Source organism: Micromonospora sp. NPDC005979 (genome assembly GCF_040614415.1).
Taxonomy (GTDB): domain Bacteria; phylum Actinomycetota; class Actinomycetes; order Mycobacteriales; family Micromonosporaceae; genus Micromonospora.
In genome coordinates this window covers 114,882-345,567 of sequence record NZ_JBEXUR010000001.1, presented here as the reverse complement: position 1 = coordinate 345,567, position 230,686 = coordinate 114,882, and the positions used below count along the sequence as shown (strand labels likewise).

Genomic DNA, 230,686 nt, shown 5'->3' with positions numbered 1-230,686 from the left:
GATCCGCGACCTACCCTCACGCACCGCCCGCTGCTGGCTGTCGTTCAGGTCGTCGTCGAGGTAGTCCACCGCCTTGGCCCGGTCCCGGATCTCGTACACGGTCACCTGGCAGGCGCCCGTATCCGGGTCCGTGCCCTGGCCGGTGGCCAGATGGTCGTAGAACAGGTAGGACGTGTCCGTGCCGCCCGAGGTCAGGGTGAGCCCGGGGGCGGTGACCGTGGGCACCCCTTCGCCGGCCGGCCCGAGGTAGGACCGACCTTCGCCGTTCGAGTACGCCGCCTTGACCAACGTGAATCCCTCCACCCGTACGCGGTCGGCGTACCGCTGGGTCTCGTTGCCGTCGCCGCAGCCGGCCATGATGGCGGCCAGCAGCGTGGCCGTCACCGTGAGCAGGGTCGTGCGGGGCACCGAGGTCAGGAACACGTGGACACTCCGGAGTAACAGAAGGGCCGATGGCCGGACGTTATCCGATCTTGCGTCTGACGCGGCTCACGCCCTGACGTCCTGTCTCGCAACAGCCCCGAAACTACCGGTTGATAAAGCCGGAATTTTCTGCGAGCCTGAGACATCGATCAGTGTGATCGTTAACATGATCATCTTCCGCACCGGAGGCGCCTCACCCGATCCGCCAGGCCCAGTCACGAGCCATCCGACCGCGTCCACCACCGCCCCCACCGCCACGCTTCCGCCGCAGGTCAGGCGGACCACAGTCGCCCGGACCACGCGCGTGACCGTCGGCCCGCCCGAGCGACCCCAGCATCGCGACCACGGCCAGCACAGCGGAGCCACCCACCCGAACAGCGACCGAGTCCTCGCTACCCACCACCGGAGGATCAGCATGGTTTCCCGGCCCCGTCCCCCCGGGCGTACCCGACTACGCGCGGTCACTCTTTCCGGAACTGCCGCGATAATTGCGGCCCTAGTCGTATCGATGCTGCCCAACCTGGCGCAGGCCGCCGAGACGACTCTCGGCGCGGCAGCGGCCCAGTCCGGCCGGTACTTCGGTGCCGCCGTGGCCGCCAACAAGCTCGGCGACAGCGCGTACACGACGATCCTGAACCGCGAGTTCAACGCCGTCACGCCCGAGAACGAGATGAAGATCGACGCGACCGAACCGCAGCAGAACAACTTCACGTTCGGCAACGCGGACCGGATCGTCAACCACGCCCTCTCCCGGGGCTGGAAGGTGCGCGGTCACACCCTGGCCTGGTACTCGCAGCAGCCCGGCTGGATGCAGGGCATGGAGGGCAGCGCGCTGCGCAGCGCCATGCTCAACCACATCAACCGGGTGGCCGGCTACTACAAGGGCAAGATCTACTCCTGGGACGTGGTGAACGAGGCGTTCGAGGACGGCAACAGCGGCGCCCGTCGCAACTCGAACCTCCAGCGCACCGGCAACGACTGGATCGAGGCGGCGTTCCGCGCCGCCGACTCGGCCGACCCGGACGCGAAGCTCTGCTACAACGACTACAACACCGACAACTGGACCTGGGCCAAGACCCAGGCCGTGTACAACATGGTGCGCGACTTCAAGTCCCGTGGAGTGCCGATCGACTGCGTCGGGTTCCAGTCGCACTTCAACGCCAACTCGCCGTACAACAGCAACTACCGCACGACGCTGTCCAGCTTCGCCGCCCTCGGGGTGGACGTGCAGATCACCGAGCTGGACATCGAGGGCTCCGGCACGACGCAGGCCAACACCTACCGCAGCGTGGTCAACGACTGCCTCGCCGTGGCGCGCTGCAACGGGCTCACCGTGTGGGGAGTGCGGGACTGCGACTCGTGGCGCTCCGGCGGCACCCCGCTGCTCTTCGACTGCAGCGGCAACAAGAAGGCCGCGTACACGGCCACCCTGGAGGCGCTGAACAGCGCCGGCCCCGGCACCACCCCCACGCCCACGACGCCGGGTCCGACCCCCACCGTCACGCCCACCGCCCCACCCGGCTCGGCCGGTGCGATCGTCGGCACGCAGTCCGGCCGGTGCGTCGACGTGCCCAACGCCTCGACCACCAACGGCACCCGGGTACAGCTCTACGACTGCAACCGGCAGGCCAACCAGTCGTGGACGTACACGTCGGGCAGGCAACTCCAGGTGTACGGCACCATGTGCCTCGACGCGGCCGGCTCCGGCAACGGCGCGGCGGTCCAGATCTACAGCTGCCACGGTCAGACCAACCAGCAGTGGAACCTCAACTCCAACGGCACCATCAGCAGCGTCCAGTCCGGACGCTGCCTGGACGTCTGGAGCACCGCCAACGGCGCGCAGATCCAGCTCTACGACTGCCACGGCCAGACCAACCAGCAGTTCCGGCTCTCGTCCTGACGATCCGCCGGGGCGGGCGGGCTCAGCACCTGACGAGCCCGCCCGCCCCTTGTCTTTCCACCACCACCCCCAGGAGGTACCCACAGTGCGAGGACCCGCAGACCACCCACCGTCCCCGGACACCCCGGTCGACCGCAGGTCGTCCGGCATCCGGGGACGGCTGCTCACGATTGCCGCCGCCGGGATGGCCGCGGCGGTCGGGCTGCTCACCATCACCCTGGCGACCGGGTCGGCGTCAGCGGCCGACAACCCGTACCAGCGGGGCCCGGACCCGACCCGGACCAGCGTCACCGCCGTGAACGGCCCCTTCGCCAACACGTCGGTCGCCGTCCCGACCGGGTACGGCTTCAACGGCGGCCGGATCTACTACCCGACCGACACCAGCCAGGGCACCTTCGGGGCCATCGCGATCTCACCGGGTTACACGGCGTTGTTCTCCGCCGAACTGGCCTGGATGGGACCGTGGCTGGCCTCGCACGGCTTCGTCGTGATCGGCATCGAGACCAACAGTCGCAACGACTTCGACACGGCGCGCGGCACCCAACTTCTCGCCGCGCTGGACTACCTGACGCAGCAGAGCCCGGTACGCGACCGCGTCGATGCGAACCGGTTGGCCGTCGCGGGCCACTCCATGGGCGGCGGTGGGGCGCTGAGCGCCGCCATGCGGCGTCCGTCGCTGAAGGCCGTGGTCGGCATCGCGCCGTACTCGCCGTCGTCGAACCTGGCCAATGACCGGGTACCCACCATGATCTTCGCTGGTCAGGCGGACACGGTGGTCACCCCGTCCTACGCCACCGGTCTCTACAACAGCATCCCGAGCACGACCGAGAGCGTCTACCTGGAGGTCGCCGGCGCGGACCACGGCTTCATGGTGGGACGGTCGAACCCGGTGATGGTCCGGACCATGTTGCCGTTCGTCAAGATGTTCATCGACAACGACGCCCGGTACAGCCAGTTCCTCTGCCCGCTGCTGGACAACAGCGGTGTGGTGACCTACCGCAGCACCTGTCCGCTACTGCCGTCGACGCCGACCACCCCGACGCCGACCACCACCCCGACGAGCAGCCCGACACCCACCCCGACCACCTCGCCCACCACTGGGCCGCCGAGCTCGGCGAGCCAGATCATCGGCGCGCAGTCGGGCCGGTGCGTCGACGTACCGAACGCGTCGCGCACCAACGGCACCCGGGTCACCCTCTACGACTGCAACCGGCAGATCAACCAGTCCTGGACCTACACCTCGGGCAAACAACTACAGGTGTACGGCAACATGTGTCTCGACGCCGCAGGCAGCGGCAACGGCGCGGCCGTGCAGATCTACAGCTGCCACGGTCAGACCAACCAGCAGTGGAACATCAACTCCAACGGCACCATCAGCAGCGTCCAGTCCGGACGCTGCCTGGACGTCTGGAGCACCGCCAACGGCGCCCAGATCCAGCTCTACGACTGCCACGGCCAGACCAACCAACAGTTCCGGCTCGCGGCCCTGACGTAGGCGCACCGGGCGGGCTCGGCATCACGCCGGGCCCGCCCCGCCGTGCGGCGGCGCCGTGCTCTCGCGCACCACGAGCGAGGGTACGACCAACGGCAGGGGCTGCGGCACCGTGTCGTCGATGGCCTGGGTGACCGCCGTGATGGCCCGTCGACCGACCGCCCCGAAATCCTGCTGGATCGTGGTCAACGGCGGAATCAGGTACGCCGCCTCGGGCACGTCGTCGAACCCGATGACCGAGACATCCTGCGGCACGCGCCGACCACGCTCGTGCAGCGCGCGCAGCACGCCGATGGCCATCTGGTCGTTGGCGGTGAAGACCGCGGTGGTGCCGCGCATCTCGCAGATCCGCAGCCCGGCGAGGTAGCCGCTGTGGGCCATCCAGTCACCCTCGACGGGCTCGGGTGGGCGTACGCCCGCGGCCACCATCGCCGTACGCCAGCCGTCGCGGCGGGCGCGCGCCTCGGCCCAGTTGAGCGGACCGGACACGTGCACGATCTCGGTGTGTCCGAGGCCGAGCAGGTGTTCGGTCGCCATCCGGGCGCCGAGCACCTGGTCGACGCCGACGGTGACGCTCGCCCTGGACAGGTCGCCCTCCACCACCACGAAGGGCACCCCGGACCGGGTCATCCGCACCACCTCGAGCGCCTCGTCGTTGCCGGCGATCATCACGACGCCCTCCACGCCGACGCGCATGAGATGTTCGGTGGCGTCGCTGAGCGCCCGTACCGTCACCTCCTCCAGGCTCACCGAGGTGGCGAAGTAGCCGGCGGCCCGCGCCGCGTCCTCGACGCTGCGGTGGATACTCGTCGGACCGAACAGCGTCCGGGCCGTCCCAATGATGCCGATCATCCCCGAGCGTCCCCGGACCAGCGCCCGGGCGGCGGTGTTGGGGCGGTAGTCGAGTCGCCGGATCGCCTCGAGGACCCGCTCCCGCGTCTCGCGCCGGATCGCGGGCGCTCCGTTGATGACCCGGGACACCGTCTGGTGGGACACGCCCGCCAGGCGGGCGACGTCCGCCATGACCGGCGGCCGGTGCGCGGTCGTCACCGCTTTCTCCGCGTGAACTCGCACTGGCGGGCCGTCCGTTCTTCCATGAGTCGTTTCCTCGTCCGTCAGTGTGAGTGACGGGGCACGTCACTGCCGCTGCCACCGACCAGGAAGTCGAGGTCGGCCCCACTGTCGGCCTGGAGGACGTGCTCGCTGTACAGCCGTACCCAACCCCGGTCGGCCACCGGCGGCGGCTTCCAGGCGGAGCGACGCTCGGCGAGTTCCGCCTCGTCGACCAGGAGGTCGAGGCGGCGGGTGGCGACGTCGAGCTGGACCAGGTCGCCGGTGCGCACCAGCGCGAGGGGACCGCCCACGGACGCCTCCGGCGCCACATGCAGGACGCACGTGCCGTAGCCGGTGCCGCTCATGCGCGCGTCCGAGATCCGCACCATGTCGGTGATGCCCTCGGTGAGCAGTCGGCGGGGCATGGGCACGTTGCCCACCTCCGGGAAGCCGGGGTAGCCACGCGGGCCGGCGTTGCGAACGACGATCACCGTGTCCGGTGTGACGTCCAGGTCCGGGTCGTCGGCGGCGACGACGTACTCCTCGATCCGGTCGAAGACGAGCGCCGGACCGGTGTGCGTGAGGAGGTGGGGGGTGGCGGCGGAGACCTTCAGCACCGCTCCGGACGGCGCCAGCGACCCGCGCAGCACCACGGTGCCCGAGCCGGCGGCCTGGAACGGCTCCTTCATGGTGGCGATGACGTCCCGGTTCCAGCACTGCGCGCCGTCGACGTTCTCGGCCACGCTCCGGCCACTGACCGTGACATGCTCGGTGTGCAGGAGCGGCGCGAGCTCCTTCATCACCACCGGAAGGCCGCCCGCGTAGGCGAAGTCCTCCATCAGGTACGCCCCGGACGGCATGAGGTTGACCAGCAGCGGAACGTCGGCGGTGAGGGTGTCGAAGTCCTCCAGCGACAGGGGCACGCCGAGGCGTCCCGCGATCGCGAGCAGGTGCACGACGGCGTTCGTGGAGCCACCGATAGCGGCGTTGACCCGGATGGCGTTCTCGAATGCCTCACGGGTGAGCACCGAGGACAGCCGCTGGTCCTCGCTGACCATGGCGACGATCCGCCGCCCGGCGGCCTGCGCGAGCGCGTACCGCCGGGAGTCGACGGCGGGTACGGCGGCGGCCCCCGGTAGCTGCACGCCCAGCGCCTCGGTCACGCAGGCCATGGTGGAGGCGGTCCCCATGGTCATGCAGTGGCCCCGGCTGCGGGACATGCCGACCTCCGCCTCGGCGCAGTCGGCGGCGCTCATCCGGCCGGCCCGCATCTCCTCGGTGAAACGCCAGACGACCGTGCCCGAGCCGATGTCCTGGCCCCGGAACTTGCCGTTGAGCATCGGCCCGCCGGTCAGCATCAGCGTCGGCAGGTCGACGCTCGCCGCCCCCATCAGCAGGCCCGGAGTGGTCTTGTCACAGCCGGAGAGCAGGACCACCCCGTCGAGGGGGTTGGCGCGGACGGACTCCTCCAGCTCCATCGCGAGCAGGTTGCGGTAGAGCATGGTCGTGGGACGCATGAGGGGCTCGCCCAGGCTCATGGCCGGGAACTCCAGCGGCAGGCCACCGCTCTCCCACACGCCGCGCTTCACCGACTCGGCCAGGTCGCGTAGGTGGGCGTTGCAGGGGGTCAGCTCCGACCAGGTGGTGGCGATGCCGATCACCGGGCGACCGTCGAAGACGTCGTCCGCGAATCCCTGGTTGCGCATCCAGGACCGGTGGATGAACCCGTTCCGGCCCTCGGCGCCGAACCACTGCGCGCTGCGCAGCGGTCGATCTGTCGTCGACATCAGCACACCTTTCTGTCATGCCTCAGGATCGCTCGGCGCGACCTAGCGGAGGCCCCCGACGGAGAGGCCGCCGCGCCAGTGCCGTTGAAGGCTGAAGAACGCGATGACCAGTGGGATCACGGACACCAGTGAACCCAGGATGATGAGGCTCCACAGCGAGGTGCCGCCCGAGTTGTTCGCCGAGGCGATCCCCTGCCAGAGGCCGAGACCGACGGTCACCGGGAACAGCCGGTTGTCCGAGAGCATGGCCAGCGGCAGGAAGTAGTTGTTCCAGGACGCCACGGCGGACAGGAGCAGCACGGTGACCACCGCGGGACGCATCAGCGGAAGCGCGATCTGCAGGAACGTGCGTATCTCCCCCGCGCCGTCGACCCGCGCCGCGTCGAGCAGCTCGTCGGGTACCGCGTCGCGCGCGTACACGTGCATCAGGTAGACGCCGAACGGGTTGAGCAGGGACGGCAGGATCACCGCCCAGACCGTGTTCGTCAGGCCGAGCCGGGAGAACATGATGAAGGTCGGGATGACCAGGGCCGTGGCCGGCACCATGAGCGCGCCCAGCACGACGGCGAAGCTGAAGCGCCGCGCGGCGAACCGGTACTTGGCGAATCCGTAGCCGGCCATCACCGCCAGGACCGTCGCGCCGACTCCGCCGGCGATGGCGTACAGCGTGGAGTTGAGGATCCACCGCAGGTAGATGCCACCGTCGTAGGTGAAGAGCTGCCGGAGGTTGCCGACGTAGTCGATCTGGTCGGAGAACCACAGGGTGTTGCCGCCCCCGAACAGGCCCGGCGCGTCCTTGGAGCTGTTGACGACGACCCACCAGAACGGGATCAGGAAGTAGATCACCAGGAAGCCGAGGAGGATCTGCAGGGGAAGGTAGCGCTGCGGCCGGCGGACGCCGGCGCGGACGCTGGTGTGGTCGGCCATCTAGAGGAAGCTCCTCCGCTTGCGGGTGAAGAACAGGAAGGCGTACACGCAGATGAAGACGATGCCGCCGAGCGCGAACGAGATCGCCGACCCGTAGTTGAAGTTGGCGAGCGAGAACGCCTGCTGGTACGCGTACATGTTGGGGGTGAAGTCGGCTCCGATCGTGCCCGCGGCGAGGTAGCGCAGGATCTGCGGCTCGTTGAAGAACTGCAGGGTTCCGATGAGCGAGAAGACCAGGATCAGGATCAGCGCCGGCGCGATCAGCGGGATCTTGATACGCGTCGCGGTCTGCCACCGTCCGGCGCCGTCCATCCGGGCGGCCTCGTAGAGCGTCGGGTCGATGCCCTGCAACGCCGCGTACAGGATGATCATGTAGTAGCCGGCCCACTGCCAGGTGACGACGTTGAGCAGGCCGTAGAAGATCAGGTCGCTACCCAGGAAGTCGGGTGCGGTGGCGCCGAACAGCCCGAAGATGTCCGTCAGCGGGCCGAAGCCCTTGCTGTAGAGGAACCCCCACATCACGGCCCCGATGACGGTGGGGATCGCGTACGGAAGAAAGATCATGAGGCGGGAGAAGCGCGCGAACAGCGTGGTCACGGCGTCCAGAATGAGAGCCATCACGAGCGCCAGGACGATCTGCAGCGGGATGGAGACGAGCGAGAAGCGGATGACGAACCAGGCTCCGGACAGGAAGCTCGGGTCGGTGAACGCCTTCACGTAGTTGTCGAAGAGGACGAAGCTGGTGCCGCCGATCAGCTTCTTCTGAAAGAGGCTGAGGTACAGCGCGTACGCCAGGGGCGCGATGAGGAACGCCAGGAAGACGATGGCGAAGGGGCCGACGAAGAGCCACCCCATCAGGTGCTCGCGGAGGTGCACCTTGCCACGGATCATGCGCGTCTCGCTCGGCGGACGCGGAGTGCGCTTCTCGGTCAGGACTGTCATCTGTGGTCTCCGAAGGGCGAGGACGCGGGGGTCGTGGGTGGGCCGGCCGGCCACCGCCGGCACGACCCACCCGGAGCGGTCACTGAACGGTGAAGCCCTGCTCCTTGGCGTACTTCGCCACGTCGTCCTGGAGCTTGTCGGCCGCCTGCGAGCCGGTGGTCGAGCCCTTGATCACCTCGCTGATCTGCTTCGTCATGGCGTCCAGGTAGTACTGGCCGAAGGGCGCGTAGGACATACCCTTGTAGGCCTCGGCGGCGGGCAGGTAGACCTCTTTGTTGGCCTGCTGCCCGCTGAAGAACGCCACCTTCAGGTCGACGAACGCGGGATCCTTGAGCGCCGTGAGGTTCAGCGGGAAGATGATCTGGTTGGTCCAGCCGTCGGTGAGCGACTCCTTGTCGGCGTAGAGCCCGTAGGCGGCCTTCGCCGCCAGCTCCGGCTTCTTCGCCTGCTTGGTCACCGAGAAGGCCGACCCACCCCAGTTCACCTGCACCGGGTTGGTCGGATCCCACTGCGGCAGTGGCGCGACCGCGAACTTGCCGGTGTCCTGGCCCTTACCGACGCCCGCCCCGGTGAGGTAACCCGGCGCCCACGCCGCCGAGATGTACGTCGCGTAGTTCCCGTTGATCACACCGGAGATGTACTCCGGGGTGAACTGGTCCTGCGTACCGACCAGGCCCTTCTTGGCGAGGCCACCCCAGTAGTCGAGCACGTCCTTGGACGCCTGGTCGTTGAGCTTCACGCCGATCGACTTCGGCTGGGCCGGATCGAAGGTGAAGGGCGACGCGCCCTTCTGGATCTGGAGCGACATCATCACGGCCGGGACGTTCGCGCCGAGGTCCCCGAACAACGGGCCACCGGCGTCCTTCACCTTCTGCGCGGCCTGCTCGTACTCGGCCCAGGTCTTCGGCGGGGTGATCTTGTACTTGTCGAAGATGTCCTTGCGGTAGATCATGCCCATCGGGCCGCCGTCGACCGGGACGCCGTAGACCGCGTCGCCCACCGACACGTCCTTCCAGGCGCCCTCGCCGTAGTTGGCCTTGACCGCGTCGTAGCCGTACTGCTTGATGTCGACGAGCGCGCCCTGGATCTGGAAGGTCGGGATCCGGTCCGCCTCGACCATGATCACGTCGGGAGCCCCGGTGCCCGCCGAGATGGCCGTCTGGAACTTGTCGTACTCGTCGCCGCCCTGACCGACGTTGGTCCAGCAGACCTGCACGTCGTCGTGCAGCTTGTTGAAGTTGTCGACGACGAGCTGGGTGTTGGGGTACCAGCCCCACATCGTCACGACCGGCACGTTCTGCTTGGTGATGGTGTTCGTGCAGTTGCTCGCGTCGCTGCCGCCGTCGTCCGAGGAGCAGGCGACCAGGCCGCTCCCGGCCGCGAGCATGGCCACCGTGGCGAGTATGCGTCTTCTCTTCATTGAGATGGTTCCCTTCGGAAGGTGGCGGTGCACGGACATCCATGCGCCGGCGGCGCCACCGGAGGCGGCGGGACCCCGCTCCCGGCGGCGTCGCCTGGGCAGGCTCCTAGCGCTTGAACAGACGGGGCGCCAGGTCGATGAGGTTCTTCTGCCACACGTCCCAGCCGTGTGGTCCGGGGGTGACCCCGTCGAACTCGTAGCGAATACCGAGGGCGTCCATCGTGGTCAGCGAGGCCATGAAGCTCGGGTACACGAAGTCGGTCTGGTCACCGACGTACAGCCGGAGCATCTTGGTGCCGCTGTTGATGGCCGCGACGTCGACGCCGGTGCCGCTGCCGAAGCCGGCCGAGAAGGCCGCGACGTAGGCGAACTGGCCCGGGTAGGCCTTCAGCACACCGAACGCCTGCCCACCGCCCATCGACAACCCGGCGAGGGCCTGCTGGGAGGGGTCGCTGGAGACGTGGTACCGGGACCGGGCCGTCGGCACGATGTTCTCCAACAGCTCCCGGTTGAAGTTCGACGAGTTGCCGTTGCCCATCACGACGACCATGGGTGTCAGGTCCCCGTCGAGGAACTGGTGGTCGAGGATCTGCTTGGCCCGGCCCATCTCGACCCAGTCCGTGTAGTTCTGCCCGCCACCGTGTTGGAGGTAGAGGACGGGATAGGGCTGTGCCCGTTGCGGGTCGTACCCGGGCGGGGTCCAGACCAGCGCGGTGCGGTCCTGGCCGGCCACCGTGCTGGTGTAGGTCATGCTCTCGACCTTGCCGCCCTGGCCGGCCGGCACGTCGGTCAGCAGTCGGGCTTCCGGGCCCGGGACGAGGAAGGTGCTCCACATCGGTTCCGTGGTCACCTTCGTCGGGTTCGAGACGTCCTTGAACGGCACCCGGTCGACGATCAGCCGGTAGTAGTAGAACCAGGGCTTCAGCGGCCCCACGGTCGCCCGCCACCGGTCGCCGTTCCGCGTCAGCGGCACGCGCAGCCAACTGCCGCCCGGCGCGATGTTGGCCCACACCGTGACGTGTTGGGCGTCCGCGAAGTCGGTGGTGGTCTCGAAGGTGACGAACCCGTCTTCGGTGACGAAGGGCGTCGGGGTGGTGCCGGCCGGCGGAGGCGTGAACTCGCCCTTTAACCGGCCGTGGCCCGGGCTCGGTCCGTGGTCGGCCACGTGCCGGAACAGGCGTGGCACGAAGTCGACGAGGTTCTCCTGCCAGGTGGTCCAGTTCCCGCCGCCGTCCGGGTTGACCCCGTCGAACTCGTACCGGACGTCGGCCCGGTCCAACGCCTTCGTCAGCCGGTAGGTGGTGTTGTACGCCGGGTCGGTCACGTTCCCCGTGTAGAGGCGCAGCAGCTTGAGGTGGTTGAGCGCCGTGGCGTCGCGGCGGTCGATCGTCGGGGCCGACGTGCCCGAGAACCAGCCGACGGAGCCGAACTGACCGGGCGTGCCGACGGCCGCGCGGACCGCCCGGGCCGCGCCGTCGGCGACACCGGCGATCCCCTGGTGCGCCGGATCGCGCAGGACCCGGTAGTTGTCGGCGACCGCCTTGCGGAGATCCTTCAACTCCCGGTCGTCCGTGCTGTCGGCGATCACCACGACCATCGGCTGCATCGCGCCCGCCGCCGAGAGGTTGTCGAGGATCTGCTTCGTGCGACCGAGGTCGAGCCAGTCGGTGGTGGCCACGCCGCCCCCCGACTCCAGGAACAGCGTGGGGTAGCCCTTCGGCTTCCTGGCCGCGTACCCGGGTGGCGTCCAGACCAGGGCCGAGCGCTGCTCGGCGCGGACCCGGTAGGTCAACGTCCCGACCGTGCCGCCGCTGCCGGCGGGCGCGTCGGCCAGCCAGCGCGCCGACTCGCCCGCGACCAGGAAGGTGCTCAGGAGCGGGTCGGACGCCACTCCCGCGTTGTTGGTCGGGTCCTTGATGGTCTTGGTGTCGTCGGCGGTCACCTGGTAGCGGTACAGCCCGGGCGTCAGCGCGCCGAGCACACCGGACCAGACGTCACCACGACGGGTCAGACCAAACTCCGCCCAGGTGGCGGACGGGCCGAAGTTGCCCTCGACGACCACCTGCGAGACGGTGCCGAGGTGCTCCTGGACGTACGCGGCCGGAACGGTGAACGAGGCGTACCGGTCCGGGGAGACGTCCAGCCACGGCGTGTCCGCCGCCACTGCCGGTTGCGGCGCGATCAGGGCCGCCGCCAGGGCGACGACTCCGGCGCTGAACACCGCCGAGAGCCGGCGTACGCCGAGCCGGCGTAGGCGCCCGTGATAAAGTTCGGTTGTCACGCTCCACTCCTTTCCTGTGCCGGCAGCGGATGCGACCCGCTGACCAGCTCAACCCATCGGTGGATCTCGCCGTGCGGTGTCTTCACCTCCTTCAGTCCCTCGCCGGTGCTGCGGTCGAGCCACGGACCACGAGGTTGGTCGGCAGGACTATCTGGTGCGGCTCGTCCCACTCGCCGGTCACCAGCGACTTGAGCATCCGCGCGGCTTCGTACCCGAGCTGGTACATCGACTGGTCCACCGTGGTCAGACCCGGATCGGTCGACGCCGACTCGGGAATGTTGTCGAAGCCGACGACGGACAGGTCCCGCGGGACGGAGAGCCCCAGCTCCCTGGCGACCTCCAGGACCTTGAGGGCCATCCCGTCGCTCGCCGCGAAGATCGCCGACGGGCGGTCCGCCCGTTGCAACAGGGCGCGCGCCAGCGGAACGGCCGACTCGGGATTGAAGTCCCCCCGGCCGATCAACGTCGGGTCGACCGCGACACCGGCGGCGGCGAGAGCCGCCCGGTAGCCCTCCTCCCGGGACCACGCCGAGGCGAGGCTGTCCCGCCCGGCGATGAACCCGACGCGTCGGTGGCCCAGGTCGAGCAGATGCGCGACCGCGGTGGTGGCGCCGGCGAGGTTGTCGGCCATGACCGAGGGCCCCGTCGAGCCCCGCACCGGGTCGATGGCCACAATCGGCGTACGGCTGCGCATCTCACCCCAGGGCGTGACGACGATGCATCCGTCGGTGAGGGTGCCCGACAGGCGGGTCAGGTGCCGCTGCTCCCAGCCCTCGGAGTAGGAGCCGTAGAGGTCGCTGTTGGCGTAGATGATGAGGTCGAAGCCGGAGCGGCTGAGCGCCTTCATGACCCCCTTGAGCACCTCTGCCGTGTACGACTGGAAGCTGTGCGCCACGAGGCCGAGGACGTTGGTGCGGCTGCGACGGAGGCTCGAGGCCACCAGGCTCGACTCGTAGCCGAGCTGTTCGATGGCGGTGCGGACCTGAGCGATCGTGCGGGCGCTGACGCCGTAGTGCCCGTTGACGACGCGCGAAACGGTGGCGGTGGAAACGCCGGCGATCCGGGCGACATCACTCATTGTTACCGGCGCATTGGCTTCGATCATGCCGCTCTCTCTGGACTGCAATCGTTATCGGTTACGTTTCCAGGATGTTGCCAACGTAACCGACCGAGATTGCGAACACAAGACCCATTCATCCCCGCGCGAGCACCGGGAAGCGGGTCCTGACGGGATTGTGCAAGGTGGACTTCCCGGGGTGCAAAGCCGCGCCATTTCGCGCGCGAGATCTACCCGTCGACAACGGAACGGCACTCTCCGTCAAGCGCCATTCCGGAACGCGGTGTTCCCTCCGGGGAGCATGATCGGTAACGTTTACATCGATCGCGAACGTAATCGATGATCATGGCGATGTCCAGAGCTCGCACCGACCCACCACCCCCCGGGTCCCCGGCGCCGCGACACGGATCCCGACGTCGGAGGCCTCCTCCGAGAGGAGCCCGCCCTGAACACCCACCTCGACGCAGCGCCGCCCCCACTCCCCCACCGCGCCGCCTCGCCCGTCCGGCCTCGTCCGAGCCAGCCGGGAGGGCAGTCGTGAACACCGCACGCCTGCTCCTGGACCCGCGGCGACGTGTCGCACCGGTGCCGCGCCGGATCTTCGGCTCGTTCGTGGAGCACCTGGGCCGCTGTGTCTACGGCGGAATCTACGAGCCCGACCACCCGAGCGCCGACGCGGACGGCTTCCGGGGCGACGTCCTCGCGCTCGTCCGCGAGCTCGGCGTCACGACGGTCCGCTACCCGGGCGGCAACTTCGTGTCCTCCTACCGCTGGGAGGACGGCGTCGGCCCGGTCGAGAAACGACCGGCCCGTCTCGACCTCGCCTGGCACAGCCTGGAGACCAACGCCTTCGGGCTGGACGAGTTCATGCGCTGGGTCGGCAAGGCGGACGTCGATCCCATCATGGCGGTGAACCTCGGCACCCGCGGCACCGCCGAGGCCGTCGACCTGCTGGAATACGCCAACCACCGCGCGGGGAGCCACCTCGCCGACCAGCGCCGCGACAACGGCGCCGCCGACCCCTACGGGATCCGGCTGTGGTGCCTGGGCAACGAGATGGACGGCCCCTGGCAGGTGGGCCAGCGGAGCGCGACCGAGTACGGGCGACTCGCGGCGCAGACCGCGAAGGCGATGCGGCGCTTCGATCCCGACCTCGAACTGGTCGCCTGTGGCTCGTCCCATCTCGGCATGCCGACCTTCGGGAGCTGGGAGCGCGACGTGCTGACCGAGGCGTACGACGACGTCGACCTGATCTCGCTGCACGCCTACTACCAGCCGGTCGACGACGACCTGCCCAGCTTCCTCGCCTCGGCCGAGGACATGGACAGGTACATCGACGCCGTCACGGCCATCGCGGACTCGGTGGGCGCGATCCGCCGGTCCACCCGGAAGATCATGATCGCGTTCGACGAGTGGAACGTGTGGTACCAGTCGGCGGCGCCGTCCACGCCGCCCAGCGGCGAGGACTGGCCGGTCGCGCCGCCGCTGCTGGAGGACCACTACAGCGTGGCAGACGCCGTCGTCGTCGGTGGCCTGCTCATCAGCCTGCTGCGACACAGCGACCGGGTGACCGCGGCGTGCCAGGCCCAACTGGTCAACGTCATCGCGCCGATCATGACCGAACCGGGAGGCCCGGCATGGCGGCAGACCATCTTCCACCCGTTCGCCCGCACGGCCCGGCACGCCCGGGGCGTCGTGCTTGACGTACTGCGGGACGGCAGCACCACGACCACCGACCGCTACGGCGTCATCGACGCGGTCGACGCGGTCTCCACCTGGGACGACAGCGCCGCGGAGATGACCGTGTTCCTCGTCAACCGGGTCGTCGACACCCCGGCCGAGGTGACCGTCGACCTCGCCGGCGCCCAGGTGGGCGAGATCGTCGAATGCGTCACCGTGGGTGGCGCCGACCTCGATGCCAAGAACACCGCCGACGGCCCGGACCACGCCGAACCGCGCCCCAACGACACGGTCCAGGCGAGCGACCTCGGCGTCCGCCTGACTCTCGCGCCCGCGTCGTGGACCATGCTGCGGCTGCGCGTCACCGACGTGACCCCGTAGGACACCCCGGCCGCGCACCCCCGGCTCCACCCCGGGGGCGCGCGGCCGGGGCTTCCCCACCACAGGGAGTACGGAGAATCGTGTCGACGGTTCGGCCAGGACCGACACAATCGCGCCCGAGGAAAACGTGGTGAGCGCCGGTCGAATTGGCGCGCGGGTTCCCGGTCCGCTCATTTCCGCAAAAGAATCCACGCGTCAGCGGCGGGTGCCGCCAGAATGCACCCGAGAGACCGTCGACGCAATTATTCGACCGCTGGCGTCAACCTCCCGTCGATCCGCCGCACAATCGCGGTGTACTCGTCGCGCAACTCCTCGGGAAGCACCCACGCCGGCGCGTCCTGCCATGCCAGCGGCCGGAGAAACCGTCGGATCGACGTCGCGCCCACCGACGTGTGCACGGCGTTCGTCGACGGCCAGGGCCCACCGTGGTGCTGGGCCCAGGACACCCGGACACCGGTGGGATAGCCGTCGAAGACGATGCGACCCGCGCGGGCGGAGAGCACGTCGACCAACCCACGGACCACGTGGGCGTCGTCCTGCGGGCCACGGTGGACGGAGCCGGTCAGCGACGGGGGGACGGCGTGCAACGCGGCGTCGAGGTCGGCGGTGTCGTCGTACCGGACCACGATCATGAGCGGCCCGAAACACTCGTCGGCGATCTCGGCGGTCAGCTTCGGCAGGTCGACCTCCAGCAGCCTCGGCGCGACGGCGAAGCCCGCGCCGGGCTCGACCCGCGGCTGCGCCGAGACCCGGGCACCGGCCCGCTCGAACTCGGCTGCCCGGGCCTCGTACGCGTCCCGGATGCGCTCGTTGAGCAGGATCGCGCCGCCCGAGCCGGCGACCCTCTCGCGCAGACCGTCGACGAGCTGGTCACCGCCCCGGCCGGCCGGCACGAACGCGAGGCCCGGCTTGGTGCAGAGCTGGCCACCGGAGGCGGTGAAGGAGGCGAACAGGCCCTCGGCGATCCCCTCGGCCCGGTCGGCGGCCGCGCCAGGCAGCACGACGATCGGGTTCACGCTGCCCAGTTCGGCGTAGAGGGGAATGGGATCGGGTCGCTCGTCGATGGCCGCCTGGATGGCACGGGCGGCGTTGACCGAGCCCGTGAGGGCGGCCGCACGGATCCCGCTGTGCCGCACCAGCCAGCGGCCGGCCTGCTCCCCGTACACGACCCCGATGACGCCATCGGGCCCGCCGAGGTCGCGCACGGCCGCCTCGATCGCGGCGGCGGACGCGTGCGAGGTCAGCGGATGGGACGGGTGGGCCTTCAGGACCGTGGGGCAGCCGGCGGCGAGCGCGGCGGCCGTGTCACCGCCCGCGACCGAGAAGGCGAACGGGAAGTTGCTGGCGCCGAAGACGGCCACCGGCCCGAGGGGTACGAGCATCCGCCGCACGTCCGGGCCGGGCCCGAGCGGCGTGTCGGCGGCGTGGTCGATGGCGGCCTCGACGTACGCCCCGTCGCGGAGCACGTCGCCGAACATCTGGAACTGGACCGCGGCCCGGGTGAGTTCCGAGTCCAGCCGCGCGTGGGCCAGCCCGGTCTCAGTCTCGGCGGCCGCGACCAGGTCGGCCCGGCGGGCCTGGAGGGAGGCGGCGATCGCGTCCAGCAGCTCCGCCCTGCCGTGCCTGCCCAGGTCGGCCAACCAGCGCGCCGCCCGGGACGCCTGGCCGACGATCACGTCCACCCCTGACTCGTCGGTCTCGGTGAGATCCGTCGCGCGGCGCTGGCCGTCGCGCGGATCGACCGTGCTGACCACGTTCACAGCAGTCCTCTCCTTGCCAGGTTGCCCATCAGGTCACGGATGCCGAAGTGCCAGGGCTCGCACTCCTGGGCGTGCCGCACCTGGTTGACCAGGGTGCCGAGTGCCGGGCAGCTGATCCGTACCACGTCGTCGACCTTGTGGGTGAAGCCCTCACCGGGGCTGCCCCGGTCCTGGATGGGCGCGAACATGGTGCCGAGCATCAGCGCGGCGCCGTCGGGGTAGTGGTGGTGCGGGCCGATGAGCTGCCGCACCAGGTCCTCCGGGTCGCGCGACATGTGCGTCATCTCCGACACCGCCTCCAGCCCGAAGCCGTCCACGCCGCGGACTTCCAAGCGGACCGCGAGTTCGCGCACCCGTTCCATGCCGAACCGGTCGTCGAAGAGCCGGATCAGGGGGCCGAGGGCGCAGGAGGCGTTGTTGTCCTTCGCCAGGGGAAGCAACAGCGCGGACCGGCCCTCGATGTCGCGCAGGTTCACGTCGTTGCCCAGGGTCGCGCCGACGATCCGGCCGCTGGACTGGACGATGAGCGTGATCTCGGGTTCCGGGTTGTTCCAGGTGGACGCGGCGAGCACGCCGACGTCGACGCCGGTGCCGACGGCGGAGAGGATCTGGCCCTTGGTGAAGATCTCGGCGTCCGGACCGATCCCCACCTCCAGGTACTGGCTCCACATACCCTCGGCGACCAGCAGGCCCTTGAGCCGGTCCGCCTCGGCCGAGCCGGGTTCCAGGTGGTGCAGGTCGACGCCGATGTCGGCGAACATCCGTCGCCGGATGTCCGCCGCGAGCGCCAGGTCGCCGCGGGCCCGCTCCTCGATGACGCGTTCGATCATCGAGATGGGGAAGGTCACCCCGGCGGCCTTGAGCGCGTGGAGGTCGACCGGGGCCAGCAGCCAGGGCCGGTCGCGGTCGCGGGTCGTGACCGCCGTGTTGGCCAGGATCTCCCCGAAGTCCCCCACCCGCGCGCCGTCGAGCCCGACCACGGTCGCGGCGGGGTCGGGCAGCTCGCAGATGTCCCGGACGGTCGCGAACCGGTGGCTCAGGTCGATGACCTCACCGTCGCGGACGACCACGGGTGTGGGGCCGCCGACGGACGGATCCCAGATCCGGCCGATCAGGACGCTGCCCGCGTCGTCCGGCAACGCCTCGGCGGCGGTGCCGACCCAGTCCTCGCGTCGGGGTTCGCCGGTGATCCCGGAACGCGAGGGCACGTCGGTCGCCGTCAATTCGTCGCCCCGGCGAGGCCGATCCGAGCGCACCGCTTACCCATCGTCGCTCCAGCGTTACAAGTCGGAGTCAAGCTCATAAATTGCAACGATCGTAGCGACATGTGCAACGTTGTCAAGTGGCGATTGCGCATTGCGTCATCTACATTGCACATGATGCAACGATAGCGGCGATGCCGCGCCGTGCGAGGGGAGACAGAGCCGTGGCGCAATCGATCCGCCGCGCGATCGACCTCATCCGTCGATCGGCCGAACGTCCACTGTCCCTGACGGAGGCCGCGGACGTGCTCGGCGTGCACAAGTCGACCGCCCTACGGATACTGCACACCCTGGAGTCCGCGCGCTTCGTCCGCCGCACCGGCGCGGGCGCCTACGTGCTCGGCAGCGGGCTGATCGAGCTGGCGGACCTCGCGCTCGGCTCGATGGACCTGCGCCAGCCGGCCGCCGCGCACCTGCGTGCGCTACAACGCGAGACCGGCCACACCGTGCACCTCGCGCAGCTGACCGGTGACGAGATCATCTATATCGACAAGGTGGACAGCCCCGCGTTCGACGCCGTCAAGCTCCCGTCACGGGTCGGGCGCGCGGTGTCGATCTACGCGAGCGCCGTGGGCAAGACGATCCTGGCGTACCTGCCCCTCGATGATCGCGAGCGGCTGCTGTCGCACGTCGTCTTCGAGAGGTTCACCGACACCACCTTCGCCGACCGCGGCGCGCTCGACGCCGAACTCGCCGACATCCAGGAACGCGGCTGGGCCGTGGACAACGGTGAGCACGACACCTACGTGATGTGCGTGGCCGCACCGATCAGGGATTCCCGAGGGCAGGTCATCGCCGCCGCCTCGATCACGGCGATCGAGGTCATCGCGAGCCTCGACGAGCTGAAGGGCAATCTGCCGCTGCTCCTGGAGACCGCCAACCAGATCTCGTACGAGATCGGCTACCCGCGGCCCTCCGCGACCTGACCGCGCCCCGCCGTCCGGTGTCGCCCCTGCGGAGGCGGCGGCCCACCTCAGGGTAGGTCGCCGAGCGTGGACCGGACCTCCGCGGCGAAGAGGCCCGCCGGGTCGAACGGCATGCCGGTGAAGTGCCCGGCGACCTCCAGGCTGATCACCCCGTGCACGCGGGTCCAGAAGGTCAGCGATCGGTGCATCGACTGATCGTCACTCCCGTACGAGAAGGCATCTCGCACGGGGGCGAAGATGCGGCGGGCGAGTTCGGTGGCCTCGGCCGGAGCGGCGTAGCCCGGCACCGGCGTGCCGTACAGCAGCAGGTAGCGGTGCGGATCGCGCCGGGCCCAGTCACGGATCACCGTCGCGATCGCGGTCAGCCGGTCGCGTGGGGTCCCGCCGGCTCCGGCGGCGACCTCGACCACCTGTGCCAGGTCGCGGTAGGCGGCAAGGATCAGCTCGGTGAGCAGGTCGTCGCGACTGGCGAAGTACCGGTAGAGAGCCGGTGCGGTGATCCCCATCTGCTTGGCGATGGCCTTGAGCGACAGCCCCGCCGCGCCAGCCTCGGCGAGTTGCTTCCACGCGTGTGCGCGTACCTCGTCCTGGACCTGCCGCCGATAGCGCTCGCGCGGCCCGACGAGCGACTCCGCCGACTGCTCACCGGCCGTACCGGCCTGGTCCGCCATGTCATACCTCCCCCTCGCGTTGACATCAGATTACTTCAGTTATACGGTGTAACGGAAGCGAACGAGTGTTACCCACCTGAGGAGTCATCGTGAAGCATCTCCGCGCAGCCACCATCGCCACCCTCCTGATCGGCGGTTCCGCGCTCGCCAGCGCCGTACCCGCCTCGGCCGGCGGCAAGGCCTTCGCCCACCAGCAGCCCGACGAGCACGGCAGCGCCGGTCAGGCGCAGCAGGTGACCCGCGCCTGGGTTCAGCTCTGGAACGGCGACTACACGCTGGCCGAGCGCATCATCTCCCCGGACGTCCGGGTCCGGGCCGCGCTGCTCGACGGCGGCGACGGCAGCGCCGTCAAGGGTCCGCGCGGCATGGCCGACCTGGTCGGCCAGATCCGGTCCGCCTTCCCCGACCTGCACTTCACCGTCGAGGTCGGCCCGATCATCGACGGTGACCACGTGGTCGTGCGATGGGTCGCCAACGGCACGTACGGCGGAGGCTTCCCGGGCGCGACCGCCGCGCCCGGCACCCCGGTCCGCTTCACCGGCACGGACACGCTGCGCATCAGGCGTGGCCTCATCACCGACTACTGGCTCAACGCCGACACTCTGCTGCTCGTCACGCAACTCAAGGTCACGGCGTCCACCGAGCAGTAGGCCACCGGTGCTCATGCGTTCGGCGGGACGAGCACGGTGCGCGCTGCGATCAACCGCAACGCGCACCGTGGCGTCAGGGCAGGCGGCGGAGGTGGTCCAACTCGGCGAGGTACATCGCCTGCATCCGGTCGTAGTGCCGGACCAGCAGCGTGACCTCCTCGACGCTGTAGCCCTCGACGAGCCGTTCGGCCCCCTCGGCGAACCGCTCGTACGGCCGCGTCAGCTCGGCCACCCGCTCCGGGCGCAGGGTGACGATCACCCGCCGTCGATCCGCCGGGTCACGCTCGGCCGTCACGTAACCCGCCTGCTGGAGCCGGCGCAGCATGCTGGTCACCGCCCCGGTGGTGAGGTTGGTCCGCTCGGCGACCTGCCCCGCGGTAGCCGACCCGACGTCCGCCAGGTGGTCCAGACACTCCAGGTCAGTCACGGTCAGGCCCAGCCGATCCGCGATGGCGTACCGGAACACCATGGAGAGTCGGGACATCTCCCGCCCGGCGCGCATGAGGTCGGCGATCGCGGACGCACGGGCCGGCACCTGGGACATGCCCGCAATCATGCCTCCGGCACGGTCACCCGGTGCAGCCGAGGTAACAGGCGGGTCAACACCCAGTGTGGTGCGGTCGCGCCCCCGGTGAGACGGCGCATCAGCCGGCCAGCGCTGTCGACGGCGCGGAAGGCGTAGGGCACCATCTCGTCCTGGTAGGCGGCGATCGCCTCCTCCACCGCCCGACCGGTCGCCCGGGCCTCGAGCAGCCTGCGGCCGAGCAGGGCCGCGTCGCGGAGCGCGGTGTTACCGCCGTGGGCGCCGAACGGCGGCATGACGTGTACGGCGTCGCCCATCATCGTCGCCCGGGGCACCGCCCACCGCTGTGGGCGTCGGCCGGTGGCGAAGAGGTTGAGCACAGTGGCATCCAACTCGGCCGTGGCGACCAGCCGTCGGATGAGTGGGTGGAAGCCCGTGCTCATTCCGGCGACCAGTCGCCAGAGCGCCAGCAGGTCGCCGCGGACGCCGACGGGCACCTCCTCCCGGGGTAGCAGCAGTCCCCACATCACGTAGTCGTCGCCGGTGGGCGCGTAGCTGCCCGGGGCCAGCCGCGCGAACGCCTCCCGTGGCCGCTCGCCGAACCGCATGGAGGTGAAGAAGAAGGCGAGGCCGGGTCGATCGGCGATGGCCAGGACGCCGCTGTCGCGCAGCGCGTCCGGGATCATGCTCTCCCCGTTGCGGCGCAGGGGTGACCGGCCGTAGATGCCCGCCATCGGCGCGCTCGCCGGGGCCGCGTCGGGCATGAGCTGCGCCCGCAGCGCCGAGCCCACGCCGTCCGCGCCCACGACGACCGTCGCCGCGACGGCCCCGCCGTCGGAGAACCGAAGGCGCAGCCCGGCCGGGCCGCCGCTGTCCACCGCGACGGCCTCCTTGCCGTAGTGGATCCGCCCGTCGAGCCCGGTCTGCAGGATCGAGCGCAGCGTCAACCGATCGACCTGGCGGGTCGCGTACGGCTCGTCCTTGAAGGCGATGGCGAACGCGTCCCGGAGTCGACTGTCGGTGAAGCGGAGGTGTCCGCCGGGCTCGTCGCCGGTGGCCAGCGCCAGGTTGTACAGCGGGCGGGGCAGGCTCTCGCGCAACGCCGCCAACCCGTACCGGTCGAGGATGATCCGGTAGCCCTGTCGCCGGACGAAGGGGCCGGGATCCCGCTCGTAGACGTGCGCGTCGATGCCCGCTCGCGTCAGGTACTGGGCGAGGCAGAGACCGGAGAGGCCGCCGCCGGCGATAGCTACCGAGAAGTCCGTCGATATGCCCATGCGATTATCTTAATGACTAAGATGATTTGCGCAAGGTCGCCCGGGACCACCGGCGGCGATGGTCTTGTGTCCACGCACCGAAAAGCGAGATCATCACGCATGCTCGACCCCGCAAACGAGGACGACGGGACCGCACCAACCGTCTCCACCCCGCGCTTCGTGGGTCGTGACCGCGAGCTGGCGGCACTCCGGGGCGCCCTGGCCCGGCCACCGGCGATCGTGCTGGTGGAGGGCGAGGCGGGCATCGGCAAGAGCCGGCTGCTACGCGAGTGGCACTCCGCCCCGGCCCGGCGCACCGCCCTGGTGTCGGTGTGCCCACCGCTGCGCGAGTCGCTCACGTTGGGGCCGATCGTCGACGCGTTCCGGGGGATCGACAGTCCGGTGTCGCAGCTGCGGCTCACCGCGCTCGCGGGCGCGCTCCGGCCCCTGTTCCCCGAATGGTCCGCGAGCCTGCCGCCCGCGCTGCCGCCCCTGGAGGACGCGAAGGCGGCCCGGCATCGACTGTTCCGTGCCCTGGACGAGCTGCTGCGGGCGCTGCGGGTCGACGTCCTCGTCCTCGAGGACGCGCACTGGGCCGACGAGGTGACGCTGGAGTTCCTGCTCTTCGTCATCTCCCGACAGCACTCGGACGGTCCGAGCCTCGTCATCTCCTACCGGCCCGAGGAGGTCGGCGACGGATCGCTGCTGCTGCGGCTGACGTCCCGCCTGCCCGCTGGCGTGACGCAGCTGAGGATCGCCCTCGCGCCCATGCGACCCGACGACACGGCGGCGCTGGTCTCCTCCATGCTGGACGGCAATCCGATCTCGCAGGAGTTCACGACGTTCATGCACGAACGGACCGGCGGCGTCCCGCTGGCGCTGGAAGAGTCGGTCCGTCTCATGTGCGATCGGGCCGATCTCGTCTTCCGTGACGGCCATTGGGTCCGGCTGAAGTTGCGCGAGCTACAGGTGCCACCGACGGTGCGCGACTCCACCCGGGAGCGGGTGAGCCGCCTGTCGCCCACGGCGCAGCAGGCGTTGCGCGCCGCGGCGACGTTGGCGGAACGGTCCTCCGCCGCGACGATCGCGATGACCGCGGGCCTGTCGCCGATCGAGTGCCGGGCCGCCATCGCGGAAGCGGCCAGCGCCGGTGTCCTGGACGGAGACGACCGCGGCAGGTGGCGCTTCCGGCATGTGCTGGCCGCCACCGCGGTCTACGAGTCGATCCCGCTGACCGACCGCAGACACGTCCACCTGCTGGCCGGGCGCGCCCTGGAGCACCTCCACCCACCGCCCGTGGCGCGCCTCGCCCACCACTTCCGAGAGGCCGGCGAGACCTCGTCCTGGGCGCGGTACGCCGAACAGGGCGCCGAGTTGGCGATCGCCTCCGGCGACCACACCAAGGCGGTCGACATGCTTGTCGACCTGCTTTCGTGGGCCGTGCTGCCGCCGGTGGACCGGGCGCGGGTCGCCCGCATCGCCGGAGTCGCCGCCCTGGGCCGCCGGGAAGAGGTCGACCAGGTCCACCACCGGGTGATCCGTACCCTGCGCTCGGTGCTGGAGACCCCCGGCCTCTCCGCACGGCAACAGGCCGAGATCCGTAACCCCCTGGGTCGGCTTCTCATCACCGGGGGTGAGGCGCAGGCCGCCCTTCGCGAGCTGGAGCAGGCGGTCGCCAACCTCGACCACGACCCGGTCGAGGCGGCTCGGGCGATGACCTACCTCGGCTGGGCCTACGCGGGACCGTGGCCGGCGTCCACCCACCGGCGATGGCTCGATCGCGCCGCCGACCTCACCGCCCAGATCGACTCCCCCGCCGAGAGGCTGAACCTGGCCGGGAACCGCGCCGCGGCGTTGCTCATGCTGGGCGAGGAGGAGGCCTGGGAGGTCGTCGCCGACCTGCCCGTCGGTGGCACGACCTCGGCAGAGCGTCTCGACGTGGCCCGCATCCACACGAATGTCGGCACCGGCGCGCTGATCTGGGGTCGGTACGCCGACGCCGAGGAACACCTCGACGTGGCCATGAGCCTCGCCGAGGTCGAGCAGGCGTCCCGGTTGCAGCACAACGTCCGACTCGAACAGGCCAACCTGGCGTGGCTCACCGGTCGGTGGGACGGCCTCACGGAGGCGAGCGCGGCACTCGCCGACGCCGACCGGGACCGGCCGGCACACTACCTGGGCAGCATTCGCCTCGCCGCCCGCCTGGCGGCCGCAGCCGGACGGCGGCGGGTCGCGGAGGAGCAGTTCCGGCTCGTCCTCGAGGAGTCCGCCCGTCTCGGCGCGGCCGACGACACGATGGAGGCCGCCGCGGCGTTGGCCAGGCTGTGGCTGACGGACGGCAACAGCGGCCGGGCCCTGCGGATCACGAACGAGCCGATGGAGACCGTCCGGCGAAAGGGCGTCTGGGTCTGGGCGACGGACCTCGTCCCCGCCCGGATCGAGGCGCACCTCGCCGCCGGCGACCTGACGGCCGCGACCCGCCTGGCCGACCAGTTCGCCAGAGGACTGCGGGGCCGTACGGCGCCCGCGCCGCGCGCCGCGCTCGCCGTGTGTCGTGCCCTGCTGCTCGCCGCGACCGGGGACCACGCCCGCGCGGCGACGACGTACGACCGCGCGGCGCGTGCCTGGAGCGCGTTGCCGCGCCCGTACGACGCGATGCGCGCCCGCGAGCGCCAAGCCGAGGCGATCATCGCGCAGGGCCGGACCGAGCAGGGCGGCGAGCTGCTGGCGGCACAGTACGAGCGACTGTTCCGGCTCGGCGCCCGCGGCGACGCGGACCGTGTCGCGCAGCGGCTTCGCGAACATGGCGCCGAGGTCCCGCGACTGTGGCGCGGCGGCCGACGCGGGTATGGGGACCAGCTCTCCCCCCGCGAGCTCGACGTGGTCCAACTGGTCGTCGCCGGCAAGACGAATCGGGAGATCAGCCGGATCCTGGCCAAGTCGCCGGCCACGGTGGACCAGCAGCTACGCGCGGCGATGCGCAAGCTGAAGGTGAGCAGCCGGACCGCGCTCGCGGTCAAGGCGGTGGAGGCCGGTGTGTTCGCCGAGGACGAATCCCTCGACAACGCATCGTGAATTTTGACGTATCCGCCGGATAGCTAAGGCCACCCGGCTCACCGAGCATGAGTCCATGATCCATAGCCCATGGGCGATGAATGCCTGAGCGTCCCGTCGTGCCTGACGACTCCGCCCTCGAACACCAGCCGCCACCCGAGCGGCCCGGCGAATCGCGCGTCACCCCGCGCGACGCCTCCGACGTACGCGACGCCGACGGTGCCGTCGACCACGAGAGCCACGACCCCTACCAACCCCTGTAGGTGGAGGACCCCGATGAGATTCAAAGCCCTCGCGGCAACGCTGGCCACAGCGGTCGGCCTGAGCATGCTCCAGCCGATACCGGCGTCCGCCGCCGAGCCGGATCCCGGCACGGCGGCCAGGAAGATCGCGCCGACCCTGAAGGACCGCTTCCGCACGCAGCCGGCTTCGGACTTCTGGATCACGTTCGACACGAAGCCCGACCTCGGGCCGGCGAAGAAGATCGCCGACTGGACGGCCCGTGGCCAGTTCGTCTACGACGCGCTGACCGCAGCGTCGAAGAGCTCCCTGGCCTCCGTCTCCACCGAACTCGACCGGGCCGGGGTCAAGTACACCCCCTACCCGATCGCCAACGCCGTGCTCGTCAAGGGCGGCACCGAGAAGCTCGCCCTCGACGTGGCCGCGCGGGCGCAGGTCGCCGAGATCCACGCCACGCCGCAGGTCGCCCTGGTACAGCCGGTGGAGAAGAAGCTCCCCGCTGACCAGGCGGCCCGACCCGCTGCCCCGAAGGCCGGCGCGGACGACGTCGTCACGTGGGGTCTCGAGGCCATCCACGCCCCGCAGGCGTGGGCCATGGGCGCCACCGGCGCGGGCATCACCGTCTCCAACCTCGACTCGGGCGTCCAGTTCGACCACCCCGCCCTCTCGCGTCAGTACCGTGGCGCGAAGCCGGACGGCACCGTCGACCACAACTACAACTGGATGGCCACCCGGGGGTCGTGCTCGGCCGCGCCGTGCGACGACAACGGACACGGCACGCACACCATGGGCACCATGGTCGGCGTCGACGGCACCGACCACGTCGGCGTCGCCCCGGACGCGCAGTGGATCGCGACGAACGGCTGCTGCGAGAGCACCGGTGTCGAGTCGCTGCTGCGCTCCGGCTGGTGGCTGCTCGCCCCGACCGACCTCCAGGGCAACAACCCCGACCCGTCCAAGCGCCCACACGTCGTCAACAACTCGTGGGGCCAGACCGTCGAACACGACTTCGACGACTTCTTCCAGGCCGTCGACGAGGCCTGGACCGCCGCGGGCATCTTCAGCACCTGGTCGTCGGGGAACACCTCGCCGTACGCGGCCTGTGACACGGTCTCCTCGCCGGGCTCCGCGGCGAGCGCCTACTCCGTCGGCGCCTACTCGGAGGACGGCACGATCGCGTCGTTCTCCCGCAAGGGCGAGGGTGAGGGCGATCGGATCAAGCCCGAGATCTCCGCGCCGGGCGTCAACGTCCGCTCGTCCTACCCGAACAACAACTACGTCGAGATGGCCGGTACGTCGATGGCGGCACCGCACGTCGCCGGCGCGGTCGCGGCGCTCTGGAGCTACGACCCGACCCTGATCGGACAGGTCGACGAAACCCGTCGCCTGCTCGCCGAGTCGGCCACCGACGTCGACGACACCGAGTGCGGCGGCACCGCCGAGCTCAACAACAAGTACGGCGAGGGCCGGCTCGACCTCGTGCGCCTGCTCGAGCTCGCGCCCCGCAAGGGCGGCACCCTCACCGGTGTCGTGACCGCCAACGGCGCCCCGGTCCCCGCCGCGGAGGTGACGATCAGCGGTCCGTTCAGCCGGTCGATCGGCACCGACAAGGACGGCCGCTTCACCACGAACCTGCCGGTCGGCGACTACCAGCTCACCACCAAGGTGTTCGGCTACCTGACCGCGACCGCCAAGGCCACGATCACCCTCGGCCAGGACACCTCCGTCACGCTGCCACTCACGGCCGCCGCGAAGCACGACATCAGCGGCCGGGTCGTCGACGACAAGAAGCGGCCCGTGCCGAACGCGGACGTCGCGGTCCAGGACACGCCGCTGAAGCCGGTACGCACGGACGCCAACGGCGCGTTCACGTTCACCGCTGTCCCCGAGGGCGCGTACAAGCTGACCGTCACGCCCAACTCCTGCTTCTCACCGAAGACGCTCCCGCTGACCGTGGGAGCAGAGAACGAGTCGCCCGAGATTCCGGTCGGGCTCGTCGTCGACAAGGGCGGCTACAGCTGCGCCGTCACCGAGGGCGAGTACCTGCGCGGCACCGAGCAGGTCACCTTCGGCAGCGGTGTGTGGGCGACGGTGAAGCTGCCGTTCCCGATCGCGCTCTACAACGGCAGCCACGACACCCTCGGCGTCGGCCTGCGTGGCGTGATCGCCCCGGACGGCAGCACCGGTCCCGGCTACGGCGGCGCGGGCGCCTTCCCGTTCTACATGGAGAGCCCCGCCGAGTTCGCCCCCGGCGGGGGTGTCTTCACGGCCGCCACCAAGGTCAACGGTGAGGACGCCTTCGTCGTCGAGTACCGCAACACCAAAATCTGGGCCTACCCGACCCGGTCGGAGTACACCGAACCGGTCAACTTCTCGGCCACCTTCACCCGCTCGGGCACGATGATCTTCGGGTACGGCGACGGCGTCGGAACCGACGACCCGGTGACCGCCGGCGCGAACGCCGTCACCGGCATCCAGGGCTGGGCCGGCGTCGACGGTATCCGGTTCTCCGATCACGCCCCGGTGCTGCGCGACGGGATGGTCGTCACCTACGACATGCCGGACTTCGGGTACCTGGACGCGACCGTCGTGGACAAGAACGACGGGTTGCCGGTGGCCGGCGCCAAGGTCTCCTTCAGCACCAGGGACGGGCTCGTCGAGGCCGTCACGACCAACGGGACCGGCCTCGTGCACCGCCAGCTTCCGACGGGCGACTACACCATGACGGTCGAGGCGCCGAACTACACGACCGGGTCGTACCCGTTCTCGCTCGACAAGCTCTACGCGCAGGCGAAGATCGACGCGCGTCTGACCACGGGTGTCGCCGGCCTGAAGGCCGACGGCCTCGAGACGCTGTTGGGTACCGACCAGAACGGCGTGGGTTCGCTGACGCTGACCAACACCGGCTCCGCCCCGCTCACGTACGACCTGGGCGAAGCCGCGCGGCACCCCGAGCTCGACGCCACCGGCGCGACCGCGCGTACCGGCACGGGTGCGGCCAGCACGATCGACCTGGCCGGCTGGAAGGCCGGCACGAGCGGCATGACGCCGTCCAGCAACGACAGCAAGGCCGCCACGTCGAGCACCGCGGAGGCCCAGGCGGCAGCGAAGGTCGGCGCGACCTCCGGCGGAGACGTCATCACCCGGATCAAGATCCCCGGCAAGGTCGGGGAGAAGGTGCCCACCGGCGTCGGCTACGACGGCGACGTCTGGGTCCACGACTACGAGGCGCGCACCAACACCGCCTATACGGTGACCGGCAAGAAGACCGGCAAGGTCTTCGACGCGGCGTGGAACCCCGAGTACCGGGCGTTCGACATGGCGCTGGACACCAAGACCGGTGACATGTGCCAGATGGAGGACAGCCCGGCCAGCTTCATCCACTGCTTCAACCGGGACACCGGCAAGGAGACGAGGCGGATCAAGGGCGACTTCGTCACGTCGCAGCTGACCGGTCTCGCCTACAACCCGGCCAAGGACGTCTTCTACGTCGGTGGCCGGCGGAACGGCAAGATCGGAACCGTGGCCGGTACGTCGCACGACAACCCGGGCGCGCTGCTGTCCTTCTGCACCCCGCCGCTGCCCGAGATCATCGGCCTGGCCTACAACCAGGCGTCGGACACGATCTGGTACACCGACCTCACCTCGAACCGGCCCACCCGCCTGCTGCAGGTCGACCCCGACGACTGCTCGCTGGTGAACGCGTGGTGGTTCCCGGGCCAGAAGCCGAACCAGGGCGGTGGCCTCGAGACCGACTCGTCCGGAGCGCTGTGGGCCGTCGATCAGGTCGCCGACGACGTCGTCCTCGTCGACGTCGAGGACGATCTGCTCACCGACCTGCCGTGGCTGTCGCTCTCCTCGACCGGCGGCACCCTCGCCCCCGGCCAGTCGACGACCGTCCAGGTCTCGATCTCCTCGAAGGGCGCCAAGCCCGGCGTCCAGGGCGCGAACATCGTCGTGCGGTCCGATTCCGGACGCCAGTCCAAGACGTACGTGCCGGTGACGCTCACGACCACGAAGTACCAGGTCGGCGTCAACGCCGGCGGCGCGAAGCTCACCGACGGCACCGGCTACACCTGGTCCGCCGACCAGCCGGCGAGCAAGAAGGCGTGGGGCTACGAGGGCAAGACGAAGGTCACCTCCACGAAGGCCCCGATCGCCGGCACGACCGACGACCTCCTGTTCCAGTCGCAGCGCACCACGGCGGACAAGCAGCTGTTCTACCGCTTCCCGGACGCGCCCAAGGGCACCTACGCGATCGACTTCGGGTTCGCCGAGATCGACAAGGCGCCGAAGGGCAAGCGGGTGTTCGACGTCCTCGTGGACGGGACGCTGCGGGACTACGCGTACGACCCGGCCGCAGCCGTGGGGCCGAACGCCGCCGACTGGCGCAAGGCGGTCGTGCAGCACGAGGGCGGTCCGCTGACCGTGGAGCTGCGGGGCTCGAAGGGCCTCAAGGCCCCGAGCATCGCCGCGCTGCGGGTGACGCTCGACCCGCGGGCGGACGCGGTGGAGCCGGATCCGGAGCCGGAGCAGCCGGACCCGGGGCCGGTGCCGGTGGCCCCCGCCGGTCGCTCGTACTCGATGAAGGTGACCGAAGGGCTCTATCGTCAGGGCACCCAGGAGTCCGGGTGGCTGGGCGACGAGCTGTGCGGGCCGCTGTTCTTCGACGCCAACTACCTCCAGCCGTTCTACGACACGGCCTGGGACGGCGTGTGCGTCACGACGAACGGCTCGCTCTCCTTCGACCGCGCCGCCGTGTGGTCCACCAACACGGAGCTGCCGTCGTCGGACAACCCGGTCGACGCGATCTACCCGTTCTGGGACGACCTCGTCGTCGACGACGAGGCGGGCATCTACCTCGGCACGACCGAGGTGGACGGGGTGCCGGCGCAGGTCATCGAGTGGCGCAACGTCACCTTCTACAGCGACCAGACGGCCCGGGTGAGCTTCTCGGTCACCCTGATCGCGGACGGTCGGATCCAGATCGGCTACGGCGACGGCGTCGGCGGCGACAACCCCCTCACCAAGGGTTCGTCGGCGACGGTCGGCGTGGAGAGCCTGAACCGCAACCCCGCGAGCCAGTACTCCTTCAACCAGCCGGTCCTGAAGGCCGGCCTGGGCCTGGAGTACACCCTCCCGACGGCGGGCACGATCGAGGGCACGGTCACCGACAAGAACGACGGCAAGCCGATCGAGGGCGCGGCCGTCACCCTCAAGGGGCCGAACGGGGAGCGGGTCATCACGACCGATGTCAAGGGCCGGTGGAAGGCCCAGGCGCTGATCGGTGGGACCACCGTGCAGGTCGACGCGCCGAACTACGTCACCGCCAGCCACCCGGTGACCATCGCCCGCAAGGATCAGGCCGAGGTGGTCGACACCGCGCTGGCCACGGGCGTCGCCACCGTAACCGGAGAGGACATCGACTGGCTCCTCGACAAGGGCCAGAAGGCGACGGCCGACGTGACCGTCACCAACACCGGTTCCGCACCGCTTCAGGTGCGGGTCAGCGAGCAGAAGCGCACCGACGACGGTGGGCACGAGGCCGCCGACCTGCCGTGGCTGGCCCTCACGGGCCCGGCCGCGACCGGCCCGATCACGCTCGCGGTCGGCACGTCGACCACGGTCACGGTGACGGCCGACAACGCCGGCATCAAGCCCGGCGTACTCGTCGGGGACGTGCTCGTGGCGTCCACCACCGGTAAGGGTGAGAGCCAGCTCAAGCCGGTCCGCCTGGCGACGTCGGCCTACTGGAAGGGCGTCGACGCGGGCGGGTCCGGGTACGTCGACGCCTCGGGCTTCTTCTGGGCGCCCGACCAGGCGCTCGGCTCGCGGCAGTGGGGCTACGTGGGCGGTAAGGCGCTCACCACCAAGGCCGACATCGCCGGTACGACGGACGACGCGCTGTTGCGCACCCAGCGGACCGGCGACACGTTCAGCTACGTGTTCAAGAACGCCCCCGCCGGGACGTACCGGATCGGCCTCGACTTCGCGGAGCTCGAAAAGGTCAAGGCCGGCAAGCGCGCCTTCGACGTGCTCGCCGACGGCAAGGTCGTGCTGTACGACCATGACGTGCAGGCGAAGGTGGGCGCGTTGACCGTCGACACGAACACGGTCACGGTCGAGCACACCGGCGGCGACCTGACGATCCAGTTCACCCGGGAGAAGGGCGAGGGCGATCCGATCCTCAACGCCCTGAAGGTGCAGGAGGACCCGCGCCTCTGAGGAGATAGCCGCTCACTGGTCAGAGCCTCCCCGGCGACGTCGCCGGGGAGGCTCTGGCGTTCCCGCACCCGCTGCGCCGATCCCTACGCCCTTGACGGGAAGCCGACCTTCTGCTGAACTTTTATCTATGCAGATAACACCGGGGGTCGATCGAAAGACGCAGATTCTGGAGGCGTTCGTCGAGTTGCTGGCCGAACACGGCTTCGCCGGGGCGACGTTCGCGCGGATCGTCGAGACGGCGCGACTCAGCAGCACGCGGCTCATCACGTACCACTACGACACCAAGCAGGAGTTGGTCGCCGCGGCGTTGCGCCACATCGTCGGCCGGGCGCAACAGGTCATGGTCCCGGCGATCGAGGCTGAGTCGACGGCACGCGGCAAGCTCGCCGCGTACCTCCGCTCGAACTTCCGCTTCCTGGGCGAACGACCGGCGTACGCCCGCGCGGCCGTCGAGATCGTCCGCAACCTGCCCAGGGACACGGCGGATGGGGATGGTCGCGAGGACGTACCGGTGATGCTGCTGGCGCACCTGTTCGTCGCCGGCCAGGAGTCCGGGGAACTGCGCACGTTCGACCCGGTGGTGATGGCGGTGACGGTCCGTGCCGCCGTCGACGCCGCCGTCGAGCGGTTCGCCAGCGGTGCAGGGTTGGACCTGGCCGCCTACGCGGAGGAGTTGTGCGCGCTCTTCGACCGAGCGATCGCCGCCGAGCCGGCCACGAGGGATCGTGGGGAGGTGCTTCGGTGAGGCCGGTCAGGAACGACACCCAGCCGACGCCGACTGCCGCCGGGCGTCCGGAACAGGACGCGCGCCGCGCTCTGGTCGGACGAATCCTCGTCGACGTGGCCCTGCCCCTGCTCGTCTACTACGCGCTTCGCGCCCTGGGCGCCGACGTGCTGGCCGCCACCCTCGCCGCCGGGGCGGTCCCCGCGGCCAACGCCGCCCTGGTCGCCGCCCGCAGCCGGCGGATCGACGTCGCGGGCCTCGTCGTCGTCAGCCTCTTCCTGGCCGGCGGCGCGCTGAGCGTGGTCACCGGGGACGCCCGGTTGCTGTACGTCAAGGACGGCTGGCTCACCGGCCTGCTCGGCGCGTGGGTGCTGCTGTCGCTGGCCATGAAGCGGCCGTTCATGCTGCACCTCGGCACGGCCATCGCCACGGCGAAGGTCGGTGATGCTGGCGCTGCCGCGTGGCAGCGACGCTGGACCGACGATCCCGTCTTCCGGCGCCGACTGCGCCTGGTGAGCGTGGTGGTCGGCGTCGTGCTGATGCTGGACGCCGTGGTCCGCGTCGCCATCGCGTCAGTGATCGACCTGGACGCGGTCGCGACGCTCACCAACGTGCAGTACGTCGTCATGCTCGCGGGCCTGCTGTCCTGGTTCTTCTGGTACACCGCCCGGCACGGGCTGCGCGCATGAGCACGAAGGCCGGTGCGCACGTCGCCGTCCTCGCGGTCGGTGCCACTGGTCACCTGTTGCCCGTGCTCGACGTCATCGAGGAGCTGCGGGCCCGCGGACACCGGGTCACCTGTCTCGCCCCGGACGTCGCGGCACCCGCCGCGCGACGTGTCGGCGCGGACGTCGTGACGTACGAGTCCACGCTTGTCACGCGCCCGTCGTCGGCGGTGCCGCCGACCGACTTCGCGGTGTGGCTCCCGTTCGTGCTCGTGGCGGAGGCAGCCGCCGTCGTACCCCAGATCATCACCGTCCTGCGCGGCGACGTCCCCGACGTCCTGCTCTACGATCGGGCCGCGCATCCGGCCGGCCGTGCGCTGGCGCAGTTGCTGAATCGGCCGGCGGTGGCGATGTTTCCGTCCTTCGCGCAGGGGCCGGCGTGGTCGTTGGCCGCCGCCACGGGGCAGATGAGCGTCCTCGACCCCGCACATCCCGCCTTCACCCCGTTGCAGGACCAGCTCGACCAGTTCTCCGCGCGCTGGGGACTGGAGCGTGGCACCGTACGCGACCTGGCCGAGGCACGCGAGCGGCGATCGATCGCGTTCCTTCCACGGTGGTTTCAGTGGAACGGAGACGAATTCGGCTCGGACCACCACTTCGTCGGGCCGTGCCTGCGCTTGCGGCTCGGCACCGGCCCGGCAGCGTACGAGCGCCTCGTCTACGTGAGCGCGGGCACCGCGGCGGCCGAGCCCGAGGCGCTACGGCCACTGATCCGAGCAGCGGCCGCCGCGGCGCCCAACCGCCGGGTGCTCGTGTCCACCGGCGGGCTCCCGATCGCCGCTCTCGGGACGCTGCCCGACCGGGTCGAAGCCCACGAGCACGTCGACCAGCTCGCCGCGTTGGCGCAGGCCGACCTGTTCGTCACGCACGCCGGGATGGGCAGCGTCATGGAGTCCCTCTGGTTCGGCGTTCCGATGGTGTGCGCGCCGCGTACCAGTGAACAGCACGTCGTCGCGGCACGGGTCGAGGCTCTCGGTCTCGGGGTGAACCTGTCGAACGGTGCTGGTCCGAGCAGCGACGTCGAGGCCCGCATCCGCGACCTCCCGCACGATCCGACGATCCGTGAGCGTCTGCGTACCGCATCGGCGACGGTACGGGCGGCCGGCGGCCGTCGAGCGGCAGCGGACGCGGTGGAGGGGGCCCTCGCCTCCGACGGGGATCAGGTCCGCGCGTGACCGGAGACGGGTCCTACGTTGAGCTTGCCCCGCTGCCAGGGCTGGTCGACCACCTTCGGACCGTGTGGGTGCAGACCACCGGGACGGCGCCCTACCTGCAGCGGCACCTGCCCACCGGTGGCGCGGAGCTGCACTGGCCGCTCGGCGGAGAGCCGCGCCTGCTCGGCCCGTTGACCGGACCCCGGGTCGAGGTGATCCCCGCGTCGACGACCCTGCTGGGCGTCCGATTCCAGCCGGGGGCACCCGTTCTGATACCTGGTGGCGTCGGGGACCTGCTGGACCGGCAGGTCGCGCTGGACGACCTCGGTCACCGGTGGGTGGACCGGCTCGGCGAGGCCATTGCCACCGCCGTCACGCCTCGGGCGGGGCTCCTCGTCCTGCAGGAATTCCTGCTGCGCCGCACCCGGACGTCCGGCAGGGATCCCCTCGTTCGCGCGGCGGTGCGCATGCTCATGCCCTGGGCGCCGCGCGAGATCGGCGTCGTCGCCGACCACCTCGGACTGTCGGTCAGTCAGTTCCGTCGCCGCTGCGTGTGGGCGGTGGGAACGGGTCCGAAGTCGTTGCAGCGGACGCTGCGGTTCCAGGGTTTCCTGGCGTTGGCGCAGTCGGGCACCACGGCGGCCGGACGGCGCGGGACCGACGGGATGGCGGGACTCGCCGTCGATGCGGGGTACGCGGATCAGGCCCACCTGAGTCGGGAGGTGCGGCGTCTCAGCGGGCTGACGCCGGCCGGACTACTCGGCGCAGAGGTCGGCCGGTGCTCGTGCGGGCACGACCACACCGCGTCGTACGCGCCGTTCCTCGCGGCTCGACCGCCCGAGAGAGTGCACGTCGGTGGGCACGCAGACCACGTGACGGTGCGCGATTCGTTCAAGACCGGCAAGCGCGTCGCTCGATAACGTCCCCCGTGGCGGGCCGGCACCTATCCGGTCTCGCGACGAGTGAGAGGCGATACATGAGCAAGGTCCTCGCAGCCCTGTCGGTCTCGGTCGACGGATACATCACCGGTCGTGACCCGGGACCCCGACGCGGCCTCGGTGACGGCGGCATGCTGTTCGACTGGTACTTCGACGGCGACACCCCGAGCGCGGTCTTCGACGGTTTCCGGCTGAGCGCTGCCAGCGCCCGCGTCTTCGACGAGGCCGCGGCCCGGGTGGGGGCGAGCCTGGCCGGGCGCAACACCTACGACGACTCCGGCTGGGACAACGGCGGCACCCCGCACCCCGACGCGCCGCTCGTGGTGCTCAGCCACCGATCGCTGCCCGCCGAGCATCCCCGCCAGACTCTGGTGACCAGTGGCATCGAGGAGGCCGTCGACACGGCCCGCCGCCTGGCCGGCGACAAGGACGTGGCCCTCATGGGGGGCGGAGTGACCACCGCCGCGCTGGCCGCGGGGCTGGTCGACGAGCTGATCCTGCACCAGCGGCCGGTGCTGCTGGGCGTCGGCCGGCCGTACTTCCAGACGCTGTCCGCGCCGGTCGAGCTTCGTCTGATCGAGGCCGTCGCCGCGCCGGGCGTGACCCACCTGCACTACGAGGTGGTCCGGTGATCCTCGTGACCGGTGGCCTCGGCATGATCGGCGCCCAGACCGCGCGCGCCCTGACGGACCTCGGGCACAGCGTCGTCGCGACCGCCCACCGGCGAACCGAGCGCCCGTCGTTCCTGCCCCACGACGTCATCGTCGAACGACTCGACGTCACCGACGCCGCCGCGGTGTCCGCCCTCGGCGATCGGTACCGGATCACCGACATCATCCACCTCGCCGGCAGCATCCCCGGCGAGGATCGGGTGGCGTACCTCCGTGCGGACACCGCCAGCCTGCTCACCATGCTCGACGCCGCACGCGCCTGGCGTGTGCGGCGCTTTGCCGTTGCCGGCAGTCTCGGCTCCTACCTGGGCCGCAGTGAGGTCCCCTGGCACGAGGACCTGGCCCTGCCCACAGCACCGGCACCACACCCGATCATCGCGTTCAAGAAGGCGGTCGAACCACTCACCACGAACGCCCTACAGGGCACCGGCACCGAGGCGGTCGTGCTCCGCATCGGCAGCACCTGGGGACCGCTCATGGACCCGGCGACACCCTTCAACGCGATCCCGCCCTACATCAGCGCCGTGCTGCGCGGGGAACGCCCGGCGGCGGTGCACGCCCACGACGGCGGGGACTTCTGTTACGCGCCAGACGCCGGGCGCGCGATCGCCATGCTCATCACCGCCGACACCCTCGCCCACGACGTCTACAACGTCTCCAGCGGCCAGCCCTTCACCAACGGGCAGCTTGTCGACGCCGTGCGCGCGAGCGTTCCGCGCGCACGGCTCGACGTGGTCGACGGACGCCGGACCGGCCCCGGGCGCGATCCCTACCTCGACATCTCCCGGCTCAGCGCCGACACCGGGTTCAAGCCGGCCTTCGACGTCACCACCGCGGTGGCCGACTACGTCGCCTGGCGCACCCACCACGATCGCTGACCGCCAGACCAGGGGAAACAACCATGCTGCATGCCGACATCCGCCGCGTGCTCGACGAAGCACCGATCGCCCACCTCGCCACCGTCCTACCGGACGGCTCACCGCACGCCACGCCCGTCTACGTCGGCACGCACGGCGAACACATCGTCATATTCACCGGGCCGGATAAACGTAAGGCGCGTAACCTACGACGCGATCCGCGCCTTGCGTTGTCCATCGCACCGGCCGACGACCCGTTCACCCCGGTCGCCGTACGCGGCCGCGTCGTCGCCTGGATCGACGGCGACGCCGGCTGGTCGATCATCGACCGCATCGTCGCCAAGTACACCGACGGGACCTACCCGCGCGAGCACGAACGCGTCGTCGCCGTCATCGAGCCCGACTTCCAGACCATGGGAATCCGCTGACGCCCTACCGGCCGGCAACCCTCGCAACGCCGCGATGCCCCGTTTTGCGGTCACGGACGGACCCCCGACCCTCCGGTCGTTACATTGACACATTTCATTGCTTGATCTAGCGTCGGGGCGAATCGGTTCGACCGCGGATCGGATGCTCCGGCATCCTCCGACGGCCGGTCGCGTGGTGTTCGGGCGAACGTTGTGACCACCGACGATTCGACGGCAGCCCGGTCCCGCACGGCGGCGAGACCGGTGACGGGCAGCCGTGGCCCGAGCCGGCCGTCCTCGCGGTCACCTCACGTCTTCAGGGTTTCTCGGCGGCGAGCCCGGTGAACGGGGTGACCGACGGTGACGGGGCGCGCGATCGTCGCACACCCTTCCACCCGAACAAGGAGATCCAGCTGTGCCACCTCGCAGACTGTCCGCCCCCTGGATAGGGGCCGCCATGGCGGTCCTGGTCCTGATCGCCGTCGGAACGTACATCGTCACGAATGTCACTCCGGCAGCCGCGGCCACCACCGCCGGCTGCGGCAAGGCGCCGGGACTAACCAGCGGCACCCACACCATCCAGAGCGGCGGGAAGAGCCGGAGCTTCATCCTTCGGCTGCCCGACAGCTACAACAACACCTACGCCCACCGGCTCGCCTTCGGCTTCCACTGGCTGGGCGGCACCGCCAGCCAGGTCGCGTCGGGCGGAACCGACGGCGCGCCGTGGGCCTACTACGGCATGCTCTCCCAGGCGAACAACACCACGATCTTCGTCGCCCCGCAGGGCCTCAACAACGGCTGGGGCAACGCCAACGGTGAGGACGTCACCTTCACCGACGACATGGTCCGCGTGATTGAGAACGCCCTCTGCGTCGACACGACGCAACTCTTCTCGGTCGGGTTCAGCTACGGCGGAGCGATGAGCTACTCGCTGGCGTGTTCCCGGCCGACGGTGTTCCGGGCGGTCGCGGCCATCGCGGCACCGGGACCGATCAGCGGATGCAGCGGCGGCACCCAGCCCGTGGCATACCTGGGGATCCACGGCATCAACGACAACATCCCGAACGGCCGGGCGTTGCGTGACAGGTTCGTCCGCAACAACGGATGCGCCGCGCAGAACCCACCCGAACCCGCGGCCGGCAGCCGCACCCACATCACCACCGCCTACTCCTGCCAGCCCGGATATCCGGTGCTCTGGGCCGCGTTCGACGGCGGGCACCAGCAGGGCCCGGTGGACGGGTGTGCGGGCTGTGAGAGCGGCGCGCGGAGCTGGGTCAAGCAGGAGGTGTGGAACTTCTTCGCGCAGTTCGGGGGCGGCACGCCGCCCACCACTCCCCCGCCGTCGACGCCCCCGCCGTCCACCCCGCCGCCCAGCCAGCAGAACGTGCTGATCGTGGGCAGCCAGTCCGGCCGCTGCGTCGACATTCCCAACTCGAGCACGACCAACGGCGCCCGCGCACAGCTGTACGACTGCCACGGCGGCGCCAACCAGCGATGGACCCGGACCGCCAACCGCACCCTGACCGTCTACGGCAACAAGTGCCTGGACGCCAGCGGAGGCGGCAGCAGCAACGGCACCGCAGTCATCATCTGGGACTGCAACGGCCAGTCGAACCAGCAGTGGAACGTCAACTCCAACGGCACCATCACCTCCGCCCAGTCGGGGCTCTGCCTGGACGCCGTCAGTTCCGGCACGGCCAACGGGACACAACTGCACCTCTGGGCCTGCCACGGCGGCGCCAACCAGCAGTGGAGCACGCGTACCTAGGGCATCGCCCACCACCTGTCGGGAACGCGCCGCCCGGATTCTGTCCCGGGCGGCGCGTGTCGTTCGGGGTCCGATCGCGCGGCCGACCGAATGGCCGCCGGATGCTCGTACACCGGTTTCCGCGGTTGTGACGCCCGTTGCAGAATGCGCTGCATGGCGGACACCGACCCGCGACGGCGCTGGCGCGAGCAGCGGCGGACGGAGCTGCACCGACGGTTCCATCCGGATGTCGCCCAGGGTGACCTCGAGGGATTCGCGTTGGTGCGCCCGGACGGCACGCTGACGGCCGAGGTCGTCCACGTGCAATGGCTGGACAACCACCCGGCCGGGCCCGACACCCACGTCACGGTCTCCTTCGCGGACGGCACCAGCGTGCGGTTCACCTTCGACACCCGGGTCGTCAAGGGGCGAGCGGCCGATCTGGAGGTGCTGAGTCGAGATGAGCTTCGTCTGGCAGCGCCGTCCGGATGGGGAGCGAACGTCGGACGCTGGGACCAGCGCTGACTCCTCGCCGTCGGGCCCCGCGACACGTGTACCACGTGCCGACGCGCAGACCGGGGAGCGTCAGAGACGAGGGCGATCGGCCAGTTCTCGGCGTGAGGTGATGTCGAGCTTCCGGAAGATCTTGCGGAGGTGATAGTCCACCGTGCTCGGGCTGATGAACAGCTGTGCCGCCACCTCCCGGTTGGACGCGCCGTCCGAGACCCGTCGTGCGATGTCGCGCTCCTGAGTGGTCAGGCGACGGCTCTGGGCGAGGCGATCGGTCGTGCCGCGGTGGCTCAGCCTGCCGCGCAGTTCGCGGCGGGACGCGACGTTCAGCCGATGGAACACTCCGCGCAGATGGTGTTTGACGGTGTGGGGGCTGATGACCAGGTGTCTCGCGATCTCGATGTTGGTGGACCCGGCCGCCACCAGCAGGGCGATCTGTGCCTGTCGGGGGGTCAGTGCCGGTCGGGGGGTCAGTGCCGCATCTGGAAGGACGCGGGCGGATTCGGCTACGGGGCAGTGCATCGTGCTCCTCGGGCGAGGGGTTCGGGGTCTCGACGACCATCCGAACGCACCGCTGTGCGCGACGAGTGCAGACTGAGTGCTCGCGCCCTACCCGCTCACGACGCGTCGTTCAGCAGACTCAGCCGGGCCCGGACGTACGCGACCATGGTTCGGTACGTCTCGGCGTCCTCGATGCCGGCGAACTCGATGAGTTCCCGGAAGCCGTTGTCGGCGATCAGGCCCTCGAACCGCTGGCAGCCCTGTTCCGCGCGGGCCCGGTCGTCGAGGTCGAACGCGGCGCGCGCGAGGATCGCCGCGACGGCGCAGCGGGGGCCGTTCGACTCACTGACGCCTTCGGCCAATCCCCACTCCGAGATCGTCACCGCCCGCTCAAGCTGGCCGAGTTTCCAGGACGATTCAGCGAGGAGCTGCGCGTAGCGGACGTTCAGGTGATTGAGGTGCTGCACCATCGCGATGGCCAACCCCTCGTCCGCGATCCGTAGGCCGTCGTCGAACCGACCCGAACCGAGGCGCGCTCGCGCGAGTGTCAGCAGCGAGACGGCGAGCAGTTCCTGACGCTCCGTCCGCCGAGCGAGAGCCACCGAGCGTTCGCCGTACGCGTTTGCGGCGTCGTGGTCGCCACGCGACGACGAGAGCACGGCCAGGTTTCGCAGGACGTCGGCCTGACCGGCGAGGTCTCCGGCGCCTTCGAAGATGGCCAGGGCTCGACGGAGGTATTCGTCGGCCGGTGGCAGCGGGGCGAAGACCTCACCGACGGTACGAAGAAGCTCGGCCTCCGTCAGCGGCTCGCCGAGTGCGCCGGCCAGTTCGAGGATCGCGAGTACGGTCGGTGTCCGGCCGGCGGGGATGGAGTTGCTGCCCGGCGCCGAGGCCGCGAGGACCATTGCCGCCGCGTCGCTCGCCAGGCCGTGCGCGAGGGCCAGATCGATCGTCGCCCACAGCGCTGGCCGTTCGCGGGCGTACCAGGCGGCAGCCTGGGACACGCTGTCGAACGACTCGGGCGTCACGTCCGGTGGCGTCCCGGTGGCGGCGCCGACCGGCTGCCGGTGGTGCCTTGCGTAGGCGGCCCGGGCCGAGTGCAGGTAGTGCATGACGAGACGTCGCTCGTACTCCGGTCGCTCCCGATCCTCGTCGAGAAGCTCACCCGCGTAGGCTCGCAGCAGGTCGTGCAGGAAATACCGCCCGGACTGCGCCTCGTCGAGCAGGTTCGCGGTCACCAGTTCCGTGAGCAGCGTGCGGGCCCTGGCCCGACTGACCCCGGCGACGCTCGCCATCGACTCCAGCGAGACGCCCGGACCCGGATGGACGGCGAGAGCACGGAACACCTGCGCTGCCGATGGATCGAGAGCGCGGTACGACCACGAGAACACCGACCGGACATCGTCTGACGGGTCCGCGCTGGACAACGCGTCGAGTCTGGCTGACGGGGCCGACACGGCGTTGACGACAGCGCTCATGGGCAGGGCCGGGTTGAGCGCCACGCGGGCGGCGACGATCGCCAGCGCGAGCGGCAGCCCGGCACAGAGGCTGATGACCTTGTCGAGCGAAGCCGGGTCCATGGTGGCGCGGCGGGTGCCGAGACGATTGATCAGAAGCTGCCGGGACTCGGCCCCGGTCAGCCGGTCGACCTGCAGGTAACGTGCCCCCTCCCGGGTGACCAGGCTCGTCATCCGGTGGCGGCTGGTCACGATGACCAGACAGCCTCGGGAGGCCGGCAGCAGGGGACGGACCTGCTCGGAGTCGCGGGCGTTGTCGAGGAGGATCAGAACGCGACGACCGGCGAGGCTACTGCGATAACGAGCGGCCTGAGCGTCGACGTTCTCCTGCGGTGACGAGACCGCCGGCTCGCCCAGTGACGCGAGCAGCGTGGCGAGCGCCTCCTGCGATGACATGACCCGTCCGTCCGGGTCCAGGCCCCGCAGGTCGAGGAACAACTGGCCATCGGGAAACTCGTTGGCGATCTGGTGGGCCCAGTGCACGGCGAGGGCGGTCTTGCCGATGCCACCCATACCGCCGAGCACGGTGATCACGATCGTCGCGTCGCTGAACGCGTCGGAGAGCAGGGCGTCGAGCACTGCGGCCAGGTCGTGCCGTCGTACGAAGCCCGCGACCGGCGGCGGCAGCTGCGCGGGCCGGGGAGCCTCCAGCGGACGCAGCTCGTCCGGCGAGCTCCCGCCGCTGGCGAGCAGCTCCCGATACGCCTCCCGCAGTTCGGGCCCCGCATCCACCCCCAGTTCCTCGGCGAGACGTTGACGGGTCCGCTCGAAGACCTGCACCGCCTCCGCCCGGTGGCCGGTGGCCACGTACGCGCGCATCAGGCACGCTTGCAGTGCCTCGTCCAGCGGCGCCGCGGCGGCCACGCTCACCAGCGGGGTCAGCGCGGCGTCGGCCATGCCATGGGCCATCGCGGCGTCGCTCGCCGCGAGCGCCACCGCGACGCGCTCCCGTTCGAGGGCCACGAACTCCGGCGAACGCAACGCCCCGGTCGGAAGGTCGGTGAACGCGGGGCTGCGGCCCAGTTCCAGGGCGGTCAGGTAAGCCCGCACGCCGGACACGGCATCCCCGTTCGCCAGCGCCTCGCGGGCCCGCCGGACCAGCTCGCGATACATGGCCAGATCGGATGCCTCGGTCGCGAGGATCAGCCGGTAGCCCGTACCGGCCGGTAGGAGGTAACGACCGGTCTCGCGGACGTCCAGGTCCGGTTCCAGAATCCGACGGAGGTTCCCGACGTGCCGGTGGATCTGGTTGGCGGCGCTGGCCGGAGGTCGGTCGTCCCAGACGCTGTCGACGATGCTGTCGAGGCTGACCGCGTCACCGCCGGCCACGAGGAGCTTCGCGAGGACGACCCGCTGGCGGACCGGGCCGAGATCGACGTCCGAGCCATCCCGCCGGCAGCCCATACCGCCGAAGACCTTGAACTCGCAGTGGGACGGCGGCCCGTCCGAGAGCCTGCGGTCGGGCATGGTCACGATTGTCATCCTAGAGACGAAAGGGTGGCGGCTTCGCTTTTCGGCCCAAGCCTGCGACCCCTCCCGGGCCCGCCGCATCGCCCATCGCTCGTTGTCTTTCGGGCGGCCGACGACGCCGGAGACTACGTGATTCGGGTGATTCCGGAACGTCGCTACATCCGTACCTTCGGCAGGGTTCCCAGCGCGGAACGCAAGCCCAAGGAGTGTGCATGCCCCATGTCAGCGTTGGCTCAGAGGGAGCCGACTCGATCGACATCCATTACGAGGACCACGGCGCCGGCACGCCGGTCGTGCTCAGCCACGGCTACCCGCTCAGCGGGCAGGCCTGGGAGAAGCAGGTCGCCGCACTGCTCGCCGCCGGGTACCGCGTCATCACGTACGACCGGCGCGGTTGGGGCGATTCCAGCCAGCCCGCCGGTGGATACGACTACGACACGTTCGCCAGCGATCTGAACGTGCTCCTCACGACACTGGACGTCCGCGACGCCATTCTCGTGGGTCACTCGATGGGGACCGGTGACGTCGCCCGGTACCTGGGTCGCTACGGCACGGATCGCGTCGCGAAGGCCGTGCTGATGTCGCCGATTCCGCCGTTCCTCTTGAAGACGGACGACAATCCCGAGGGCGCGCCGCAGGCGTTGTTCGATGGGTTCATCGAGGCCGCGCGGGCGGACCGGAACGGGTGGCTCAAGCAGTTCCTGCAGAACTTCTACAACTTCGACGTGTACGGCGGATCACTGGTCAGCGACGAGGCGTTCCAGGCCAGTCTGGCCGTGGCCGAGGCCGGGTCCCCGGTTGCCGCGGTGGCGTGCATCCCCACCTGGCTCACCGACTTCCGCGACGACCTGGCCAAGGTCGCCGTGCCGGTACTCGTGATCCAGGGCGACCAGGACCGCGTGCTGCCCATCGGGGTGACCGGCCAGCGGGTCCCCGCCTTCGTCGGGGATGCCCGGTTGCTCGTCATCGAGGGCGGGCCGCACGCCATTGCCTGGACCCACGCCGACCAGGTCAACGCCGCCCTGCTCGATTTCGTTCAGCAGTAAGGAGAAACCATGAAATTGTCCTTCCGGCGCCGCCTCGTCGCCGTAGGCGTGGCCATCGGCGCCCTCACCCTGACCGGTGTCGGTGTCGGCACCGCGCAGGCCTCGGCGACTCACATCACGCAGTCGCGCCCCGCAGCGGCCAAGCCGACGGTCGTGCTCGTGCACGGCGCGTGGGCGGACGGGTCGAGCTGGGACAAGGTGACCACCAAGCTCCAGCGCGACGGCTACCGGGTGGTCGTACCGCCGAATCCGCTCACGGGTGTGGCGAGCGACGCCGCGAGCCTCCGCGCGTACCTGGACACCATCACCGGGCCGATCGTCCTCGTCGGGCACTCGTACGGCGGCATGGTGATCACGAACGCCGCCCTGGGCAACGAGCGGGTCAAGGCCCTGGTGTACGTCGACGCGTACATCCCGGACCAGCACGACACCGTCTTCTCGCTGACCTCGGCCGTGCCGGGCTCGGTCTTCGGGGGCGACACGTCCGCCGTCTTCGACCAGGTCGCGATCCCCGGTGAGCCCGGCAACGTCAACCTGTACGTGAAGCCGTCGGTCTTCGGTACGGCGTTCGCCGGCAAGAGCATTCCCGCCAAGGACGTGGCGGTGCTGGCGGCCCGGCAGCGTCCGCTGGCCTTCAGCGCTCTGATCGAGGAGTCCGGCGAGCCGGCGTGGAAGACGATCCCCTCGTGGTCGGTGATCGGCAAGCAGGACGCCGTCCTCCCCGCCGCCGAGCAGGTCGTCATGTCCGAGCGGGCCAAGGCGCACAGCATCCAGATCAACGCCCCCCACCTGTCCATGGTCACCGACCCGGGTGCGGTCACCAACCAGATCGAGGCCGCCGCCAAGGCGACCAACTGACCCGCCGGCCGGCCGTGGCACCGCACCGCGCGATGCCACGGCCGGTCGGGAAGTGGCCGCGTGGGCCGGTCCGGCCCACGCGGCCACTGCTGCTGCCGATGTCACGAGACCTCGTCAGGCGGTCGTCCGGGCCGCCTCCAGAATGACCCTGGTGACCTGGTCGGGATGCGAGATCAGGCCCAGGTGACCGGCGTCGATCCGGGTGATGTCGGCCCCCGCCCGCTTCATCATCTCCTCCTGACGGGCCGGCGGAATGACCAGATCCTCGGTGCCGACCACCGCCCAGGCGGGGATCGTCTTCCACGCCGGCTCCGTGGCCGGCTCACCCAGGGCGTTGGTGGCCAGGGCGGTCTGGGTCACGGCGAGCACCTCCGCCTGCCGCCGGGGCAGACCGTTGGCGAAGCCGGGAATGAACACCTTCGGCAGGACGTACGCGTCGGCCGCGCCCTCCGGGGCACCGGGGAACGGCACGAGCCGGAAGACGCTCGTGGGGTCGGTCAGGGCCGGCTCGAGGATCGAGCCGGACCCCGCAGTGAGTTCCTCCACGGTCTCCCCCTTGTCCGGCGCGAAGGCGTCCACGAACACGAGGGCCTTGACGTTCCTGTTGCCGGTGGCGGCGTCGCTGATCACGAAGCCACCGTACGAGTGGCCGGCGAGCACGATGGGACCTTCGATGGTGGACAGGAAGTCCTTCAGGTAGCCGCTGTCGATCGACGGCCCTCGGCCGGGTTGCGGCGCGACCTGGACGTCGAAACCGCGCGCCTGGAGTCTACGGATCTCCCCATTCCAGCTTGACCCGTCGGCCCAGGCACCGTGCACGAGGACGATCGTCGGTCTGGTGCGGTGCCCCTCGTCGGGGGTTGGTTGCACGCCGCCGTCCGCGAACACGCTTGGGGTGCTCGATCCGAGCACCGTCACCAGAGTTGCGGCGGCGAGCGCTGCGGCGATGACCTTCGGCCGACGTAGCGAGATTCCGAGCATGTCTGTTCTCCCTCGTTGGTCAGTGGATGCCGAACGCGGGCAGATGTGCGTGGCTGCCGACGCGACCCAGCCGAGGCCGCAACCCGTCGGGAGCACCGCCGAGCGGCACGTGACTGATGACGGCCCGCCTCGACCGCTGCGGCATGCTGCATGATCGCCCGACCTCACCGTACTCACAGTGAGGCGGATTCCTGGGCAAAAAAGGAGAATCACTCAGATTTAGCAATCAAGCCGGAGACGGCATCAAAAGGGCAGCCTTTCCCACCCATCGGGTGGTCGGTCGAGATTCCACGGCGCGAGGTTCGGGCCTTTGGTAGCGAAGCGACCGTCCATAGCCCTATCCTGCTAGGTACCTAGTGGAATGGGGTGGCGAGGTGATTGAGTTTCACCTGGACTCGCGGTCCGGGGTTGCGCCGTACATGCAGCTCATCCGACAGGTGCGGCACGCGCTCCGACTCGGGGTCCTGAACGAGGGCGACAAGCTACCCACCGTCAAGGAGGTGGTGGCCCGGGTCGCGATCAACCCGAACACGGTGTCCAAGGCGTACCGCGAGTTGGAGTACGAGGGCCTGGTCGTGGCCCGTCCCGGGCTGGGCACGTTCGTCACCCGCACGCTGGGCGCCGACTCGCTGGACAAGCACGAGCCGCTGCGGCAGGACCTGACGCGCTGGCTGAACGAGGCCCGGGATGCGGGCCTGGACGACGAGAGCATCGAGGCGCTCTTCCTCAGCAGCTTTCGGGTCTTTTCGGAGGCCCGAGCATGACTAGTGCGCTGATCGCGGAAGGTCTGAGCAAGCGGTACGGCCGGCGTTTCGCGTTGAAGGAGTGCACTCTGGACATTCCGTCCGGTCACGTCGTGGGTCTGGTCGGACCCAACGGCGCAGGCAAGTCCACTCTGCTGCAACTGGCCTGTGGGTTGCTCCGTCCGACCTCGGGCCGGATCGAGGTGCTCGGTACGCGGCCGGTCAGCGGGTCGGCGCGGGTCGGGTTCGTCGCCCAGGACACCCCGGTCTATGCCAACCTGTCCGTCGCGGATCACCTCCGGATGGGCGCCCACCTCAACCCGTCCTGGGACGCTGGGCTCGCCGGGCGGCGGATCGCCCAGATCGGCCTGGACCCGGCGCAGAAGGCGGGCAAACTGTCCGGCGGCCAGCGCGCCCAGTTGGCCCTGACCATCGCCGCGGCGAAGCGGCCCCGTCTGCTGCTGCTCGACGAGCCGGTGGCGGCACTCGATCCGCTCGCCCGGCGCACCTTCCTGCAGGGGTTGATGGAGTTGGCCGCCGACGAGGACATGAGCATCGTGATGTCCTCGCATCTGGTCGCCGACCTGGAGCGGGTCTGCGACCACCTGATCGTGCTGGTCGCCTCGCGGGTCCAGGTGGCGGGCGACGTGGACGACCTGCTCGCCACCCACCACCGCCTGGTCGGGCAACGGCGTGCGACCACCGACCTGGGCGCGGGGCACGCCTTGATCGAGCAGAGCCACACCGAGGTGCAGTCGACCCTGGTGGTACGCAGCACCGCGCCGATCGTCGATCCGTCGTGGCAGGTCGATCGGCTGGACCTGGAGGACATCGTGCTGGCGTACCTGAGCGGCGCCACCGGCAGCCGGCCGGATCGGGTCCTGGAGGGACAGCGATGATCTGGATGACCTGGCGGCAGTTCCGGACGGCGGCCCTGGCCACCGGCACCCTGTTGCTGGTGCTCCTGGGCACTCTGGCGCTGACCTGGGCGGAGGTGCGAGAGCTGGCCACGCAGACCGGGTACACCGGCTGCCAGGGTGACGGCTGCCTGGCCGCTGGCGAAGCCTTCCTCCGGGCGCTACAACCGGGATGGGCGAGCGAGTTCCACATCGCCGCCATCGGGGCGCTGTACCTGCTACCCGCCCTGGTGGGCATCTTCTGGGGCGCGCCGCTGGTGGCCCGGGAGCTGGAGTCCGGCACGTACCGCATGGTTTTCAGCCAGTCCGTCAGCCGGGGTCGCTGGTTGCTGGTCAAGCTTGCGGTCGGCGGTGGCGCCGCCGCTCTCGGAGCCGGCCTGCTCAGCCTGACGCTGACCGAGTGGGCGCAGCCGATCGACGGGGCCTCGGCCGACCGGATGAATCCGCTGGTGTTCGCGGCCCGGGGAATCGTGCCGATCGGCTACGCGACGCTGGCCTTCGTGATCGGTGTCGCCGCCGGGCTGCTGCTACGGCGAACCCTCGGCGCGATGGCGGTGACCCTGCTGCTGGTGGTCGGCCTCCAGGTCGCCGCGCCGTTCGTGGTACGCCCCTGGCTGGCTCAGCCGGTCACCACGGTCAGCCCTCTGGAGGTGGACGGTGAGTACGGAATCTCGATGAGCCCCGACACGGGGCGGATGACGCTCCACGTCGAGCCCGATCGCAGGGGCGACTGGATCGTGTCGAGCACCACGATCACCTCGACCGGGGCGGAGTTCAGTGGTCCGGCCGACACGACCCAGTGCGGCCCGAAGGCACCCCACGACCGCGAGACGTGCCCGAGGTGGCTGGAGAGACAGAACCTCAGCCTGAGGGTGAGCTACGTGCCCGGGTCGAAGTTCTGGAGCCTGCAATGGCGGGAGTTCGGCCTCCTGATCGCGTTGACCGTCGCGCTGTCCCTGCTGTCGCTTTGGTGGGTACGCCGCCGACTGGTGTGACGGCGCGGCCGGTGGAGACGGGCGGAGCGGCTGCCCCCACCGGCCCGGCGCTGGGAAACGCCTCCGCCGAGGTACGAGGCGTCCCTTAGGTTTCGGCAATGCAGATCATCGAAGGGGCGGGCCGGTGGACCACAGCCGGCGGAGCCGTCAACGACTGGGTCGAACACCTGAGGGTTCCGGACCTGTCGGTGGGAACGTACTGCATCCCGGCGGGCGGTCTCGACGATCAGAGCCCGCACACCGAGGATGAGATCTACGTGGTCACCGCCGGGCGGGCCCGGATCGTGACCCCGGACGGCGCGGCCGAGGTGGCCCCGGGTTCGGTGATCTTCGTGCCGGCCGGCGAGGAGCACCATTTCGACGAGGTGACCGAGGACCTGGCGCTGCTGGTGGTGTTCGGTCCGGCGTACGGCTCGCGCGCTCCAGATCGGCGAGCCGACTAGGTCGGCCGGGGTGCGGCACCGGAGCCGCACCCCGGCCGGGACGTCGATCGCGACTGTCATCACGACCACCGGCGTCGAGCGCCCCCGCGCACCTGCGGGGGCGTCAGCTCAGCAGCCGAGCCGCTTGGTCGACAGGGCGATGTCGTCGATCCAGAGGTCGAACTCACCCGGCGTCGTGCCGCCCTGGTAGAGCTGCCAGCCGATCTTCACCGTGTCGACGGTCGGCAGGACGAAGGGAACGTCGTTGCCGCCATGGTCGTTCGTGGAGGCGGTCAGCTCCGGGTTCGCCACGCCGTCGATCCACACGGCGACGCGGTTGTCCGCAGCGTCGATCTGCCACTCGAAGCACTGCCAGGTGTCCTCGACGACCGGGGCGGACTCCCGCCAGTTGGTCCAGTCGCCGGTGGGACCGCCGTCGGCGCCGATGCCCCAGAACGTGCCGGGCACGGTGGGGGCGTACTGGCCACCGATCGGACGCACGACCTCCGCGCTACCGCTACCGGTCGCCTCGACCAGCGTGAAGTGCGCCCAGTCCGGGGCGGTGGGGAAGGCGTCGACGCGCAGGCGCATCCGGCCGTAGAAGCGGTTGCCCGGCGCGGCGAAGTCGTCGACGCGCAGGAAGGCACGTCCGTTGTCGACCGTGTGGACGTGCAGCACCTGGTTGCCCCGGCGAGCACGTTCGACGGTGAGCGTGCCGTGGCGGGTGTCGACGCCCCAGTTCACCGTGCTGGCCCCGCCGGCCGGCAATCGCTCGAAGTCCTCGCAGAAGAGCAGGCCACGGGGGCACGTGGGCCGGGACGCACCCGATGCCCCGGCCGGAGCGCTGCCGACTGTGGTGCCGAGAATCAGGGCGGCGCTGAACACCGCGAGAAGTCTGCGCATGGTCATTCTCCCTATCGACGAGGTGCGGTACGCGAGGACGGTTACGTCGGTCGCGTACCGGTCCGACCACGACGGCGCCCGGGCCTGGAGCGGGTGGCTCCGGGCCCGGTCAGCGTCCCGACGCGGAGGGACCGGTACGCGTCGTGGGTCATCAACTGGCGCAGGAGAGACCGCTGGGTGCGGTGTTGCTGCTGCCGTTGACCAGGAAACCGAAGGTGGTCGAGGCGTTCGCGCCGAGAGACCCGTTGTAGTCGGCGTTACGAACGCTGACCGTTCCGCTGGTGCCGGTGTTGATGCCATTCCAGACATTGGCGATGCTCTGCCCGCTGGCCAGCGTCAGCCGTACGGTCCAGCCGCTGAGGGTGGCGGAGCCGTTGTTGGCCACCGTGACCTCGCCCTGGAAGCCACCGTTCCAGCTGTTGACCATCCGGTACGTCGCGCTACAGGCACCCGGCGGCGGCGTGGTCGGCGGAGCGGTCGTCGGCGGGGCGGTGGTCGGCGGAGCAGTCGTCGGCGGAGCAGTCGTCGGCGGAGCAGTCGTCGGCGGAGCAGTCGTCGGCGGAGCAGTCGTCGGCGGAGCAGTCGTCGGCGGCGTGCCCGGCACGGTGGCGGAGGCGGCGTTGAGCGCGTTGAGGACGGCGGTGTACGCCGCCTTGGGGTTGCTGTTGCGGTCGAAGAGCAGCGGGTTCTCGCTGCCGCGCCAGGAGTCGCTGTCCCGGATGCCCCACGTCGTGATGCCGACGCAGCGGGGGACGTTCATGCAGGCCTGGGTGAGGCCCTGGTACTGGCTGGTCGAGGCGTTGGTGACGTCGGCCTCGGTCAAGGCCACGTCGACACCGAGGGCCGCGAAGCTGGACAGGGTCTGCTGGAAATTGCCGGGCAGCGAACTGCCGCCGGTGAAGTGGGTCTGCAGGCCCACGCAGTCGACCGGTACGCCCCGGGACTTGAAGTCCCTGATCATGTTGTAGACGCCCTGCGTCTTGGCGTACGTCCAGTTCTCGATGTTGTAGTCGTTGTAGCACAGCTTCACGCTCGGGTCGGCGGCGCGCGCGGTCCGGAACGCGACCTCGATCCAGTCGTTCCCGGTGGACTGCAGGTTCGACGACCGCCGACTGCCGTTCTCGGCGAACGCCTCGTTCACCACGTCCCAGTACGCGAACTTGCCCTTGTAGTGGGCCATGACCCCGTTGATGTGGCTGATCATCGCGTTCCGCAGGGCGCTGCCGCTCAGGCTCCCCCAGAACCTCGGCTGCTGGGCGTGCCACGCCAGGGTGTGACCACGGAACCGCATGCCGCGCTGGGTGGCCCAGTTGTAGATCGCGTCACCGCGTTGGAAGTCGAACTGGCCCGGGTTGGGCTCGGTCGCGTCGGGCTTCATCTCGTTGACGGCCGTCATCATGTCGAACTCACGGCTCGCGATGGTCAGGAAGCCCGAGTCGGTGAGACGGTCCGCCCCCATGGCGGCGCCGAAGTACCGGCCGCTGCGCTCGGCAGCGGCCTTAAGGGTGGTCCCGGGCGATCCGGGGAGGTCGGCGCGGGCGAAGGTCGCCACGGCCATCGAGGACACGGTGATCGCCAGGGCGCAGGCCCCACCCAGGAGCAGCCTCGCGGCGCCTCTGGTCCGGTGCTTCGGTCGAGCGGGTACGTCGTTCATCTGTGCACTTCTCCTCGGTGTTTCGGCTGGTCCGTTGCCGACTCGAGGCACGGGACCGAGGAGCACCGCACGGCCGACGACCGGAGCACCGCGCTCGCCACTGGACCAGCACGCCGCAGGTGACGCCGAGCCGGCGTCAACCCCGCCGCGCCCGAAATCGGTGGCCACCGCCGGCTGCCCGGCCCGCCCGGTGGATGGCGAAAACTCCGCGCCGCACGCCCCTGCGGAGTAACACTGCCCTGCCGCGATGCTATATCGAATCGGCTCGATCTGGACAGCCGGGCGACCGACGACGGTGGCGCGCAGGACAAACGACCAACGGGTTTGGCATCGACTTGGGTCGATGTAGTGTGGAAACGCTCCCACACCACCTCCACCCACCTGATCGAGGAGCCGAACATGCAGCGACGGCGACATCGTCCGGCCACCATGCTGGCCGGCCTGCTCATCCTGGCCCTGTCCGTGCTTCTGTCACCACCCGCGTCGGTGGCCGGCAGCGCGGCCACCGGCGCGTCCCATGCCCGCGCGACGCCACTTACCGAGCTGACCGTGGTGTCCGAGCGGGTGGCGTTCGGACTGCAGCGCCCGATCGCGATCACCGGCCTGCCGGACGGTCGAATGTTGATCGCGGAGAAGAACGGCACCGTCCGCGCGTACCACCCCACCACCGGTCTGGCGGCCGATCCGGTGCTCGACCTGACCGCCCGGATCGACACGTCCGACAACGAGCGCGGCCTGCTCGGCATCACGCCGGCACCGAACTTCGCGCGCACCGGGATCCTCTACGTGGCCTACACGAGCCTGCCGGCCGGAGCGCTGACCCTGGCGCGGGTGCCGCTCGGCGCTCCCGACCGGCTACAGGTGCTGCTCACCCAGGAGCACGCCGAGTTCGGCAACCACAACGGCGGACAGGTGGCCTTCGGCCGCGACGGCTACCTCTACTGGTCCACCGGCGACGGCGGAAACGCGAACGACCCGTTCAAGAGCGGCCAAAACCTCGGCACCCTGCTCGGCAAGATCGTGCGGATCGACGTCAACCGCAGCTGCGGGGGCAAGCCCTACTGCGTACCCGTGGACAACCCCTTCGTCCGCACGGCGGGCGCGCGGCCGGAGATCTGGGTCTACGGGCTGCGTAACCCGTGGAAGTTCTCCATCGACCCGGTCGACAACTCGCTCTGGATCGGCGACGTCGGGCAGGGCCTGATCGAGGAGATCAACCACATCCGCCCGTCGCAGCGTGGCGCGAACCTCGGCTGGTCCTGCAAGGAGGGCACGCCGGTCTTCGACCAGACGCAGTGCCGGCCGGGCGTACGGCTCACCGACCCGGTCGTCGAGTACGAGCACTACCTGACGGAGAACTGCTCCATCATCGGCGGCCTGGTGTACCGGGGGTCCGTCACCCCGGAGGCGCGGGGGACCTACATCGCGAGCGACTACTGCTCGACCCGCGCGTTCGCCGTGCGTCCCAACCCGACGGGTGGCTACGAGTCCGCCGAGATCGGCACCTTCCCCACCCAGCCGACGGCGTTCGGCGCGGACGTGAACGGCGAGCTGTACGTGCTCAGCGACCTCCCGGGCTGGCTGAGCAAGGTGCGGTTCGAGCGGGTCCAGCCCACCCCGACCGCCGGGGTGGCCAACCGCTGAGCCTCGGCGGAAACCGGCACCGGTGACACCGCGGTGGACTGCCACGCACCCGTGGCGGTCCACCGCGGCACGGGGAGAACCGCTTCGTCGGTCCTGGTTGGCCGCCGCCGGCTCACGGGCCGGGGAGGACGACGCGTTCCCGGCCGGGGAGCCCGTGCAGTCGGGTACGCACCACCAGGTCGTGCAGGGCCTCCACGGCCGCCGGGTCCGCGCGCTCGGGCAGCATCGAGGCGTCCCGGGCCGTCTCCAGTTCGGCGCGCAGTCGCGGCACGTCGATGGCGAGCCGCGCGGCGGCGTCCGCGGGGAGCGGGCCGTGCTCGGCCTCCCGTTTGGCGGCGATGAGATCCGGTACGTACGCCAGTTCCGTACCGAGCACACCGAGGTCCGTCTCCACCCGGCCGGTGCGCATGAGGTGGATCCCGGTGAGCAGGACCCGCAGCGTGTACAACGCCGGCTTGAGCTGCCCGGTCCTGGCGTACGACCTCTCCTGGGTGGCCGCGAACCCGAGATAGTGGTGCGCGTGGTGACGGGTGACCAGGCGCGGCGCCAGAGCGACGAGCTCGGCGTGCACCGCCGTGGTCACGACCACCAGCGGCGACAGCAGCTGCTCCAGAACATAGCCGTTGCGGCCGGTCAACAGCTTGGCGAACTTCAACAGATCGTGGCTGACCACGTCCAACTCGACACCGTCGCGCACGCCCACCTGCTGCAGCGTCTGCGGGCCGGTGCGCAACCCGACGACCTCCTCGGACACGAGCAGGTGCACGGCCCGCAGATCCAGATCGGAGTCGACCGACGCGAATCCGTACAGATGCGCACCGCTGACGGTGGCGAACACCAGCGGACGGGGCAGAGCGCGGGCTGTGTCGGCGGCCCACGGCGGCACCTCGATGGTCACGACAGGTTTCCTTCCCGTACCGCGGTGAGAAGCCGGTCCACCTCGACCCGGTCGGGTTGATCGGGCAGCGCGGTAGTGGCCGCCGCGTCGCCGAGCTCCCGAAACAGGTCCGCCGCCCAGGCGTCGATCTCCTCCCACGGCACCTCGCCGCGCCGCACCGCGAGCAGCCGGTCGCGCAATTGACGAACGTCGACCAGCACCTCCCCGGTACGCAGCACGTGGACGCCGGCGACCAGCAGACGGATCATGTGCATGGCCTGCTTGTGGTTCGTCTCGCCAGTGCGCTCGCGGCGGGCCGCCACCCGGTTGAGCTGATCCCGCGCGTAGTTGCCGTAGGTCTCGGCCACCCGCCTCGACAGGAAGGCCCGCCGGACCGCCAGCAGGCGTTTCCCGTCGTCGGTGATCCGCTCCACCAGCGGGGACCAGAGCACCTCCAGAACCGTCGGGTTGCCCTGCAGGGCCAGGACGCAGAAGCGTTCGAACTCCCAGGAGAACTGCTCCGCAGCCGGACCGTCGAGGTGGGTGGGCGGCTTGTCGAGGTGCCAGAACGCCCGCGTGGGCGCCACGTACACCCCACGCCGGTCGCTGTCGGAACCCGGGCCGTGCAGCCCGTACGCCCGCGACCCGACCACGACGGCCAGAACCGTGTGCCGCTCGACAAACTCGATCATGCCCTGGGACGCTACCCAACCACCGACCCGCACGCGCCACCGTTTCCCGGCGGACCGGTCCGAGGGCCGTCCCCGACCAGCGGCTGCCGTGCCCGCCGCGGCACGGCAGCCACGCCGCCCGTCAGCCGTTCTGCTTCGCCTGGCAGGACACGCAGAACTGCGCATGCGGAAGGATTTCGAGCCGCTCGGCCGGGATGTTCTGGCGGCACTTCGCGCAGGTCCCGTAGGTGCCGGCGCTGATGCGGCTCAGCGCACCGGTGATCTGCTCGATGTTGCGCCGGGTGGCCACCAGCAGCGCGGCCCGGTTGTGGGCCTCGCTCGGGTCGCCGGTGTCCGCGTTGAGCTCGGTCAGTTCCCGCAGCCGAGCCGTCTGCGTGGCGAAGTCTTCCGCCAGCGAGGCTCGCAGATCAGCCAGCCAACGCTGGTCGACAGCTCGTTGATCGACGCTCATGGTCCTACCTCTGCTTTCGAAGGGTAAAAAGAAAAGGGCCGAAGCTGGATAGCTTCGCCCTGGCGGTCGTTCCGTGATGCAACGGTTCCGCGGGGGGGCCTCGGCCGGTTCGCGCCGGGCTCGTCAGCCACGACATGGGCGCGATGCGCGGCACGCGGACAACCGGCACCCGCATATCGACCGTCCGGCACGCCGCCATCGCCACGTGGGCAGCCCCGATCGCCGCCACACCGGTGACGGCAGGAGAGCGGAACGTAACCGAGGACATGTCTCCACCATAGGCGGCGACCGCGACGATGCCAACGCCGGACGAACGGCCGTCCTCACGCACGGTGTGGGTGACGGGTCACTCCTCCGGCGCGATCAGCCGGTCGTCCGTGACGTCCCGGACGATGATCGCCTCCACCGGGCACGAGTTGGCCGCGTCGAGGACGACCTCGGCCGGAGAGACGACGTCGGCCAGCGGCGCGGACACGCCGTCGACAAGGCGAAAGTGCTCGGGTGCGGTGCCGGCGCAGATGCTCGTGCCGATGCAACGACCCGGGTCCACCCCGACCCGCCAGGCGGTGCTCACCAGGCCACCGGCATGCTGAGCAGGCCCCGTACCAACATGCCGCGCTTCCACTTCAGCTCCGCCTCCGGTACGGCGAGCCGCATGCCGGGCAGACGGGTGACGAAGGTGCTGACGGCTACCTGCAACTCCATGCGGGCCAACTGCGCGCCGACGCAGTGGTGTACGCCGTGCCCGAAGCCCAGGTGCGGTTTCTGCTCGCGATCGAAGTCCAGCCGGTCCGGGTCGGCGAAGACCGTACCGTCCCGATTCGCCGACGACAGTGACCCGAGAACCGGTTCCCCGGCCCGGACCAGCACCCCGCCGACCTCGACGTCCTCCTTGGCGTACCGGGCGAAGGAGGAACCGACGCCGAGCGGCACGTACCGCAGAAGTTCCTCGACCGCGGCCGGCACCAGCGACGGATCGGACCGCAGCCGCGCGAGCTGGTCCGGATTGTGCAGCAGGACGTAGACGAAGTTGGGGATCTGGGTCACCGTCGTCTCGTGACCGGCCGCGAGCAGCCCTGCGGCCAGCTCCACCAGTTCGGTCTCGCTGAGCCGGTCCTGGTTCTCGTCGCGGGCCCGCACCAGCGCGCCGAGCAGGTCGTCGATCCCCGGGTCGCGGCGGCGCTCGGCAACCAGGCCACCGATGTAGCCCCAGAGATTGTTCAGGTACTCCTGGATCGTCTCCAGAGGCAGTGAGGTGGTCGAGACGATCGCCTCGGACCAGACGTGGAAACGGTCGCGGTCGGCGTACGGGACGCCGAGCAGCTCACAGATCACCTGGATCGGCAGCGGCGTGGCGACGTGCTCCACCAGGTCGGCCGGCGGCCCGAGCCGGAGCATGTCGTCGACCAGCGTGTCGGCGATCTCCTGGGTTCGAGGTCGCAGCGCCTCGACCCGACGTGCCGTGAACGCCTTCGCCACCAACCGACGCAGCCGGGTGTGATCGGGCGGATCCATGGTCAGCATGCCGCTGTACTGCTGGCGCGGGGTGAGCCGGGGCTCGTCACGGTCGACGGCTGGCGCGCGGCCGAACCGCACGTCGCCGAGGACCGTGCGAACGTCCTCGTACCGGGTGGCGAGCCACGCCTCCTCCCCGTAGGGGAGCTGCACCCGGGTCATCGGCTCGTGCTCGCGCAGCTCTCCGTAGGTCGGATCGACGACGAGGCGGTCGGGCACGCTGAACGGGTACGACCGCGCGGGCGGAACGGTTCGGCTCTCGGTGCTCTGCGCGCTCTCGGTCATCGGGATTCCCTTCGTCGAGACGGCGTGATCCAGGCCGCTACCACGTTCGTAGCGGTGCCGGATCGTCAGCGTCCAGGGCTCGCCACCAGCGCATATCAACACTCAGTAAAGCGCCGATATCGGATCGTAGCGATACTTGTCGATGATCGCCATGGCGGCTGGCCCCGGGCCGCTCTGCCCGAACTTCGTCATTAGATCGAAAAGAAGAGTCGTTAGCCTCCCGGCCAGGAGGTGGTCGTGGCGGCGAAAGGCGTGGTGTGTCCCGAGTTCAGCACCACCTGGGTGCCGTCGGGCCTATACCTCAGTCTGGACTCCAGCCCGGTGCCGGACGAGGTCCTCGCCGCTGAGCGACTGCCTCGTGTGCATCTGGTCCACGTCGCCGCGGACGCGCTCAGGTCCCCCGCGGCGCTGGCCGCGCTGATGACGCAGCCGCCGGCGGTCGTCGCACAGATGGTGGAAGCCCCGTCGGCGGCGGTCTTGGCCGGTCTGGACCTGGCCGGAGCGATCGCCCGTGCGGACGCGCTCGGCCTGCCCGTACGCCTGCCCGCCGCGACAGTCGCCGCCAGCGACAGCGACCGGGTCGTTCGGATCGACGGTCGGGGCCACACCGCCGCTCCGGGCGCTGCGGAATACGTACTGGTGACACCGGCTCGTCATCTCGCCACCGACCACCTGGCGGCCCTGCCGACGGACGTTGCCGCGCCGCACCCCGTCGCCGCGGTCACCATCGGTACGACCACCCGCGACGAGACCTCGGCACCGACGTCGCCCGAGCGGTCCGACGGACTGGCGGGCGTGGCCGCGGCCCTCGCCTGGGAGGCGATCCGACCGACCACCGTTGCTGACGACGTCCCGACGGCCTGGACCCAACTGGACACGTCGGACGACGGCCAGCGTCCGCCAGCGCGGCGGCGGTACCGGGAGCGCAGGGCCGTTCGGATTGCCCGCACGGAGCTGACGCTCCTGATCAACGCGCACCTGGAGGCGTTGCAGGATGTCGGCCTGGTTGGACCGAACGCCGCAGCGCGGGTGATCGAGGTACCCGCCGGCTCGGTGCCGCCGTTGCGCCTGACACAAACCCCGGAAGACCCGGCACGTCCCTCCGAGCGCGGCTGGGAGATTCTGCGATCGGCGGGAGTGGAGGCGCTTGTCGCGCGAACATCGGCCCCGAGGCTGTCGATGTCCCGGCTGGCACGGTGGATGGCCACTGTGGAGCCCTCGGAAGCATCTGGGCCGATGACCGCTGCGGACAGCCTGGTCACCGCCCTCGCCGTCTTCGCCGTCCTGCACGGTCGGGTCGCGAACGGTCCCATCCCCGTCGACTTCCTCGTTCGGCCCAATCCGGCCGGGCTGGCGACCGCGTTGGGTGGCACGTTCACACCCGTGGACGACGCCTCGCTGATCTATCGGGCGGTCCACCGGGTGGCGGGAGCGAGCGCGCTGTTCCGGGTGCCGGGCGAGCGGGACCGGGTGTTCTGGCTGGTCGCGGAGGACCGCGACGGCAAAGTCGTGCCCCGGTACGTCGACCCCGCCGTGGCCGGACCGATGCGCGGGCCCGCCGCCGCGCCGGGCGCGGACTCGGACGCCTGGACCCGGGCACTGGTCACCCCGGGCACCCACGTGCTGCTGCTGGATCCGGACGGCCGACCGACCACCCACGAGGCGCTGCTGACCGCCCCAGCGAGCGGGCGCGACGCGCTCGAATCGGGCTCCCTCCCGGACGAGCACACCCGGATCCCACCGGCCCGACTCGATCCGGTCCCCGCGAACCGACGACCGGCCGGAACGGCGACCACCTCCCGTCCTGGTCTGCCGGCTCGGGCGTTCGCCGACGGCGTGCCGGCGCTGGGTCGCCCCCACCTCACACCGACGCCACCGATTCGAACGCCCGCCGCCGTCGGCGAGCTCGCCAACGCGCCGAGCGATCTGGTCGAAGCGGAGGCGGGGACGGCCTCCGTCAGCGCACCGACCGGTGCCGACCCGATCTGGTCGTCGGTCGAAAGGGTTGACGCGGAGACGGCGGGCCGGCTACGGACGGTCGTCGCGCGCATCCCGCACCTGCTCAACACCCCGGCCACGCCCGCCGACCAGGAGGGCTGGTCCGCAGGGCTGACGAGGGCGGCCGCCGACGCCTTGGCCGGACTCGGTCTGCGCGTGCGGGAGAACGACCCGCTGCTGCGGGCGTTGGGTGAACAGGCCGCAACCTTCCTGCACTCCCGCCGCGCGTTCGACCTCCAGGTCGCGGGGAGACCCCGGTGGCGTCGGAAGAAGTACCGGACGGTCTGGGTCGAGCTGGTGCCCACGCCGGTGGTCACGGACGAGGTTCGTCGAGAGCAGGGCAACCGGATGACCCAGTCCCGGCGGGACCGGGTGACCAGCAACCGGAACCGTCAGTCCCGACGGCGTGGGCTGTGGCACGCGACGGTGCCGTTCGAGGTGGCGGGTGTTCCCGTGTCGGTGTCGGCCGGCGTCTTCGACGCCCGACCCAGTCAGAGCGGCGGCACGTCGGGCACCGCCGTCGACTACCAGGTGGTGTACGGGGACTCCGAGGCCTACCTGACAGCCGCCGGAGTGACCCTCCGGCTGCGGCTGGACCAGCCGACCGCGACGCCGGTCGACGAGGATCTCGGGCCCCACTGGTTCCGGATCACCAAGAGATTCGCGCTGATGGAACTCGCGGATCGGGACGCCTCGACGCTCACCGTGGATGACGCGGCCCGGGCGCTGCTGTCGTCGAACCGGTTCCCGTTGCAGGTGATCGGCGACGGCAACGCCGCCCAGCACGCGGTCGATCTGTTGCACGACGTACCGGTGGTCGAGCCGGGCAGCAGGACGCGGCAGGCGGTCCGCGACAGGTGGTCCCCGTCTGAACTGATCCGGCTGCTCGTCGGCACCCGGGCGCCGCAGACGGTGGCGAGCCGAGAGTGGATCGGTATGCCTGCCGCCGCCGCTGGCCTGGCCGCGAAACCCCGCCTGACCTCGATGCGGCTGGTCGGCACACCGGACGGCGACGCCCGACTGCGACAACAGCCCACCTTCTTCGCCGAGTCCAACGGCACCACCGAGACGACCTCTGGTCTGTACGTGCGGCCGGCGATCGGAATCCGGCTTCCCTTCACACGGGTGAACGTGGCGCCCGCGACGTTCACCCGTGCCAGCACCGCCAGCACCGCGTCGTCGCTGACCACCAACGCCCGGGTGGGTCAGGAACTCACGGTCCCGACGGTGCTGGTCGAGACCAGCTACGACATGACACTCTCCCGGGCCACGTACCGGTCCGGACTCCGCTTCTGGGTCCCCCGTGGGGAGACGCCCGCGAGCCGGACGGTGACCGTCACGGCGCTCGAAGAGGTGCCCGCAGGCGTGTACCGGGCGGTTACCACCGCAACGCACGCGTCTGTCCCCCAGGGTTCGGCGACAGCGGATCGCACCCACGGGGCCGATCCGAAGGCCCTCGATGGGGCGCAGCGACCGGACGCACAGATGATCGCCCGGCTGCGGACCATGGTGGAACGCAGCGAGACCCGGCACCTGCAGAGATACATGTGGGAGGGCGGCCGCCTACGGACCGGCCAAGCGGCCATCTTCGGCGCCGAGATGATCGCGGACCGCGTCGGGACGGAGATACGGCGGATCCTGGCGCTGCCCGAGAACGCCGACGTACGCGCCGTGCTGCCGGACTGGAACGCGCCGCGGACCAAGAGAGCGATCATCCAGCAGGTGATGGACGCCCTGGTCAACGAGGAGAGCCTCGCCGCCGAGAGCGGACCGACTCGCCTCGCCGCCGAATTCCTCAGCCTCACCGCCGGCCAGGTCGTGATTCGACTGGAACTACCGAACAGCAGTCGGCGACTCGGTCTGACCCTGATGATCCGGGCAGAGCGGGTCCGGCCGGACGACGAGCCGGAATACCTCGGCGTGCGGGATGAGAACCGTACCGCCCAGGATCCTGCCCAGGGACACCTCGACACGATCATGGAGGAGCCGGCGGACGGGGAGGTCGAGGCGAAGGCGCCCAGGCCAACCCCGCTGTCGCGCAGCGTGCTGCACCGGGCACGCAAGCTCCCCAAGACCCCGGTGCGCCGACGGTACGCCATGGAGGCCGCGACCCGTGTCGACACGGCGATGTCCACGAGCCTCGGTCCGGACCTCGACGTCCGGGCTGCCCGGGTCGTCCACTCGGGTGTCCGCGCCCGGTACGTCAGACGCCGCCGCACCCAGATGGGCAGCGGTAGCGAGGAGGTGTGGCTGGATCTGGGCGACAACGCGCAGGCCCTCTTCGCCGACGAGCTGCGGTTCACCGTCGAGCTGCACGCGCTCGACGAGGCAACCGGCACGCTCCGGAACCTGTGGCGCCGGTCGCGGGACAGCACCCCCGGCGCACGGTCGCTGGCCCATGGTGACCTGGGTACCTTCCAGCAGTGGCTGGCGTTCACCGTCTCCAAGGACCTGACGCTGGGCGTCGACCAGCTTCACCTGGCCAGGGAGTCTCCGCTACCGACTCCGGCGATCAGCGACCTGACGCTGGCGCCCCAGGAGTTGGCCGGCCAGCTCACCGATCTGCACGTGGAGGGTCACCACGTCCTCGACTGGGACAGCGTCTCCTACGTCCACGGTTCCGAGGAGCTGCTGCTGGCGATCCAACAGGCCGTTGTGGAAGCTCGCCGGCTGATGGTCGAGGACGGCGCGTACGAGCGGGGCACCCGCGTGGGCGTCATCACGCCGGGCAGTCAGTCGCATCTGCAGTTGTACCGGCAGGTCAGCCCGGACCGGTTGGCGGCCATCCTGCCCAGCATCTCCCGCCGGGCGATCCGTCTGCACGACCTCGGCGAAATCATCGGTAGCCCGACGGTCCACGGCGCGGTTTTCCTCCAGGCGATCGTCGACCAGGCCCGCCCGGGGCCGCTGGGCGTGGTGAACCACGGTGGTGAGCACAGCCGTACCGGCCTGACGAGTGTCAGCGCGTCCCGTACGACAGGGGGTGAGCTCGCCGCCTCCGCCGGCGTGGGCGGCAGCGGGCAGGTGGGCGCCAGCTCCCTCGGAGGCCAGGTGGTCCGGCGACTGGCCGTGCGTCGCACCCGCGCCAGGACGGTGGCGTTCAGCGCCGGGGTGGAACGCGTCGACTCCTGGGACCCCGGCGTGGGACTGACGGTGCCGCTGGTAGCGAGGGTCCGGTTCGTCGTGCAGGCCGTGCTGATCAACCCGCAGGCGGTCGGCCCGTCGAAGCGGTACGCGGCCAGCCGCCTGATCACCGACGGCGCAGCGTACGGCCTGGTCATGGAGGACAACGCCCGACACAGCGGCGTGCTCGACCGGCCGCGAGCGGCGACCGCCAGTGAACCGGCGTTGCAAGCGCCGCTGTTGGCGAACAAGGTGTTCCAACCACCATTCACCCTGCCCGCCGGTCCACTTCCGGTCCCACCCCGCAACCTCGGTGCGGGTCGACACGTGGCCCTCCCCCCCGCTCGGCGCCACGATCATCAGATGGCTACGCGGGCTCCATCTCCCGCAGTTCGTCGAATGGGGCGACGGACTCCGGGTCATCCAGGACGACGAGGCCGGCCTGACGAACATCTCGGCGGTGTTGGACGAGACAAGCGTCGAATTCATCGCCGGCCACTGGGGAGCGTCCACCGACGGCTCCATCTCCATCCTGCTCACCTATCCGGGCGCGGTCGGCCGCGACCACGTGCAGGTGCTGGTGCAGGTGCTGGCGTCGGATGACGACGGGTCGCTGACCGAACCGTCCGTGCACCGGGTCCTGGCGAATCAGAAGAACCACGAGATGGACGTGGCCGGCGCGTACACCCACAGCGAGCTGTCCACCGTCGCCCACACCCGGACCGACCTGTACGGATTTCAGCCCGGGGGCCAGGGTGGGCGGGACGGCGAGCGGACCGGCACGGGCGACGTCGGGGCGCTGCGTGGCACCTCGACCAGCGTGAGCCAAATGGAGTCCAACACCGACCAGCATCTGACCATCGTCGAACTGGTCGGTCCGTGGGCCGAGGTGCGTCAACGGGTCACCATCGAGCTGCGCGCCTATCACGCCGGCAAGCAGTTGGGCGTACTGCGGATCGGGCATGACCTGAAGGTCGAGAAGTTTGCCGACCACCTGTCAACGATGGCCGCACCGCAGTGGCCGCTGCCGGACCCCACCATCGTGGCCCTACCGCGCGCCCCGTCGCAGGCGGAACTGCTGCGCTGGCAGGCGGGGAGAGCGGAGCTGATTCCCGGGGAACGCACCCCGTTGGCGCTTCCGGAGCAGTACCAGGTGGTCGATTTCCGGGGTGCGGCTCTGACTCAGGCCGCGGCGGCGCGGGCGCTGCACCTCGCCGGCGCCCCCGCCCGGGTGACCAGGCTCGGTGGGAGCACCGCTCACCAGCTCGTCACCGCGCTCGGACAGACCGCGCTGTGGGGGATGACCCGCCGGCGGATCGCCAACCCGATCGAGATCCCGGTCGAGGATCCGCACATCGCCGGGGGCCGGCTGACTCTGACGGTCTACAGCCGGGTGGTTCACGCACGGCTCGCCCACGTCGTCCCGCCCTACTACCGCGACGTACGACGCTTCCGGGTCGCCATGGACGGCGTCAGCGCCGCGACGAGCCGGGTGGATTCCGCCGCGGCCGCCGGCGCCGGCGCACACCAGGTCGGCGGAGTGAAGGACGACGCCGACGAGGTTGGCACGAACACCCAGGACCCGGCGCCGAGACAGACGCCGACCGACAGTGAACGGCTGGCGGAGGCGTTCGGGGCCGGTGACGTGCGGGATCCGGCGGCGTACCGGATCGGAGGTGAGGGAGCCTGGTTGAGTGGCGGGCCGGCGGGATCCGCCACGGGCGCGGCGCACGGCGGCTCCAGCGAGGCCGTCCTGTCGTACGGACCCCCACCGGGCGCGCTGGTGGAGTGGACCGAGGAGATCGTCCTCGTGGCGAAGGTCCCGCACACCTGGGGCGACAGCTACGCGGCGGTCCAGGTCACCCTGCCCGAGTCGACGCCGGTTCTGATGGATTTGCTGGATGCCGCCCGGCACTTCGGTGTCAGTGACAACGCCACGGTGATGGCCCGGCTGGCCCAGGCGAACTCGGCTGCGCTCGCTGTGGGTGAGGCGTTCCAGCAATGGCAGCAGGTGAGCCGTGAGCTGGAGTTGGAACGGCTCGGCCCGGAGTTGGAGCGGCGACGCGGCACCGGACAGGTCGAGCCGGGAACGATCCCCGAGTGGCCCTCCGAGGAGGAGATCGCGGACGCCGGCAACACCGCCGCCGGGGCACGGTACGTACGGGCCCAGCGGGAGTGGTACGCCCGGAAGCAGAGGTTGGACACGATCGTGTCCGAGCTGGCCGAGTCGATTCCCGACATGGTGCCGACGGTCGCCGTCGACGCGGCGACGGCGTCGGTCCCGGTGCAGGCCGCCCCGCTCGCTGCACCCCGGTGGTCGCTACGGCTTCCCCCCTCCGTCGCGAGGCATGGCGACCTCTTCGTCATCTCCGCCCCCGATGGGACGGCGCCGCCATCGCTGCTCGCCGGATTGGAGAACGCCGCCACCGGAGAGCGGCCGGTGATTCTGCTGGAAACTTCGCAGATCGGCCGGCCCGCGCTCGCCGTCGGGCTGGCCATCCTGAACAACCTCCTGGAACAGTTCGCCCAGCGTGGCCTGCTACCGCTCGTGGTAACCCTCGCCTCGATCGACTCGGTGCTCGACGTGGTGGAGAGGTACGGCGCCGCGGTGCTGCACCCGACGCTGGAAAAGACCGGCGACGTCGGCATTCATCTCGGCCACCGGTGGAAGGCCACGACCGTACGGCCGAACGGCCAGACCGTCACGTCGCGCGAGATCTGGCCGGGCATTTCCGCCGCGGTCCTGGACGCCGCAGGCACACTGGCCCGCCCCACGGGCGCCGTCGCCCGGATCGACGACGATCTCGGCGAACTGATCTGGGCGGCCGATCTGCGGGCGAGCCGCGACATCTTCCGCCGCCTGCGGGAACGCTGGTCGGCGGGGCAGATGGCCACCAACCTCGCCCACGTCCAGCGGATGATCCAACGGGTGCCTGATCAGCCGGCGCTGAGTGTGTTCGCCCCCGTCCTGGATCTCGGCGTATCCGGCCACGCCGACATCGCCTTCGACTACGCCACCGCCGCCGAGGCGGATCGCCCCGCCACACTGCTCGGCTCGGTAGGGCGGTTGGAGGCCGCCGGGCAGTTCGCGACGGCGGTCGACGGCGGCCTGAGCACCGCCCGGCTGACCGCGATGGTCACCGCCGTCGGCGGTGAGCCGGACGCCGTGTCGGTGACCGTCCATCTGCTCGAACTGATCAACGACATCAAGTCCGGGCAGTTCGAGGGCGCGCAGAAGTTCATCGAGACCAACCGGGGCAGAATCAGCACGGACCAGAAGGCTCAATGGGTCAACGCCATCGCCGACCTGCAGCTCGTCATGCCCGCACACCACCTGCCGCAGCTGAAGTTCCTGTCCGAGGCCGTCTACAACTGCCCTCCGAAGGGGTCTACCGTCCAGGCTGCCTGAGCTCCGCCACCTGCCGTGCGTTCGCGGCCGGCTCATGTACTGATCCGTTCGGGCACGGGCTGCGGACAGCGGTCAGTGACCTCGGTCCTGGCAGAGGAAGCACGACAGCAGGTGCCGGAACTCGTCCGGATGCTCGACCGCGGGCACGTGCCCGCATCGGCCGAACACGTGCAGACGGACGTCGGCCAGGTGTTCGAGCAGGGGTCGGGCGGCCGTCTCGAGCGGGGTGAGCCGGTCCTGGGCGCCGTGCACGAGCAGCACGGGCACGCGGATCGCTGCCAGCGTCTGCGCGGAGAGGGTGAGGTCGTCGACCCATCGTGCCCTCGGCGGAGGGAACAACGACGCGTACGCGGACGCCCCGTCCCGCATCGTCGCCGCCCGGGCCTCGACGGCCGCGTCGGTCACGAGAGCCTGGTCGAGGAGGAGGCGACTCAGCATGTCCCGTGCCCCGAGCGGGCCGGCGGGAGCGGCCCAGACCGCGTCGAGATCGGCGGACAGGGGTGCCCCCGGAGCGCCCATCGTGGAGACCGCCACGACCCGGGTCACCCGCTCAGGGTGTGCCGCCGCCAGTGCCAGCGCCACCGCGCCGCCCATGGAGTGGCCCACCACGGCGTAGGACTCGACACCGAGAGCATCCATCAGGCCCGCGGCCTGCTCGGTCCAGAGCCGGAGTCCGCTCGGCGAGCCGGCCGGCACGGGCGTACGGCCGAACCCCGCCTGGTCGGGAGCCACCAGGTGCCAGGACGTGCCCAGCGCCTGCGCCGTCGATGCCCAGGCGCCGGACCCGGTCGTGCCGGGTCCGGAGCCGTGCAGCATCAACACCGCGGGCCCGGCGCCGCTCTCCAGAACGTGGACGGGTGAACCGTCGACCGTGACGGTCCGAAGTGCGGTCACCGGGGCAGGCCAGGTGTGCTCACGCCGAGGCGGAGCTGACGGACTTCGAGAAGACCTCCATCATCGCCCTGCCGAACTGCGGCATGTCGGGCCATCCCCGGCAGGAGACGAGGTTGCCGTCCACGACGTCGGGTGCGTCGATGACCGTCGCGCCGGCGTTCTCCATGTCACCGGTGATGGGCGGGAAGCACGCCGTCTTCCGGCCCTTCAGGAGCCCGTACACCGCTGGCACCTGCGCGCCGTGACACACCAGAGCGATGGGGAGGTTGCGCGCGAAGAAGTGCTCGGTGATGCGCCTGACGTCGGCGTCGACCCGGATCCACTCGGGGGCGCGTCCGCCGGGGATGATGAGGGCGTCGTAGCGCTCGACGTCGACCTCGGCCCAGGGCACGTCGACCGGCAGCTTCCGACCGTTCTTCTCCACGTAGGCGTCGGAGTTGGGGTCGAACTCGTGGATGACCAACTGCACGTCACGCAGCGTCCGTGACGAGACGTCGACGTCCCAGCCGCCCTCCTGCACGCGGTAGTAGGGATACATGGTGTCGAGTTCCTCGGCGGCGTCGCCGGTCAGGAGCAGCGCTCTGGGCACCTGCTTCTCCTCGCGTCTGGTGGCGGGTGGTGGAGATCCAATCCGATCCGATCCGGTGGCGATAGCATTCCTCGACCCGGCCCACCCGTCAAGCCTCTACCGCCATCGATTCCGCGTCCGTGACCTCGTCGAACAATCGTCGGAAACGGTCGCCGGAGCGCAGGATGTGCCGACGCATCGCGTAGGCGGCGGCGTCGGGGTCACGCGCGGCGATCGCGGCCACGACGTCCTCGTGCTCGGCCATGGCCAGGTGGGTGACCTGGGCGTCGTGGTGCAGCCGGAAGAGGTGCACGTGGCTGTGCAGACGGGCGAGCGCCTCCCGGATCACCTGGTTCTCCGCGCTGAGGGCGACCAGGTCGTGAAACGCGGCGTCGCGGAGCCCGAAGGCGCCGTACGCCGCAGGCCCCTTGCCCCCCTCCAACTCGGCCATCTCCCCCAGCATCCGTCGCAGGCCGGCCACCTGTTCCACCGAGGCGCGTTCGGCGGACCTGCGCGCCGCCGCGGGTTCGAGCAGCAGACGGACCTCGAGCATGTCCTCGAATCGGTGGCGGGTGATCTGGGGAGGGATGCGGTAGCCGGCGTGGGGCACCCGCACGACCAGCCCCTCGGCCTCCATCCGGTTCAGTGCGTCCCGGATCGGTGTCTGGGAGACTCCCAGCTCTCGTGCCAGAACGTCGATCGTGACGCGGGAGCCGGGCTCGATCCGTAGCGACATCAGCTGCCCGAGCAGCGTGTCGTACACCTCGTCGGCGAGCCGGCCGCCCGATCTTCCCACCGGCATTCCTCCCGTCACGGCCTTGCGGCCCCGCGCGATCATCGCTCCGTCGTCCATCGTGACGTGAGGTCCCTTCTTGCGCCGTTGCGACCTGTTGACATCAGTCACAGCGCTGCGGCATGCTGACGCCCCCACCAGATCGTATAGGAAAAGTGGCGGATGATCTTCATTCTCCACCTCGCGGCGCAGTTCTGACGCCGGCCCTCACGACGGCCCGGCGCCACGCCCAGAAAACCAGCAACCGCTTGGCGAAGCACATAGCGAGGCCCTAGAAGTCCCCATCCAGAAAGCAGGCATAACATGCGCGCTCAGAAGCGAATAGGACGAATGCCCGCTCCCGGTCGCAAGGCACGGCTGGCGACGGCAGCCATGCTGCTGGTGGCCACGACCCTGGCGGCGTGCGGCGGCGACAAGGACGACGACGCGAAGGCGAGCGCCCCCAAGGCGCCGGCGGCCGTCCCGGAGCTCAGCAAGGACCCGCTGACCCTCAGCTTCATCTGGTTCGACTGGCCGCCCGCCCAAGCGCTGGAAGCCTTCGCCAACGCGGAGTACAAGAAAGAGCGGCCGAACGCGACCATCAAGGTCAACACCGTGCCGAACGCGAACTGGCACGACGCGATGTTCACCCAGTTCGCCGCGCGCAAGACCGACTTCGACATCGCGATCCTGGACTCGCAGCACATCGGCGAGGCCGTGACGAACGGCAACATCCTCGACCTCACGGACTTCGTCAAGAACAACATCGAGGTGCAGGCCTACGACCCGTACCTCCTGGCGGCCTACGGTCAGTTCCCGCAGGCGGAGACCGGCAAACGCGACGAGAACGCCAGCCTGTACGGGCTGCCGCTGCTCGGCGACACCTGGACGATGATCTACCGCAAGGACCTGATCGGCGACAAGCCGCCGCAGACCTGGGACGAGATGATCTCGGTCGCCGGGAAGTGCCAGGCGGAGCACCCCGGCGTGAGCGGACTGGCCTTCCACCAGGCCAACGGCTCCGACGCCGCAGCCGTCACCTACAACACCGTCAACGGCGTCTACGGCGGCAACCTCTGGGACCCGAAGGCACGCAAGATCCAGGGCGTTCTCAACGACGCGGCGGGCCAGGAGGCGATGGACGTCCTGGTCAACAAGATGAAGCCGCTGACCGCCAAGGGCTCCGGCAACTGGTTCATCGACGAGACGAACGCGGCCGTCGCCCAGGGCAAGGCGTGCATCGCGTTCAACTGGATCGCGGCGAGCGGCGGCCTGCTCGATCCGAAGCAGTCGACGCTCGGCAGCACGCGGGAGCAGATCCTCGACAAGTTGGGCTTCGCCACCCTGCCGACCCAGAAGACGAACCTCGTCCCGCTCGGCGGCATGGGCATGCACATCTCGGCCTACTCCGGCGCGGCGAACCAGGCGGAAGCCCTGAACTTCATGAAGTGGTTCGAGCGGGCTGACATCCAGAAGAAGTGGGCCGCCGCCGGTGGCGTGCCATCGCGTACCGACGCGATCCAGTCGCCCGAGTTCCTCAACGCCGGGCCGTTCAACAAGGTGTACGCCGACTCGGTCCCGCGGATGCGGGACATGTGGAACGTGCCCGAGTACGCGCGCCTCGTCGACATCGAGAACACCAACGTGAACGCGGCCCTCAACGGCGCGAAGAGCCCGAAGGACGCGCTCGACGACATCGCCAAGGAGCAGCAGAGCGTGCTCGACTCGAGCAACCGCAAGGGCGGCGGCGGGCTGTGAGCGACGCCCCTTCGACGACCGAACACCCCGGGCAGGTGGCGTCCGCGGCGCCACCTGCACCGGGTCGGTCCCGCCGGCTGAGCGACCGAGGGCTCGCCGTGGCCTTCATCTCCCCCTCGCTCCTGCTGTTGCTCGCCATGTCGGTCTTCCCGTTGCTGTGGTCGTTGTACCTGTCCTTCACCGACTACTCGGCCACGCGCGGGGGTCCCGCCGAGTTCGTCGGGTTCGGGAACTACACCGCCATCCTGACGTCGGCCCAGGTCCACACGAGGGCCCTGACGACTCTGGTCTACGTGATCGGCGCGGTCTCCCTGCAGACCGTGCTCGGTTTCGGCATCGCTTACCTGATCTCCCGGCGCACGCGCGGGCGCGGAGCGCTGACCACGCTGTTCCTGGTCCCGATGATGCTGTCGCCGGTCGTGGTCGGGTTGTTCTGGCGCTTCATGCTCGACGCGCAGTTCGGCGTGGTCAACAGCATGCTCGGCTCGGTCGGCCTCGGGCAGGTGGAGTGGCTCACCCGGCAGCGGACGGCGCTGATCTCGCTGATCGTGGTCGACACCTGGCAGTGGACGCCGTTCATCATGCTCATCGCGCTCGCGGGCCTCAGCGCGGTGCCCAAGTACCTCTACGAGGCCGCCTCGATCGACCGCGCGTCCGAGTGGTTCAAGTTCCGCACCATCACCCTTCCGCTGGTGTGGCCACTGCTGCTCATCGCCGTGATGTTCCGGGCCATCGAGGCGTTCCGGCTGTTCGACCTCGTCTACATCCTCACCAACGGAGGCCCGGGGGTCTCCACCGAGACGTTGTCGTTCCACATCTACAAGGTCGCGTTCCTGGGCTTCAACACCGGAACCGCGTCGGCGTACGGAATCCTCATGGTCCTCGTCGTCATCGTCCTCACGCAGCTCTACCTGCGTTATCTGAACAAGCTCAAGGAGGACTGATGGCCGTCTCCGTCGACGAGGCCGTGTCCACCGGTCCGGCCGGGGACCACACACCTCCCGCGCGCCGCCCCGGCGGTCGGGGCCGCTCCGCGGTGGAGGTCGTGCTGCTGACCCTGCTGGCCGCCGTGATGCTCTTTCCGGTGCTGTGGATGATCGAGACGTCGATCAAGGAGAACCGGGACGTCTACGCCATCCCGGCCAAGTTCTTCGACTTCGCCGTCACGTTGCAGCATTACAAGGACGTGTTCGTCGCCCAGGGCGACGGCCGTACCCCCGTGTCCGTCAGCTTCCTCAACTCCTTCGTGGTCGCCGGCGCCTCCACGGTGCTGGCCACCGTGCTGGGAGTCCCGGCGGCCTGGGCCTACTCACGCTTCGCCGTGAAGGCCAAGAAGGACCAACTGTTCTTCATCCTGTCCACCCGCTTCATGCCGCCCGTGGTGGTGGTGATCCCGATCTTCCTCATGTACCGCCAGGTCGGACTCATCGACAACAAGATCGGCCTGATCCTCATCTACGCCGCGTTCAACGTGCCGTTCACGATCTGGATGATGAAGGGGTTCGTCGACGAGGTGCCCGCGGAGTACGAGGACGCCGCCATGCTCGACGGCTACACCCGACTACAGGCGTTCTGGCGATACACGCTTCCCCAGCTCCTACCCGGCATCGCCGCGACGGCGGTCTTCGCGCTCATCTTCTCGTGGAACGAGTTCGTGTTCGCCATCTTCCTCACGTCCAGCGACAGCGTCCGCACGGCCCCACCCGCCATCGCCGGCCTGATCGGCGGCACCACCACCGACTGGGGTCTCGTGGCAGCCGCCTCCGTGGTGTTCGCCCTACCGGTGCTCATCTTCGCCTACCTGGTGCGCAGGCACCTCATCGCCGGTGTGACGCTCGGGGCGGTGCGACGCTGATGGCGGGTATCGAGGTAACCGAACTGCACAAGCGCTACCCGGACGGCACGGTCGCGGTCGAACAGGTGGACCTGTCCATCGGCCACGGCGAGCTGTTCGTGATGCTCGGCCCCTCGGGCTGCGGCAAGACGACCACGCTGCGGGCCATCGCCGGCCTGGAGCGGCAGACGTCCGGCGACATCCGCATCGGTGACACGCTGGTCAACGACCTGCCGCCCGCCGAGCGCGACATCGCCATGGTGTTCCAGTTCTACGCCCTCTACCCGCATCTGCGCACCCGCGACAACCTGGCGTTCCCCCTGCGGGCCGAGGGACTGCCCAAGCAGGAGGTGCACGCGCGGGTCGAGGAGGCCGCCCGGCTGATGCGGCTCGGTCCCCTCCTGGACCGGCGACCGCGCCAACTGTCCGGCGGGGAGCAGCAGCGTGTGGCGCTCGCGCGCGCCCTGGTGCGACGACCGCGCGCGTTCCTCATGGACGAACCTCTCACCAATCTGGACGCCGAGCTGAGGGCGGACATGCGCACGGAGATCAAGCACCTGCAGGGGGAACTGGGGGCGACGATGGTCTACGTCACCCACGACCAGGTCGAGGCGATGTCACTCGGTCACCGGATCGCCATCCTCAACAAGGGCCGCGTGGAGCAGATCGGTACACCGCTCGAGGTCTACGACCGTCCGGCGAGTCTCTTCTGCGCCGCGTTCATCGGATCCCCGCCGATGAACCTGATCGACGTGGAGGTGGTCGACGGCATGCTGCACGGTCAGGGCGGACTGGTCCTCACACCACCGTCCGGCCTGCCGCGCGACCGTCGTCTGGTCGCCGGCGTCCGGCCGGAGGCGCTGGAAGTCACCGCGCCAGGGACGGACGGCGCCATCCCGGCCCGAGTGGTCTCGGCGGAGTGGCTGGGCGACGAGATCATCTACGTGGTCGACCACGGCGGCGAGCGCGACGTACGGGTTCGGATGCCACCGACCATCCGTTTCGCCCCGGACGCGAAGGTCGGGCTGCGGCACACCGGCGGAACCCCGGCGGTCTACGACGTGCGCACGGAAGAGCTGGTGGCCTGATGGGAACCGTGGCAGCGCACGGGCTGCGCAAGTCCTTCGGCAAGGTCCAGGCCCTGGACGGGGTGACGCTCGACGTGCCGGACGGCTCGTTCTTCGTCGTGCTCGGGCCCTCCGGGGCGGGTAAGACGACGACCCTGCGGGCGATCGCCGGCCTGGAGAAGCTCGACGCGGGGTCGGTGCACCTGGACGGTAGAGACGCGACCGGTGACGCGCCGGCCGAGCGGGACCTGGCCATGGTCTTCCAGAACTACGCCCTCTACCCGCGACACACGGCGTACGAGAACATCGCCTCACCGCTGCGGGCACGCCGCCGTTCGTCGAGCGAGATCGCCGCCGCCGTCGAGCAGATGTCGAAGCTGCTGCACATCGAACGTCTGCTGAAGCGTCGTCCCGCCCAGTTGTCCGGCGGTGAGATGCAGCGGGTCGCGCTGGCTCGGGCGCTGGTCCGCAGCCCCCGGGCGTTCCTCATGGACGAGCCGCTGACGAACCTCGACCTCAAGCTCCGCGTCGAGATGCGCACCGAGCTCACCCGTATCCACCGGAGCCTCGGCGCGACCTTCGTCTACGTGACCAACGACCAGGTCGAGGCCCTGTCCATGGCCGATCAGGTCGCGGTCCTCAAGGAGGGAAAGGTGCAGCAGGTCGGGACACCGACCGAGGTGTACGAGCGTCCCGCCAACCAGTGGGTGGCGGGGTTCGTCGGGAGCCCGCCGATCAGTCTGCTCGCCTGCCGCGCCAAGGGGGATCGTCTGGTCGGCGCGGACGGCTGGACGCTGCCGCGCCCCCGCTGGACCACCGCGGAGGACGGTCGTGCGCTGCTGCTGGGCGTACGCGCGGAGGACCTGTCCGTCGAGCAGCGCGGGGACGCGTCGTTGTCGGGAGAGCTCTACGGGCTCGAGCCGCTCGGCGACCGCACGGTGGTCGACGTCCGGGTGGGGACCGAGATCCTCAAGGTCAAGGCACGACCCACCATCACCGGTACGCCGGGCGAACGACTGTCGGTCACGGTCGACCTGGACCGTGCGCACCTGTTCGACGCGGACACCGGGCTCTCGCTGTCCGAGGCGGGGCGGTAACGCGCCGAACAGACCGAGACACCTTCGCCCCCGCCCCGACGAGGGCGGGTGACCCGTCCGTCCACCCGAACGGGCGATCGCTGGGGCACTCCGCACAGCACCACGAAGATCACAGGAGGCGACGCAATGAGTGACCCGATGACCGTCCTGGCTCCCGAGCACCGGCGGCTCCGCATCGGCGACGCCTGGCGCGATGCCACGAACGGGGCCACCTTCGCCGTCGAGGACCCCGCCACCGGCAAGACCATCGCCGAGGTGGCGGACGCCGACGTCGTCGACGGGCTCGCCGCCCTGGAGGCGGCGAGCACGGCGATGCCGGGGTGGGCGGCGACCCCAGCACGGAAACGGTCGGAGTTGTTGACCGCGACGTACCGGGCACTGGTCGAGCGGTCCGAGGAGGTCGCCCGGCTGATCACGCTGGAGATGGGTAAGCCGCTCGCCGAGGCTCGGGCGGAGGTGTCCTACGGCGCGGAGTTCTTCCGGTGGTTCGCCGAGGAGGCGGTCCGCGTCGAGGGTCGCTACAGCGCCGCCCCCGCCGGCGGATACCGCATCCTCACCGTGCCGAAGCCGGTCGGACCGTGTGTCTTCGTGACGCCCTGGAACTTCCCGTTGGCCATGGGCGCCCGCAAGATCGCTCCTGCGCTGGCCGCGGGCTGTACGACGATCACCAAGCCCGCGGGCCAGACGCCGCTCACCATGCTGTTCCTGGCCCGCCTCATGGAAGAGGTGGGCGTACCGCCGGGCGTCGTCAACGTGGTGACCACCAAGCGTTCCGGCGCGGTGGTCTCGGCGCTGCTGGCCGACAACCGGACCCGCAAGCTGTCGTTCACCGGGTCGACCGAGGTCGGACGCGTGCTGCTGCGGCAGGCTGCGGACAACGTGCTGCGTACCTCGATGGAACTTGGCGGCAACGCGGCCCTGATCGTGTGTGCTGACGCCGACCTGGACGTCGCCGTCGGCGGCGCCATGGTGGCCAAGATGCGCAACATCGGGGAGTCCTGCATCGCGGCCAACCGGATCTACGTCGAGGAGCCGGTGCGCGAGGAGTTCACGGCGCGCTTCGTCGAGCGGATGGGCGCGCTGTCGGTGGGTCATGGCCTGGACGACGGCGTGGACGTCGGGGCGTTGATCGACGAGGCCTCGGTCACCGCGATCGACGAGCTCGTCGCCGACGCGGTGGATCGGGGCGCCCGGGTGCTGGTGGGCGGCAAGCGTCCGCATGGGCCGGGCCACTTCTACCCGCCCACCGTCGTCGTCGACGTGCCCGACGACGCGCGGATGCTGAAGGCGGAGATCTTCGGTCCGGTGGCGCCGATCATCCCGTTCACGTCCGACGACGAGGTGCTGGCGAAGGCCAACGACACCGAGCACGGCCTGGTCGGGTACGTCTTCACCCGTGACCTGCGGCGGGCGCTGCGGTTCACCGAGGGGCTGGAGACCGGGATGGTCGGCATCAACCGTGGTCTGATCTCGGACCCGTCAGCTCCGTTCGGGGGCGTGAAGCAGTCCGGCATCGGCAAGGAGGGGTCGCACGAGGGCATCCTCGAGTACCTCGACCTCACCTACGCGGCGATCGACCTGCCGTGACCGGCCCGCCGCCCCGAGCTTGCGCCCCGCACATCAGCGACGTTCTGGAGAGGCACCGACATGCTTGAGACCGTCCGCGGACCACGCCAGCTCATCGTGGGCGAAGGGGTCGCGCAGAACATCCCCCGGGTGGTGGCCGAGAGTGGATCGCGGGTCCTCGTGGTGACCGACCAGGTTCTCCTGGGTCAGCCGGGCGTCGCCGAGATCGTGGCCGCCGTGCGGGCGCGGGTCGACGTCGTCGAGGTGTTCTCGGACGCGACGTCGGACGTGCCACTCGCCGACGTCGCCGTGGCCGTCGCGGTCGCCAACGAGGTGGAGGCCGACGTGATCCTCGCCATCGGGGGTGGCACGGTGATCGACCTCGCCAAGATCGTCGGCGTCATCCGACGCCACGGTGGGACGCCGCGCGACTTCTACGGCGAGTCGAGGGTGCCGGGGCCGACCCTCCCCCTCGTCGCGGTCCCGACCACGTCCGGGACCGGCTCCGAGCTCACCCCCGTCTCGGTGTTGACCGACCCGGACCGCGAGCTGAAGGTGGGGGTCTCCAGCGTCCACATCGTGCCCGACTTCGCCATCGTGGACCCCGAGCTCACCTATTCCTGCCCGGCGACCGTCACCGCCCACTCCGGCATCGACGCGTTCTGCCACGCCGTGGAGAGCTACACCGCGCGACCCCGGGCCCACGGACCACGCGACCCGGTGGAGCAGGTGTTCCTCGGCCGCAACCCGATCACCGACCACTACGCGCTGCTGGCCGCGGAGCGGATCGCCCGGAGCCTGCGTCGTGCGGTCCGCAACGGCGGCGACCGGGACGCGCGCGCGGACATGTCGTACGGGTCGATGCTCGCCGGGCTCGCCTTCTCCCACGCGGGCAACGCGGCCCCGCACGCCCTCCAGTACCCCATCGGCGCGGCCACGCACACCCCGCACGGCCTGGGCGTCGGATTGCTCCTGCCCTACGCGTTGGACGCGGCCCGGGATGCCGTCGAGGACCGGTTGGCGATCCTCGCCGGGGTGTGCGGGCTCGACGTGGCCGACGCCTCCGATGCCGAGGCCGCGGACGCGTTCCTCACCTGGCTCGACGGTCTCCTCGCCGACATCGGCATCCCCCGCACCCTGGCGGACATCGGCGTGGCCCGCGCCGACCTGCCACGGTTCGCGGAGATGGCTGGTGGCGTCACCCGACTCATCCAGAACCACCCGGGCCCGACCGACACCGCCAGCCTGACCGCGATCCTCGAAGCGGCCTGGACCGGGGACCGGACCCGCCACGTCCTGACTCCGAGCGGAGATGGTGCCGGCAACAGGTAGCCGACGACGCTCGCCGCCGGCTTCCGCGGGTCGAGGACGGCGGCTGGTGCGACCACTACCATGCGAGCGTGGCTCACGTTGCCCAGGCCCGCAGGCCCTACCCGCTGCTCATCGCCGTGGCGATCGTGGTGGCGCTCGGCGCGGCCACGGCCTGGGCGGTCGGCGACACGCTAAAGCTGAGCCACTCCCCCGCCGCCGTGCCGCGCGAGGAGGCTGTCGCGGCACCGGCGCGGACGCCCGCGCCGGTGCCGCCGTTGGCGTCCCTCGTCGTACCCGACGATCCCCGGCTCACCAAGGCCGCGACCGCCGTCGCCGACGCGGTCGTCTTCCGCGGCCGGCCCCGGCCGGTGCTCGCCCCGGGCGGGTCCGCGACCACCGCCTCGGGCACCGGTACGGCAGGCGGCGGGCCGCCCGACCTGTCGGCGGTACGCACGCTGCGGGCGGGCGTGCTGCCCGCTCTCGGTGGGACGCCCGAGTCGTATCGGCTCGACGTGCGCGGCACCGAGTTGGCCGTCCAGGGTGGTGACGTGGCGGGCGTGGCAGCCGGGATGTACCAGCTGGCCGACCGGATCCGCTCCGGCGGCGAGGCGCTCTCCCCGGCGGACACGGGTCGGGTGGTCGCACCCCGGCTCGGCCTGCGACTGACCGACGCCGGTTCGGTGGGCCGCGAGCCCGATCCGGCCGCCTTCGCCGCCGGCGACGACTACGGCCTGAACACAGACGTGGTCGCCTCGGCGGTGCTGCCCCGCGCGCCGTGGGTGGACGCCGCCGCGGTGGCCCGCATCGACGCGCAGTTTCGGCAGCTCGTCGACCACTCGGTGGCGCAGGGATACAACGGGATCGTCGTGCCCGGCTTCCTGGAGTACGTCACGTTCGCCAAGGTCGGCGACGGACGCGCGGTCTATCCGGCCGGCGACCCGCACGTCGACCGGGCGCGGGCGATGGTCACGGCGTTCGGGCCCGTCTTCCGGTACGCCGAGGACATGGGGATGAAGGTCTTCCTGCTGACCGACATGCTCGCGGTGTCGCCCCCGTTGGAGGCGTACCTGACGCGGACCGTCGGCGGCCTCGACGTGGCGGACCCCCGGCTGTGGGCGGTCTACCAGGCCGGCCTGGCCGAGCTGTTCGAGGGCATGCCGTTCGTCGACGGCCTCATGGTCCGCATCGGCGAGGGCGGCGAGGTGTACGCCGGAACCGGCTGGGACTACTCGTCCCGGCTCGCGGTCACCACGGAGGCGTCCGTACGCGCGATGCTGCGGGCGCTGCTGGACACGGCGGGCCCGGCCGGAAAGGAGATCATCTTCCGGACCTGGACGGTGGGCGTCGGCGCGGTCGGCGACCTGCACACCAACCCGGAGTCGTACGCGCAGGTCCTCGGCGGGCTCGACGACCCGCACCTGATCGTGTCCACGAAGTACACCCTCGGCGACTTCTACAGCCACCTGCCGCTGAACACCACCCTGCTGGGCGGCGGGCACCGCCGCATCGTGGAGTTCCAGGCCCGGCGCGAGTTCGAGGCGTTCGGCTCGCTGCCCAACGACCTCGGCCCGCTGCACCGCCAGGCGCTGCGCGCGTTCCTCGCCGCCAACGCAAACGTCGAGGGCGTCTGGAACTGGACCCAGGACGGCGGACCGCTGCGCGCCGGGCCCATGTCGCTGTACCTGCGCGCCGGCTTCTGGCAGCTCTACGACCTCAACACGTACGCCGTCGGCCGCCTGGCCTGGGACCCGCAGGTCGACCCGGCGCAGGTGACGGCGGACTGGGCGTACCGCACGTTCTCCGGCGACCCGGGGACCGTCGCCGCGATCGGGCAGGCCATGGCGCTGTCCCGCCAAGCGGTCACCAAGGGCCTCTACATCGGTCCGTACGCCGACCGCTCGGTACGGGCGCTCGGGCTCGAACCGCCGCCCATGATGTGGATCTTCGAGTGGGACATCCCGACCGGCGACTCCGCAGCTCTGGACAGCATCTACGCGGTGACCGGAGGCCGCGTCGACGAGGCGATCCAAGAGGGTACGCAGGCCGTGGCGCTGGCCCGGCGCATGCGCGACCTGGTGGCCGCGACCGACCCGGCGACCTGGCGGGACGCCGAACTGCGCGGGCGCTTCACCGCGACGCTCGACTACCAGGTGGACCTGTTCGAGACGCTTGGCGCGTACCGGACCATGGTGCTGCGGCACGCGCAGTGGCTGGACACCGGCGCGCCGGCCGCCCGTCACGACTGGCGGCGGGCAGCGGCGGCGTACCAGGATGCGCGCGACGCGCACCGGCAGCGCTACGGCGCCGACCTAGACCTGCCGGCGTACAACTTCACCGCCGCCGACCTCGGGGCGCGGCGTGCCGACCGGGACCCGGCGATGGCCTGGGCGGCCCGGGCGCTGCTCGCGTCGATCCTGCTGGTGCTGCTGCTCGGCCTGCGCGGTCGCGGGTTCGGCGCGGCCGCCGCGCGCGGACTGCTGTTCGGCGCGCTCCGGCCGTGGCGGGTCGCCGCGCTGCCGACACCCCGCACCCGGGCGGACCGGCTGATGGTGTGGCTGGTCCCGGCCGTGGTCCTGGTGGCGAGCCGGCTCGTGTCGACCTGGTTCGCCGCGCCGGCACACCTGCTGGTCACCCTCGGTGGATGGGCGCTGTTCGCCCTCGTCGTACGCCTCGTCGTCGGCCGCCGGGATCCGTTCCACCTGTGGGCCGCGCTCGGCGGCGTCGCGCTGCTGCGCAGCGTACTTCTCCTGGCGGCGCTCGCCCCGCGCGGACCCGGCGGCTACTGGTTCGTCTTCTGGACCGCGCCGGGCCTGCGGGCGGCGTACGTCACCGTCGCGTTCGCGGCGTTCTGCTGGCTGTTCGTGGTCACGGCGGTGGTCCTGCGGGACCGCTACGGCCTGCGCCGCGCAAGCGCCGTCGGGCTGACCCTCACCGCCGTGGGCGTACCCCTGGGCGCACTGTCCGCCCTGGTCTCGGCGGTGGGCCTGGAACGCGCGCTGACGGTGTGGAACGACCAACTCGCGCTGCTGCCCTGGGGCCTGTCCCGCATCCTCGGCATCACCGTCTACCTCGGCATCCCGGCCCAACTTCCGGCTTACGCGGCCGCCGCCGGGATCGCCCTGGCCGCGGCCGGTCTGCTCCTGTCACTCAGCCGCGAGTGACCTACGTATGAGCTTGGTGTCGGCGTTCGTACCGATCTGGATCCTCACGACGGTCGGTTACGCGGCCTGTCGCCGGGGCCTGCTGGGCGAGGCGGTGGCGACGGTGCTCGGCCGGTTCGTGTTCCACCTCGCGATGCCGTCCGCCCTGTTCCTGGCCCTGTCCCGAATGCCACTCTCCGGGTTCGCCGGCCGCTCGCTGCTCGCGTTCGGGATGAGCACTGCCGCGGTCGTCGGGTTCGGCTGGTTCGGCGCGAGTCGGCTGTTCGGTCGCACGCCCGGCGAACGGCCGATCTGGGGGATGGCCGCCGGGTACGTGAACTCGGCGAACCTCGGCATTCCGATCGCGACACAGGTGCTCGGCAACGTGTCGTTCCTGGCGGAGGTGGTACTGCTACAGGTGCTGGTGGTGACGCCCGTGGTCCTGGTCGCCCTGGACCGGCACAGCGCCCCGGCCGGGCGGGTACGGCTGCGTCGTATCGCCTCCCTGCCGGTACGCAACCCGGTGATCCTGGCGTCGCTGCTCGGTGTGGCGTGCTCGGCTGCCGGCCTGCACGTGCCGTCGGCGGCTGACGCGTCGCTCACCCTACTGGCGGGCGCCGCGGTTCCGGCCGCCCTGGTCGCGCTCGGCGCGTCGCTGCACCCCACGGCGCCGTCGCGGGCAGAGCCGACCGGCCTGACCGAGCTGGCCGTGCTCGCCACGCTGAAGCTCGTCGCGCAGCCGGTCATCGCGTACGCGGCCGGGCTCGCCCTGCACCTCTCCGCGCCGCAGTTGCTCGCCGTGGTGGTGTGCGCGGGCCTGCCGACGGCGCAGAACGCGTTCATCTTCGGCCAGGAGTACGGCGTCGGCGAGACCATCGCCAACCGGGCGGTGGTCGTGACCACGACGCTGTCGCTGGGCACCCTGGCCGCGACGGCGGCGCTGCTCGGATAGCCCGGGTACGGGTACCCAGGAGAGGCTGAGTACGCCTGCCGATCCATCGGTCGTCGACGATACGGAGGACGGCTGGTGTGGTCGCTGCTACCCGAGCCGTGCGCGGACACGCCTCCGCCCGGGCCCGTCGTGAGCCGCACCCAGGCGGCCGATCTCGGTAGCGGCGAGCCTCACGTCCACGGGGTCACCAGCGTCGTCCGGCGACGCCGAGCGGCGAGGAACATCGCACCTCCGGCCGTCAGCGCCGCCAGGCCGATGCCACCGATCAGCCCAAGCGGCGTCCCGGTGACCGGCAATCCGCCGTCACCACCGCCGCCTCCTCCACCGCCGCCTTCTCCTCCAGCGCCGCCACCTTCAGCGCCGCCACCTTCAGCGCCGCCGCCGTTCTTCGCGGCCAGCACGACGGCGAACCCGTCCTGATTGTCGCTGGGGTCCGCGTCGGCCACCCGTACGGCTACGGCGTTCTCCGGCAGCTCGACGTTCGCAGGTGTGGAGCGGCTGGTCGTCGACTGCACGGCAAGACCCTCGACCCGCACGGTTCCGCCCCGCATCGTCGCCGGCGCGGTGGCGGATGCGGCCGTCGTCACCAGGTTGTACAGGTCGACCGCCGAATAGATCCCGTCGTTCGGGTCAGTGTCCTCGGTGGCCGGAACCAGGGTGAGGTCCGGGTAGGTGCAGACGGCGGACTGCCGGGCATCGGCGAGCACACACTGGCTCGGCTGCCTGGTGAAGGTCACACCCTTGGGCAGGCGCAGCGTGACCCGTACCCCGTTGACCGTCTTGCGACCCTGGTTCGCGACGGTCTGCCACACGGTGCCCGTCTCCCCCGGGTTCAGCGTCCCGGTGGGTGTGGGCCGGCCGTCCGCGCCGATGCGCACGGACTCCTTCACGTCTCGGGCGACCGACGAGAGGTCCGCCTTGGGCTCGTCCACCAGCGACAGCGGGATCCACCTGGTGTTGTCGGCTGGATTCGCGTCCATGTCCGGGCCGATGGTGACCGAGACCTCGAACCTGCCCTCGTGAGGCGCCGTCCCGTACACGAACGCGTCGACAGGAACGTCGACGGTTTCGCCCGGTCCCGGAATCCACTCGGGGGACAGCCGGCAGTAGAACCCACCGAAATCGCCGTCGCACTCCCCCACGCCACTCCCGAAATGCCACAGCAGGGCTATCGGCGGGAGGTCGCTGCCCTCCTGTGGCTGGCGGACATTGAAGACCACGTCGCTCGGAGTCGCGTCCCCCCGGTTGCTGATCTTCAGATCGACGACCTTCTTGTCGACCCCTAGAGCGATCCGTGTCCCGGATGCGTCGACCGCGAGGTCCGGACCCTTCTTCGCCGCCTCGGCCGGAAGCGCGGAAAGGACGATCGCGGCGAGAATGAACAACGCGGCTACGGATGTTCGTGACAAGTGCCGACGTCCAAAGCTCATGGCAGCACCCTTCAGGACACGGGGACGGTGTGGTGGAGAACAGTATCGGCAATCTGCCCTCATCAGTGTCGATAGCGCGACCGGCAAAGGAAAGAGGCCGGTTGGACTGTGTCCAACCGGCCTCTGGCCTGTACATACCGAAATGGTCCGACCAGCCTCGCGGTCAGGGCAGCGACTTGAGGAACGGGCCGTGGTTCAGCCGGAATTCCCAGGAGTAGTACCGGTCCCAGTTGATCGACCAGGTCATGAGCCCTCGGAAGTTGGGATTGGTTCCGCTGCGCGGGGTGTACGGGCCGCAGTTCTGGCCTCGGACCAGGCAGGTGACCGCCTGTTGCACGCCGGCCGGGGCGAGGTAGCCGTTGCCTGCGCTGGTGGAGGAGGGCGTGCCGAACGCGACCTGGTCCTCGCGCAGCGCGGGGAAGACCGCGTTGGCGTTCCCGGCCACGGGGAAGCCGGCCAGCAGCATGTCGGTCATCGCGATGTGGAAGTCGGCGCTGCCCATGGTGTGGTACTGACCATCGAGCCCGACGATGGGGCCGGAGTTGTAGTCCTGGACGTGCAGGACGGTGAGGATGTCACGCAGCGCGTAGATCACCGGCAGGTACGACCCGGCCCTGGGATCCTGGCCACCCCAGGGGCCTGAGCCGTAGAACTGGTAGCCGAGCTGCACGAAGAACGTCTCCGGAGCCATCGTGAGCACGAAGCCGCTTCCGTAGCGCTGCTTGAGCTCGCGGATCGCCGAGATCAGGTTCACCACGACCGGGGTCGTCGGGTTGCGGAAGTCGGTGTCGCCCGTGTTGAGGTAGAGGGAGTGGCCCTCGAAGTCGATGTCCAGGCCGTTGAGGCCGTACCGGTCGATGATCGCCGACACCGAGCGGACGAACGTGTCACGGGCGGCGGTCGTGGTGAGCTGCACCTGCCCGTTCTGGCCACCGATGGAGAGCAGCACCTTCTTGCCCTGCTGCTGCTTGGCGCGGATCGCCGCGGTGAACTGGGCCTCGGTCTCCACATTGGGGCACTCGGCAACCGGGCAGAGCTGGAAGCGGATGTCGCCGGAGGTGACGGAGGTGGGTTCGCCGAAGGCGAGGTTGACGATGTCCCAGTCGTCGGGCACGTCGGCCATGCGCAGGTATCCGGCGCCGTTGGCGAAGCTGGCGTGCAGGTAGCCGATCAGCGCGTGCTTCGGCAACCCCGTGTTCGGCGGCGGGCTCGTGGGCGGTGTGGTGGTCGGCGGCGGTGTCGTGGGTGGCGCGGTGGTCGGTGGTGTCGTGGTGGGGGGCGCGGTGGTCGGCGGTGTCGTGGTGGGTGGCGCGCCACCGGCGCATGCCGCGCCGTTGAGTGTGCAGTCGACGGGCGAGCCGGAGCCGGTGGCCAGGAAGCCGAACGACGCCGACGCGCCGGGGGCCAGGGTGCCGTTCCACGAGCGGTTGGTGAAGGTGTGTCGTTGCCCGACGCTGTTCACCGTGGCGTCCCAGTACGAGCCGAGCGTGGTGCCCGCCGGCAGGGTGAACGCAAGCTGCCACCCGTTGATCGTGCTCGATCCGCCGTTGGTGATGGTGTAGCGGCCCTCCCAGCCGGTACCCCAGTCGGACGTCTTGGTGAAGACGGCCGTCGGCCCGGCGGCCAGGGCCGGATAAGCGAAGGTCAGGGTCGCCGCGGCGGCGGAGACCAGGGCCGCCAGGGCAGCCAGCAACGGTGTTCGTGATCTGCGCGCCATCCGGTCCTCCCGAGGGGGTGCCCGACCGAGGGATATCGACGGGAGGCTAATTATTAGGTTTGTTAACTGAAGATGTCCAGAGGCAGCGGAACTACGCGAAGCTGAGGTCATCGGTCCGGGCACGCTTGAGTTCGGAGAACGCCGGGCAGCCGGCGAGCAGGCGCGCGCCGTCGAAGACGCGGAGGGCGTCGTCCCCGCGTGGGATCGAGGAGAGGACGGGACCGAACAAGGCCACGCCGTCGACCACGAGTGTCGGGGTGCCGAGGTCCTCGCCCACGAGTCGCTGGGCGCGGGCGGTGCTCGCCCGCATCTGGCGTCGACGTCGTTTCGACGAGCGACCTCGGCCAGGCCGGCAGGGAGGCCCACCTCGTCCAGGGCCGCCGGGATGACGGTGTCGAAATCTTTGTCGCCTTCGTCGGACGCCTTCCGCCGAATCCTCTGCACCCTGCGAAGTGGTCTTCTAGGCTGCGTGGGCGGGCCGCCCGGATCGACACAGGCGTCGCGTCGGCGCTATCCAGATTGGTCGGGCGCTGCTCTCGGCGGCCTGGCTCTACCACTACGTCACTCGGCAAAAGATCTACCGCGACGACGCCTGACGCCCCGGCTCTCGACGTCGGCGGCCGAGCCCGGCTACCGGTGAGGAGCAGCGGTGACCCAGAGCGAACGGCAACGCCCGGAGATTGTCGTGGGACTGGTGGCATCCCCACCGGACCAGCCGGCCCGGGTGGCTGCGAGGCTCGCTGCGGAGCTGGTAAGCGGGCTCAGCGAGCGGGTGAGCGCAGACGTGCGATGGATCGTCCGGGAAGGCTGGGGGGAGGTGGTGCCGCGCCGCGACGGCGGCGCGGAGGCGCTGCTCGACGATCTTGCTACGCGGCGCACAGACGACCAGTGGGACGTCGCCATCTGCCTGACCGACCTGCCATTGCATGCCGAGCGGGCGCCCCTGGTCGCGCAGACCTCCGCCCGGCGCCAGGTCGGGTTGATCTCCCTGCCCGCGCTGGGACTAAGTCAGACGCGCTCGGTCCGCGCAGCCGTTCCGGAGCTGGTCGGCCGGCTGCTGGCCGACGCCTCCGACCACCGGGTGCCGCCGGCCGACCGGGCATCAGACGAGGCGAGGCGGCAGATTCCCGCCGTCCGTCGAATGATCGGCGGGGCGGACGCTGGCGAGCGGCGTTACCTCGCGTCGGGGCTGATCGGCCGGGCGCGTCTGTTGACCGGCATGGTCCGCGCCAACCGTCCTGGACGCGCCCTGCTGGGCCTGTCCAAATTGCTGGTCGGCGCGTTCGGCACCGCCGCGTTCGCGCTCACCACGGACACCATTTGGCAGATGGGCGATGCCCTCGGCGGACTCCGGCTCGCGGTGATCATGGTGCTCGGACTGAGCGCGTTGGTGGCCTGGTTGATCATCGCGCACGACCTGTGGGAGAAGCCCAGCCGCGAGACGCCTGGTGAGCTGGCACGGCTGTTCAACCTGGGTACGATCCTCACTCTCACTCTGGCCACGGCGGTGTCCTACGTGGTGCTGCTCGTGGGAACGGCGCTCGTCGGGGCGCTGCTGATCGACACATCCGTGCTGGAACAGGTTCTGCAGAGGCCGGTGAATGCCAGTGACTATCTGACGCTCGCCTGGATCACCAGCTCACTGGCCACCGTCGGCGGCGCGATCGGCTCCGGGCTGGAGAACGAGGAGACAGTCCGGGCCGCCGCTTACGGCTACCACCCCCAACCCGGCGGCTGGCGGGACGAGAAAGGCGGGGGGCAGTCCCGCACCAGAAGGTAGTCGCGACGGCGGAATCAGCCGATGGGCCCTACAACATCTCCAGCGGCTGCGGGCCAGCAGGGGGCGGGAATGCCCTGTCGAGTGCCGCGATGTCGTCCTCGGTCAGGTGCAGGTCGCGTGCTTGCGCGTTCTCCCGCGTGTGTTCCGGGTTGGACGATCGGGGAATGGCCGCGACCATCTCCTGCTCCAGCACCCAGGCCAGCGCGACCTGAGCGGGAGTCGCCCCGTGCCCGGCGGCGACCTCCGCGACCTGGTCGTGGCCGAGCAGTCTGCCCTGCTCGATCGGGGAGTACGCCATCACCGGGATCCGGTGTTCACGTAGCCAAGGCAGCAGGTCGTACTCGGGACCGCGCCGGGTGAGGTTGTACAGGATCTGGTTGGTCGCGCAGTCGTTCCCGCCCGCCTCGAGTAGCTCGGTCATGTCGGAAAGGTCGAAGTTGCTCACGCCCCACTGCCCGATGTCACCGGCGTCGACGAGTTCGGCGAACGCCTCGATCGTCTCCGCGAGTGGATGTGTGCCGCGCCAGTGCAGCAGGTAGAGGTCGATGTGGTCGACGCCGAGTCGTTGCAGGCTGCGGCGGCAGGCCTGCACGGTTCCCTGCCGGCTGGCGTTGGACGGCAGCACCTTGTCGACCAGGAACACGTCACCGCGTCGTCCGACAATGGCCTCGCCGACAAGCTCCTCGGAAGCGCCGTCGCCGTACATCTCCGCAGTGTCGATCAAGGTCATGCCCAGGTCCAGGCCAGCCTGCAATGCGGCCACCTCATCCCGTCGCCGCGCAGGGCGCTCACCCAGGTACCACGTGCCCTGCCCGAGCACGGGCATGCTCTGACCGGACGGCAGTTCGATCGAAGCGGTAGGGAGAGTCATATCGGCCTTTCCAGGGGCTCGGCGCCAGAGGTTCGGTGCATTACCCGCTTCGAGCGAGGGCAGTCTCGTAAGGCGACCCCTTCCTCCGTGCCCTGCCTCATTGGCGAGCGGACCGGTCCGTCCACCCTTGAGCGGTCTTCGGTGTCCTGTTTCCCGGTCTCAACACCGGGAAGGCGGCCGCGAGCGAACGATGCGCCGTCAACGGGGCGGCGCCGCGAGGGAGAGGCCACCCAGGATGGCGCAGAGCCAGCAGCCACTGACCGGCAAACGAATCGCTTGTCTCGCCGCCGACGGGGTGGAGGACGTGGAGTACGCCCAGTCCCGAGCCGCCGCGGAGCAGGCGGGCGCCGAGGTCCACCTGATCTCGTTGAATTCCGGTGAGATCCAGTCGATGAACCAGGACATCAACCCGGCCAACCGCAATCGGGTGGACCGGACCGTGGACGACGCCAATGCGGCCGACTACGACGCCCTGCTGCTGCCGGGCGGGACGGTCAACCCCGACCGGCTCCGGATGAACCCGCAGGCCATGGACTTCGTCCGGGCGTTCTTTCAGCAACAGAAGCCGGTGGCGGCGATCTGCCACGGCCCCTGGTCGTTGGTCGAGACCGGCATGGTCAACGGCCGGACCGTCACCTCGTTCCCCAGTCTGCAGACCGACATCCGCAACGCGGGCGGGAACTGGGTGAACCAACAGGTAGAGGTCGACAACGGCCTGGTCACCAGCCGCAATCCCAGTGACCTTCCAGCCTTCTGCGCCAAAATGGTCGAGGTGTTCTCCCAGGGCGAGAACGTGCGCCAGATGGCGACGGCCTGACGCGGTGGGATCAGGATCGGGCCGGGGCCCCCCACGGCGGCATCCCGACCCCGACGGCCGAACCGCCACCGCTCCTGCCGAGCAGCGGCTGTTCGACCCAACATCCCCATACGGGCGCTTGGCAGGGGTCGACAACGATCTGGCCGTAGCACTGCTGGCAGTCGCGGCCTTGACGCCGCGCTGGCAGCGGGACAGGGATCACTTCCGTACCGCGACCGATGCGCGGATTGAGGTGGTTTCCGAGGGGTATGCGGGTTTCTGTGGGTCACGTCCCGGACTTCCATGAGCCGGAATGGCTCGGCCGGGCTGCGACCGGATACGGAGATGCCCGTGACTCAACTAGCAACCCGAGAGGCCGCGCAGGCCAGACAGGAAGACGTGCAACGGCGAGGGCGGCGGCTCGGCTGGATGAGTCTCGGTCTGGGCATGGCACAACTGGCGGCACCAGACACGGTGCGGCGGATCAGCGGGGTGGACGACTCCTCGACCTCCCGGGCGGTGGTGCCGCTTGTCGGGGCACGGGAGTTGGTCCATGCGGCCGGGCTCCTGACCAGTCGGCGCAAGGGCATCTGGGCGTGGACCCGGGTCGTGGGCGACGCGATGGACCTGGCCTCTCTCGGGGTGGCCATCGCCCACCGTAGCGGGCACCGCCGGCGCCGGCTCGTCGGTGTGACTGGCGCCATCGTCGGAATCACGGTGGTGGACCTGCTGACCGCCGTGCGGGCCACTCGCGTCAAGAGCATGGGTTCAGCGCCAGCGGTACGAGGCTCACGCGAAGGAGGATCCATGGAGCTGACAGCCACGACAACCATCCGCAAACCACCACCCACGGTCTACGCGTTCTGGCGTGACCTGGACAACCTCCCCACGTTCATGGCACATCTCGAGAAGATCCGCGCCACCGGCGACCGGACGAGCCATTGGTCCGCCAGCGCGCCCTTCGGCAAGAACGTCGAGTGGGACGCGGAGATCACCGACGAGGCGCCCGGGGAGAAGATCGCGTGGCGCTCCACCGGGAGCGCCGACGTGCCGAACGCAGGCATGGTCCGCTTCGTGCCAGCCCCGGATGGCGCCAGCACGGAGGTGCACGTCGTCATGTCGTACGACGTCCCGGGCGGCGCGATCGGCAAGGCGGTCGCCAAGTACTTCGGTGAGGAACCGCACCAGCAACTCGACGACGACCTGCGCCGGCTCAAGCAGGTGATGGAGACCGGGCAGGTGGTCCGATCCGAGGGCGCCCCGTGGGGCAAGCGGGCCCGCAAGGAGTTCCCGCAGCGTCCGGCGCAACCGCTGTCGGATACAGAGCTCGCGAAGGGAGCGGAAGCGTGAGGGCGAACACCTGGGCGGGCCGCAACAAGGTCAAGGTCCGTGACGTACCGGATCCGAGGATCCTGAATGACCGCGATGCCGTCGTACGGATCACCTCCACCGCCATCTGCGGCTCGGACCTGCACCTCCTCGATGGGTACGTGCCCACGATGCAGGACGGCGACGTCATGGGCCACGAGTTCATGGGCGAAGTGGTCGAGGTCGGCCGAGGCGTCGACCCGGGCCGGCTGCGCGTCGGGGACCGGGTCGTCGTGCCGTTCCCGATCGCCTGCGGCGCGTGTGGGGCGTGCGCCGCCAAGCTGTACTCCTGCTGCGAGAACTCCAACCCCAACGCCGGCATCGCCGAGAAGATGTTCGGCCATCCGGTCGCCGGAATCTTCGGCTACTCGCATCTGACCGGCGGCTTCGCCGGCGGTCAGGCGCAGTACGCGAGGGTGCCGTTCGCGGACGTCGGACCGCTGAAGATCGAGTCGGACCTTACCGACGAGCAGGTGCTTTTCCTGTCCGACATCCTGCCCACCGGCTACATGGGCGCCGAGATGTGCGACATCCAGCCCACCGACGTCGTCGCGGTGTGGGGCGCCGGCCCGGTCGGGCAGTTCGCGATGGACAGCGCCCGGGTGCTCGGCGCGGCGAAGGTCATCGCCATCGACAAGGAGCCGTACCGGCTGCAGATGGCCGAACGGGCGGGCCACACCCCAGTGAACTTCGAGGACGTGGACGTGCGGTCCCGGCTGTTGGAACTGACCGGTGGGCGGGGGCCGGACAAGTGCATCGACGCGGTCGGCATGGAATCCACCCACGGCGCCGCGCACGTGCACGCGTACGACCGGATCAAGCAGGCAGTCCGCTCGGAGACGGAGCGTCCGCACGCGCTGCGCCAGGCAATCCTGTCCTGCCGCAGCGGCGGCATCGTGTCGGTGATCGGTGTGTACGGCGGCTTCCTCGACAAGTTCCCGGCTGGCGCGTGGATGAATCGGGCGCTGACCCTACGTACCGGTCAATGCCACGTGCAGCGCTACATGAAACCGTTGCTGCAACGCATCGAGCGTGGAGAGATCGACCCGACCCGGGTCATCACCCACACCCTGCCGCTCGACCAGGCCGAACGCGGCTTCGAGATCTTCAAGAACAAGCAGGACAACTGCGAGAAGGTCGTCCTCAAACCCTGACCCTGACCACGATCCGCATCCGGAGACATCGATCTACGGGCACCGTGCGTTCGCTGCCGACCTGCTCGGCTGTTTGCCGCGTACGACCCTGGGTAGGCGCATTCGGTGAGCGGGCCAGACACGGACCTAGGCACTCGGTCGGACACCAGCCGTGCCGTGGCGTTCAGCGATGCGATCTTCGCCATCATCATCACACTGCTGGTCCTGGACCTCCGGGTGCCGGACGTCCCGCCTGGCCGCCTCCTGTCCGGCCTGCTGGCCCAGTGGCCGTCTTACGTCGCCTATCTCGCGTCCTACTCGTACGTGGCCGTCGTCTGGCTCAACCACAAGGCGGCGTTCAACCGCATTCAGCAGGTCGATCGCGGCCTGCACTGGATGAACCTCCTCGTGCTGTTCAGCACGGCGCTGCTGCCGTTTCCGACCGCCGTCGTGTCGCGCGCGCTGCAGGAGCACAACAACGCGGACCAGCGCGTGGGCATCGCCTTCTACGCGCTGATCGGTGCGGTGCTGTGCACGACGTGGCTGGCGTTCTACCACTACCTGGCCCACAATCCGGACCTGCTGAAGGCCCAGGCCAAGGGCGGCTTCTTTCACGTCGAGCGGTTCCGGGCCCTCGCCGGGGTCGTCCTGTACCTCCTCGCGGGGTTGGTCGGCTACCTGGTGGCACCGTTGATCGGCCTGGTCATCTTCGTCGTCCTTCCGGTCTTCTACGCCATCACCAGCGCCGGCCTGTACCAGTCACGATTGACCCACCGGATCACCCATCGCCCTTCACCACCACGCGGTTGAGGGCGAGTGGAGCGCCGCACTGCTGCGCGAGTGTCCTCGGTCGCCGTGAAACGGCGAGTCAATGACGCGTGCGGCTCGTCGGACCCGCGCGTCTACGGCTGGTACTGGCCGCGGGTGCGCGGCAGCCACTGGGGATGACGGTCGCGCAGGTAGCAGATCAGTCCTTCACGCAGGTCGCAGCGCAAATCCCAGGCGCTGGCGCCATCGGCGGCCGAGGCCTGCACCTGGATGACCACCGTCTGTGGGGTGGAGTCGACCATCTGGAGCACCCACTGGCCGCGATCCCACAGCGGCGAGGACTCGACCAGCCGGCGCGCCTCCCGGCGCAGGTCGTCCAGGTCGGCGGTGTGGTCGACATGGATTTGGACCTTGCCGATGACCCGAGACTCGTTCCGGGTCCAGTTCTGAAACGGCCGCTCGGTGAAATATGTGGTCGGCATGATGAGCATCCGCTCGTCCCAGAGCCGAATCACCACGTTGGTCAGCTTCACCTCCTCAACCCGACCCCATTCGCCGTCCACCACCAGCACATCGCCGACGTGCAGACCGTCGGCGAAGGCGACCTGGACACCGGCGAAGGCGTTGCCCAGCGCGGTACGGGCCGACAGACCGATCAACGCGCCGACCACTCCCGCCGACGTCAGCACGGAGACGCCGAAAAGGCGTACCGGCCGGAAGGTGATCAGGATCAGACCGATCGCGACGATCGTGACCACGGCGACGGTGAGCCGCCGCACGGGACGAATCTGCGTCCGAGCCCGCCGGACCCGTCGGCTGGCGACCGGGTCACCCGGCAGCCGGCTGAAAGCGACCGCCTCAGCGACGTGCAACGCCCTGTTCACCAACCAGGCCCCGGACAGAACCAGGACCACCAGGACGGCGTGCCGCAGCTGGCGCTGCCACCCGACCGGATCCATCGGCAGCGCGTAGTACACCGCTCCCACCAGCAGAACCGTTGCCGCCGGGCGTCGGCAGGAATCCCGCAACGGCTCCAGCAACCACCGGTAACGGCCGCGGGCTACCCGGCGAACCAGCACGCCGGAGATCAAGTCCACGACCACCGCCGCCGCCAGCACGGCTACTACGATCAACCCGGTACGCATCAGAGGCCGCTCACCGTGATCTCGATGCCACCCTCCCCCGACGTGCTGCCCCGTCCACGTGCCAGCGTCCCATCCTGGCCAGTCGCAGGCAGCCAACATCGGCGAACAACGCTGACCACACCTACGTCAGCCGTCCGACGGCTGCTTCCCGCTTGCCGCGACGGCGCTCGCTCGAATCACCCACTCCCCCCGCTGACGGCCGCCATCATGATCAGGGTGCGCCGCCGCCGTCGACTCATCAGTGCGAAGCAGGCGGTGAGCACCACCAACTCCACCTCGGCCCACTCGCCCGTGACGTCGACGCGGATCGGCCCGCCCAGTGGGCCGGGGAGGCGCACGGCGAGGCGGCTGCCGTCGCGGACCAGCTCACCTCCGCCATGACCGGCCTTCCAGCGGGTCACCCCGCCGGGCCCCGGCACGTGCGACCGGCCCGGGTCGAGCCGCACCGCCACACCGTGCTGGCCCTGGGCCGTGAAACCGATGCGTCGGCGGCCGGTCGGTTCGACCGTCCAGCGACCGGCGCCGGTGCGGATCTCACCGCACCGCCAGGTCCAGCCGGCACGCAGCGAGGCGCGCGGCCCGGTCGCGCCGGAGTCGAGGACGAAGTGCCCGCCCTGTTTGCGTACGGTCAACGCCGTCATCGCTTCGCCCCTTCCGGGCGCGGCCGGGGCAGGCCGAGGATGAGGATGACGCCGACGCTCAGGTGCAGCAGTGCGAGGGTCGCCTTCGCTCCCCCGCCGACGCCACCGGGTGGGCCGACCACGAGCGAGAGCAGCAGGACCACGACCGCGACCGCGGTCCACCAGACGTGGGCGCGGTTGGTGAAGCGTTCAAGCGCCGCGAGCAGCGCCCAGCCGGCCAGCGCCGCGACCGTGGTCGCCCCGATGACCGCGCCCAGCGTGACCGGCCGGGTCGAGCCACCGGAGCGGACCGCCAGATCGACGCCGGCCACCGAGCGCAGGAGCGCGAATTCCGCCACCGCCACCACGACCGCACCGGCCGCCACCGCGGCTCGTCGAAGGAGAGGGTTGTTCGTCATGGCCTGAGTCTGCGGATCGGGCCGGGTCGGACACGTCGGTCCGGACGCCACGACGGGTACGTCCTCCGGTGAGCCGGCGTACTACCAAAGGAGGTGGTCCGGCGCGCGGCGAGCCCAGTAGCCTGCGCGATGTGGATGCCGCGGCGTGCGAGGTCAGGCGGCCGAGGACGTGGCGTTCCGTCCCGGCCGGCGTGACGACCCTGGCGGTCGGCGTCCTCGTCGCGACCATGCTCTGGTCCGCAACCCGATCCAGCTCGGACGGTCTGGCCGTCCTCGACGTCGCGCTGGCGGTGACCGCCCTGGCCCTCGTTCCGGTGGTCCTGCGCCATCCGCGGGTCGGTGGCGTGCTGGCCGGTCTGCTCGTCGCGCTGTCTGCGGTGGCCACGCCGGTGGCCAGCTTCGCGGTGCTCTTCACCGCCCGCAACCGGCCGTTTCGGCAGGCGGCGGTGGTGGCGGCGGTCGGCGTGGCGGGCGAGGCGGTGCAGGCCTTCTGGCGGCCGACGCCCAGCCTGTCGTACGGCTGGCGGCTGGTGCTGATGACGGTCGCCTACACGGCCCTGCTCGGCTGGGGCACCTGGGCGCAGGCCCGGCACGCCTTGCTGGCGGCACTGCGGGAGCGGGCCCGGCGGGCCGAGCAGGAGCAGGAACGGCGGGTGGGCGAGGCACGTGCGGCCGAGCGCAACCGGATCGCGCGGGAGATGCACGATGTGCTGGCCCACCGGCTGTCCCTGCTGGCGGCGGCCGCCGGTGCGATGGAGTACCGGCCGGACGCGCCGCCCGAGCGGCTCAGCGCCGCCGCGGGGGTGATCCGAGCGAGCGCGCACCACGCCCTCGACGAGCTGCGCGAGGTCATCACCCTGCTGCGCAACGACGACGCCGAGGCGCCGACGGACGCGCCGCCCGGGCAGACCCTCGCCGACCTGCCCCGCCTGGTCGACGAGGCGAGGGCCGCCGGGCAACAGATCGAGGTCGACGACCCGTTCGGCCCACCGGCCGAGATACCGCCGACGGTCGGCCGCACCGCCTACCGGATCGCGCAGGAGGCACTGACGAACGCCCGCAAGCACGCCGCCGGGCAGCCGGTCCGCCTGGTGCTCGGCGGCGCGCCCGGCACCGGCCTGAGCATCGCCGTGAGCAACCCGACCACACCGGACAGCGGTGTCACCGACAGCGCCGGCACCGGCCTGATCGGCCTCGCCGAACGGGCCGCGCTCACCGGCGGTCGCGTCGCCCACCACGTCGACGCCGCAGGCCGGTTCCACCTCACCGCGTGGCTGCCATGGCCGACGTGAACGCCCCGATCCGGGTCGTCATCGTCGACGACGATCCCCTCGTACGGGGAATGCTCACGCTGATGCTCGACGGTGCCGACGGTATCGCCGTCGTGGGCGAGGCCGCCGACGGCGCCACGGCGATCACCGCGGTGGACCGGCACCTGCCCGACGTGGTGCTGATGGACATCAGGATGCCGGGCGTCAACGGCATCACCGCCACCGAGCGCCTGCGCCGCCGCCACCGACCGCCCGAGATCATCGTGCTCACCACCTTCGACACCGACGAACACGTGCTACGAGCCCTGCGTGCCGGCGCGAGCGGCTTCCTCCTCAAGGACACCCCGCCCGAGCAGATCAGCCAAGCGGTACGCGCGGTGGCCGCCGGCAATCCGATGCTGTCTCCGGGCGTGACGCGCCGCCTCATGCAGCGGGTCGCCTCCGGCGCCGCGTCCTACGAGCGGGCGAACGACCAACTGGCCCTGCTCACACCCAGGGAACGGGACGTCGTGCTGGCCATCGCGCGGGGCCGCTCCAACGCCGAGATCGCCACCGAGCTGCTGATGAGCGTGACGACGGTGAAGGCCCACGTCTCGCACATCCTGACCAAACTGGATCTTGACAACCGTACCCAGATAGCCCTGCTCGCCCACGACGGCCGACTCCTCTGACTCGGCTGGACGGATCCCGGGCCCAAACTGCCTCACCTGTCGTCCGCTTTCCGGGGCCACTCCGTGGCCTCCGGAAGCGTGTCGCAGATGCATCCAGTTCGTTGGCGGTACTTCTGTCCACAATAGCCATCACCCGCGACATTGTGGTGATGTGTTGCGGCACGATGGCGATCACTTTCCTGGGCATGACGGCTCTTCCCGAACGCGCAGAGGACGCGCTGGGTCGACGAAGGAGAATTCGGCGGCCGCGCTGGATATAGCATGCCTGGGCAGGCGCAGGAGCCCTCGCCCACGAGGTCAACTCTTCGTCAGGCCGTGTCAGGGAGGCGACGTGTTCATCGACCAGGAACAGTTCTCCTTCTTGGAGGATCTACGCCGCAACTGGCGCGACATCCGCGACGAGTGCCTCGCCCTGGCCGAGGACTCCTTCGAGCCATGGGTGCAGCGGCACATGTACGGCGAAGGCTGGAGCGTGTATGGGCTGGTCGCGTTCGGCGCTCGCATCGAGGCCGCCCTGTCCGCCTGCCCACGCACCGTCGACGCGCTGCGACGGATACCCGGTCTGACCACCGCCGGGTTCTCCCGCATGACCCCGGGCACCAGGATCAAGCCCCACGAGGGCTGGGTGACCACCGTCTACCGCGCCCACCTCGGCCTGGTCGTACCCGACGGCGACTGCGCACTGCGGGTGGGCAACCAGACCCGGCACTGGCGCGAGGGCAGCATCTTCGTGTTCGACGACACGGTCGAGCACGAAGCGTGGAACCGCGCCGGCGCTCCCCGCACCGTGCTGCTGTTCGATTTTCTGCGTCCGGGCCAGTCCATGGACCAGCTCGACGAACTCCCGCCCGAGGTCGCGGCGCACCTACGGGGCCGGAGCTGACTTTCCGTACCCAGCGGCAGACGCAGGTCCGCGAGCCGACACTTGTGAGCACGCACCATCGTCGATACATAATGAGCTGTGCACTGAGCGCCGCTTCAGCGACCAATGTGATCCGCCAACCCGATGGAGGCCCGTCCATGGCGTTGACCCCGGCGACTGGGGGCGGTTGCGGCGAGTCGACGCCACGCTCACCGATTCAGTCGCCGAGGCCGGTCAATTCCGACGTCGAGTGGGACAGTTTCGACCCACAGGCGTATGTCCGACACAACTACGCGGATCTGCGCTCTGACGATCGGGAGATTCTCTGCCGCATCCGAGACTTCTTCGCCGAGGCGAAGCTCTCCGACGCGCGGTGCGTCGACGTGGGGTCGGGGGCGAACCTGTACCCGGCGCTGTCGCTCCTCCCGTTCGCGAAGGCCGTCGACCTGTGTGAATGGTCGACGGCGAACGTGAACTGGCTGCGCACGCAGGTCGACAGCTACGACGAGCTCTGGGACCCGTACTGGCAGGTGTGCACGGAGCACCCGGCGTACGCGGCCCTGACGGATCCGCGTCGACGACTGGCACAGGTGGGCCGGGTGGTGCGGGCCAGCGTCTTCACCCTGCCGAGGCACGCCTGGAGCGCCGGGACGATGTTCTTCGTGGCCTGCTCCATCTCTGCGGACCAGGCCGAGGCCGAGCACGCGATCGGTCGGTTTCTGGACGCGCTGCGACCCAGGTCGCCCTTCGCCGTGACGGTCATGCTCGGATCGGTCGGATACGACGTCGGTCGGCGGAGGTTCCCGGCCGTGGCCCTGCAGCGCGCCGACGTGGTGGCCACCATCGCGGCGGGCGCGGACGACCTGGACGTCCACGAGGTACGGCCCAAGCCGCCGCTGCGGGACGGATATGTGGGCATGCTGCTGGCCACCGGCCGGACCCGCGGATAGCGCCCATGCGTGCCGGCGGAATGCGCCGACCTCGTGCTGTCGGCGCAGCGGGGCGGCGGGGTATTCCCCCCGCGTCCGATTGGCCGGATTGCCGACACGCGGCCATCGAAGCCTTTCAAGTGCCACTCGACTGGCCCGCTACCATGACGTTGTACGGCACCGTGGATCATCGTGGGCACGGCTATAGCAGCGGTTTCAAGTCGACGACTACAACAGACGGCGGTGGATCATGCGGATGCAGCCTCGCCAGGAGATCCTCGACATCTGGCGGGCTACGGTTCGCAGTTGCTGGGCGAACGGTGAATGGCACTGGGGCGGCCGAAGTGGTACCAACTCGATCAGCGACGCGGAGCAACTACTGACCCTGTTGCTCCCCGCGGCCAAGGTCCCCGTGCTGTCACTTGACGACCCGGACCGCGCCGACGAAGAGGTGATCGAGGCGCTCAGCCCGCTCGGCGGCGCGATCGAGATTCCCCGCCGGCTGGTCAGCGTGATGATCGACTATTTCCGGCGGTACACCGACGACGCCGGCACTCCGATCTTCGGCGGCGGGAGTTACCTCACCCCGCTGGAGGGTGGTCCGGAGCTCACCGAGGAGCAGCGTTCCCAGGACATCGTCGACTCGTTCGCGGTGTCGGTCACCCTCACGTTGGCGACGATCGGTTTCGTCAAGGTCTACCGGGGGTCCACCCAGCGGCGTGACCTGTTGGCGCAACTGGACGAACTGGAGGCCATGGCGAGCGCGCGCCTCACGGCGGCGATGGTCGGCCTGCTCCGCAGCTTCAGCACCTTCGTCTTCACCTCCACCGACGAGTACGGCATTCGCCTGTGCGACATGGTCAATCAGGACGAGCTACCTCGCCGCGAGCTGGTGGCCGCGCTGCGCGAGCAGTTGCGGGACACCATGGCGAGCCTGCGTAGCGTGGTCATCGGTTCGGGTCGGGTGACGGAGGACCTGGACAACAGCGAGATGCTGTTCGAGTGCGGCTGGTCGTGGGGGCTCATCTCCGGGACCGAGGAGGTCCCGACCACCGAGCCGATCGGCCGACAGCGTGCGGGCTCCGCGGAGAACGCCCCCTACCTCTACTTCACCGTGATCGCCATGGACGCCATCGAGGACCTGAACTCCGAACGCACCCGGCTGCTCGGATTGCTCAACGAGGAGCAGCAGCGGCTGTCCCGGGCGCTGCAACTTCGCTGGGAGCTCACCCGGACGTACTGGGCGACGGTGGCGACCTTCGGCAACCGACGACGGTGGCCTATCGAGGACATTCCCTGGCGGACGACCGATGGTGACCGGACCGACTACTACACGCTCCAGACGACGTCGCTCGCCGTGAAGGGTCTGCTCGCCGTCGGGCGCGGCGGTGACGAGGAGCTCGGGCGGATCGCCTCGGTACTGGTGGAGCTGGCGCAGCGCGCGCGGATCACCCGGCGGGCGTCACCCGGCGAGCCGGCGCTGTTCGTGCACGCGCCGGGCAAGCAGGTGACCCTGAACGACGACACGTCGAAGCCGATCATGACTTGGAACGTCAACGAGTTCTCCGTGGTGCTGCTACAGCGGGCGGCCGCCGTCGCCGGTCTGCTGAGCAACGCCCGTCAGCGCAGTGAACTACTCGAGCTGGCCGACGAGGTGTGGGATCACCTGCTGCTGCGGCGCATCCCGGACGGCCGGCACCAGGGGCTGTGGGACCACGCCAGTGGCGCCTTCCCCGGCCTGGCGCCGAAGCCGAACGCACCCTCCTGGTATCTGACCGTGCGGGTGGCGCAGGCGCTGGTCACCTCCGGTCAGCTGCTGTGGGAGCGACCGTTCCCACGAGCCGGCCGGCTGGCCGACTACGCACAGGATCTCATCGACGAGGCCGAATACCTGTTCGACCGGGAGTTGATGCGCGGCACCTTCGACGGTGAGGCGATGCAGCGCAGCATGCGCAGCATCCGAGCCAGCCTCGGCCGGGCACAGTTGCTGGTCGACGAGCGGCCCGGCACGGCGGCGGCGCTGGTGAACACGCTTCTGCTGCTACTCAACGACGTCGCCACCGGGCAGCAGAAGGCCAGCGAGGGGATCTGAATGCTGGTCTTCGTCACGTCGCACAAGGGCGGCACCGGCCGGTCGGTGACCGCGGCGAACATCGCCTATCGCAGCGCGTTGTCCGGTCACCCCACCTGCTACCTGGATTACGACTTCGGCTCGCCGACCGCCGGCATCACGTTCCAGATACCCCAGGCCGTCAACGGTGTGGAGGGCGCCGGGCCCAACGGTGGCGGCCTGCACCGATATCTGCGCGGGGAGATCCCGTCTCCGGAGCAGTTGGACGTGTGGGGCACCTCCGAACGTGCCAGCCTGCGTCAGCGGCCCATCGGGTCCGGTCCGCTGGTGCTCCTGCCGGGGCAACGCAACGGTAGCGAGTTCGGTTTCACCAACGACATCGCCAAGCGCTGCGCCGAACTCTTCCTCCGACTGGAGGAGGAGTTCGACCTGACCCTGGTGGACCTCAGCGCCGGCCGGTCGTACGCCAGTCAGATCGCGCTGGCCGCCACCGCGACCTCGACCCTGCGCAAGGTCGCCGTACGCTGGCTGGTCTTCCACCGGTGGACTCCCCAGCACGTCACCGCGGCGGCGGACCTGGCCTTCGAGGCGGGCGGGATCGTGGCCATGGGCAAGGAGTACGGCCACGAGCCGGAGAGGCTACGGGAGTCGCTGCGCTTCATCCGGACGGCGGTGATCGACTCACGTGGCCCCGAAGTCGGCCATCTCGGCCTCGCCCAGCAGGCCTTCCTGCGCAAGTGCGACGCGGAGCTGTCGGAGCTGGCCCGACGACGGGGTGTCGGACGTACGACACTTCTCGGCGTGGTGCCGCTGGATCCTCTGCTGCAGTGGCGGGAGCAGCTGATCTCCGACCACGACGTGCAATCCAAAATTGCCAACGTCAAGACGGTGGACGCCTTCGTTGACCTGACTGAGAAGCTTTTCGACGAGACGGCATGGGACACCGCGTGATCGGCATGGATGTCAGGTTCCAGGAGGCAGCTGCGGTGCGTCGTACAGAGAGTGTGGCGTACTCGCATCTGTCCGTGGAGCTGGGGCATTTCTACGCGGAGGACTTCGGCGACGGGTGTGAGGAGCTGAGGCGCAAGTTCGAGCGGATCGCGGACTGGTCGGCCGCGATCCCGGCGCTGGCCCGCCGCGGGCTGCCCGCATCCCGGGAGCCGCGGATCAGCACCTGCTTCATGTTGGACGACTACTTCCACCGCTTCGGCACCCCCCGCGAGGTGATTCCGCAGGTGCAGAGCGCCGCGGCGGAGCACGGCCTGACCTTGGACTACGTGGCCCGGGAGTCCAGTTTCGCCCGGCACGACGGCGCCGAGCTGGCCCGGTTGGTGGTCGACACACTGGTGGTGGAACCCCCTCGGGGCACCACCGGGAGTCGTCCCCCGTTGAGCGAGTCGGGCTGGCTGTCCAACGGTAAGCGGTCCCCCGGGCACGTCGACGCGCCGGCGATGACCCTGCCGCGTCCGTGGTCTCCGCCGTTGCAGTCCGGCGATCCCCGGCACTCCATCTTCGTCGACATCGAACTCTGGTCCGACGAGCCGGACGCCCGGGTGTGGGCCTGCGCCCTGCTCGCCTCGGTCTGGCAGATGACCCGGCTCGGCGTGCTACGGCATCGAGGCGAGACGATGACCCAGCCGCGCCAGCTCGTCGGCGAGCTACCGACGGACTGGGACCAGCTGCCGGCGATCGTCCAGCTCAACCCGGCGGCCGCGCCGTTCTGCGCGTATCGCACGCTGACCCTCATGGGCACCGAGTACCTGCCGGTGGAGCTGGCCGTACGGACCATCCTCGGCCAGGTGGCGGTGCCGCCGACGGTCGCGCAGCAGGTCGCCAAACGGGCCGGCGGCGAGGGCCTGCAGCTACCCAGTGAGCTGGTCGACCGGCTGAGCTACGTGTTCATCAGCGACTGAGTGTGCTCAGCGCCCGCACGGCTCGTCGACGGCCATCCGGCCGGCCAGGTCGCGAAGCAGAGCCATGTTGCTCACGCTGATCTGGTCCCGGATCCAGTTGACCGACGAGTTCCACTGACGGCTGAAGCCGGGTACCTGCTCCAACTGGTCCCAGATCGGCCGCAGTCGCGGGTGCACCCGCGCGCCCGGCAGCCACAGGTGCAGCAGGTGCTCCAGCACCGGACGCAGCCGCTCGACGTGCTCCTGCCCGGAGGCCGATCGGGTGACCGCCGATTCCACCAGCGAGGACAGGATGGTCAGCAGCCAGTCGTGCAACGCGAGGTCTTCGCAGAGCCCCGCCACGGCCGCCGGCACGTCCTGCGGGGCGAGCACGAGTTCGACCGTACGCAGGGTGGGTGAGTCCACGGTGACCACCGCCGAGACGTCCCGGTTGGGACGCTCGTCGGTCTGCGCGGTCCAGCGCAGCCGGGTGCGGGCGGTGCGCAGGGGCGGGCGCCGGTCCAGCAGGTCGGACATCTGCACACCGTCGAGCACCCGGCCGGTGATCGCCTCCAGGTTCAGCACGTCGGCGTTGTTGCCGTGCAGGAAGCCCGCGCTCAGGTCGGCGACGTCCAGCTTGCCGACCGTCTCGAGGACGCCGGGGTTGGCCAGGTAGTGCGACCACGGCCGACGGCGTTGCCCGGCGACGACGTGGATGACCGAGGAGGCCTGCACGATCCGGCCGCCGGTGATGATGGCCCGGGTGAGAACCGCGCCCACCCCACGTAACTGGCGCTTTCTGGCGCTCGGGAGCCAGCAGTCGACACCGGTGCGAACATCGGGTGACACCGCGTACAGCGATGGACGCCGGGAGGTCAGCACGGCCTCACCCTCGATCAGGCTGAGCACGTCGGCGCTCTGCTCCTGGGCCAACGCCGTACTGTGCTGCAGAAGACTGGTGTGCACCTCACCGACCGTGAGCATGGCTTCCTCCGCGACGCTGCCACCGACCCGCGTTCGTCCCGCGTACGCGGCTCATGCTGATTGACGTACACCCCTCGCGACCGGCACTGACCCGGATCCGCATCGGACAACCGCAACTCCACGAGTACGCGATTCGACCGCCGGATTCGTTTCCGTTGGTGGCCATCATAGGCCCGGGGTCGGCGGGAATCCCATGCACGGCGGGCGTTCGGAGTGTTCGCGGGTCGGACGGACGTGACAACGACTGATATTTTCGATGATGCGGTCGCCAGCCACCCCCTGGAGTTTGCCGTTCATGAAGGTCTACATTTCGGCCACCCAAAAGGACTTGCTGGAATACCGCGCTGCCGTGCACGCCGTGGCTCGCCGTCTGGAGATCGACGACGTGGCCATGGAGGCGTACGGCGCCGACATCCGGCCGCCGCTGGAACGCTGCCTCGCCGACGTGCGCCGGTGCGACCTCTACGTGGGGCTGTTCGCCTGGCGGTACGGGTTCCGACCGCCGGGCCAGGAGTCCTCCATCACCGAGTTGGAGTACCGGGAGGCGCTCGCGGCGGGAAAGCCGTGCCTGGTCTTCCTGCTCGCGGAGGACACACCCTGGCCGGTCGACATGATCGACCGCGATGCCGACTGGCAGCAGATCGTCGCGTTGCGCCGTGAGCTCAAGGAGCGCCACCTCTGCGCCTTCTTCTCCGGCGTGGACGACCTCACCGCCAAGGTGACCGCCGCACTGGCCGACGTACGCAGTGGCAGATCCCCGGCGCGCGAGCCGGCCGACCCGGACACTCATCTGCCGACGGTGGTGCGCAATCAGTACTACAAGCAGTTGTCGCTGCGATACCACGCCGTCTCGGTGGACGCCGTCTCACCGCGTCCCACCATCGGCTACCTCACCGTCGGGCTACCCAACGTGTTCGTGGAGCCCCGCGTCCACGAGGACGCGCGACCCGAGATGCCACTGGCGTGGTGGCGTTGGGCCGGGTCCACACCGGGCGGCGACGTCGGCGGGCTGCCCGGGGTGGTGAACCCGGAGGAGGTGGAGCGGCTCTGGGAGGAGTACGCGGCGAAGGACGAGCTGTCGTTGTTCGACGTGGTGTCCGACCCGGGGCGGCGCACGATCGTGCTGCTGGGCGACCCCGGCTCCGGCAAGTCCGCGGCCGCGCGGTACCTGGCGCTGACGCTGGCCGGGGTCTGCGTCGAGCCTCGACTGAGTGCGCTGGACCGGTACCTACCCGTCCTGGTCGAGCTGCGCTCCTACGCCACCCATCACGGGGACGGCCGGTGCGACGGTTTGCTCGACTACGTCGGTCACCGCCACCAGCAGGGGCTGGCCGGTATCGACCAGGACGTGCTGGAGGCGTACCTGCGCCAGGGCGGCCAGGCGCTGTTCCTCTTCGACGGCCTGGACGAGGTGTTCGACCCGGCTCAGCGGGAAGAGGTGGCAGCGCAGATCGCCACGTTCGCCAACGAATACCCCGGGGTGCTGACCGTGGTCACGTCGCGGGCGGCCGGCTACCTGCGGCACACGTTCGCCAACGCGGGCTTCGACCACTTCACTCTGGAGGATCTCGACGACGAGCAGATCGCGAGGTTTCTGGACAACTGGTACCGCTACGTGATGCCCACGTCGGCTGCGGAGGCGGAGCGGCAGCGGCGGCAGATCCTCGACGTGGTGAGCAGTTCCCGGGCGATGCGCGAGATCGCCGGTAACCCCCTGCTGCTGATGCTCATGGCGATCGTCGGGCGGGGTCACCCGCTGCCGCGCAACCGACGCCGGCTCTACGCGCACGTGACCGACGTACTGATCTCGGAATGGGATGTGACCAAGCAACTGCGCGAGAGCCACGGCGACGTGCCGTCGCTCGACCTACAGGCGAAGCGTCGGCTGCTGCGTCGCCTGGCGTACTGGATGCAGTTCCGCGAGTCCGGCCCCGCCGGCAACTACATTGAGTCCGACGAATTGGCCCGCATCTTCCGCGACAACCTCGTCGAGTTATACGGTTTCGAGAATGAGCGGGCGCTCGCCATGGCCTACTCGATGATCGAAAAATTGCGGCAGCGAAGCTTCATCCTGGAGCGTTACGGCCTACGACTGTTCGGGTTCGTGCACCGCGCGTTCCTGGAGTTCTTCTGTGCCGAAGAGATCGTGGACAGATACGAGCGCGATCCGTCCGCCGCGGGCCTCGATCATCTGCGTTCGTTGTTTCGCGGGCGCTGGGCCGAGCCGTCGTGGCGGGAGGTGCTTCGACTGGTCGCCGGCGCCCTGCCCGCCCGGGTCGCCAACGAGCTGGTCACCCTACTCGCCACCGAGGCCACCCAACTGTGGCCGCCGCTGAACCTGACCGGGCCGCCGTGGAACCTGGTGCTGGCGGCGCAGTGCGTGGCCGAGGCGCCGCAGCCCGCCGAACTGGCCGGTGCGGGCGACGCCCTGCTGCGCCAGGTCGTGCGTCTCATCGAGCATGGCATCTCCGCCGACGACCCGAACCTGGTGGATCTCACCGAGCAGGATCTGCTGTCCTCCATCCGGACCCTCGGCCCGGGTTGGCCCGGCCGGGAGGTCTTCCTGCACTGGTACCGCCGCCGCGGGGTCCGGACCAGTTGGCGATCCGGCTCTCCCTTCGCCACCAGAATCGCGGCGGTGCTGTCCACCGCCGACGAGCAGATGGAGGACCTGCTCGTCCGGGAGCTGGGGCAGGGCCGCGAGCGGCAGGCGCGCCTCACGTTGGTCGCCGGGCTGGCCGAGGCCGCCGGCCGCATCGAGGCCACCGGCGGTAACAGTGGCCGATGCCGGGACATCCTGCTCGCCCAGGCGCAGGCCGAGGTCTCCACCGCGGTACGGCAGGCCGCCGTACGCGCACTGGTCGCCCACCTCGGCGCCGGCCCCGATTTCGTGGACGTGCTGGGCGACCTCGCCAACTCTCCCGATCTCGCGGTGCGGGCGCTGGCCGTGCAGTCGCTCGGCGCCCGGTCCGAACTCTCCGACGACGTGCGTCAGGTGTTGGCCAGGGCCACCGGGGACCCGGCCGTCGCGGTACGGCGAGCCGCCGCGGGAGTGCTCAGCACGCGCTGCGCCGACCTGCCGGACGCACCCGAGACGATGCAGCACCTGCTGGCGACCGACACCGATCCCGGTGTGGTGCAGTGCGTGCTGAAGCGTCTGCTGGCTCTGCCGGAGTACGCCGAGACCGCACGAGCCACGGCGTTGCGGCGGATCACCGGCGACTCCCCGGACGAGGTCCGACGCTGCATGCTGACCGGGCTGCTGCCGGAGCGACCCGGTCCAGAGGACACCGAGCTGTTGCTGAAGCTGGCCTGCTCCGACGCGTCCGCCCGGGTCCGCGCGGTCGCCGTACAGCGGTTGGCGCTCGTACCCGATCCCCAGGGGCGCTGCCGGGCGCGGCTGATCGACCAGATCGAGCAGGACGAGGAGTCCTCCGTACGGGCCGCCGCGGTCTCCGCTCTGATCGACCGGGACCGCGCCGACGACACCGGGTGGACGGTGGTGGCCCGCTCGGCTCACGTCGACGAGGACGCGACGGTACGCCTCGCCGCGGTGCGCGCACTGGCCGAGGCCTTCCCCGACCACCGCACCGGGGAGCTGCTGCTGGAGAGCGCTCGACGCGATCCGACCGCGAGCGTCCGGCTCGCCGCGGTCGAACTGCTCACCGGGCGACCGCTGTTCGGCCACGCGACCCGGGATCTGCTCATCAGCCGCGCCTCCCAGGAGCGGGACCCGATCGTCCGGCTTAGGGTCACCCGTAGCCTGGCCCGCCTCGCCGACCCACCCGACCTCGAGGTGCGGGAGTGCCTTGCCGAGCAGGTCAGTCGGGACCCCGACCCGAACGTGCTGTGCGCCGCCGCCCAGGCGCTCGCCCGCCACGGCGACGCCCCGGGTCTCATCGAGACACTGTGCCGGCGGGCCCGCCGAGACAGCTACGTCGGCATCCGGTTGGCCGCCGTACAAACCCTCTGTGCGTACGGAAGCCCGGAACTGGTGACCGACGTGCTGCTGGAATGCGTCGAATCCGACACCGACCCGACCGTGTTCGACGCGGCCGTACGCTGTCTGACCCAGCAGGGCTCGGCATCCATGGCGGTGACGCTGCGGCTCATGCGCCGCCTGTCGGACCAGGACCCGGCGATCCGCGCCCGCATCGCCGCCGCCCTCGGCGAGCACTTCGGCACCGACCCGGAGGTCCAGGTGCTGCTGGTCGGGCTGGTCCGCGACGATCCGGCCCTGGAGGTTCGCCGCCGCGCCGTGGAGCAGCTGGGTGCCAGCCTCGCCGGCCGCACGGGGGTACGGGACCTGTTGCTGCGGCTGGCCGACGACGATGACTGGGAGATCCGCCGGACCGCGCTGCTCGCGTTGACCCGTCACTACGACGGGGACACCCGGACCCGGGAGGTGCTCGTTCGGCTCGCGCATCAGGAGGATGACGGCGCGGTGCGGCGGCTGGCCGGGCAGCTGCTGGCCACGCTGCCCGACACCCGACCCGACGACTTTCCGTAACCGCGCCGGAGCCATCGGCGCGCACCCTCGTGCGCGTCGAGCGACAGCCCGATCGACCTCGTCAAATACCATGAGCCCATGACGGATCCGGTCGCCGGCTCGTCCCGCCCGACCGGCTGGAGTCTGCGAGTCCTCTTCGGCCTGATCGGGCTGGCTGCCCTCGTCCTCGGCTACGTCGGCTTCGAGCGCCTGCTCCAGGCCCGCCCGGACGTCGCCCACGATCCGTACGACGTGCTCTACTACGACCTGCAACTCTTCGTCTTCGGCGCCGAACCCTTCCAGAACGCCGGCCCCTACCCGTGGCAGCTGCAGGTCGCCCGGTTCGCCGCCCCGCTGTTCACGCTCCTCGCCGTGGCCGAGGCCAGCCGGCTGCTGTTGGCCGCCGAGAGTCGCCGCCTGCGCGCCCGGCGGGCACGTGGTCACGTCCTGGTCTGCGGCGACTCCCAGTTCGCCCACATGCTCGCCGACCGGCTCTTCGCCGACGGTGAACGGGTGGTGGTGGTGCGCTCCGAGCCGTTCGGGCCGCTGGAGTACCGGCGGCGCCGGTACCTCGGCGTGGTCGGCGACCCGACCAGCCCCGAGGTGCTGCGCGGCGCCGGACTGCCCCGAGCCCACACCATCTACGCCTGCAGCGAGGACGACGACCGCAACCACGCGATCGCCAACACCGCCAACCGGCTCATCCAGGACCGACGGCAACCACCGCGGGTCTACATCCTGGTTCACGACTCGGAGATGTGTCTGTCCCTGCAGGCCCGACGGCTCGGCGCCGCCGGATCCAGCCGACTGCGGCTGGACTACTTCGACGTCGACGACGTCGCCGCACGCGCGCTGCACCGGCACCACCCGCTGCCCCGCGCGGGAGGCCGACCAACGAGGATCCTCATCGCGGGCACCGGCACCTTCCGCCGGGCACTCCTGGTGGAGACCGCCCGGCACTGGCGCACATTCCGCGCCGAGACCCCCGGGGGCCACGCCGCGCCACCCCTGCGGGTGGACGTCGTGGCACCGGACGCCGGCGCCGAGATCGCGCTGGCGTCCTCGCGTTACCCGTTCCTGGCCACCGTCTGCCAGTTGACCGCGTACGACCTGGATCTCGACGGCGTCGTCGGTCTCGGCCGCGACCGCTACGACCGCATCTACGTGTGCGCGCCGGACGAGATCAACGGCCTGCGGTTCGTGCTGGACACGCCCGCGCTGTGGCAGGGCGCCGAGAGTGCGGTGTTCGTGCCGGTCTACCGGCAGGCGGCGCTCGCCGCGGCCTTTCACGGTGACTCCCGCCACGACCTGCTCGACGAGGTGCACGGCAAGCTCCGCCTCTATCCGGTGCTCGCCCACGCCTGCGACGCCCGGCTGATCGCCGAGGATCTCACCGAGCGGCTGGCCCGGCTGATCCACGAACGGTATGTCCAGGCCCAGCAGCGCGCCGGAGTACGACTCGGCGACGCCCCGGCGATGGTGGACTGGGCACGACTACCCGAGTCGTTGCGGCGGGCCAACCGGGCCCACGTCCAGGACATCGCCGCCAAGCTGTTGGATCTCGGTTGTGTCGTGGCGCCCCGGCACGGTGACACCGTTGACGCCTCGGCCGCCGGGCAGGCCATCGACGACGGGATCGAGGAACTCGCCCGCCTGGAGCACGAGCGGTGGTGCCGGGAACGGCGCGGGGACGGCTGGACGTACGGCGACCCGCGCGATGACGCCCAGCGGCGGCACCCCGCCCTACGACCGTGGGAGCAGCTGCCGTCCAAGGTGCGGGAGCAGAACCGCGAGGGGGTCCGGGCACTGCCCGACGTGCTGTCCGACAGCGGGTTCGAGTTGATCCGGCTGGCACCCCCGGTGCCCACGCAGCGGACGGGCCCGACGGATGCCGCCTGACCTCGGTCCGGTCCGCGTCGGCGTGACCGGGCACATCAACCTGACCCGCGACACCGAACTGCTCGTCGCCGACGCGCTCCGCGTCGAACTGGGCCGGATCAGCGACCGTCCCGTACACGGCGTGACCTGCCTGGCGGCCGGCGCGGACCAGGTCTTCGCGCGCACGATCCTCGACCTGGGCGGCACCTACGAGGTGATCCTGCCGGCCCTGGACTACCGGATCGCGGTCATCAGGCCGGAGAATCGGCTGACCTTCGACGAGCTGCTCGACCGGGCGGTGGCGGTCGTCCACACCGGATACGACCGCTCGGACACCGACGCGTACGTGGTCGCCAACCGGGAGCTGGTCCGACGGGTCCAGCGACTCGTGGCGGTGTGGGACGGCAAACCCGGCCTGCACCCCGCATCGACGGACCGGACCATCGACTGGGCGCGGCGCCACGGCGTCCCGACCACGATTCTCTGGCCCGTCGGTGCCCGTCGAACGCCCACCGAGGGTTGACGACCCGGCCCTGCGGTCGATCGACGAAGCACCGGCCGCCGTTGGCCCGATAACTGGTCCCACCCGATCGACTGCGACTGGTAGCGTGCGCCGGACATGAAGATCACGGGGGAAACATCGATGAACCGAACTCGACTCGTCCTGACTGGCCTAGCCGTCGCGGCGGCGATCGCGATGTCGGGCTGCGATCCGCAGCCCGAATCCGACAGCGCCGCGACCGCGCCATCCCCGGCGGCCTCAAGTGCCGCCCCGACCGGCAGTCCGGCCACCACCGCAGCCAGCGCTCCGGCCAACGACGCGGCCACGGTGAAGGCCTGCGCCGACATCGACAAGGACATCAAGGACAACGCGGCTAAGATCGCCAAGGCCGAGAAGATCGGCCCGCCAGCCGGGCACTTCGCGGTCAGTGCACAGTGGGCCGCCGGCTCGGTCGCGATCCTGGCGCACTCGATCGGGGTCAACGAGGCAGTCACCACCGCCTCCGAGAAGATCCAGAACGAGATGATGGCCCTGAGCGACGCGTACAACAAGTCCGCCGACGCCAAGCCCAGCAAGAAGGCTCTGGAAGCGGCCATCAAGGAGTTGGACACCGCCTGCTCCGCCGCCTGACCGCTTCGACCACGCGATCGGCGGTGACCCCCACTCGGACGGTCACCGCCGATTCGCATGTCAGGGGCCCCCGGCACCCGCATCAGCGCCCGTTTCGAGATGCCCCTCAGCGGTACGGCGGAACCGTGGGTCGGAACGGCAGTTGAGGGGTAAGTCCCAGCCGATGGCGCAGCGGGAGGAGCGACGGTGACCCGAGGGGGAATGACGCTCACCGATGCCGGTGCGGACCAGCGCGACGCCGGCGGCGAGCGGAGGAATCTGGTCCGATATTCGGTGCTCGCCTCACTCGCCCGGCTGGCCGACGAGGGCGCCCGGGTGGGGCTCGTCCTGCTCGCCGTCGAGACCACGCGCAGCGCCGGGTTCGGCGGCCTGCTGGTCGCCGCGATCATGGTCCCGCACGTGGTCGCGGCGCCGCTGGTCGGCACGGTGGCCGACGCCACCTCCCGGCGCAAGGTGTTCTACAGCGGCGCGCTTCTGGTGTACGCCACAGCGCTCGCACTGACCGCGGTGGCCACCGGCTCGTCTCCGCGATGGGTGGCCGTCGCCGCCGCACTGGCTGCCGGTTGCGTCGGCCCGTTGCTCAGCGGCGGGCTCACCAGCCTGCTCAACGAGCTCGTCCCCGGGCGCCTGCGCAGCGCGTACGGCATCGATTCGACCCTGTACGGCCTGGCGGGCATCGTCGGACCGTCGGCGGCGGCCCTGTTGGCCGGCGCGTTCGGCGGTCGGATCGCGGTATTCTGCCTCGCCGGCTCGGCCGCCGCCGCCTCGTTGCTGTTGTGGTCGCTTCCGTTGGCGCGACGCGAGCGCTCGGAGAGGTATCACCTGCGCGGCGCCGACTTCCTCGGTGCCGCCAAGGTCATCATCAATCGGCCTGCCCTCGGCTCGGTCACGCTGGGCAGCTGCCTCGGGCAGTTGGGCGCCGGCGCGCTGCCGGTGACCGCCGCGCTGATGGCGCAGCGGATCCACAGCACCTCGCTGACCGGCATCATCCTGTCCCTCATCGCCGTGGGCGCGCTCGCCGGCTCGCTGCTGTACGTGTACTTCCCGCTGCGCTCATGGCTACCCGAGAACGCCATCCTCGTCTGCCTGCTCGCGACTGCCGTCCCGTTCGCCGCGGCCGCCGCGTTCCACACCACCCCTGCCGTCTACCTGCCTGCCTTCGCGATCAGCGGGCTGATCAACGGCCTGATGTTCTGTTCCCTGCTGGTGGTGCGCGGCCGCGAGGCGCCGCCCGAGCTGCACACCCAGGTGTTCACCGTCGGCGCCGGCCTCAAGAGCGCCTCCGGCGCCATCGGATCCGCGTTGGCCGGCGGGGCGGCCGGTGCCGGGGTTGCTGTCCTGCTGGGCGGGGTGAGCCTCTGCCACGCGCTCGGCGGGCTCCTGGGTGGCGCGGTACTCCGCGCGCCGCGGCGACACCAGACAGACCCGGAAAGCCGGTGACGGAACGATCCCTCGTGCCGCCAGCGCCCGGTCCCGCCGATGAAGCTTGGTTTCCCCGTCGGCGGGCAGGAATTCGGGCCGCCACCGGTGGCCTCGACGCTCCCGGTCAGCCCGCGGATGCGCTACCCGCCGGGGCCGCCCGAGGAGGCCGGCCAGCAGCACGGCTTCCCGGCGGCGATGACGAGGCCGGCCAGGCTATCCGGACCCAGCGGAGACAACCACGTCCTGGCCGTGCGGAGAAGGACGGTACGTGTGGAGCGCGGCGATCCGTCGGGCGGTGGGTGTTCCCGCGACCGGCTGCAGTGTGAGCATCCGCTGCCGGGTCGTCGTACCGGCCACGATCTCGCAGTCCAGGTCGAGGCGGCCGACCCGCTCGTCGTGCACCACCTTCGTCGAGCAGTGCGGCATCGCGACCGTGTGCCGCCCCCACATCGCCCGGAACTCCCCGCTGGCCGTGCACAACCTCTCGACGAGTTCGCCCGCCGCGCGGTCCTGGCCGCGCTGGGTGGTCACCGCCCTCAGGTCCGACACGTACGCCATCCCGGTCTGCTCCTGCTGCTCCGGTGGATCGAGCCGATGCCGCCAGGACGGCGACGTGAACCAGTGCCACACGAGGTTCGCCTCGAGGCCCGGCCGGTCGGCGAACTGCCCGAACAGCGTGACGTTGAGCCAGTTCTGCGCCAGGACGGTGCCCAGATCGTCGGTGACGAACGCCGGAGTCGTCCCCGAGACCGCCGTGAGCAGGTACGCGAGCCCGGGATCCACCGGCTCGGGCTGCGGGTCCCACGGGGGTGGGGCCAGATGGCCCGCCAGCCGGAACAGATGGGCCTTCTCGGTCTCGGTCAGCCGCAGCGCCGCCGCGATTCCGGACAGCACGCCCATCGACGGCCGAGGCCCTCTCGCCTGCTCGAGTCGCTCATAGTAGGCAGCCGAAACGTTCGCCAGCGCCGCCACCTCTTCACGCCGCAGCCCGGGTGTCCGCCGACGGCGCAGCGAAGGCAACCCCGCTTCCACCGGTGACAACGCCTCGCGCCGGCGTCGTAGGAACTCGCCCAGCCAGTCGCGGTTTTCCACCGCGCCATAGTACGTACGCTGCACTCCTGCCAGCCGTGCGCTGCTCGCCACCGCGGCGGCCGGGCCGACGGGGAGACCTCGACGAACTCGATGACCCGGGGGCCGGCGGCGGTCATCGCGAGGTCGACATAACCTGACGTAGGCGTGAGATTCAAGCCTGCATGAGGTGGGCCACCGTCCAGGCCTGCAAGACCTCGCGAACGTGGGATCACCGCAAGGCGGGCGGTCGCTAGGGAGACGTAGCAGCGACTGCTGCCTTCACCTGCTCCCGAAGCCAGGCGTGCGTCTGGTCGTGCCCGACGCGGGCGTGCCACGACATCGAGTACGGCAGAGGCCGAACCTCCGGCGGCGCGGGCAGCACGCGCAGATCGGGCCACAGCGGCGTGACGAACTGCCGTACCGTCCGCCTCGGGATTGACAGGATGAGGTCGGTTCCCGCCACCGCGGCCGGGGCGGTGACATGGAACGGTACGGTGAGAACCGCCCGGCGCGGGGTGCCCTGGACAGCGAGGACGCGGTCGATCGACGGCTGCAGGCCCTGGGCGACATCGATCATGATGTGCCCGAACGACAGGTACTCGTCGAGTGTGAGCTCGGTGTGGCCGGCCAGCGGATGGTCGCGATCGACGACGCACATCATGTCGTCGGTGAGCAATGGCAGAAACCATGCGCGCATGGCAGGCACAGACCCCGGGCGCACCCTTTGTCTTCACCGAACTCCCGGTTCCGGAGCCAAAGCCGAACCAGGTCCGGATCAAGGTGCACGCGTGTGGGGTGTGCGGCGGAGACGCGATTGCCCGCCACGGACTGATGGGCACACGGCTACCCCGGGTGCCCGGGCACGAAATCGCCGGGGTGGTCGATGCCGTCGGCGAAGCGGTCACGATGTGGAGCGCTGGCGACCGCGTCGGCGTCGGCTGGTCCGGGGGCGTCGACTTCACGTGCGAATACTGCCGCCGTGGAGACTTCACCAACTGCGTCAACCGGACGATCGTCAGCAGCTCGTACGACGGCGGCTACGCCGACTACCTGGTCGCACCGCAGGACGCGGTAGCCCGGCTTCCCGAGGAACTCGACTTCGCGGAAGCCGCCCCGCTGATGTGCGCCGGGGTCACCGCGTTCAACGGGTTACGCCACTCCACGGCCGGCCCGGGCGACCTGGTGGCGATCAACGGTGTCGGAGGGGTGGGCCACCTGGCGGTTCTGTACGCCGCCAAGATGGGCTTCCGCACGGTCGCCATGAACCGTGGCAGCGCCAAGGCAGAGATGGCCGCACAACTTGGAGCGCACGAGTACATCGACACCACCGCGACCGACGCGGCGGAGCGACTACGAGCGATGGGCGGTGCCGCGGTCATCTACGACACCACCGCGCGCGCCAACCTGCAAGCAGAGATCTTCCACGGTCTCCGTCCCAACGGGCAGCTCATCGTGGTCGAGGGCACCGACGCGATAGGGGTCAACGGTCACGACCTCTCCACCTGGCGACAGGAGATCAGGGGCTGGTACAGCGGTGTCGCGCGCGACAGCGAGGACGCGCTCAACTTCGCGGTCCTCCAGAACATTCGCGCCGTCATCGAGGAACACCCTCTGGAGGACGCCGAGAAGGCGTTCGAGAACATGAACGAGGCCCGGATGCGGTCCGTCCTCGTCCTGCGGTGAAGCCCGGTGACGTGCCCGCCAGGCAGGGCGGGCACGTCACCGGCCGCGCGGGGCCGACGCCGTCGGAGAACGCGCCACACGCGGCAACCAATAAGGGATAGTCGGAACAAAGGTCACGGTCGGTACGATCAGCCAGTGACGCCCAAGTCCGATTCATTTTCGCTTGTCGGACTCAGCCGGGTCGCCCTGAGCCGGGCAACGCCTCCTGCAGATACCGGCGGCCGTGATTCACCTCGCAGCATTTGCCTCTAACGTCAACGTGAGGTTCTAGCGTGGTGGCATGCGAATCAACGGCTCAACAGCTCTCGTGACCGGTGCCAACCGCGGCCTCGGCAAGGCCTTCGCCGAGGCACTCCTCGCCCGCGGCGCCACCGTCTACGCGACCGCCCGACGCGTGGAAAGCATCGACATCCCCGGTGCCATCGCCCTCCAGATGGACATCACGGATCCCGCGTCGATCGAGGCCGCTGCGGCCCAGGTGGGTGACCTCAATATCCTCATCAACAACGCCGGCACCTCCACGGACGCCCCGCTGCTCGGCCCCTCCACGGAGAACATCCGCAAAGACTTCGACACCAACTTCTGGGGAACCCTCAACGTCACCCGCGCGTTCGCGCCCAGGCTGGCCGGCGGCGCCATTCTCAACGTCATCTCGGCGTTGAGCTGGTACACCTTCTCCCCCGGCAGCAACGGCTACGCCGCCTCGAAGGCCGCGGAGTGGTCCCTGACGAACGGCATCCGACTCGAGTTGGCCGACCAGAAGACCCTGGTCACCGCCCTGGCGCTGGCGATCGCCGACACGGACATGATGGCCGGCGTCGACATCCCCAAGCTCCCACCCCACGAGGTGGTCGCCCAGGCCCTCGACGGACTGGAAGCGGGCAAGATCGAAGTCATCGCCGACAAGCCCACCGCCAACGTCAAGGCCTCCCTCTCCCGCGACCCCGCCCTCTTCTACGCCGACCTCGTCGGCAACCTCTTTGCGTGACTCTGCCAGCGCTGGGCCGTCCGGAGTGGATGACCTGTTGAAAGGGCGTACACCCAACGCGGGGCCGGCTTCCGGTGGAGCCGGCCCCCGGCTGTTTCCGTAGCCCCGCAACGGCCCCCGCCTTCGGGCGGTTCTCCCGTCAGGCGTCGTAAGCAATCGGTAATCCGGCCCCGCCTGGCCACGGTGAGATCCGGCGGCTTGACTTGAGCCGTGACTCGCCGTCTTCTTCGCACTCCTGTCACCTGGATCGTCGTTGCGGTGCTCGGCGTCGGGGCCGCAGGAGCGCTCTACTGGTTCCAGCCCTGGCGGTTGTTCACCGACACGGTCGTGGCGGAGCCCCTTTCCACCACCATCCCGCAGCCGTCTCAATCCTCATCCGAAGCTGCGGATGTTCCGGCCTCGCCGATCGTCCTCGCAGAGGGCACTTTCGTCACACACGAGCACGACACCAGCGGCACGGTCCGGATGGTCCGCAACCCGGACGGCAGTCACCAGCTGGAGATCGACGGGCTGGACACCAGCGACGGACCCGACCTACGGGTGTGGTTGTCCGATCAACGGGTTCGCACGGGCACCGCCGGCTGGCGGGTGTTCGACGACGGCCGGTACGCGGAACTGGGCAAGCTCAAAGGTAACCACGGTGATCAGGTGTACCGGCTGGCTGCGGGAGTCGACCCGGCGGCGTTCCGCAGCGTCAGCATCTGGTGCAAGCGATTCGCTGTCTCGTTCGGCGCCGCGGAACTCGCCGCCGTCCCCTCCTAGGGTCTGTTTCATAAGAACTGGCCGGCCTGCGGCGGCCCCGGACGACGCCCGGCGGCGTTGCAGTTGTGTCCGGATACAACACCGGTATCCGGACACAACTGCGCCTTGCCGGATCGCCGCCCGGACTCCGCCTCGGCTCGACCGCCCTTATGAAACAGACCCTAGTCGGCGCGTTCGTCCGCTCCGGCGGTCGGGGCGAGACGGTCGGTTATCCCCGTACAAGCAGTACGAGGTTGCCGGCGGAAACGGTTCGTATCGTCGACGCCATGCGAACTGTTGTCCTTGTACACGGCCTCTGGCACGGCAGCTGGTGCTGGAGCCCGGTGGCCACGCGGCTGGCCGCCCGCGGCATTCCGTCCGTCGCTGTCGACCTCGACGGTCACGGGCTGAAGAGTGCCGCGACGGCCGGCGTCACCGCGACGTCGGCCGCGGCGACCCTCATCGAACAGCTCCGCCGGATCGGGGGCGGCGAGCCCTGCCTCGTGGTGGCGCACAGCATGGGTGGCGCGGTCGTCACCGCAGCCGCCGAGCAGGCTCCGGAGCTGTTCGACCTGGTGTTCTCGGTCGCCGCGCACGCACCGGTGAGCGGCCGTCCCGCGGTCTTCTACCTCAGCGAGCCGGAGAGCGCGGGCGACCGGGTCCTTCCCCTGCTGGTCGGCGATCCGGCACGGACCGGGGTGCTGCAACTCGGACTCAACGACCGGGCAGCCGTACGGGAGGCGTTCTACGGCGACGTCGACGCGACCACCGCCGACTCCGCCATCAACCTGCTCACCTCGGCCGCGCCGGTCGGTATCGCGGCCGACGTCCCGGTCGTGACCCGCGAGCGCTACGGCTCGGTGCCCAAGACGTACGTGGTCTGCACCAAGGACAACGCCGTTCCGCCGGCGCTGCAGCGACGGCTGATCGGCGAGATCGACGCCGTCTCGACGTCACCGACCCAGGTGATCGAGCTGGACTCGTCGCATTCGCCGATGCTCGCGCACCCGGACGACCTCACCGCCGCCATCGAATCGGCCTGGCTGGGCTGATGACGGTCTGATCCCACCTCAGGCCGCGGTGCGCTCCCGGATCGACGGAGAACCACTGCGGCCTGCGGTGGGAAGGGAGACCAGGAAATCATCGGAAATCAGTGGACGAACTGCTCGTGGGTCGCGCCCAGGAACGATTGACCCGGCTGGGCGGCGACAATGGCCGCGCGCGACGCCGTCGGCAGCGGCCGACGGCAGTAGTAGACCAGTGCGGGCGGCAGATTCGACCACTCCGTGCCGCTGACGACAACTTCGTCGAACAGGGACCGCACAGCTCGAAGCAGCCGCCGCGCGGGGATGGTCCAGCGGGTGTGCACGTACGCGAACGTGGTGAACACACCGTGCGGCGGCAGCGCGGCGACCACCGCGGACAGCACGTCGCGCTGAAGGCCCTCGCCGAACGCCGCCCACGGAAGACCACTGACGACGACATCCGCTCCACCGAGCCCGCGCTGCGCGAGCACCGTGGAGAGATCGGCCGCATCCGCGTTCACCACATCGGCCCCTGGGTACCGCGCGGCGAGTAGCTGCGCAAACCGTGGGTTCACCTCGATGGCAATATGCCGTCCGCGTCCGCCGAGGCGCTGCTGGATGGCTGCGGTGAAAGCACCCGTGCCGGGTCCGAGCTCCACGATGACCGGCGAACCGGTTCGCGGTACCGCCACCGTCGCCATCCGGGCCAGGCCCGAGCTGCTCGGCGCGATCGCCCCGACCGTGAATGGATCACGGAAGAACTCCGCGAGGAATGACACGTCAGCGCCCCGGGCGGGGTTGCCAGGAGTGCTGCGAAGCGAACAGGATTCTCCGCGCCGCCCAGACGTGGAACGCCAGCCCGACACTCCAGGCGACGATCGACCAGATCGGCCAGAAGAACTGGTCCGGGGTGACGAACCACCAGACCACGATTTGGGCAAGGTTGGCGACCACGTACCAGAAGAAGTGGATCGCCAGGGCCCATTTGACAGCGGTTTCCGTCTTCGCGTATGTCATTTCCGCAGACTAGGCCGGACGACTTTACGAACACGGAAATCGCCGGTCAGTCGAGCTGCTTGTCCGTTCAGTGTCCGTCAAGCAACGGCGTTTAGATTCAACCGAAATCTCGTCCGGAGACGATTACTGAAGGGGCTCATATCAATGACGACAACCCGCCGAACCTTGCTGGCCGGTTCCGCCGCGGCCGCAGCGGGGGCTGCGCTCGGGGCACCCGCCGCCCAGGCTCACCCTCGACCCGACAACCAGCCGAAGCCCACTGTGGTACTCGTGCACGGCGCCTTCGCCGACGCCTCCGGCTGGAACGACGTCGCCACCCGCCTCATTCGCGACGGGTACCCGGTAATCGCTCCGGCGAACCCGCTGCGCAGCGTAGCCTCCGACTCCGCATACCTGGCCGCTGTCCTCGCCACCCTGAGCGGCCCGATCGTTCTCGCGGCACATTCGTACGGGGGAATTGTCGCCACGAACGCGGCGACCGGCAACCCGAATGTGAAGGCATTGGCCTACGTGGCCGCGTTCGCGCCCGATCAGGGCGAGACGCTGCTGGGTCTACAGACGAAGTACCCGGGAAGCAAGCTCAATGAGGCGGCGCTGGACTTTCGCCCCTACGACGCTGGCCTTGTCGACGGGTACATCAAACGGCAGTACTTCCGGGAGGTGTTCGCAGCTGACGTACCGAAGGCGACCGCCGAGCTGATGTGGACCGGACAGCGCCCAGCCGACGCACGCACTCTCGGAGAGCCGTCGGGCGTACCGGCCTGGAAGAACATCCCTTCCTGGTACCTCGTTGCCCGCAACGACCAGGTGCTGCCTGCTGCGGCGCAGCGGTTCATGGCCGAGCGGGCCGGCGCGCAGGTCCGGGAGGTCAACGCGTCGCACGTCGCCATGATTTCGCAGCCCTTCGCCGCGGCCGAACTCATCAAGCGCGCCGCGCGCTGACGAGGCCCTGGAAGAGGCAGGAAGCGAGCCCGCCCCGGGTCGGCGAGTTCCACCGGCCCGCGGGCGTGCCCGACCCCCGCTCGGACCATCAGCGATCTGCGGAGGAATGCGATGCACCAGCAGGCATTTGAGGGCCAGTGTGCCGCTGCGGAGAACCGGCGCACCTCGACCACACCACCCGTGAGACATCCGAAGCTGACGTTGCTGGCGCTGGCGCTGGGCACCTTCGCGATCGGTACCGGCGAGTTCGGTAGCAACGGCATCATCCAGCTCTTCGCGTCCGACCTGGACGTGTCTATTCCGGTCGCGACGTATGCGATCACCGCGTACGCCCTCGGAGTGGTGATCGGTTCTCCGACGATCATCCTGCTCGCCGCACGAACGAACAGGCGCCGACTACTGATCGGCCTGATCGGACTGTTCCTGGTCGGCAACGGGCTCTCCGCGCTGGCTCCTGACATCACGTCACTCGTCATCTTCCGATTCATCGCCGGGAGCGTGCAGGGTGCGTTCTTCGGCGCGGGAGCTGTGGTCGCCGCCTACGTCTACGGACCGGGAAGGGGCGGCAGGGCATTCGCCACCGTGATGGGCGGCCTGACCATCGCCACCATCGCCGGGTCCCCCCTGGGCACTCTCATTGGTCAGATCGCGGGTTGGCGTGTCATGTACTGGACCGTTGTCGCCGTGGGTCTGCTCGCTGGCGCCGCCCTCGTTGCCTGGCCGCCGCGCACCGACGAACTGCGCGGCAGTTCGGTCGCCAGCGAGTTGCGAGCGTTGCGTCGACCGAACGTATGGCTGATGGTCGTCGTCGCGGCGCTCGGCATCTCCAGCATCTTCGCCGTTTACACGTTCATCGGTCCATTCGTCACCGACGCCGCAGGGCGGGACGCCTCAGTCATTCCGCTCGCACTGGCCGTCTTCGGCTTCGGCATGGCGGTTGGCAACCATCTCGGCGGCCGCGTCGCCGACCGCTCGGCAGATCGCGGTCTGACCTGGGGCTACGGCGGCGCTCTGGCACTCCTCGTGCTGATCGGCGTCGCCGGTAGCAGCCTCGAGGTTCTGCTGCCGTGCCTGTTCGGCGTCGGCGCGACCATGATGTACGCGATCCCCAGCATCCAGGTACGGCTGACCAGCTTCGGTCCCGACGCCCCGACGCTGATGGGGGCCCTCAACCTGGCCGCTCTCAACCTGGCCAACTCTCTCGGCGCGATCGGCGGCGCGATCACCCTTGACGCCGGTTGGGGCACCCTGTCCACCGTCTGGGCCGGCTTCGTCCTCACCACCACCGGCCTGGTCCTGTACGTCACGACCGTCGCCCGACGCAGGCCAGCTCCATGGATGACGGCGCGCTTCATCGCGGGCTGATCGTCAAGGACGAACAGCCCGCGCCCCCGCCCCACTAGAACTCAGAACGAGGAGATACACGATGAACACGAGTGTCAATCGGCAAACTGTCGACCTGTCGCCCTACCCGGACCTGGTAGTCGTCTATCTGGGCATGCGCGTCAACCGGCTCTATGGCCTGCGGACGCTGATGGGTTACGGCCCGCAGATCGGCCGATCCGCCAGCGACAATCCCGAGGGTCTCCTTCGGCACGAGCCCCTGCTGTGGTCGCTGTTCCCGATGCACGTCGGCATTCGGCAATACTGGCGGGACCTGCCCTCCCTGTTGTCCTGGGCCCGATCCGAACCACACCGGATCTGGTGGCGCAACTTCCTGCGCGACAGCGGCGGTACGGGCTTCTGGCACGAGACCTACCTACTCCGTGGCGGGATGGAGGCGGTCTACGACGACATCCCAAAGGAGCAGGGCTTCGCCGCCTTCGCTCCCGTACACCCGGCACGCGGTCCCCTCTTCAGTTCGGCCGCACGCGTCGGACGCCCCGAGGACAACGCCGCACCGGTCATCAGCGAAGACGAGCTCTACACAGCGGGATCCGGTCAGTAGGCAACACCGTTCCGCAATCGATCGTCACCTCGGCGATCGGCCCGTCGCGGTAAGCCGCTCGCCATGTGGTTGCGGCTCACCGCGGCCGGCGGGCGGTAGGCGTCGGAGCGCGCTTCTCCGCTGCTCGGATCGCTACCTGCTCAGCCTCGCTCGGGCGTCCTCGGCGTCGGGGTGGTCGAGCGCCTCGAGGATGGCCAGCGCCTCCTGCCACGCGAGTCGCGCCTCGGTCTCCCGCCCGCCGACCTCGTGACAGTCGCCGATGTGCAGGAGGATCGTCGCCTCCGGGTACCGATGGCCGAGTTCACGCAGCATGGCCAATGAGCGCTGGTGGCAGTAGCTGGCCTCGTCCTCGTGGCCGAGCTTGTGGTGGGCCTGACCCAGACTGTCCCAGGTGTACGCCTGCCCGGACCGGTTGTCGACCGCCTCGAACAGCGCCAGTGCCTCAGTGCAGCTGGCCAGCGCCTGTTCGTAGTCGTCGGCGAGGTAGTGGATCCAGCCGATGTCGTTGCGCGCCGCCGCCTCACGGTCGCGGTCGTTCCCAGCCTGGAACAGCGTCAACGCGCGGCCGGCCTCGGTCATCGCCTCGGGATAGCGGCCAAGCTGGACGAGCACCTCCGAGAGACTGAGGTGGATCCCGCCCTGACGGACGGGGTCGGCATCCGGGCCCAGGTCGATGGCCCGCAGGTAGAGCTGGATCGCCTCGTCATGGTCACCCATCTGTGTCAGCGCGCCGCCGAGGCACGAGTAGGCGGCGCGCAGGGCAGCCAGGTCACCGAGACGCCCAGCGGCGAATACCGCCGCCTCCTGCAAGCGCACCCAGAGCCGTGTGAGGCTCCGCCGCCTCAGGTAGGTCTCGAGGATCGCCGCGAACGCGATGACGTGACAGTCGAGTGCGGCGTTCTCCACCGCTCTCGCGACGGCGATGAGGTTGGCGACCTCCGCATCGAACCAGGCCAGTGCCCTCTGCTCGTCGGCCGGCTCGATGACGGACACGCCTGGGGCCGCCGGCGGTGGCTCGACCGGCGAGTGTTTGGGCTTGCCGAAGTGTCGGTTCGCCGTATCGGCGCTGTGCACGTAGTGGTCGACGAGGCGCTGGGTGGCGCAGCGGCGGTCTTCGTCCGTGTCGAGGCGTTCGGCAAGGTCGGCGGCGTAGGCACGGAGAAGATCGTGAAAGGTGAACCGGCCCGGCAGATGCTCGCTGATCAGGTTCGCCCCGGCAAGTTCGGCAAGCAGTGGCCGGACCTGGGTGACCGTCAGTCCGCTGGCACTAGCAGCCGCTGGTGCGGTCAGATCCGGCCCCGGGTGCAGGCCGAGCCGCCGGAACAGAGTCGCCGCCGGTTCGCCCAACGCCGCGTACGAGCAGTCGAAAGCGGACCTGAGATCGCTGGCCGGGTCGGTCCCCCCGAGGGCGTCAAGCGGCGTCTGGGCCTCGCGCATCTCCTCGACCAACCCGGCCAGGGGGAGGTTGGACTGCACCGCTGCCCGAGCCGCAGTGACCGCGAGCGCGAGCGGGAGACGCGCACAACGGGTGATGATCTCCGTAACGGCGTCCGGTTCCGCCGAAAGCCGTGCGGATCCGAGCCGGCGAGTGAGCAGCTCGTGAGCCTCACCCGGATCGAGGACATCGATGGCTATCGGCTCAGCGCCGTCCAGGGCGACAAGTCCGGTGAGCTGGTCACGGCTGGTCACCAGGACGAAGCTGCCGGAGGTGTTCGGCAACAACGGCCGGACCTGGCTGGCGTCCCGAGCATTGTCGAGGACGACCAGTACCCGGCGTCCGATCATCTCGCTCCGAAACTGGGCGACGAGGCCCTCCAATGTCGCGGACTGACCCGGCGCGGTCGCGCCCAGGGCAGTCAGGAACCCTCGTAGGACCTCGTCGGGCCGTGCCACCGCTCCGGTCGGGTCGAACCCCCGCAGATTGACGTAGAGCTGCCCGTCCGGGAACCCCTCCACCACTGAATGAGCCCAATGCACTGCCAGGGAGGTCTTGCCAACGCCCGCCATTCCGACAATGGTCGCCACCGCCACCGACGCCGAAGCGCCCGCGCCATCGGAGAGCAGGTGATCCAGCCGCTTGAACGGGAGTGCGCGACCCACGAACCGACTGACATCGGTCGGCAACTGACCCGGCACTCTGCCGGGACGGGCTCGCGCTGCCATCACCCGCGGCACCGCGGGCTCCATGAGGTCGGGGCGAGGGGAGTGCGGCGAGACGTCGTTTCCCTCGGGCGTGCCCTCGCCTGGCTCAGCTACCCCGGCCTGCTGCGCGAACGTAAGATCGCCTTCATGTTCGACGCTCGCACCGGTCGGGGTTCCGGCCAGTACCTGCAGGTACGCGGCCTGTAGCAGCGCACTGGGGTCGATGCCGAGCTCCTCGGCGAGACGGTCACGGACCGCGTGAAACGTCGACAGCGCTTCCGCCTGTCGCCCAGCCGCGCCCAGCGCGGTGATGAGGCTGGCCTGAACCGGCTCGTGGAACAGTGCCATCGACGCGGCCAACCGAATCGGCAGGAGGACCCGCTCCGGTTGGCGCAATGACACGGCCAGTTCGACGGCCGCCGTGCACACCCGGTGAAATTCGTCGTCGAGAGCGGCCAGCACCGGAGTTGCCGGACCCGTGGCAAGCCCACCTCCCGCACGGCCCTTCCACAGATCGAGCGCCTCGACATAACAGTCGAGCGCCAGGTCGGGAGTCTGTCGGGCGAGCGCTGCGTGAGCGGCATCGATGAGCTTCCGGAACGCCGCAAGGTCCAGCACGTCAGGCCCGGCGGTGAACACGTACCCGTTACCGTGGCGGTGCAGATATCTGCCGGATGACCGCATCGGCACAGCGGGTTCAAGCAACCGCCGCAGTGCACCGACATACTTCTGGATCACGTTGAGCGCGCTGGCGGGAGCGTCGTCAGCCCAGATCAGATCGATCAGATCTCCCGTGCTGACCGGCTGGTCCACACAAGCCGCCAACAGGGCCAGCATCTGCGCCTGCTGTCTGGGCCCAGCGCTCAGTTCGACGCCGTCACGCCACAGCCGCAACGAACCAAGGATCTGGATACGCAGTGGACCGGCCTGGGCTCGCAGGTCATTCTCGGCACGGCGAGCGGTGTGCGCTGACTCAGCCACGCCTGCCGCCTCCCGGATGACCCATAGACGTCGTCAAATCGCCACCTCGTCTGACCGGATCACGAGTCTACTGAATCAGGGGCGGTCATAGGAGAGGGCTTAACGGCAGCAAGCCGCAATCAGGTCCTTTGCTCTCCGATCGCCGACGAGCATCAGAGAGGCCTCCGGCCCAACACGTATTCGTGCAGGAACGCCAACGACAGTCGCTGCGCTGCGGATCCGGACTGGAACTCTCGCTGGACCGTCGAGGCGATCGCGGCGTTGACGAACATGACGACGTCCTCGCACGCAACCTGATCCGCCCGGGACATGTCGCTCCGCAACTCGTCAAAGGCGGTGACTGTGGGGCCGGCCGGGGATCGGGGGCACGAACTGCGAAGCATCGCTTCAGAGGCGGGTTCCGGAAGTCGCACCGAAGTCCCGCGGCCGGCCCGGCCACGATACCCGTCACGATCAACGCGAGGCGACAGGAAAACCACACCAGGCACAGGTCCGCCGGTGCTGCCGCCGACGGGGTACGTCGGTCAGACCGTTACGCGGATGCTGCGGCGACGACCGCCGCGCCTTCTCGGCGGCAGCGGCGAAGGTCGCCGTACCTGGTGGTGATACTGGTGACGGGCAACAATGAGCCGATCGGTTCAGGCGCGGCGGACGGGAGCAACCGGTGGAGCAGTTCGCGGTCGTGGTCGGCGCCGGCTCGTTCAGATCGGATGACGGTGGTGCGATCGGGTTCCCTCATCGCTGGACACCCGAGGGCGTCACCGTCGAGGCGGACTTCACCGGGGCGCACCTGTTGCACCTCGCTGCGGCCGGCTGCGTTCTGAACGACGTGTATCGGGAGGCGAACGTACTCGGCATCCGGATCGACGGGGTACGTGTATCGGCGGAGGGGGGCTTCGACACGCAGACGTGGACATCGAGCGGCATCACCTACCAGGTCGAGGTGAACTCACCCGCGTCCGGCGACGAACTTGCCACGCTGTTGGATCGTGTCGACGACGTCGCCGAGATACCGCGGGCGATTCGCGCCGGGGCCACGGTACGAAGAGGCTGACTCACCCGCCGGCCGAACGAGCAGGTACAGCGGGCGTGGCGGCGACTCATGCCGACGCAAGCAGGACCTCGATCATTGTCTGCGGTTCGATGATGTCTGGCCGGTCGCTGACCTCACATGCATCCGATTGCGTTGCGGCCGCGTCGTGTCCATGTGTCGCAGCCCGAACCCGGGGCCCCGCCACGCCGGGTCGGCCAGGTAGTCGTCACCGGTCTGCCGGTATCCCAGCAGCGCCTACCAGAACGGCAGCACGTCCGAGCTCACTGCGGCGTCGAGGGTGATGTTGATGAGCTGCACTGCGGTGGGGTCGGCGGGGATGCCCGGCGCACGGGCAGCGGCCGATATCCGTCGCGCCAGTGAGACGTCCCGCCGGGACAGCGACACGGTGACACCCGCGTGGCGCGGGTTCACGTTGGATTGCTCCTGCTCGTCGGGGGCCCGCGAGCCGACCGATCTCATCGACGAACGCGATCCCCGCAGACAGCGAGCCGGTCCGGAATTGGGCCGAGACCAGGTGGTAGAGACAACGCCAGTCATCGACGCCGTCAGCCGCGTGGAAATGCCCAGCGGTGATCCGCACCGTCGTGTCCGCGAACCTAACATCGACGACGGCCTGGTCGCCCACCGCGGCTTGGCCACCTCCGGGGATGCTCCGTCGTCGGCGCGGAACGCGCGCCCGTACCGGCGGTGCGGGGCATCCGCAGAGCCGGGAGCCCGAGCAGGCAACGGCCGCCCGGGCTCCCGGATCATGCGGCGTTCGTCACGGATACATCTGCGCGACCGTGACGTTCATCGACTGAGCGAAGAGGCTGACACCGGTCGGGCTGTTGGGGTGGAAGGACTGCGTCGATGTCGGGCCGTCCGGGGTGTCACCCGGCGACTTGTCCGTCACGACCCCGTGGATGCCGGCCGGCGAGCCGCAGACCGCCTTGCCCGCGAACTCGTCGATCGGGTCGGAGTAGTACGCGATCGTCGCGCCGTGCGCGGTGTTGAAGTCGTGGACGACGTCCAGCTGCTCGTCACGCAGCAGCACGCTCATCTCGGTGAGCCACACCCGCTCCTCGTCGCTGAGGACGAGCTTGAGGGCGCAGAGCGGGTCGCCGCCGATCTCGACGAGCTTCGGGTACCCCATCAGCATGATCTTGGCGTTCGGCGCCTTCCGGTGAATCTCTTCCAGCACCTTCGTGTTCGACCGCGGAACCGCGTCGGCGATGCGGCGCCGGGTCGACACGTCCACGGTGTCCGTCTCGCCCGACAGTTTCGCCTTGAAGCAGTCCAGTGGGCCGGCCATGACGAGGCACTCCTTGACCACCGGGCCGAACCTCGCGTCGTTGCCGCCGATCGAGATCGTGACCAGCGTGGTGTTCTCGTCCAGGTAGCCCTTGTCGAGCTGGGACGCCTCCAGGTACTGGCCCATGCCCCGTTGACCGTCGGCGTTGCGGGGCTCGTTGCCGACGGTACGCAGGGGCAGGATGTTCTCCGTCTCCGCGCCCGAGCAGGCGATCAGGTGATAGTCCATGTTGACGTCGTGCTGTTGGCTCGTGATGTCCGCCCGCAGCCCGATCGGCGTGGACGACCCGGGAAGCACCGCCTTGCGCGACCACGCGTTCTTCGAGCGGTGGCAGCCGTTGCGGTAGGCGTTGTTGCTGTTGTTGTCCGACTCGCGGTAGTAGTCCGATCCGTTCACCGGCGAGGCGCCCTCGCCCGACGAGAAAGAGTCGCCGAGCGCCACCACCTGGTGCTGCGGCTTGCCCGGCAGCGGGATGAACGCCGCCGCGTCGAAGGCCACGTTCTCCTGCGGCCGGCCCAGCGCCAGGTCGCCCTGCCCGCTGGCCGGCACATCGTCACGCAGCTGCGCCAGCTCTTCGGGGGTCAGGTCCGACACCGTGTTGGTCAGCTCCACCGTCGGGACGTTGTTGAACTCGAACACACCGAGCGCCACCCACCGGTTCGCGTACCCGCGCTGCTGGACCATGCGGGTCTTGACCACGCCGTTCTTTGTCGTGATCTTGTACGCCGCCTGCTGCGTGGTACCGAGGTGATCGGGAATGTGGACCATGACCCGCATCCAGCCGTTCACCGTCCGGTCCAGCGTCCACGTTCCGCTGACGTAGAGGTTGCTGCCCGGCTCGCGGGTGTGTGTGAACCAGTAGTGCGCGCCGTACCCGCCGCCGACCTGGTGCAGGTCGATCTTGCCCGGGTACTGGAGCGTGCCGTTCTGTGTCTCGCCGGCGAACCCGTGCGTGAACGTGCCGCTGTTCGTCCGTCTGGTGCAGAGCCAACCGGCCTCGTCACGGCGTGGGCTGACGACTTCGTTGATCACATCGTCGACCACGAGCGCGTTCGCCGGCAGTTCGGTGCCGCACTTCGGTAGGTAGCTCACCCCGGCGGCCGGATACTCCCAGCCGGGGTCGTACCTGATGGCGGCGTTCCCACAGTCCAGACAGCCCGGTTTCCAGTCGGCCGATCGGTTGTACCAGCACTTGAGGTCCCGTTCGCCGATGACGTTCACGTGGTGGCACGGGCCGGCCGGCTCGTCGATCACGTCCGGCGCCGTCGGCGGGAGGTTGTTGCCGTAGTAGCAGTCGTTGGACTGGTCACAGAACGTCTGAAGGTGCGGCTTCACCCGCGCCCGCCCGTCGTTCGTGCTCCACCACGCGTACCGGTAGCCGTCGGTGTAGGTGTCCGGCTTTTCGATCGCGTTGAGCGGGTGTCCGGCCCAACCCATGATCTTTTCCGGGTACGGCCATTGGCTCGGGTGCCGCGCGTCGTCGTAGGTCTCCTCCAGGAACGCCTTGCGGTTCGCCGGGTACCGCGGGTTAGCCGGGTTGTTCGCCCAGCCGACGCCCCACGGCTCGTCCGTGCTGCCCTGCGGCGCGTAGAACCCGGTGTTGTAGGCCCACACCGCGAAGAACCAGTTCTCGATGTACTGCGGGTCGCCGCCGTTGACCTTCATGTTGTAGGCGTGGACCTGGTTCCACTTGTCCTGCAGGATTCGCAACGACTGGGAGATGTTCGCGGCGAAGTCCACGGCGATGGCCAGCTGCTGGTTGTACGGCAGCGGGACCTCGTTCGGCTTCTGGAAGCCGGGCTTGCGCATACCGTCGGTGACCTGCCCGACGCCGTAGCCGCAGTCGGACTTGTCCCAGCGGATCGTCCAGTCGTCGCTCGTGTCGGCGTCGTAGATGTCGAGCCCGTAGTAGTTGCCGACGAGCGGGTTACCGAACTCGCCCGGCAGGACGTGCGGCGAGGCCTGCCACAGGTTCGACTCCTGCGCGAGAATGCCGAGCATGATCTGAGCGGGCACGTGGCCGCCGCCGTCGAGGGGCCGCATCGGGAACCATTGAGCGACGTTGTAACCCGGCAGACCGGACTGGTTGAAGTTGTTGCCCCGGTTGAGGATCAGCGAGTCCTGCACCGCCATGTCGACAACCCATTCGATCTCCCGGGCGCGCGGCTGGTACACCTGTACCCGCACGTCGTTGCGGGGGATCGCGCACCAGGCGGCCGTGTCCACCGGGTCGTGCAGCGGTGTCGCCAGCGTCGTGGCACCCGGTGTCGACCGGGCCCGCCCCGGCGTCCTCGGGTTCGCCCGAGCGCCGGCGTCGCCCGACGTCGGCGTGGTTGGCGCGACCGCGAAGTTCACGCTGCGACCGGTCGCCGGCACCTTGGCCTTCATGACGAGCGACCGTCCGCGGCGGTCGTCCGTGGCCTGCGCCGCCCGCGGGTCGGTCGTCCACTTGATGTCGTCCAGCAGCAGGTCACCCTGACTGGACATCTCGGCCTGTACGGTCGCGTCGAGCTTCGCGACACCCGTAGGCAGTTTGTGCGTCCTGCCGGGGGTACCGGTGATGCCGACCCGACCGCCCGCGCCCTTGACCACGTTCATGTCGGTCGTGCCGCCCTCGGCCAGCGTGGCCGTCGCGCCGGACCGCACTTCGGTCCGCTTCACCCGGCCGGCCTTGCTATCGGCATCCATGTACACCACGCCGTCGCCGTTGGCCGCCAGCCGGAACGGTACGCCGGTGGTCCTCGCGACGGCCGACCGGCGGCCCTTGCCGTCGACCTTGACCAGCGCGCCGTTGTCGGCGGCGATGATCTTGTCCGCGACCGGTAGCGCCGAGGTGAGCTGGCCCGCCACCTGGATCGGCGGTGCCACGGAGCCGGTCGCGGCATCGAGCTGCGTCAGCCGGGTCTTGCCCGAGCCGGTGTCGCCGCCGGTGAACGTGCTCAGCACGACGTTCTCACCGGTACCGCAGCCGGGGCTGAAGTACGCGAGAGACGCGTGCGCGGCCACCTTCCGGACGGACTGGTTCTTGAGGTCCACGACCGCCACGAAGGCGCCGCGGTCGAACAGGTCGGGCTTGTTGGTGTAGGCGCGCGGCGCGTACGTGACGACCAGCCGCCGGCCCGACTCGGTGAGGCAGCCGTTGCCGATCCACTGGTCGGTCTCCAGCCCCGGCTCGCTCAGCGTCGCCGCGGTCGTCCAGCTGTAACCGGAGGCCGCCGACGCCACGAGCACGTGCAGACCGGTCATGTCGCCGGAGAGGGTCCAGGCCCGATCCTGCGACGTCCGCCAGCCCTGCTTGAGGGTCGAGTCCCGCTGGCCGGACGGTACCGCGGTGAACGCCACATCCTTCGGCGGCGGGTCCGGCGCCGCGGCAGCCGGCGCGGGAAGCGTCACGAGACCGCTGGCGACGAGCGAGGCGGTGGCGAGCGCGGCGGTGACGGCGCGACGGGCGGCACCGGGGCTGAGCCCGCGCGGCAGCGCGGGGCGGGGCGGTGATGTTGACACTGCGGATCCTCCAGGATGCTCGGGATCGATGCAGTGTCGGAACCGCGCACACCGTCGGCGCATCACGAGGTCATCGTGGGCGTACCGCTCCGGCGTGACGGCACGGCGTACCCCCTGCGAAACGGGCTGTACCGCGAGTCCCCTCGTTCCTCTCCGGAGGCTCCGCGGCGCCCGCCGCAGACGGCGATGGCGGCACGACGCGGCGCGGATGACCTGACGATGCGGCCGCGATGCGGCGACGCCGAAGGATCACCTTCACGACATGCAGCACGATTGAGGAGAACAGCATGAAGGTAGCGAAGGTCCGGACGCATCGCCTGGCGCGGACGCTGATCGCCCTGGTGGCGTTCATGGGATTCGGCATGGTCGCCGCGGCGGTACCGGTGTCGCCGGCGCTGGCCGCGTGTTCGGGCACCGGCTGTCACAACGTCGATCCCAACGGTCAATGCAGCGGCACCCGGTACGGCTGGACCGGCGGCGGCTACGACAGCGGGCTCGGCATCGTCGTGGTGAAGTCGCCCGGCTGCAGAGCGGCCTGGGCACGCCTGCAGAACGACCAGTACGTCCGCTACGCGGGTGCCACGTTCACCGTACGCATCGAGCGCCGGGTGTGGTCGTCCTACGGCTACTGGTACACGGGCAGCCTCAGCAAGCAGTTCCTCTCCACCAACGGCGGGGTGTGGACCAACATGCTCGAGGATCTCGACTCCTCCGACGAGCACCAGGCCTGCTTCAGCCTCAACGGCGGCGCCTGGACGTGCACCCCCTGGATCAGCTGAACGGCAGGCGGACGTCAGGGTCCCCCGGCGGCGCGGGGGCCCTGAGATCCGTCATCCGCGTCGGACTGCGCCACCTGGGGAAGCTGACCGCCGGGTGCGTCTCAGATAGACATATGGCCCTGCGTCGACGTCGGTGTGCCTTGTTAGCCTGCGGCTGTGGAGCTGCGACTGCTTGGCCCCGTCGAGGCTGTCATCGACGGACGGGTCGTGCCCGTCCGTCGTCGTCAGGAGCGACGGCTGCTCGCCATCCTCGCGATACGACCGGGCCAGTTCCATTCCGCGGAGCGACTCATCGACCTGCTCTGGGAAGATCGGCCTCCGGCCCAGGCACGAGCGGGCCTGCAGGCCATGATCTCGCACCTGCGGTCCACGCTGGAGCTGGGCCGGTCGACGGAGCCCGCGTTGCTCGCCCGACCCAACAGCTACGCACTGGAAATCCAGGCAGAGCGGGTCGACGTGCACCGGTTCACCGCCCTGGTGACTCAAAGCAGGGGCGTCACCGATGCCGATCAGCGCATCGCGATGCTCAGTAGCGCGCTCGGTCTGTGGCGGGGCGCCGCCCTGGCCGACGTCTTCGACGACGCCCAGCGGGGCCGGCTCTTCCCGGATCTCGACGAGGCACGACTGACCGCGCAGGAAGAGCTGCTCGGCGCCCGCCTCGACGCCGGCCAGCACCGGGAGATACTGGCGCCGCTGCACGAGCTGATCAGCGAGGCGCCGACCCGCGAGCGCCCGGTCGAGCTGCTGATGCTGGCCCTGAGCGGGATCGGTCGTCGCGGCGAGGCCATCGCGGCCTACGACACTCTCACAGATCGGCTCGCCACCGACCTCGGTGTCGCGCCCGGAGAGCAGATCCAGGCGACGTACCGGAAGCTGTCCCGCGCCACCGCAGCCTCGGACGCCACGCCCACGTCCTCCACCGGGCCGGCGCAGCTACCGCTGCCGCCGGGACACTTCGTCGGCCGCGACGCCGAATCGCGTCAGCTCGACCGCCTGCTCGCCGACGCGGCAGCGCCGCAGGTCCTGATCCTCTGCGCGGTCGTCGGCACGGCGGGTGTCGGAAAGACGGCGACCGCGATCCGGTGGGCGCACAGCGTCCGTGACCGTTTCCCGGACGGGCAGCTCTTCCTCAACCTGCGGGGTTACTCCGCCGGCCGGCCGATGCGCTCGGCGGAGGCGCTCGGCGCGCTGCTGCGGGGTCTGGGGGTGCCGGCGGGACGCATCCCGGCCGACCCCGAGGAGGCGTCGGCGCTCTACCGCACCGTCGTCGCCGATCGCCGGCTGCTGATCGTTCTGGACAATGCCCTCGACGCCGAGCAGGTGCGGCCGTTGCTGCCCGGGTCTGCGGAGAGCCTGGTGGTGGTCACCAGCCGGGACCGCCTGACCGGGCTCGTGGCCCAGCAGGACGCCCGCCGCCTGACCATCGGACTGCTCCCGGAACCGGACGCGATCGAGCTGCTCACCGTCCTGCTCGGCGCCGACCCGCGAGCCGCCGATCGTGACGCGATCCGGGACCTCGCCCAGGTCTGCGGTCGGCTCCCACTGGCCCTGCGGATCGCGGCGGCACTGCTGCACGACGAGCCGGACCTCGCGGTGTCGGCGTACGTGCGGCAGTTGCGGCAGCGCAGCGTCGCCGCCCTGGCCATCGACGACGACCCGAGTGTCGCCGTGCAGACGGCGTTCGACCTCTCCTACACCCGGCTCCCCGGCGAGGCCCAACGGATGTTCCGCCTCCTCGGCACCGTTCCAGGGCTCAGTCTGTCGGTCGATGCGGTCGCACACCTGGCGCAGACATCGGTGGACGCGGCTCGCCGGACGCTGGCCCGACTCTTCTCGGCACACCTGGTGGACTTCGACGACGATCGCGTCACGCTGCACGACCTGCTGGGTCGCTACGCAGGCCAACACAGTGCGCGGCGGGCCGGCCGGCCCGAGGCGCCTGCCGTCCTCGCGCGCCTGTTCGCGTGGTACCTGGTCCGCGCCCAGGCTGCCGGAGACCTGTTGGCGCCGGGGCGGGTCCGCCTGGAGCTGCCGACGGGCCTAGCGGCGGGTGACGCCGGCATCGGTGACCGTGCCACGGCACTGGCCTGGCTCGAGGCCGAGGAGTCAAACATGGTGGCGCTGATCAGGGCCGCCGCCGACAGCACGTCGAGCGCCGCTGCCGCCCTGCTCGCCGACCAGCTACGAACGTACTTCTGGGTCACCCGCAACTCACTGAACTGGCTGCTCGTGGCGCAGGCGGCGCTGCACGCGTCAAACGGGGACGCGCACCCGTCTCTGCGGGCGTCGGCACACATGAGTCTGGGCAACGTGTACCACCTCACGGGCAACCAACTGGTCGCGATCGCGCACCTACGACGGGCGGGTCACCTGTTCCGCAGCGCCCGGCACGCGCAGGGCCAGGCCGCCGCGGCCGGCTCGCTCGGCGCGGTCTTCGGTGATCTCGGGCAACTGGCGACGGCGGCGGCCTGCTTCGAGCACGCGTTGCGGCTCAACGAGCGGATCCGGCACCGTTACGGCATCGCGGTGATGGCGAGCAACCTCGGGACGATCTACGCCATGGCCGGTCGACTGCGGCTGGCGGTCGAGCGACTCACCGCCGCCATCGTCATCCACCGGGAGGACGGCGGACGACCCAACGAGGCGGTCATCCTCACCAACCTCGGCCTGGTGCGCACCGTCCGGGGTGAGTACCCGGCCGCCCTGGGCGATCTCCACGCGGCGGTGCGGACGGCCCACGAGGTCGACATGGCCTCGATCGAGGCGAACGCACTGGCTGGGATCGGCCAGATCCACACACTACGCGGCGACGTGCCGGAGGCGAGGTCGGCGCTCGCAGCCGCGCAGCGTCTCGCCGACCGTACCGACGACTGGCACTGCAAGGCGTCGATCGACATCGCCGAGGGGGGCCTGCTCCGGCTGACCGGCGACCTCACCGGCGCGGCGGCCCGATACACCCGGGCCGCCGAGTGGGCCAGGTCGGCGCGCACGTTGGCGACGGAGGCCGAGGCCCTGGTCGGCCTCGCGACGTCCGTCGCCGAGCGGACGCCGCTGTTGGCCAGCTCCTCGTTGGAGCGGGCGGTCACGCTGGCCCGACAGTCCGGCGCCGCGGTGATCGAGATCGACGCGCTGGCTGCCTTGGGCGAGGTCGCCCGGCAGGACGGCGACGCCGCGCAGGCGGCCCGGCTCGCCGGCGAGGCGGCACATCGCGCGGAGGCGATCGGGGCACCCCTGGTACGCGCCCGCGCGCTGATCACCCTGGGTCACCTGGAGGACTCCTCGCGGGCCTGGCCGGAGGCGCTGGGCATCCTGGAAGCGCTCGGCAGTTCCGAGGCGGACGTCGTCCGGGCCCTGCTGGAGCGGCACGACGGCCGCCCGGTGGGCGTCCCGGCCGGATAACCGATGTTGCTCCGGGGCGGGAGCGGCGTCCGGGCGACGCGACGGTGATGGCGAGCTGACGTCCGGGGTGCTCCGGTTGGTCGGCAGCGCCATACGACGCTGCCAAGGAAACGCCAACCCGTGCTGGGCAACCTGGTGGCCAGGCCGTGCGAGGGGTGCGGTCGGCATGGAGGTCGTTGCATGGATTTCCGGATCCTCGGTCCGCTGGAAGCGTCCGTCGAAGGAACGCCCCTGTCGCTCGGCGGACGCCGGCAGCAGCGGATCCTGGCCGTGCTGCTGCTGCGGGCCGGCCGGGTGGTCCCGGCCGACAGGCTGGTCGACTGCCTGTGGCCGCTGCGGCCGCCGGCCACCGCGGCCAGTCAGATCCGCAACTGCGCCGCAGCCCTGCGCCGCCTGCTCATCGCCGGCGGGCTGCCCGAGCGCTCGCTCGTCCGGCGGCCGGGCGGTTACGTGCTGGATGTGGAGCCCGGCGAGCTGGACCGGACACGGTTCGACGACGAGGCCCACCGGGCTCGGCGGTCGCTGGCTGCGGGTCGCGCGGCGGAGGCCGTCGGGTATTTCCTGCGGGCGGAGAACCTGTGGCGCGGGCCGGCCATCGCCGGTCTCGCGGATGGCGTGCTGGAGCCCGAGGCCATGAGCCTGGAGGAGTCGCGGCTGCAGGTGATCGAGGATCGGCTGGAGGTCGAGCTGAGTCTGGGCCGGCACGCGCGGGCCGTACCGGAACTCACCGCGCTGGCCCGAACTCATCCGGGGCGTGACCGCCTGCAGGCGGCATTCATGGTCGCGCTGTACGGCAGCGGGCGGGGTGCCGACGCGCTGGCCTCCTTCGACCGGCTGCGCTCGTCGCTGCGCCGTGAGCTCGGCCTGGAGCCGAGCCGGCGGCTGCGGGACCTGCGCCAGGCCATCCTCACCGAGGACGATGCCCGGCTGCCGCCGACGGGCGGGTGGGGGCCGGCGCGTGACGGCGAGCCGCGCCGGCAGGCAGCTCTCCTTCGGCCGCGAGGGAGTTGACGCAGTCGCGTCCACGCTGCCTTGTAAGAAACCGTCAAGGTTTGTGCAACGCCGGGCGTGCAATGTCTGTATGGCAGGCATCGGTCACGAGAGGACGCAGTCATGTCCACCGAACAAGGCGTCATGGGAGCGGTAGCCGGAGCCGTGGCCTGCTCGGATCGAGGCCGGCATGTTCGAGTTCCACTGGGAGGACCAGCGGACACCGCTCGGCGTCGCTGAGGCGTACCTCTGGGGTCAGATCAGGCCATGGTGCAGCGCCGTGGTGACGGCGGCCGTGCGGTCGGCGACGTCCAGCTTGCCGAATACGCGTAGGAGGTAGGTCTTCACGGTGGCCTCGCTGAGGTAGAGCTCCCGCCCGATGTCGGCGTTCGTGAGCCCTCGCGCGACCAGGCGCAGAACTTCGGTCTCGCGGGCCGAGAGGGCGGGCGGCGCGGGGTGCCGCACCTGCCGCACCAGCGTGGAGGCGACGCTCGGCGCGAGCACGGTCTCGCCCCGGGCCGCGGCCCGGACCGCCTCCGCCAGCTCCGCCGATGTGGCGTCCTTGAGGAGATAACCGCTGGCGCCGGCCTCGATCGCCCGCAGGATGTCCCGGTCCGATTCGTACGTCGTGAGCACCACCACGCGGACGCCCGGAACGCGCGTGCGGATCCGCCCGGTCGCCTCGACACCGTCACCGCCCGGCATGCGCAGGTCCATGAGCACGATGTCGGGGTGCTGCTCAGCGGTGAGCCGCACGCCCTCCGGCCCCGACGACGCCTCGCCGACCACCGTCAGGTCATCCTCGGCGTCGAGCATTCCGCGCAACCCCATCCGTACGACCGGGTGATCGTCGACGAGCACGATGCGGATCACGCGGGCACCTCCAGCTCGACGACCGTGCCGCCCGCAGGTCCACCGTGGACGGTGAGTGTGCCGCGCACCTGCTCGGCGCGCGAGCGCATGCCGGCGAGCCCGAACCCATCGAGGCCGTCGGACGCGAACCCGCGTCCGTCATCCCGCACGACCAGGCGTACGCCCCGGTCGTCGTACGCGAGCACGACCTGCGCCTCGGTGGCGTGCGCGTGCCGGCGTACGTTGGTCAGTGCCTCCTGGGCGGCCCGCAGCAGTACCACCTCGACCGGTGTGGGCAGTTCCCGAGGCGCCCCGATCACCCGGACGGTGGCGGTCACTCCGGTTTCTTCGCTGAAATAGGCGGCCCGACGGCGTACTGCGTCGGGCAGCGACCCCGACGCGAGCGCGACGGGCGAGAGTGCCGCCACCAGGGCTCTCGCCTCGGCCAGGTTCTCCTTCGCGGTACGCACCGCCAACGCCAGACGCGCGTCGCGCAACTCCGGGTCGTAGGCCTGGAGCAGCGTGACGATGCTCGTGAAGCCCTGCGCGAGCGTGTCGTGGATCTCGCTGGCGAGACGGGCCCGCTCGGCGGAGATCCCCGCGTCGTGCGAGAGGCGGGCCACTTCGGCGCGGCTCGCCTCAAGCTCGCCGATGAGGAGCCCGCGTTCCACGTTCTGCCGGATCACGCGCATGATCCAGAAGCTGACCCAGATGCTCGCCGTCCCCGTGATGACCGCGATCAGCAGGTCGGTGGGCACCGCGTGCGGCTCCTCGACGAGGTTGACCGCCGGGGTGACCAGATTCGCGAGGATCGCCAGGACGATCCCTGCGCGCACGTCGGTGAGCTGGAAGATGAGCGGGATGACCGCGAACAACAGCCAGGTCGTGAAGGGTGCGGCCGCGACCGCGACGACGTAGAACACGAGGTACGTCAGCAGGACTGCCAGTGCCGCGCCGTCCGCGGCGCTGCGCCGGATCTGCCGCCGACCGACCGCCACGTGCAGCATGGCCATGGCGGCGATGGCACCCACCGCCAGCCATCGACGCCAGAGCAGGTGATCGTCGATCACGACGGTCGCGGCGGCCACCGCCGCCGCGACCAGGCCGAAGTAGGCGTCCCACCAGAACAGGTATCCGGCGTGCGCCTCACCCTGCCTCAGCGATCTTTCTGGTTCCACCGGAAGGTCACCAGGCATAGCACCAATCCGATCACAGTCCAGGCGCCGAGCACCAACGCCGTGCGGCCGAGCTCCCACCGGCCGTTGGCCTCCAGTGCCCTCATGCTGTCCGGCAGAAAGACGTAGCGGAAGCCTTGACTCATCCATTTCACGGGAAAGATCGAGGCCACCACGATCAGCCAGTGCGGCAACTGCGTGATGGGGTGGATGAAGACACCGGAGATGAATTGCAGCGCGACCACCGGCACGTTGAGGATCGTGCCCGCCGTGCGCGCGTGCGTGACCATCGCGCTGACCGCCACGCCGAGCAGCCCGCACGACGCGGTCGACAACAGGAAGAGCCAGCCGAACGTGAGCCAGTGCGACGCGTCGGGCAGCGGTATGCCGAAGACGAGCGCACCTACGCCGACCAACACGACCACCTCGGCGATGCTGAGCACGAGGACCAGCACAAGCTTGCCGATCAGGTACGCGGCCGCCGGGAGCGGCGTGCCGCGCAGGCGCTTGAGCGTGCCGTCCTCGCGGTCCATCGCCAGGCCCGAGCCCATCGTCACGAACGCGGTCGACAACGCGCCGTACGCGATCATGCTGGCGGAATAGACCTGACTCGCGCTGACGCCGCTCCGGTCGTCGCCGCTGCCGCCGAAGATGGTCCCGAACAGCAGCAGAATCATGGCCGGAAACGCGAATGTGAACACCACAGCGGTGCGGTCACGCAGAAACATGAGCAGCTCGACGCGGCCCCGGCTCAGGCCGCCTGCCAGGGTGGACGGAAGGGTGGCCGACGGCAGCACGGCGGTCATCTCCCCGCTCCGATCAGGGTCAGGTAGACGTCTTCGAGGGTCGGACGGGTGACCGTGAGGCTGCGCAGGTCGGCGTCCTCGGCGACCAGCCGGCGGACCACATGGGTCGGATCGGTCACCTTCTCCACGCGCCGCTCGCCGTTCTCCCGCCAGCTCACCGTGGCGGTGCCGGCCGTGCCGCGACCGCCGAGCGTGGCGGGAGTGCCCTCGGCCACGATGCGACCGTTCGCGAGCACCGCGAGCCGGTCGGCCAGGGCCTCGGCCTCCTCGAGATTGTGGGTGGTGAGCAGGATCGTGGTGCCCTCCGCGACGAGCGAGCGCATCAGCTCCCACACCTGCCGGCGCGCCTGCGGGTCGAAGCCGGTCGTGGGCTCGTCGAGGAAGAGCAGATCCGGGCGTCCCACGATGCCGAGCGCCACGTCGACGCGGCGACGCTGCCCGCCGGAGAGCGTACGGATCCTGCTGTCGCGCTTGTGGGTCAGACCGACCAGCTCGATCACCTCGTCGGCCGGCCGCGGGTCGGGATACAGCCCGGCGATGTGCCGTACCAGTTCGCGGACGGTGAGGTCGGCCGCGTCGTCGGCGTTCTGCAGGACGATCCCGATCCCCGCCCGCCACGCCCGCCCCGCGGTGCCCGGGTCCTCGCCGAGAACACGGACCTCGCCGGCGTCGCGGCGGCGGTGTCCCTCAAGTATCTCGACCGTGGTGGTCTTGCCCGCTCCGTTGGGGCCGAGCAGCGCGAAGGCCTCGCCCCGGGCGACGGTGAGATCGATGTCGCACACCACCTCGTGTCCCTGATACGCCTTGCGGAGGCCGATCACCTCAATGGCTGTCATACCGTCGACGGTGCCGGTCACGGCCCTTCCCGCGGAACGACCGCTCGACCGTCAGCGACTGTCCATCGAACGGTGGACAGCGCGGGGACAGGGACCTCACTGGTGCCGATGGGCGGGCGGATGAGTCATTGCCCCAGGCCCGCCATCGCCTGGTCGAGGATGCTCACCACTGTTGAGCCGCAGCGAGACCCCGCTATCCTGCTCGGGCCTTGATTGACGATTGAGGAGTTGAGATGCGCCTCGCCATGGTCACGGTCCCCGCTTCGCCGCGAGAGCACACCGCGCACTGATCGGTCGCCGCCGGGGTGACAGAGCCGGCGGTCTGGTGCTCCTCGCCGCGGAGCGGTCCTTCAGACCGTCTCCCCTTTCTTGGCTCGAGGAGCTCTTTTGCGTGCCCTTGTATCCGCGCGCCTTGGCGCGGACTTCACCAGACTCTGGACCGCCTCGGCGGTGTCCAATCTCGGCGACGGCGTCACCATGGCCGCCGGCCCGCTGCTGGTCGCCTCCGTCAGTGACAGCCCGGCCCTCGTCGCCGGAGCCGCCTTCGCCCAGCAACTCCCCTGGCTGCTGTTCGCTCTGATCAGCGGCGCGTATGTCGACCGGCTCGACCGGCGTCGGCTCTTCGTAGCCGTCAACCTGGTACGCGCTGTCGCCCTCGCCGGGTTGGCGGCCACCATCGCGACCGGGACCGTCACCGTACCCATCATCTACCTGGCGCTCTTTCTTCTCGGTACCGGAGAGACCCTCGCGGACACCGCCATGGGTGCCCTACTCCCGTCGGTGGTCACACCCGAAAAGTTGTCCAGCGCCAACGCCCGGCTCTACGCAAGCTTCACCATCGGCAACCAGTTCATCGCCAAGCCACTGGGCGCGTGGCTGTTCGTCATCTCCGCCGCCGCACCGTTCGGCCTCGACGCGTTCACGTTCGCCGTGGCCGCGGCTCTGATCGCCGCTATCCGACCGGTTCCCGCACCGGCGCAACGCCAGCCGCGGGCCTCGTTACGCGGCGAGATCGCCACCGGTGTGCGGTGGCTGTGGCGGCACCGGCTGCTACGGACCCTCGCCGTCACCATGGGCGTGGGCAACATCGCGTTCGGTGCCGCGTTCGCGGTGTTCGTCCTCTACTGCCAGCAACGACTTGACCTGTCGGCGATTGGTTACGGCTTCCTGCTGACCGCCTTCGCGATCGGCGGCCTGTTCGGTACGACAGTCGCCGCCAGGCTCACCCGAGCCTTCGGAAGCACCGCGGTGCTACGTGCCGGGTTGCTCATCGAGGTCGTCACACACGTGACCCTGGCGACCACGACGACGCCGTGGGTGGCCGCGGTCATCCTGGTCGTGTTCAGCATCCATGCCATGGTCTGGGGCATCACCGTCGCCTCCGTTCGGCAGCGGGCGGTGCCCGAACAGTTGCGCGGTCGAGTCGGCAGCGTCTACGCGCTGCTGGACCTCGGTGGAGCCGCGCTCGGCTCTCTCCTCGGCGGGCTGTTCGCCAGCCTATGGGAGATCACCACCCCCTTCCGGATCGCCGCCGTAGTGATGACAGCTGTCACCATCCTCGCTTGGTGCCGGCTGAACGAAGCAACCCCCTGACAGTCCCGCCGGCCCTGGACAGCGGTGTTCCGGTGTTCAGGGCCAGGTGCTCAGGCGACGACAGTTGCCGCAGACAGGAGCGTCTGAAGGGCGCCGTACCAGAGCGCAGCTGTGCTCGCGGCACGGTCGAGGAATGCCCGAGCGTTACGTGCGTTGCCGCTCCGGGGTCCGCCACGGTCCGGGTACCAGGGCTGCGGCGAGGCCCGCCACCACGGCGAAGCCCACCACCAGCCAGTACGTCCGGCCGTACGCTTCCGCGGGGAAGCCCGAGGCACCACCCAGCCGCCGCTGCAGGGCGACCGCGACCACCGCGATGCCCAACGAGCCGCCGATCTGGTTGAGGATGAACAGGGCGCTGGTGGCCCGGGGAGCGTTGTCGGGACCGACCGCGAGGTACATGAACGCCATCAGGCCGGGCACCGTGAAGCCGATGCCGAAGCCGCCGACGCCGAACGCGATCGCGGTCAGGACCGTCGAGGTGTCAGGACCGACGCCGGACAGCACCAGCGCGGCGATCGTGGCGAGCAGCATCCCGATCGGTGCGGTCACGCGGGCGGTCAGCCGGGCGCCGGCCTTGCCGACGGAGATCGCCCCGGCCGCGCCGAGGATGCCCGAGGGCACCATGAGCAGACCCGCGTGCAGGGCTCCGAAGCCGCGGGACTGCTGGTAGTACAGCGGCGTCAGGAAGAGCAACGTGTTGGCGACCGCCCCGACGAGCAGCATGGTGATCACCGACATCGTGAAGCCGCGCTGGGTGAACAGCCGTACGTCGATCAGGGGCTCGGCCGCGCGGCGGGCGTGCAGCACGTACGCCAGGAGCAGCGCCACGCCGACGGCGAAGGCGGTGACCGCCGCCGGATCGCCGAAGTCGCCGCGGTGGGCCGCGGTGGTGAGCCCGTAGATGAGCACCGCGAAACCGGGTGAGAGCAGGGCCAGACCGATGACGTCGAGGCGTGGCCGCGGCCCGGCGCGGTCCGGCGCGTCGGCCGGCAGCGTCCGGAGCGCGAGCAGCAGGGCGATGGCACCGACCGGCAGGTTGATGAGGAACATCCAGCGCCAGCTGATGTCGTCGACGAGGAAGCCGCCGAGGATCGGCCCCAGCACCGGCCCGATGGTCAGGGGGATCGAGATCAGGCCCATCGCCTTGGTGACCCTGCTCGGGCCTGCGGCGCGGGCGATCGCGGCCTGTACGACCGGGAAGATCATTCCGCCGCCGAGCCCCTGGAGCAGGCGGAAAGCAATCAGGCTGCCGGCTGACCAGGCCAGTCCGGACAGCAGCGAACCGACGGTGAACAGGACGACAGCGAACGTCCAGACCCGACGGACACCGAAGCGGTCCACTCCCCAGCCGGAGATCGGCGTCGCGACGGCGACCGCGAGCAGGTATCCGGCGGTGACCCACTGGATCGTCGACAGTGTGGTCCCGAAGACGGTGACGAGGCGGTCCACCCCGACGTTGACGATGGTCTCGTCCAGCAGGGCCATGAGCAGGGCCAGCAGCAGGACTCCGGCCATCTTGAGGAATGCGGGATCGAGGCGGTCGGCCTCAGCGTCAGCGGGCCTGCCGCCGGGAGCGCGCTGGGGCGCGCTGGTGTCGCTGGCCATGGGTCGTTACCTCCGAGCGGCAGTGGGTCCGGTATTGACGCGCACAGAATACATGTAGGTGCAGACATTTTTTACCTGAAAAGCTCTTCCAGACGGCCAGGCTCAGCCCTGCACTCACAGCAGGTGGATGCGTATACATTGAATACGCATGGACGTGTAAGGTGTACGGCGAACACTCGGAGGGCGGGCGGATGGCGGAACGGCGCGGCGGGCAGCCGGACGTGCTCGACCTGTGGCGGCAACTGACGGTCCTCACCGGCCGCCTGGGCCAGACACTCGACAAGCGCCTCGCGCGGGAGTTCGACCTCACCCTCACCGAGCTGCTGGTGCTCGACGAGTTGACCCGCGGCAATCCGCGCGGCATGCGCATCCAGGATCTCAGCGACGCGGTGGCCCTCGACCAGTCCTCGATGAGCCGTCTGGTCAGTCGCCTCACCGCCAAGCAACTCGCCGCCCGGGTCAGTTGCGACCACGACCGCCGCGGCGTCTACTGCCAGATCACCGACCGGGGCGCCGAGCGGCACGTCGCGGCAACCCGGGTCAGCCGCGCCGAACTCGGCGCGGCGCTGGACGCCGCCACCTTCGACGACCGGCTGGCCTCCGTGGTGGCACGGCTGACCCGCCCGATCGTCGCGCCCGCCGACAGCTGAGACCGACGGCGGTGCTCGGGTAGACCCGGGCGACGTCTCGAAGACGGTCGCGTGGTGACGGGTTCGCACCCTGTCGTTCGATAGGAGATCCGGCCTCTGAGCCCGGCATTGGGGCCCGGCCGCCGACCGTCGTTCCGGGGCCAGCCCCTGCCTCCGGACACGCCGCCGTCTCCCACCCCTCGATCTCCCCCTTGCTCATTTCCTATCTACACGATAGGAAAAGTAGGTGACTACCACGGTCCCCGCGCCACCTGCCGCGGAACCCTCGATCGGCGCGCCAACGGTGACCCCTGCCGCACCGGCACCGCACGGCGGACGCCGCCGCCGGATCCTGTTCCGGCTGCTCGCCCTCGTCGTGCTCTACGCGCTGTGGGAGATCGCCGCCCGCGCCACCAGCAATCCCACCTTCATCCCCTCGCCCGGTGCGGTGTGGCATCAACTCGTCCAGACCTCGACCACCCACGACGGCATCCGTGGTTACAGCGGGCACCTGCTCATCGAGCACCTCGGGGTGAGCCTGCGCCGCATCCTGATCGGATCCGTCATCGGTGTCGCCGGCGGAGTGCTCCTCGGCGTCGTCATGGGAACCGTCGGCTGGATCCGGGTGGTCGTCGAACCGGTGGTCACCTTCATCCGGGCGCTCCCACCCCTGGCCTACTTCAGCCTCTTCATCATCTGGTTCGGCATCGACGAGACACCCAAGCTCTGGCTGCTCTCCATCGCCGCGCTGCCCCCGGTCGCGGTCGCCACCGCGGCAGCCGTCCACTCCGCGCCGACCGGTCTGGTGGAGGCCGCGCAGGCGCTGGGCGCCAGCCGCGCGCGGGTGATCCGCGACGTGGTGCTGCCCAACGCGCTACCGGAGATCTTCACCGGCATCCGGATCGCCGTCGGGGTCGCGTACTCCTCGGTGGTCGCCGCGGAGACGATCAACGGCGTACCCGGCATCGGCGGCATGATCCGCGACGCCCAACGCTACTCACAGACCGACGTCGTCGTCCTCGGTCTCTTCGCCATCGGCCTGTCGGGCCTGCTCATCGACGCCCTGCTGCGGACCGCCGAGAGCCGGCTGATCCCGTGGCGCGGCCAGATATAGGAGAACAACGCATGCGCAAGGTTCTAAGCCTCATGGCCGCCGCCACCCTACTGCTGCCCACCGCCTGCGGGAACGGCGCCGCCAGCGGCGGCGGCGACCCGGACCGCAAGAGCATCCGGATCGCCTACCAGGCATTCCCGAGCGGCGACCTCATCGTCAAGAACCAGGGTCTGCTGGAGAAGGCCCTGCCCGACTACCAGATCACGTGGACCAAGTTCGACTCCGGCGCCAGCATCAACACCGCGTTCGTCGCCGGCAGCGTCGACATCGCGGCGATCGGATCCAGCCCGGTCGCTCGCGGGCTGTCCGCACCCCTGAACATCCCGTACCAGGTCGCCTTCGTGCTCGATGTTGCCGGCGACAACGAGGCACTTGTCGCCCGCAAGGGCTCCGGGATCAGCGACGTGAGCGGCCTGCGGGGCAAGAAGGTGGCGACCCCGTTCGCCTCCACCGCCCACTACAGCCTGCTGGCCGCGCTGGACCGTGCCGGTGTCAAGGAATCCGACCTCACCATCGTCGACCTGGAACCGCAGGACATCCAGGCCGCCTGGACCCGCGGCGACCTGGACGCCGCCTACTCCTGGCTACCGTCGCTCGACGAACTCAGGAAGGCCGGCACCGTGCTGGTCACCAGTCGCGAGTTGGCCAGCGCGGGCAAACCCACCCTGGACCTCGGTGTCGTCGCCACCGCCTTCGTCAAGGCACACCCGGCGGCCGTGGACGCCTGGCGTAAGGCGCAGTCCCAGGCACTCAACCTGATCCACAACGACCCGGCCTCGGCCGCGAAATCGGTAGGCGTCGAACTCAACCTCACCCCCGAGGAAGCGCAGCGGCAACTCTCACAGGGCGTCTTCCTCAAGCCCGCGGATCTGGCCAGCCCCGCGTGGCTCGGCACCTCGGCAGCCAAGGGCCAGCTCGCCGACAACCTCGTCAGCGCGGCACAGTTCCTCAAGGACCAGCAGAAGATCGACGCCGTGCCGGACCTGGCGACCGTCCAGGCCGCCATCTACACCGAAGGGCTACCGAATGTCCTCGGCTGACCCTGGCGGAACGGCCGCGATCGCCGTCAACGACGTCGAGCACGCGTACGGCGACGTCATCGCCCTCGGTCCGATCGACCTGGCCGTACCGACGGGTGAGTTCCTCGTCCTGGTCGGCGCCTCCGGCTGCGGCAAGAGCACCCTGCTGCGGCTGATCGCCGGCTTCGAGCGGCCCACCACCGGCACGGTCCTGACCGCTGGGCTGCCGCCGGTCCCAGGGCGCGACGCCGGCCTGGTCTTCCAGCAGCCCCGCCTCTTTCCGTGGAAGACCGTCGGCGGCAACATCGAGGTGGCCCTGCGCTACGCCGGACAGCCCACCGGCGGTGTCGATCGGCTCCTCGCGCGGGTCGGCCTACCCGATGTGGCCAAGCGCCGTACCTGGCAGATCTCCGGCGGCCAGCAGCAGCGAGTCGCGATCGCCCGGGCCCTCGCCGCGGACCGCCCACTGCTGCTGCTCGACGAACCGTTCGCCGCGCTCGACGCGCTGACCCGGGAGCGCCTCCAGGAGGACCTGCGCGCGGTCAGCACGGTGACCGGTCGGACCTCGGTGTTCGTCACCCACAGCGTGGACGAGGCCGTCTTCCTGGGCAGCCGGGTCGTGGTACTCAGCCCGCGCCCCGGCCGGATCGTCCTGGACCTGCCCATCGACCTGCCGCGCACCGGCGTCACGCCGGACGACCTGCGGGGCCTGCCCGAGTACGCCGCGCTGCGAGCCGAGATCGGGCACGCCGTCCGACACGAAGGAGCATCCACATGACGACCGTGCTCGTACAGCTCGACCTCGAACCGCTGGGCCCGCACTTCGGCGCCCTGGTGCACGGGATGGACCTGGCTACCGCCACCGACGACGAGATCGTCGCTCTCCGCGCCGCCCTGGTCGACCGCAAGGTGCTCTTCCTCCGCGACCAGCGCCTCGACGACGACGCTCAGGTGCGCCTGGGCCGCCGGATCGGCGAACTGACCGCCTCGCATCCGGTCGTCGGTGGCGTCGACGAAGCCCATCCGGAGGTGTACGCCCTGGACAGCACCGACAACGGTTTCGCCGACGTGTGGCACACCGACGTCACCTTCATGAAGCGGCCACCACTCGGCTCGATCCTGCGCCCGGTCACCCTCCCGCCAACCGGCGGAGACACCAACTGGGCCGACGCGCAACTGGCGTACGACTCGCTCAGCGAGCCCGTACGACGACTCGTCGACCACCTCACCGCGGTCCACGACGGCACCCGCGAGTTCGGCTACTACCTGGCCCAACGCGGAGGCAACGTGTGGGAGGGCCAGCCGGTGTCCCGGCTCGACCCGGTCGAGCACCCGGTGGTCCGGGTACATCCCGAGACCGGCCGTCGGGGAATCTTCGTGAACCCGGGCTTCACCTCGCACATCGTCGGGGTCTCCGACGCCGAGAGTCGGGCCATCCTGGACCTGCTCTACGCCCACCTCACCAAGCCGGAGCACATCGTGCGACACCGCTGGCGCCCCGGCGACGTGGCACTCTGGGACAACCGCAGCACGGCCCACTACGCCAACCGCGACTACGGGTCCGAACGGCGGGTCATGCATCGCATCACCCTGCGCGGGGACATCCCGCGCGGACCGCAGGACCTCCGATAGTCGACGATCCCTCACCGGCGCAGGCGTCGTCAGTTCCCCCATTCCTTGGCGAGCAGTTCGTACGAGCCGACCCGATCGCCGTGCGCGTGGGTGATCGTGGTGATCAGCAGTTCGTCGGCGGCCGTGACGTCCCGCAGGACGCGCAACCGCTCGACGACCGTCCCGGGCGACCCGACGAACTGGGTGTCCACCCGGTCGGCGACGAGCTCACGGTCCTCGTCGGTCCACGGCAACGCGGCGGCCTGCTCCGGACGCGGAAACGGGATCGCCCCGTCACCGCTGCGGATGCTGCGCACCCAGGGCCCGTACGGCGCGGCGAGCCGACGTGCCGTCTCGTCGGTCTCGGCGACGACGACGTCGGCGGAGACCACCACGTACGGCTGGGCCAGCACCGCCGAGGGCCGGAACGCGGCCCGGTAGGCGGTCACGGCATCGAGCACCGAGGAGGGGCTGACGTGGTAGTTCGCGGCGAAGGGCAGACCGAGCGCGCCGGCGAGTTGTGCGCTCTCGCCGCCGCTGCTACCCAACAGCCACACCGAGAGGTCGGCGCCCTCCCCCGGTACGGCGTGCGCGTCCAGGCCGTTCTCGTCGGTGTAGTCGCCGCGCAGCAGGGCCAGGACGTCGGCCACCTGGTCGGCGAAGTCCGGCGGCTGCGCGCCCGGCTGGTGCAGCAGCGTGTTGGCCAGCGCGAAGCGCGGTGAGGCGAGCACGCTGGCGTAGGAGAACGGCGGCGGGATCAGCAGTCCGTCGACGACCCGGGCCTCGACGGGCGGAACGTCGCTGGGAGCGGTGAGCGCCCGGGCCGCCTCGACGCGCCGCTGCCCGGAACGGCCGAGCCCGAGGTCGATCCGCCGGGGGTACAGCGCGGCCAGGGTACCGAACTCCTCGACCACCGACAGGGCGGTCCGGTGCCCGACCTGGACGGCGCCGGAGCCGACGCGGAGCACGCTGGTTGCCGCGGCGACCTGCCCGATCAGCACAGCCGGCGCCGAGCTGGCGACGCCCACCGCGAGGTGGTGCTCGGCGAGCCAGTAACGGTGGTAGCCGGACTGCTCGACCCGCCGGGCGAGGTCGACGGTGTTGCGCAGGGCGTCGGCGACGGTGCCGCCGGCGGGCACCGGCGACAGGTCGAGGACGGACAGTGGCGTCGATGGCATGGTGGGTTCCCTTTTCTCTCAGGCCGCTGGCGTGGCGGCCAGCGCCGGTGCGAAGGGGCGACTGGGGATCTCTCGCCGCAGCACCGGCGCCACCTCGGCCTGGAACAGCTCCAGGCTCTCTCGGTGCTGCTTGTCGGTCAGCCCGTCGTGATCGGCCTGGAGGTGCATGACCTCGTGGCCGAACTCCTCGTGGTAGCGCAGTACCTTGTCGACGATCTGCTGCGGGCTGCCGACCAGGATGGAGCTGCGTTCGATGGCGTCCTCGATGGTGGGAAAGACCGTCGGCAGGCCGAGACGCTGGAACGCGACGACCCGGGCGTCGAAGATCGGCCGGTACCGCTCGATGGCCTCCTGCGAGGTACGCGTCACGTAGAAGCCGGCCGAACCGGCGCCGACCAGGGCGTCGGCCGGGTCGTGGCCGTAGTGGGCCCAGCGGTCCCGGTAGTGGCGGATGAGCTCGGCGTACGGCTCGATGGGGTTGGTGACGTTCGCGGAGAAGAGCGGGTCGCCGTAGCGGGCGGCCAGGTCGACCGACTCCCGGCTGGTGGCGCTGCCGTGCCAGACACGGATGGGCTGTTGCAGCGGGCGTGGCCAGGTCTCGGCGTCGGTCAGCGACGGCCGGTACGTCCCCGCCCAGGTCACCCGGTCCTCTCGCCAGAGCCGACGGAACAGCTCGTAGCCCTCCCGGTTCCGGTCCCACTGGTCCTCGGCCGTGACGTGGAACAGTTGGGCCTGCGCGGCGCCGTTGCCCTTGCCGATGATCAGTTCGAGTCGGCCGGCGGAGAGGTGGTCCAGGGTGGCGTAGTCCTCGTACGCGCGGACCGGGTCGAGCAGGCTGAGCGTGGTCACGGCGGTGAAGAGCCGAATGGTCGACGTACGGGCCGCGATGTGGCTCAGCACCACCGGAGGCGACGAGGAGATGAACGGCCGCTCGTGCCGCTCGCCGACGCCGTACCCGTCGAAGCCGAGTTCCTCGGCGAGGACAGCCGTGTCGACCACCTCCCGGAACCGCTCGCTGGTGCTGCGGCGCTGACCGGTGACCGGGTCGAGCAGGTGGGTGATCAGGGTGATCAGCAGGAACTTCATGCGGGGACCGTCACTTCCGGCGCGGGGGTCATGGGCGGCGTACCGCCAGGGCGAAGCAGCGCGAGTAGGGCAGCGTGTCGTACGGGGCGAAGACCGGGATCGGCCGGTAACCCGCCTGCTCGTACCGGCGGATCGCGTCGGGCTGGCGGTCGCCGGTCTGGAGCACGATGCGTACCGCGCCGAGCGTGCCGGCGGCCACCCGGGCCGCGTCGAGCAGGCTCCCGGCGATGCCACGACCCCGGTGCGCGGGCGGTACGTACATCCGCTTGAGCTCCAGGTCGGGACCGTGCCACCGCAGGGCGGCGTGCCCGACCGGAGTGGCGTCGGCCGTATACGCCACGCCTGTCCACGCCACCGAGCCCGGGGCGAGCACCTGGACCGTGGGCAGGTGGATCGGGTCGGCGGGGCGGTCGGCGTACCGGTGGCGCAGTTCGGTGGTCATTCCTGCCCGCAGGGCCGTGGCGTCCGGGTCGTCCCAGCGGCGACGGCAGACCGTGACGGGCGTGGTCACGCCGCACCGCCGCGGCCTGCCGGTCGGGCGGGGCCGAGACCGAGGTGGTCGCGCAGGGTGGTGCCGGTGTACTCGGTGCGGAAGACGCCGCGTTCCTGCAACAGCGGGACGACCTGGTCGACGAACTGGTCCAGACCGCCCGGGGTCAGGTGTGGCACCAGGATGAACCCGTCGGCGGCGTCGGACTGGACGAAGTGGTTCATCCGGTCGGCGACCTGCCGGGGGGTGCCGACGAACGACTGCCGGCCGGTCACCTCGATGATCAGATCGCGGATCCCGAGGCCCTTCTCCTCGGCCAGGGCACGCCACCGGCGGGCGGTGCCGACCGGATCCGGGTACATGCCGGCCCGGCCACGGCTGATCGCGTCGGCGCTCACGTCCGGGTCCTCGGCCGGCAGCGGGCCGTCCGGGTCGTACCCGGAAAGGTCCCGGTTCCACAACTGTTCCAGCAGCAGGATCGCGGTCTGTGGGCTGACCTGCTGCCGGCGGATGTGGTGGGCGCGTTCCTGGGCCTCGGCGTCGGTGTCGCCGAGCACGAAGGTGACCCCGGGGATGATCTTCAGGTCGTCGGGGTGGCGGCCGTGCCGGGCGAGCCGCGACTTGACGTCCCGGTAGAACTCCTGGCCGTCCTCCAGGGTGCCGTGCCGGGAGAAGATCGCGTCGGCGCTGGACGCGGCGAACTCCCGTCCGTCCGGCGAGTCGCCGGCCTGGAGGATCACCGGGTGCACCTGCGGGCTGCGCGGCACGGTGAAGTGCCCGGCGATGTCGAACTGGTCGCCGTGGTGGGCGAACGCGCCGGGGTCCGCGTCCCTCACGTACCGTCCGCCGTCGCGGTCTCCCACGATCGCCTCGGCCGGCCAGGAGTCCCACAGCTCGCGGGCCGTCCGGACGAACTCGGCGGCCCGCTCGTAGCGCAGGGAGCGGTCGAGGTAACCGCCCCGGCGGAAGTTCTCCCCGGTGAACGCGTCGGACGTGGTCACGACGTTCCAGGCGGCGCGGCCGCCGGAGAGGTGGTCGAGGCTGGCCAGCTGGCGGGCCAGCTCGTACGGCTCACGAAAGGTGGTGTTCAGGGTGCCGGCCAGCCCGAGGTGGCTGGTGACGCTCGCGAGGGCGGCCAGCAGGGTCAACGTGTCCGGACGGCCCACCACGTCCAGGTCGTGGATACGACCGCGCTGCTCGCGCAGGCGCAGCCCCTCGGCGAGGAAGAAGAAGTCGAACTTGCCGCGCTCGGCCGTGCGGGCCAGGTGGACGAACGAGGCGAAGTCGATCTGACTACCGGAGTCGGGGTCGCTCCACACCGTCGTGTTGTTCACGCCGGGAAAGTGCGCGGCCAGGATGATCTGCTTGGGCATGGCGGTCTCCAGGGATCAGGCGGTCGCCGCGACGGCGTACCGGCTGGCCGGTCGGGGCAGGCCGAGCAGGTCACGCAGCGTCCCGCCGGGATATCCGACCCGGAACAGACCCCGGCCCCGCAGCGCGGGCACCAGCGCACGGGTGATCAGGGTCAGGTCGTGGGGAAGCACGGCGGGTCGCAAACGGAAGCCGTCCACACCCGAGCGCTGCCAGGTGACGATCAGGTCCGCCAGATCGGCCGCGGTTCCGGTGAAGGCGGCCGCGTCCGAGCGGAACTCCTGGCCGTGCAACTCGTCGAGACGGGCGCCGCGCCGGCGGGCGAGCGTCGGCGACTCGTCGAGCAGGACACCCAGATCGGCGAACACACGCAGCGGAGGTTCGGTCCGGCCGACGACGGCCTCGGTCGCCCGGACCTCGGCGACGATCGCGGCGGCGTGCGCGGCGTCGGTCGGAGTGACGAAGACGACGTCGGCGTGCCGGGCCGCGAAGGCGTACGGCACCGACGAGTGGGCCAACGCGGCCACCACCGGCTGGCCCTGCGGGGAGCGGGGCACGATGGAGGGGCCCTTGACCGAGAACCATCGACCCACGAAATCGATGTAGTGCAGCCGTTCCCGGTCGACGAAGCGTCCACTGGCGACGTCCCGGATCTCGGCGTCGTCCTGCCAGCTGTCCCACAGCCGGCGGACCACCTCCACGGCGTCGCCGGCCTCGGCGATGAGGTCACCGACGAGTCGGACGACCTCCGGGTCGTCGAGCCGGGCCGGATCCAGCGCGGGAACCTCCCGACGGCCGAAGTGACCGGCCTCGGCGCGCCGGGCGGAGACCCGGGGTCGCCAGCCGGCCCGGCCGCCGCTGAGGTGGTCGAGCGTGGCCACACCGGTGGCGAGGTGGAACGGTTCGGTGTGGGTGGTGCTGGTGGTCGGCACCAGCCCGATGTGCCGGGTCAGCGGGGCCAACCGGGCAGCGATCTGTACCGCGTCGAGGCGTCCGCGGAGCTGGTCGACCCGGCCGTCGGGGCCGTCGGGTCGCGTGGACTGGAGGTCGAGGCTGTCCTCGAAGGTGAGCAGGTCCAGGGCGGCGCGTTCGGCCTCCCCGGCGAGGGCGGCCCAGTAGCGGGCGGTCAGCGGCGCCGACGCGCCGGCGCGGGAGAGACGCCAGGCGGCCGGGTGCCAGCCGAGGCCGTCGAGGGCGACTGCCAGGTGCACGGTCTTCTCGGTCATGGTCGTTCCTCCTGCGGTCGGCCGGCGGCGACGAGCGTGGGCAGCGCGTCGAGCAGGGATCGGGTGTAGTCGTGTCGGGGGTAGGTGAAGACGTCGCCGACCGGTCCCTGCTCGACCACCGTGCCGTCGTGCATCACCAGCACCCGGTCGCTCAGGTGGTGCACCACGCCCAGGTCGTGGGAGATGAACAGCAGCGCGGTGCCGTCGGCGGCGCGTAGCTCGGCCAACAGGTCGAGGACCTGCGCCTGGACGGAGACGTCGAGGGCGGAGACCGGCTCGTCGCAGATGATCAGGCTCGGCCTCGGGGCGATCGCGCGGGCGATGGCGACCCGCTGCCGTTGCCCGCCGGAGAGCCGTCGGGGGTGCCGGTCCAGCAGATCCGGCCCGAGACCGACCCGGCGGAGCAGGTCGACGACGTGGTCGCGCCGGTCGCGCCGGTCCACGTCGGGGTCGAGGTTCTCCCCGACCACCTTGCCCACGGTGTAGCGGGGGTCGAAGGAACTCAGCGGGTCCTGCGAGATCAGTTGCAGCCGGCGACGCGTCGGGCGGCGAGCCCGTTCCCGGACGGCGGACCACGGCGCCCCCTCGAAGGTGACGGTGCCGGCGTCCGGGTCGAGCAGACCGGCGACGATCCGCGCGACCGTGCTCTTGCCGGAGCCCGACTCCCCCACCAGCCCGAGCGTCTCGCCCCGTGCCACCGAGAAGGAGACGTCGCGGACGACCGTGTGCTCGCCGTACCTCTTGGTCAGCCCGCGCGCCTCGAGCACCCGGTCGTCGCGGCGAACCTCGCCGCAGGCGGGCAGGGCCGCCCGGGCACCCACGGTCGTCGCGGCGAGCCGGCGGCCCCGCGACGACGCCGACGGCACGGCGGCCAGCAACTGCCGGGTGTACGGGTGTTCCGGTGCCCGCAGCAGCCGGTCGGTGGGCCCGTGCTCGACGATGCGACCGTCGCGCATGACCAGCACCCGGTCGGCGACCTGGGCGACCACCGCCAGGTCGTGGCTGATCAGCAGCAGGCTCACCCCGGCGGCCCGCCGCTCGGCGAGCAGCCGCAGGATCTGGGCCTGCACGGTGACGTCCAGCGCGGTGGTCGGCTCGTCGGCGATGAGCAGTGCCGGTTCCCCGGCGATCGCCGAGGCGATCAGCGCCCGCTGTCGCAGCCCGCCGGAGAGCTGGTGCGGATACTGCCGGGCCCGCCGCTGCGGCTCCGGCAGGTGGACCAGGTCGAGCAGGTGGGCGACGCGACCGGCACGTTCCCGTCGGCCGACGATGCCGTGGGTGGTGAGCACCTCGCCCACCTCGGCGCCCACCGTGCGCAGCGGGTCGAGCGAGACCAACGCGTCCTGGAGGACCAGCCCGGCGAGGCGACCCCGGACCCGCCGCCAGTCCCGTGGGCGGTGCGTCCGCACGTCCTCGCCGGCCAGGTCGAGCCGGGCGGCGCGGACCCGCGCGCCCGGGCCGGCAAGACCGACCAGGGTACGGGCGGTGACGCTCTTGCCGGAGCCGGACTCCCCGACGACAGCCACGCACTCGCCACGCTCGACGGTGAAGCTGATCCCCCGCACCGCGGCCACCTGGCCCGTCGGGGTGTCGAAGTCGACGCGCAGGTCCTCGACCGTGACCAGCGGCGCCATCAGCGTCGCCGCCCGTCGAAGCGGGCCTGCCAGTGCCGGCCGACGACGGTCAGCGAGACCACCGTGGCGGTGACGGCCAGGCCGGGGACGATGCTGATCCACCAGGCCACGTGGAGGTAGTTGCGCCCCTCGGAGAGCATCGCGCCCCACTCCGGCGACGGCGGCTGGGGGCCCATACCGAGGAAACTGAGCCCGGCGGCGGCCAGGACCGCCTCACCGAGCCCGATCACGGCCAGCACCGGCAGTGGGCCGACCACGTTGGGCAGCACGTGTCGCAGTACCAGCCGAGGCCGGGACTGCCCGAAGGTGACGGCCTGTTCGACGAAGCCGGAGCGGCGCACGAGAAGCGTCTGACCACGGACCACTCGGGCGTGGTGTGGCAGGGTGGCGATGCCGATGGCGACGATCAGGCTGACGGTGCCGGGGCCGGCGATGGCGATGAACAGCAGCGCCAGCAGCAGCATGGGGAACGCCGACAGCGCGTCGAACGTACGGCTCAGCGCCTCGTCGGCGATCCGGTGCGTGAGCCCGGCGAGCAGGCCGAGCAGCACCCCACCGGTCACCGCGATGGCGGTGGCGGCCACACCGATGGTGAGCGAGTGACCGGCGCCGTGCACCACCCGGGTCAGGACGTCGCGGCCGAGGTGATCGGTCCCGAACCAGTGCCCGACGCCGGGCGGACTCAGCACGGCAAGCGGATCGGCCGCCAGCGGGTCGGCGGGGGCCAGCGCCGCCGGCCAGGCCGCGGCGACGACCAGCAGGACGAGGTACGCCCCGGCGGCGAGCAGACCGGGGCCCGGCCGTGCGCGTCGGCGTACGGCCGGTTCGGTCGGGTCGACGAGGATCCGGGCGGGCGCTTCGCTGAGCGGGATGCCCAGGGTGACGGTCATCGGGTCAGCTCCTTCGCAGACGCGGGTCGACCAGCAGGTACGCCAGGTCGGCGGTGGTGTTGACCACGACGTAGCCGGCGGCGGAGAGGGTGACCACGGCCAGCACCACCGGCATGTCCCGGGTGGTGACCGCGGAGAGCGTGACCTGGCCGAGACCGGGCCGGCCGAAGACCTGTTCGACGATGACGGTGCCGCCGATCACGATGCCGAAGACCCAGCCGGCCAGGCTGACGGCCGGCAGGACGGCGTGCCGCAACGCGTGGCGTACCAGGACCGTTCGTTCCCGTACGCCTCGGGAGCGGGCGGTGAGCACGAACGGCTCGTCGAGGGCCTTGTCGATGCCGTCGCGGAGCACCTGGGCCAGCAGCCCGGCGATGGGCAGCGCGAGGGTGACGGCGGGCAGCACCAACGCGGCGATGCCCTGGTCACCCGACACCGGAAAGAGGCCGAATCGGAACGACAGCACGCTGAGCAGCAGGAGCCCGATCAGGAACGACGGGGTGGAGACCAGCAGCAGTTCGGTGCCGGAGCTGAGTCGGCGCAGCCACGGTCGCCGGTTTCCGGCGGTGGCCACCGCGATGAGCAGGGCGAGCAGTACCCCGAGCCCGGCGGCGGCGACCGCGAGCCTGAGGGTGGGGGCGAGCTGTTCCCCGATCACCTCGGTGACGGGTCGTTGCAGGAGGTACGAGCGACCCAGGTCGCCGCCGCCCAACCGCCCGAGGTAGTCGAGGTACTGCACGATGGCCGGCCGGTCCAGGCCCCACTCGCTGATGATCTCGGCGCGGATCTGCGGGGTGTCCGCGCCGTCGCCGACGATGTTGTCCACGGTCTCGCCGGGAGCGGCGAGCAGCGCCAGGTAGGCCGCGGTGGCCGCGACCCAGAGGACGACCAGGCCGGCCCCGAGCCGGCGAACCACGGCACGCACGGGTTGGCGACTCATCGTCACTTGCCGATCCACAGGTCGTACGCGCTGGCGGGCACCCCGGCGGTGGGTTCGAAGCGCACCCCGCCGACGCCGGTGCTGGCGGCGATCTGGTCGGCCGGCGCGTACAGCGGCAGTAGCAGGGCCTGCTCGACGACGACCCGTTGCTGCAGGTCGGCGTAGATGGCGGCCCGCTTCGTCGGGTCCACGGTGGCCTGACCGTCCTCCAGGAGCTGGTCGATCCGGGGATCGTTGACCTGGGTGCGGTTGATGCCGCCCTTCGAGTGCAGCAGCAGGTTCAGTGCCGCCCCCGCGTCGGTGTCGGCCCGCGAGTTGTCGAAGACCTCGTACTCGTTGCGCTGAATGGCGTCGGTGGCGGTGCCCTGGTCGACGAGCGACACCTTCAGGTCGATGCCGGCGCTCTGCTTGACGGCCGCCTGCACGGCCTGCGCGAGCACGTCGCGCCGGTCGCGGACGAAGGGCGCGGACTGCACGAGCCGTACGGTGAGTCGCCTGCCGGCCTTCACCCGATAGCCGTCGGCGTCCCGCGCCGTCCAGCCGGCCTGGTCGAGCAGGCTGTTCGCCTTGGCGGCGTCGCCGCTGTACCCGCTGCCGTCGAGGCGCTTGTCGTACAGCGGGCTGGACGGGCTGATCACGCTCCAGGCGCGAGTGGCGGTGTCCCGGTAGACCGACCGCAGGACGGTGTCCACGTCGACCGCCTCGCGGAACGCCTGGCGGACCCGCAGGTCGTCGAAGGGCGGGTGCGAGGTGTTGAGGTAGTACGAGTAGGCCGAGCCGGAGTTGAGTTCCCGGCTCAGGCGCAGCGCCCGGTTACCGGTGACCAGCGGCTGATCCGTGGCGGGCACGCCCTCGATGACCTGCACCTGGCTCGACGAGAGGGCGCCCACACGCACCGCCGACTCCTTCAGGAAGCGGTAGGTGACCTCGTCGAGGTAGGCGGGGCCGGTGTGGGCTGCGGTGGGCGGCGCCCAGTCGTAGCCGGGATTGCGCCGGTAGTGCAGCTCCTGACCGGCGACGTAGCGGTCCAGCACGAACGGTCCGGTGCCGACCACGTCGACGCCGCCGGCCTTGAGGTTCTTGGCCTCGCGCAGCGACTTCGGGGAGATCTGGGCGCCCTGCGGGGAGGCGAGGAAGTCGAGGATGAGCACGTCGGGCCGGGTGAGGGTGAGCCGTACGGTGCGCGGGTCGACGACCTCGACGGCCTTGAGGTTGCGCAGTTGTACGGCGGCGACGGCGGGGGCGTACCCGGGTTCGCGGAGTTTGTCGATGTTCGCCTTCACCGCTGCCGCGTCCAGCGGCGTGCCGTCGGAGAAGGTGACGCCGTCGCGCAGTGTCAGGGTGTACGACAACCCGTCCGGAGCGACCTGCCAGCCGGTGGCCAGCCACGGCGTCAGCTTGCCCTGCTTGTCGTAGGTGAGCAGAGACTCGAAGGTGTTCCAGACCAGCAGGCGGGCCTTGGCCTGGGCGTACTGGTGCGGATTGAGGGTGATCGGCTCGGTCTCCACGGCCCAGGTGAGGCTTCCACCGGAGCGGGGCTGGCCGGCGGCTTCGGCGGCCGGCGTGGCGGCGGTGGAGCAGCCGGCGACGACGGCGAGCAGCGGTGCGAGCGCGGCGGCGGCGAGGGTTCGCAGACGGTTGGCGGGCATGGCGAGATCTCCTGTCCAGACAGGCGGTACGGGGTACACCGACACCCGGCCCGGCGCGGTGGGCGCGGGTCGCTCAGGTGTCGGTGCTGATGGCTCGGCGGTCGGCTCGGCAGTGAGCCCCACCTCGGCGGGCCGGTGTGGCGGGCCGGTTGAGCGGGGTGCCGGTCAGGCCAGACAGGAACTCGACCACACCCGACCGAAGTCGATGTGGCCGCGGATCGTCAGCCGCAGCTCGCTGGACATGAGCCGAGTCCACTCGCCGCGCGGGACGGTGTCAACACATCGGTCGATGGATGTCGGCTATCGCACGTGGGGACGCCGATTCGTTGACGCAATACCTACTAAGGCTATAGGATTTAGAGGAAATCCGTCCGGCGGATCGGCCTGGACCCGCAACGGGCCAAGACCGGTCCGCCGGACAAGAGTTACCACTCGGGCCCGTGTCAGCCCGACTCCGGTCGAGGGCCAGACAGGTGACCACGCTGATGCTTCCGACAAATCGTCGGAAGCATCAGCTCGATGCGGTCAGGCGGCGGCGCGACGGGCCGTGCCGTCCGGAGCGTCCGCGAGGCCCGCGTAGCGACCCCGGTAGTAGAGCAACGGAGAGCCGACGTCGGTCTGCCGGAGCAGTTCCGGCTCGGCCAGCACGACCACGTGATCGCCGACGACCACCCGGTCGACGACCCGGCACACCAGCCAGGCCAGGGTGCCGTCGAGGATCGGCAGCCCGTTCGGCCCGGGCCGCCAGCGGGTCGGGGCGGCGAAGCGGTCGATGCCACTTGTGGCAAAGGTCTGGGCCAGCTCCTGCTGGCCATGGGCGAGCAGGTGCACCGCCACGTGCCGTGCCTGCGCCAGCGTCGGCCACGTGGACGAGCCGAGGTTCAGGCAGAACGAGACGATCGGCGGCGTCAGCGACACCGACGTGAACGATGTCGCGGTGAAACCCACCGGCGGCGCACCGGGGGCGGTGACCACCGTGACGCTGCTCGCCTGGTGGCGCAGCAACCTGCGCAGCGCGTCGACGTCGGCGTCGGTCGGGTCGTCGGTGGACGAGGGCATGGCGTTCCTCCCGAGGGGTGAGGGCACGGAGCGCTAGGAACGGGCGGCGGGGTCGGCCGTCAGCCGCTCGAACGGAATCTTCTCGCCGGCCTCGATGGCGACCGGCAGCCGGTTCTCCGTCGGCGGCAGCGGGCAGGTCGCGAAGTCGGTGTACGCGCACGGCAGGTTGACGGCCCGGTTGAAGTCCAGGATCACCCGGCCCCGCTCGTCCGGCGCCCCGACAGTCAGCGACCGGTTGGCCCCGTAGGTGGTGATGCCGGAGGTGGTGTCGGTGAACAGCACCGAGAGGCTGCCAGGCGTTCCACCGTTGAACGCGGTCAGGCTCAGGGGCAGCCCGTCGACGCTGAACTCGATCCGACCGGGCGCGTCGTAGACATGCTGGAGCCCTTCCACGGCAGCGCCCACCGTGGTCGGTCGGGGACGGTCGAACGGCACGAACCGTCCCTGGAACACCCACCGCTCGGCGGGCGGGTAGGTGGCGGTGCCCCGGTAGCTCGTCCGCAGCGGGTGGTCGGGCCGGCGGGGTCGGAGGATATCGTGCCCACCCCGCCGGGCCACCTCGAGGACGCCGCCGTCGATGCCCACGGTGCTGCCAGCCCGCTCGGCGATCGGCCCGAACTCATGCCGCTCCCGGACCCGACGGCCGTCGACGACGATCTCCTCGTCGTCAGCGATGGTCACCACCGGCCCCTCCGTTCCGGTGTGCCACGTTCCGGGCACACCGGGGAACCGCTGTGGCTCCCCGGTGAGCCAGTGCAGTCCGGCCACGGCGAGGAAGCCATGGCGGTCCGCCCGCGCCTCCTCGTGCCGGCGGTGCCACTCCTGCCAGTCCTCGTCGAACGCGCGGCTGGATGGTGCGGCGTCGACGGGTGCGGACGGTGCGAGATCACTGGTCATGACAGATCCCTCTCGTTTGACGTACGGCCGCTCGGAAACGGGTGCGAGGGTGCCGGACGCGAGCCGGCGGGACGACAACCGGCGGGCAGAGATCGCCTGCTCAGGCCGGAAGGACGGCCGGGTGACACAGCTGCGCGGCGACCCGCATCAGGTCGACGACCCGGCGGGAGGTGAACAGCCGAACAAGCAGCATGGGTCGATTTTCCTACCAATCAAGTAGGATTTCAAGTCTTTGGTTGAGCATCCTTGGAGGCGAACGGTGAGTGGAACACCTGTGTCGAAGCGGTCGGCACCACTGCGAAAGCTCGGCTTCCTGACCATCGGCCTGTTCGACGAGGCCGACCCTCGCACCGGCCACGAGGCGACACTCCAGCTCGTCGAGCTGGGCGAGCAACTCGGCTTCGACAGCACCTGGGTACGCCACCGCCACCTCCAGTACGGCATCTCCTCACCGATCGCCGTCCTGGCGGCGGCCTCACAGCGGACTCGGCACATCGAGCTCGGCACTGCGGTCATCCCGCTCGGCTGGGAGAATCCACTGCGGCTGGCTGAGGATCTGGCCACGGTCGACATCCTCTCCGACGGCCGCCTCAACCCCGGCGTGAGCGTCGGCCCACCCGTGCACTACGACCGGGTCCGCCGATCGCTCTACCCGGACACCGCCGAGGCGGAGGATTTCAGCTACACGCGGGTACGACGGCTGCTCGACCTCGTTCGCGGTGAGCCGGCCAGCGACATCGAGGGCTTCGAGGGTTTCGAGCAGTTCTCCCGCCGGGTGCAACCGCACTCCCCCGGGCTGGCTGCCCGGATGTGGTACGGCGCCGGCAGCCTCAGTTCCGCTCGCTGGGCCGGCGAGAACGGCATGAACCTGCTCACCAGCAGTGTGGTCAAGGCCGAGGAGTCCACCGACTTCGCCGAGATCCAGCTCTCGCACATCCGGACGTTCCGCGCCCACCACCAGGACGGGGAACGGGCGCGTGTCTCGCAAGGGCTCGTCGTCATCCCCACCGACACCGCCACCCCGACCCAACGTGCCCGCTACGAGGAGTACGCCCACCAACGCACGCCCCGAACGGCGTCACCCCAGGGTCCGGCCCGGATGATGTTCGCCCCCGACCTCGTCGGCCCGTCGGAGCTGATCGCCGAACGGCTGCTCGACAACGTCGCGTTCCGCGAGGTCGACGAGGTTGCGTTCGCCCTGCCCTTCACCTTCACGCCGGGCGAGTACGCACAGATCCTCACCGACATGGCGACCCGCCTCGGCCCCGCGCTCGGGTGGCGCCCCAACCGCTGACGTGGTGTGGGGTTGCTGGCGGGCCGCTCTCTCATCCGTTCGCCGGCACGCGGCTCCAGATGTCGTCGCACTCGGCGCAGACGGTCTCGGGGATCCACCCGATCCGCATGAGCCCCGCGAAGACCGCACAGCCCACGCAGAAGGCGAAGACGGATTCGAGTGTCGCCGCCACGATCACCACGCCGAGGACGAGGTACGCCGCGAGGTGCTGCCCGAACCCGAGCGCCAGCACAGCGGCGGTCAGGGCCAGCACAGCGCCGATCCCCTGGGCGAACCGCTTGGGCGGCCCGGCGACGAGCTTGGCCCGCACCGGTAGCCGCGGCGTGATCACCCGCGTGACGAGCAGACCGAGCGGGCTGAGTTTGGGGCCGGTGAGCACCCGCGCGACGAACCCGTACGCGATCAGCGCGCTGATCCAGGGCTGGTCCAGCACGATCGTCACCGTGGACAGGATGACCACCCCACCGGCGACGAGTCGGGCGGATACCTCGTTCACCGGGTTGGGGAAACCGAACAGCGCGCTGGCCATGGCGGGATACTACCGACTATTCCTATAGATTGAGTAGCCTAAGCTTGCTGGAGCCGGCCCGACCGGCTGCGGTGGACGACCCACCCGGTCGTCTTGCGCGTCACTCCTTGGCACCCGCGGCGCGGACCGGTGGGGTCCGGAGCAACCGCCGAACCGGCAGGATCGTGGTTACCAGGGCCAGCGCGGTCGCGCCGCCCAGCACCGCGGCCCAGCCCAGCGGTGGGACGTACGGGATCAGCGTGCCGGTGAGCGCGTGGACGACCGCGACGAGCGTCATCCCTGCGATCGCCGCCCCGAGCGTCAGCGCCGTCCCGAGCAGGCCCACCTGTTCGGCGTGGACCATCCGCCGTACCTGCCGCCGGGTCACTCCGGCCAGGCGAAGCACCGCGAGTTCCCGGCTGCGGGCCAGCGCGGCCATGACCATGGTGTTGCCGGCGGCCAGGGCCGAGTAGCCGACCAGCACGGTGATGAGCAGCTTGTTGAGCCAGGCCGAGATGGCCAGGTCGCGGTTCAACTGCCCGGTCACGGTGCCGGTGTCGGTCACCGTCCCGAACGCGGCCAGCCGTTGGTCGACGTCGCCGGTGGTACGCACGAGCATCTCGTCGTAGACACCGCGTTCCTGTGGCAGCAGCACGTCGCCGAAGCCGAGCCCACGGTCGTAGGTCGCCACCACGCGGGGATGGACCGCTGTGCCGTCGGCCAGCCAGATCTCGGCCGTCTCGCCGACCTTCCAGCCGGAGGACGAGGCCTGCAGAGTCGAGGCGGCGATCGTCCCGTCGGTCAGGCCGGCCAGGCTGCCCTCGCGCACCTTCACGTCGATCGTCGACGTGAGCCCGCTCGGGTCGACCGCCCGGGCGACGACCGGCTCAGCGACATCGAGGACCCGGACCACCACCGACGTGTTCCGGACGCCGGTCGCCGCCTCGACCCCGGGGATCTGGCGTACCTTGGCCACCTCCGTCGACGAGATGCCCTGAGGCGTGGTCAGCACCCGGTCGGCCAGCATGCCGTCGCGGCTCTGCGTGACGGTCTGCCGCTGCAGGTTGTCCTGCAGGAACCAGATCGAACCGCCGAAGCCGATCGCCAGCACGAGCGCGCTCAGCACGACCGACATCCCGCGTGCGTTGACCCGCAGGTTGGCCGCCGCCAGTTCCCCCGGCGCCCGCCACACCGCTCGCAGCACCGGCGATATGAGCCGGGCGGCGAACCCGTTGATCCAGGGCGCGAGCAGCGCGACCGCGAGCACGAGAAGGTAGAGCATGCCGGCCGCCGTGGCCAGCGCGGCCGTGCCGGACAGCCCGGCTGCGAAGAACAGTGAGGCCACGCCGCCGGCCATCGTGACCAGGCCGGAGACGAGCCGGATCCGGCCGCCACGAGTTGGTTCGACCGCGGCCTCACCGAGCGCCTCGGCCGGGCGGATGCGGGCGATGCGCCGCGACGCGATCCAGGCCCCGGAGGCCGCCACCAGGACGGTCAACGCGACGGCGGCCGAAGCGGCGAGTCCGGCGTTGACGATCGGGAAGTCCACGGGCAGGAAGCCCCGGGTGACCAGCTGGTGGTGCACCCATCGGGTGGACCAGAGACCGGCGGGAACACCGAGCACGGCGGACGCCAGAGCCACGACGACCCCCTCGGCCACGACCAGCAGGCGCGCCTGGCGTGGGGTGGCGGCTACCGCCCGCAGCAGTGCCAGGTCCCGGCGACGATGCCGGACCGACAGGCCGATCGTGCCGGCCGCCACCACGACGATCAGCAGGACCACGTAGCCGCCGAACGCCGACCCGGCCTCGAGCAGGAACGAGCGAGCCTCGATCGAGTCCGACTGCTCGGCCCAGCCGCGGTCCATCCCAGTGTACGACTCGACACCGGCCTGCCGGGCGATCCGGTCGATCGCCCCGTACGCGTCCGTCGGGGCCTGTACCTCGACAGCCGACGCGACGCCACCCTCGGCTCCCACCAACCGGACATCGGTGACGCCGGGGACCGCGCGGATCTCATCGGCCAACCCGACCGGGACGGTGCCCTCGGGCAGCGGCACCCGGGTGGTGGTCGTGTCGCCGAACTCCTTGGTGGTCACGGTCAGCTCCCGATGGGCGACCACCACGTCGGCAGCCGCGAACTGCTCCGGCGCGGGCCGGAACACCAGGGCTGACTGTATGAAGACCGCCAGGGTCATCAGGATCATGACGCCACCGGCCAGGGCCACCAGGGTGGCGATGGCGGAGGCGGGGCGCTGCCGGAGCAGACGCAACGCGAGACCGGTCATCGGGCGGCTCCCGTCATGCGCGCCGTGGCCAGCACCTCGGCGATCTTCTCAGCGCCCAGGGGCGGCAGGTCCCGGACGATGCGACCGTCGGCCAACACGAGCACGCGGTCGGCGTAGGCGGCGGCGACCGGATCGTGGGTCACCATCACCACAGTCTGGCCAAAGTCGTCGACCGCCGAGCGCAGCAGGGCCAGAACGTCGGCGGCCGACTCGGTGTCGAGGGCCCCGGTCGGCTCGTCGGCGAAGATCACGTCGGGCCGGACCGACAGTGCCCGGGCGATCGCGACCCGCTGCTGCTGGCCGCCGGAGAGCTGCGACGGCCGGCGCGACCGACGATCCGCCAGCCCGACGCGTTCGATGACCTCCGCCAACCATCGCGGATCGGGCCGCCTGCCCGAGAGCTTCGAGGGCAACTGGATGTTCTCATCGACGGTGAGCGCGCCCACCAGGTTGAAGGCCTGGAAGACGAAACCGATGCGATCCCGCCGCAGTTCGGTCAACTTGGTCTCGGAGAGCGTGGACAGCTCGGTGTCACCGATCCAGACGTGGCCCGACGTCGGCCGGTCGAGGCCGGCGGCCGTCTGCAACAGCGTGCTCTTGCCGGAGCCGGACGGACCCATGACCGCCGTGAACGTGCCGCGGGCGAAGCTCGCGTCAACGCCGGCGAGCGCCACGACCGGCTCCCCGTCGGTGGCGTAGGTCCGGCTGACTCCTTCGACCCGGACCGCGACCATGTCGATCATCACTAGGCCTCTCGGTGTGCGCTTTTCGCTGACACCCGAACGCTAGGTCGCCCGGCGGCCAAGATCGCTGAAGCCAGCGGGCGTCTTTCCGGTAGAGCAGGCTGTACCTCCAGCGGCGTCCGGCCCGAGCAGTGCAGCCACCCGGGGGCAGGGCAACGGCCGCGAGGTGGGGAATGCCGCGGTGAGCGCCCGCAGCGGGGGCGAGGTCGGGAGTTGCCCGTCCGATCCAGCGCACCCTTCGCCCTCGCCTCCCGTGGAACCTTTTCCGGCCCGGCCGCGCCGGCATCAGCAGCCTCACCGCCCAGCTCCGCGCGCCGATCCGGCTCAGCGGCCGGGGCATCCGATCGTCACCGGGTCGCCGACCCCCCGGCCGGCGTGCGACGCTCAAGCTCCGCAACCAACGGGCCACGCCGGGGGGCCGCCGACACTTACCGCCACAGCCACACGATCCCTGGCATGACAGCACTGCACCCCCAACCCCACACCCCTTGTGCCCGGAGGAACGCAGACCATGGACCACGCATCCCCGCTCATCCAGGAGCGGAGTGCCCCGCCTGCCACGCTGGTGATCTTCGGTGCCTCCGGTGACCTGACCCGGCGCAAGCTGCTACCCGCGGTAGAGAGCCTGGCCCGGCACGAGCGGCTCCCGGACCAGTTCGCGCTCGTCGGTGTCGCGCGCACGTCGATGACCGACGAGCAGTTCGCCGAGAGCGCACTCGGCGAACACGCCGTCGCCAGCAAACGCCAACTCCAGGGCGGCGTGCGGTACGTGGCCGGCGGCTACGACGACCCGGATACCTACAAGCGACTCGTGGAGACCCTCGACGAGCTCGACGCACAGCGGGGCACGTCCGGCAACCGGCTCTTCTACCTGTCCACCCCGGCCGGGGCCTTCGAGCCGGTGATCAACGGACTGGCCCGAGTCGGGCTCAACCAGCCACGCGAAGGCTCATTCTCCCGCCTGGTCATCGAGAAGCCGTACGGACGGGACCTGGTCACGGCCCGCGAACTCGATGGCGTCGTACACAGCGCGTTCGACGAGCACCAGGTCTTTCGTATCGATCACTACCTGGGCAAGGACACCGTCCAGAACGTCCTGGCGCTGCGCTTCGCGAACTCGATCTTCCAGCCCATCTGGGATCGCTCCTGGGTCGACCACGTGCAGATCACCGTCGCCGAGACCCTCGGCGTCGGCAGCCGCGGCGGCTTCTACGAGGACGCCGGCGCGATGCGGGACATCGTGCAGAACCACGTGCTCCAGGTCCTCGCGCTGGCCCTGATGGAGCCGCCGGCCTCATTCGAGGCTGAGGGCCTGCGCAACGAGAAGGTGAAGCTGCTGCAGGCGATCCGCCTCCCCACCGACCGGGACATCGCCGACGCCGCGGTCCGGGGTCAGTACACTCGGGGCGGCACCCGCGAGGAGCTGATGGCCGGCTACCGCGAGGAGGCCGGCGTCGATCCCCTGTCGCGCACCGAGACCTACGCCGCCATGCGGCTCAACGTGGACAACTGGCGCTGGGCCGGGGTGCCGTTCTACGTACGCACCGGCAAGCGCCTGCCGGCCCGGCTCACCGAGGTGGCACTGCAGTTCCAACGGCCGCCGCACCTGCCGATCCCGACCGATCAGCTCACCGGCCTCGACGCTGACGCGCTGATCCTGCGGATCCAGCCGAACGAGGGCATCTCGTTGCGCTTCGGCGCCAAAGTGCCGGGCCACTCCTTCCGGGTCCGCACCGCCACCATGGAGTTCTCGTACGACCAGACGTTCGTCGAGGAGTCTCCGGAGGCGTACGAGCGGCTACTCCTGGACGCGCTGATCGGTGACGCGTCGCTGTTCATCCGCAGCGACGAGGTGCAGCAGTGCTGGAGGATCGTCGACCCGATCATCGACAACTGGGCAAAGAACGAGTCGCCGATACCCACCTACGAGGCCGCCTCCTGGGGCCCGACCGACGCCGACCGCCTCATCGGCCGAAATGGTCGCAAGTGGCGCAACTCCGCGTGACCCTGCCACGAGAGGATGGACGGATCCGTACCGACACACCCCGTACTCCGTCGGAGACCCGTTCGTCCTCGGCACGACGCGAAGTACCGGCCTGGGCATCGACCCGTCCGCCGCCAGCCGGCTGGTGTCGGACATGCTGACCGACTTCCGGGCACGGTTGTCAGGTCCAGGCGTGATCGAGGGCCAGCGCCAGCCGCCGGGTCCACTGATCGGCGGTGCCCGTGATACCGGGACACTCGTCGGTGAAGTTGGTCCAGTCGACCTGCCAGGACAAGGCGGTTTCGGCAGTGAAGTCGTCCGCCTCGGCGCCGAGTTCGGGGCGCATGAGCTGGCGGACGAGGGCTCGGTCGACGGTGGTGTGTTCGGCGAGCAGGACCGCGTCGTAGAGATCCTTGCCTTGCGGGTACCTGTCGGTGGCCAGCCACAACAGCTTCCACGCCAGCGCCAGCGAGGCGGGCGCGGCCAGTACCGGCTGATCGATGTCAGGCAGTGTCAGCGCCTCCGGTGGGAGGGGAAGCTCTTCGCCGAAGACGACGTCGACCTGTACGTGGCCGTCCGGCGCCCCCGGTGTGCGGAACGGGATCACGAGGCGGCGGCCGTCAGCTCGTTCGTACGTCCAGATGGCGGCCTCGGTTGTCCGGTCTGGTCGCAGGCCGGCGCCGGGCACGGTTCGCACGGCGGTCTTGATGTCATCGAGCAGCGTACGAGCGTCGGTGCTGTCGCTGGCGATGGTGTGCGGAGTGACGACGAAGTCGAGGTCGCCCGGCTCGCGGGCGGCGTCGCCGACCCAGGTCGCCATGGTGACGCTGCCCCGCAGGACCAGGTGCGGAGCCCAGGTTGTGGTGGCGATGGCCGCCAGGACGTGATTCATGGCGGCACGCCGGGCGGTCATCCACAGCTGGCCGGTGGCCTCCACGACGAAGTCGGGCTCCCCGGCGTGGTAGGCGTTCGGGTACTGCCGGAGAGCCGGGTCGAACGCCGCCTTCTGACGCACGGCCGGGCTGACGGGTAGCGGCCGGTAGGTCGGGGGGTAGTCCGGCGTGCCAGCCGGCGCGGACCTCATCCGGTTCTCACGCTCCCGCGCCCAACCGCTCGCCCTCGGCGTGGGCGAATCCAGCCAACCGTGGTCGTGGTGCAGGTCGCTGTCGGAGACGACGTACTCCTGCTCCACGGCCATCGGCTCGTGGCCGGCGGCCCGGAGGGTCGCGACGAGCTCGTCCAGCCGCTGCCCCGCCGTGGCGAGCCCGACACCGTGACACCGTTGGTTGACGAACCGTTCCTGCGCGCCGTCCACCAGCTCCCGGCGAGCGTTACGGGACAACCGCGCCCCGTGCGGGGTGACCAGGTCGGTGAGAGCCATCAGATCCGCCACCGTCGTACTGGGAAGCAGCAGTTTGACGTGGTGCTCGAAGTACCGGTCAGCGGGTTCGACTGCCGCCTGCTCATCCGACTGCGGTACGCCGACGCACCACGGCGCCGCCTCGATCTTCGAACGGCACGGGTGGATCCCTGCCTCGCGCAGTTCGCGTCGCCAGTGCCGCACCGCGGCAACCTGATCGGTCAGGGCGCCTCGGCCGGTCAGGGTGAGCATCGGTTGAGAGACGTTGGCGCCACGATCGAGGACGATATGGATGAACTTCAGGCCGTGTTTGTCGGCGAACGCCGACAGCTTCTCGGCGTGGTGAGCGAACGCCGTGATGTGGATCTCGAAGTCCCCCGACACCGCAAGCACCGGCGGAGTCTATGGCACGGCCAGCAGGCCGGAAAACGCGTTTCCCGCGCGGCGTGGGTGGGGCGTCGAGAGCTTTTCGTATCCCCTACCGTCCGTACCTATGACCCACCCGTACCAGATGCCCCAACCGCCGAAGCGGCGGACGTTGCGAACCGTGTTGATCGTCGTTGGCGTGGTCGTCGTGCTGTGCTGCGGTGGCGCCGGCATCGGCGGCTTCTTCCTCTACAAGGGAGTCAAGGGGGCGACGGATCCGGCGCGGCAGACCGCCGAATCGTTCGTCAGCGACCTGGAGGCGGACGACGCGGACGCGGCGTACGGACTGTTGTGCGGCGACACGCGCGTCAGGTACACGAGAGAGGCCTTCGTCCAGGGCGTCGCCAAGCAGCCGAAGATCCGCGGCCACATGGTCAACGGCGTGAATGTGTCGAGCGTCAACGGCCGTACGTCCGCGACGGTGAGCATGGCCCTGACCCTGGACAGCGGCTTCACCGACCGGCATCTGTTCGCGTTGGTGAAGGAGGATGGCGCCTGGAAGGTGTGCGGCCAGCCGTACTGAGCCCGCGCGGACGTAGGTTCCGCGGCGAAAACCCGTTGTCGCACACCGTGGGGTCGCCGAGCATGGGCGACGTGAGTCGAAGTCTGCGTACAGATCCCCGGGCGCGCCAGGCGCTCCGTCGCGCTCCGGGGTTGGACCGGATCCGGATCCACGTACACGCAGCGCGACCGGGATACGCGCATCCGGCCAGCGGCCGTGACGTTCGTGAGGTGCTGGAGGTCGTCGGGCCCGCCGCCTGGTACGGACTACGCGTCATCGAGTTGCGGCAGACCGAGGACTTCGACCGCCGATCGGTCCTCTACGGCAAGACCAGAGCACCGGGCGAGATCCTTCTCTACGAACAACCGGCACGCGAAGCGGTTCGGCTGCGGGACTTCATGCGATTTGACGTACTGCTGCACGAGCTTGGCCATCATCTGCTTCAACACCGTGCTCGGAAGGTGGGCAACGTCCAGCGACGGTCGGACCACGAGCGATTCGCGGACACCTTCGCTGCCCAGTGCAAGCCCACTGTCCAGGCTGCACTGAACGCCTCACGAGAGCAGCTCTACCTGCCTGGCTCCACCACCAGGTTGACCAACGTCCCTAGGCAGTACACCTAGCCGGTGGTCGCCTCGCGCTGGATCTGGTGGAATTGGGCGGCCATCGCGGCGGCCAGGGCCTGCGCGGCGGACAGTGGACGAACCATGACCGTGAACTCGTCGATCAGGCCGGTCGCGTCCAGATGCAGGAAGTCACAGCCCTCGACGGCAACGTCGCCCATCCGCGCCTCGAACACCAGCGCGTGATCCCGACCGCCCTCGCCACTCAACTCACGGACGTACCGGAAGTCCTCGAACACCCGCAACACACCCCGCAGGATTGCGGCAGTGATTGCCTTGCCCTGATACGGCTTGAACGCGACCGGGCTGCGGAACACGACGTTGTCGGCCAGCGCCGCCTCAATGGCGTCGAGATCGCCCGCTTCGACCGCCGCACGAAAGTCGATCACCACACCAGCGTACGGGCTCTGCCACTGTCGCTCTGCTCGGCGCTCCGACCGTCGACGTGCCGTCCCGTTCGCGATGCCCGCAGGCCCTGGGCCGGACCCAGAATTACAGGATCGCGTTGACGATCTCCCGCCGCGGGTGCTCGTCCTCCGACCGTCCGCGTTCGGCTTCGCCAACAGCGGCTCGATCAGCGCCCACCGGGCATCGGGCAGATTTGAGGGGTAGCCACGACGCGCGGCCGCCGCGCCACCTGCCGGCCCGGATCGCCGATGTTACCCGGCTACGACGTCCACAAGGACCCTTCTCAAACGCGCTCTCACGGGACCTCACCAGTTACGCGCCCGGAACCTACCTGGTCGCGGTAGCTTGACCTCAGGCACGCCAGGACTGGTCGATCATGGCCGATATGGCAGATCGTGGCGGCGACAGCTCGGCGCCGTCCGGAAACAACCCGGGGAGGAGCTATCGAGAAGTGGTTCACAACAGGCTGCGTGAGCGGCTTCGGTCAGCGGCCCGCGCTCGCTGAGGCACAGCGAGATCAGCCCATCGCGCCGGCCCGCAGGGTCAAGCCGATCGAGGACATGGCCGCGCCTTTCGATGGCCGCACGATCACCTTGCCGCTGGACCTGAACGATGCGGCGGCAACCAAGGCAGCGGGCGCAGCGGCGGTCGAGACCTTCGGTGGATTTGACGTGGCAGTCGGCGCCGACGACGCCCTGCTTCGCTCGGCCCGATCACAAACTTGATCGCTGAACGAAGGCCGACTGCCTTCCGCAGCGTAATCCACGCCTGGCGAACACACGATCGCCATCGATCTCGGCCAGCCCTGAGCGCTGGCCGCGAGCCCTGTCTGAACGTCGATCTCTGACTGGAGGGCGCTCATGATCGCAACCTTGAAGGGGTTCAGCCAGCAACTGGTGTCGGTGAATGGCATCAAGATCAACGCTGTCACCGGAGGCTCAGGTCCGCCGATCCTTTTGCTTCACGGATGGCCGGAGACCTGGTGGGGATGGCACAGTGCGATGCCGCTGCTGGCCGAGCATTTCAGCGTGGTGGCCATCGATCTGCGCGGCGCGGGTTTTTCCGACTGCCCGCTCGACGGCTACGACAAGGCGACGATGGCACGCGACGCGCACGAAGTCATGGTTGCCCTTGGGCACGAACACTACGCCGTGTGCGGACATGACATCGGCGGAATGGTCGCCCTGCCGCAGGCCACCAGCTATCGGGAGGCCGTTACCCACCTAGCCGTCCTCGACGTTCCGCTCCCCGGTTGGACCGAATGGGAGGCGTCGACCGCGAAGCTCTGGCACTTCAGCTTCCACATGAACCGGGACCTACCCGAGCGCCTGATCCACGGCCGTGAGTACGAGTACATTTCGACCTTCATGGCTGAGCGGTTCTACGATCACAACACCTTCGATCCGGCGGACATCGACATCTACGCGAAGGCGATGGCGCTTCCCGGTCGCACCCGCGGCGGCATGGAGTGGTATCGGACCCTCCCCGTCGACCATACGGCCGCACTCGAGTACAAGAAGCAACCGCTCGAGATACCCGTGCTGGGTCTCGGCGGGGATCAGCGCTTCGGTGGGCAGATGGTGCCGATGCTCAAAGAGTTCGCCAGCAATGTGACGGGCGGCCCGATCGCGCGGTCCAGCCACTATCTCGCGGAGGAACGGCCGGATGAGGTCGCGACCGCTCTGATCGAGTTCCTCACGGCCACGTGAAATTCTGCGACCGCGCCATCGCGGGCTGGGCGGATCGCGACACTGCCGGCAGGTTGCGCCCACACCCATCCCGGTCGATCGGTTGAACAAGAAAGGGAAACGGTCATGACCCCACCCGTCATTCGCGGCGTCAATCATATCGGCATCACGGTGCCCGACATCGAAGCCGCGAAAACGTTCTTCGTGGAAGCTTTCGGTGCCCAGGTGATCTACCAGTCCTTCGGACCGGAGGATCCGCCCCGACAGGGACCCGAATTCGAGCGGGCCGTTGGCGCTCACCCCGGAACGGCCGTGCGCGCGCAGGCGATGGTCAAGATCGGAACCGGACCCGATTTCGAGCTCTTCGAGATGCACGGCCCCGAACAGGCCCAGCCGGTCCGACCGAGCGACTTCGGCATCACGCACTTCGGCCTCTACACCGACGACATCGACGCATCGGTCGAGCGACTCAGAAGGGCCGGAGGCACCCCCCTCACGGAGCCTCGCGCAATTCCCTATACAACCGAACAAGGGCCTGGAAACAAAGTCTGCTACTGCCGCACGCCCTGGGGCACGACGATGGAATTCATCACCACGCCCGACCGCATGCCCTATCACGACCAGACGGATCTGCGCAGATGGCAGGACGAGGACTGAGCGATGTCCCGTAACTCGGTGACAGTCAGCGCAGACGATCCGTCAGCAAGCTGGCGGACGGGCGTTCGCTGACCCTCTCGGCGATCGCCCGGCCCAGCTCCGCCGTCGTGCCGGTGCCGTGCAGGTCGGGGGTCAACGGTGCCTGTCCGGGCCCGTACGCCAGGACGTCCTCGACCGCGCCGAGCAGGTGGGCGGCGGCCTCGGGGTGGCCGAGGTGCTCCAGCATCATCGAGCCGCACCAGATCTGACCGATCGGGTTGGCGATGCCCTTGCCGGCGATGTCGGGTGCGGAGCCGTGCACGGGCTCGAACAGGCTCGGGTGCTCACGCTCAGGGTTGATGTTGGCGCTCGGGGCGATGCCGAGGGTGCCGGTGCAGGCCGGGCCGAGGTCGGAGAGGATGTCGCCGAACAGGTTGCTGGCCACGACCACGTCGAACCACTCCGGATGGAGCACGAACTGCGCCGCGAGCGCGTCGATGTGGAACTTGTCGAGGCGAACGTCGGGGAACCGCTCGCCCATCGCGGCCACCCGCTCGTCCCAGTACGGCATGGAGATGGAGATGCCGTTGCTCTTGGTGGCGGACGTCAGGTGCCGCTTCGGGCGACGGTCGGCCTGCTCGAAGGCGAAGCGCAGGACGCGGTCGACGCCGACGCGCGTCATGATCGTCTCCTGGAGGACGGTTTCCCGGTCGGTGCCCTCGAAGATCCGCCCACCGACGCTGGAGTACTCGCCCTCGGTGTTCTCCCGGACGACGACGAAGTCGATGTCGCCCGGGAGCCGGCCGGCCAGGGGGCTGCGGACGCCGGGCATGAGCCGACAGGGGCGCAGGTTCACGTACTGGTCGAAGACCCGCCGGAACTGCAGGAGGCTGCCCCAGAGCGAGACATGGTCGGGTACGACCTCCGGCCAGCCCACCGCGCCGAAGTAGATGGCGTCGTAGCCCCGCAGCGTCTGTTCCCAGTCGGGCGGCAGCATTGCGCCGTGCCGCTGCCAGTAGTCGGCGCTGGCGAAATCGAAGCTGTCGAAGGTGAGCGTCAGGTCGAAACGACGTGCGGTGGCGTGCAGCGCGTCGAGGCCGGCCGGGACGACCTCCTTGCCGATGCCGTCACCGGGGATGACGGCGATCCGGTGGGTGGTCACGGCGCCTCCCGAAGCGCGGCGAGGCCGCCCTGCGAGTCCTCGAGCGCGATGCGCTCCGCGGCGGCGGAGTCACCCGCACGCAGCGCCCGGACCAAAGCACGGTGGCTGCTGTATCGCTCCAGGCCGAACGTGTCGTCCTCCGCCAACCGTTGCAGAAGCAGCTCCCGGCGCTGCGGGCGGGAGAACACGCGGCTTTGCTCGAGCATCCGGACCAGCACCGGGTTGTGCGCGCAGGCGCTGACCGTGTCGTTGAACTGCTGCATGGTGTCGAGCAGCTCGGTGAGGTGCCGCTCGACCGGCGCGCCCTGGGCGGACCGCTCCTTGACAAGGATCAGCAGGTCGTCGGCGCGGTCGAGAATGCCTTCCAGCGCGTCGAGCTGCTCGGCGGTGGCGTGGCGGGCGGCGAAGCGGGCGACGAGGCCACGCAGGCCGACCTCCACCTCCGCGAGGTCGTCGATGGCGGCGTCGCGGATGGCGGCGACCAGCACGGTACGCGGCCCGATCCGCTCGATCAGCCCATCGAGCTCCAGCCGGCGCAGGGCCTCACGCACCGGTGTCGGGCTGACCGCGAGCCGCTCGGCCATGCCACGCTCGGTGACCTTCTCCCCCGGCGCGAGTTCGCCGGTGGCGATCGCGGTGCGAACTTGTCGGTACGCCTGATCGGCGAGCGTGCCGGCTGTCGTCATGACCGCACTCTAGCGCATGACATAGCAAGTTTGTTTGCAACTGTTGACGAGTTTGCTACAGCAACTTACCGTGACCCGGGACACAAGGAGGTGGACGTGTGTCCAACCGGCGGATCACGTTCTTCATAGCCCTCGCACTCTTCGCTCAGGAATCAACCTGGAACTTCTACGACAATCAGGTGCCCGTGCTGCTGCGCGAGCACGTGACGAGCGCGGCGCTCGTGGGCGCGCTGATGGGGATGGACAACCTGCTGGGAATCTTCATCCAGCCCTGGATCGGCAACCGGTCCGACAACACCCGGACCCGGTGGGGGCGGCGGATTCCGTACCTCGCGGTGGGCATGCCCCTGGCCGCGCTGGTCTTCGTACTGCTGCCGTGGACCACGTCGCTGGCCACGCTGGTCGTGGTGATGTTCTGCTACGCGCTGATCGTCAACACCACACGACCGCTGGCGGAGTCGTTGGTGCCGGACTTCCTACCCCCGCAACGGCGCAGCCGGGCGAACGCCGTCGTGAAGATCGCGACCGCGCTGACCATCATCGTCGCGTCGCTGATCAGCCTGCTCGTGGTGGACGAGCATCCGAGGGCGGCCTTCGTCATCCCGTCGGTGATCATGCTGGCCGCCACGGTCGTGCTGCTGGCCAACGTGCGCGACAGCCGGTCGGCGGCCTACCAGGCGGCGGTGGCCGAGGAGGCCACCGCCGGCCCCGCCGCGGTCGGCCAACCGCTGCGGCAGATCGTCTCCGGCCTCTTCACCGACCAGGATCGCCGCCGGCTCCTGCTGCTGCTGACCGTTCTACTGTTCGGCGGGGCATGGTTCGCCTCCCGGTCGCTGATCACCCCGTACGGCATGGAGGCGCTGGGCCTGAGCCGCGGCGACGCGGGCGGGCTCACCCTGCCCAGCGGCATCGTCTACGTGGCTGCCGCCTATCCGGCCGCGCTGCTGGCCGAGCGCTTCGGACGGCTGCGGATCATCGCCGTGGGCATCACCGTCTTCGCCGTCGCGCTGGCGGCGGGCGCCATCGTGCAGACCGCCACCGGTACGGTCGTCGCGTTCTGCGTGGCCTCGGCCGGCGCCGCCGCCTTCACGATCAACGCGGCGGTGGCGCTGTGGAACCTGGCACCGTCCAGCCGGGTGTTCGGTGCCTACACCGGCCTGTACGCGGTCACCTGGTACCTGGGCGGCTTCGGCGGCCCCGCCCTGATCGGCGCGGTGATCGACCTGGTCGGCTGGGACGGGATGCTGCTCTACATCGCCGTACTCGCCCTACTCGCCATGCTCGTCGTCGTACGCCTCGAACGCCTGCAGCGTGTGCACCGGGCCAACCGGGCCGACACCCTCATGGGAAGCGAATGATGTCGACCATCCTCATCACCACCGACTACCTCGCCCCCGGTGACGAGGTGGACACCTACCTGACCGGGCTCGGCTTCAGGACGCGGCACGACCCGATGCGGGGACCGCGCCGGCCGGAGCAGCTGATCGCGGCCCTGGCCGGCGTCGAGGGGGCGCTGATCGCCAACGAGCCGATGACCGCGGAGGTGCTGCGCCAGGCAGCGGACCTGCGCGCCGTCGTGCGTACCGGAGTCGGGTACGACTCCGTCGACGTGGCCGCCGCCGGCCGGCTCGGGATCAGCGTGAGCAATCTGCCCGGGATCAACGCCAACGCGGTGGCCGAGTACACCATGGGGTTGCTGCTCGTCCAGGCCCGGTGCCTGGTGCCGATCGCCGCGGGGGTGGCCGCCGGCGGTTGGCCCCGCACCGACGGCCACGAGCTGCGCGGCAAGACGCTCGGCCTGATCGGGCGGGGCGCGGTGGCCCAGCGAGTGGCGCCGCTGGCCGCCGCCTTCGGCATGACCGTGCTGTGCACCGGCAGCCTTCCCGCGCCGGTCACCCGGGTCACGCTCGACGAGTTGCTGCGCGACGCCGACTTCGTGTCGGTCCACACCGCACTGACCCCGCTCACGCGCCACCTCATCGACAGCGCGGCGTTGGCCCGGATGAAGCCGGGCGCGCACCTGATCAACACCGCACGCGGGCCGCTCGTCGACGAGGTTGCCCTGGTCGAGGCGGTCCGGTCCGGCCGGCTGGCGGGCGCAGCCCTGGACGTGGTGGACGTGGAGCCGCTGCCCGCCGACAGCATCCTGCGCGGCGTGGCCGGCATCACTGTCTTCTCGCACATGGCCGGGCAGACTGCCGAGGCCCGGCTGGCCGCGGGGATGGAGGGTGCCAAGGAACTCGTCGCCGCCCTCGACGGCCGGCCCGCCCACTCGCTCACCGAACCGAAGGAGCCGGCATGACCACCAAGACAGCGGACGCGGACGTGATGGTGATCGGCGCTGGCCTCGCCGGACTGGTGGCCACCGCCGAACTCGTCGCCGCCGGCCGATCGGTCCTGCTGCTCGACCAGGAGCCCGAGCAGAGCCTCGGCGGCCAGGCGTTCTGGTCGTTCGGCGGGCTGTTCCTGGTCGACTCACCCGAGCAGCGCCGAATGGGCATCCGCGACTCGACCGAACTCGCCTGGCAGGACTGGCAGGGCAGCGCCGGTTTCGACCGGCCCGAGGACGCCTGGCCACGGCGCTGGGCCGAGGCGTACGTCGACTTCGCCGCCGGCGAGAAACGCGCGTGGCTGCGGGGCCTCGGCGTCAAGATGTTCCCCATCGTCGGCTGGGCCGAACGCGGGGGCTACGACGCCACGGGACACGGCAACTCGGTGCCCCGTTTCCACGTCACCTGGGGTACCGGACCGGGCCTGCTCGAACCCTTCATCGCAATCGTGCGGGAGGCGACCCGACGCGGCCTCGTCCGGTTCGCCTTCCGGCACCGGGTCGACGCGCTGACCGTCAGCGACGGCGCGGTGGTGGGTGCCACCGGCCGGGTCCTGGAGCCCAGCGAGGCCGCCCGCGGCAGCGCCAGTTCGCGGGAGGAGATCGGCGACTTCGCCTACACGGCGCAGGCCGTCATCGTCACCTCCGGCGGTATCGGCGGCAACCACGACCTGGTCCGCCGCAACTGGCCGGCGCGGCTCGGTACGCCGCCCACCCACATGATCAGCGGCGTTCCCGCCCACGTGGACGGTCGCATGCTGACCATCACGCAGGACGCTGGCGGCGCCGTGATCAACCCCGATCGGATGTGGCACTACGTCGAGGGCATCCAGAACTGGAACCCGATCTGGGACAAGCACGGCATCCGGATCCTGCCCGGGCCGTCCTCCGTCTGGCTCGACGCGCGCGGACGACGGCTGCCGGTGCCGCTCTACCCTGGATTCGACACCCTCGGCACGCTCGCCCACCTGCGCACCACCGGCCACGACCACAGCTGGTTCATTCTGACCCAGAAGATCATCGAGAAGGAGTTCGCGCTCTCCGGCTCCGAGCAGAACCCGGACCTGACCGGTCGCAGCGTCAAACAGGTACTCGGCCGCCTGCGTGCCGGCGCGCCGGCGCCGGTGGAGGCATTCAAGCAGCGGGGCGCCGACTTCGTCGTGGCCGACCGGCTGGACGAGCTGGTGAAGGGCATGAACGCGCTCACCGACGAGCCTCTGCTGGACCCGCTCGACATCCAGCGCACGATCGAGGCACGCGACCGGGAGCTGGCCAACGGCTTCACGAAGGACATGCAGATCGCTGCCATCCGCAACTTCCGAAACTACCGGGGCGACCGGCTCATGCGGACCGCGGCGCCGCACCGACTCCTCGACCCGAAGGCCGGGCCGCTGATCGCCGTACGCCTGCATGTGCTCACCCGCAAGACCCTGGGCGGCCTGCACACCGACCTCGACGGTCGGGTGCTGGACGGCGCCGGCCAGCCGGTGCCCGGGCTCTACGCCGCCGGCGAGGCCAGTGGGTTCGGCGGTGGCGGCATGCACGGCTACCGCGCGCTGGAAGGCACCTTCCTGGGCGGCTGTCTCTTCTCCGGCCGCCAGGCCGGCCGCGCCGTGGCCGCCACCGTCGGATGACCGGCTCGTACCCGCGAAATGAGGAAACCGTGACCCGCGACCGCGTACGCATTCTCGTGCCCTCCGGCATGCTCGGCTCGGGATTCCCGCCCGAGATCGTCGACCGTGGGCTGGAACTCGGTGCCGACGTCATCGCCGTGGACGGAGGGTCGACCGACTCCGGCCCGTACTATCTGGGCACCGGCACGGCCAAGACCACCGCGGCGGCCGTGGCCCGCGACCTGCGCCTGCTGCTCCGGGCGGCGGCGAAGGCGCGTATTCCGCTGATCGTCGGCTCGTGCGGTACCAGCGGGACCGACTCCGGCGTGGACTGGGTCGCCGGCATCGCGCGCGGCATCCTGGCTGAGGAAGGGCTGGACCTGCGGGTCTCCACCATCTACAGCGAGCAGCGGGCCACCGACCTCAAGGAGCATCTCGACCGGGGACGGATCCACCCGCTCCCGCCGGCCGGCGACCTCGATCCGGCGACGTTGGACAGCTGCCAGCACATCGTCGCGATGATGGGCCATGAGCCGATCGCCGAGGCGCTGGCGGGCGGAGCCGACGTGGTACTGGCCGGGCGTGCCACCGACACCGCCGTGGCCGCCGCCTTCCCGCTGATGGCCGGCATGCCGGCCGGCCCGACCTGGCACGCCGCCAAGATCATCGAGTGCGGCGCGCAGTGCACCACGAACCCGCGCTCCAGCGGGGTCTTCGCCACCATCGACGCCACCGGCTTCACCATCGAGCCGCTCGACCCGGCCGTCGCCTGCACGCCCACCTCGGTCGCGGCGCACATGCTCTACGAGACCGCCGACCCGTTCTCGATGCGGGAACCGGCCGGCACGCTGATGGTCGCCGACGCCACCTACCGGGCCCTGGACGAGCGGCGGGTACGGGTGGAGGGCTCCCGGTTCGAGCCGGCCCCCTACACCAACAAGCTTGAAGGGGCCCGGATCACCGGGTACGAGACAATGTCGTTCACCGCCATCCGCGACCCGCACATCCTCGGACAGATCACCACCTGGGCGCAGCTGCTGCGCCGGGTCACCACGGATCGGGTCGCCCAGACGCTCGGGCTCAGTGCCGACGACTACGCCTTCGACGTCCGCCTGTACGGCTACGACGCCGTACTGGAGGCGAAGGACCCGGACACCCGCACACCCCGCGAGGTCGGCGTGATGCTCCTGGTCCGCGCCGCCGATCAACAGACGGCCACCGCCGTCGCGAAGATCGCCAATCCGCTCATGCTGCACCTGCCCACGCCCGACATGGACTACCTGCCCAGCCTCGCGTTCCCCTTCTCCCCCGCCGAGACCGAGCGCGGGGCAGCGTACGAGTTCGCCCTCAACCACGTCGTGGACGTGTACTCGCCCACCAGCCTCTTCCGCATCCACCTCCCGGAGGACAGCGTTGTCCGATAACGCCCACCCCCACACCGTCGCCGACCTCGCGCTGGAGGTTCGGTCGAAGAACGCCGGCCCGTTCTGGGTGACGATGGAGCTGTTCATGCGCGACACTGCCGGGTACGCCCTGGTAGCCGACCCGGGCTTCCTGGACGCGCCGCTGGTCGCCCGCCTCTACGGCGTACCGGCCGAGGCCATCCGCATCTTCCGGATACCGGCACTGAACGTCGTCAAGATTTCGTTCCCGCGCCCGGTGGCGCAGGGCAGCCTGCGCGACCGAGACATCCACGCCGGGCAGCACCATGTGCCCCTGGCCATGCTCCCGCTACCGGAGTCGCACTGAGACCAGTGCCAACCGGGTCAGCGGAAGCCTCCCGCTTCACGAGCTGCCGTCAGGCACCGGACGGACTTTGCGAGCGCTGGCCGTGAGCCGGTCGGCGAGCGCGGTGACGAGCCCGCGGAGTTCGTCCGGCCGCTCGATGACGAACGGCCGGTCGAGCGACGCGAGCACCGGGGGCAGCCAGTCGAGCCTCTCCGCCCGCAGTTCAACGCGAAGCCAGCCCTCATTGTTGAGATCTGCGTCTGCCGGCGACGGCAACTCCTCCACGATCGCGACGCTGGCGGGAAGTCGGATACGGAGCTGCTCCACCGTTGCCTGGATCCGCAGGGTCACCTCATATCGGTACGGCGCCGTGGCGAGCGCCGAAAGAACGCGCTGCGCCGGATCGAGTCCGGCCGGTGGCTCGAAGGAGCCGGGAAGAGTCCTCGCGTCGGTGATCCGATCAAGCCGCAACGTCCGGTCCTCGGCGATCCCAGGGTCCGCACCGGTGACGTACCACCGGCCCGAATGGGCGACGAGCCCGTACGGGTGCAGCGTCCGTGCACTGCGCCGGCCGTCGGCAGTGGTGTATCTGATCGACAACGGCTGGTGATGGCGCACCGCATCGGCGACAGCGAGAAGAACCCCGGTCTGCGGGGCGCGGAATTCGCCGGGCGGAGCCGTGAAGGCGAGGGCCTCGAGCACGGTGCCAAGTCGGCGGGCGAGGCGCTCGGGCAGTACACGCCGGATCTTGGCCGCTGCCGTCTCAGTCGCCGTGTCGGACGTCGTCGCCAACCCTGTTCGGGGACCGGCGACCAGGCCGAGCAGCACGGCCAGAGCTTCGTCGTCGCTGAGCATGAGCGGCGGCATGCGGTACCCCGGAGCGAGTCGGTACCCGCCGTGACGACCGCGTACCGACTCGACGGGCACGTCGAGGTCAATCAGGTGACCCACGTACCGCCGCACGGTGCGCCCTTCGACGCCCAGACGGTGGGCGAGTTCGGCCACCGTCCGGATGCCGCCCGACTGCAGGAGCTCCAACAGGGTAAGGACCTGAGCGGTAGGTCGAGCCACCTGCCGAATTTACCGCGAATACTGGACCGATTCTGTCCGGTATTGGTTCTAGCGTGGCCGTGCCACCTGGCTCCACCCGATCTAGGAGATCACCATGAACCTCGTCTCAGTCCGGATCATCACTGGTGATGTCGCACGCCTCGTCAACTTCTACGAACGGGTCACGGGAGTGCGGGCGGACTGGGCCACCGAGGACTTCGCCGAGCTGCGGACCACGTCCGGCACTCTCGCGATCGGCAGCACTCGCACCGTCTCACTGTTCGCGCCCGGGTCCGCTCAACCGGCGGACAACCGCAGCCTGATCATCGAGTTCCTCGTCGACGACGTGGACAGCGTGCATCAGAACCTGACCGGCGTCGTCGAAGACTTCGTCAACGAGCCCACGACGCTGCCCTGGGGCAACCGGTCGCTGCTGTTCCGTGACCCCGACGGCAACCTCGTCAACTTCTTCACTCCGGTCACCCCGGCCGCCATCGAGAAATTCGCGAGCTGAGGCCTCGCCCCACTCCTGCCACCCGCAGCACACCGACAACGGCTCAGATGTTCACGACCTGGTAGGAGCCGGAGCGCACGTCCTCCGGCAGGGCGGGACCGCTGGTGCTCCAGCCGAACGTGTCGCGTGCCTTGCGGGAGGTGATGCGCGCCGAGGATCGGAGCAACGCGGCCATCGGCCCCATGGCGCTCTCAGCCTGTTCGGCGGTGATCGAGGTCGCGGTGGCTCCGGTCAGGTCCGCGATCGCCTCGGCAAGTTCGCGGAAGGTGAACTGTCGCGGTCCGGCCGCGTTGTAGGTGCCCGCTACCGGGCGCTCCAGGGCCGTCAGGTACAGGCGGGCGAGATCGTCCACGTGCACCGGGGTCCACTCGTTGTCGCCGGCGTCGATGTAGGTGGCCGCGCCCGAGCGGGTCGCGGCGTCGATCAGACTGGTCAACAGCAGGGAGCCGCCGCGACCGTAGACCAGACCCGCGCGGATGATGATGCTGTTCAGGCCCGCCGCGTCGCGCACCAGTCGCTCGCCGACGAGCTTGAAGGGCTGCGGGCCCGGCTCCGGCAGTTCCGCGTCCTCGTCGCGGGGATGGTCCGGGTCGAGCCCGTAGACCAGGTTCGTGCTGGTGTAGAGGAACGGCTTGCCAGTGCCGGCCTTGCCCGCTCCACGGGTCAGCGCCTCCACGGCAGTGGCCTCCACCCTGATCGCGTCCTCGCCACCGAAATAGTCGACCGCGGTGTGCACCACCGCATCGGCTTCCGCGGAAGCCCTCTCCAGGAGCGCGGTGTCGGTCAGATCGCCGAGCAGCGGAGACGCGCCCGCCCCTGCCGCCTTGGCTGCTGATTCCGGGGACCGGGTCAGCGCTACTACTTCGTGGCCCGCCGCGACGAAGTGTTCGACGAGCACCGAGCCCAGGTAGCCGGTGCCGCCGGTGATGAGGATCTGCATGTTCTCTCCAAGCCGATCGGCCGATGAAACGGATGGACCATCCGGTTGCCAACCGTAGCACGAACCGGATGGACCATCCGTTTCACCGGCCTGAGCCGCCCGTTCAGGGCTACGGCTCCAGGTGGGGGCAAGTGGAGCTGTTATCCGCTTATGCTGGAGGAGTGACCGCTCCGCCGCCTCGTAAGGACGCAGTACGCAACCGCCAGCGGATCATCGAGATTGGCCGGACGATGGTCGCGGACGGCACCCCGATTCAGCTGAACGAGGTGGCCCGCGTGGCCGGCGTTGGTGTCGCCACGGTGTACCGGCACTTCCCGACGCCTCAGGCGCTGATCGAGGCGGTGTCGGTGGACGGACTTGAGACGCTGATCCAGGCCGGCGAACGGGCCGTGCAGCAGGACGATCCCTGGTCGGCTTTCCGTGGTCTCCTGGTCCGGGTCGTGGACGCGCAACTACTCGACCTTGCCCTGTCCTCGGTCCTGTCCACGCCCACGGCCACCCTGCCGGGCACAGCGCACCTGCTCGATCAGTTGTCCTCGCTGTTCAACAAACTGTTCGTACGGGTCAGGGACGCGGGGCTGCTGGCGCCCGGCATCACGCTCGCCGACATGACGCCACTGATGTGTGGAGTCGCCTTCTCTGCCCGGATGCACCCAGCCACCGACCCGCAACAGCAAGCCGCCGCCGGCCGCCACTACCTCGAGATCGTGCTGAACGGGATACGGGCCCGCTGAGCGCCGCAGGGGCCAAAACGCAACCCCGTCGCCTCTACTCCGGCGGCCCCTGGTCGACGGAGAGACCGAGATGCGTCCCACCGGAGGCGTCGATCACCTGGCCGGTCACCCATCGCCCCGCTGGAGAGGCAAGGAAGGCGACCACGTCCGCGATATCCGCCGGCTCTCCGACCCGGCGGAGGGCCGAGAGCCCGGTGACGACCTCCCGTAGCGCCGGTTGGGCGTCGAACCAGGCCACGTTGTTCTCGGTGGCGGTGGTCCCCGGCATCACCGCGTTCACCGTGATTCCCCGACCGCCCAGTTCCTGTGCCAGCGTGACGCTCAACGTGTTGATCGCCCCCTTCGTCATGGCGTACGCGAGAGTGCCGGGTATCGCGACTCGGGTGGCGACGGACGAGACATTGATGATCCGGCCACCGTCGCGGAGCAGGTCCAGGCCACGCTGGATCACGAAGAACGGCGCTTTCACGTTGATCGCGAACAACTCGTCGAAGTCATCCGGCCGTGCGGTGGCCAGCGTCGGCGTGGCCCCGCCGATCGCCGCGTTGTTCACCAGCACGTCGATGCCGCGCGGCGCGCCGCGTTCGGCCAACCCGGCCTCCACCCCGGCCCAGAGCCGATCGGCATCACCCGCCACGCCGAGCTGCGCGCCGACCGCGAACGCGGCGCCACCCGCCTCGGTGATCTGCGCGACGGTCTCCTGCGCGGCTGACTCGCTCGTGCCGTAGTGCACCACCACCAGTGACCCAGCCGCGGCGAGCCGCTTGGCAATCGCGCGGCCGATGCCCCGGCTCGCGCCGGTGACGAGGCTTGTCGTGCCGTCCATCGTTTCCATGGTCTCCCCTTCGTGTCGCGTATCGAAGCAGGTTCCACGGTCCGACCCTCGTCGTACGCCCGGCAACGGACTGAGGTGTCGCGGCGTACGGTTGTTGCACTTCCTCATGCGGAGAAACGTCCGTGCGTACGCTCGTTTGATGCGCTGGGACGCCGAGGAGAAGCGACGCCGAATCCTGGCCGCGGCACGGCGCGCCTTCGCCGAGAAGGGCGAGGACGTCACGGTGGCTCGGATCGCTCGCAGCGCCGGTGTGTCCGTCGCCACCGTCTACCGGCGCTTTCCCACCCGGGACAGCCTTATCACGGACGCCTACGGCGATCAGTGGAACGACTGCGCGGCCATGCACGCCGAAGCCCTCCGCGACCCGGACCCGGCGCGGGCGCTGCGGGAACTGATTCGCACGCTCTGCGCATACCAGGTACAGGACAGAGGTTTCACCAGGGCTACGTCGAGGCGGTGGTCACCGGACGCGGGCTCGACCACGAGCGGCAGGAGACCGAACGGGTCATCGCTCAGCTGCTGCGGCAGGCACAGGCGGTGGGCACCGTCCGCGCCGACCTGACCGTCGCCGATTTCCGGCTGCTGATCGCCGCCCATCACGGCGTCGTCCTGGCCGGTGGGCCCGACGCCGCGACGGCTTCCCAGCGCTATCTCGCACTGATGCTGCGCACGCTCCAACCCTGAAATATCGCCGCCCGAAGTTCGAGGTCGACCAGGTGTTTCGTCGGCCGCGGCGGAGGCGGCCCCCGAGGCCGCCGCAGCGCACGAAACCGGGCGCAGGCGTCCTTTCCGCCTACGCCCGGGAAGTGCTGATCGTCAAGCCTGTTCGATGTCCGAGAACAGCCCCTTGAACGGGACCTGCGTCCCCGCGAGGGTGCCGAAGACATCAGCGGCAACGGTTGTCGCGACTGCCGCGGAGGCGTCTTCGTAGCTGTCGAAGTAGAGGTCGAGCGTCCGGTACGCGGGGGTAGCGGTGCCATCCTCCTTCGGCCACACCTTCGCGGACTCGAGTCGCCGCAGCTTCGGGAACGTCGCCGCGGCAGCCTTCACGTCCGCGTAGGCCCGCTCGAAGTCGTCAGGGCTCGCCGGGTTGTCGATGATGATTGTGATCTTGGTAGGCATGGCACTCTCCTCGAATTGGGTCGGAACTAGCGCTGCGGATCTGAATTCAGCGGCCGTAGGTCTCCAACAGCCGCAGCCACACCTCACTGACGGTCGGGTAGGCCGGAACCGCGTGCCACAGCCGGTCCAGCGGGACCTCGCCGACGATGGCGATGGTCGCGGCGTGGATCAGTTCCGCGACGTCCGGGCCGGCGAGAGTGAGGCCGACGATCACCTTGCGGTCCTCGTCGACGACCATCCGGGCGTGTCCCCGGTAGCCGTCGGCGTGCAGGGAAGCTCCGGCGACGGCCCCAAGGTCGTAGTCCACCACTCGGATCCGAAGCCCAGCCGCCTCGGCCGCAGCCGCGGTCAAGCCCACCGACGCGATCTCCGGGTCGGTGAAGACCACCTGCGGCACCGCACGCTCGTCAGCCGTCGCCACGTGCCGCCCCCACCGGCCGTCCTCGACCTTCGCACCCTTCGCCCGGGCCACGATGACGTCGCCCACCGCCCGCGCCTGGTACTTGCCCTGATGGGTCAGCAGCACCCGCCGGTTCACATCGCCCGCCGCGTAGAGCCACTCGCCGCCGCCGACGACACGCAGGGTGTCGTCGACCGCCAGCCAGGCGCCCGGCGCCAGCCCGACCCGGTCGAGGCCGATGTCCTGGGTGTTCGGCGTACGACCGACCGCCACCAGCACCTCGTCAGCCTCGATCCGCTCGCCGGAGGCGGTCTCGACGTGGACGACTCCGCTGTCGTCGCGGTCGACGGCGACGGCCTCCGCGCCGGGGCGTACGGACACGCCGGCCTCGCGCAACGACTCGGTGACCAGCTCACTGGCGAACGGCTCCGCCGACGGCAACAGGCCGTCGCGGGCCAGCACCGTCACCGCGGACCCCAGGGCGGCGAACGCGGTCGCCATCTCGGCTGCCACGACGCCACCACCGATGATGGCGAGCCGACGGGGAACCGAACTGGCCGAAGCTGCCTCGCGGCTGGACCACGGCGCCGCCTCGCGCAGCCCCGGGATGTCCGGCAACAGCGCGCTACTGCCGGTCGCGACGACCACGGCGTGCCGCGCGGTCAGCGTCGTCGTGACGCCGTCGACGCCGGTCACCTCGACGACACGGGCGGCACTGATCCGCCCCTGACCGCGGTGCAGCGCGATGCCCGCCGACGCTAGCCAGGACACCTGACCGTCGTCCTGCCAATGCGATGCGAAGGAGTCCCGCCGGCCCAGCACCGCAGCCGCGTCCAGGTCTCCCGTCACCGCCTCCCGCGCGCCCGGCAGCTGGCGGGCCGCGCGCAACGCGGACGCGCTGCGCAGCAACGCCTTGGTCGGCATGCAGGCCCAGTACGAGCACTCGCCCCCGACCAGCTCCCGCTCGACGATCGCGGCGGTCAGCCCGCCCTGCACGACCCGATCGGCCACGTTCTCCCCGACCGGACCGGCACCGATCACAATGACGTCGTACTCGATGGTGGTCATGTCAGTTGCCCTTCGCGGCGCGGCCGAGACGGATGGCCGCGATGAGGAAGAAGATGGCGCCGGGAATGGCGTAGCCGGCGGCGTTGGTCAGCGACGGGTTGTCCGCGGCGGCGCCGGCGATGAAGGACCCACCAGCCAGGACCGAGATGCCGCCGCTGATGATCATCGGCCACTGGCCGCCCATCTTGCGACGGGTGACACCGACGATCAACTGGACCAGACCGGCGACGATCGCCCAGGCGCCCCACACCCGCAGAACGGCGGGAATACCGGACGCGCCTGCGACACCCAGACCGACGGCCGTGACCAGGCTTACCGCGATGTTCACGTACAGCAGGGTCGGCGAGCCGGTGGTCCGCGACGAACGGAGGTCGTAGATGGCGGCGCCCACGTCGAACAGCGGGTAGATCACGAAAAGCGTCACCGCGAGCGGACCGATCTCCTTGGCGGTGGCGATCGTCACGAGGGCCCAGACGATGGCGAACGCGAAGCGGACGAAGTACAGCCGTCGCAACGCGGAAGCCGTCTGGGAAATACCGGGCGAAGCAGCAATGGTGGTCACGGGTGACCCTTTCAGCGGAGGGGTTAGGGAGACCGATCGTTCTGTCTTGTTCAGCATGACAGGCTCAACCCGCATCGTCAAGACCGAACGTTCTATCCACTCCCCTGACCCCGCGCTACCCACCGCCAGCTGGCACTGTCGAGCCTGAGGGCGTTCGAGATCCTGAGACCGAACGTTCTATCCGCTACGATGGCGATATGACGCCCACCGCATCCGGTGCCCGGCCCTCCGAGGCGCGCCAACGGCTTCTTGCCACGGCAACCAGGATCTTCTACTCGGAGGGCATCCATTCCGTCGGCGTAGATCGGATCATCGCCGAGGCGAAGGTGACCCGAGCCACCTTCTACCGGCACTTCCCCAGCAAGGACGATCTCATCCTCGCCTACCTGCGTGAGATCCATGAGATGGATCGCGGCGGGGTCGACACGGTCATCACCGCCGACGCACCGCCGGTCGCCCCACTCCTGGCCATCGCCAACTCGATCGCCGAGAGCATCCAGTCCCCGGGGTTCCGTGGATGCGCGTTTCTGAACGCTGCGGCGGAGTATCCGGACACGGAACATCCCGTACGCCAGGAGATCATCGCCCACCGGCAATGGTTCCTGGACACGCTCACCACGCTGATGGCGCAGGTCCAGGAGGAGACGGCAGAGTCCGCCGCGCGTCACTTCGTCATGCTCCGCGACGGTGCCATGGCAGCCGGATGCCTCTTCGACCCCGCGTTGGTGTCCGAGACCTTCCTTCGCGGCATCGAAGGACTCCTCCGGATCGCCGCCGAGCGCCAGTCGACCGAATCCGCCGGCTAGTCCGCCGGCAGGGCGGCTGCCCTGGTCCGTAGCGACCGGCGCTCCAGGCGGTGGGCGACCAGACCAGCCACCGGGCACAACGAGTGCAGGGTACGACCAACCCCAACGACGATCGCCGAGCCGGTGTCGTCGCCCAACTCGGCGAATCGTTGCGAGGGCTCATCCTCGGGTGCGCCTACGATCCCTGAACCGCTCCTGGCACTCTCCCTATCCGCTGACGCGCAGACGACCAGGCGGAACGTTGCGTCAGCTGGAACCTCACGACTGATTTGCCTATAGGTATTAGGTAGAAGCATAATAGTTGTAGGCAGATAGGGGGGGCGTGATGGACAGACCAGGACTGACGCCGGAGCGGCTGACCCGAGCGGGGGCGGAGCTTGCCGACGAGGTCGGCTTCGACCAGGTCACCGTCTCGGCGCTCGCTCGGCGGTTCGACGTCAAGGTCCCGAGCCTGTACTCGCACCTGAAGAACTCGCAGGACCTCAGAATCCGCATCGCGCTGTTCGCGCTCAAGGAACTCGCTGACCGCGTCGCCGATGCCGTCGCCGGTCGGGCCGGCAGGGACGCGCTGGCCGCGTTCGCTGACGCCTACCGCGACTACGCCAGGGAACACCCGGGCCGCTATGCCGCCACCCGGCTCCGGCTCGATCGGGAAACGGCGGCCGCCAGTGCCGGTGTCCAGCACGCGCAGATGGCTCGGGCGATCTTGCGGGGTTACGGGTTGGACGAGCCGGACGCGACCCACGCGGTCCGCATGCTGGGCAGCGTGTTCCACGGCTACGTGAGCTTGGAGCTGGCCGGCGGTTTCGAACACAGCGCTCCCGGCGCGCTGGAATCCTGGGAATGGATCGTGGATTCGCTCGACGCGGTGTTACGCACCCGCAGCACTCGCTGACCCGACGACGGCTGCACCACCGCCAGCGGTTCGCAGCGCGGCGCGCCGATGAACATCGAGATCTCGATCGAGAGGCTTGAGGCAATGCCCACCGAACACCAGTGGATCACCACCCCGGTCACCGCGGGCCTGGTGCGCGGGTCTGTCGATCTGGAGGCGACCGCGCGCGGTCTACTGCCGCACCGACTGACCGCCCGGGCCCGCCAGCAGATCCCCGACGACCAACTGGCCATGGCCGAGGCCCAGCCGTCCGGCGTGCGGCTGGCCTTCCGTACCCGGGCCACCACCATCGAACTGGACACGCTGCCCACCAAGCGGGTCTACCAGGGCTTCCCGGCCCCACCGGACGGCGTCTACGACCTGCTGATCAACGGGCGCCTGGCCGCGCAGGCCTCGGTGCCCGAGGGCAACGTCCGGACGGTCACCGACATGTTCACCCAGACCTCCGTGCTGGCCGAAGGGCCGTCCGGCACCGCCCGCTTCGCGGGTTTGCCGGAGGGTGCGAAGGACATCGAGATCTGGCTTCCACACACGGAGATCACCGAGTTGATCGCGCTGCGCACCGACGCGCCCGTTGAGCGGACCCCGCCCACCGGAAGCAGGACGTGGCTGCACCACGGCAGTTCCATCAGCCACGGCTCGAACGCCACTCATCCGACCGCCATCTGGCCAGCCCTGGCCGCGGCCCGGGGCGGCGTGGAGTTGGTCAACCTGGGATTCGGCGGGAGCGCGCTGCTCGACCCGTTCACCGCCCGCGCCATGCGGGACATCCCTGCGGACCTGATCAGCGTCAAGATCGGCATCAACATCGTCAACAGCGACGTGATGCGTCTACGCGCCTTCGCGCCTGCGGTCCACGGCTTCCTCGACACGGTCCGCGAAGGCCACCCGACCACGCCACTGCTGGTCGTGTCCGCCCTCCTGTGCCCGGTCCAGGAGGACACACCCGGTCCCCTCGTGCCGGACTTCGAGGGCGGGACGCTGCGCTTCAAGGCCACCGGCGATCCGGCCGAACGCAGCGCTGGGCGGCTGACCCTCAACGTCATCCGTGCCGAACTCGCCCGGATCGTCGAACAGCGCTCGGCCGGCGACCCGAACCTGCACTACCTAGACGGACGTGACCTCTACGGCGAGGCGGACTACGCCGAACTCCCACTTCCCGACGGGGTGCATCCCGACCCTGCCGGACATCGCCGTATCGCCGAGAACTTCGCGCGGCTGGCGTTCGGCGACGAAGGCCCCTTCGCCACCAAGACCGGCTGACCGCCTGTCGCGCGCCGGGCAGCGCCGGGCGAGCCGGTGCTGCCCGGCGCAGGGCCTGCGGTGTCCCGTGGCTCGCGGGTCCCGTCCGTCGCGGCCCGACCCGCCTACCGCCTGATCGCCCCACCGGTTGATCAGACAGCGACCCGTCTACCAGGCGCGCAAGACCCACTGCTGGGCGGTGGTGTTGTTACAGGGCCACTGCCACACGGCGTTGCCTGCGACGGGGTCGCCCCAGGGGACATCGACGCACTGCCCGGTCTGGAGGTTCCGTAGCGCGTACCCATTCACTCCCGGGACCTGCGTAACGGACCAGAGCTGCCGCGCGACGCCCAGGCAGTCCCACAGTTGTAGCGTCTGGCCCGCTGCCGGGTTGCCCCAGGGCACGTCGAGACACTTGGGGCCGTCTGCCGACCAGAGCGAGCTGACAAGCTGGTAGTAGACGACGCCGTTCCACCTTCCCTCGTAGACCATCGTCCATTTCTGGGCCGGACCGTCGTAGCAGGGCCACTGCTTGATCGCCGTGCCGTTGGCAGTACTGGCGTACGACACGTCGATGCACAGGCTGCCGAAGGGGTACTCGCTGGTAGCGGAGCTCTGGGATCTGAATGAGTATTCGGCGGCGGCGCTCGCAGGTGAGACGGCCGCCAGGTTGGCGGCTACGAGTCCGACGCACATCGCGAGCACCGTGGACGTCCGGCTGAGGATGTTCATGAGCATTCCTCTCGGTTGGAGTGGGACGACATTGATGAAGAGGTGGACGGTTGGCATCAGATACGTCCGCTACGGCGCGGGCGAGAACCGGCTTCAGGTGGGGGAAGGAGCGCCGATCGGCAGGGTTACAGGCGCCCACTGGTGTAGAGGTAGTCCAGCAACCGGCCGTCGACCCGGTCCTGGAAGGTGTCGGCAACCGCCGGTTCCGGTTGCTCGTACTCGTAACCGCAGCGCACCCAGCGCTCCGGGACGCTGGCCACGTCCAGGTACCCCTCGTCGATGCTGCCCACCTCGAAGCCGGGCTTCCCGGCCGACTGCCAGCAGCTGAAGAGTCGACCGTCGGCGTTGACCACGGCGCCGTACCGACCTCCGGGTGCCGAGCAGATGTGGCAGGTGGTTCTCATGCTGGGTCGGACGACCCGGAACCCCGCCTCCAAGGCGGCGATACTCCAACTCGCGAACGCGTCGCTCACGGTGTCGATGTGCCGCATGGTGTTGTGGTATCCGAAGCCCGCGTCGCCCACCCAGGCGAACGTCACCGTGCACCGGTCGGGGCTCAGGCCGGCGGCCAGTTCCCCGACGAGGTCGGCGATCCGGTCGAAATTGTGGTGCGACACGTTCACCCGCAGGTTCCAGTTCAGGCCGGTGACCTCTGTCGCACGCGCGACGTTGCGAACGATGGTGTCGAAGGTGGGCGCGCCGGACCGCTTGACCCGGATCTGATCATGATCCGCCCGGCTGCCGTCGAACGTCACCTGCACGCCGCCGAGACCCGCCGCGTACAGGTCACGGGCCAACCGCGGGGTCAGCAGAACGCCGTTCGTGGTCATCGCGCACCGGTCGAGCCCGATCACGCGCGCTCGGTCCAGCAGGGTGAGACAGCCCCGGGGGTTGAGCAGCGGCTCACCCCCGAACAGCAGCAGGTACAGACGATCCAGCTCGCACTGACGCATTCGGTCCCGGGCGAAGGTGATGATGCGATCGACGGTGTCAGTGTCCAGCCAGGCCCGCCGGATCCGCGGCGGTCGTGCGCCGCCCGTGTCGTCCACCCCGGTGTTCTGGAAGCAGTAGGCGCAGCCGAGGTTGCAGGTGGTCGTGGTGAGCACGGTCAGCGAGAACGAGACCGGAACGCGCGGCTCGAACGCCCCCGTGCGGCGGAGGAAACCCGTGGTGGCAGCGTCCACGGTGCCGTCCGACCCCACACACTCGGGGCGCAGCAGGGTCCAGGTCTGGTTGCCGATGAACCACCAGCCGTGTTCGCTGCGGATCAGGCGCGGTGCGTCGATGTCATCCAGGCGGGTACCGATCATGGCTCTTCCTTCCAGCGTTGGTCCGGATCGTCGGGTCGGCGGGGCCTGTCGGCCGTTCACAGCCGCCGACAGGCCCCGCAGTGCTGCCCCCGGCTAGGCGTTCGGGCCGGCGTCGCGCTGCAACGTGACGTTCTCCGGCGCGCCGATCTGGATCCCGCAGGAGGCGTCCGCGATCTGCGCCGCGCTGCGGTTGGCGAGAACCCGGCTCACCTCCGGCGCACCGATCTGGACGCCGCAGGCGGCGGCCTCCTCAACGGAGACGTCCGGCCCCCGGTTGACGAGAATGCCCTCCAGCTCCTCGGCACCGATCTGAATACCGCACATCTGGCCTGCTCCCTTCTCCGGCCGGAACGGCTTCCCGCCGGTCTTGGTGAATACGGGGCGGCAGGGCCGGTAGCAGATACCGATCCGGCGGACTCTCTCCCGACCGAGTGCCGCCGGTCAGCGACGGTGTCCGCGATGGAGGTCTGCGGACCTGCGGCGCAGGCGTCCCCGCCAGCCCCCGTGGGACCGCGCACCGGGCCGCCTCAGTTGTCCGGGCACAACCCGGTAGCCCGGACCGGCTGAGCGCTGTCCAGGTAGGCCGCCGCTATCCAGCCGGTGTCGCCGAGGACAGTCGTCCGGGCCCACGCGTCGTCGCCCTTGACGGCTTCCCCGGTGCGGTAGCAGGTCACCCGGCCCAGCGTGCCGTCGGGCACCTTGCGCAGCACCCGGTCACCCGTGGACGGGCCGGCGCGCAGCGACACGTCGGGGCGGGCCTTCACCGCGACGAGCCGGCCGTCGCCGGGAACCAGGCCGTCCTGAAGTCCGCGGCAGGTGAGCGCCGACGAGCCGATCCACATGATGGTGTAGTCCTCGCCGGCACGTCGCTGGTGGCTGGTGTCGAAGCAGTACGCGGGGCTGTCCTGATCCGGTCCGATGCCCTGGGTGGCCAGATTCAGGAGCGGAATCTGATTGATCAGGAAACAGGCGGCGGTGTCGGCGACCGCGCCGAGGCGGCCACGGACGACCGCCACCACGCCGACCGCCCACGAGTCGCGCCGGCTCTGGTAGATCCGCACCGCCAGCCGGTCGGTCTGGTAGGCGCATTGGACGGCGTCGTTGACCTGCCCGAGCCGGTCGGCGAAGCGGCCGAGGTTGTCGAGGAACTGGTCGACCCGGGGCCGCTGCCCCGGCACGATCCGTTGGGTCACCTCACTGACCAGGTCGACGTACGGCAGGCAGGGGTTTTCGACCGAGGCGTAGCTTCCCTCGTCCAGCTTCGGGAGCAGTCCGCCGCTGCGGGTGCCGGCCGGCGGGCAGCCGCCGCCTCCGGCGATCTTCGCGAGGCCGTCGGCCGTACCCGGGCGGTTCTCGGCACCGTTGCTCGCCGTGCCGCCGTTCGTGCGGCATGCCGTCAGGAGACCGGCCGCCAGAGCGAGCACGGTGAGGCCGGCGGCGAGACGCGCCCGGCGTCGGAGCTTCTTTCCAGTGTGGTCAGTCATGCCTGGATTGGGGGGCGGGACGGCATCCTGGATACCTGCCGTCGGCGCGATTCTGGCGCGGTTGGTTCAGCCGGCACCGAAACAGACGAAGCTCGAGGGCTGATTGCCGCCGCGTACGGCCTCAGCCAGTGCTGCCGCCGGCAATCGGCCCGCGACGACCGCCCGATGGTAGGCCGCCATGATCTCCATGGCTGCCTCGTCGGCGACCCGGCTGACGCTCGCGACGACCGTGGCGGTGCCCGCGGCGAGCAGGGCGGTCGGCATGCCGAGCGCCTCGTCGCCGTGCCGCACGTCGGTCAGGCCCAGGTCGCAGCAGGACAGGACCACGGTACGCGGCGCGGTCCGCAGTTCCTGCACGTCATATCCCAGCAACGGGCCGCCGGCCAGCTCCAGCGTGGAGAACAGCGGGTTCTCGGTCTGGTGCTGCCCATGCGCCGCCACGTGGGCGAGGCCGCCGCCGGCCATCGCGGCGAGTGTCGCCGCCGGGGTCGCCTCCGCCCCGGTCAGTAGGACGGCGCCCGGGTGCAGCGACGCCACGGCCCGGGCCTCCGCCTGACCCCGGGGAATTCCCGGTCCCGCCACCACCGTCACCGCCGCCGGCTCGGCCGTGGGCCCGCCGTCCTTCAGGCGGCGCCGGGCGGCCAGCCAGACCCCGACCGACGGTGCCACCGTGACCGGCCGGGACACGCACGCTGGCAGGGCATGCCACGGAGTGGTCAGCAACAGCCCGGTCGGGACCAGCACCAGGTCCCGGTCGCCGACCAGCGGAAGCACCGGGTCGAGCACCATCGACGCCACGTGGTCGGCGTCCTGCCGCGTCGAGGCGCGGACCACCGTCGCCAGCCGGGCGGGCATGGAACGGCCCGCCTGCGCGTCCAGGTCGGCGCGTAGTCGTCGTACCGCCTCCTCGGCCGTGCGGCGGTCGCCAAGCACCACCACGGAGGTCGCCCGGTCGGTGACCACCAGCGCGCGCAGGATGTCCCCGGCGGCCACGTACACGACGAGCGCCGCGCCAGCCAGCTCCGCCGTCACGGCGCTCAGCGGCGCCGGCGTCGTCGGCGTCGCGTCCCGGGGGCCCGGCGTCGCCCAGGCGCGCTCCCGGATCATCCGCTGGAGCGCCTCCAACCGACTGTGGAAGGCCAGGGTCGGACGCCCCGCGAGTTCCGCCTGCCGGACGCGGTGCTGTAGCTGGCGCAGCTCTTCCAGCGCCTCGGCGGCGACCGGGTCGTCGGGCGGCCGCACCGGCGGCAGCAGCAGCGCCTGGGCCCGGGCCCGCTCGGACCACCGGTAGACGGCGGCGGCGGAGCCCTCCGCCAACGCTGCGGTGAGCCCCGCCCGGGCCAGGTCGCGGCCGTGCACCGCGGCCCCGGTCTGCAGGTCGGCGCAGCCGAACCGGGCGCGGTGCCGGTGCAGAGCAGCCATTCCGGCCAGCAGGCTCCGCCGCGCCTCGGCCGACCGGCCGACCGAGGCCGCCACCTCCGCACGGGCCATGTGCCAGAGCAGGCGCGTGTCGAGCCGATCGGTCCGCCGCGGTCTGGACTGTCGCCCGATCAGCTCCGCCGCCCGGCGAGGTCGACCCGCGGCCACCAGCGCCCGGGCCTTGACCAGACCGGCGACCCGGGCATCCTCGGGCAGCCCGAGCCGGGCCAACCGGCCGGCCAGCACCCCGGCGCGCCGGGCCACCGTCGCCTGGTCGACCTCGCCGACCGCCTGGTCGGCGCGGAGCTCGAACAGGGCAGCCAGGGCCGCCCGGCGGACGTTCGTACGGCCGAGGAACGCGACCCGGGCACGTCGGGCCCAGCGCGCGGCAGCGACCGGTTCGCCGGCAAGCAGGGCCGCCTCCGCACGAACCTGAAGGGCATCGGCGTACGTGTGTCCGAGCTGCTGCTGCGCCGCCCGCTCCACCGCGCTAGCGAGTTGCCGTTCGGCCTCGCGGTACAGCCCGGCCGCGACCAGCGCGCGGGCCCGTTCCACGGCCAGGTTGGCGAGCCGGCCCGGCGCGAGCACCCGGTAGTCGGCGTCGGACTGGGCGAAGGCACGCAGCGCGGCGGGCAGGTCGCCGGCGATCACGTCCAGACAACCCAGGTTCGTCCGCGCCATGGCCACGTGCAGACCGAGCCCGTACCGGGCCGCGACCTCCGCGCAACGCCGCAGGTCGGCGCGGGCGAGCCGGACGTTGCCCGCCTCCACGTGCACGAGGCCGCGATTGTTGAGCGCCTTGACCAGATCAAGTGGGTAGGTGAGGTCGCTCAACAGGTCGATGGACTCGTCGTACTGGCGCAGCGCCTCCGCGTTACGGCCGCTGCGCTTGAGGAGCAGGGCCCGCTGGCCGAGCAGGATGGGCCGCTGCCGCGCAGCCACGAGTGCCTCGGCCTCGTCCAGCAGCCGGAAGCCCAGCTCCACCCGACCTCGCTCGGACTCGGCCCAGGCGAGGCTGATCAGCAGGCGGACGTGGATGTCGCGCAGGGCCGGGTGGCGCTTGGCCAGCCGCAGGCCCGCCCGCAGTTCGCGGGCAGCCCGCCCCGGCTGACCGGCGTCGCTCGACGCCAGGCCCGCCGCGTGCCAGCGGGTAGCCCGCCGAGCGAGTGTGGCCGGGCGCATGTCACAGAGTGAGGGCCGGCGTGACCACCTGCGGCGCGTGCTCACCCCGCGCCGGGTGCACCACCACCTGCGCCAGACCGTGCGGCACGCCGTCCAGCACAAACCGGCCCGACGCGTCGGACTCCACCGTTCGGGGCGGGTCGGGCGCGGGGTACCGCAGCTCGACCCGTACGGCGGCGCCCGGCGCGAGCCAACCGTCGATCCGGACCGTGCCGTCGGACCGGTCCACGATCGTGATCATCACGGTTCGGCTCTGCGCGTCGAACGTCAGGGTGCGGGTCCGCTCCGTGCCCCGCACCGCGCCGACCAGCTGCTCCTCGCGCAGCCGAGCAACCTCCCGGTCGACGTCGTCGAGGGCCAGCACGAGGTGTACCCGGTCGTCGAGGTCGGGCGGCGGCGGGTCGAGCCGGGTGAGCACCGCGGCGAGCTGGTCCAGAATCGCCTGGTCCAGGTCGTCGAGCGGCTGGCCGGCGGGGTCCGGGGCGGTCATCTCGGGCTCCACGTCGAGTCGGCGGCCAGCATCTCCCGCAGCTTCGCCAGGCACCGGCCGCGGGTCGGCCCGATGCTGCCGCGCGGCATACCCAACGCCTCGGCCACCGCCGTGTAGTCCGGGCGGTCGACGTGCGCGACGATCCGCAGCAGCGCCCGGCACCGCTGCGGCAGCCGCGCGACGTGCCGCCACAGCGCCCGGTCACGTTCCTCGGACAGCAACAGGTCCGCCGGGCCGGGATCCGGGTCGGGCGACGACTCCAGCCTCGCCGCGTCGTGCGGCGTCTGCCGCTGGGCGAGCCCACGTACCCGCCAGGACTCCCGGCGGGTGGTGGTCACCAGCCACGCGGTGAGCGCGTTCGAAGACCGTATGGTGTGCAGTCCGCGTACCAACTCCAGCCAGGTCGTCTGCACGACGTCGGCGGCCTCCTCGGCGTCTAGGCCCTGTGCCCTGGCGACGTGCCACAGCAGCGGGTTGAGTTCCCGGACCACCTCGTCGAGCGCGTTCCGGTCGCCCGCCCTGGCGCGGTCGAGGCGCTCGCCGAGGCGTGCCGCCCGGTCGGGCGACGCGCCCGCGCGCTCCACCGGGGTCTCCGACACATTGGACATGGCGTCAGTCCAGCGCCACGGGTGCCGGTGCCAGCCTCTGGGCGAGCTGACCCGCGTACCGGGCCGCCGCGAACGACGTACCGCTCCAGTAGGCGTACGCGCCCAGCGCGGTGACCGGTGCCGTGGACAGGGGCATGAGGCTCACCGTGTTGGTGCCCTCGCGCCACTGGCGCACCCACACCCCGTGGTTGCTGTATGGCGCCCGGGTGGTCGGCGAGGCGTGGGCCCCGACGCTGATCACCGTAAGAGTCGGGTCGACCGCGAAGGCAGCCGGATAGACCGGGCTGTCCGTACCGTCGTTGCCGGCCGAGGCGACGACCGGAACGCCCCGGTCCGCCAACCGTCCGAGCGCCTGGCGGACCGGCTTCATCTCTTCGTCCTCACCGGCAGCCGGACGGCCGAACGCGGTCAGCACGACGTCGACCCGCTGACCGTCGTCGACCCGGTCCGCCAGCCAGTTCATCGCGTGCGCCGCGTTCAGGTCGCTGACCCGACCCGCGTCGCTCATCACCCGCAACGAGAGGATCCGCGCGTCGGGCGCCTCAAGGCGGATCAGTCCGGCGAGGAAGGTCCCGTGCCCCCAATGACTACCGAAGTCCGGCTGCTCTGTTTCCTCGCCGCGGCTCTCCTGCCCGGCAACCGCCGGGATGGCGCGCGGCGGCGTCCATCCCTGCGCCTCCTCCCAGTACGGCTCGCCGCTGGCCTCCATCAGCCAGTCGTGCTCGCGTACCCCGGTGTCGAGCAGCGCCACCACGGGTCGCCCGGCCGGAAACTGGTTGGCCGGGCGCCGGATGGGCTTCGGCGGCATCACGTGGTCGGGCGCCGCGAGCCAGGCGATGGTCCCATGTCCGCTCTTGCAGCCGCTGGCCCGGAAGTACGGGTAGAGATTCACCTCCAGCCGGGCGTCGTCCTCCACGGTGGCGGCCGTGCACTCGTAGTCGGGCAGGCACTCCGGCACGTCGGCGTCGGCGTCGGCGTCGGATCGGCCGGCCAGTCGGCGGCTGGCCCGGGCCACGGCCACCGGGTCACCCTGGACGGGCAGTTCGACCAGTTCGACGGCGGGCGGCGTGGGGGCGGCCGGCGGGGACAACGGCCGGCCGAGACCGGCCTCGGCCAGCAGCCCGTTGAGTCGCTCGACCGTCTCCGGACGCTCCACCACCCACGCGGGGACGAGCACGACGTCAGGACGGTAAGGGGGGCGCGACACCTGTCCTCCCGGTACTACAGCCGACTCGATCAGGGCCGCCCCGCGCGACGCGGGTCGGTGGTCACCAGCCCCAGTTGAGCACGTTCCGCTGCCGCAGCCAATGGCCCGGCCGGCGCGTCGACGATAGCCATCCGACGTGTATCTCGGGATCAACCCGCTCCCCTTACCACGGATGGGCCGGCGCCTGCGGCGTCGGCGCGGGATGCCCCGCCGGGCTGAAGTCCGACCCTGAGGTGTCCCCCACCTGCCAACCGCATACGGCAGAAGCCGGATCCCCGCTAGGCGACGCCAGGGGTGGGGACCCCGGTCCGAACCGCCTCGATGAAGCCATCAGGTGGCAGGTAGCGATGATCTTCGACGTAGTGGCCGATCAGGACCGGTGCGGCGAAGGTCGTCCCGTCCACTCCGGTGAGCCAAATCTCGCCGTTCCCGCGCGCAACATCGGGAGCTTCATAGCCCCGCATGTCCTCCCGAACCACGCGCGGCGGCTCGGCCGCTCCCGGGCAGAACTGGCAGTAGTGGTACCCCCGCATGAGCCGCACCGGTTCAGCGCCAAGCCGCGCCAAGCGATCTCGAACGTCTCGCGGGCACGCGCCTTCAGTGAAGGGCATGCTCGAATCCAGCCAACCAACGGCAATGGCGTCCGGGGCGCCCGGGTAGTAGTCGTAGGGCGCCAGATCCGGGATGTAGGTCACGCGCCGATCATCGCAGTCCGGCGCGGGCCGTGCGAACAACAGAACGACGGTGCGGGCCGCCTCCAGGCGGCCCGCACCGTCGACCGAACGCCGGGCGCGTCACGCCCGTCTGCCGCAATGCTGGTGGGTGGAGGTTCCCGGCCTACAGGCGGGCCTTCGTCACGCGGGAGGATTCGTAGGTCGTGGAGGCCCGGGGTAGGCCCGGCACGGTGGATACGTCCTTGACCAGCATGCCGGTCGTGGCGTCGACGGTCAGCACCTCGCTGCCCTCGCCGCCGAACACCTCGGGGCCGGCGGTGATCGTCAACGTGGCCCTGCCCTGGGTGGTCGAGTTCTCGACGCTGACCGCGGGGATGGTGGACAGCAGACGCAGCACACCGGCCCGGACCTGGGTGTTGCCGTCGCCAGCGGACAGCGCCTGGGTGCTGAACGTCCACAGGGCGTTGTCGAAGTGCCGCTGAACGGCCTGAGGGCTGTACGGCTTCGGCTTGGCGTGGCCGCCCTTCTGCTTGATGATCACCTGGGCGTCCGCCTGCTGCTTGTCCCACACCGCCTTCTGCGCCGCGGGGTCGAGGCCCACCAGCGGATCCTCGGCTGCCTTGAGCATCTGGGTCCGGCCGTCGGCCGGGCTGCTGTCCGCCGCGGCGACGGCCGCCTTGAGCAGCGGTGCGTAGCCGCCGTCCGTCATCTGGTCCTGGTTGCGGGCGATCGCACGCTTGATGTCCTTCACGCTGTTGCCCGTGTAGATCTCGTGACCGTCGGTGTACAGCGTATAGACGACCTGCATGGTCTTGGTGCCGTGGACCTGCGTCGCCTTCACCAGCCACGCGTCGCCGGCCGACGGGGTGACCGTCTTGATGGAACCGGCCAGGGTCATCAGCGGCGCGCGCTCAGCGGACCCGTCGACGCTGGTCGAGCCCGAGGTGGCGGCCGACGGATCCTGGCTGGCCTCCGTGCCCCCGGTCGCCGACGAGCTCAGCACCACAGCGACGACGGCCGCCGCGGCGGCAACCCCCACCCCGGCGCCGATACCCAGTCGGGCCGCGACACCGATCCGGCGGCGGCGTTGGAGCGCCGGGCTGGATGCGTGGTCCCGCGTGGTTGTCGTCGATTCCATGGTTGAAGCTGCCTCCACAGTCGTGTCGTCCGCTGATATCGCGCCCAGCCGCACGGTTCCGGGGTCGGCCATCGCCGCCCGCAGCACCGCCCGCGCCCGCTGATACGCCTCCGGGCGTAGTGGTTCCGCGCTGCCCAACGCACCGACCAGATCGAGCTCGTCGGTCATCGGTGTCTCTCCTTCGCGCTGTTGCGGTCCTTCAGAAGCGCGGACACGCCCGGCGCGTCACGCAGTGCCGTCCTGGCCTGGCTCAGCAGCCGCCGCGCGGTGCCGGCCGGTATGCCGAGTGCCCGGGCGGCGTCGGCTGCCGTCAGGTCCTCCCAGGCGACGAGCCTCAGGACCTCCCGCTCTTCGGGTTTGAGCCGCGTCAGTGCGGACCGGAGCACCGCCCGGGCGTCCACCCCGAGGTCCACGGCCGACCACGGATCCCAACCGGTAGCCACGTCCGGCACGTCCGCGACCAGGTCCTCGGCCGGCTGGGAGCGCCAGTAGCGCCGCAAGCGATTCAGAGCCACCCCGTACAGCCACGGCCGCGCATCGTTGTACGACCGGTCGTACGACCGCCGCGACTCGAACGCCGCAACCCACACCTCGCCCAGGAGGTCCTCAGCCGCATCCCGCCCCGCCCGGCGAACGAGGTACGAACCGACGGCGGCCTCATGGCGCTCGACCACCTCGACGAAGGCGTCGACATCGCCATCCAGCGACCGGCCTATCAAATCCGCATCCGAAGCCATGGCCCTCCTCGGCACAGTCCGCGCTCCACCCTGACATTGCCGATCCGGCGGGAAAGTGTTCAGGCGCCAAGATCCGGAGGCCCGGTAGCGCCCTCCCGCCGGCACGAGCGGCTGCGGCGCGGTCAGCGTCCGGGCCAGGCGTGGCGGCCAGGCAGGGCCAGGGTTGAAGTCGGTACGGGCAGCGGCGCGGCTGCCAGCCCACATCGGCAATCTCCCGGCGGGCGGCCCGGGCAGTCCGCCGACCCTCCGCGCCGGGGCTGCTGGTCGCTAGGGCGTGCGTGGCTTGCACACCGGAGCAGTCCCCGGCCATCGGGTTGGATTGGGATGGCAAGTCAGGTCCCCGGGCGCTCTGGCCTAGATCGGAGACCGCGGCCCGAGGTTGCACGTCGGCCACAACCCTCTCCGCGCGCCGGTCGCCCGTTCTCAGTGGCGGCACAGGGTGCACCACCGCCGTGACGCCAACCCCGGTACGTAGGGTGATGCGCAGTGTTCACCGTCAGATGAGGTGACAGCCGAGATGGCGTGGAGGAGTTCGGATGCTCGTTGGCGTCGTCGTACACCCGACCAGGCCGCAGGCCGCTGAGACGGCGGAGATGGTGTCGCGGATCTGCGCCGAGCACGGTGCCGCTTCGCGGACCCTGGACGTCTGGCAGGACGAGCAGAGCCCCGCCGACGTGCTGGCCGACCTGGCGCAGCGACCTCAGCTCGTCGTCACGATCGGCGGCGACGGAACTCTCCTGCGCGGATTGGCCATCGCCGTCGAGGCCGACGCACCCGTTCTCGGCGTGAAGGCCGGCCGGGTCGGCTTCCTCACCCCGTTCGCCGCGACCGACCTGCCGAGGGTGCTCGGCGCCGCCCTGGCCGGACGCGCACCCATCCAGGAGCGCATGCTGCTCACCCTGCGGGCGTCGCGACCGCTGCAGGTCCCATCGGAACTCCGGACTCTGCTGCGCTACGGCCGCGGTCCCGATGCCGTACCACCTCTCCCCCGGCCGGGCACGCCCGACGAGGTGGGTTGGGGTGTCCCGTTGGGCCTGAGCGCCCTCAACGACGTCGTGTTCGAGAAACTCGGCCGGGACCGGCAGACCAGCGTCGCGGTGTACCTGTCCGGGCGGCTGTTCGCCACCTACTCCGCCGACGGCGTCATGGTCGCCTCACCGACGGGCTCCACCGCCTACTCCTTCGCCGCGGGCGGACCGGTCCTGTCGCCGCGCCTCAACGCCCTCGTCTTCACCCCGGTCGCCCCGCACATGGCGTTCAACCGCAGCATGGTCACCGCCCCGGACGAACCAGTCGGCGTCCAGGTGCTTCCTCGCTCGGGTCAGGTCACCGTCGTCGTCGACGGACGCGTACACGGGATCCTCGACCCCGGCGACTGGGTCGCCGTCTACCCCGCCCGACGCCGCGCGAAGCTCATCGTCGCCGACGTCGACGACTTCTTCGGCCGACTCCGGGACCAGTTCTCCCTCGCCGACGCTCCCGCCGCCCGCGCCGACACCGACAGCCAGCCGCCGATGCTGATCTACCGACCGGACCTGCCGATACCCGAGGACCTGAAACACCTGCACCTGCCGACCTAGAGACCCCGGTTGGCGCTGCCGGTGTTCGGGTTACCGGTCCATCCGCTGGTTCATCCCCGACGCCGGCACCTCCCGAACAACGGGCCGGGAGGTGCCGGCGTTCCTGGTCGCTTGGATCGAGGCCGGTCAGCCGTTACTGATCGTGACGCTTTGTTGCTGCTCCCTCCGGTGCTCACGGATCGAGTACGTCACGGCGGCCGCCCAGATCGCGCAGACGACCGCGTAACAGCCATAACGCAGAGTGGCCGGGGCGTTGAACCAGTCACTGCGGAGCAGGGTTCGGCTGTTGGTCAGCACGATCACGCCGCCGACCGCGGAGCCGAGCACCCGGGGCGGGACCAGGCGTACGAGCCAGGCCGCCACCGGCGCGGCGACCACCCCGCCGATGAGCAGCGCGACGACCCAGCCGACGTTGACGTTCTCCGCACCGATACCGACGAGGAAGCCGAGGCTCGCCGCGACGGCGACCAGGAACTCGCTGGTGTCGATCGATCCGATGACCTTGCGTGGTTCGAGCCTGCCGCTGGCCAGGATCGCCGGGGTGCCGATGGGTCCCCAGCCGCCGCCACCGGTGGCGTCGACGAAGCCGGCGAGCAGGCCCAGTGGAGCGAGGAATCGCTTGCGCAGCGGCTTGCCCATGTTGCCCTTCGCCAACCCGAAGGTGGTGAAGCGGATCAGGAGGTAGCTACCGAGGGTGAGCAGGATCAGCGACATGATCGGTGCCGCCGCATCGGTGGAGAGGCTGGACAGGAAGGTCGCGCCGGCGAAGGCGCCGACCGCCCCCGGAATGCCGATCCGCGCGACGACCTTCGCGTCGACGTTGCCGAATCGCCAGTGGGCGGCACCCGAGGCGAGGGTCGTGCCGATCTCGGCGAGGTGCACGGTGGCGGAGGCGGCGGCGGCATGGACGCCGACGGCGAGCAGCAGGGTCGTCGAGGTCACGCCGTAGGCCATGCCGAGACTGCCGTCGACCAGTTGGGCGCCGAGACCGACCAGGGCGAGCAGGAGAATCTTGCGCATGAGGGACCACCAGTTCGTTGGGGGCAGGTGGAAGGGGATGCAGACCGATTGGGTTGGACGGGCGGTGGGCGGCCCGTCGGCGAGGTCCTGGCGGTCTGGTGATGGCCGACGGGCATCCGGCGGTGCCGCCGGGCACGCGGGCGTGGCGACCAATCGACCCCGAGGGTGTCGAGGAACGGACGTACGGAGGGATGGCGTGGAGCCACCGCCATGAAGGACTCGCGAAGCACGTCGCGTCCGGCGCGGAGCCGGCGCGACCGGTGAAGCCGACCGGGCCCGCCCGGCGGTGGTCGGTTGAGCGAAGAGCGGGTCGCCCCGCTCGATGACATGGCATTTCGCCGGTCGATTCTCCCCCTTTCCGATAGGCATTCGGCCCATTAAGCGAGGGCCGACCGGGACCAATTCCATACTCAGGAGATAGGAATGGTTCCGGCCCCACCAAACCGACCAGATAAGAGTGCTTTTATCGGCCGGATCTGCAAGGGGATAGTGATAGACGTCACTTTCTCGGCTGGGCTAGTAACACTTCTGAATTCAAAGTACGTCGATAGTTAACACGACGCCTCAGGGCCGGAGTGAAGCTGTCGGTCACCCGCCCGAGGTCAGGCCGTCATGGCTCGGCGGACGGAAGATGTCCCGCGTCTCATCGATGCGATCGGAAGAACCGCAGGCCAGCCGGCTATTTTGGGAAAGTTAACTGAGCCGTAACTAAGGTGGCCTAACTTAATCGAAGCCCGAGATCGATAAGCGACAATTAGCTACGGGCGGCAACCTCGGTTGATCATCTGATTCATTCGGTCGCGCCCGAGACCCGGGCGCCCAATGAAGTGGGAGTCCGATGAGCCCTGCACCGAACACGCGCGATCTCGTAATCGCGATCAGCGCCGGTGGCCCCCTCGAACCCAGTCCCGGGATCGTGACCGCCGCCCGCCACGGCGGCGGTCACGGCGTCCTGGACCTCGCCTCCGGCGACAGCTGGACACTCACCGCCCTGGCCCAGGCCGCCGTCGGGTCGAGCGGACCGATCGGCGTACGCGTACCGGCCGGCTGCACCGCCACGCCGGCCGACGTGGAACGGGCGGGCCACGGCCGGGTCGATCTCCTGGTCCTACCGCCGGATGCGCCCTGGCCACTGGCCGACGTGGTCGACAGGTACCGAGTGCTCGTCGAGGTGACCAGCCTCGACGACGCCCGGTACGCCGCCGCCGGCGGAGCACACGGGCTCGTCGCGCGGGGCATGGAGGGTGGCGGCACAGTCGGCGAGCTCAGCTCGTTCGTCCTGCTCCAGCAACTGGCCGCGGCCGACGACATCGACCTGCCGATCTGGGTCGCCGGCGGCATCGGCCCCCGCACCGCCGTCGCCTGTGTCATCGGCGGCGCGGCCGGCGTCGTCCTGGACAGCCAGCTCACCCTCATGCCGGAGTCGGAGCTCCCGGCGGACGTGCGGGGCGCGATCCGTCGGCTGGACGGGTCCGAGACGGTCCTGGTCGACGGAGTACGCGGGATCCGCCGGGGCGGTCCGCACGACAGCGCCTCACAACTGCTGCCGATCGGCCAGGACGGTTGGCTCGCCGCCGTCTTCGCCCGGCGCTGGCCCGACACCGCCGCCGCCGTACGCGGAATCCGTGCCACCCTCCTCGAAGCGCTCGCCGAATCGTCCATCGGGGACGCCCTGGCGCCGGGTGCCGCTCTCGCCGACGCCCTCAACGTCCGGATACCGGTGGTGCAGGGCCCGATGACCAGGGTCAGCGACGAGGCGCCGTTCGCGGCCGCGGTCGCCGCCGACGGCGCGCTGCCCTTTGTCGCGCTCGCGCTGGCCGGCGCGGAACAGTCCCGCCGGGTGCTCCGGGAGACCGCCGATCGACTGGGCGAGCGGCCCTGGGGCGTCGGGGTGCTCGGCTTCGCGCCCGACGAGCTGCGCGCGGCACAACTCGAGGCGATCCGGGAGATCAGGCCGCAGTGCGCGATCATCGCGGGCGGGCGGCCGTCCCAGGCCACGGCGTTGGAACAGGACGGGATCAACACCTTCCTGCACGTACCGTCACCGGGGTTGCTGCGGCAGTTCCTGCGGGCGGGCGCGCGCAAGTTCGTCTTCGAGGGCGCGGAGTGCGGCGGGCACGTGGGGCCACGGGCCAGCTTCCCCCTGTGGGAGGCGCAGCTGCTGGTGCTCGAAGAGTTTCTGGCGGAGACGCCGGACGAAGCCGGGCGGCTGCAACTGCTGTTCGCGGGCGGCATCCACGACGCCCGATCGGCCGCGATGGTCGCCGCGATGGCGGCCCCGCTGACCGGCCGTGGGGCGCAGATCGGGCTGCTGATGGGGACCGCCTACCTTTTCACCGCCGAAGCGGTGCAGGAGGGCGCTATTCAACCCCTGTTCCACCGTACGGCCATCGCCGCCACCAGCACATCGCTGCTGGAGACCGCCCCCGGGCACGCGACCCGCTGCCTGCCCAGCCCGTTCGTGGACGACTTCCACAGCGTACGGGAGGAGCTGGAGTCGGCCGGGGTGGAGAACCGCCAGGTCTGGGAGCAACTGGAGCTGTTGAACGTCGGTCGGCTGCGGATCGCCAGCAAGGGCGTACGCCGGGAGGACGACGGCCTGGTGGAGGTCGACGAGGCGGTACAGGCCGTCGAGGGGATGTTCATGGCCGGCCAGGTTGCGGTGCTGCGCCACGCACCGACCACGGTCGCGGAGCTGCACGTGCAGGTCACCACCGAGGCACAGGAGTTCCTCGCGGCACGGACCGCCGCGCTGCGCGCCGAACTCGTCCCGCCGACCGCGCCGGTGGACGAGCCGGTCGCGCCGCTGGACATCGCCATCGTCGGCATGTCCTGCGTTCTGCCCGGCTCCCCCGACCTGCACAGTTTCTGGCAGACCGTACTCAGCGGCACCGATGCGGTCACCGAGGTGCCCCCTGACCGGTGGGACGTCGACACGTACTACGCGCCGGAGGTGGAGCCGGGCAAGGCCGGCCGGATCAGCGTCTCCCGGTGGGGTGGTTTCATCGAGCCGGTCCCGTTCGACGCGATCCGGTACGGGATACCCCCGGCGGCGCTGAGCAGCATCGACCCGACCCAGTTGCTCGCGCTCGAGGTGGCACATCGGGCGCTCGTCGACGCCGGATACCCGTACGACGCGGCCGGCGCGGACCACCGTTCGACCGGGGTGGTGTTCGGGGCCGAGGCCGGCAGCGACATGGGTCACGCCCAGACGCTGCGGACCATGCTCCCGGCCTACCTCGGGGACGTGCCGCCCGAGTTGGAGGACCAACTCCCCACGGTCACCGAGGACAGCTTCCCCGGCGTCTTGGCCAACGTCATCGCCGGCCGGATCGCCAACCGTCTCGACCTCGGCGGTCCCAACTACACCATCGACGCCGCCTGCGCCTCGTCGCTCGCCGCGATGGACGCCGCCTGCAAGGAACTCAGCGCCGGCAGCAGCGACCTGATGATCTGCGGCGGCGCCGACCTGCACAACGGCATCAACGACTACCTGATGTTCACCTCCGCGCACGCCCTCTCCCCCACCGGGCGGTGCCGCACGTTCGACAGCACCGGCGACGGTATCGCCCTCGGCGAGGGGGTGGCGTGCGTCGTACTGAAGCGGTTGGCCGACGCCGAGCGCGACGGCGACCGGATCTACGCCGTGATCAAGGGCATCGGAAGCTCCAGCGACGGACGTGCGCTCGGGCTCACCGCCCCCAGGGCGAGCGGGCAGCGACGCGCCCTCGACCGGGCGTACCACCGCACCGGGGTCTCGCCCCGACAGGTCGGTCTGGTCGAGGCACACGGCACCGGCACGGTGGTGGGCGACCGTACCGAACTGGAGACCCTGACCCGGTTCTTCGACGAGGCCGGCGCGGAGCCCGGCAGTTGCACGTTGGGCTCGGTGAAATCGCAGATCGGGCACACCAAGTGCGCGGCCGGCCTGGCCGGCGTCATCAAGGCGAGCCTCGCGCTCTACACCGGAGTCAAGCCACCCACGATCCACCTGACCCGCCCCAACCCCGCGTGGAATCCGGCCCGCAGCCCCTTCGCGTTCTACACCGGCGTCCGCCCGTGGATCGCGCCGGCGGCCGAGCGGCTGGCCGGGGTGAGCGCGTTCGGGTTCGGCGGGACGAACTTCCACACCGTGCTCAGCGCGTATGCGAACAGCCCCGAGCCACGGCACACCCGGCAGTCCTGGCCGGCGGAACTGTTCTGCTTCCGCGGCGCCGATCGGCCCGCCGCACAGCTACGGGCACGCCGGCTGCTGGAGATGCTGTCGAACCGCGACGAGCTGGGCCGACCGTGGTCGTTGCGGGACCTGGCCGCGTCGCTGTCCGACGAGGCCGACCACCGGGCCGGCGCGGTCCAGATTGCCATCGTCGCACGTGACCGGGACGAACTCGCCGAGCTGTTGGGCCGGGCCGTCGCCGGCGAGCACGACCCGGCGCGCGGGCTGGTCCAACCGCCGGACGACCCGGAGCCGGGCAAGGTGGCCTTCCTCTTCCCCGGTCAGGGCAGCCAGCGGCCGGGCGCGCTCGCCGAGCTGTTCGTCGCGTTCCCCGAGCTGCGGCACTACCTGCGCCTCGGCGCCGAGTGGGCGGACCTCCTCTTCCCGCCGTCGGCGTTCGACCCGGAGACGGCCCGCGAGCAGGAGGACCGGGTACGCGACACTCGGGTCGCCCAACCCGTCCTGGGCATCGGCGGCCTCGCGGTCGACCACCTGTTACGTCGGCTGGGCATCCGGCCGGACCTGACCGGCGGACACAGCTACGGGGAACTCGTCGCGCTCTGCGTAGCCGACGCGTTCGACCCCGAGACGCTGCTCGCGCTGAGCCGGCAACGGGCCGATGCGATCCTCGCCGCCACCGGCGACGATCCGGGCACCATGGCGGCGGTCACCGGCACCGCCGAGCAGGTGAGCCAGGTGCTCACCGCAGCGGGACTGGCCGGCGAGGTCGTGCTGGCCAACCGGAACACGCCGACACAGGTCGTGATCTCCGGGCCGACTCCCGCGGTCGGGTCGGCGGTGGCGGCGCTGCGCGAGGGCGGACTGTCGGCCCGTCAGCTCTCCGTCGCGTGCGCGTTCCACAGCCCGGTGGTGGCCGGCGGCACCACACGTTTCGCCGAGGCGCTGGCGTCCAGCGCGGTACGGGAGCCGGCCATCCAGGTCTGGTCCAACCACACGGCTGCCCCGTACGACGGGGACGCCGACCGGGTACGTGAACGGCTCGCCGCGCAGATCGGCGCGCCCGTGCGTTTCGTCGAACAGATCGAGGCGATGTACGCCAGCGGCGCGCGGACCTTCGTGGAGGCCGGCCCCGGTCAGGTCCTCACCAAGCTGGTCCGGGCCATCCTCGGCGACCGGCCGCACCTGGCGGTCGCCACCGAGCCCCGCCCCGACGAGGGCCTGCGCGGCTTCCTCGTCACTGTCGCGCAACTGGCCTGTGCCGGCGTCCCGGTTCGGACCGGCTGGTTGTTCCAGGGCCGCGACACGGCGGACCTCGGGGCGGCCAGGACGGGCCAGCGTCCGTTCTGGACCGTGGACGGCCAGCTCGTACGAGATCAGTCCGGGAACAGCCTGCCCGGCGGAATGACGCCCCCACGACGGATCAAGGAGTTGTCGATGACCGCTTCGAACGGGACCGCCTTGAGTGGTCGGGACGGCCGCGACGAGTTGCTGAGCGAGTTCCTCCGCACCAGCCGGGACATGATCGCCTCACAGCGGGACGTGATGCTCGCGTACTTCGGCGACGGCGCGGGTGGGCGACTCGTGTGGCAGCCCTCGCAGGCGTACCCGCCGGTGGTGCTGCCGGGTCACGGGACCGAGATCGCCCCGGTCGCGACGGCGACGGCGGTGGTGGCCGCTCCCCCGGCCGCACCGACCGGCGGGGTCGAGGTGGCCGCTGTGGCGGTCGCCGCGACCGGTCCCGACTTCCAGACCGCGATCCTCGACGTGATCAGCGAGCGCACTGGCTACCCGGTGGACCTGATCGAACTCGACCTCGACCTCGAAGCCGACCTCAGCATCGACTCCATCAAACGCGCCGAAGTCGCCGGCGAGGTCGCCGCACGACTCGGCCTCGCCGTCGACGGCGACGAGGCCGAACTCGAAGACCTCGTCAAGGCCCGCACCGTACGCACCATGGTGGACTGGCTCAACCAGAAGATTCGGTCGACGACGGGTACGACCGTGATCCACGCGACCTCCGTACTCGGCCCGGCGAACGGGACGGCGCACTCCACCGCTCTGGTCGCGACCGGCACCGCCGTATTGACCCGTCCCGACTTCCAGACCGCGATCCTCGACGTGATCAGCGAGCGCACCGGCTACCCGGTGGACCTGATCGAACTCGACCTCGACCTCGAAGCCGACCTCAGCATCGACTCCATCAAACGCGCCGAAGTCGCCGGCGAGGTCGCCGCACGACTCGGCCTCGCCGTCGACGGCGACGAGGCCGAACTCGAAGACCTCGTCAAGGCCCGCACCGTACGCACCATGGTCGACTGGCTCAACCAGAAGACGCAGGAGGTGGCCGCCTCGGCGCCGTCGCCGAGTAACGGCACACTCGCCCTCACTGCACCCACACCCGCCGGAGCGCCCTCGGCCCTGGCCACCATGAGCCCGGCCATCGCACCCGCGCCGGTCCCCACCGTGCCGGTCACCGCCAACGGTCGGGCCGGGATCACACCGAAGCGGCTTCTGCCCCTGGCGACGGTGGTCGCGGGACCTCCCGACGCGGACACCGACGCCTCGCCAGCCGGGCAGCCGGCCGACGTGCTCGCCGGAACGCGTTTCCTCATCACCGGCGCCAGCCCGGCGCTGCCGTACCTCGCCGAACTGCTCCAGGAGCAGGGCGCGGCCGGGCAGACGGGTGTGGTGGACGAGAGGCAGGCCGACCAGCTCGCCGGCTTCGACGGGCTGATCCTGCTGGACGGTCTGGACGGCGCCGGAGCGCCCCTGCTGCCCGACATCTTCCCGTTCCTCAAGCAGGCGCTCGCGGCCGGTCCCCGCTGGCTGCTCGCGGCAGGGCCGGTCGGCGGTACCGAACGGAGCGACGGTCTGGCCGGCCTGTTCCGGACCATTTCCCGGGAGTACCCGCAGGTCGCGGCCAGGTACGTCCAGGTGGACGGTGCTGCCGACCCGCAGCAGATCGCGCGACACCTGATCGACGAGCTGCTGCTCCCCGGGGAGACGCCGGCCGTCGTGCGGCGCGAGACCGAGCGGACAACCGTCTCCCTCGCCCCGGTGGCGCTGGGCGCGGTGGCGACCAGCGGTGCCGGGCCGGCCGGTGACGGTGCCTCCGAGGCCGCGGCGATCGGCCTCGACCGGGATTCGGTGGTGGTGCTGGTCGGCGGGGCTCGCGGGATCACGCCGTGGTTCGCCCGCGCAGTGGCCATGGCGAGCCGCTGCCGGATCGAGCTGGTCGGCCGCACACCGCTGCCGACCGGGCCGGAGGATCCGGACCTGGTGTCGGCCCGGGACAAGGCGTCGTTGCGCGCCGCGCTCGCCGGCCGGGGTCTGCGGTCACCGGCGCAGATCGAACAGAGCGCGCAGGCGATCCTGGCCGCCCGGGAGGTCGAGACGACCCTCGCCGAACTGCGGGAACTGGGCAGCGAGGTGCGCTACCACGCCCTCGACGTGCGGGACGCGTCGGCGATCGGCCGCCTACTGCTGGACATCGAGCGTACGCACGGTCGGGTCGACGGCGTGGTGTACGCGGCCGGCGTGATCGAGGACAAGCTGATCGCGCAGAAGGACCCACAGTCGTTCGCCCGGGTGTTCGGCACCAAGGTCGACGGTGCCCGTTCGGTCCTGGCCGGCCTGGACGAGCTGAACTCGCCGCCTCGGTTCGTGGTGCTGTTCGGCAGCATCGCCGCGGCATACGGCAATCGAGGTCAGAGCGACTACGCCGCGGCGAACGACGCGGTCGACGCGATCGGCACCCGCTGGGCGGCCAGCACCGGCAACCGCTGTCTGACCGTGCACTGGGGCCCGTGGGCACCTGGTGCCGGGCACGGCGGGATGGTCAGCGACGAGCTGAGTCGGGAGTACGCGCGCCGCGGCATCGATCTGATCGACCCCGAAGCGGGTGCCTTCAGCCTGCTGAGCGAGTTGGCGTGGGGCGACCCGAAGATCAATTCCGTGGTCTACACCGCCTCCGGCTGGTGATCGTCCAGCGGATGCGGCGGCACCCGCGCCGCACACCCGGTACGCCCGTCGACGGTGGAGCGAGAGGCCGAAAATGAACACGAGTACCGATCGGAGCGACCCGATCGCGATCGTCGGGATGGCGGCGGTGATGCCCGGCGCCGGCAACCTGGAGAGCTACTGGCGGAATCTGGTCGACGGGGTGGACGCGATCACCGACGTGCCGGCGCACCGGTGGGACGAGGAGTTCTACGACCCGGAGCAGGCCCACCGGCCGGACCGGATGTACTGCCGGCGCGGCGGGTTCGTCGACGAGTTCGCGACCTTCGAGCCGCTGCGGTTCGGCATCATGCCCGCCTCGGTTTCGGAGATCGAACCGGACCAGCTCATCGCTCTGAACGTGGCCGCGGCCGCGATCGACGATGCCGGCGGCGCGGACCGACTGCCCGGCGGCGACCGGGTCGGTGTGATCCTCGGGCGGGGAGGCATCCTCAGTCCGGCTCAGGCCCGCTACGCCCAACGGGTGCGGATGTCGAGCCAGGTCATCCAGGTGCTGCGGGAGCTGATTCCGGAGCTGGACCAGAGCCGGCTCGACCTGGTACGCGAGAAGTTCGACGAGCGGCTCGGCCCGTACCAGCCGGAGGGCACGATCGGTCTGGTGCCGAACCTGGCCGCGTCCCGGGTGGCCAACCGGCTCAACCTGCGCGGTCCGGCGTACACCCTGGACGCGGCCTGCGCCTCGTCGCTGATCGCGATCGACCAGGCGATCACCGAGCTGACCAGCGGACGGTTGGACGCCGTCCTGGCCGGTGGTGTGCACCACGTGCACGACATCAGCTTCTGGTCGGTGTTCAACCAGTTGCGGGCGCTGTCCAGGCGCGGTGAGAGCCGGCCGTTCCACCGGGAGTCCGACGGCCTGCTGATCGGCGAGGGCACGGGTGTCGTCGTACTCAAGCGGTGGTCCGACGCTGTCCGGGACGGCGACCGGGTGTACGCCGTCATCCGGGGCAGCGGGATGTCCAGCGACGGCCGCTCGGCGAGCATGTTCAACCCGGCCTCCTCCGGACAGGTGCTGGCCATCCGGCGGGCCTGGGAAGCGGCGGGGCTGGACCCGACCGCGCCGGACGCGCTGGGGTTGCTGGAGGCGCACGGCACCGGCACACCCACCGGCGACGCGGCCGAACTGGTCTCGGTGGCCGAGGTCTTCGGACCGCACTCTGGCGACGGGCCACGCCCGGTGATCGGATCGGTCAAGTCGATGATCGGGCACACCATGCCGGCCGCCGGCATCGCTGGCCTGATCAAGGCGACGCTCGCGGTGTACCGGGGAGTGCTGCCGCCCACGCTGCACTGCGACGATCCACGCGCGGAGATGGCCGCGACCCGGTTCGCCCCGATCCCCACCGCCCGCCCGTGGGAGAGCGACGGGCCGCGTCGCGCCGGGGTGAACGCCTTCGGCTTCGGCGGCATCAACGCACACGTCATCATCGAGCAGGCGCCCGAGCCCGCCGGTGTACGGCAACGGCCGACCGGCGGGCAGCCGTTGGCGGTGGGTGGAGCGGGTGTCGGACGAGGCGCGGCCCCGACCGTGGCCAGCTCGACGGTTGCGGTGACCGAGCCGGACCAGGTGCTCTGGCTCGCCGCGCCGGACCCCGACCGGTTGGCCGACCTGCTGTCCCGCAGCGACCACGAGGTACGGGCCCTCGGCGTCGAACGGGCCCGGAGCAACCGGCCCGCCACCGGAGCCGAGGCGTGCCGGCTCGGCATCGTCAGCCCGACCGACAAGCTGCTGGCCGTCGCCCGCAAGACGGTGGCCCGCGGTCAGGCCTGGCGGGGCGGACGGGACATCTGGTTCAGCCCGTCACCGCTGCTGGCCTCCGGCACCGGCCGCCTCGCCTTCGTCTTCCCCGGCCTGGAGGCGGAGTTCGCGCCCCGTACCGCGGACATCGCCGCGCACCTCGGACTGCCGGACCGGCAGTGGTCCGCCTCGGACCTGGGCCGGCACGGCGCCGGGCTGATCGAGGTCGGCAAACTCCTCGACAAGGCGCTGCGCCACATCGGCGTGCTACCGGACGCGGTCGCCGGACACAGCATCGGCGAGTGGACCGCCGCGGCGACCAGTGGGCAGATCAGCACGGCGGCGATGGACGAGTTCCTGGAACTGTTCAACGCCGACTCGGTCGAGGTCTCCGGATACGTCTTCGCCGCCGTGGGAGCTGGCGCGGACCGGGTCACCCCGATGCTCGGAGATTTTCCGGGGGTGGTGCTCTCGCACGACAACGCCCCGGCGCAGTCGGTGGTGAACGGGCCCGAGCCCCAGGTGGACCGGCTCGTGGAGGCCCTGCGTACGGAGAACGTGCTGTGTCAGAAGTTGCCGTTCCGGTCGGCCTTCCACACTCCCGTGTTCGTCGAGGGCCTGCAGTCGATCGGCGCGGCGCTGCGCCAATGGGAGGTGCACCCGACCCGGATACCGGTCTGGTCGGCGACCCTGGCGGCACCGTTCCCCGCTGACGAGGCGCAGGTCAATGCCCTTTTCGTCAGGCACATGATGGAGCCGGTCTGGTTCCGTCAGACCGTCGCGGCCATGTACGACGCCGGAGTACGGGTCTTCCTCCAGGTCGGTGCGGGGCAGCTCGCCTCGCTGATCAGCGACAACCTGCGTGGGCGTGAGCACCTCGCGATGCCGGTCAACGTGAAGCACCGCAGCGGGCTGGACCAGCTCCGCCGGGTCGCCACCGCGATCTGGGTGGAGGGCGGCAGCCCGAACCTGACCGCGCTCGATCCACCGTTGGTTGCGGCACCCGCGAAACCGGTACGCCGTGGCCCGTCGATCTCGCTGGATCTCGGGGGCCCACTGGTCCGGCTCGGGGCGGACGCCGCCGGTCTGCTCGGCGTGTCGGCGGGCGGCGGCGCCCAGCCGAGCCACCTGTCGGCGGGTCCGCCGACTTCCGGTGCGGCCGTTCCGGTCGGCGCCTCGCCGGCGGTCGGGGCGGGCCGCCAGCCGGAGCCAACGGGTACCGGCACCAACCCGGCGGCGGCGCTTGCCGCCCTGCACAGGCTGACCGGACGGTCCAGCGCCGCCGCGGAGCTCGCCGCGCTGTTGCAGGATACGGCTCGGGACGCGGTGAACGTTCTGGACGCGGCCGCCCGACCGGCGCCGCCGGTAGCGCCGCGCCCGGGTGTCGAACGACCCCCGGTCGCCCCGCCGGCCGAATCCTCCCGAACCGTCGCGCCCGGGGGCCGTGGCAACGGCAACGCGGGCAACGGCGTCGGTTCGGCCAACGGAATCGGCACCGGCAGGGCGGTCAGCGCCAGCGCCAGCGCCAGCAACGGCGACCCGGGTCCGGTTCGGCGGATCACGTTGCGGGTCTCCGTCGAGAACATGCCGTACCTGAAAGATCACTGCTTCTTCGTCCAGCCGCCGGACTGGCCGAAGATGGAGGACCGGTGGCCGGTGGTGCCGGCCACCACCCTGGTCCAGCACATGGTCGACGCGGCGGAGCAGGCCATGCCGGGCCTGCGGGCGGTGGCCGTACGCGACGCCCGGTTCAACCGTTGGCTGATAGCCGAGCCGGGTCAGGACGTCGAGATCGCGGTGAAGCCGACCGGTGACGGCCTGGTCTCGGTCACCTTCGGCCCGTACGCCCGGTCGATAGTGGAACTCGCCGCGGACTATCCGGCGGACCCGCCCGAGGTGTGGCGGCACGATCCCGCCACCGAGCGGCCGCCACGGATCAGCGCCGAGGAGATGTACGCCGAGCGGCTGATGTTCCACGGCCCCCAGTTCCAGGGCATCACCGCCGTGCACGCCCTCGGTGACATGCACGTACGGGGGGTGGTCAGCGCACCCGTGCCGCCGGGCGCCCTGCTGGACAACGCGCTACAGCTGATCGGCAACTGGCTCATCACGACACAGCCGTTCCGTACCGTCGCGTTGCCCGTGGGCCTTCGCCACATCCGCTACTTCGGCCCCCCGCCGGCACCCGGTACGGCCTTCGAGTGTGTCGCCCGGGTGCGCTCGATCGATGACGCGCAACTCGTCGCGGACACCCAACTGGTGGTCGACGACCGGGTGTGGGCACAGATCGAAGGCGCGGTGGACCGGCGCTTCGACAGCCATCCGCAGGCGCGGCCAGCGGAACGGTTCCCCGAGCGGCATCCGATGTCGCTGATCCAACCCGAGGGCTGGACGATGGCCTTCGACTGCTGGACCGACCTGGTCACCCAGGGTATGGCCGCCCGGGGCATCCTGGGCTCGGCCGCGTACGAGGACTACGAGCGGCAGCCCGCCAGATCCCGCAAACAGTGGCTGTTGGGTCGGATCGCGGTGAAGGACGCCGTCCGGTTCCGGCTGTGGGAGGACGGGCACCGCGACATCTACCCCATCGAGCTGACGGTCGGTAACGATCCGAACGGGCGACCCCGGGTGCACGGACGTCCGGGCCGGGACCTGCGCGAGTGCGATGTCTCGCTGGCGCACTGCGCGGAGATCGGCGTCGCGATCGCGAAGCCCCGCGGGCCGGCGTCGCAGCCCGACGTGCCTGGCGTCGGCATCGACGTCGCCGAGATCACCGACCATCCCGAGAGCACCCTGCGCTTCGCCCTGACCGACGGGGAGAGGGCCCTGTTGGACTCGCTCGGCGGCGACGCCGAGGACCGGCGGCGGTGGTTCGCCCGGTTCTGGGCCGCCAAGGAGGCCGTCGGCAAGGCGGAGGGCACCGGACTCGACGGCCGCCCGCGCCGGTTCGTCGTGACAAGCGCCACGGACGCGGTGCTGACGGTCCACGTCGACGACCGGAGCTACCCGGTCCAGCACCGCGAGGTCGGAAATCCCGAAGACCTACCACCTCGACGGTACGTGGTCGCCTGGACCTGGGGCCCGCGGACCGGGACCGATCAGCCGTGACCGGTATCCACTCCCGACCATTCGAAGGAGTACCTCCCATGGCCGCCTCGCCCGCCGACATCCTCGCCGAGCTCACCGGGATCATCCATGCGGTCCTCGGCGACTTCGCCGCCGATGAACCCATCACCATGGACACCACCTTCCGCGACGACCTCGGCATGGAGAGCATCGACGTCGTCTCCCTCGCCGGCCGGCTGCAGGCCCGGTACGGCAACACCGTCAACTTCGCGCACTTCGTCGCCAAACTGGACCTGGAGACCGTGGGCGAGCTGCGGGTCGGGCAACTGGTCGAGCACATCGCACGCTCCCTCGACGCGAGCCCCACCGCCGTCGAGGCGGTCCACTCGTGACGATGATCCGGGCCAACGGGATCGACGTGCACGTCGAACACCTCGAACCACCGGCCGGAGAGCCGGGCGGGGTCGACACCGGCCGGAGTACGGCGCCGGCCACCCTCGTGATGATCCACGGTATGGCCTCCGACAGCCTCGCGAGCTGGTACTTCACCCTCGCCAAACCGTTGGCCGACGCCGGGCTACGGGTGGTGATGTACGACCTGCGGGGGCACGGCCACAGCGAGCGCCCACCCACCGGCTACACCCTCGACGACTTCGTCGACGACCTGTCGGCGATGCTGACCACACTCGACGTCACCGGTCCGGTGCACCTGCTCGGCAACTCGTTCGGTGGCACTATCGCGTTCGCCTACGCGGCCCGCCACCCCGGCCGGGTCGCCTCCGTCGCGGCGGTCGAATCCTCGCCGCCGACCCCGGCGTGGATGGCCCGGGTCGCGCGCCGGCTGGGCCGGGCCGCCGACCTCCTGCCCCGACCGGAGGCGCTGGCGCAGATCGTCGCCGGCCGGGGGGCACGGGTGGCCCGCCGGGCCCGGGATACCGGCGAGCTGCTCGTGGCGACCACGCTGGCCCGGGACCTACCGGCGAGTGCCCTGCCCAGTGCCGCGCAGATCAGCGCGATCGGCGTACCGGTGCTCTGCGTGTACGGCGCGGACTCCGCGGTCGTCGAGCTGGCACCGGCGGTGGTCCGACTGCTACCGCAGACGCGGACCGTGGTCCTACCCGGCGAGAAACACACAGTCCTGGTCGACCGGCCGGAGGCGGTCCGCCGGCTCGTCCTGGCGTGGCTCCGCGAGGAGTGCTCCGTCGAGGTGGCCGAGGTGGCCACCGCCCCGTGACAACCCAACGTGCAGGAGGTCCTCGGATGGACACCCCGGTCACCGGCAGGTCGATCATCATCAGCAACGGCCGGTGCGGCTCGACGCTGCTCTCGGATCTGATCGCGGAGCAGCCCGAGACTCTCTCGGCGCAGGAGTTCTTCATGTCCGTCGCACCCTGGGCGCGCAGTTCCGAGGTGCTGACCGGGGCCGCGTACTGGGCGGTGCTGAGCAGCCCCAAGGCCGAGCTCGCCACTCTCTTCCGGATCGGGTTGCCGCCGAAGGAGGTGCGCTACCCCGCGACCGGGAGGTGGGCCGACCGGATGACCGAGCTGCCGCGGATCCTCGCCATCACCCTGTCGAAGCTGACCCCCGACCCGGACCGCCTCTTCGACCAGCTCGCCGAGCGGGTGCCGGACTTCCCGACGCAGTCGGTCGGCGACCACCACCGGATGTTCCTCGACCTGCTGGCCGTGATGACCGGCAAGCGGCGCTGGGTCGAGCGTTCCGGCGGTTCCAGCCACGTCGCTCCGTACCTTCTGCGGGCATTTCCCGAGGCGAAGGTGGTGTATCTGACCCGCGACCGGGAGGCGACCGCCCGCTCGATGAGCCGGCACTCGTCGTTCCAGCTGATTCAGCTGCGGGTGGAGTTCCTCGGCCGGTGCGGGCTGGATCCGTTCCGGATCGAGCCCGGCCAGTCGGTGCCCGAGGACCTGGAGCGTTACCTGCCGGACCGGCTCAGCGCCGACCTGCTCCGGGATCGGGGCCAGGACCTGCGCCGCTACCTCGGTCTGAGCGCGTTCCTGACCAGCCAGGCCGAGCAGGCGCTCACCGACCTGCCTCCGCGACACCTGCACCGGATGAGCTACGAGGACCTGGTCGCCGACCCGATCGGGCAGCTCGGCCTGCTGGCCCGGTTCCTGGAGTTCGAGGACTGGGAGGACTGGGCACGGCGGGTCGCCCCACGGGTGGTCAGTCCCGCCCGGTCCCGCGAGGTCGCCGCGGCCTGACCCCCGATCGTGCCCCACCGACCGTCAGGACTCCGTCGAACGAGAGGAACCATTCGTGAAACCACTCCGGATGTCGGGCCGGCGACCGCTCGCCGCGGCCGCCGTACTGGGACTGCTGTACGTCCTCGCGGCGCCGGCGTCAGCCGCCGCCGCGCCGATCGGGGCGGATGCGCCGGGTACGGCCGGACATCAGCCAAAATACGATCGGAAGCTGCTCGGGAAGGGCACCCCCGACGAGTGCTTCGCCGGTGTCGGTGTGGTCTATCCACCCGGTCCTCCGTGCGCTACCGGCCAGCCGAAGGTGAACCAGTCCTACCTGTGGGGCATGACCCAGACCGCGCAGAGCCTGTGGTTCGGCACCGGAGCGAACGTCAACTGCATGACCAGCGGGCGCAACCTGCGCAACACGACACCGAACCTGAACGACGACTGGGTGTGCGAGTACGGCGAGAGCCAGATCGCGAAACGTAACCCGACTCTGCCCCCCACCCTGGGCGACCATCGCCCGCCCCGCCTGTACACGTACGACAAACGTTCGGGGCGGTTGACGGAGAAGACCGACGCGGTGAAGAACGCCTCCACCACCGACGCCAACCGGCTGAGCACGACCGCCGGTATCCGGGCCGCCGGCACCCATCAGGGGGTGGCGTTCCTGGGTGGGCCCGCCCTGGGCGAGAGCATCAACCTGTTCGCCTTCGACACCGGCACCGGCGCCTTCCTCGGCTCGGTCAACCTGCCGGCGTACGGCAACATCCGCCACTTCGTGGTGGCCGACGGCGCGCTCTACGCGGGTGTCGGGGTGGGCGCGAACGGCGGCAACCGGGGGCACGTGCTGCGCTGGACCGGCTCCAAGAGCAATCCGTTCAGTTTCGTCGAGGTCGCGAACCTGCCGGCCCAGGCGGCGGATCTCACCGTGCACGACGGGCGGATCTTCGTGACGACCTGGACGGGTTCCGGTGACGACGCCCTGGCAGCCGCCGTGCCCGGCACGACCGACGAGCCGCTGTCCGGGGTCGCCGGGGTGTGGATGAGCCCGAAACTGTCGCAGGGGGAACGCGGCCTCACGCCGGCCGACGCCGACAACTGGACCCAGGTCTGGTCGGTCGAGGGGTATGAGCCCGATCCGGTCGTCGCCCGCACCTACGCCCTGGGTGGACTCGCCTCCTTCAACGGCTACCTCTACTGGGGCACGATGCACGTGCCGATGAAGGCGACCACCGTGCACATCGCGACCTACCCACCGGCGGACGAGGCCGCGCTGCGGGCCACGGTCCGCAGCACGCAACGGGCCATCAGCATCTTCCGAGGTAAGAGCTTCGGCGACCGTCACCAGCGGGTGGACCTGTTGTACGGCGCATCCCAGCTGCCCGCCTACGACCCGGCGGGCAACGGCGGAGCGGGCCTCTGGGCCGCCGCCTCGACCGGATACACCCCGTTGTACGGCCCGTCGGGCATGGGCAACCCCTACAACAACTACACCTGGAAGATGGCGGTGGCGGGCGGGAAGCTCTACGTGGGCACCATGGACTGGAGCTACATCTCCAAGGACCTGGGCCAGGACACCGCCCGGCTGTTGGGTGTCACCGGCCCCGCCGCGGCCGAGTTCGGCAAGGCCTCGGTATTGGCCGACGACCCTCCACCGGCCCCGGTCTACGGCGGCGACCTGTTCGTCTTCGACTCGACCAGCAGGCCGGCCACGGTGGTGGACAACAGTGGGCTCGGCAACTACCTGAACTACGGGATCCGCAACATGATCGCCGACGGGTCGACCCTCTACCTGGGCATGGCCAATCCGATGAACCTGCGTACGGACCCGGACGACGACGTTCCCGAGGGCGGCTGGGAACTGATCCGACTCAGCGTGCAGCACTGTTAGCCGGTTGGCTCCGCTCGGGCACGGGCGGAGCCATCCCCGCCAAACACAAATCGGTGCAGGTGTTTACAAAACCTGAACATTGACATGTCAGGGTACGATTATGGTGAAAATTGGTGCATATTGGATGCGTCGCGTGGGACCCTACGGTCGACGGCGACACCTGCTCACGGTCCTGTCGCTCGTCGGAGCGCTCACCCTGCTGGCCGGCTGTGGGCTGTTCCGGGACGACCCGGAGCGGCACGAGGTGGGACCGGTGTCCACCACCGTGCCCACCGGCTCCTCGACGCACACCCTCGTGGTCGACGGGCAGGAGCGCCGCTACCGCCTCTACCGGCCGACCAACCTCGCCGGGTCGACCCCGGCGCCGCTGGTGGTCATGCTGCACGGCGCGCTCGGCACCGGCACCCAGGCGGAAACCTCCTACGGCTGGAACGCCCGGGCCGACCAGGAGGGCTTTGTCGTGGCCTACCCGGACGGGATGAGCCGCTCCTGGGCGGTCAGCCCGGACTGCTGCGGCCCACCGGCCCGGGACGGCGTGGACGACGTGGCCTTCATCCAGCAAATGGTGGCCACCGTGGCCGACCAGCTTCCGGTGGACCGCACCCGGATCTACGCCACCGGGATCTCCAACGGCGGGATGCTCGCATACCGCCTGGCGTGCGACACGACGCTGTTCGCCGCGATCGGGCCGGTGGCGGCGACCCAACTCGGCCCGTGCCCGTCCCCGGCGCCGATCTCCGTGATCCACATTCACGGGATGGCGGACCAGACGGTGCCGTTGAGCGGTGGTCCGGGCAAGCGGGACAACGACGGGACCGGACGCAATCCGGTCAAGATCGACGGCCCGCCCATCCCCGACCTGCTCGGCCAGTGGCGTACCACCGACGGATGCCCGGCGCCGGCGACGACCACCTCGGGCCCGGTCCGGACCTCGGTCGCCACCTGCTCCGCGGGGCGGGCGGTCGAGCTGGTCACCGTCGACGACGCCGGCCACCAGTGGCCCGGTGCTGCCGGCCCCGGACCGCAGGCGCAACGCCTGCTCGGCCTGGATCCACCCGCGACCGCGCTGGACGCGACCGAGACCATCTGGCGTTTCTTCGACGCACACCCCCGAACCGGCGGCTGACCCGCTCCGGCGGCCACTGATCCGACAGCTCACGAGAGGGAGCAGCAGATGCCCAGTAGTGGTGGCGGCGCGGCCGCGGTCGAGGTCGCCGACCTCGTCAAACGCTATCCCGGGAGCACGAACGCAGCCGTGGACGGGCTGTCCTTCACGGTGGCCCCCGGCGAGATCTTCGGGCTGCTGGGACCCAACGGCGCCGGCAAGTCGACCACCATCGGCATCCTCACCACCCGGTTGCGGGCGTCCGGGGGTCGGGCGCTCGTCAACGGGATCGACGTGGTCGGCGACCCGGTCGCGGCCCGCGCCCAGTTGGCCGTCGTACCCCAGCACAACAATCTGGACCGGTCGCTGACACCACGACAGAACCTGCTGTACCACGCCGCGTACCACGGGGTCGGCCGCGCCGTACGGAACGCGCGGGCCGATGCGCTCCTGGACCGCTTCGGCCTGAAGGATCGGGCGGACAAGCGGATCGAGGCGTACTCGGGCGGCATGGTGCAACGGCTGATGATCGCCCGCGCGCTGATCCACGAACCAGCGGTGCTCTTCCTCGACGAGCCCACCAACGGTCTGGACCCGCAGTCCCGCCGACTCATCTGGAGCCGGATCCGCGAGATGCGGGAGCGGGGTGTGACGGTCGTACTGACCACTCACCAGATGAACGCGGCCGCCGCGCTGGTCGACCGGGTCGGCATCGTCGACCACGGTCGGCTGCTCACCGTGGACACGCCAGGCAACCTGGTCGGCGGGCTCGCCGGACGATCGATCCTCGACCTGACGGTCACCCTGGCCGCGCTCGACGAACCGGACGAGCTGCTGAGTGCGCTCTCCGGGGTCTCCGGCGTACGCAAGGGTGAACGGCTCGCCGACCCGCCGCCGCCCGGCGCCGGGGCCAGGGCCGCAAATCTCCGTTCCATGCTCGGCCGTGGCAGCGGCGCGGGGTTCGGGGCGGGCACGCCCGCCGCACTGACCGCGCTGGCCCGGCAGCGGGCGGTCGCCACGCTCGCCCCCGACCCGGGCGGGCGTGAGCGCGCCCGGATCCGGCTACATCTCGCCGCCGATCCCGCCACCGTGCTCGGGCCGGCACTCACCGTCCTGACCACGCGGTCGGCGACCCTCACCGATGTACGCATCGGCGAGCCGAGCCTCGAGGACGTCTTCATCGGACTGACCGGAAGGGAACCACGGTGACCGACCTCGACACCCCGCCGGTTGTCGCAACGAGCGCCACGGCGGCACCTGCGCGACCCCGCGCCCACCAAGCCTTCCTGGCCATTCTGCGCCGGGATCTGTTGGTGACCGCCAAGGAACTCTGGGTCATCCTGGTCCAGGTCGGCCTCACCCCGTTGTTCATGCTCTTCGTCTTCGTCAAGGTCCTCGGCGGGCAGGGCATCGTCGCCCGGAACTTCGCCGACCTGTTCCTGCCCGGCATCGTCGCGCTCGCCGCGCTCACCACCGCTCTGCAGAGCGTCGCGCTGCCACTGGTCAAGGAGTTCGGCTTCACCCGGGAGATCGAAGACCGGCTACTCGCCCCGCTGTCGACCAACCTGGTAGCGGTCGGCAAGCTCGTGGTCGCGATGCTGCGCGGGCTCGTCGCCGCAGCCCTCATCTACCCACTGGGCGCACTGATGGTCGGCTCGGCCCCGTGGCAGCCCGGGCGGTTACCGATGGTCCTGCTGACGATCCTGCTCGGCGGATGGATCGGCGGCGGCATCGGCATGACGCTGGCGATGATCCTGCCCATCCAACGGATCAACATCACGTTCTCGCTGGTCGTGACCCCGATCATCTGGACCGGTTGCATCCACTACCCGTGGCCGCGGCTCTCCTCGATGCCGTGGTTCCAGGCGGTCACCGCCCTCAACCCGATGACCTACGTCTCCGAGGGCGTGCGCGGGGCCATGTTGCCCGGCGTCGCGCACATACCGGCGTGGGTCTGTCTGCTGGTCCTGACCGGGGTGGCCGCAATGGTCACGGTCACCAGCGTCCGAAGTTTCAGTCGGCGTGCCGTCCAGTGAACGGCACGGTCACCCGCGTCTATCGGAGGTGTTCGTCGATGAACGTGCTGGAACCCCCCAGCTCAGCGGCCCCCGCGTCGGATGGCGCGTTCGCCGCCTGGTTGGCCGATCGGGCCGGCCGGCTGCTGCTGCAGGTCCGCGCAACGCACGGTCACCACGACCCGGCAGCGTTGAAGCGCGCGGGTGATCGGGCGTCGCACCAACTGCTGCGCGTTGAACTGGCGCGGCACAGAAGCGCCGACGCCGTGCTCTCGGAGGAGGACGACGGCGCCCGGCAGGCCTGGGCAACGGCTACGGCAGGCCCGCTGCCGGAGCGGCTGGGCGCCGACCGGGTGTGGATCGTCGACCCGTTGGACGGGACCCGCGAGTTCTCCGAGCCGGGCCGGACGGACTGGGCGGTGCATGTCGCACTCTGGCAACGGAACGCGCCGACCGAGCACCGGCTCGTGGCGGGCGCCATCGCCCTGCCGGCCCAGCTCCGTACCCTCGGCACCGAGACACCCCCGACCCGGCCACCGACGGTCAGCGGTCGGACCATCCGGTTGGCGGCGAGTCGGAGTCGGCCGCCGGCTTTCCTGACGGGATTGGCGGACGAGGTCGGTGCCGAGTTGGTGCCGATGGGGTCGGCCGGGGCGAAGATCGCCGCGGTGATCAGCGGTGAGGTCGACGCGTACGTGCACGCGGGCGGTCAGTACGAGTGGGATTCGGCGGCACCGGTGGCGGTGGCGACGGCCACGGGTTTACACGCCTCCCGCATCGATGGTTCCGCCTTGAGCTACAACGAGGCTGATCCCCGGCTGCCGGACCTGGTGGTCTGCCGGCCGGAGCTGGCCGCCCCACTCCTCGCCGCGCTGCGGCAACACCTGACCCCGGTGCCGGCACCGGCCACGGCAGCCGGCTGATCCGCGATGACGACTGACGACACGACGCCCGCGGCGGCGTACCGGGTGTCGCACCTGGACGCGATCGAGGCGGAGAGCATCTTCGTCATGCGCGAGGTGGTGGCCGAACTGGAACGCCCGGTCCTGCTCTTCTCCGGCGGCAAGGATTCGATCGTGATGCTCCGGTTGGCCCAGAAGGCGTTCGCGCCAGCCCGGATCCCGTTCCCGGTGATGCACGTCGACACCGGGCACAACTTCGACGAGGTGTTGGACTACCGGAACCAGCGGGTCGCCGAACTCGGCCTGCAGTTGGTGGTGGCGAGCGTACCTGAGGCGTTGGAGGCGGGTCTGGTCCGCGAATCCGCCGACGGAACGCGGAACCGGATCCAGACCCCGGTCCTGTTGGCGGCGGTGGAGAAGTACCGGTTCGACGCGTTGTTCGGCGGGGCGCGCCGGGACGAGGAGAAGGCCCGGGCCAAGGAGCGGATGTTCAGCTTCCGGGACGACTTCGGTCAGTGGGATCCCAAGAACCAGCGACCGGAGCTGTGGTCGTTGTACAACGGGCGGCATCATCCGGGCGAGTCGATCCGAGTGTTCCCGTTGTCGAACTGGACCGAGCTGGACGTCTGGCACTACATCGCCCAGGAACGGCTGGCGTTGCCGTCGATCTACTACGCCCACGAACGTACGGTGATCGAACGCGACGGAATGCTCTATGCGGTGAACGAGTTCATCGTGCCCCGAGGCTCGGAGGAGCCGTTCAAGGCGCGGGTGCGGTACCGGACCGTCGGCGACGCCTCCTGCACCGCGGCGGTGCTGTCCGAGGCGGACACGGTGGACCTGGTGATCGAGGAGGTCGCGGCGACCCGGATCACCGAGCGGGGGGCGACCCGGGGTGACGACCGGGTGAGTGAGACCGCGATGGAGGACCGCAAGAGGGAAGGCTACTTCTGATGACTACGACCGGGGTCGCGGTGGTCGAGGGCGCAGCGCCCGAGGGCCGGGCGATGGACCTGTTGCGGTTCACGACGGCGGGCAGCGTCGACGACGGCAAGTCGACGCTGATCGGTCGGTTGCTCTACGACACCAAGTCGTTGTTCACGGACCAGTTGGCAGCCGTGGAGGCGGCCAGCGCGGCCAACGGCGACGAGTACACGAATCTGGCGTTGCTGACCGATGGCCTGCGGGCGGAGCGGGAGCAGGGCATCACGATCGACGTGGCGTACCGGTACTTCGCCACGCCCCGGCGGAAGTTCATCGTCGCCGACACCCCGGGGCACATCCAGTACACCCGGAACATGGTCACCGGTGCCTCCACCGCCGACCTGGCGTTGATCCTGGTCGACGCCCGTAAGGGCCTGGTGGAGCAGTCCCGCCGGCACGCGTTCCTCTGCTCGCTGCTGCGGGTGCCGCACCTCGTCCTGTGCGTCAACAAGATGGACCTGGTCGACTGGTCGCAGGAGGTCTACGAGCGGATCGCCGACGAGTTCACCGCGTTCGCGGCGAAGTTGGAGGTGCCGGACCTCGCCGTCGTCCCGGTCTCGGCGTTGCACGGCGACAACATCGTGACCCGCTCGGAGCACACCCCGTGGTACGAGGGCCCGTCACTGCTGCACCACCTGGAGCGGGTGCACATCGCCAGTGACCGCAACCTGGTCGACGTCCGGTTCCCGGTGCAGTACGTGATCCGTCCGCAGTCGACCACGGTCACCGACTACCGGGGTTACGCCGGCCAGGTCGCTTCGGGTGTGCTGAAGCCGGGAGACGAGGTTCTGGTTCTCCCCTCCGGGTTCACCTCCCAGATCGCGGCGATCGAGACCGCGGACGGACCGGTCGCCGAGGCGTACCCGCCGATGTCGGTCACGGTCCGACTGACCGACGAGATCGACATCTCTCGGGGCGACCTGATCTGCCGGCCCAACAACGGCCCGGCGGTCGCGCAGGACATCGAGGCGATGATCTGCTGGATGGACGAGGCCACCCCGCTGCGTCCCGGCGCGAAGTACGCCATCAAGCACACCACCCGTACCGCCCGGGTGGTGATCCGCGAGCTGCACTACCGACTCGATGTGAACTCGCTGCATCGTGACGAGGCCGCCACCGAACTCGGACTCAACGAAATCGGCCGGGTCCGCATGCGGACGACCGTCCCGCTCCTCGCCGACGAATACCGGCGAAACCGCACCACCGGTGGTTTCATCCTGATCGACGAAACCACCAACCGCACCATCGCTGCCGGAATGATCGTAGACACCAATTGACTTACGGCAAGGACCCTTCCCGCTACCGGAAATCGGAGCGGGAAGGGCCCTTCGTCACGTCTCAGACGGTAAGGGTCCAGGAGTTGATATAGCCGGTGTCACCGGAGAAGACGTCGCGCACCCGGAGCAGCCAGGTGCCGTTCGCCGGCTCGGTGGAGAGATTCGCGGTATAGGTGGCGTTGACGTTGTCGGCACCATCGAAGAAGCTCTGGTTCTTCAGCCGGTAGGCCGTACCGTCCGGCGCCACCAGATCGATGACCACGTCGCCCCGGAAGGTGTGCACGATATCGACCGCCACGGTGGACGCCGAGGAGGCGTTACGGTTACAGCCGGTGATGACGATGCCGCTGGTCACCGCCGTGTTGGTGTCGGGAATCGCCACATCGGCGCCGTTGGTGCCCGAGCAGCCGCCGCCACCCGAGCCGGTCACGGTCAACGAGTACGTGGCGCTGCGGGTACCCGCGGTGCCGGTACCGGTGACCGTGACGCCGTAGGTGCCGGCAGGGGTGCTCGCCGAGGTGGTGATGGTGAGCGTGGACGAGCCGCCCGAGGTCACCGTGGCCGGGCTGAACGAGGCGGTGGCGCCACTCGGCAGCCCGCTCGCCGACAGGCTCACCGACTGCGCCGAGCCGCTGGTGGTCGCGGTACTCACGGTGGCGCTGACCGAGCCGCCCGGCGCGGTCGAACCGGCCGTCGGCGACACCCCGACGGAGAAGTCGTCGGCCGGAGGCGTGCCGCCGCCGCCCACATAGAGCAACTGGTTCGGGGTGCCGGTGCCGACGTTTGTCACCACGTTCGGGGTGGAGTTGCCGACCAGGTAGTCGCGGACCTGCTGCGGGGTCCAGGACGGGTTCGCCGACAGCGCCAGCGCCGCCGCGCCGGCGACGTGCGGCGAGGCCATCGAGGTGCCGCTGATGGTGTTGGTCGCGGTGTTGCCGTTGTACCAGGCCGAGGTGATGTTGACGCCCGGCGCCAGGATGTCGACGCAGGTGCCGAAGTTGGAGAAGCTCGCGGCCGCGTCGTTGTTCTGCGTCGCGCCCACGGTGATCGCGGAGGCCACCCGCGCCGGGGAGTAGTTGCAGGCGTTCTGCCGGACGCCGAGGGCGTTGCCGTTGCCGGCCGCGACCGCGTACGTGACGCCGGAGTTGATCGAGTTGTTGATGGCCGTGTCGAGCGAGGAGTTCGCGCTACCACCGAGGCTCATGTTCGCCACGGCCGGCTTGATCGCGTTCGCGGTGACCCAGTCGATGCCACCGATCACACCGGCGTTGGTGCCGCTGCCCGAGCAGTTCAGCACCCGTACGCCGACCAACTGGACGCCCTTGGCCAGGCCGTACGACGAGCCGCCGACGGTGCCGGCGACGTGCGTGCCGTGCCCGTTGCAGTCGTCCGCCGAGCCGCCGTCGACAGCGTCGTAGCCGGACGTGGCCCGGCCACCGAAGTCGTTGTGGGCGAAGTTGATGCCGGTGTCGACGATGTACGCGTGCACGTTGGTCGCCGTGTTCGGATAGGTGTACGAGCTGTCGAGCGGCAGGTTGCGCTGGTCCACGCGGTCCAGGCCCCAGGACGGGGGGTTCGGCTGTGTCCCGGAGATGTGGACCGTGTGGTTCTGCTCGACGTACGCGACATCGGGGTGCGCGGCGATCCTGGCCGCCGCCTTGGCGCCGGCCGTGATCTCGAAGCCGCGCAGAGCCGTGGAGTAGGTCCGGGCGACCGCTCCGCCGTGCTGACCCGCCAGCCGGCTGGCCGTGGCGCCGACCTGCGCCCGACCCACCGCGCTCTCCTTGAACACCACGATGTAGCTGTCGGTGACAGCCGTGGCGCCGCCGGCACTACGGATGGTGCCTTCCGGTTCGGCCGCCACGGCCGGCGTGGCGGCGGTGAGTGCCAGCATCGCGACGGCACCCACCACGATTGATCTTCTCGGGAGACTCATTCTCCCCTCCCTCCGATTCGGCACACTTCGTCCGCTCGCCCACGACGAGGAATCGATGTTGGCCGATTGAGAAGAGATTACTCAATGATGGCGGAAGAAGACAGATCCAGGACCCTCGATACCGCTCATAAGATGGAGGTCAAGGTATGCCAATTCATTCCAGATCACGGGCTTAGTGGTCATTCCGAGACGTGCCATCGATTCGTCGAGAACCTATGCGCGGCGACCTCCGCACTTCACCCGGCTCCCTGCCCCGTTCGGTAGGCCAGAAGTTGAGTATCCGCTGTGCCGGGGGGCGGTTGGCTCGGGTTGTCACTCGACCCGAAACGTCGCGGTCGATGCGAGTCGCAGGGTGGCCCCAGGTCGAAGCGGGTGGCGTACGCCGGGTTCAAGCCGCTGTTGGTCCAGCCAGGTACCGTTCGTGGAGTACAGGTCGGTCACCGTCGCGGCCCCGTCCGGCGCCGTCGTGACAGCCGCGTGTCGTCGCGAGACAGCGTCGTGGCCGGACAGCGCGGCCGCCGCCGGCGAGCCGGGGTCCCGACCGAGGATCAGGGTTGCTCCGGTCTCGAGCACTGTCTGCCACGGCGGGTCGAGCAACGCGATCGTCAGGACGGTTTCGAGCACAGTCAGGCAGTGCGGGCACATCCGGCTCCCCGGCGGACACGCCGTTCCGCACGACGGACAGGTGATGTCCACGGCGACCGGGTCGATCGGCTGCGGGGTGACGGGGTTGTCGGCCTCGATGACCGCCGAGACGGCGGTGAGGTTCGCATAGCAGTCCGGGTTCCCGCACACGATGTCGCCGGAGCCGACCGGTGCGCCGCAGGCGCGGCAGATCAGCCGCTCCATGTCGATTCCCCGACGCCGATGCCGCGGGCCCTCAGATGATCGGCGATCTGGTCGAGTTCGCCGGGCCGTGGGATCCCGACCAGCCACAGCCGGCCGTCGAGTACGCCGGTCTGCAAGCCTGCGCGGACGAGCTGAGCGGCCTCGCCGTATCGCTGGTCGCCAAGCGGGCTGAGGGTGATGACGCGTTGGTTCGCCGAGCCACGCAGTGGGGTGTCGCCGTTGTTACGCCGCTCGACGTACCTACCCGCGACCACCGCGTCGCAGCTTGCGCGTAGCTCTGGCAGCCGTGCGGCACGCGACCAGCCGTACCCCGTGTAGAGCAGGATGTCGATCGGCCTGGTGTGCCGCCAGGTGGTTATCCCTCGCAGCAGCGCGGTGAGCGCGACCGGCTGCTGGAGCGGTTCGCCGCCGGAGATCGTCACACCGTCGATCGGTTGGGGAAGCGATGCGAGCCAGTCGAGCACCTCCTCGACGGGGACCGACCGGTCGGGGCGGCGAGGCCAGGTGTCCCGGGCGAGGCAGCCGGCGCAGGCGAGGGTGCAGCCTTGCAGCCAGATTCCGGCCCTCCTGCCGTATCCCAGGGTGGTGACCGGGTGGTGGAGGCGACTGATCTCGATGGTTGTCATGACAGCTCCACGGTGACGACGTCGGCCTGACGCCGCCAGGCCGTCACGACGAGCGACGTCGTGTGGCCGGACGCCGGCGCGTCGCCCGCCGGTGCTGCCAGCCGGTCGAACAGGGCGCGGGCCAGCGGGTTGACGAGCGCGGTCTCCAGGGCCGAGCCGATCCCCCGGCCGCCTCGGGCCAGATCGCGCGTGCACTCCCTGAGCACGCGCGCATGGACCGGCTGGTCAAGCGTGACCGACACGTGGTGTTCTTCGCTGAGGCGCCGGAGCACGTTGCCGAGTTGGAGTTCGAAGATCTGTTCGGCCGCCTCCGGCCCGATGAAATCGAACACCACGACATTGTCGCCGAGGCGGTTGAGCAGCTCGGGCCGACCGAGGACCCGGGTGAAGTGATCCTCGATCGCTGCCCGCACGGTCGCCTCGACCTGGTCGTAGGGAGTGCCCGGCGTAGCCGTCTGCGTCAACTGGCCCGTGCCGTCGTCGACGTACATGCCGAGGTTGCTGGTGAAAATCAGGATGCATTCGGAGAAGTGGGCAGTACCGCCGCGGCCGTCGGTGAGCCGGCCGTCCTCGAGGATCTGCAGGAACTTGTCGAGGATGCGCGGATGGCTCTTCTCGATCTCGTCGAACAGGATGACCCGAAAGGGTTGCTGACGCACGGCGTTGGTGAGTTCTCCGCCGGCTTCGAAACCGACGTAGCCCGGCGGAGCGCCGATCAGCCGATCGCCGGCGTGCTCGGCGGAGAACTCGCTCATGTCGAACCGCAGGTAGGCCGCCTCGTCGCCGAACACCACATGGGCCACTGCCTTGGCCAACTCGGTCTTGCCCACCCCGGTCGGACCGGCGAAGAACAGAACTCCGCGCGGGCGTGCCGAAGCCCGTGCCGCATGGGCGCCGGACAGGCCGAGAGCGGCGCGTTTGAGGATGTCAAGGGTCTTGGTCACGGCTTGGCGCTGGCCGATGATCCGCTGGGGCAGGGACCGTTCCCCGTCTCGGATCCGGGTGTGCAGGTAGTCGCGGCGCCAGGGATTGTCCAATACCCCGAGCTTGAACGTTCGGGTCGCGTCGGGCCATTGCGCCGGGCTCAGCCCACGATCGCGTGCCAGCCTGGTCACTTCGATCATGCCCTGCAGGGTGAGTCCTTCGGACTGCTCGGCAAACGAGCGAGCCCGCTCGGGCAACGTCGCGTCGGGGATCTGGCCCTGCAACAGCCGGCGGGCGCAGCGTTCCCGATCGCCGTAGTCCGGTCGGGGCAGGCTGATCACGCGAATCCGGTCCTTGCCCGCGGTCAACCAGGCCGGCAGGTCACTTTCGTTCTCCACCAACCAGATCAACGGGTTGTACAGGCTCTGCGTCCGACCGGATTCGGCCGCGACCGGCCGCGCCGAACGGGCCAGCTTCTCCATGCGGCGCAGGAACTGCCGCTCGGCGTCGTCCGGATCGCTCGGATGCCGCAGCAGGTGCGCCGCTCGGACGATGGCTGCCGCCCGCACGTTGGTGCGGGGCTGGGCGATCGCGGCGAGCTGGACGAACAGCGCGCCCAGGTCGGGCGTCGGGCCGCCGGGACGATACCCGTCGTCGAGGAGGGCACGGGTGGCAGTCGTCACGTCGCTTCTGCCGATCTGGTGCACAACACCGGAATCGATCAAATCATGATCGAGTACGAAGGTGTAGCCGCTCCGGTCCAGCAGCTCACGTACCACGTCGGTGAGGGACAGCAGCCGCACTCCGGTGGGCGTGTCGATGAGGTACGAATCGTGGGCGTTGCCCCACAACACGTACTGCGACTGGGTCGGCAGTGTCGCGTGCAGTTCGCGGGCGAACGCCGGCCAGCCCGCGAGGTCGTCGATCACCGTACGTCTCCCTCCGCCTCGCGGCTTCTGAGCCGGCGCCGGGGCTCGGTGCGCCGCCGCGGAGCCGTACGGGGCGTGGGTTCGGCGCCCGGGGGACGCAGCTCGGTGTGCGCGCACGGCAAGCCGGCCTCCCGGAGAGTGTTCAGCGCCTGTTCCAGGTCGGCGCACCAGCGGTGCTCGGCTGCCGCGTCGGCGTGGGGGTTCTCGCCGGGTCCGGTCCGGTAGACCATCGACTGGATCCTGCGTGCCCGTGCGTCGACCTTCATACGCACCAGGTGGTCCGCGTCGTCGGGTCGGCTCACCGCGAGCCTGCCCGTACTGGGTTGCCCGACACTGAACTCGGTGCCCACGCTGTAGCCCAGCTCGGTCAGCGCGTCCGCCACAGCGTCCTGGACCGCGATCGCCAACGCTCGCTCCTCCATCTCCGACCGCAGTTGCTCAACCTCGTTCAACAATTGGTCGTTGAGCTCCGCTCGGCCGGACACCACGTCGACGAGGCCCGTCCTGGCCCGGTGTAGGGCGCCGGTGTCAAGATCCTGCTGCGCCGCGTACGGTTCCATCGCGTCCAGCAGCTCCGCCGCGACGACGGCATCCGCGCGACGGACCCGCGCCAGTTTGTTGGCCTCCTGCACCCGCAGTTGCACCTGCCGCAGGCGCGGCCGTCGCTCGTCGGGCCGGCGCCAGACATCAGCGGCGGCGGCCTCGGCTCTGGCGCGGCCCTCAGCGGTGGCCATCGCGTCCAGGCCCGCGAGGATGCGCACCACTGCGGCAGAAGGGTCCGAACCACCGCCGGGCAACGGCTCCGGCTGGCCAATCTCGTCCGCCGCGGTCCGCAACGCCGCGGCCG

The 230,686-nt window shown here is 70.2% G+C and carries 187 protein-coding genes (2 of these 187 only partly in view); 100 read left to right on the top strand and 87 right to left on the bottom strand.

Annotation, left to right across the window (positions count from 1 at the left end; all coding sequences use genetic code 11):
* A protein-coding gene (locus tag ABZ272_RS01455) for a hypothetical protein (RefSeq protein ID WP_355047907.1) crosses the window boundary here: on the bottom strand, positions 1-423 show its 5' portion. Its footprint begins 42 nt before the window's first position; only the first 423 of its 465 coding nucleotides appear in the window; its start codon is at positions 421-423; the stop codon falls past the left edge of the window.
* A 508-nt stretch (positions 424-931) separates the two neighbouring features.
* On the opposite strand from ABZ272_RS01455, the gene ABZ272_RS01450 reads away from it, so the two are divergent.
* Positions 932-2,323 carry an endo-1,4-beta-xylanase gene (locus ABZ272_RS01450; protein WP_355047906.1) on the top strand — a complete coding sequence of 464 codons (1,392 nt, stop codon included), beginning with the start codon at positions 932-934 and terminating at the stop codon, positions 2,321-2,323.
* Between the two features lie 85 nt (positions 2,324-2,408).
* On the top strand, positions 2,409-3,818 hold the full coding sequence (locus ABZ272_RS01445; protein WP_355047905.1) for a ricin-type beta-trefoil lectin domain protein: 1,410 nt from the start codon (positions 2,409-2,411) through the stop codon (positions 3,816-3,818).
* Between the two features lie 21 nt (positions 3,819-3,839).
* On the opposite strand, the gene ABZ272_RS01440 is transcribed toward ABZ272_RS01445, so the two are convergent.
* From ABZ272_RS01440 to ABZ272_RS01410, 7 genes are all read right to left on the bottom strand, one after another.
* A complete protein-coding gene (locus ABZ272_RS01440; protein ID WP_355047904.1) occupies positions 3,840-4,865 on the bottom strand; it encodes a LacI family DNA-binding transcriptional regulator in 1,026 nt (341 codons plus the stop codon).
* Positions 4,866-4,930: 65 nt separating this feature from the next.
* Positions 4,931-6,655, bottom strand: coding sequence for an IlvD/Edd family dehydratase (locus tag ABZ272_RS01435; protein WP_355047903.1), 1,725 nt, complete (start codon positions 6,653-6,655; stop codon positions 4,931-4,933).
* A gap of 42 nt (positions 6,656-6,697) precedes the next feature.
* Positions 6,698-7,582 (bottom strand): carbohydrate ABC transporter permease, encoded by an 885-nt coding sequence (locus ABZ272_RS01430; protein WP_355047902.1) that lies wholly within the window; start codon positions 7,580-7,582, stop codon positions 6,698-6,700.
* On the bottom strand, positions 7,583-8,524 hold the full coding sequence (locus tag ABZ272_RS01425) for a sugar ABC transporter permease (protein ID WP_355047901.1): 942 nt from the start codon (positions 8,522-8,524) through the stop codon (positions 7,583-7,585).
* 79 nt (positions 8,525-8,603) lie between these two features.
* Positions 8,604-9,944, bottom strand: a complete 1,341-nt coding sequence (locus ABZ272_RS01420; protein ID WP_355047900.1) for an extracellular solute-binding protein — start codon at positions 9,942-9,944, stop codon at positions 8,604-8,606.
* Between the two features lie 106 nt (positions 9,945-10,050).
* The gene (locus ABZ272_RS01415) at positions 10,051-12,225 is read right to left on the bottom strand and encodes an alpha/beta hydrolase-fold protein (protein WP_355047899.1); all 2,175 of its coding nucleotides are present in this window, start codon (positions 12,223-12,225) and stop codon (positions 10,051-10,053) included.
* Positions 12,226-12,316: 91 nt separating this feature from the next.
* Positions 12,317-13,330 carry a LacI family DNA-binding transcriptional regulator gene (locus ABZ272_RS01410; RefSeq protein ID WP_355047898.1) on the bottom strand — a complete coding sequence of 338 codons (1,014 nt, stop codon included), beginning with the start codon at positions 13,328-13,330 and terminating at the stop codon, positions 12,317-12,319.
* A 489-nt stretch (positions 13,331-13,819) separates the two neighbouring features.
* On the opposite strand from ABZ272_RS01410, the gene ABZ272_RS01405 reads away from it, so the two are divergent.
* Complete coding sequence (locus ABZ272_RS01405) at positions 13,820-15,343, top strand: alpha-N-arabinofuranosidase (protein ID WP_355047897.1); 1,524 nt, start codon at positions 13,820-13,822, stop codon at positions 15,341-15,343.
* 242 nt (positions 15,344-15,585) lie between these two features.
* On the opposite strand, the gene ABZ272_RS01400 is transcribed toward ABZ272_RS01405, so the two are convergent.
* Positions 15,586-17,103 carry an aldehyde dehydrogenase family protein gene (locus ABZ272_RS01400; protein WP_355047896.1) on the bottom strand — a complete coding sequence of 506 codons (1,518 nt, stop codon included), beginning with the start codon at positions 17,101-17,103 and terminating at the stop codon, positions 15,586-15,588.
* Positions 17,100-18,311, bottom strand: a complete 1,212-nt coding sequence (locus ABZ272_RS01395; protein WP_355047895.1) for a fumarylacetoacetate hydrolase family protein — start codon at positions 18,309-18,311, stop codon at positions 17,100-17,102. The genes ABZ272_RS01400 and ABZ272_RS01395 overlap by 4 nt, the downstream gene beginning before the upstream one ends.
* 134 nt (positions 18,312-18,445) lie before the next feature.
* On the opposite strand from ABZ272_RS01395, the gene ABZ272_RS01390 reads away from it, so the two are divergent.
* Positions 18,446-19,291, top strand: a complete 846-nt coding sequence (locus ABZ272_RS01390) for an IclR family transcriptional regulator (RefSeq protein ID WP_355047894.1) — start codon at positions 18,446-18,448, stop codon at positions 19,289-19,291.
* A gap of 47 nt (positions 19,292-19,338) precedes the next feature.
* Here the strand turns inward: ABZ272_RS01390 and ABZ272_RS01385 are convergent, their stop codons facing one another.
* Positions 19,339-19,962, bottom strand: a complete 624-nt coding sequence (locus ABZ272_RS01385) for a TetR/AcrR family transcriptional regulator (RefSeq protein WP_355047893.1) — start codon at positions 19,960-19,962, stop codon at positions 19,339-19,341.
* A gap of 89 nt (positions 19,963-20,051) precedes the next feature.
* Between ABZ272_RS01385 and ABZ272_RS01380 the strand changes: the two genes are divergently transcribed.
* Positions 20,052-20,612, top strand: a complete 561-nt coding sequence (locus ABZ272_RS01380; RefSeq protein ID WP_355047892.1) for an ester cyclase — start codon at positions 20,052-20,054, stop codon at positions 20,610-20,612.
* A gap of 73 nt (positions 20,613-20,685) precedes the next feature.
* Here the strand turns inward: ABZ272_RS01380 and ABZ272_RS01375 are convergent, their stop codons facing one another.
* Complete coding sequence (locus ABZ272_RS01375) at positions 20,686-21,156, bottom strand: MarR family transcriptional regulator (protein WP_355047891.1); 471 nt, start codon at positions 21,154-21,156, stop codon at positions 20,686-20,688.
* Positions 21,157-21,164: 8 nt separating this feature from the next.
* Positions 21,165-22,412: an FAD-dependent monooxygenase gene (locus tag ABZ272_RS01370; RefSeq protein WP_355047890.1), complete on the bottom strand. Its 1,248-nt coding sequence runs from the start codon at positions 22,410-22,412 to the stop codon at positions 21,165-21,167.
* Positions 22,413-22,511: 99 nt separating this feature from the next.
* On the opposite strand from ABZ272_RS01370, the gene ABZ272_RS01365 reads away from it, so the two are divergent.
* The 12 genes from ABZ272_RS01365 to ABZ272_RS01310 all read left to right on the top strand — a co-directional run bounded on the left by ABZ272_RS01365 (position 22,512) and on the right by ABZ272_RS01310 (position 39,658).
* Positions 22,512-25,466: an AAA family ATPase gene (locus ABZ272_RS01365; RefSeq protein WP_355047889.1), complete on the top strand. Its 2,955-nt coding sequence runs from the start codon at positions 22,512-22,514 to the stop codon at positions 25,464-25,466.
* Between the two features lie 98 nt (positions 25,467-25,564).
* Positions 25,565-25,708, top strand: coding sequence for a hypothetical protein (locus tag ABZ272_RS01360; RefSeq protein ID WP_355047888.1), 144 nt, complete (start codon positions 25,565-25,567; stop codon positions 25,706-25,708).
* 13 nt (positions 25,709-25,721) lie between these two features.
* Positions 25,722-31,910 carry a S8 family serine peptidase gene (locus ABZ272_RS01355; RefSeq protein ID WP_355047887.1) on the top strand — a complete coding sequence of 2,063 codons (6,189 nt, stop codon included), beginning with the start codon at positions 25,722-25,724 and terminating at the stop codon, positions 31,908-31,910.
* A 127-nt stretch (positions 31,911-32,037) separates the two neighbouring features.
* The gene (locus ABZ272_RS01350; RefSeq protein ID WP_355047886.1) at positions 32,038-32,655 is read left to right on the top strand and encodes a TetR/AcrR family transcriptional regulator; all 618 of its coding nucleotides are present in this window, start codon (positions 32,038-32,040) and stop codon (positions 32,653-32,655) included.
* Positions 32,652-33,323 carry a VC0807 family protein gene (locus ABZ272_RS01345; RefSeq protein WP_355047885.1) on the top strand — a complete coding sequence of 224 codons (672 nt, stop codon included), beginning with the start codon at positions 32,652-32,654 and terminating at the stop codon, positions 33,321-33,323. The genes ABZ272_RS01350 and ABZ272_RS01345 overlap by 4 nt, the downstream gene beginning before the upstream one ends.
* Complete coding sequence (locus tag ABZ272_RS01340; protein ID WP_355047884.1) at positions 33,320-34,534, top strand: nucleotide disphospho-sugar-binding domain-containing protein; 1,215 nt, start codon at positions 33,320-33,322, stop codon at positions 34,532-34,534. The genes ABZ272_RS01345 and ABZ272_RS01340 overlap by 4 nt, the downstream gene beginning before the upstream one ends.
* Positions 34,531-35,433: a helix-turn-helix domain-containing protein gene (locus tag ABZ272_RS01335; RefSeq protein ID WP_355047883.1), complete on the top strand. Its 903-nt coding sequence runs from the start codon at positions 34,531-34,533 to the stop codon at positions 35,431-35,433. Before ABZ272_RS01340 ends, ABZ272_RS01335 begins: the two co-directional genes overlap by 4 nt.
* A 56-nt stretch (positions 35,434-35,489) precedes the next feature.
* Positions 35,490-36,083, top strand: coding sequence for a dihydrofolate reductase family protein (locus ABZ272_RS01330; protein WP_355047882.1), 594 nt, complete (start codon positions 35,490-35,492; stop codon positions 36,081-36,083).
* Positions 36,080-37,000, top strand: coding sequence for an NAD(P)-dependent oxidoreductase (locus tag ABZ272_RS01325; protein WP_355047881.1), 921 nt, complete (start codon positions 36,080-36,082; stop codon positions 36,998-37,000). Before ABZ272_RS01330 ends, ABZ272_RS01325 begins: the two co-directional genes overlap by 4 nt.
* 23 nt (positions 37,001-37,023) lie before the next feature.
* Entirely contained in the window at positions 37,024-37,407 is a 384-nt protein-coding gene (locus ABZ272_RS01320) for a TIGR03618 family F420-dependent PPOX class oxidoreductase (RefSeq protein ID WP_355047880.1), read from the top strand.
* Positions 37,408-37,843: 436 nt separating this feature from the next.
* Complete coding sequence (locus ABZ272_RS01315) at positions 37,844-39,154, top strand: ricin-type beta-trefoil lectin domain protein (protein ID WP_355047879.1); 1,311 nt, start codon at positions 37,844-37,846, stop codon at positions 39,152-39,154.
* Positions 39,155-39,307: 153 nt separating this feature from the next.
* On the top strand, positions 39,308-39,658 hold the full coding sequence (locus tag ABZ272_RS01310) for a hypothetical protein (protein ID WP_355047878.1): 351 nt from the start codon (positions 39,308-39,310) through the stop codon (positions 39,656-39,658).
* A 60-nt stretch (positions 39,659-39,718) separates the two neighbouring features.
* On the opposite strand, the gene ABZ272_RS01305 is transcribed toward ABZ272_RS01310, so the two are convergent.
* Positions 39,719-40,165 (bottom strand): helix-turn-helix transcriptional regulator, encoded by a 447-nt coding sequence (locus ABZ272_RS01305; RefSeq protein WP_355047877.1) that lies wholly within the window; start codon positions 40,163-40,165, stop codon positions 39,719-39,721.
* Positions 40,166-40,260: 95 nt separating this feature from the next.
* Positions 40,261-43,128 carry a BTAD domain-containing putative transcriptional regulator gene (locus ABZ272_RS01300; RefSeq protein ID WP_355048243.1) on the bottom strand — a complete coding sequence of 956 codons (2,868 nt, stop codon included), beginning with the start codon at positions 43,126-43,128 and terminating at the stop codon, positions 40,261-40,263.
* 215 nt (positions 43,129-43,343) lie between these two features.
* Between ABZ272_RS01300 and ABZ272_RS01295 the strand changes: the two genes are divergently transcribed.
* On the top strand, positions 43,344-44,177 hold the full coding sequence (locus tag ABZ272_RS01295; protein ID WP_355047876.1) for an alpha/beta hydrolase: 834 nt from the start codon (positions 43,344-43,346) through the stop codon (positions 44,175-44,177).
* 9 nt (positions 44,178-44,186) lie between these two features.
* The gene (locus ABZ272_RS01290; RefSeq protein WP_355047875.1) at positions 44,187-45,035 is read left to right on the top strand and encodes an alpha/beta hydrolase; all 849 of its coding nucleotides are present in this window, start codon (positions 44,187-44,189) and stop codon (positions 45,033-45,035) included.
* Positions 45,036-45,149: 114 nt separating this feature from the next.
* Here the strand turns inward: ABZ272_RS01290 and ABZ272_RS01285 are convergent, their stop codons facing one another.
* A complete protein-coding gene (locus ABZ272_RS01285) occupies positions 45,150-46,016 on the bottom strand; it encodes an alpha/beta hydrolase (protein ID WP_355047874.1) in 867 nt (288 codons plus the stop codon).
* Between the two features lie 374 nt (positions 46,017-46,390).
* Here ABZ272_RS01285 and ABZ272_RS01280 point away from each other — a divergent pair, with 374 nt between their 5' ends.
* The 4 genes from ABZ272_RS01280 to ABZ272_RS01265 all read left to right on the top strand — a co-directional run bounded on the left by ABZ272_RS01280 (position 46,391) and on the right by ABZ272_RS01265 (position 49,114).
* Positions 46,391-46,780, top strand: a complete 390-nt coding sequence (locus tag ABZ272_RS01280) for a GntR family transcriptional regulator (protein WP_355047873.1) — start codon at positions 46,391-46,393, stop codon at positions 46,778-46,780.
* Entirely contained in the window at positions 46,777-47,658 is an 882-nt protein-coding gene (locus tag ABZ272_RS01275; RefSeq protein WP_355047872.1) for an ABC transporter ATP-binding protein, read from the top strand. The genes ABZ272_RS01280 and ABZ272_RS01275 overlap by 4 nt, the downstream gene beginning before the upstream one ends.
* Positions 47,655-48,671 (top strand): hypothetical protein, encoded by a 1,017-nt coding sequence (locus ABZ272_RS01270; protein ID WP_355047871.1) that lies wholly within the window; start codon positions 47,655-47,657, stop codon positions 48,669-48,671. The genes ABZ272_RS01275 and ABZ272_RS01270 overlap by 4 nt, the downstream gene beginning before the upstream one ends.
* A gap of 98 nt (positions 48,672-48,769) precedes the next feature.
* Positions 48,770-49,114, top strand: a complete 345-nt coding sequence (locus ABZ272_RS01265) for a cupin domain-containing protein (protein WP_355047870.1) — start codon at positions 48,770-48,772, stop codon at positions 49,112-49,114.
* Positions 49,115-49,222: 108 nt separating this feature from the next.
* Here the strand turns inward: ABZ272_RS01265 and ABZ272_RS01260 are convergent, their stop codons facing one another.
* Positions 49,223-49,996, bottom strand: a complete 774-nt coding sequence (locus ABZ272_RS01260) for a hypothetical protein (RefSeq protein ID WP_355047869.1) — start codon at positions 49,994-49,996, stop codon at positions 49,223-49,225.
* Positions 49,997-50,147: 151 nt separating this feature from the next.
* Positions 50,148-51,650, bottom strand: coding sequence for an endo-1,4-beta-xylanase (locus ABZ272_RS01255; RefSeq protein WP_355047868.1), 1,503 nt, complete (start codon positions 51,648-51,650; stop codon positions 50,148-50,150).
* A 399-nt stretch (positions 51,651-52,049) separates the two neighbouring features.
* Between ABZ272_RS01255 and ABZ272_RS01250 the strand changes: the two genes are divergently transcribed.
* Positions 52,050-53,294 (top strand): PQQ-dependent sugar dehydrogenase, encoded by a 1,245-nt coding sequence (locus tag ABZ272_RS01250; protein WP_355047867.1) that lies wholly within the window; start codon positions 52,050-52,052, stop codon positions 53,292-53,294.
* A gap of 112 nt (positions 53,295-53,406) precedes the next feature.
* Here the strand turns inward: ABZ272_RS01250 and ABZ272_RS01245 are convergent, their stop codons facing one another.
* The 5 genes from ABZ272_RS01245 to ABZ272_RS01225 form a co-directional block, all read right to left on the bottom strand.
* Complete coding sequence (locus ABZ272_RS01245) at positions 53,407-54,192, bottom strand: nucleotidyltransferase domain-containing protein (RefSeq protein ID WP_355047866.1); 786 nt, start codon at positions 54,190-54,192, stop codon at positions 53,407-53,409.
* The gene (locus ABZ272_RS01240; protein ID WP_355047865.1) at positions 54,189-54,863 is read right to left on the bottom strand and encodes a nucleotidyltransferase domain-containing protein; all 675 of its coding nucleotides are present in this window, start codon (positions 54,861-54,863) and stop codon (positions 54,189-54,191) included. The genes ABZ272_RS01245 and ABZ272_RS01240 overlap by 4 nt, the downstream gene beginning before the upstream one ends.
* A gap of 121 nt (positions 54,864-54,984) precedes the next feature.
* On the bottom strand, positions 54,985-55,314 hold the full coding sequence (locus ABZ272_RS01235) for a TraR/DksA C4-type zinc finger protein (protein WP_355047864.1): 330 nt from the start codon (positions 55,312-55,314) through the stop codon (positions 54,985-54,987).
* Positions 55,315-55,660: 346 nt separating this feature from the next.
* A complete protein-coding gene (locus tag ABZ272_RS01230) occupies positions 55,661-55,888 on the bottom strand; it encodes a ferredoxin (RefSeq protein ID WP_355047863.1) in 228 nt (75 codons plus the stop codon).
* Complete coding sequence (locus ABZ272_RS01225; protein ID WP_355047862.1) at positions 55,885-57,114, bottom strand: cytochrome P450; 1,230 nt, start codon at positions 57,112-57,114, stop codon at positions 55,885-55,887. Before ABZ272_RS01225 ends, ABZ272_RS01230 begins: the two co-directional genes overlap by 4 nt.
* A gap of 237 nt (positions 57,115-57,351) precedes the next feature.
* Here ABZ272_RS01225 and ABZ272_RS01220 point away from each other — a divergent pair, with 237 nt between their 5' ends.
* Positions 57,352-62,838 carry a hypothetical protein gene (locus ABZ272_RS01220; protein ID WP_355047861.1) on the top strand — a complete coding sequence of 1,829 codons (5,487 nt, stop codon included), beginning with the start codon at positions 57,352-57,354 and terminating at the stop codon, positions 62,836-62,838.
* A 2,878-nt stretch (positions 62,839-65,716) separates the two neighbouring features.
* Here ABZ272_RS01220 and ABZ272_RS01215 read toward each other — a convergent pair.
* The 3 genes from ABZ272_RS01215 to ABZ272_RS01205 all read right to left on the bottom strand — a co-directional run bounded on the left by ABZ272_RS01215 (position 65,717) and on the right by ABZ272_RS01205 (position 67,908).
* Entirely contained in the window at positions 65,717-66,538 is an 822-nt protein-coding gene (locus tag ABZ272_RS01215) for an alpha/beta hydrolase (RefSeq protein WP_355047860.1), read from the bottom strand.
* 19 nt (positions 66,539-66,557) lie between these two features.
* A complete protein-coding gene (locus tag ABZ272_RS01210; RefSeq protein WP_355047859.1) occupies positions 66,558-67,127 on the bottom strand; it encodes a DJ-1/PfpI family protein in 570 nt (189 codons plus the stop codon).
* Positions 67,128-67,215: 88 nt separating this feature from the next.
* On the bottom strand, positions 67,216-67,908 hold the full coding sequence (locus ABZ272_RS01205; RefSeq protein WP_355048242.1) for a GntR family transcriptional regulator: 693 nt from the start codon (positions 67,906-67,908) through the stop codon (positions 67,216-67,218).
* Positions 67,909-68,229: 321 nt separating this feature from the next.
* Between ABZ272_RS01205 and ABZ272_RS01200 the strand changes: the two genes are divergently transcribed.
* From ABZ272_RS01200 to ABZ272_RS01160, 9 genes are all read left to right on the top strand, one after another.
* A complete protein-coding gene (locus tag ABZ272_RS01200; protein WP_355047858.1) occupies positions 68,230-69,636 on the top strand; it encodes an extracellular solute-binding protein in 1,407 nt (468 codons plus the stop codon).
* A 98-nt stretch (positions 69,637-69,734) separates the two neighbouring features.
* Positions 69,735-70,580, top strand: a complete 846-nt coding sequence (locus ABZ272_RS01195; protein ID WP_355047857.1) for a sugar ABC transporter permease — start codon at positions 69,735-69,737, stop codon at positions 70,578-70,580.
* Positions 70,580-71,491, top strand: coding sequence for a carbohydrate ABC transporter permease (locus ABZ272_RS01190; RefSeq protein WP_355047856.1), 912 nt, complete (start codon positions 70,580-70,582; stop codon positions 71,489-71,491). Before ABZ272_RS01195 ends, ABZ272_RS01190 begins: the two co-directional genes overlap by 1 nt.
* On the top strand, positions 71,491-72,558 hold the full coding sequence (locus tag ABZ272_RS01185; RefSeq protein WP_355047855.1) for an ABC transporter ATP-binding protein: 1,068 nt from the start codon (positions 71,491-71,493) through the stop codon (positions 72,556-72,558). The genes ABZ272_RS01190 and ABZ272_RS01185 overlap by 1 nt, the downstream gene beginning before the upstream one ends.
* Complete coding sequence (locus ABZ272_RS01180) at positions 72,558-73,634, top strand: ABC transporter ATP-binding protein (RefSeq protein ID WP_355047854.1); 1,077 nt, start codon at positions 72,558-72,560, stop codon at positions 73,632-73,634. The genes ABZ272_RS01185 and ABZ272_RS01180 overlap by 1 nt, the downstream gene beginning before the upstream one ends.
* A gap of 126 nt (positions 73,635-73,760) precedes the next feature.
* Positions 73,761-75,221: an NAD-dependent succinate-semialdehyde dehydrogenase gene (locus ABZ272_RS01175; protein WP_355047853.1), complete on the top strand. Its 1,461-nt coding sequence runs from the start codon at positions 73,761-73,763 to the stop codon at positions 75,219-75,221.
* Between the two features lie 60 nt (positions 75,222-75,281).
* Complete coding sequence (locus ABZ272_RS01170; RefSeq protein WP_355047852.1) at positions 75,282-76,532, top strand: iron-containing alcohol dehydrogenase; 1,251 nt, start codon at positions 75,282-75,284, stop codon at positions 76,530-76,532.
* A 68-nt stretch (positions 76,533-76,600) separates the two neighbouring features.
* A complete protein-coding gene (locus tag ABZ272_RS01165) occupies positions 76,601-79,672 on the top strand; it encodes a hypothetical protein (RefSeq protein WP_355047851.1) in 3,072 nt (1,023 codons plus the stop codon).
* 7 nt (positions 79,673-79,679) lie between these two features.
* Complete coding sequence (locus ABZ272_RS01160) at positions 79,680-80,603, top strand: AEC family transporter (RefSeq protein ID WP_355047850.1); 924 nt, start codon at positions 79,680-79,682, stop codon at positions 80,601-80,603.
* Between the two features lie 170 nt (positions 80,604-80,773).
* Here ABZ272_RS01160 and ABZ272_RS01155 read toward each other — a convergent pair whose 3' ends face one another.
* The 3 genes from ABZ272_RS01155 to ABZ272_RS01145 form a co-directional block, all read right to left on the bottom strand.
* Entirely contained in the window at positions 80,774-82,120 is a 1,347-nt protein-coding gene (locus ABZ272_RS01155; RefSeq protein ID WP_355047849.1) for a hypothetical protein, read from the bottom strand.
* Positions 82,121-82,196: 76 nt separating this feature from the next.
* Positions 82,197-83,750, bottom strand: a complete 1,554-nt coding sequence (locus ABZ272_RS01150) for a cellulose binding domain-containing protein (protein WP_355047848.1) — start codon at positions 83,748-83,750, stop codon at positions 82,197-82,199.
* 91 nt (positions 83,751-83,841) lie between these two features.
* A complete protein-coding gene (locus ABZ272_RS01145; RefSeq protein WP_355047847.1) occupies positions 83,842-84,060 on the bottom strand; it encodes a hypothetical protein in 219 nt (72 codons plus the stop codon).
* Positions 84,061-84,567: 507 nt separating this feature from the next.
* Between ABZ272_RS01145 and ABZ272_RS01140 the strand changes: the two genes are divergently transcribed.
* Positions 84,568-85,530, top strand: a complete 963-nt coding sequence (locus tag ABZ272_RS01140; protein WP_355047846.1) for a hypothetical protein — start codon at positions 84,568-84,570, stop codon at positions 85,528-85,530.
* A 28-nt stretch (positions 85,531-85,558) separates the two neighbouring features.
* Here the strand turns inward: ABZ272_RS01140 and ABZ272_RS01135 are convergent, their stop codons facing one another.
* Positions 85,559-86,356, bottom strand: coding sequence for an aldo/keto reductase (locus ABZ272_RS01135; RefSeq protein WP_355047845.1), 798 nt, complete (start codon positions 86,354-86,356; stop codon positions 85,559-85,561).
* Positions 86,357-86,636: 280 nt separating this feature from the next.
* On the opposite strand from ABZ272_RS01135, the gene ABZ272_RS01130 reads away from it, so the two are divergent.
* The 4 genes from ABZ272_RS01130 to ABZ272_RS01115 all read left to right on the top strand — a co-directional run bounded on the left by ABZ272_RS01130 (position 86,637) and on the right by ABZ272_RS01115 (position 90,508).
* Positions 86,637-87,218, top strand: coding sequence for a type 1 glutamine amidotransferase domain-containing protein (locus ABZ272_RS01130; protein ID WP_355047844.1), 582 nt, complete (start codon positions 86,637-86,639; stop codon positions 87,216-87,218).
* A 408-nt stretch (positions 87,219-87,626) separates the two neighbouring features.
* Positions 87,627-88,547, top strand: coding sequence for an SRPBCC family protein (locus ABZ272_RS01125; RefSeq protein ID WP_355047843.1), 921 nt, complete (start codon positions 87,627-87,629; stop codon positions 88,545-88,547).
* Positions 88,544-89,719, top strand: a complete 1,176-nt coding sequence (locus ABZ272_RS01120) for a zinc-dependent alcohol dehydrogenase (protein WP_355047842.1) — start codon at positions 88,544-88,546, stop codon at positions 89,717-89,719. Before ABZ272_RS01125 ends, ABZ272_RS01120 begins: the two co-directional genes overlap by 4 nt.
* A 156-nt stretch (positions 89,720-89,875) precedes the next feature.
* Entirely contained in the window at positions 89,876-90,508 is a 633-nt protein-coding gene (locus ABZ272_RS01115; RefSeq protein ID WP_355047841.1) for a TMEM175 family protein, read from the top strand.
* 92 nt (positions 90,509-90,600) lie between these two features.
* Here the strand turns inward: ABZ272_RS01115 and ABZ272_RS01110 are convergent, their stop codons facing one another.
* The 3 genes from ABZ272_RS01110 to ABZ272_RS01100 form a co-directional block, all read right to left on the bottom strand.
* Positions 90,601-91,611, bottom strand: coding sequence for a mechanosensitive ion channel domain-containing protein (locus ABZ272_RS01110; protein WP_355047840.1), 1,011 nt, complete (start codon positions 91,609-91,611; stop codon positions 90,601-90,603).
* Positions 91,612-91,787: 176 nt separating this feature from the next.
* On the bottom strand, positions 91,788-92,252 hold the full coding sequence (locus ABZ272_RS01105; RefSeq protein ID WP_355047839.1) for a hypothetical protein: 465 nt from the start codon (positions 92,250-92,252) through the stop codon (positions 91,788-91,790).
* Entirely contained in the window at positions 92,249-92,650 is a 402-nt protein-coding gene (locus tag ABZ272_RS01100) for a DUF6069 family protein (protein ID WP_355047838.1), read from the bottom strand. Before ABZ272_RS01100 ends, ABZ272_RS01105 begins: the two co-directional genes overlap by 4 nt.
* A gap of 191 nt (positions 92,651-92,841) precedes the next feature.
* Here ABZ272_RS01100 and ABZ272_RS01095 point away from each other — a divergent pair, with 191 nt between their 5' ends.
* The 7 genes from ABZ272_RS01095 (at position 92,842) to ABZ272_RS01065 (ending at position 100,367) form a co-directional block, all read left to right on the top strand.
* Complete coding sequence (locus ABZ272_RS01095; protein WP_355047837.1) at positions 92,842-93,942, top strand: histidine kinase; 1,101 nt, start codon at positions 92,842-92,844, stop codon at positions 93,940-93,942.
* Positions 93,930-94,592 (top strand): response regulator transcription factor, encoded by a 663-nt coding sequence (locus tag ABZ272_RS01090; protein ID WP_355047836.1) that lies wholly within the window; start codon positions 93,930-93,932, stop codon positions 94,590-94,592. The genes ABZ272_RS01095 and ABZ272_RS01090 overlap by 13 nt, the downstream gene beginning before the upstream one ends.
* 331 nt (positions 94,593-94,923) lie before the next feature.
* A complete protein-coding gene (locus tag ABZ272_RS01085) occupies positions 94,924-95,475 on the top strand; it encodes an aspartyl/asparaginyl beta-hydroxylase domain-containing protein (protein WP_355047835.1) in 552 nt (183 codons plus the stop codon).
* A gap of 137 nt (positions 95,476-95,612) precedes the next feature.
* Positions 95,613-96,404: an SCO2525 family SAM-dependent methyltransferase gene (locus ABZ272_RS01080; RefSeq protein WP_355047834.1), complete on the top strand. Its 792-nt coding sequence runs from the start codon at positions 95,613-95,615 to the stop codon at positions 96,402-96,404.
* Between the two features lie 235 nt (positions 96,405-96,639).
* Positions 96,640-98,475 (top strand): SCO2524 family protein, encoded by a 1,836-nt coding sequence (locus ABZ272_RS01075; protein WP_355047833.1) that lies wholly within the window; start codon positions 96,640-96,642, stop codon positions 98,473-98,475.
* Positions 98,476-99,405: an SCO2523 family variant P-loop protein gene (locus ABZ272_RS01070; RefSeq protein ID WP_355047832.1), complete on the top strand. Its 930-nt coding sequence runs from the start codon at positions 98,476-98,478 to the stop codon at positions 99,403-99,405.
* On the top strand, positions 99,390-100,367 hold the full coding sequence (locus ABZ272_RS01065; RefSeq protein WP_355047831.1) for an SCO2522 family protein: 978 nt from the start codon (positions 99,390-99,392) through the stop codon (positions 100,365-100,367). The genes ABZ272_RS01070 and ABZ272_RS01065 overlap by 16 nt, the downstream gene beginning before the upstream one ends.
* Positions 100,368-100,373: 6 nt before the next feature.
* Here ABZ272_RS01065 and ABZ272_RS01060 read toward each other — a convergent pair whose 3' ends face one another.
* A complete protein-coding gene (locus tag ABZ272_RS01060) occupies positions 100,374-101,330 on the bottom strand; it encodes an SCO2521 family protein (protein ID WP_355047830.1) in 957 nt (318 codons plus the stop codon).
* A gap of 295 nt (positions 101,331-101,625) precedes the next feature.
* Between ABZ272_RS01060 and ABZ272_RS01055 the strand changes: the two genes are divergently transcribed.
* The 5 genes from ABZ272_RS01055 (at position 101,626) to ABZ272_RS01035 (ending at position 110,269) form a co-directional block, all read left to right on the top strand.
* Entirely contained in the window at positions 101,626-105,840 is a 4,215-nt protein-coding gene (locus ABZ272_RS01055) for a HEAT repeat domain-containing protein (protein WP_355047829.1), read from the top strand.
* Positions 105,841-105,918: 78 nt separating this feature from the next.
* Positions 105,919-107,718, top strand: a complete 1,800-nt coding sequence (locus ABZ272_RS01050) for a RyR domain-containing protein (protein ID WP_355047828.1) — start codon at positions 105,919-105,921, stop codon at positions 107,716-107,718.
* Complete coding sequence (locus ABZ272_RS01045; protein ID WP_355047827.1) at positions 107,708-108,220, top strand: hypothetical protein; 513 nt, start codon at positions 107,708-107,710, stop codon at positions 108,218-108,220. The genes ABZ272_RS01050 and ABZ272_RS01045 overlap by 11 nt, the downstream gene beginning before the upstream one ends.
* Positions 108,221-108,340: 120 nt before the next feature.
* On the top strand, positions 108,341-108,829 hold the full coding sequence (locus ABZ272_RS01040; RefSeq protein WP_355047826.1) for a hypothetical protein: 489 nt from the start codon (positions 108,341-108,343) through the stop codon (positions 108,827-108,829).
* A gap of 186 nt (positions 108,830-109,015) precedes the next feature.
* A complete protein-coding gene (locus ABZ272_RS01035) occupies positions 109,016-110,269 on the top strand; it encodes an MFS transporter (RefSeq protein ID WP_355047825.1) in 1,254 nt (417 codons plus the stop codon).
* A 195-nt stretch (positions 110,270-110,464) separates the two neighbouring features.
* On the opposite strand, the gene ABZ272_RS01030 is transcribed toward ABZ272_RS01035, so the two are convergent.
* Entirely contained in the window at positions 110,465-111,343 is an 879-nt protein-coding gene (locus ABZ272_RS01030; RefSeq protein ID WP_355047824.1) for a helix-turn-helix transcriptional regulator, read from the bottom strand.
* Positions 111,344-111,572: 229 nt separating this feature from the next.
* The gene (locus tag ABZ272_RS01025; protein ID WP_355047823.1) at positions 111,573-111,998 is read right to left on the bottom strand and encodes a LysR substrate-binding domain-containing protein; all 426 of its coding nucleotides are present in this window, start codon (positions 111,996-111,998) and stop codon (positions 111,573-111,575) included.
* On the opposite strand from ABZ272_RS01025, the gene ABZ272_RS01020 reads away from it, so the two are divergent.
* From ABZ272_RS01020 to ABZ272_RS01005, 4 genes are all read left to right on the top strand, one after another.
* A complete protein-coding gene (locus ABZ272_RS01020) occupies positions 111,998-113,005 on the top strand; it encodes an alcohol dehydrogenase catalytic domain-containing protein (RefSeq protein ID WP_355047822.1) in 1,008 nt (335 codons plus the stop codon). The two genes, ABZ272_RS01025 and ABZ272_RS01020, sit on opposite strands and share 1 nt — an antisense overlap.
* A gap of 280 nt (positions 113,006-113,285) precedes the next feature.
* The gene (locus tag ABZ272_RS01015; protein WP_355047821.1) at positions 113,286-113,993 is read left to right on the top strand and encodes an SDR family oxidoreductase; all 708 of its coding nucleotides are present in this window, start codon (positions 113,286-113,288) and stop codon (positions 113,991-113,993) included.
* Between the two features lie 210 nt (positions 113,994-114,203).
* Positions 114,204-114,755, top strand: coding sequence for a DM13 domain-containing protein (locus tag ABZ272_RS01010; protein WP_355047820.1), 552 nt, complete (start codon positions 114,204-114,206; stop codon positions 114,753-114,755).
* A 266-nt stretch (positions 114,756-115,021) separates the two neighbouring features.
* On the top strand, positions 115,022-115,786 hold the full coding sequence (locus ABZ272_RS01005; protein WP_355047819.1) for an alpha/beta fold hydrolase: 765 nt from the start codon (positions 115,022-115,024) through the stop codon (positions 115,784-115,786).
* A 98-nt stretch (positions 115,787-115,884) separates the two neighbouring features.
* On the opposite strand, the gene ABZ272_RS01000 is transcribed toward ABZ272_RS01005, so the two are convergent.
* A complete protein-coding gene (locus ABZ272_RS01000; RefSeq protein WP_355047818.1) occupies positions 115,885-116,538 on the bottom strand; it encodes an SAM-dependent methyltransferase in 654 nt (217 codons plus the stop codon).
* Between the two features lies 1 nt (position 116,539).
* The gene (locus ABZ272_RS00995; RefSeq protein WP_355047817.1) at positions 116,540-116,776 is read right to left on the bottom strand and encodes a 2TM domain-containing protein; all 237 of its coding nucleotides are present in this window, start codon (positions 116,774-116,776) and stop codon (positions 116,540-116,542) included.
* Positions 116,777-116,920: 144 nt separating this feature from the next.
* On the opposite strand from ABZ272_RS00995, the gene ABZ272_RS00990 reads away from it, so the two are divergent.
* From ABZ272_RS00990 to ABZ272_RS00980, 3 genes are all read left to right on the top strand, one after another.
* Positions 116,921-117,718, top strand: a complete 798-nt coding sequence (locus ABZ272_RS00990) for an alpha/beta hydrolase (protein WP_355047816.1) — start codon at positions 116,921-116,923, stop codon at positions 117,716-117,718.
* Positions 117,719-117,898: 180 nt separating this feature from the next.
* Complete coding sequence (locus tag ABZ272_RS00985) at positions 117,899-119,083, top strand: MFS transporter (RefSeq protein ID WP_355047815.1); 1,185 nt, start codon at positions 117,899-117,901, stop codon at positions 119,081-119,083.
* 61 nt (positions 119,084-119,144) lie between these two features.
* Positions 119,145-119,666, top strand: a complete 522-nt coding sequence (locus ABZ272_RS00980; RefSeq protein WP_355047814.1) for a DUF4188 domain-containing protein — start codon at positions 119,145-119,147, stop codon at positions 119,664-119,666.
* Positions 119,667-119,798: 132 nt separating this feature from the next.
* Here the strand turns inward: ABZ272_RS00980 and ABZ272_RS00975 are convergent, their stop codons facing one another.
* Positions 119,799-122,789, bottom strand: a complete 2,991-nt coding sequence (locus tag ABZ272_RS00975; RefSeq protein WP_355047813.1) for a BTAD domain-containing putative transcriptional regulator — start codon at positions 122,787-122,789, stop codon at positions 119,799-119,801.
* 664 nt (positions 122,790-123,453) lie between these two features.
* Between ABZ272_RS00975 and ABZ272_RS00970 the strand changes: the two genes are divergently transcribed.
* Positions 123,454-123,843 carry an OsmC family protein gene (locus ABZ272_RS00970; protein WP_355047812.1) on the top strand — a complete coding sequence of 130 codons (390 nt, stop codon included), beginning with the start codon at positions 123,454-123,456 and terminating at the stop codon, positions 123,841-123,843.
* A 234-nt stretch (positions 123,844-124,077) separates the two neighbouring features.
* Here the strand turns inward: ABZ272_RS00970 and ABZ272_RS00965 are convergent, their stop codons facing one another.
* Together ABZ272_RS00965 and ABZ272_RS00960 are read right to left on the bottom strand one after the other, a co-directional pair.
* Complete coding sequence (locus tag ABZ272_RS00965) at positions 124,078-124,302, bottom strand: hypothetical protein (protein ID WP_355047811.1); 225 nt, start codon at positions 124,300-124,302, stop codon at positions 124,078-124,080.
* Positions 124,303-124,603: 301 nt separating this feature from the next.
* Complete coding sequence (locus ABZ272_RS00960; RefSeq protein ID WP_355047810.1) at positions 124,604-128,638, bottom strand: hypothetical protein; 4,035 nt, start codon at positions 128,636-128,638, stop codon at positions 124,604-124,606.
* Positions 128,639-128,925: 287 nt separating this feature from the next.
* Between ABZ272_RS00960 and ABZ272_RS00955 the strand changes: the two genes are divergently transcribed.
* From ABZ272_RS00955 to ABZ272_RS00945, 3 genes are all read left to right on the top strand, one after another.
* A complete protein-coding gene (locus tag ABZ272_RS00955) occupies positions 128,926-129,417 on the top strand; it encodes a hypothetical protein (RefSeq protein ID WP_355047809.1) in 492 nt (163 codons plus the stop codon).
* Between the two features lie 156 nt (positions 129,418-129,573).
* On the top strand, positions 129,574-132,816 hold the full coding sequence (locus tag ABZ272_RS00950; protein ID WP_355047808.1) for a BTAD domain-containing putative transcriptional regulator: 3,243 nt from the start codon (positions 129,574-129,576) through the stop codon (positions 132,814-132,816).
* Positions 132,817-132,996: 180 nt separating this feature from the next.
* The gene (locus ABZ272_RS00945; RefSeq protein WP_355047807.1) at positions 132,997-133,827 is read left to right on the top strand and encodes an AfsR/SARP family transcriptional regulator; all 831 of its coding nucleotides are present in this window, start codon (positions 132,997-132,999) and stop codon (positions 133,825-133,827) included.
* A 234-nt stretch (positions 133,828-134,061) separates the two neighbouring features.
* On the opposite strand, the gene ABZ272_RS00940 is transcribed toward ABZ272_RS00945, so the two are convergent.
* The 4 genes from ABZ272_RS00940 to ABZ272_RS00925 are packed head-to-tail and all read right to left on the bottom strand — an operon-like array spanning position 134,062 to position 137,475.
* A complete protein-coding gene (locus tag ABZ272_RS00940; RefSeq protein WP_355047806.1) occupies positions 134,062-134,679 on the bottom strand; it encodes a response regulator transcription factor in 618 nt (205 codons plus the stop codon).
* Positions 134,676-135,836 (bottom strand): sensor histidine kinase, encoded by a 1,161-nt coding sequence (locus ABZ272_RS00935; RefSeq protein WP_355047805.1) that lies wholly within the window; start codon positions 135,834-135,836, stop codon positions 134,676-134,678. The genes ABZ272_RS00940 and ABZ272_RS00935 overlap by 4 nt, the downstream gene beginning before the upstream one ends.
* Positions 135,815-136,639, bottom strand: coding sequence for an ABC transporter permease (locus ABZ272_RS00930; RefSeq protein WP_355047804.1), 825 nt, complete (start codon positions 136,637-136,639; stop codon positions 135,815-135,817). Before ABZ272_RS00930 ends, ABZ272_RS00935 begins: the two co-directional genes overlap by 22 nt.
* On the bottom strand, positions 136,636-137,475 hold the full coding sequence (locus ABZ272_RS00925) for an ABC transporter ATP-binding protein (RefSeq protein WP_355047803.1): 840 nt from the start codon (positions 137,473-137,475) through the stop codon (positions 136,636-136,638). Before ABZ272_RS00925 ends, ABZ272_RS00930 begins: the two co-directional genes overlap by 4 nt.
* Positions 137,476-137,862: 387 nt before the next feature.
* Here ABZ272_RS00925 and ABZ272_RS00920 point away from each other — a divergent pair, with 387 nt between their 5' ends.
* Positions 137,863-139,068, top strand: a complete 1,206-nt coding sequence (locus ABZ272_RS00920; RefSeq protein ID WP_355047802.1) for an MFS transporter — start codon at positions 137,863-137,865, stop codon at positions 139,066-139,068.
* A 144-nt stretch (positions 139,069-139,212) separates the two neighbouring features.
* On the opposite strand, the gene ABZ272_RS00915 is transcribed toward ABZ272_RS00920, so the two are convergent.
* On the bottom strand, positions 139,213-140,673 hold the full coding sequence (locus ABZ272_RS00915) for a DHA2 family efflux MFS transporter permease subunit (RefSeq protein ID WP_355047801.1): 1,461 nt from the start codon (positions 140,671-140,673) through the stop codon (positions 139,213-139,215).
* 191 nt (positions 140,674-140,864) lie between these two features.
* Between ABZ272_RS00915 and ABZ272_RS00910 the strand changes: the two genes are divergently transcribed.
* The 5 genes from ABZ272_RS00910 (at position 140,865) to ABZ272_RS00890 (ending at position 145,067) form a co-directional block, all read left to right on the top strand.
* A complete protein-coding gene (locus ABZ272_RS00910) occupies positions 140,865-141,323 on the top strand; it encodes a MarR family transcriptional regulator (protein ID WP_355047800.1) in 459 nt (152 codons plus the stop codon).
* A 226-nt stretch (positions 141,324-141,549) separates the two neighbouring features.
* Positions 141,550-142,416, top strand: a complete 867-nt coding sequence (locus ABZ272_RS00905; RefSeq protein ID WP_355047799.1) for an ABC transporter permease — start codon at positions 141,550-141,552, stop codon at positions 142,414-142,416.
* 11 nt (positions 142,417-142,427) lie between these two features.
* Positions 142,428-143,456, top strand: coding sequence for an ABC transporter substrate-binding protein (locus ABZ272_RS00900; RefSeq protein WP_355047798.1), 1,029 nt, complete (start codon positions 142,428-142,430; stop codon positions 143,454-143,456).
* On the top strand, positions 143,443-144,213 hold the full coding sequence (locus tag ABZ272_RS00895; protein WP_355047797.1) for an ABC transporter ATP-binding protein: 771 nt from the start codon (positions 143,443-143,445) through the stop codon (positions 144,211-144,213). The genes ABZ272_RS00900 and ABZ272_RS00895 overlap by 14 nt, the downstream gene beginning before the upstream one ends.
* Positions 144,210-145,067, top strand: a complete 858-nt coding sequence (locus tag ABZ272_RS00890; RefSeq protein WP_355047796.1) for a TauD/TfdA family dioxygenase — start codon at positions 144,210-144,212, stop codon at positions 145,065-145,067. Before ABZ272_RS00895 ends, ABZ272_RS00890 begins: the two co-directional genes overlap by 4 nt.
* Before the next feature lie 29 nt (positions 145,068-145,096).
* Here ABZ272_RS00890 and ABZ272_RS00885 read toward each other — a convergent pair whose 3' ends face one another.
* The 11 genes from ABZ272_RS00885 to ABZ272_RS00835 all read right to left on the bottom strand — a co-directional run bounded on the left by ABZ272_RS00885 (position 145,097) and on the right by ABZ272_RS00835 (position 157,466).
* On the bottom strand, positions 145,097-146,224 hold the full coding sequence (locus ABZ272_RS00885; RefSeq protein WP_355047795.1) for an LLM class flavin-dependent oxidoreductase: 1,128 nt from the start codon (positions 146,222-146,224) through the stop codon (positions 145,097-145,099).
* 18 nt (positions 146,225-146,242) lie between these two features.
* Positions 146,243-147,310, bottom strand: a complete 1,068-nt coding sequence (locus tag ABZ272_RS00880; protein ID WP_355047794.1) for an LLM class flavin-dependent oxidoreductase — start codon at positions 147,308-147,310, stop codon at positions 146,243-146,245.
* 28 nt (positions 147,311-147,338) lie between these two features.
* The gene (locus tag ABZ272_RS00875; protein ID WP_355047793.1) at positions 147,339-147,821 is read right to left on the bottom strand and encodes a GNAT family N-acetyltransferase; all 483 of its coding nucleotides are present in this window, start codon (positions 147,819-147,821) and stop codon (positions 147,339-147,341) included.
* Positions 147,818-149,173, bottom strand: a complete 1,356-nt coding sequence (locus ABZ272_RS00870; RefSeq protein ID WP_355047792.1) for an NtaA/DmoA family FMN-dependent monooxygenase — start codon at positions 149,171-149,173, stop codon at positions 147,818-147,820. Before ABZ272_RS00870 ends, ABZ272_RS00875 begins: the two co-directional genes overlap by 4 nt.
* 15 nt (positions 149,174-149,188) lie before the next feature.
* Positions 149,189-150,397: an LLM class flavin-dependent oxidoreductase gene (locus ABZ272_RS00865; protein WP_355047791.1), complete on the bottom strand. Its 1,209-nt coding sequence runs from the start codon at positions 150,395-150,397 to the stop codon at positions 149,189-149,191.
* Positions 150,394-152,031: an ABC transporter ATP-binding protein gene (locus tag ABZ272_RS00860; RefSeq protein WP_355047790.1), complete on the bottom strand. Its 1,638-nt coding sequence runs from the start codon at positions 152,029-152,031 to the stop codon at positions 150,394-150,396. The genes ABZ272_RS00865 and ABZ272_RS00860 overlap by 4 nt, the downstream gene beginning before the upstream one ends.
* Positions 152,031-152,921 carry an ABC transporter permease gene (locus tag ABZ272_RS00855; RefSeq protein ID WP_355047789.1) on the bottom strand — a complete coding sequence of 297 codons (891 nt, stop codon included), beginning with the start codon at positions 152,919-152,921 and terminating at the stop codon, positions 152,031-152,033. Before ABZ272_RS00855 ends, ABZ272_RS00860 begins: the two co-directional genes overlap by 1 nt.
* Before the next feature lie 4 nt (positions 152,922-152,925).
* Positions 152,926-153,861 (bottom strand): ABC transporter permease, encoded by a 936-nt coding sequence (locus ABZ272_RS00850; protein WP_355047788.1) that lies wholly within the window; start codon positions 153,859-153,861, stop codon positions 152,926-152,928.
* A 2-nt stretch (positions 153,862-153,863) separates the two neighbouring features.
* Positions 153,864-155,510, bottom strand: coding sequence for an ABC transporter substrate-binding protein (locus ABZ272_RS00845; protein WP_355047787.1), 1,647 nt, complete (start codon positions 155,508-155,510; stop codon positions 153,864-153,866).
* Between the two features lie 525 nt (positions 155,511-156,035).
* Complete coding sequence (locus tag ABZ272_RS00840; protein WP_355047786.1) at positions 156,036-156,569, bottom strand: flavin reductase family protein; 534 nt, start codon at positions 156,567-156,569, stop codon at positions 156,036-156,038.
* 33 nt (positions 156,570-156,602) lie between these two features.
* On the bottom strand, positions 156,603-157,466 hold the full coding sequence (locus tag ABZ272_RS00835) for a DUF1684 domain-containing protein (RefSeq protein ID WP_355047785.1): 864 nt from the start codon (positions 157,464-157,466) through the stop codon (positions 156,603-156,605).
* Positions 157,467-157,725: 259 nt separating this feature from the next.
* On the opposite strand from ABZ272_RS00835, the gene ABZ272_RS00830 reads away from it, so the two are divergent.
* A complete protein-coding gene (locus ABZ272_RS00830) occupies positions 157,726-158,760 on the top strand; it encodes an LLM class flavin-dependent oxidoreductase (RefSeq protein WP_355047784.1) in 1,035 nt (344 codons plus the stop codon).
* A gap of 31 nt (positions 158,761-158,791) precedes the next feature.
* Here ABZ272_RS00830 and ABZ272_RS00825 read toward each other — a convergent pair whose 3' ends face one another.
* From ABZ272_RS00825 to ABZ272_RS00815, 3 genes are all read right to left on the bottom strand, one after another.
* Positions 158,792-159,289, bottom strand: coding sequence for a DUF4395 domain-containing protein (locus ABZ272_RS00825; RefSeq protein WP_355047783.1), 498 nt, complete (start codon positions 159,287-159,289; stop codon positions 158,792-158,794).
* 100 nt (positions 159,290-159,389) lie between these two features.
* Positions 159,390-161,555, bottom strand: a complete 2,166-nt coding sequence (locus ABZ272_RS00820) for an FtsX-like permease family protein (protein WP_355047782.1) — start codon at positions 161,553-161,555, stop codon at positions 159,390-159,392.
* On the bottom strand, positions 161,552-162,289 hold the full coding sequence (locus tag ABZ272_RS00815) for an ABC transporter ATP-binding protein (RefSeq protein WP_355048241.1): 738 nt from the start codon (positions 162,287-162,289) through the stop codon (positions 161,552-161,554). Before ABZ272_RS00815 ends, ABZ272_RS00820 begins: the two co-directional genes overlap by 4 nt.
* 520 nt (positions 162,290-162,809) lie before the next feature.
* Here ABZ272_RS00815 and zwf point away from each other — a divergent pair.
* Positions 162,810-164,303, top strand: a complete 1,494-nt coding sequence (gene zwf / locus ABZ272_RS00810) for a glucose-6-phosphate dehydrogenase (RefSeq protein WP_355047781.1) — start codon at positions 162,810-162,812, stop codon at positions 164,301-164,303.
* A 160-nt stretch (positions 164,304-164,463) separates the two neighbouring features.
* Here the strand turns inward: zwf and ABZ272_RS00805 are convergent, their stop codons facing one another.
* Positions 164,464-166,035 (bottom strand): nucleotidyl transferase AbiEii/AbiGii toxin family protein, encoded by a 1,572-nt coding sequence (locus tag ABZ272_RS00805; protein WP_355047780.1) that lies wholly within the window; start codon positions 166,033-166,035, stop codon positions 164,464-164,466.
* 100 nt (positions 166,036-166,135) lie between these two features.
* On the opposite strand from ABZ272_RS00805, the gene ABZ272_RS00800 reads away from it, so the two are divergent.
* Both ABZ272_RS00800 and ABZ272_RS00795 read left to right on the top strand, forming a co-directional pair.
* Positions 166,136-166,591, top strand: coding sequence for a hypothetical protein (locus ABZ272_RS00800; RefSeq protein ID WP_355047779.1), 456 nt, complete (start codon positions 166,136-166,138; stop codon positions 166,589-166,591).
* A 209-nt stretch (positions 166,592-166,800) separates the two neighbouring features.
* Positions 166,801-167,193: a hypothetical protein gene (locus tag ABZ272_RS00795; RefSeq protein ID WP_355047778.1), complete on the top strand. Its 393-nt coding sequence runs from the start codon at positions 166,801-166,803 to the stop codon at positions 167,191-167,193.
* Here the strand turns inward: ABZ272_RS00795 and ABZ272_RS00790 are convergent.
* Positions 167,190-167,585, bottom strand: a complete 396-nt coding sequence (locus ABZ272_RS00790) for a nuclear transport factor 2 family protein (protein ID WP_355047777.1) — start codon at positions 167,583-167,585, stop codon at positions 167,190-167,192. The two genes, ABZ272_RS00795 and ABZ272_RS00790, sit on opposite strands and share 4 nt — an antisense overlap.
* 486 nt (positions 167,586-168,071) lie before the next feature.
* Between ABZ272_RS00790 and ABZ272_RS00785 the strand changes: the two genes are divergently transcribed.
* The 3 genes from ABZ272_RS00785 (at position 168,072) to ABZ272_RS00775 (ending at position 169,946) form a co-directional block, all read left to right on the top strand.
* A complete protein-coding gene (locus ABZ272_RS00785) occupies positions 168,072-168,326 on the top strand; it encodes a hypothetical protein (RefSeq protein WP_355047776.1) in 255 nt (84 codons plus the stop codon).
* Between the two features lie 135 nt (positions 168,327-168,461).
* Positions 168,462-169,310, top strand: coding sequence for an alpha/beta hydrolase (locus tag ABZ272_RS00780; RefSeq protein WP_355047775.1), 849 nt, complete (start codon positions 168,462-168,464; stop codon positions 169,308-169,310).
* A gap of 105 nt (positions 169,311-169,415) precedes the next feature.
* Complete coding sequence (locus tag ABZ272_RS00775; RefSeq protein WP_355047774.1) at positions 169,416-169,946, top strand: VOC family protein; 531 nt, start codon at positions 169,416-169,418, stop codon at positions 169,944-169,946.
* A gap of 25 nt (positions 169,947-169,971) precedes the next feature.
* On the opposite strand, the gene ABZ272_RS00770 is transcribed toward ABZ272_RS00775, so the two are convergent.
* On the bottom strand, positions 169,972-171,087 hold the full coding sequence (locus ABZ272_RS00770) for a tartrate dehydrogenase (protein WP_355047773.1): 1,116 nt from the start codon (positions 171,085-171,087) through the stop codon (positions 169,972-169,974).
* Positions 171,084-171,773 carry a GntR family transcriptional regulator gene (locus tag ABZ272_RS00765; protein WP_355047772.1) on the bottom strand — a complete coding sequence of 230 codons (690 nt, stop codon included), beginning with the start codon at positions 171,771-171,773 and terminating at the stop codon, positions 171,084-171,086. Before ABZ272_RS00765 ends, ABZ272_RS00770 begins: the two co-directional genes overlap by 4 nt.
* Positions 171,774-171,871: 98 nt before the next feature.
* Between ABZ272_RS00765 and ABZ272_RS00760 the strand changes: the two genes are divergently transcribed.
* From ABZ272_RS00760 to ABZ272_RS00740, 5 genes are read left to right on the top strand one after another with little or no spacing between them, the layout of a single operon-like run.
* Positions 171,872-173,131, top strand: a complete 1,260-nt coding sequence (locus tag ABZ272_RS00760; protein WP_355047771.1) for an MFS transporter — start codon at positions 171,872-171,874, stop codon at positions 173,129-173,131.
* Positions 173,131-174,075: an NAD(P)-dependent oxidoreductase gene (locus ABZ272_RS00755; RefSeq protein WP_355047770.1), complete on the top strand. Its 945-nt coding sequence runs from the start codon at positions 173,131-173,133 to the stop codon at positions 174,073-174,075. Before ABZ272_RS00760 ends, ABZ272_RS00755 begins: the two co-directional genes overlap by 1 nt.
* Positions 174,072-175,736 (top strand): FAD-binding dehydrogenase, encoded by a 1,665-nt coding sequence (locus ABZ272_RS00750; protein ID WP_355047769.1) that lies wholly within the window; start codon positions 174,072-174,074, stop codon positions 175,734-175,736. Before ABZ272_RS00755 ends, ABZ272_RS00750 begins: the two co-directional genes overlap by 4 nt.
* Positions 175,737-175,765: 29 nt before the next feature.
* Positions 175,766-177,139: an acyclic terpene utilization AtuA family protein gene (locus ABZ272_RS00745; RefSeq protein WP_355047768.1), complete on the top strand. Its 1,374-nt coding sequence runs from the start codon at positions 175,766-175,768 to the stop codon at positions 177,137-177,139.
* Positions 177,129-177,464, top strand: a complete 336-nt coding sequence (locus tag ABZ272_RS00740) for a DUF4387 domain-containing protein (protein ID WP_355047767.1) — start codon at positions 177,129-177,131, stop codon at positions 177,462-177,464. Before ABZ272_RS00745 ends, ABZ272_RS00740 begins: the two co-directional genes overlap by 11 nt.
* A 36-nt stretch (positions 177,465-177,500) precedes the next feature.
* On the opposite strand, the gene ABZ272_RS00735 is transcribed toward ABZ272_RS00740, so the two are convergent.
* Positions 177,501-178,448 (bottom strand): WYL domain-containing protein, encoded by a 948-nt coding sequence (locus tag ABZ272_RS00735; RefSeq protein WP_355047766.1) that lies wholly within the window; start codon positions 178,446-178,448, stop codon positions 177,501-177,503.
* A gap of 160 nt (positions 178,449-178,608) precedes the next feature.
* Between ABZ272_RS00735 and ABZ272_RS00730 the strand changes: the two genes are divergently transcribed.
* Complete coding sequence (locus tag ABZ272_RS00730) at positions 178,609-179,007, top strand: VOC family protein (RefSeq protein WP_355047765.1); 399 nt, start codon at positions 178,609-178,611, stop codon at positions 179,005-179,007.
* 43 nt (positions 179,008-179,050) lie between these two features.
* Here the strand turns inward: ABZ272_RS00730 and ABZ272_RS00725 are convergent, their stop codons facing one another.
* Positions 179,051-179,947: an NAD-dependent epimerase/dehydratase family protein gene (locus tag ABZ272_RS00725; RefSeq protein ID WP_355047764.1), complete on the bottom strand. Its 897-nt coding sequence runs from the start codon at positions 179,945-179,947 to the stop codon at positions 179,051-179,053.
* 161 nt (positions 179,948-180,108) lie between these two features.
* Here ABZ272_RS00725 and ABZ272_RS00720 point away from each other — a divergent pair, with 161 nt between their 5' ends.
* Complete coding sequence (locus ABZ272_RS00720; protein WP_355047763.1) at positions 180,109-180,681, top strand: TetR/AcrR family transcriptional regulator; 573 nt, start codon at positions 180,109-180,111, stop codon at positions 180,679-180,681.
* Positions 180,682-180,715: 34 nt separating this feature from the next.
* Here ABZ272_RS00720 and ABZ272_RS00715 read toward each other — a convergent pair whose 3' ends face one another.
* Positions 180,716-181,516 (bottom strand): SDR family oxidoreductase, encoded by an 801-nt coding sequence (locus tag ABZ272_RS00715; protein WP_355047762.1) that lies wholly within the window; start codon positions 181,514-181,516, stop codon positions 180,716-180,718.
* On the opposite strand from ABZ272_RS00715, the gene ABZ272_RS00710 reads away from it, so the two are divergent.
* On the top strand, positions 181,464-182,078 hold the full coding sequence (locus tag ABZ272_RS00710) for a helix-turn-helix domain-containing protein (RefSeq protein WP_355047761.1): 615 nt from the start codon (positions 181,464-181,466) through the stop codon (positions 182,076-182,078). The genes ABZ272_RS00715 and ABZ272_RS00710 overlap by 53 nt on opposite strands.
* Positions 181,973-182,200 carry a hypothetical protein gene (locus ABZ272_RS00705; protein WP_355047760.1) on the top strand — a complete coding sequence of 76 codons (228 nt, stop codon included), beginning with the start codon at positions 181,973-181,975 and terminating at the stop codon, positions 182,198-182,200. Before ABZ272_RS00710 ends, ABZ272_RS00705 begins: the two co-directional genes overlap by 106 nt.
* 132 nt (positions 182,201-182,332) lie before the next feature.
* On the opposite strand, the gene ABZ272_RS00700 is transcribed toward ABZ272_RS00705, so the two are convergent.
* The 3 genes from ABZ272_RS00700 to ABZ272_RS00690 are packed head-to-tail and all read right to left on the bottom strand — an operon-like array spanning position 182,333 to position 184,743.
* Positions 182,333-182,638: a hypothetical protein gene (locus ABZ272_RS00700; protein WP_355047759.1), complete on the bottom strand. Its 306-nt coding sequence runs from the start codon at positions 182,636-182,638 to the stop codon at positions 182,333-182,335.
* A gap of 46 nt (positions 182,639-182,684) precedes the next feature.
* On the bottom strand, positions 182,685-184,106 hold the full coding sequence (locus ABZ272_RS00695; RefSeq protein ID WP_355047758.1) for an NAD(P)/FAD-dependent oxidoreductase: 1,422 nt from the start codon (positions 184,104-184,106) through the stop codon (positions 182,685-182,687).
* Between the two features lies 1 nt (position 184,107).
* On the bottom strand, positions 184,108-184,743 hold the full coding sequence (locus tag ABZ272_RS00690; RefSeq protein WP_355048240.1) for a hypothetical protein: 636 nt from the start codon (positions 184,741-184,743) through the stop codon (positions 184,108-184,110).
* A 122-nt stretch (positions 184,744-184,865) separates the two neighbouring features.
* On the opposite strand from ABZ272_RS00690, the gene ABZ272_RS00685 reads away from it, so the two are divergent.
* The 3 genes from ABZ272_RS00685 (at position 184,866) to ABZ272_RS00675 (ending at position 187,632) form a co-directional block, all read left to right on the top strand.
* On the top strand, positions 184,866-185,474 hold the full coding sequence (locus ABZ272_RS00685; RefSeq protein WP_355047757.1) for a TetR/AcrR family transcriptional regulator: 609 nt from the start codon (positions 184,866-184,868) through the stop codon (positions 185,472-185,474).
* 325 nt (positions 185,475-185,799) lie between these two features.
* Positions 185,800-186,369: a WHG domain-containing protein gene (locus tag ABZ272_RS00680; RefSeq protein ID WP_355047756.1), complete on the top strand. Its 570-nt coding sequence runs from the start codon at positions 185,800-185,802 to the stop codon at positions 186,367-186,369.
* Positions 186,370-186,453: 84 nt separating this feature from the next.
* A complete protein-coding gene (locus tag ABZ272_RS00675) occupies positions 186,454-187,632 on the top strand; it encodes a GDSL-type esterase/lipase family protein (RefSeq protein ID WP_355047755.1) in 1,179 nt (392 codons plus the stop codon).
* Positions 187,633-187,779: 147 nt separating this feature from the next.
* Here ABZ272_RS00675 and ABZ272_RS00670 read toward each other — a convergent pair whose 3' ends face one another.
* The 11 genes from ABZ272_RS00670 to ABZ272_RS00620 all read right to left on the bottom strand — a co-directional run bounded on the left by ABZ272_RS00670 (position 187,780) and on the right by ABZ272_RS00620 (position 198,592).
* Complete coding sequence (locus tag ABZ272_RS00670) at positions 187,780-188,343, bottom strand: RICIN domain-containing protein (RefSeq protein ID WP_355047754.1); 564 nt, start codon at positions 188,341-188,343, stop codon at positions 187,780-187,782.
* 125 nt (positions 188,344-188,468) lie between these two features.
* Positions 188,469-189,653, bottom strand: coding sequence for a radical SAM protein (locus tag ABZ272_RS00665; protein WP_355047753.1), 1,185 nt, complete (start codon positions 189,651-189,653; stop codon positions 188,469-188,471).
* Positions 189,654-189,746: 93 nt separating this feature from the next.
* Positions 189,747-189,977: a hypothetical protein gene (locus ABZ272_RS00660; RefSeq protein ID WP_355047752.1), complete on the bottom strand. Its 231-nt coding sequence runs from the start codon at positions 189,975-189,977 to the stop codon at positions 189,747-189,749.
* 203 nt (positions 189,978-190,180) lie between these two features.
* Entirely contained in the window at positions 190,181-191,137 is a 957-nt protein-coding gene (locus ABZ272_RS00655) for a hypothetical protein (protein WP_355047751.1), read from the bottom strand.
* Positions 191,138-191,203: 66 nt separating this feature from the next.
* The gene (locus tag ABZ272_RS00650; protein ID WP_355047750.1) at positions 191,204-193,738 is read right to left on the bottom strand and encodes a CHAT domain-containing protein; all 2,535 of its coding nucleotides are present in this window, start codon (positions 193,736-193,738) and stop codon (positions 191,204-191,206) included.
* A gap of 1 nt (position 193,739) precedes the next feature.
* A complete protein-coding gene (locus ABZ272_RS00645) occupies positions 193,740-194,228 on the bottom strand; it encodes a hypothetical protein (protein ID WP_355047749.1) in 489 nt (162 codons plus the stop codon).
* On the bottom strand, positions 194,225-194,836 hold the full coding sequence (locus ABZ272_RS00640; RefSeq protein ID WP_355047748.1) for a sigma-70 family RNA polymerase sigma factor: 612 nt from the start codon (positions 194,834-194,836) through the stop codon (positions 194,225-194,227). The genes ABZ272_RS00645 and ABZ272_RS00640 overlap by 4 nt, the downstream gene beginning before the upstream one ends.
* 4 nt (positions 194,837-194,840) lie before the next feature.
* Positions 194,841-196,013 (bottom strand): S8/S53 family peptidase, encoded by a 1,173-nt coding sequence (locus ABZ272_RS00635; protein ID WP_355047747.1) that lies wholly within the window; start codon positions 196,011-196,013, stop codon positions 194,841-194,843.
* A 308-nt stretch (positions 196,014-196,321) separates the two neighbouring features.
* Positions 196,322-196,738, bottom strand: coding sequence for a hypothetical protein (locus ABZ272_RS00630; RefSeq protein ID WP_355047746.1), 417 nt, complete (start codon positions 196,736-196,738; stop codon positions 196,322-196,324).
* 142 nt (positions 196,739-196,880) lie between these two features.
* A complete protein-coding gene (locus ABZ272_RS00625) occupies positions 196,881-198,023 on the bottom strand; it encodes a hypothetical protein (RefSeq protein ID WP_355047745.1) in 1,143 nt (380 codons plus the stop codon).
* Positions 198,020-198,592, bottom strand: coding sequence for a sigma-70 family RNA polymerase sigma factor (locus tag ABZ272_RS00620; protein WP_355047744.1), 573 nt, complete (start codon positions 198,590-198,592; stop codon positions 198,020-198,022). Before ABZ272_RS00620 ends, ABZ272_RS00625 begins: the two co-directional genes overlap by 4 nt.
* A gap of 536 nt (positions 198,593-199,128) precedes the next feature.
* Here ABZ272_RS00620 and ABZ272_RS00615 point away from each other — a divergent pair.
* Complete coding sequence (locus ABZ272_RS00615; RefSeq protein ID WP_355047743.1) at positions 199,129-200,172, top strand: NAD(+)/NADH kinase; 1,044 nt, start codon at positions 199,129-199,131, stop codon at positions 200,170-200,172.
* A gap of 126 nt (positions 200,173-200,298) precedes the next feature.
* On the opposite strand, the gene ABZ272_RS00610 is transcribed toward ABZ272_RS00615, so the two are convergent.
* A complete protein-coding gene (locus ABZ272_RS00610; protein WP_355047742.1) occupies positions 200,299-201,192 on the bottom strand; it encodes a sulfite exporter TauE/SafE family protein in 894 nt (297 codons plus the stop codon).
* A 916-nt stretch (positions 201,193-202,108) separates the two neighbouring features.
* Between ABZ272_RS00610 and ABZ272_RS00605 the strand changes: the two genes are divergently transcribed.
* The 12 genes from ABZ272_RS00605 to ABZ272_RS00550 all read left to right on the top strand — a co-directional run bounded on the left by ABZ272_RS00605 (position 202,109) and on the right by ABZ272_RS00550 (position 224,575).
* Positions 202,109-209,350: an SDR family NAD(P)-dependent oxidoreductase gene (locus ABZ272_RS00605; RefSeq protein ID WP_355047741.1), complete on the top strand. Its 7,242-nt coding sequence runs from the start codon at positions 202,109-202,111 to the stop codon at positions 209,348-209,350.
* Between the two features lie 73 nt (positions 209,351-209,423).
* Positions 209,424-214,235 (top strand): beta-ketoacyl synthase N-terminal-like domain-containing protein, encoded by a 4,812-nt coding sequence (locus tag ABZ272_RS00600; RefSeq protein WP_355047740.1) that lies wholly within the window; start codon positions 209,424-209,426, stop codon positions 214,233-214,235.
* Between the two features lie 38 nt (positions 214,236-214,273).
* Positions 214,274-214,585 carry an acyl carrier protein gene (locus ABZ272_RS00595; RefSeq protein ID WP_355047739.1) on the top strand — a complete coding sequence of 104 codons (312 nt, stop codon included), beginning with the start codon at positions 214,274-214,276 and terminating at the stop codon, positions 214,583-214,585.
* 2 nt (positions 214,586-214,587) lie between these two features.
* The gene (locus ABZ272_RS00590; protein ID WP_355048239.1) at positions 214,588-215,427 is read left to right on the top strand and encodes an alpha/beta hydrolase; all 840 of its coding nucleotides are present in this window, start codon (positions 214,588-214,590) and stop codon (positions 215,425-215,427) included.
* Positions 215,428-215,453: 26 nt separating this feature from the next.
* A complete protein-coding gene (locus ABZ272_RS00585; RefSeq protein WP_355047738.1) occupies positions 215,454-216,416 on the top strand; it encodes a hypothetical protein in 963 nt (320 codons plus the stop codon).
* Positions 216,417-216,471: 55 nt separating this feature from the next.
* Positions 216,472-218,292: a hypothetical protein gene (locus ABZ272_RS00580; protein ID WP_355047737.1), complete on the top strand. Its 1,821-nt coding sequence runs from the start codon at positions 216,472-216,474 to the stop codon at positions 218,290-218,292.
* A gap of 133 nt (positions 218,293-218,425) precedes the next feature.
* Positions 218,426-219,418: a PHB depolymerase family esterase gene (locus tag ABZ272_RS00575; RefSeq protein ID WP_355047736.1), complete on the top strand. Its 993-nt coding sequence runs from the start codon at positions 218,426-218,428 to the stop codon at positions 219,416-219,418.
* 48 nt (positions 219,419-219,466) lie between these two features.
* The gene (locus ABZ272_RS00570; protein WP_355047735.1) at positions 219,467-220,606 is read left to right on the top strand and encodes an ABC transporter ATP-binding protein; all 1,140 of its coding nucleotides are present in this window, start codon (positions 219,467-219,469) and stop codon (positions 220,604-220,606) included.
* On the top strand, positions 220,603-221,433 hold the full coding sequence (locus ABZ272_RS00565) for an ABC transporter permease (protein ID WP_355047734.1): 831 nt from the start codon (positions 220,603-220,605) through the stop codon (positions 221,431-221,433). Before ABZ272_RS00570 ends, ABZ272_RS00565 begins: the two co-directional genes overlap by 4 nt.
* Positions 221,434-221,471: 38 nt before the next feature.
* A complete protein-coding gene (locus ABZ272_RS00560; protein WP_355047733.1) occupies positions 221,472-222,335 on the top strand; it encodes a 3'(2'),5'-bisphosphate nucleotidase CysQ in 864 nt (287 codons plus the stop codon).
* A 6-nt stretch (positions 222,336-222,341) separates the two neighbouring features.
* Positions 222,342-223,268: a sulfate adenylyltransferase subunit CysD gene (gene cysD, locus ABZ272_RS00555; RefSeq protein ID WP_355047732.1), complete on the top strand. Its 927-nt coding sequence runs from the start codon at positions 222,342-222,344 to the stop codon at positions 223,266-223,268.
* Entirely contained in the window at positions 223,268-224,575 is a 1,308-nt protein-coding gene (locus ABZ272_RS00550) for a GTP-binding protein (RefSeq protein ID WP_355047731.1), read from the top strand. The genes cysD and ABZ272_RS00550 overlap by 1 nt, the downstream gene beginning before the upstream one ends.
* A gap of 61 nt (positions 224,576-224,636) precedes the next feature.
* Here the strand turns inward: ABZ272_RS00550 and ABZ272_RS00545 are convergent, their stop codons facing one another.
* The 5 genes from ABZ272_RS00545 to ABZ272_RS00525 form a co-directional block, all read right to left on the bottom strand.
* Entirely contained in the window at positions 224,637-226,511 is a 1,875-nt protein-coding gene (locus ABZ272_RS00545) for a S8 family serine peptidase (protein WP_355047730.1), read from the bottom strand.
* 312 nt (positions 226,512-226,823) lie between these two features.
* Complete coding sequence (locus tag ABZ272_RS00540) at positions 226,824-227,360, bottom strand: FHA domain-containing protein (RefSeq protein WP_355047729.1); 537 nt, start codon at positions 227,358-227,360, stop codon at positions 226,824-226,826.
* Positions 227,348-227,986: a 4Fe-4S cluster-binding domain-containing protein gene (locus ABZ272_RS00535; protein ID WP_355047728.1), complete on the bottom strand. Its 639-nt coding sequence runs from the start codon at positions 227,984-227,986 to the stop codon at positions 227,348-227,350. Before ABZ272_RS00535 ends, ABZ272_RS00540 begins: the two co-directional genes overlap by 13 nt.
* On the bottom strand, positions 227,983-229,839 hold the full coding sequence (locus tag ABZ272_RS00530) for an AAA family ATPase (protein WP_355047727.1): 1,857 nt from the start codon (positions 229,837-229,839) through the stop codon (positions 227,983-227,985). Before ABZ272_RS00530 ends, ABZ272_RS00535 begins: the two co-directional genes overlap by 4 nt.
* Positions 229,836-230,686 carry the 3' portion of a hypothetical protein gene (locus tag ABZ272_RS00525; RefSeq protein ID WP_355047726.1) on the bottom strand. Its footprint extends 460 nt past the window's final position, so only the last 851 of its 1,311 coding nucleotides appear in the window; the start codon falls outside the window, past its right edge; its stop codon occupies positions 229,836-229,838. The genes ABZ272_RS00530 and ABZ272_RS00525 overlap by 4 nt, the downstream gene beginning before the upstream one ends.

Bases quoted from the DNA above. Each gene is read 5' to 3' on its own strand.
- ABZ272_RS01450 (WP_355047906.1), top strand. From the start codon at position 932: ATGCTGCCCAACCTGGCGCAGGCCGCCGAGACGACTCTCGGCGCGGCA.
- ABZ272_RS01435 (WP_355047903.1), bottom strand. From the start codon at position 6,655: ATGTCGACGACAGATCGACCGCTGCGCAGCGCGCAGTGGTTCGGCGCC.
- ABZ272_RS01430 (WP_355047902.1), bottom strand. From the start codon at position 7,582: ATGGCCGACCACACCAGCGTCCGCGCCGGCGTCCGCCGGCCGCAGCGC.
- ABZ272_RS01425 (WP_355047901.1), bottom strand. From the start codon at position 8,524: ATGACAGTCCTGACCGAGAAGCGCACTCCGCGTCCGCCGAGCGAGACG.
- ABZ272_RS01420 (WP_355047900.1), bottom strand. From the start codon at position 9,944: ATGAAGAGAAGACGCATACTCGCCACGGTGGCCATGCTCGCGGCCGGG.
- ABZ272_RS01410 (WP_355047898.1), bottom strand. From the start codon at position 13,330: ATGATCGAAGCCAATGCGCCGGTAACAATGAGTGATGTCGCCCGGATC.
- ABZ272_RS01385 (WP_355047893.1), bottom strand. From the start codon at position 19,962: ATGGCGGACCAGGCCGGTACGGCCGGTGAGCAGTCGGCGGAGTCGCTC.
- ABZ272_RS01375 (WP_355047891.1), bottom strand. From the start codon at position 21,156: ATGTCCCAGGTGCCGGCCCGTGCGTCCGCGATCGCCGACCTCATGCGC.
- ABZ272_RS01370 (WP_355047890.1), bottom strand. From the start codon at position 22,412: ATGGGCATATCGACGGACTTCTCGGTAGCTATCGCCGGCGGCGGCCTC.
- ABZ272_RS01365 (WP_355047889.1), top strand. From the start codon at position 22,512: ATGCTCGACCCCGCAAACGAGGACGACGGGACCGCACCAACCGTCTCC.
- ABZ272_RS01355 (WP_355047887.1), top strand. From the start codon at position 25,722: ATGAGATTCAAAGCCCTCGCGGCAACGCTGGCCACAGCGGTCGGCCTG.
- ABZ272_RS01350 (WP_355047886.1), top strand. From the start codon at position 32,038: ATGCAGATAACACCGGGGGTCGATCGAAAGACGCAGATTCTGGAGGCG.
- ABZ272_RS01340 (WP_355047884.1), top strand. From the start codon at position 33,320: ATGAGCACGAAGGCCGGTGCGCACGTCGCCGTCCTCGCGGTCGGTGCC.
- ABZ272_RS01330 (WP_355047882.1), top strand. From the start codon at position 35,490: ATGAGCAAGGTCCTCGCAGCCCTGTCGGTCTCGGTCGACGGATACATC.
- ABZ272_RS01320 (WP_355047880.1), top strand. From the start codon at position 37,024: ATGCTGCATGCCGACATCCGCCGCGTGCTCGACGAAGCACCGATCGCC.
- ABZ272_RS01315 (WP_355047879.1), top strand. From the start codon at position 37,844: ATGGCGGTCCTGGTCCTGATCGCCGTCGGAACGTACATCGTCACGAAT.
- ABZ272_RS01310 (WP_355047878.1), top strand. From the start codon at position 39,308: ATGGCGGACACCGACCCGCGACGGCGCTGGCGCGAGCAGCGGCGGACG.
- ABZ272_RS01305 (WP_355047877.1), bottom strand. From the start codon at position 40,165: ATGCACTGCCCCGTAGCCGAATCCGCCCGCGTCCTTCCAGATGCGGCA.
- ABZ272_RS01300 (WP_355048243.1), bottom strand. From the start codon at position 43,128: ATGCCCGACCGCAGGCTCTCGGACGGGCCGCCGTCCCACTGCGAGTTC.
- ABZ272_RS01295 (WP_355047876.1), top strand. From the start codon at position 43,344: ATGCCCCATGTCAGCGTTGGCTCAGAGGGAGCCGACTCGATCGACATC.
- ABZ272_RS01290 (WP_355047875.1), top strand. From the start codon at position 44,187: ATGAAATTGTCCTTCCGGCGCCGCCTCGTCGCCGTAGGCGTGGCCATC.
- ABZ272_RS01285 (WP_355047874.1), bottom strand. From the start codon at position 46,016: ATGCTCGGAATCTCGCTACGTCGGCCGAAGGTCATCGCCGCAGCGCTC.
- ABZ272_RS01275 (WP_355047872.1), top strand. From the start codon at position 46,777: ATGACTAGTGCGCTGATCGCGGAAGGTCTGAGCAAGCGGTACGGCCGG.
- ABZ272_RS01270 (WP_355047871.1), top strand. From the start codon at position 47,655: ATGATCTGGATGACCTGGCGGCAGTTCCGGACGGCGGCCCTGGCCACC.
- ABZ272_RS01265 (WP_355047870.1), top strand. From the start codon at position 48,770: ATGCAGATCATCGAAGGGGCGGGCCGGTGGACCACAGCCGGCGGAGCC.
- ABZ272_RS01260 (WP_355047869.1), bottom strand. From the start codon at position 49,996: ATGCGCAGACTTCTCGCGGTGTTCAGCGCCGCCCTGATTCTCGGCACC.
- ABZ272_RS01255 (WP_355047868.1), bottom strand. From the start codon at position 51,650: ATGAACGACGTACCCGCTCGACCGAAGCACCGGACCAGAGGCGCCGCG.
- ABZ272_RS01250 (WP_355047867.1), top strand. From the start codon at position 52,050: ATGCAGCGACGGCGACATCGTCCGGCCACCATGCTGGCCGGCCTGCTC.
- ABZ272_RS01240 (WP_355047865.1), bottom strand. From the start codon at position 54,863: ATGATCGAGTTTGTCGAGCGGCACACGGTTCTGGCCGTCGTGGTCGGG.
- ABZ272_RS01235 (WP_355047864.1), bottom strand. From the start codon at position 55,314: ATGAGCGTCGATCAACGAGCTGTCGACCAGCGTTGGCTGGCTGATCTG.
- ABZ272_RS01225 (WP_355047862.1), bottom strand. From the start codon at position 57,114: ATGACCGAGAGCGCGCAGAGCACCGAGAGCCGAACCGTTCCGCCCGCG.
- ABZ272_RS01205 (WP_355048242.1), bottom strand. From the start codon at position 67,908: ATGCCGGTGGGAAGATCGGGCGGCCGGCTCGCCGACGAGGTGTACGAC.
- ABZ272_RS01200 (WP_355047858.1), top strand. From the start codon at position 68,230: ATGCCCGCTCCCGGTCGCAAGGCACGGCTGGCGACGGCAGCCATGCTG.
- ABZ272_RS01190 (WP_355047856.1), top strand. From the start codon at position 70,580: ATGGCCGTCTCCGTCGACGAGGCCGTGTCCACCGGTCCGGCCGGGGAC.
- ABZ272_RS01185 (WP_355047855.1), top strand. From the start codon at position 71,491: ATGGCGGGTATCGAGGTAACCGAACTGCACAAGCGCTACCCGGACGGC.
- ABZ272_RS01180 (WP_355047854.1), top strand. From the start codon at position 72,558: ATGGGAACCGTGGCAGCGCACGGGCTGCGCAAGTCCTTCGGCAAGGTC.
- ABZ272_RS01175 (WP_355047853.1), top strand. From the start codon at position 73,761: ATGAGTGACCCGATGACCGTCCTGGCTCCCGAGCACCGGCGGCTCCGC.
- ABZ272_RS01170 (WP_355047852.1), top strand. From the start codon at position 75,282: ATGCTTGAGACCGTCCGCGGACCACGCCAGCTCATCGTGGGCGAAGGG.
- ABZ272_RS01160 (WP_355047850.1), top strand. From the start codon at position 79,680: ATGAGCTTGGTGTCGGCGTTCGTACCGATCTGGATCCTCACGACGGTC.
- ABZ272_RS01150 (WP_355047848.1), bottom strand. From the start codon at position 83,750: ATGGCGCGCAGATCACGAACACCGTTGCTGGCTGCCCTGGCGGCCCTG.
- ABZ272_RS01145 (WP_355047847.1), bottom strand. From the start codon at position 84,060: ATGCGGGCGAGCACCGCCCGCGCCCAGCGACTCGTGGGCGAGGACCTC.
- ABZ272_RS01135 (WP_355047845.1), bottom strand. From the start codon at position 86,356: ATGCCCGTGCTCGGGCAGGGCACGTGGTACCTGGGTGAGCGCCCTGCG.
- ABZ272_RS01130 (WP_355047844.1), top strand. From the start codon at position 86,637: ATGGCGCAGAGCCAGCAGCCACTGACCGGCAAACGAATCGCTTGTCTC.
- ABZ272_RS01125 (WP_355047843.1), top strand. From the start codon at position 87,627: ATGAGTCTCGGTCTGGGCATGGCACAACTGGCGGCACCAGACACGGTG.
- ABZ272_RS01110 (WP_355047840.1), bottom strand. From the start codon at position 91,611: ATGCGTACCGGGTTGATCGTAGTAGCCGTGCTGGCGGCGGCGGTGGTC.
- ABZ272_RS01105 (WP_355047839.1), bottom strand. From the start codon at position 92,252: ATGACGGCGTTGACCGTACGCAAACAGGGCGGGCACTTCGTCCTCGAC.
- ABZ272_RS01100 (WP_355047838.1), bottom strand. From the start codon at position 92,650: ATGACGAACAACCCTCTCCTTCGACGAGCCGCGGTGGCGGCCGGTGCG.
- ABZ272_RS01090 (WP_355047836.1), top strand. From the start codon at position 93,930: ATGGCCGACGTGAACGCCCCGATCCGGGTCGTCATCGTCGACGACGAT.
- ABZ272_RS01080 (WP_355047834.1), top strand. From the start codon at position 95,613: ATGGCGTTGACCCCGGCGACTGGGGGCGGTTGCGGCGAGTCGACGCCA.
- ABZ272_RS01075 (WP_355047833.1), top strand. From the start codon at position 96,640: ATGCAGCCTCGCCAGGAGATCCTCGACATCTGGCGGGCTACGGTTCGC.
- ABZ272_RS01070 (WP_355047832.1), top strand. From the start codon at position 98,476: ATGCTGGTCTTCGTCACGTCGCACAAGGGCGGCACCGGCCGGTCGGTG.
- ABZ272_RS01065 (WP_355047831.1), top strand. From the start codon at position 99,390: ATGGGACACCGCGTGATCGGCATGGATGTCAGGTTCCAGGAGGCAGCT.
- ABZ272_RS01060 (WP_355047830.1), bottom strand. From the start codon at position 101,330: ATGCTCACGGTCGGTGAGGTGCACACCAGTCTTCTGCAGCACAGTACG.
- ABZ272_RS01055 (WP_355047829.1), top strand. From the start codon at position 101,626: ATGAAGGTCTACATTTCGGCCACCCAAAAGGACTTGCTGGAATACCGC.
- ABZ272_RS01050 (WP_355047828.1), top strand. From the start codon at position 105,919: ATGACGGATCCGGTCGCCGGCTCGTCCCGCCCGACCGGCTGGAGTCTG.
- ABZ272_RS01045 (WP_355047827.1), top strand. From the start codon at position 107,708: ATGCCGCCTGACCTCGGTCCGGTCCGCGTCGGCGTGACCGGGCACATC.
- ABZ272_RS01040 (WP_355047826.1), top strand. From the start codon at position 108,341: ATGAACCGAACTCGACTCGTCCTGACTGGCCTAGCCGTCGCGGCGGCG.
- ABZ272_RS01020 (WP_355047822.1), top strand. From the start codon at position 111,998: ATGGCAGAAACCATGCGCGCATGGCAGGCACAGACCCCGGGCGCACCC.
- ABZ272_RS01015 (WP_355047821.1), top strand. From the start codon at position 113,286: ATGCGAATCAACGGCTCAACAGCTCTCGTGACCGGTGCCAACCGCGGC.
- ABZ272_RS01005 (WP_355047819.1), top strand. From the start codon at position 115,022: ATGCGAACTGTTGTCCTTGTACACGGCCTCTGGCACGGCAGCTGGTGC.
- ABZ272_RS00995 (WP_355047817.1), bottom strand. From the start codon at position 116,776: ATGACATACGCGAAGACGGAAACCGCTGTCAAATGGGCCCTGGCGATC.
- ABZ272_RS00990 (WP_355047816.1), top strand. From the start codon at position 116,921: ATGACGACAACCCGCCGAACCTTGCTGGCCGGTTCCGCCGCGGCCGCA.
- ABZ272_RS00980 (WP_355047814.1), top strand. From the start codon at position 119,145: ATGAACACGAGTGTCAATCGGCAAACTGTCGACCTGTCGCCCTACCCG.
- ABZ272_RS00965 (WP_355047811.1), bottom strand. From the start codon at position 124,302: ATGAGATCGGTCGGCTCGCGGGCCCCCGACGAGCAGGAGCAATCCAAC.
- ABZ272_RS00955 (WP_355047809.1), top strand. From the start codon at position 128,926: ATGAAGGTAGCGAAGGTCCGGACGCATCGCCTGGCGCGGACGCTGATC.
- ABZ272_RS00945 (WP_355047807.1), top strand. From the start codon at position 132,997: ATGGATTTCCGGATCCTCGGTCCGCTGGAAGCGTCCGTCGAAGGAACG.
- ABZ272_RS00930 (WP_355047804.1), bottom strand. From the start codon at position 136,639: ATGACCGCCGTGCTGCCGTCGGCCACCCTTCCGTCCACCCTGGCAGGC.
- ABZ272_RS00925 (WP_355047803.1), bottom strand. From the start codon at position 137,475: ATGACAGCCATTGAGGTGATCGGCCTCCGCAAGGCGTATCAGGGACAC.
- ABZ272_RS00915 (WP_355047801.1), bottom strand. From the start codon at position 140,673: ATGGCCAGCGACACCAGCGCGCCCCAGCGCGCTCCCGGCGGCAGGCCC.
- ABZ272_RS00910 (WP_355047800.1), top strand. From the start codon at position 140,865: ATGGCGGAACGGCGCGGCGGGCAGCCGGACGTGCTCGACCTGTGGCGG.
- ABZ272_RS00900 (WP_355047798.1), top strand. From the start codon at position 142,428: ATGCGCAAGGTTCTAAGCCTCATGGCCGCCGCCACCCTACTGCTGCCC.
- ABZ272_RS00895 (WP_355047797.1), top strand. From the start codon at position 143,443: ATGTCCTCGGCTGACCCTGGCGGAACGGCCGCGATCGCCGTCAACGAC.
- ABZ272_RS00890 (WP_355047796.1), top strand. From the start codon at position 144,210: ATGACGACCGTGCTCGTACAGCTCGACCTCGAACCGCTGGGCCCGCAC.
- ABZ272_RS00885 (WP_355047795.1), bottom strand. From the start codon at position 146,224: ATGCCATCGACGCCACTGTCCGTCCTCGACCTGTCGCCGGTGCCCGCC.
- ABZ272_RS00880 (WP_355047794.1), bottom strand. From the start codon at position 147,310: ATGAAGTTCCTGCTGATCACCCTGATCACCCACCTGCTCGACCCGGTC.
- ABZ272_RS00870 (WP_355047792.1), bottom strand. From the start codon at position 149,173: ATGCCCAAGCAGATCATCCTGGCCGCGCACTTTCCCGGCGTGAACAAC.
- ABZ272_RS00865 (WP_355047791.1), bottom strand. From the start codon at position 150,397: ATGACCGAGAAGACCGTGCACCTGGCAGTCGCCCTCGACGGCCTCGGC.
- ABZ272_RS00860 (WP_355047790.1), bottom strand. From the start codon at position 152,031: ATGGCGCCGCTGGTCACGGTCGAGGACCTGCGCGTCGACTTCGACACC.
- ABZ272_RS00855 (WP_355047789.1), bottom strand. From the start codon at position 152,921: ATGACCGTCACCCTGGGCATCCCGCTCAGCGAAGCGCCCGCCCGGATC.
- ABZ272_RS00850 (WP_355047788.1), bottom strand. From the start codon at position 153,861: ATGAGTCGCCAACCCGTGCGTGCCGTGGTTCGCCGGCTCGGGGCCGGC.
- ABZ272_RS00845 (WP_355047787.1), bottom strand. From the start codon at position 155,510: ATGCCCGCCAACCGTCTGCGAACCCTCGCCGCCGCCGCGCTCGCACCG.
- ABZ272_RS00840 (WP_355047786.1), bottom strand. From the start codon at position 156,569: ATGCCCTCGTCCACCGACGACCCGACCGACGCCGACGTCGACGCGCTG.
- ABZ272_RS00835 (WP_355047785.1), bottom strand. From the start codon at position 157,466: ATGACCAGTGATCTCGCACCGTCCGCACCCGTCGACGCCGCACCATCC.
- ABZ272_RS00825 (WP_355047783.1), bottom strand. From the start codon at position 159,289: ATGGCCAGCGCGCTGTTCGGTTTCCCCAACCCGGTGAACGAGGTATCC.
- ABZ272_RS00820 (WP_355047782.1), bottom strand. From the start codon at position 161,555: ATGACCGGTCTCGCGTTGCGTCTGCTCCGGCAGCGCCCCGCCTCCGCC.
- ABZ272_RS00815 (WP_355048241.1), bottom strand. From the start codon at position 162,289: ATGGTCGCGGTCCGGGTCGAAGGAGTCAGCCGGACCTACGCCACCGAC.
- zwf (WP_355047781.1), top strand. From the start codon at position 162,810: ATGGACCACGCATCCCCGCTCATCCAGGAGCGGAGTGCCCCGCCTGCC.
- ABZ272_RS00800 (WP_355047779.1), top strand. From the start codon at position 166,136: ATGACCCACCCGTACCAGATGCCCCAACCGCCGAAGCGGCGGACGTTG.
- ABZ272_RS00780 (WP_355047775.1), top strand. From the start codon at position 168,462: ATGATCGCAACCTTGAAGGGGTTCAGCCAGCAACTGGTGTCGGTGAAT.
- ABZ272_RS00775 (WP_355047774.1), top strand. From the start codon at position 169,416: ATGACCCCACCCGTCATTCGCGGCGTCAATCATATCGGCATCACGGTG.
- ABZ272_RS00765 (WP_355047772.1), bottom strand. From the start codon at position 171,773: ATGACGACAGCCGGCACGCTCGCCGATCAGGCGTACCGACAAGTTCGC.
- ABZ272_RS00755 (WP_355047770.1), top strand. From the start codon at position 173,131: ATGTCGACCATCCTCATCACCACCGACTACCTCGCCCCCGGTGACGAG.
- ABZ272_RS00750 (WP_355047769.1), top strand. From the start codon at position 174,072: ATGACCACCAAGACAGCGGACGCGGACGTGATGGTGATCGGCGCTGGC.
- ABZ272_RS00730 (WP_355047765.1), top strand. From the start codon at position 178,609: ATGAACCTCGTCTCAGTCCGGATCATCACTGGTGATGTCGCACGCCTC.
- ABZ272_RS00725 (WP_355047764.1), bottom strand. From the start codon at position 179,947: ATGCAGATCCTCATCACCGGCGGCACCGGCTACCTGGGCTCGGTGCTC.
- ABZ272_RS00710 (WP_355047761.1), top strand. From the start codon at position 181,464: ATGCCCCGGCTCGCGCCGGTGACGAGGCTTGTCGTGCCGTCCATCGTT.
- ABZ272_RS00715 (WP_355047762.1), bottom strand. From the start codon at position 181,516: ATGGAAACGATGGACGGCACGACAAGCCTCGTCACCGGCGCGAGCCGG.
- ABZ272_RS00700 (WP_355047759.1), bottom strand. From the start codon at position 182,638: ATGCCTACCAAGATCACAATCATCATCGACAACCCGGCGAGCCCTGAC.
- ABZ272_RS00695 (WP_355047758.1), bottom strand. From the start codon at position 184,106: ATGACCACCATCGAGTACGACGTCATTGTGATCGGTGCCGGTCCGGTC.
- ABZ272_RS00690 (WP_355048240.1), bottom strand. From the start codon at position 184,743: ATGCGGGTTGAGCCTGTCATGCTGAACAAGACAGAACGATCGGTCTCC.
- ABZ272_RS00685 (WP_355047757.1), top strand. From the start codon at position 184,866: ATGACGCCCACCGCATCCGGTGCCCGGCCCTCCGAGGCGCGCCAACGG.
- ABZ272_RS00680 (WP_355047756.1), top strand. From the start codon at position 185,800: ATGGACAGACCAGGACTGACGCCGGAGCGGCTGACCCGAGCGGGGGCG.
- ABZ272_RS00675 (WP_355047755.1), top strand. From the start codon at position 186,454: ATGCCCACCGAACACCAGTGGATCACCACCCCGGTCACCGCGGGCCTG.
- ABZ272_RS00670 (WP_355047754.1), bottom strand. From the start codon at position 188,343: ATGAACATCCTCAGCCGGACGTCCACGGTGCTCGCGATGTGCGTCGGA.
- ABZ272_RS00665 (WP_355047753.1), bottom strand. From the start codon at position 189,653: ATGATCGGTACCCGCCTGGATGACATCGACGCACCGCGCCTGATCCGC.
- ABZ272_RS00660 (WP_355047752.1), bottom strand. From the start codon at position 189,977: ATGTGCGGTATTCAGATCGGTGCCGAGGAGCTGGAGGGCATTCTCGTC.
- ABZ272_RS00655 (WP_355047751.1), bottom strand. From the start codon at position 191,137: ATGACTGACCACACTGGAAAGAAGCTCCGACGCCGGGCGCGTCTCGCC.
- ABZ272_RS00650 (WP_355047750.1), bottom strand. From the start codon at position 193,738: ATGCGCCCGGCCACACTCGCTCGGCGGGCTACCCGCTGGCACGCGGCG.
- ABZ272_RS00645 (WP_355047749.1), bottom strand. From the start codon at position 194,228: ATGACCGCCCCGGACCCCGCCGGCCAGCCGCTCGACGACCTGGACCAG.
- ABZ272_RS00640 (WP_355047748.1), bottom strand. From the start codon at position 194,836: ATGTCCAATGTGTCGGAGACCCCGGTGGAGCGCGCGGGCGCGTCGCCC.
- ABZ272_RS00625 (WP_355047745.1), bottom strand. From the start codon at position 198,023: ATGACCGACGAGCTCGATCTGGTCGGTGCGTTGGGCAGCGCGGAACCA.
- ABZ272_RS00620 (WP_355047744.1), bottom strand. From the start codon at position 198,592: ATGGCTTCGGATGCGGATTTGATAGGCCGGTCGCTGGATGGCGATGTC.
- ABZ272_RS00615 (WP_355047743.1), top strand. From the start codon at position 199,129: ATGCTCGTTGGCGTCGTCGTACACCCGACCAGGCCGCAGGCCGCTGAG.
- ABZ272_RS00610 (WP_355047742.1), bottom strand. From the start codon at position 201,192: ATGCGCAAGATTCTCCTGCTCGCCCTGGTCGGTCTCGGCGCCCAACTG.
- ABZ272_RS00600 (WP_355047740.1), top strand. From the start codon at position 209,424: ATGAACACGAGTACCGATCGGAGCGACCCGATCGCGATCGTCGGGATG.
- ABZ272_RS00595 (WP_355047739.1), top strand. From the start codon at position 214,274: ATGGCCGCCTCGCCCGCCGACATCCTCGCCGAGCTCACCGGGATCATC.
- ABZ272_RS00590 (WP_355048239.1), top strand. From the start codon at position 214,588: ATGATCCGGGCCAACGGGATCGACGTGCACGTCGAACACCTCGAACCA.
- ABZ272_RS00585 (WP_355047738.1), top strand. From the start codon at position 215,454: ATGGACACCCCGGTCACCGGCAGGTCGATCATCATCAGCAACGGCCGG.
- ABZ272_RS00570 (WP_355047735.1), top strand. From the start codon at position 219,467: ATGCCCAGTAGTGGTGGCGGCGCGGCCGCGGTCGAGGTCGCCGACCTC.
- ABZ272_RS00560 (WP_355047733.1), top strand. From the start codon at position 221,472: ATGAACGTGCTGGAACCCCCCAGCTCAGCGGCCCCCGCGTCGGATGGC.
- cysD (WP_355047732.1), top strand. From the start codon at position 222,342: ATGACGACTGACGACACGACGCCCGCGGCGGCGTACCGGGTGTCGCAC.
- ABZ272_RS00550 (WP_355047731.1), top strand. From the start codon at position 223,268: ATGACTACGACCGGGGTCGCGGTGGTCGAGGGCGCAGCGCCCGAGGGC.
- ABZ272_RS00545 (WP_355047730.1), bottom strand. From the start codon at position 226,511: ATGAGTCTCCCGAGAAGATCAATCGTGGTGGGTGCCGTCGCGATGCTG.
- ABZ272_RS00540 (WP_355047729.1), bottom strand. From the start codon at position 227,360: ATGGAGCGGCTGATCTGCCGCGCCTGCGGCGCACCGGTCGGCTCCGGC.
- ABZ272_RS00535 (WP_355047728.1), bottom strand. From the start codon at position 227,986: ATGACAACCATCGAGATCAGTCGCCTCCACCACCCGGTCACCACCCTG.